The 230,686-nt window shown below is 53.4% G+C and carries 207 protein-coding genes, 10 tRNA genes, 11 pseudogenes and 1 riboswitch (2 of these 229 only partly in view); of the genes and pseudogenes, 97 read left to right on the top strand and 131 right to left on the bottom strand.

Annotation, left to right across the window (positions count from 1 at the left end):
* A protein-coding gene (locus VRC33_RS07305; RefSeq protein WP_338562339.1) for a methyl-accepting chemotaxis protein crosses the window boundary here: on the top strand, window positions 1-1,324 show its 3' portion. It extends 617 nt beyond the left edge of the window; the window shows 1,324 of its 1,941 coding nt (coding positions 618-1,941); its start codon lies beyond the left edge, outside the window; the stop codon is at window positions 1,322-1,324.
* Window positions 1,325-1,383: 59 nt separating this feature from the next.
* On the opposite strand, the gene VRC33_RS07300 is transcribed toward VRC33_RS07305, so the two are convergent.
* The 9 genes from VRC33_RS07300 to moaA all read right to left on the bottom strand — a co-directional run bounded on the left by VRC33_RS07300 (window position 1,384) and on the right by moaA (window position 12,858).
* Window positions 1,384-1,917 (bottom strand): hypothetical protein, encoded by a 534-nt coding sequence (locus tag VRC33_RS07300; protein WP_338562336.1) that lies wholly within the window; start codon window positions 1,915-1,917, stop codon window positions 1,384-1,386.
* A 56-nt stretch (window positions 1,918-1,973) separates the two neighbouring features.
* Window positions 1,974-7,169, bottom strand: coding sequence for an autotransporter outer membrane beta-barrel domain-containing protein (locus VRC33_RS07295; RefSeq protein ID WP_338576952.1), 5,196 nt, complete (start codon window positions 7,167-7,169; stop codon window positions 1,974-1,976).
* Window positions 7,170-7,723: 554 nt separating this feature from the next.
* Window positions 7,724-8,812 (bottom strand): DUF1615 domain-containing protein, encoded by a 1,089-nt coding sequence (locus VRC33_RS07290; protein WP_338562328.1) that lies wholly within the window; start codon window positions 8,810-8,812, stop codon window positions 7,724-7,726.
* Window positions 8,813-8,893: 81 nt separating this feature from the next.
* Window positions 8,894-9,361 (bottom strand): hypothetical protein, encoded by a 468-nt coding sequence (locus VRC33_RS07285; RefSeq protein WP_338576950.1) that lies wholly within the window; start codon window positions 9,359-9,361, stop codon window positions 8,894-8,896.
* Window positions 9,362-10,157: 796 nt separating this feature from the next.
* A complete protein-coding gene (gene moaE / locus VRC33_RS07280; protein ID WP_338562323.1) occupies window positions 10,158-10,610 on the bottom strand; it encodes a molybdopterin synthase catalytic subunit MoaE in 453 nt (150 codons plus the stop codon).
* Between the two features lies 1 nt (window position 10,611).
* Complete coding sequence (gene moaD / locus VRC33_RS07275; protein WP_338562322.1) at window positions 10,612-10,857, bottom strand: molybdopterin synthase sulfur carrier subunit; 246 nt, start codon at window positions 10,855-10,857, stop codon at window positions 10,612-10,614.
* Window positions 10,850-11,335 carry a cyclic pyranopterin monophosphate synthase MoaC gene (gene moaC, locus VRC33_RS07270; protein ID WP_338562320.1) on the bottom strand — a complete coding sequence of 162 codons (486 nt, stop codon included), beginning with the start codon at window positions 11,333-11,335 and terminating at the stop codon, window positions 10,850-10,852. Before moaC ends, moaD begins: the two co-directional genes overlap by 8 nt.
* Window positions 11,336-11,851: a molybdenum cofactor biosynthesis protein B gene (gene moaB / locus VRC33_RS07265; RefSeq protein ID WP_338562318.1), complete on the bottom strand. Its 516-nt coding sequence runs from the start codon at window positions 11,849-11,851 to the stop codon at window positions 11,336-11,338.
* 17 nt (window positions 11,852-11,868) lie between these two features.
* Window positions 11,869-12,858 (bottom strand): GTP 3',8-cyclase MoaA, encoded by a 990-nt coding sequence (gene moaA, locus VRC33_RS07260; RefSeq protein WP_338564130.1) that lies wholly within the window; start codon window positions 12,856-12,858, stop codon window positions 11,869-11,871.
* A riboswitch (molybdenum cofactor riboswitch) is annotated at window positions 12,845-12,976 on the bottom strand. (Overlaps the previous gene by 14 nt.)
* Window positions 12,977-13,157: 181 nt before the next feature.
* Between moaA and yvcK the strand changes: the two genes are divergently transcribed.
* Entirely contained in the window at window positions 13,158-14,066 is a 909-nt protein-coding gene (yvcK, locus tag VRC33_RS07255) for a uridine diphosphate-N-acetylglucosamine-binding protein YvcK (protein WP_338562316.1), read from the top strand.
* Between the two features lie 151 nt (window positions 14,067-14,217).
* Here the strand turns inward: yvcK and uvrB are convergent, their stop codons facing one another.
* The gene (gene uvrB / locus VRC33_RS07250; protein ID WP_338562314.1) at window positions 14,218-16,242 is read right to left on the bottom strand and encodes an excinuclease ABC subunit UvrB; all 2,025 of its coding nucleotides are present in this window, start codon (window positions 16,240-16,242) and stop codon (window positions 14,218-14,220) included.
* 915 nt (window positions 16,243-17,157) lie between these two features.
* Between uvrB and VRC33_RS07245 the strand changes: the two genes are divergently transcribed.
* Window positions 17,158-17,877, top strand: coding sequence for an ATP-binding cassette domain-containing protein (locus VRC33_RS07245; RefSeq protein ID WP_338562308.1), 720 nt, complete (start codon window positions 17,158-17,160; stop codon window positions 17,875-17,877).
* A 7-nt stretch (window positions 17,878-17,884) separates the two neighbouring features.
* Here the strand turns inward: VRC33_RS07245 and bioD are convergent, their stop codons facing one another.
* From bioD to bioB, 4 genes are read right to left on the bottom strand one after another with little or no spacing between them, the layout of a single operon-like run.
* Complete coding sequence (gene bioD / locus VRC33_RS07240) at window positions 17,885-18,559, bottom strand: dethiobiotin synthase (RefSeq protein WP_338562305.1); 675 nt, start codon at window positions 18,557-18,559, stop codon at window positions 17,885-17,887.
* Window positions 18,552-19,307, bottom strand: a complete 756-nt coding sequence (gene bioC / locus VRC33_RS07235; RefSeq protein ID WP_338562303.1) for a malonyl-ACP O-methyltransferase BioC — start codon at window positions 19,305-19,307, stop codon at window positions 18,552-18,554. The genes bioD and bioC overlap by 8 nt, the downstream gene beginning before the upstream one ends.
* The gene (bioF, locus tag VRC33_RS07230; RefSeq protein ID WP_338562301.1) at window positions 19,291-20,445 is read right to left on the bottom strand and encodes an 8-amino-7-oxononanoate synthase; all 1,155 of its coding nucleotides are present in this window, start codon (window positions 20,443-20,445) and stop codon (window positions 19,291-19,293) included. The genes bioC and bioF overlap by 17 nt, the downstream gene beginning before the upstream one ends.
* Window positions 20,446-21,477 carry a biotin synthase BioB gene (gene bioB, locus VRC33_RS07225; protein WP_338562299.1) on the bottom strand — a complete coding sequence of 344 codons (1,032 nt, stop codon included), beginning with the start codon at window positions 21,475-21,477 and terminating at the stop codon, window positions 20,446-20,448.
* An 88-nt stretch (window positions 21,478-21,565) separates the two neighbouring features.
* Between bioB and bioA the strand changes: the two genes are divergently transcribed.
* From bioA to VRC33_RS07205, 4 genes are all read left to right on the top strand, one after another.
* Window positions 21,566-22,858 (top strand): adenosylmethionine--8-amino-7-oxononanoate transaminase, encoded by a 1,293-nt coding sequence (gene bioA, locus VRC33_RS07220; protein ID WP_338562297.1) that lies wholly within the window; start codon window positions 21,566-21,568, stop codon window positions 22,856-22,858.
* A gap of 209 nt (window positions 22,859-23,067) precedes the next feature.
* On the top strand, window positions 23,068-24,111 hold the full coding sequence (locus tag VRC33_RS07215) for an NADP-dependent oxidoreductase (protein ID WP_338562295.1): 1,044 nt from the start codon (window positions 23,068-23,070) through the stop codon (window positions 24,109-24,111).
* 13 nt (window positions 24,112-24,124) lie between these two features.
* Window positions 24,125-24,805 (top strand): type 1 glutamine amidotransferase domain-containing protein, encoded by a 681-nt coding sequence (locus VRC33_RS07210; protein WP_338562293.1) that lies wholly within the window; start codon window positions 24,125-24,127, stop codon window positions 24,803-24,805.
* A gap of 12 nt (window positions 24,806-24,817) precedes the next feature.
* Complete coding sequence (locus VRC33_RS07205; RefSeq protein WP_338562290.1) at window positions 24,818-25,294, top strand: kinase inhibitor; 477 nt, start codon at window positions 24,818-24,820, stop codon at window positions 25,292-25,294.
* Window positions 25,295-25,492: 198 nt separating this feature from the next.
* Here the strand turns inward: VRC33_RS07205 and pgl are convergent, their stop codons facing one another.
* Entirely contained in the window at window positions 25,493-26,488 is a 996-nt protein-coding gene (gene pgl, locus VRC33_RS07200; protein ID WP_338562288.1) for a 6-phosphogluconolactonase, read from the bottom strand.
* A gap of 146 nt (window positions 26,489-26,634) precedes the next feature.
* Between pgl and VRC33_RS07195 the strand changes: the two genes are divergently transcribed.
* A complete protein-coding gene (locus tag VRC33_RS07195; protein WP_338562286.1) occupies window positions 26,635-27,453 on the top strand; it encodes a pyridoxal phosphatase in 819 nt (272 codons plus the stop codon).
* Here the strand turns inward: VRC33_RS07195 and modC are convergent.
* The 4 genes from modC to VRC33_RS07175 form a co-directional block, all read right to left on the bottom strand.
* Window positions 27,435-28,514, bottom strand: a complete 1,080-nt coding sequence (gene modC / locus VRC33_RS07190; RefSeq protein WP_338562283.1) for a molybdenum ABC transporter ATP-binding protein ModC — start codon at window positions 28,512-28,514, stop codon at window positions 27,435-27,437. The two genes, VRC33_RS07195 and modC, sit on opposite strands and share 19 nt — an antisense overlap.
* The gene (modB, locus tag VRC33_RS07185; protein WP_338562281.1) at window positions 28,514-29,203 is read right to left on the bottom strand and encodes a molybdate ABC transporter permease subunit; all 690 of its coding nucleotides are present in this window, start codon (window positions 29,201-29,203) and stop codon (window positions 28,514-28,516) included. Before modB ends, modC begins: the two co-directional genes overlap by 1 nt.
* Complete coding sequence (gene modA, locus VRC33_RS07180; protein ID WP_338562279.1) at window positions 29,200-29,970, bottom strand: molybdate ABC transporter substrate-binding protein; 771 nt, start codon at window positions 29,968-29,970, stop codon at window positions 29,200-29,202. The genes modB and modA overlap by 4 nt, the downstream gene beginning before the upstream one ends.
* 144 nt (window positions 29,971-30,114) lie before the next feature.
* On the bottom strand, window positions 30,115-30,270 hold the full coding sequence (locus VRC33_RS07175; protein ID WP_338562277.1) for an AcrZ family multidrug efflux pump-associated protein: 156 nt from the start codon (window positions 30,268-30,270) through the stop codon (window positions 30,115-30,117).
* A 144-nt stretch (window positions 30,271-30,414) separates the two neighbouring features.
* On the opposite strand from VRC33_RS07175, the gene modE reads away from it, so the two are divergent.
* From modE to gpmA, 6 genes are all read left to right on the top strand, one after another.
* Window positions 30,415-31,194 (top strand): molybdenum-dependent transcriptional regulator, encoded by a 780-nt coding sequence (gene modE, locus VRC33_RS07170; RefSeq protein WP_338562275.1) that lies wholly within the window; start codon window positions 30,415-30,417, stop codon window positions 31,192-31,194.
* A gap of 75 nt (window positions 31,195-31,269) precedes the next feature.
* Window positions 31,270-32,739, top strand: coding sequence for a molybdate ABC transporter ATP-binding protein ModF (gene modF, locus VRC33_RS07165; protein ID WP_338562273.1), 1,470 nt, complete (start codon window positions 31,270-31,272; stop codon window positions 32,737-32,739).
* A gap of 320 nt (window positions 32,740-33,059) precedes the next feature.
* Window positions 33,060-34,106 (top strand): galactose-1-phosphate uridylyltransferase, encoded by a 1,047-nt coding sequence (galT, locus tag VRC33_RS07160; protein WP_338562271.1) that lies wholly within the window; start codon window positions 33,060-33,062, stop codon window positions 34,104-34,106.
* 2 nt (window positions 34,107-34,108) lie between these two features.
* Window positions 34,109-35,257 carry a galactokinase gene (galK, locus tag VRC33_RS07155; protein WP_338562269.1) on the top strand — a complete coding sequence of 383 codons (1,149 nt, stop codon included), beginning with the start codon at window positions 34,109-34,111 and terminating at the stop codon, window positions 35,255-35,257.
* Window positions 35,251-36,288, top strand: a complete 1,038-nt coding sequence (galM, locus tag VRC33_RS07150; protein WP_338562267.1) for a galactose-1-epimerase — start codon at window positions 35,251-35,253, stop codon at window positions 36,286-36,288. The genes galK and galM overlap by 7 nt, the downstream gene beginning before the upstream one ends.
* Window positions 36,289-36,443: 155 nt before the next feature.
* Window positions 36,444-37,196, top strand: a complete 753-nt coding sequence (gene gpmA, locus VRC33_RS07145; RefSeq protein ID WP_338562265.1) for a 2,3-diphosphoglycerate-dependent phosphoglycerate mutase — start codon at window positions 36,444-36,446, stop codon at window positions 37,194-37,196.
* A gap of 179 nt (window positions 37,197-37,375) precedes the next feature.
* On the opposite strand, the gene aroG is transcribed toward gpmA, so the two are convergent.
* Window positions 37,376-38,428, bottom strand: coding sequence for a 3-deoxy-7-phosphoheptulonate synthase AroG (gene aroG, locus VRC33_RS07140; protein ID WP_338562263.1), 1,053 nt, complete (start codon window positions 38,426-38,428; stop codon window positions 37,376-37,378).
* Window positions 38,429-38,709: 281 nt separating this feature from the next.
* Here aroG and VRC33_RS07135 point away from each other — a divergent pair, with 281 nt between their 5' ends.
* From VRC33_RS07135 to zitB, 5 genes are all read left to right on the top strand, one after another.
* A complete protein-coding gene (locus VRC33_RS07135) occupies window positions 38,710-39,051 on the top strand; it encodes a YbgS-like family protein (RefSeq protein WP_338562260.1) in 342 nt (113 codons plus the stop codon).
* Window positions 39,052-39,160: 109 nt separating this feature from the next.
* Window positions 39,161-39,748, top strand: a complete 588-nt coding sequence (locus tag VRC33_RS07130; RefSeq protein ID WP_338562258.1) for a response regulator transcription factor — start codon at window positions 39,161-39,163, stop codon at window positions 39,746-39,748.
* The gene (locus VRC33_RS07125; protein WP_338562256.1) at window positions 39,730-42,609 is read left to right on the top strand and encodes a transporter substrate-binding domain-containing protein; all 2,880 of its coding nucleotides are present in this window, start codon (window positions 39,730-39,732) and stop codon (window positions 42,607-42,609) included. Before VRC33_RS07130 ends, VRC33_RS07125 begins: the two co-directional genes overlap by 19 nt.
* Window positions 42,561-42,863, top strand: coding sequence for an Hpt domain-containing protein (locus VRC33_RS07120; protein WP_338564126.1), 303 nt, complete (start codon window positions 42,561-42,563; stop codon window positions 42,861-42,863). Before VRC33_RS07125 ends, VRC33_RS07120 begins: the two co-directional genes overlap by 49 nt.
* On the top strand, window positions 42,844-43,779 hold the full coding sequence (zitB, locus tag VRC33_RS07115; RefSeq protein WP_338562254.1) for a CDF family zinc transporter ZitB: 936 nt from the start codon (window positions 42,844-42,846) through the stop codon (window positions 43,777-43,779). Before VRC33_RS07120 ends, zitB begins: the two co-directional genes overlap by 20 nt.
* A gap of 4 nt (window positions 43,780-43,783) precedes the next feature.
* Here zitB and pnuC read toward each other — a convergent pair whose 3' ends face one another.
* From pnuC to VRC33_RS07100, 3 genes and pseudogenes are all read right to left on the bottom strand, one after another.
* On the bottom strand, window positions 43,784-44,500 hold the full coding sequence (gene pnuC, locus VRC33_RS07110) for a nicotinamide riboside transporter PnuC (protein WP_338562252.1): 717 nt from the start codon (window positions 44,498-44,500) through the stop codon (window positions 43,784-43,786).
* 36 nt (window positions 44,501-44,536) lie between these two features.
* Window positions 44,537-45,579, bottom strand: a pseudogene (gene nadA / locus VRC33_RS07105) (quinolinate synthase NadA).
* A gap of 156 nt (window positions 45,580-45,735) precedes the next feature.
* Window positions 45,736-46,239 carry a methylated-DNA--[protein]-cysteine S-methyltransferase gene (locus VRC33_RS07100; RefSeq protein WP_338562250.1) on the bottom strand — a complete coding sequence of 168 codons (504 nt, stop codon included), beginning with the start codon at window positions 46,237-46,239 and terminating at the stop codon, window positions 45,736-45,738.
* 177 nt (window positions 46,240-46,416) lie between these two features.
* On the opposite strand from VRC33_RS07100, the gene VRC33_RS07095 reads away from it, so the two are divergent.
* Window positions 46,417-47,874: a DNA-3-methyladenine glycosylase 2 family protein gene (locus VRC33_RS07095; RefSeq protein WP_338562248.1), complete on the top strand. Its 1,458-nt coding sequence runs from the start codon at window positions 46,417-46,419 to the stop codon at window positions 47,872-47,874.
* Window positions 47,875-47,957: 83 nt separating this feature from the next.
* On the opposite strand, the gene VRC33_RS07090 is transcribed toward VRC33_RS07095, so the two are convergent.
* The 22 genes from VRC33_RS07090 to sdhC form a co-directional block, all read right to left on the bottom strand.
* A tRNA-Lys gene (locus VRC33_RS07090) sits at window positions 47,958-48,033 on the bottom strand.
* A 93-nt stretch (window positions 48,034-48,126) separates the two neighbouring features.
* Window positions 48,127-48,202: transfer RNA gene (locus VRC33_RS07085), tRNA-Lys, on the bottom strand.
* Window positions 48,203-48,267: 65 nt separating this feature from the next.
* Window positions 48,268-48,343: transfer RNA gene (locus VRC33_RS07080), tRNA-Lys, on the bottom strand.
* A 164-nt stretch (window positions 48,344-48,507) separates the two neighbouring features.
* On the bottom strand, window positions 48,508-49,314 hold the full coding sequence (gene cpoB / locus VRC33_RS07075) for a cell division protein CpoB (RefSeq protein WP_338562246.1): 807 nt from the start codon (window positions 49,312-49,314) through the stop codon (window positions 48,508-48,510).
* Between the two features lie 9 nt (window positions 49,315-49,323).
* Complete coding sequence (gene pal, locus VRC33_RS07070; protein ID WP_338564122.1) at window positions 49,324-49,842, bottom strand: peptidoglycan-associated lipoprotein Pal; 519 nt, start codon at window positions 49,840-49,842, stop codon at window positions 49,324-49,326.
* A 44-nt stretch (window positions 49,843-49,886) separates the two neighbouring features.
* Entirely contained in the window at window positions 49,887-51,179 is a 1,293-nt protein-coding gene (gene tolB, locus VRC33_RS07065) for a Tol-Pal system beta propeller repeat protein TolB (RefSeq protein WP_338562244.1), read from the bottom strand.
* Window positions 51,180-51,300: 121 nt separating this feature from the next.
* On the bottom strand, window positions 51,301-52,611 hold the full coding sequence (tolA, locus tag VRC33_RS07060) for a cell envelope integrity protein TolA (protein ID WP_338562242.1): 1,311 nt from the start codon (window positions 52,609-52,611) through the stop codon (window positions 51,301-51,303).
* Between the two features lie 29 nt (window positions 52,612-52,640).
* Entirely contained in the window at window positions 52,641-53,072 is a 432-nt protein-coding gene (gene tolR / locus VRC33_RS07055; protein WP_338562240.1) for a colicin uptake protein TolR, read from the bottom strand.
* A 14-nt stretch (window positions 53,073-53,086) separates the two neighbouring features.
* The gene (gene tolQ / locus VRC33_RS07050) at window positions 53,087-53,764 is read right to left on the bottom strand and encodes a Tol-Pal system protein TolQ (RefSeq protein WP_338562238.1); all 678 of its coding nucleotides are present in this window, start codon (window positions 53,762-53,764) and stop codon (window positions 53,087-53,089) included.
* A gap of 5 nt (window positions 53,765-53,769) precedes the next feature.
* Window positions 53,770-54,174 (bottom strand): tol-pal system-associated acyl-CoA thioesterase, encoded by a 405-nt coding sequence (gene ybgC, locus VRC33_RS07045; protein WP_306206918.1) that lies wholly within the window; start codon window positions 54,172-54,174, stop codon window positions 53,770-53,772.
* Between the two features lie 213 nt (window positions 54,175-54,387).
* On the bottom strand, window positions 54,388-54,684 hold the full coding sequence (gene ybgE / locus VRC33_RS07040) for a cyd operon protein YbgE (protein ID WP_338564750.1): 297 nt from the start codon (window positions 54,682-54,684) through the stop codon (window positions 54,388-54,390).
* Complete coding sequence (gene cydX / locus VRC33_RS07035) at window positions 54,681-54,785, bottom strand: cytochrome bd-I oxidase subunit CydX (protein WP_338562232.1); 105 nt, start codon at window positions 54,783-54,785, stop codon at window positions 54,681-54,683. The genes ybgE and cydX overlap by 4 nt, the downstream gene beginning before the upstream one ends.
* Before the next feature lie 14 nt (window positions 54,786-54,799).
* On the bottom strand, window positions 54,800-55,939 hold the full coding sequence (gene cydB, locus VRC33_RS07030) for a cytochrome d ubiquinol oxidase subunit II (RefSeq protein ID WP_338562228.1): 1,140 nt from the start codon (window positions 55,937-55,939) through the stop codon (window positions 54,800-54,802).
* Window positions 55,936-57,519 (bottom strand): cytochrome ubiquinol oxidase subunit I, encoded by a 1,584-nt coding sequence (cydA, locus tag VRC33_RS07025; protein WP_338562226.1) that lies wholly within the window; start codon window positions 57,517-57,519, stop codon window positions 55,936-55,938. Before cydA ends, cydB (VRC33_RS07030) begins: the two co-directional genes overlap by 4 nt.
* Window positions 57,520-58,058: 539 nt before the next feature.
* Window positions 58,059-58,931, bottom strand: a complete 873-nt coding sequence (gene sucD, locus VRC33_RS07020; RefSeq protein WP_338562224.1) for a succinate--CoA ligase subunit alpha — start codon at window positions 58,929-58,931, stop codon at window positions 58,059-58,061.
* Window positions 58,931-60,097: an ADP-forming succinate--CoA ligase subunit beta gene (sucC, locus tag VRC33_RS07015; protein WP_338562222.1), complete on the bottom strand. Its 1,167-nt coding sequence runs from the start codon at window positions 60,095-60,097 to the stop codon at window positions 58,931-58,933. The genes sucD and sucC overlap by 1 nt, the downstream gene beginning before the upstream one ends.
* Window positions 60,098-60,204: 107 nt before the next feature.
* Window positions 60,205-61,428 (bottom strand): 2-oxoglutarate dehydrogenase complex dihydrolipoyllysine-residue succinyltransferase, encoded by a 1,224-nt coding sequence (gene odhB / locus VRC33_RS07010; RefSeq protein WP_338562220.1) that lies wholly within the window; start codon window positions 61,426-61,428, stop codon window positions 60,205-60,207.
* Between the two features lie 14 nt (window positions 61,429-61,442).
* The gene (gene sucA / locus VRC33_RS07005; RefSeq protein WP_338562218.1) at window positions 61,443-64,250 is read right to left on the bottom strand and encodes a 2-oxoglutarate dehydrogenase E1 component; all 2,808 of its coding nucleotides are present in this window, start codon (window positions 64,248-64,250) and stop codon (window positions 61,443-61,445) included.
* Window positions 64,251-64,514: 264 nt separating this feature from the next.
* A complete protein-coding gene (locus tag VRC33_RS07000) occupies window positions 64,515-65,231 on the bottom strand; it encodes a succinate dehydrogenase iron-sulfur subunit (protein ID WP_338562216.1) in 717 nt (238 codons plus the stop codon).
* A gap of 16 nt (window positions 65,232-65,247) precedes the next feature.
* Window positions 65,248-67,014, bottom strand: coding sequence for a succinate dehydrogenase flavoprotein subunit (gene sdhA / locus VRC33_RS06995; RefSeq protein ID WP_338562214.1), 1,767 nt, complete (start codon window positions 67,012-67,014; stop codon window positions 65,248-65,250).
* Window positions 67,014-67,361, bottom strand: a complete 348-nt coding sequence (gene sdhD / locus VRC33_RS06990) for a succinate dehydrogenase membrane anchor subunit (RefSeq protein ID WP_338562211.1) — start codon at window positions 67,359-67,361, stop codon at window positions 67,014-67,016. Before sdhD ends, sdhA begins: the two co-directional genes overlap by 1 nt.
* Window positions 67,355-67,744: a succinate dehydrogenase cytochrome b556 subunit gene (sdhC, locus tag VRC33_RS06985; RefSeq protein ID WP_338562209.1), complete on the bottom strand. Its 390-nt coding sequence runs from the start codon at window positions 67,742-67,744 to the stop codon at window positions 67,355-67,357. The genes sdhD and sdhC overlap by 7 nt, the downstream gene beginning before the upstream one ends.
* 617 nt (window positions 67,745-68,361) lie before the next feature.
* On the opposite strand from sdhC, the gene VRC33_RS06980 reads away from it, so the two are divergent.
* Window positions 68,362-69,642, top strand: coding sequence for a citrate synthase (locus tag VRC33_RS06980; RefSeq protein ID WP_338562207.1), 1,281 nt, complete (start codon window positions 68,362-68,364; stop codon window positions 69,640-69,642).
* A 213-nt stretch (window positions 69,643-69,855) separates the two neighbouring features.
* On the opposite strand, the gene nei is transcribed toward VRC33_RS06980, so the two are convergent.
* The 13 genes from nei to seqA form a co-directional block, all read right to left on the bottom strand.
* Window positions 69,856-70,647 (bottom strand): endonuclease VIII, encoded by a 792-nt coding sequence (nei, locus tag VRC33_RS06975; RefSeq protein ID WP_338562204.1) that lies wholly within the window; start codon window positions 70,645-70,647, stop codon window positions 69,856-69,858.
* Window positions 70,648-70,734: 87 nt separating this feature from the next.
* Window positions 70,735-71,382, bottom strand: a complete 648-nt coding sequence (pcp, locus tag VRC33_RS06970) for a pyroglutamyl-peptidase I (protein WP_338562201.1) — start codon at window positions 71,380-71,382, stop codon at window positions 70,735-70,737.
* Between the two features lie 7 nt (window positions 71,383-71,389).
* The gene (locus tag VRC33_RS06965) at window positions 71,390-72,379 is read right to left on the bottom strand and encodes a DUF979 domain-containing protein (RefSeq protein WP_338562198.1); all 990 of its coding nucleotides are present in this window, start codon (window positions 72,377-72,379) and stop codon (window positions 71,390-71,392) included.
* A complete protein-coding gene (locus tag VRC33_RS06960; protein WP_338562196.1) occupies window positions 72,379-73,107 on the bottom strand; it encodes a DUF969 domain-containing protein in 729 nt (242 codons plus the stop codon). Before VRC33_RS06960 ends, VRC33_RS06965 begins: the two co-directional genes overlap by 1 nt.
* 78 nt (window positions 73,108-73,185) lie before the next feature.
* Window positions 73,186-73,923: a 5-oxoprolinase subunit PxpA gene (gene pxpA / locus VRC33_RS06955; protein ID WP_338562194.1), complete on the bottom strand. Its 738-nt coding sequence runs from the start codon at window positions 73,921-73,923 to the stop codon at window positions 73,186-73,188.
* Window positions 73,913-74,845, bottom strand: coding sequence for a 5-oxoprolinase subunit PxpC (pxpC, locus tag VRC33_RS06950; RefSeq protein ID WP_338562192.1), 933 nt, complete (start codon window positions 74,843-74,845; stop codon window positions 73,913-73,915). The genes pxpA and pxpC overlap by 11 nt, the downstream gene beginning before the upstream one ends.
* A complete protein-coding gene (gene pxpB, locus VRC33_RS06945) occupies window positions 74,839-75,495 on the bottom strand; it encodes a 5-oxoprolinase subunit PxpB (RefSeq protein ID WP_338562190.1) in 657 nt (218 codons plus the stop codon). The genes pxpC and pxpB overlap by 7 nt, the downstream gene beginning before the upstream one ends.
* Before the next feature lie 120 nt (window positions 75,496-75,615).
* Complete coding sequence (locus VRC33_RS06940; protein WP_338562188.1) at window positions 75,616-76,359, bottom strand: type 2 GTP cyclohydrolase I; 744 nt, start codon at window positions 76,357-76,359, stop codon at window positions 75,616-75,618.
* A gap of 135 nt (window positions 76,360-76,494) precedes the next feature.
* Window positions 76,495-77,916: a deoxyribodipyrimidine photo-lyase gene (phrB, locus tag VRC33_RS06935; protein ID WP_338562186.1), complete on the bottom strand. Its 1,422-nt coding sequence runs from the start codon at window positions 77,914-77,916 to the stop codon at window positions 76,495-76,497.
* A 21-nt stretch (window positions 77,917-77,937) separates the two neighbouring features.
* Window positions 77,938-78,897 (bottom strand): DUF523 and DUF1722 domain-containing protein, encoded by a 960-nt coding sequence (locus VRC33_RS06930; protein WP_338562184.1) that lies wholly within the window; start codon window positions 78,895-78,897, stop codon window positions 77,938-77,940.
* A 176-nt stretch (window positions 78,898-79,073) separates the two neighbouring features.
* Complete coding sequence (locus VRC33_RS06925) at window positions 79,074-79,280, bottom strand: YbfA family protein (RefSeq protein ID WP_338562182.1); 207 nt, start codon at window positions 79,278-79,280, stop codon at window positions 79,074-79,076.
* A gap of 277 nt (window positions 79,281-79,557) precedes the next feature.
* Complete coding sequence (gene pgm / locus VRC33_RS06920; RefSeq protein WP_338562179.1) at window positions 79,558-81,198, bottom strand: phosphoglucomutase (alpha-D-glucose-1,6-bisphosphate-dependent); 1,641 nt, start codon at window positions 81,196-81,198, stop codon at window positions 79,558-79,560.
* A 30-nt stretch (window positions 81,199-81,228) separates the two neighbouring features.
* A complete protein-coding gene (seqA, locus tag VRC33_RS06915) occupies window positions 81,229-81,771 on the bottom strand; it encodes a replication initiation negative regulator SeqA (RefSeq protein WP_338562177.1) in 543 nt (180 codons plus the stop codon).
* 250 nt (window positions 81,772-82,021) lie between these two features.
* Between seqA and ybfF the strand changes: the two genes are divergently transcribed.
* From ybfF to fur, 4 genes are all read left to right on the top strand, one after another.
* Window positions 82,022-82,786: an esterase gene (ybfF, locus tag VRC33_RS06910; RefSeq protein WP_338562175.1), complete on the top strand. Its 765-nt coding sequence runs from the start codon at window positions 82,022-82,024 to the stop codon at window positions 82,784-82,786.
* Between the two features lie 146 nt (window positions 82,787-82,932).
* Window positions 82,933-83,214 carry a LexA regulated protein gene (gene ybfE, locus VRC33_RS06905; RefSeq protein ID WP_338562173.1) on the top strand — a complete coding sequence of 94 codons (282 nt, stop codon included), beginning with the start codon at window positions 82,933-82,935 and terminating at the stop codon, window positions 83,212-83,214.
* A gap of 162 nt (window positions 83,215-83,376) precedes the next feature.
* Window positions 83,377-83,907, top strand: coding sequence for a flavodoxin FldA (gene fldA, locus VRC33_RS06900; protein WP_338562171.1), 531 nt, complete (start codon window positions 83,377-83,379; stop codon window positions 83,905-83,907).
* Window positions 83,908-84,260: 353 nt separating this feature from the next.
* Window positions 84,261-84,704 (top strand): ferric iron uptake transcriptional regulator, encoded by a 444-nt coding sequence (fur, locus tag VRC33_RS06895; protein ID WP_338562169.1) that lies wholly within the window; start codon window positions 84,261-84,263, stop codon window positions 84,702-84,704.
* A gap of 52 nt (window positions 84,705-84,756) precedes the next feature.
* Here the strand turns inward: fur and VRC33_RS06890 are convergent, their stop codons facing one another.
* The 4 genes from VRC33_RS06890 to nagE all read right to left on the bottom strand — a co-directional run bounded on the left by VRC33_RS06890 (window position 84,757) and on the right by nagE (window position 93,035).
* Window positions 84,757-87,408, bottom strand: a complete 2,652-nt coding sequence (locus VRC33_RS06890) for a beta-N-acetylhexosaminidase (RefSeq protein ID WP_338562167.1) — start codon at window positions 87,406-87,408, stop codon at window positions 84,757-84,759.
* A 32-nt stretch (window positions 87,409-87,440) separates the two neighbouring features.
* A complete protein-coding gene (locus VRC33_RS06885; RefSeq protein ID WP_338567570.1) occupies window positions 87,441-88,844 on the bottom strand; it encodes an OprD family outer membrane porin in 1,404 nt (467 codons plus the stop codon).
* 416 nt (window positions 88,845-89,260) lie between these two features.
* The gene (glnS, locus tag VRC33_RS06880; protein WP_338562165.1) at window positions 89,261-90,928 is read right to left on the bottom strand and encodes a glutamine--tRNA ligase; all 1,668 of its coding nucleotides are present in this window, start codon (window positions 90,926-90,928) and stop codon (window positions 89,261-89,263) included.
* A 154-nt stretch (window positions 90,929-91,082) separates the two neighbouring features.
* A complete protein-coding gene (nagE, locus tag VRC33_RS06875; protein ID WP_338562163.1) occupies window positions 91,083-93,035 on the bottom strand; it encodes a PTS N-acetyl glucosamine transporter subunit IIABC in 1,953 nt (650 codons plus the stop codon).
* 322 nt (window positions 93,036-93,357) lie between these two features.
* Between nagE and nagB the strand changes: the two genes are divergently transcribed.
* From nagB to VRC33_RS06815, 12 genes are all read left to right on the top strand, one after another.
* A complete protein-coding gene (gene nagB, locus VRC33_RS06870; RefSeq protein ID WP_338562161.1) occupies window positions 93,358-94,158 on the top strand; it encodes a glucosamine-6-phosphate deaminase in 801 nt (266 codons plus the stop codon).
* A 29-nt stretch (window positions 94,159-94,187) separates the two neighbouring features.
* Window positions 94,188-95,336 carry an N-acetylglucosamine-6-phosphate deacetylase gene (gene nagA / locus VRC33_RS06865; RefSeq protein ID WP_338562159.1) on the top strand — a complete coding sequence of 383 codons (1,149 nt, stop codon included), beginning with the start codon at window positions 94,188-94,190 and terminating at the stop codon, window positions 95,334-95,336.
* 7 nt (window positions 95,337-95,343) lie between these two features.
* Complete coding sequence (locus VRC33_RS06860) at window positions 95,344-96,564, top strand: N-acetylglucosamine repressor (RefSeq protein WP_338562157.1); 1,221 nt, start codon at window positions 95,344-95,346, stop codon at window positions 96,562-96,564.
* A 29-nt stretch (window positions 96,565-96,593) separates the two neighbouring features.
* Complete coding sequence (locus tag VRC33_RS06855) at window positions 96,594-97,349, top strand: HAD-IIA family hydrolase (RefSeq protein WP_338564119.1); 756 nt, start codon at window positions 96,594-96,596, stop codon at window positions 97,347-97,349.
* A gap of 283 nt (window positions 97,350-97,632) precedes the next feature.
* Entirely contained in the window at window positions 97,633-99,300 is a 1,668-nt protein-coding gene (gene asnB, locus VRC33_RS06850; protein WP_338562154.1) for an asparagine synthase B, read from the top strand.
* 218 nt (window positions 99,301-99,518) lie between these two features.
* Window positions 99,519-99,595 (top strand) — tRNA-Met (locus VRC33_RS06845).
* 8 nt (window positions 99,596-99,603) lie between these two features.
* Window positions 99,604-99,688: transfer RNA gene (locus VRC33_RS06840), tRNA-Leu, on the top strand.
* 24 nt (window positions 99,689-99,712) lie between these two features.
* Window positions 99,713-99,787 (top strand) — tRNA-Gln (locus tag VRC33_RS06835).
* A 34-nt stretch (window positions 99,788-99,821) separates the two neighbouring features.
* A tRNA-Gln gene (locus VRC33_RS06830) sits at window positions 99,822-99,896 on the top strand.
* A gap of 39 nt (window positions 99,897-99,935) precedes the next feature.
* Window positions 99,936-100,012, top strand: a tRNA-Met gene (locus tag VRC33_RS06825).
* 7 nt (window positions 100,013-100,019) lie between these two features.
* A tRNA-Gln gene (locus tag VRC33_RS06820) sits at window positions 100,020-100,094 on the top strand.
* A gap of 39 nt (window positions 100,095-100,133) precedes the next feature.
* Window positions 100,134-100,208, top strand: a tRNA-Gln gene (locus VRC33_RS06815).
* Between the two features lie 279 nt (window positions 100,209-100,487).
* On the opposite strand, the gene ubiF is transcribed toward VRC33_RS06815, so the two are convergent.
* A complete protein-coding gene (gene ubiF / locus VRC33_RS06810) occupies window positions 100,488-101,666 on the bottom strand; it encodes a 3-demethoxyubiquinol 3-hydroxylase (protein ID WP_338562151.1) in 1,179 nt (392 codons plus the stop codon).
* A 199-nt stretch (window positions 101,667-101,865) separates the two neighbouring features.
* Between ubiF and miaB the strand changes: the two genes are divergently transcribed.
* The 9 genes from miaB (at window position 101,866) to VRC33_RS06765 (ending at window position 111,214) form a co-directional block, all read left to right on the top strand.
* Entirely contained in the window at window positions 101,866-103,290 is a 1,425-nt protein-coding gene (gene miaB, locus VRC33_RS06805; RefSeq protein WP_338562147.1) for a tRNA (N6-isopentenyl adenosine(37)-C2)-methylthiotransferase MiaB, read from the top strand.
* 211 nt (window positions 103,291-103,501) lie between these two features.
* On the top strand, window positions 103,502-104,563 hold the full coding sequence (locus tag VRC33_RS06800; RefSeq protein ID WP_338562144.1) for a PhoH family protein: 1,062 nt from the start codon (window positions 103,502-103,504) through the stop codon (window positions 104,561-104,563).
* Window positions 104,560-105,033 (top strand): rRNA maturation RNase YbeY, encoded by a 474-nt coding sequence (ybeY, locus tag VRC33_RS06795; RefSeq protein WP_338576945.1) that lies wholly within the window; start codon window positions 104,560-104,562, stop codon window positions 105,031-105,033. The genes VRC33_RS06800 and ybeY overlap by 4 nt, the downstream gene beginning before the upstream one ends.
* A gap of 93 nt (window positions 105,034-105,126) precedes the next feature.
* Window positions 105,127-106,005, top strand: coding sequence for a CNNM family magnesium/cobalt transport protein CorC (gene corC / locus VRC33_RS06790; protein WP_338562141.1), 879 nt, complete (start codon window positions 105,127-105,129; stop codon window positions 106,003-106,005).
* A gap of 6 nt (window positions 106,006-106,011) precedes the next feature.
* Window positions 106,012-107,544: an apolipoprotein N-acyltransferase gene (lnt, locus tag VRC33_RS06785; protein WP_338562139.1), complete on the top strand. Its 1,533-nt coding sequence runs from the start codon at window positions 106,012-106,014 to the stop codon at window positions 107,542-107,544.
* A gap of 423 nt (window positions 107,545-107,967) precedes the next feature.
* On the top strand, window positions 107,968-108,870 hold the full coding sequence (locus VRC33_RS06780) for an amino acid ABC transporter substrate-binding protein (RefSeq protein ID WP_338562137.1): 903 nt from the start codon (window positions 107,968-107,970) through the stop codon (window positions 108,868-108,870).
* 200 nt (window positions 108,871-109,070) lie between these two features.
* Entirely contained in the window at window positions 109,071-109,811 is a 741-nt protein-coding gene (locus VRC33_RS06775) for an amino acid ABC transporter permease (protein ID WP_338562135.1), read from the top strand.
* On the top strand, window positions 109,811-110,488 hold the full coding sequence (gene gltK, locus VRC33_RS06770) for a glutamate/aspartate ABC transporter permease GltK (protein WP_338562133.1): 678 nt from the start codon (window positions 109,811-109,813) through the stop codon (window positions 110,486-110,488). Before VRC33_RS06775 ends, gltK begins: the two co-directional genes overlap by 1 nt.
* Complete coding sequence (locus VRC33_RS06765; RefSeq protein WP_338562131.1) at window positions 110,489-111,214, top strand: amino acid ABC transporter ATP-binding protein; 726 nt, start codon at window positions 110,489-110,491, stop codon at window positions 111,212-111,214.
* Between the two features lie 49 nt (window positions 111,215-111,263).
* On the opposite strand, the gene VRC33_RS06760 is transcribed toward VRC33_RS06765, so the two are convergent.
* Window positions 111,264-111,746, bottom strand: coding sequence for a zinc ribbon-containing protein (locus VRC33_RS06760; RefSeq protein ID WP_338562129.1), 483 nt, complete (start codon window positions 111,744-111,746; stop codon window positions 111,264-111,266).
* Between the two features lie 214 nt (window positions 111,747-111,960).
* On the opposite strand from VRC33_RS06760, the gene leuS reads away from it, so the two are divergent.
* The 14 genes from leuS (at window position 111,961) to lipA (ending at window position 127,729) form a co-directional block, all read left to right on the top strand.
* Window positions 111,961-114,543, top strand: coding sequence for a leucine--tRNA ligase (gene leuS, locus VRC33_RS06755; RefSeq protein WP_338562127.1), 2,583 nt, complete (start codon window positions 111,961-111,963; stop codon window positions 114,541-114,543).
* Window positions 114,544-114,557: 14 nt separating this feature from the next.
* Window positions 114,558-115,154, top strand: a complete 597-nt coding sequence (gene lptE / locus VRC33_RS06750) for an LPS assembly lipoprotein LptE (protein WP_338562125.1) — start codon at window positions 114,558-114,560, stop codon at window positions 115,152-115,154.
* A complete protein-coding gene (holA, locus tag VRC33_RS06745) occupies window positions 115,151-116,182 on the top strand; it encodes a DNA polymerase III subunit delta (RefSeq protein WP_338562122.1) in 1,032 nt (343 codons plus the stop codon). The genes lptE and holA overlap by 4 nt, the downstream gene beginning before the upstream one ends.
* Entirely contained in the window at window positions 116,175-116,825 is a 651-nt protein-coding gene (nadD, locus tag VRC33_RS06740; RefSeq protein ID WP_338562119.1) for a nicotinate-nucleotide adenylyltransferase, read from the top strand. The genes holA and nadD overlap by 8 nt, the downstream gene beginning before the upstream one ends.
* A 251-nt stretch (window positions 116,826-117,076) precedes the next feature.
* Complete coding sequence (locus VRC33_RS06735; RefSeq protein WP_338562117.1) at window positions 117,077-118,750, top strand: glycoside hydrolase family 19 protein; 1,674 nt, start codon at window positions 117,077-117,079, stop codon at window positions 118,748-118,750.
* A gap of 375 nt (window positions 118,751-119,125) precedes the next feature.
* Window positions 119,126-119,443 (top strand): ribosome silencing factor, encoded by a 318-nt coding sequence (gene rsfS, locus VRC33_RS06730; protein ID WP_338562115.1) that lies wholly within the window; start codon window positions 119,126-119,128, stop codon window positions 119,441-119,443.
* A 3-nt stretch (window positions 119,444-119,446) separates the two neighbouring features.
* Window positions 119,447-119,917, top strand: a complete 471-nt coding sequence (rlmH, locus tag VRC33_RS06725; RefSeq protein ID WP_338562113.1) for a 23S rRNA (pseudouridine(1915)-N(3))-methyltransferase RlmH — start codon at window positions 119,447-119,449, stop codon at window positions 119,915-119,917.
* A 34-nt stretch (window positions 119,918-119,951) separates the two neighbouring features.
* Window positions 119,952-121,856 carry a peptidoglycan DD-transpeptidase MrdA gene (gene mrdA / locus VRC33_RS06720; RefSeq protein ID WP_338562111.1) on the top strand — a complete coding sequence of 635 codons (1,905 nt, stop codon included), beginning with the start codon at window positions 119,952-119,954 and terminating at the stop codon, window positions 121,854-121,856.
* Between the two features lie 2 nt (window positions 121,857-121,858).
* Window positions 121,859-122,971 carry a peptidoglycan glycosyltransferase MrdB gene (gene mrdB, locus VRC33_RS06715; protein WP_338562109.1) on the top strand — a complete coding sequence of 371 codons (1,113 nt, stop codon included), beginning with the start codon at window positions 121,859-121,861 and terminating at the stop codon, window positions 122,969-122,971.
* A gap of 11 nt (window positions 122,972-122,982) precedes the next feature.
* Window positions 122,983-124,098 (top strand): endolytic peptidoglycan transglycosylase RlpA, encoded by a 1,116-nt coding sequence (rlpA, locus tag VRC33_RS06710; protein ID WP_338562107.1) that lies wholly within the window; start codon window positions 122,983-122,985, stop codon window positions 124,096-124,098.
* Between the two features lie 138 nt (window positions 124,099-124,236).
* Entirely contained in the window at window positions 124,237-125,448 is a 1,212-nt protein-coding gene (gene dacA, locus VRC33_RS06705; RefSeq protein WP_338564116.1) for a D-alanyl-D-alanine carboxypeptidase DacA, read from the top strand.
* A 143-nt stretch (window positions 125,449-125,591) separates the two neighbouring features.
* Window positions 125,592-125,855 (top strand): DUF493 family protein YbeD, encoded by a 264-nt coding sequence (gene ybeD / locus VRC33_RS06700; protein WP_013201269.1) that lies wholly within the window; start codon window positions 125,592-125,594, stop codon window positions 125,853-125,855.
* An 81-nt stretch (window positions 125,856-125,936) separates the two neighbouring features.
* Window positions 125,937-126,596: a lipoyl(octanoyl) transferase LipB gene (gene lipB, locus VRC33_RS06695; protein ID WP_338564114.1), complete on the top strand. Its 660-nt coding sequence runs from the start codon at window positions 125,937-125,939 to the stop codon at window positions 126,594-126,596.
* A gap of 167 nt (window positions 126,597-126,763) precedes the next feature.
* A complete protein-coding gene (gene lipA / locus VRC33_RS06690; RefSeq protein ID WP_338562104.1) occupies window positions 126,764-127,729 on the top strand; it encodes a lipoyl synthase in 966 nt (321 codons plus the stop codon).
* Between the two features lie 108 nt (window positions 127,730-127,837).
* Here lipA and tatE read toward each other — a convergent pair whose 3' ends face one another.
* The 6 genes from tatE to VRC33_RS06660 all read right to left on the bottom strand — a co-directional run bounded on the left by tatE (window position 127,838) and on the right by VRC33_RS06660 (window position 132,577).
* On the bottom strand, window positions 127,838-128,044 hold the full coding sequence (gene tatE, locus VRC33_RS06685) for a twin-arginine translocase subunit TatE (RefSeq protein ID WP_147196202.1): 207 nt from the start codon (window positions 128,042-128,044) through the stop codon (window positions 127,838-127,840).
* A 132-nt stretch (window positions 128,045-128,176) separates the two neighbouring features.
* Complete coding sequence (locus VRC33_RS06680) at window positions 128,177-128,947, bottom strand: amino acid ABC transporter ATP-binding protein (RefSeq protein ID WP_338562099.1); 771 nt, start codon at window positions 128,945-128,947, stop codon at window positions 128,177-128,179.
* Window positions 128,948-128,963: 16 nt separating this feature from the next.
* The gene (locus tag VRC33_RS06675) at window positions 128,964-129,917 is read right to left on the bottom strand and encodes an amino acid ABC transporter permease (protein WP_338562097.1); all 954 of its coding nucleotides are present in this window, start codon (window positions 129,915-129,917) and stop codon (window positions 128,964-128,966) included.
* Window positions 129,914-130,801, bottom strand: a complete 888-nt coding sequence (locus VRC33_RS06670; RefSeq protein ID WP_338562095.1) for an ABC transporter substrate-binding protein — start codon at window positions 130,799-130,801, stop codon at window positions 129,914-129,916. The genes VRC33_RS06675 and VRC33_RS06670 overlap by 4 nt, the downstream gene beginning before the upstream one ends.
* A gap of 19 nt (window positions 130,802-130,820) precedes the next feature.
* Entirely contained in the window at window positions 130,821-131,615 is a 795-nt protein-coding gene (locus VRC33_RS06665) for a deaminated glutathione amidase (protein WP_338562093.1), read from the bottom strand.
* A gap of 2 nt (window positions 131,616-131,617) precedes the next feature.
* Window positions 131,618-132,577, bottom strand: a complete 960-nt coding sequence (locus VRC33_RS06660; protein ID WP_338562091.1) for a nitrate ABC transporter substrate-binding protein — start codon at window positions 132,575-132,577, stop codon at window positions 131,618-131,620.
* 136 nt (window positions 132,578-132,713) lie between these two features.
* Here VRC33_RS06660 and VRC33_RS06655 point away from each other — a divergent pair, with 136 nt between their 5' ends.
* Entirely contained in the window at window positions 132,714-134,063 is a 1,350-nt protein-coding gene (locus tag VRC33_RS06655) for an aminotransferase class I/II-fold pyridoxal phosphate-dependent enzyme (RefSeq protein WP_338562089.1), read from the top strand.
* Here VRC33_RS06655 and VRC33_RS06650 read toward each other — a convergent pair.
* The 3 genes and pseudogenes from VRC33_RS06650 to pagP all read right to left on the bottom strand — a co-directional run bounded on the left by VRC33_RS06650 (window position 134,053) and on the right by pagP (window position 135,847).
* Window positions 134,053-134,480, bottom strand: a pseudogene (locus VRC33_RS06650) (GNAT family N-acetyltransferase). The gene VRC33_RS06655 and the pseudogene VRC33_RS06650 sit on opposite strands and share 11 nt — an antisense overlap.
* A gap of 434 nt (window positions 134,481-134,914) precedes the next feature.
* The gene (gene cspE / locus VRC33_RS06645; protein WP_004156612.1) at window positions 134,915-135,124 is read right to left on the bottom strand and encodes a transcription antiterminator/RNA stability regulator CspE; all 210 of its coding nucleotides are present in this window, start codon (window positions 135,122-135,124) and stop codon (window positions 134,915-134,917) included.
* A 150-nt stretch (window positions 135,125-135,274) separates the two neighbouring features.
* On the bottom strand, window positions 135,275-135,847 hold the full coding sequence (pagP, locus tag VRC33_RS06640) for a lipid IV(A) palmitoyltransferase PagP (RefSeq protein ID WP_338562084.1): 573 nt from the start codon (window positions 135,845-135,847) through the stop codon (window positions 135,275-135,277).
* A gap of 1,203 nt (window positions 135,848-137,050) precedes the next feature.
* On the opposite strand from pagP, the gene VRC33_RS06635 reads away from it, so the two are divergent.
* Window positions 137,051-137,296: a hypothetical protein gene (locus VRC33_RS06635; protein ID WP_338562082.1), complete on the top strand. Its 246-nt coding sequence runs from the start codon at window positions 137,051-137,053 to the stop codon at window positions 137,294-137,296.
* A gap of 44 nt (window positions 137,297-137,340) precedes the next feature.
* Here the strand turns inward: VRC33_RS06635 and VRC33_RS06630 are convergent, their stop codons facing one another.
* The 3 genes from VRC33_RS06630 to VRC33_RS06620 all read right to left on the bottom strand — a co-directional run bounded on the left by VRC33_RS06630 (window position 137,341) and on the right by VRC33_RS06620 (window position 139,516).
* Window positions 137,341-137,763 (bottom strand): CesT family type III secretion system chaperone, encoded by a 423-nt coding sequence (locus VRC33_RS06630; RefSeq protein ID WP_338562080.1) that lies wholly within the window; start codon window positions 137,761-137,763, stop codon window positions 137,341-137,343.
* A 34-nt stretch (window positions 137,764-137,797) separates the two neighbouring features.
* Window positions 137,798-138,712 (bottom strand): hypothetical protein, encoded by a 915-nt coding sequence (locus VRC33_RS06625; RefSeq protein ID WP_338562078.1) that lies wholly within the window; start codon window positions 138,710-138,712, stop codon window positions 137,798-137,800.
* 99 nt (window positions 138,713-138,811) lie between these two features.
* Entirely contained in the window at window positions 138,812-139,516 is a 705-nt protein-coding gene (locus VRC33_RS06620) for a hypothetical protein (RefSeq protein ID WP_338562076.1), read from the bottom strand.
* 429 nt (window positions 139,517-139,945) lie between these two features.
* Between VRC33_RS06620 and VRC33_RS06615 the strand changes: the two genes are divergently transcribed.
* From VRC33_RS06615 to VRC33_RS06565, 11 genes are all read left to right on the top strand, one after another.
* Window positions 139,946-140,866 carry a sigma 54-interacting transcriptional regulator gene (locus VRC33_RS06615; protein WP_338562074.1) on the top strand — a complete coding sequence of 307 codons (921 nt, stop codon included), beginning with the start codon at window positions 139,946-139,948 and terminating at the stop codon, window positions 140,864-140,866.
* A gap of 127 nt (window positions 140,867-140,993) precedes the next feature.
* On the top strand, window positions 140,994-141,224 hold the full coding sequence (locus tag VRC33_RS06610; RefSeq protein WP_338562072.1) for a hypothetical protein: 231 nt from the start codon (window positions 140,994-140,996) through the stop codon (window positions 141,222-141,224).
* Between the two features lie 79 nt (window positions 141,225-141,303).
* The gene (locus VRC33_RS06605) at window positions 141,304-141,675 is read left to right on the top strand and encodes an EscI/YscI/HrpB family type III secretion system inner rod protein (protein WP_338562070.1); all 372 of its coding nucleotides are present in this window, start codon (window positions 141,304-141,306) and stop codon (window positions 141,673-141,675) included.
* 8 nt (window positions 141,676-141,683) lie between these two features.
* Window positions 141,684-142,448 carry a type III secretion inner membrane ring lipoprotein SctJ gene (gene sctJ / locus VRC33_RS06600; protein WP_338562068.1) on the top strand — a complete coding sequence of 255 codons (765 nt, stop codon included), beginning with the start codon at window positions 141,684-141,686 and terminating at the stop codon, window positions 142,446-142,448.
* 2 nt (window positions 142,449-142,450) lie between these two features.
* Entirely contained in the window at window positions 142,451-143,053 is a 603-nt protein-coding gene (locus VRC33_RS06595; protein WP_338562066.1) for a hypothetical protein, read from the top strand.
* Window positions 143,022-143,636 carry a type III secretion system stator protein SctL gene (gene sctL, locus VRC33_RS06590; RefSeq protein WP_338562064.1) on the top strand — a complete coding sequence of 205 codons (615 nt, stop codon included), beginning with the start codon at window positions 143,022-143,024 and terminating at the stop codon, window positions 143,634-143,636. The genes VRC33_RS06595 and sctL overlap by 32 nt, the downstream gene beginning before the upstream one ends.
* 228 nt (window positions 143,637-143,864) lie before the next feature.
* Complete coding sequence (locus VRC33_RS06585; protein ID WP_338562062.1) at window positions 143,865-144,092, top strand: HrpF protein; 228 nt, start codon at window positions 143,865-143,867, stop codon at window positions 144,090-144,092.
* A complete protein-coding gene (locus VRC33_RS06580) occupies window positions 144,079-144,474 on the top strand; it encodes a hypothetical protein (protein ID WP_338562060.1) in 396 nt (131 codons plus the stop codon). The genes VRC33_RS06585 and VRC33_RS06580 overlap by 14 nt, the downstream gene beginning before the upstream one ends.
* A 13-nt stretch (window positions 144,475-144,487) precedes the next feature.
* Window positions 144,488-146,602 (top strand): type III secretion system outer membrane ring subunit SctC, encoded by a 2,115-nt coding sequence (sctC, locus tag VRC33_RS06575; RefSeq protein WP_338562058.1) that lies wholly within the window; start codon window positions 144,488-144,490, stop codon window positions 146,600-146,602.
* Between the two features lie 9 nt (window positions 146,603-146,611).
* The gene (gene hrpT, locus VRC33_RS06570; RefSeq protein ID WP_338562056.1) at window positions 146,612-146,863 is read left to right on the top strand and encodes an HrpT family type III secretion system protein; all 252 of its coding nucleotides are present in this window, start codon (window positions 146,612-146,614) and stop codon (window positions 146,861-146,863) included.
* Window positions 146,860-147,183: a hypothetical protein gene (locus tag VRC33_RS06565; protein WP_338562054.1), complete on the top strand. Its 324-nt coding sequence runs from the start codon at window positions 146,860-146,862 to the stop codon at window positions 147,181-147,183. The genes hrpT and VRC33_RS06565 overlap by 4 nt, the downstream gene beginning before the upstream one ends.
* Window positions 147,184-147,352: 169 nt before the next feature.
* Here the strand turns inward: VRC33_RS06565 and sctU are convergent, their stop codons facing one another.
* From sctU to sctW, 12 genes are read right to left on the bottom strand one after another with little or no spacing between them, the layout of a single operon-like run.
* Window positions 147,353-148,438, bottom strand: a complete 1,086-nt coding sequence (sctU, locus tag VRC33_RS06560) for a type III secretion system export apparatus subunit SctU (RefSeq protein WP_338576941.1) — start codon at window positions 148,436-148,438, stop codon at window positions 147,353-147,355.
* A 3-nt stretch (window positions 148,439-148,441) separates the two neighbouring features.
* Complete coding sequence (gene sctT / locus VRC33_RS06555; RefSeq protein WP_338576937.1) at window positions 148,442-149,239, bottom strand: type III secretion system export apparatus subunit SctT; 798 nt, start codon at window positions 149,237-149,239, stop codon at window positions 148,442-148,444.
* 1 nt (window position 149,240) lies between these two features.
* Window positions 149,241-149,501 carry a type III secretion system export apparatus subunit SctS gene (gene sctS / locus VRC33_RS06550; RefSeq protein WP_338562052.1) on the bottom strand — a complete coding sequence of 87 codons (261 nt, stop codon included), beginning with the start codon at window positions 149,499-149,501 and terminating at the stop codon, window positions 149,241-149,243.
* Window positions 149,502-149,508: 7 nt separating this feature from the next.
* Entirely contained in the window at window positions 149,509-150,162 is a 654-nt protein-coding gene (gene sctR / locus VRC33_RS06545) for a type III secretion system export apparatus subunit SctR (RefSeq protein ID WP_338562050.1), read from the bottom strand.
* Window positions 150,163-150,166: 4 nt separating this feature from the next.
* Window positions 150,167-150,496 carry a FliM/FliN family flagellar motor switch protein gene (locus tag VRC33_RS06540; protein ID WP_338562048.1) on the bottom strand — a complete coding sequence of 110 codons (330 nt, stop codon included), beginning with the start codon at window positions 150,494-150,496 and terminating at the stop codon, window positions 150,167-150,169.
* On the bottom strand, window positions 150,493-151,206 hold the full coding sequence (locus tag VRC33_RS06535) for a hypothetical protein (RefSeq protein WP_338567567.1): 714 nt from the start codon (window positions 151,204-151,206) through the stop codon (window positions 150,493-150,495). Before VRC33_RS06535 ends, VRC33_RS06540 begins: the two co-directional genes overlap by 4 nt.
* Window positions 151,203-151,865, bottom strand: coding sequence for a type III secretion system HrpP C-terminal domain-containing protein (locus tag VRC33_RS06530; RefSeq protein WP_338562044.1), 663 nt, complete (start codon window positions 151,863-151,865; stop codon window positions 151,203-151,205). The genes VRC33_RS06535 and VRC33_RS06530 overlap by 4 nt, the downstream gene beginning before the upstream one ends.
* Entirely contained in the window at window positions 151,862-152,320 is a 459-nt protein-coding gene (locus VRC33_RS06525) for a type III secretion protein (RefSeq protein WP_338562042.1), read from the bottom strand. Before VRC33_RS06525 ends, VRC33_RS06530 begins: the two co-directional genes overlap by 4 nt.
* Window positions 152,298-153,656 (bottom strand): type III secretion system ATPase SctN, encoded by a 1,359-nt coding sequence (sctN, locus tag VRC33_RS06520; protein ID WP_338564111.1) that lies wholly within the window; start codon window positions 153,654-153,656, stop codon window positions 152,298-152,300. Before sctN ends, VRC33_RS06525 begins: the two co-directional genes overlap by 23 nt.
* A complete protein-coding gene (locus VRC33_RS06515) occupies window positions 153,656-154,552 on the bottom strand; it encodes an FHA domain-containing protein (RefSeq protein ID WP_338562040.1) in 897 nt (298 codons plus the stop codon). The genes sctN and VRC33_RS06515 overlap by 1 nt, the downstream gene beginning before the upstream one ends.
* 10 nt (window positions 154,553-154,562) lie before the next feature.
* Window positions 154,563-156,671, bottom strand: a complete 2,109-nt coding sequence (gene sctV / locus VRC33_RS06510; protein WP_338562038.1) for a type III secretion system export apparatus subunit SctV — start codon at window positions 156,669-156,671, stop codon at window positions 154,563-154,565.
* Window positions 156,672-156,683: 12 nt separating this feature from the next.
* The gene (gene sctW / locus VRC33_RS06505; protein ID WP_338562036.1) at window positions 156,684-157,796 is read right to left on the bottom strand and encodes a type III secretion system gatekeeper subunit SctW; all 1,113 of its coding nucleotides are present in this window, start codon (window positions 157,794-157,796) and stop codon (window positions 156,684-156,686) included.
* A 339-nt stretch (window positions 157,797-158,135) separates the two neighbouring features.
* Here sctW and VRC33_RS06500 point away from each other — a divergent pair, with 339 nt between their 5' ends.
* The 3 genes from VRC33_RS06500 (at window position 158,136) to VRC33_RS06490 (ending at window position 161,031) form a co-directional block, all read left to right on the top strand.
* Window positions 158,136-158,678: an RNA polymerase sigma factor gene (locus VRC33_RS06500; RefSeq protein WP_338562033.1), complete on the top strand. Its 543-nt coding sequence runs from the start codon at window positions 158,136-158,138 to the stop codon at window positions 158,676-158,678.
* Window positions 158,679-158,876: 198 nt separating this feature from the next.
* A complete protein-coding gene (locus VRC33_RS06495; RefSeq protein ID WP_338562031.1) occupies window positions 158,877-160,334 on the top strand; it encodes a PAS domain S-box protein in 1,458 nt (485 codons plus the stop codon).
* Between the two features lie 55 nt (window positions 160,335-160,389).
* Window positions 160,390-161,031 (top strand): response regulator transcription factor, encoded by a 642-nt coding sequence (locus tag VRC33_RS06490; RefSeq protein ID WP_338562029.1) that lies wholly within the window; start codon window positions 160,390-160,392, stop codon window positions 161,029-161,031.
* A 66-nt stretch (window positions 161,032-161,097) separates the two neighbouring features.
* Here the strand turns inward: VRC33_RS06490 and VRC33_RS06485 are convergent, their stop codons facing one another.
* Together VRC33_RS06485 and gntT are read right to left on the bottom strand one after the other, a co-directional pair.
* Window positions 161,098-162,204, bottom strand: coding sequence for a hypothetical protein (locus VRC33_RS06485; protein ID WP_338562027.1), 1,107 nt, complete (start codon window positions 162,202-162,204; stop codon window positions 161,098-161,100).
* Between the two features lie 310 nt (window positions 162,205-162,514).
* Window positions 162,515-163,831 carry a gluconate transporter gene (gene gntT, locus VRC33_RS06480; protein ID WP_338562025.1) on the bottom strand — a complete coding sequence of 439 codons (1,317 nt, stop codon included), beginning with the start codon at window positions 163,829-163,831 and terminating at the stop codon, window positions 162,515-162,517.
* 928 nt (window positions 163,832-164,759) lie between these two features.
* Here gntT and VRC33_RS06475 point away from each other — a divergent pair.
* From VRC33_RS06475 to VRC33_RS06455, 5 genes and pseudogenes are all read left to right on the top strand, one after another.
* Window positions 164,760-166,184 carry a cytochrome ubiquinol oxidase subunit I gene (locus VRC33_RS06475; protein ID WP_338562023.1) on the top strand — a complete coding sequence of 475 codons (1,425 nt, stop codon included), beginning with the start codon at window positions 164,760-164,762 and terminating at the stop codon, window positions 166,182-166,184.
* 1 nt (window position 166,185) lies between these two features.
* Complete coding sequence (gene cydB, locus VRC33_RS06470; RefSeq protein ID WP_338562021.1) at window positions 166,186-167,193, top strand: cytochrome d ubiquinol oxidase subunit II; 1,008 nt, start codon at window positions 166,186-166,188, stop codon at window positions 167,191-167,193.
* A 78-nt stretch (window positions 167,194-167,271) separates the two neighbouring features.
* A complete protein-coding gene (locus tag VRC33_RS06465; RefSeq protein WP_338564109.1) occupies window positions 167,272-167,418 on the top strand; it encodes a DUF2474 domain-containing protein in 147 nt (48 codons plus the stop codon).
* Window positions 167,419-167,576: 158 nt separating this feature from the next.
* Window positions 167,577-167,831 carry a CsbD family protein gene (locus VRC33_RS06460; RefSeq protein ID WP_338562019.1) on the top strand — a complete coding sequence of 85 codons (255 nt, stop codon included), beginning with the start codon at window positions 167,577-167,579 and terminating at the stop codon, window positions 167,829-167,831.
* A 431-nt stretch (window positions 167,832-168,262) separates the two neighbouring features.
* Window positions 168,263-169,603: pseudogene (locus tag VRC33_RS06455) on the top strand (carbohydrate porin).
* A gap of 125 nt (window positions 169,604-169,728) precedes the next feature.
* On the opposite strand, the gene fetB reads toward VRC33_RS06455, so the two are convergent.
* The 4 genes from fetB to pqqU form a co-directional block, all read right to left on the bottom strand.
* Complete coding sequence (fetB, locus tag VRC33_RS06450; RefSeq protein WP_338562017.1) at window positions 169,729-170,487, bottom strand: iron export ABC transporter permease subunit FetB; 759 nt, start codon at window positions 170,485-170,487, stop codon at window positions 169,729-169,731.
* Window positions 170,474-171,142, bottom strand: a complete 669-nt coding sequence (gene fetA / locus VRC33_RS06445) for an iron ABC transporter ATP-binding protein FetA (RefSeq protein WP_338562016.1) — start codon at window positions 171,140-171,142, stop codon at window positions 170,474-170,476. The genes fetB and fetA overlap by 14 nt, the downstream gene beginning before the upstream one ends.
* Window positions 171,143-171,381: 239 nt before the next feature.
* Window positions 171,382-173,772: a glucose/quinate/shikimate family membrane-bound PQQ-dependent dehydrogenase gene (locus VRC33_RS06440; RefSeq protein WP_338562014.1), complete on the bottom strand. Its 2,391-nt coding sequence runs from the start codon at window positions 173,770-173,772 to the stop codon at window positions 171,382-171,384.
* A 147-nt stretch (window positions 173,773-173,919) separates the two neighbouring features.
* Complete coding sequence (pqqU, locus tag VRC33_RS06435; RefSeq protein ID WP_338564106.1) at window positions 173,920-176,001, bottom strand: TonB-dependent receptor PqqU; 2,082 nt, start codon at window positions 175,999-176,001, stop codon at window positions 173,920-173,922.
* A 505-nt stretch (window positions 176,002-176,506) separates the two neighbouring features.
* Between pqqU and VRC33_RS06430 the strand changes: the two genes are divergently transcribed.
* From VRC33_RS06430 to VRC33_RS06415, 4 genes are all read left to right on the top strand, one after another.
* Entirely contained in the window at window positions 176,507-176,878 is a 372-nt protein-coding gene (locus VRC33_RS06430; RefSeq protein WP_338562012.1) for a hypothetical protein, read from the top strand.
* Between the two features lie 65 nt (window positions 176,879-176,943).
* Window positions 176,944-178,083: an iron-containing alcohol dehydrogenase gene (locus tag VRC33_RS06425; RefSeq protein ID WP_338562010.1), complete on the top strand. Its 1,140-nt coding sequence runs from the start codon at window positions 176,944-176,946 to the stop codon at window positions 178,081-178,083.
* Between the two features lie 220 nt (window positions 178,084-178,303).
* Window positions 178,304-179,080, top strand: coding sequence for an SDR family oxidoreductase (locus VRC33_RS06420; RefSeq protein WP_338562007.1), 777 nt, complete (start codon window positions 178,304-178,306; stop codon window positions 179,078-179,080).
* A 141-nt stretch (window positions 179,081-179,221) separates the two neighbouring features.
* Window positions 179,222-179,665 carry an RcnB family protein gene (locus VRC33_RS06415; RefSeq protein ID WP_338562005.1) on the top strand — a complete coding sequence of 148 codons (444 nt, stop codon included), beginning with the start codon at window positions 179,222-179,224 and terminating at the stop codon, window positions 179,663-179,665.
* Between the two features lie 178 nt (window positions 179,666-179,843).
* Here the strand turns inward: VRC33_RS06415 and VRC33_RS06410 are convergent, their stop codons facing one another.
* The 4 genes and pseudogenes from VRC33_RS06410 to VRC33_RS06395 form a co-directional block, all read right to left on the bottom strand.
* Window positions 179,844-180,038 (bottom strand): hemolysin XhlA, encoded by a 195-nt coding sequence (locus VRC33_RS06410; protein ID WP_338564889.1) that lies wholly within the window; start codon window positions 180,036-180,038, stop codon window positions 179,844-179,846.
* 198 nt (window positions 180,039-180,236) lie between these two features.
* Window positions 180,237-180,694 (bottom strand): annotated as a pseudogene (locus VRC33_RS06405) (RcnB family protein).
* 193 nt (window positions 180,695-180,887) lie between these two features.
* Window positions 180,888-181,292, bottom strand: coding sequence for a type III secretion system chaperone (locus VRC33_RS06400; RefSeq protein WP_338562002.1), 405 nt, complete (start codon window positions 181,290-181,292; stop codon window positions 180,888-180,890).
* Window positions 181,293-181,295: 3 nt separating this feature from the next.
* Window positions 181,296-186,034 (bottom strand): annotated as a pseudogene (locus tag VRC33_RS06395) (AvrE-family type 3 secretion system effector).
* Between the two features lie 885 nt (window positions 186,035-186,919).
* On the opposite strand from VRC33_RS06395, the gene VRC33_RS06390 reads away from it, so the two are divergent.
* The 4 genes from VRC33_RS06390 to VRC33_RS06375 are packed head-to-tail and all read left to right on the top strand — an operon-like array spanning window position 186,920 to window position 191,550.
* Window positions 186,920-188,449 carry a sodium:solute symporter family protein gene (locus tag VRC33_RS06390; RefSeq protein WP_338562000.1) on the top strand — a complete coding sequence of 510 codons (1,530 nt, stop codon included), beginning with the start codon at window positions 186,920-186,922 and terminating at the stop codon, window positions 188,447-188,449.
* A complete protein-coding gene (locus tag VRC33_RS06385; protein WP_338561998.1) occupies window positions 188,446-189,213 on the top strand; it encodes a glucosamine-6-phosphate deaminase in 768 nt (255 codons plus the stop codon). Before VRC33_RS06390 ends, VRC33_RS06385 begins: the two co-directional genes overlap by 4 nt.
* On the top strand, window positions 189,210-190,373 hold the full coding sequence (locus VRC33_RS06380; protein ID WP_338561996.1) for an amidohydrolase family protein: 1,164 nt from the start codon (window positions 189,210-189,212) through the stop codon (window positions 190,371-190,373). Before VRC33_RS06385 ends, VRC33_RS06380 begins: the two co-directional genes overlap by 4 nt.
* A gap of 46 nt (window positions 190,374-190,419) precedes the next feature.
* Window positions 190,420-191,550, top strand: a complete 1,131-nt coding sequence (locus VRC33_RS06375; RefSeq protein WP_338561994.1) for an ROK family protein — start codon at window positions 190,420-190,422, stop codon at window positions 191,548-191,550.
* Window positions 191,551-191,606: 56 nt separating this feature from the next.
* On the opposite strand, the gene VRC33_RS06370 is transcribed toward VRC33_RS06375, so the two are convergent.
* From VRC33_RS06370 to VRC33_RS06350, 5 genes and pseudogenes are all read right to left on the bottom strand, one after another.
* On the bottom strand, window positions 191,607-192,857 hold the full coding sequence (locus VRC33_RS06370; RefSeq protein ID WP_338564103.1) for a cytochrome c: 1,251 nt from the start codon (window positions 192,855-192,857) through the stop codon (window positions 191,607-191,609).
* Between the two features lie 11 nt (window positions 192,858-192,868).
* Window positions 192,869-194,637: pseudogene (locus VRC33_RS06365) on the bottom strand (GMC family oxidoreductase).
* Window positions 194,638-194,677: 40 nt separating this feature from the next.
* Window positions 194,678-195,403 (bottom strand): gluconate 2-dehydrogenase subunit 3 family protein, encoded by a 726-nt coding sequence (locus tag VRC33_RS06360; RefSeq protein ID WP_338561990.1) that lies wholly within the window; start codon window positions 195,401-195,403, stop codon window positions 194,678-194,680.
* Between the two features lie 418 nt (window positions 195,404-195,821).
* Window positions 195,822-196,316 carry a DUF1198 family protein gene (locus VRC33_RS06355; RefSeq protein WP_338561988.1) on the bottom strand — a complete coding sequence of 165 codons (495 nt, stop codon included), beginning with the start codon at window positions 196,314-196,316 and terminating at the stop codon, window positions 195,822-195,824.
* 443 nt (window positions 196,317-196,759) lie between these two features.
* Entirely contained in the window at window positions 196,760-197,623 is an 864-nt protein-coding gene (locus tag VRC33_RS06350) for an AraC family transcriptional regulator (protein ID WP_338561985.1), read from the bottom strand.
* A 179-nt stretch (window positions 197,624-197,802) separates the two neighbouring features.
* Between VRC33_RS06350 and VRC33_RS06345 the strand changes: the two genes are divergently transcribed.
* Window positions 197,803-198,699: an EamA family transporter gene (locus VRC33_RS06345; RefSeq protein ID WP_338561983.1), complete on the top strand. Its 897-nt coding sequence runs from the start codon at window positions 197,803-197,805 to the stop codon at window positions 198,697-198,699.
* A gap of 23 nt (window positions 198,700-198,722) precedes the next feature.
* On the opposite strand, the gene VRC33_RS06340 is transcribed toward VRC33_RS06345, so the two are convergent.
* The 6 genes from VRC33_RS06340 to VRC33_RS06315 form a co-directional block, all read right to left on the bottom strand.
* Window positions 198,723-199,688 (bottom strand): chemotaxis protein, encoded by a 966-nt coding sequence (locus tag VRC33_RS06340; protein WP_338561981.1) that lies wholly within the window; start codon window positions 199,686-199,688, stop codon window positions 198,723-198,725.
* A gap of 207 nt (window positions 199,689-199,895) precedes the next feature.
* Window positions 199,896-201,041, bottom strand: a complete 1,146-nt coding sequence (gene lldD / locus VRC33_RS06335) for an FMN-dependent L-lactate dehydrogenase LldD (RefSeq protein WP_338561979.1) — start codon at window positions 201,039-201,041, stop codon at window positions 199,896-199,898.
* 9 nt (window positions 201,042-201,050) lie between these two features.
* Window positions 201,051-201,803 (bottom strand): transcriptional regulator LldR, encoded by a 753-nt coding sequence (lldR, locus tag VRC33_RS06330; protein ID WP_338561977.1) that lies wholly within the window; start codon window positions 201,801-201,803, stop codon window positions 201,051-201,053.
* Complete coding sequence (gene lldP, locus VRC33_RS06325; RefSeq protein ID WP_338561975.1) at window positions 201,800-203,458, bottom strand: L-lactate permease; 1,659 nt, start codon at window positions 203,456-203,458, stop codon at window positions 201,800-201,802. Before lldP ends, lldR begins: the two co-directional genes overlap by 4 nt.
* Window positions 203,459-203,851: 393 nt before the next feature.
* Window positions 203,852-204,286 carry a 6,7-dimethyl-8-ribityllumazine synthase gene (locus VRC33_RS06320; protein ID WP_338561973.1) on the bottom strand — a complete coding sequence of 145 codons (435 nt, stop codon included), beginning with the start codon at window positions 204,284-204,286 and terminating at the stop codon, window positions 203,852-203,854.
* Between the two features lie 132 nt (window positions 204,287-204,418).
* Entirely contained in the window at window positions 204,419-204,556 is a 138-nt protein-coding gene (locus VRC33_RS06315) for a hypothetical protein (protein WP_338561970.1), read from the bottom strand.
* A 132-nt stretch (window positions 204,557-204,688) separates the two neighbouring features.
* Between VRC33_RS06315 and VRC33_RS06310 the strand changes: the two are divergent.
* A pseudogene (locus tag VRC33_RS06310) lies at window positions 204,689-205,087 on the top strand (SDR family oxidoreductase); the annotation flags it as partial.
* Window positions 205,088-205,155: 68 nt separating this feature from the next.
* Here the strand turns inward: VRC33_RS06310 and VRC33_RS06305 are convergent.
* Window positions 205,156-205,389: a hypothetical protein gene (locus tag VRC33_RS06305; protein ID WP_338561968.1), complete on the bottom strand. Its 234-nt coding sequence runs from the start codon at window positions 205,387-205,389 to the stop codon at window positions 205,156-205,158.
* 406 nt (window positions 205,390-205,795) lie between these two features.
* Window positions 205,796-205,894, bottom strand: a complete 99-nt coding sequence (locus VRC33_RS06300; protein WP_338561965.1) for a YoaK family small membrane protein — start codon at window positions 205,892-205,894, stop codon at window positions 205,796-205,798.
* A 669-nt stretch (window positions 205,895-206,563) separates the two neighbouring features.
* Here VRC33_RS06300 and VRC33_RS06295 point away from each other — a divergent pair.
* On the top strand, window positions 206,564-206,734 hold the full coding sequence (locus VRC33_RS06295) for a hypothetical protein (protein WP_338561964.1): 171 nt from the start codon (window positions 206,564-206,566) through the stop codon (window positions 206,732-206,734).
* A gap of 105 nt (window positions 206,735-206,839) precedes the next feature.
* On the opposite strand, the gene mqo is transcribed toward VRC33_RS06295, so the two are convergent.
* The 3 genes from mqo to VRC33_RS06280 form a co-directional block, all read right to left on the bottom strand.
* Window positions 206,840-208,498 carry a malate dehydrogenase (quinone) gene (gene mqo / locus VRC33_RS06290; protein WP_338561961.1) on the bottom strand — a complete coding sequence of 553 codons (1,659 nt, stop codon included), beginning with the start codon at window positions 208,496-208,498 and terminating at the stop codon, window positions 206,840-206,842.
* 325 nt (window positions 208,499-208,823) lie between these two features.
* Window positions 208,824-209,081, bottom strand: a complete 258-nt coding sequence (locus VRC33_RS06285; protein WP_338561959.1) for a biofilm/acid-resistance regulator YmgB/AriR — start codon at window positions 209,079-209,081, stop codon at window positions 208,824-208,826.
* Window positions 209,082-209,404: 323 nt separating this feature from the next.
* Window positions 209,405-209,617, bottom strand: coding sequence for a KTSC domain-containing protein (locus VRC33_RS06280; protein WP_338561957.1), 213 nt, complete (start codon window positions 209,615-209,617; stop codon window positions 209,405-209,407).
* Between the two features lie 794 nt (window positions 209,618-210,411).
* On the opposite strand from VRC33_RS06280, the gene VRC33_RS06275 reads away from it, so the two are divergent.
* A complete protein-coding gene (locus VRC33_RS06275; protein WP_338561955.1) occupies window positions 210,412-211,620 on the top strand; it encodes a diguanylate phosphodiesterase in 1,209 nt (402 codons plus the stop codon).
* Window positions 211,621-211,998: 378 nt separating this feature from the next.
* On the opposite strand, the gene VRC33_RS06270 is transcribed toward VRC33_RS06275, so the two are convergent.
* Window positions 211,999-212,376 (bottom strand): hypothetical protein, encoded by a 378-nt coding sequence (locus VRC33_RS06270; protein ID WP_338576933.1) that lies wholly within the window; start codon window positions 212,374-212,376, stop codon window positions 211,999-212,001.
* Between the two features lie 495 nt (window positions 212,377-212,871).
* Here VRC33_RS06270 and VRC33_RS06265 point away from each other — a divergent pair, with 495 nt between their 5' ends.
* Window positions 212,872-213,006: a hypothetical protein gene (locus tag VRC33_RS06265; RefSeq protein ID WP_338561953.1), complete on the top strand. Its 135-nt coding sequence runs from the start codon at window positions 212,872-212,874 to the stop codon at window positions 213,004-213,006.
* A 265-nt stretch (window positions 213,007-213,271) separates the two neighbouring features.
* Here the strand turns inward: VRC33_RS06265 and VRC33_RS06260 are convergent, their stop codons facing one another.
* Window positions 213,272-213,628 (bottom strand): hypothetical protein, encoded by a 357-nt coding sequence (locus tag VRC33_RS06260; RefSeq protein WP_338561951.1) that lies wholly within the window; start codon window positions 213,626-213,628, stop codon window positions 213,272-213,274.
* Window positions 213,629-214,583: 955 nt separating this feature from the next.
* Between VRC33_RS06260 and VRC33_RS06255 the strand changes: the two genes are divergently transcribed.
* On the top strand, window positions 214,584-214,742 hold the full coding sequence (locus VRC33_RS06255; protein WP_338561950.1) for a hypothetical protein: 159 nt from the start codon (window positions 214,584-214,586) through the stop codon (window positions 214,740-214,742).
* 439 nt (window positions 214,743-215,181) lie between these two features.
* On the opposite strand, the pseudogene VRC33_RS06250 reads toward VRC33_RS06255, so the two are convergent.
* The 15 genes and pseudogenes from VRC33_RS06250 to VRC33_RS06180 form a co-directional block, all read right to left on the bottom strand.
* Window positions 215,182-216,045: pseudogene (locus tag VRC33_RS06250) on the bottom strand (DUF4942 domain-containing protein).
* Between the two features lie 114 nt (window positions 216,046-216,159).
* Entirely contained in the window at window positions 216,160-216,480 is a 321-nt protein-coding gene (locus VRC33_RS06245; RefSeq protein ID WP_338561949.1) for a TA system toxin CbtA family protein, read from the bottom strand.
* Between the two features lie 31 nt (window positions 216,481-216,511).
* Window positions 216,512-216,828 (bottom strand): annotated as a pseudogene (locus VRC33_RS06240) (type IV toxin-antitoxin system YeeU family antitoxin).
* Between the two features lie 45 nt (window positions 216,829-216,873).
* On the bottom strand, window positions 216,874-217,317 hold the full coding sequence (locus VRC33_RS06235) for a JAB domain-containing protein (protein WP_338561947.1): 444 nt from the start codon (window positions 217,315-217,317) through the stop codon (window positions 216,874-216,876).
* A 456-nt stretch (window positions 217,318-217,773) separates the two neighbouring features.
* Entirely contained in the window at window positions 217,774-219,675 is a 1,902-nt protein-coding gene (locus VRC33_RS06230; protein WP_338561944.1) for a DUF262 domain-containing protein, read from the bottom strand.
* Entirely contained in the window at window positions 219,668-221,083 is a 1,416-nt protein-coding gene (locus tag VRC33_RS06225) for a DUF262 domain-containing protein (RefSeq protein WP_338561942.1), read from the bottom strand. Before VRC33_RS06225 ends, VRC33_RS06230 begins: the two co-directional genes overlap by 8 nt.
* Window positions 221,084-221,612: 529 nt before the next feature.
* Window positions 221,613-221,831 (bottom strand): hypothetical protein, encoded by a 219-nt coding sequence (locus VRC33_RS06220; protein ID WP_338561940.1) that lies wholly within the window; start codon window positions 221,829-221,831, stop codon window positions 221,613-221,615.
* Window positions 221,832-222,630: 799 nt separating this feature from the next.
* The gene (locus VRC33_RS06215; RefSeq protein ID WP_338561938.1) at window positions 222,631-223,281 is read right to left on the bottom strand and encodes an OmpA family protein; all 651 of its coding nucleotides are present in this window, start codon (window positions 223,279-223,281) and stop codon (window positions 222,631-222,633) included.
* Window positions 223,278-224,822: a hypothetical protein gene (locus VRC33_RS06210; protein WP_338561936.1), complete on the bottom strand. Its 1,545-nt coding sequence runs from the start codon at window positions 224,820-224,822 to the stop codon at window positions 223,278-223,280. The genes VRC33_RS06215 and VRC33_RS06210 overlap by 4 nt, the downstream gene beginning before the upstream one ends.
* Window positions 224,819-226,057 (bottom strand): hypothetical protein, encoded by a 1,239-nt coding sequence (locus tag VRC33_RS06205; protein WP_338561934.1) that lies wholly within the window; start codon window positions 226,055-226,057, stop codon window positions 224,819-224,821. The genes VRC33_RS06210 and VRC33_RS06205 overlap by 4 nt, the downstream gene beginning before the upstream one ends.
* A gap of 11 nt (window positions 226,058-226,068) precedes the next feature.
* Window positions 226,069-227,004, bottom strand: a complete 936-nt coding sequence (locus tag VRC33_RS06200) for an ATP-binding protein (protein ID WP_338561932.1) — start codon at window positions 227,002-227,004, stop codon at window positions 226,069-226,071.
* 186 nt (window positions 227,005-227,190) lie between these two features.
* Window positions 227,191-227,367: pseudogene (locus VRC33_RS06195) on the bottom strand (transposase); the annotation flags it as partial.
* A gap of 176 nt (window positions 227,368-227,543) precedes the next feature.
* Window positions 227,544-228,759, bottom strand: a pseudogene (locus tag VRC33_RS06190) (tyrosine-type recombinase/integrase).
* A 367-nt stretch (window positions 228,760-229,126) separates the two neighbouring features.
* Entirely contained in the window at window positions 229,127-229,381 is a 255-nt protein-coding gene (locus tag VRC33_RS06185; RefSeq protein ID WP_338561930.1) for a hypothetical protein, read from the bottom strand.
* A 65-nt stretch (window positions 229,382-229,446) separates the two neighbouring features.
* A complete protein-coding gene (locus VRC33_RS06180) occupies window positions 229,447-229,599 on the bottom strand; it encodes a hypothetical protein (RefSeq protein WP_338561928.1) in 153 nt (50 codons plus the stop codon).
* 237 nt (window positions 229,600-229,836) lie between these two features.
* Here VRC33_RS06180 and VRC33_RS06175 point away from each other — a divergent pair, with 237 nt between their 5' ends.
* The gene (locus VRC33_RS06175; RefSeq protein WP_338561926.1) at window positions 229,837-230,196 is read left to right on the top strand and encodes a GtrA family protein; all 360 of its coding nucleotides are present in this window, start codon (window positions 229,837-229,839) and stop codon (window positions 230,194-230,196) included.
* Window positions 230,193-230,686: the 5' portion of a glycosyltransferase family 2 protein gene (locus tag VRC33_RS06170; protein WP_338561924.1), read on the top strand. The gene runs 421 nt beyond the window's last position; the window shows 494 of its 915 coding nt (coding positions 1-494); the start codon lies at window positions 230,193-230,195; the stop codon falls past the right edge of the window. The genes VRC33_RS06175 and VRC33_RS06170 overlap by 4 nt, the downstream gene beginning before the upstream one ends.

Here is a 230,686-nt window from a genome sequence, read left to right as displayed (position 1 = left end):
CAAAGCGGTGGTCACTTCTGATATCTCACTGGCCAGCCTGCAAAAAAATGTGGGTGCCATCAAGCCCTGGCAAGGCGTGGGCTATGCCCTGTTGCTTTCACACAAAGGCCTGGTGGTCTCCAGCCCGGAGAAAGCGCTGGCGGGTAAGCCTTATAAAGGCGAGACCCACCAATTTACCACCGGGATCGTGGAGCATTTTGACAGCGTGCTCGGTGAAGATGCCCTGGTCACCTGGCGTCCGGTGACCGTCGGCAACAGCGATTTGCCCTGGTATCTGGGCATTGTTACCCCGGTGAGCGCGGTGATGGCAGAGGCCAACCGTCAGTTGACCTATGCCCTGATGATGATGGTGTTGAGCATCATTATTGTCTGTACCGTGCTGGGCGTGATGTTCAGCCGTAAAGTCGCCCGCCCTATCGGTGGCGAGCCTTCTCAGGCGGCAGAAATTGCTCTGGGCGTGGCAAAAGGCGATTTGACCGCCGGGATCCCGGTGGCGGCTCAGGATAGTCAGAGCATCTTCTATGCCATGCACACCATGCAGCAGCAGTTACGCAATATGGTCGGAGAGATTATCTCTGCCAGCGAGTCTGTCCGTCAGGGGGCCGGGGAAATCGCTTCCGGTAACCTTGATTTAGCTTCCCGCACTGAACAACAGGCGGCGGCGCTGGAAGAGACCGCCGCCAGTATGGAGCAGCTTACCGCCACGGTAAAACACAATGCCGACAATGCGCATCAGGCGACGGCACTGACGGAAAACGCCACGGACATCGCCAGCCGGGGTGAACATCTGGTGCAGCAGGTTGTGCAGATTATGCAGCAGATTGACGAGAGTTCCCGCAAGATCGGCGCGATCACCAGCATCATTAATGGCATTGCTTTCCAGACCAATATTCTGGCGCTGAATGCGGCGGTAGAAGCCGCCCGTGCCGGTGAACAGGGTCGGGGTTTTGCGGTGGTGGCGGCTGAGGTTCGCAGCCTTGCCCAGCGCAGCGCCAATGCAGTGAAAGATATTTCTGCGCTGATCGGCGAATCCACCCAACGGGTAAACCTGGGGGTTTCTCTGGTGCAGGATGCCGGAAAAACCATGCAGGAGATGACCACGGCGGTGAATTCGGTGAAAACCATTATTGGCGAGATTGTCCATGCCTCCGATGAACAGTCTCAGGGGATTGGCCAGGTGACCGTGGCAGTGAATCAGATGGATGGCGCCACGCAGCAAAACTCCGCGCTGGTGCAACAGATGTCCGCCGCTGCCGCTTCGCTGGAAGACCAGGCGCAGCAGCTGGCGCAGACGGTGCAACTGTTCAGGCTGGATGCGGCATAAGCCGAAAGCAGAGGCCGCCAGCCCCTCAGATAAAAAGTGCAGGGTCTGGCGGCCACTGATTACTTAACGGCTTTCTCCCGGATAGCAGGTTCTGCTTCAGCCTTGAGGGTAATCTCCGGCACTTCACCGAAGGTTACCTTAGTTTTTTTCAGGCGCTCTGCCAGCGCTTCCGTGAGCCTCATTTCAGGGGCGACAGCCAGTGCGGTGTGAAGAGGCATGATGGCCTGCAGATTTTTTTCCTTGCGCAGTTTTTCAGACTCAACAAGCAATACGTTTTGCACTGCCTCACGAGCCTTGTTTTGCTCAGCCTGCCACTGCACCTGAAGGATCTGTTGATCGGCCTGGCTGGCCTGAACGACCTTTTCCTGCGGCAGCTCTTTGTAACGCGCCTGGGCCAGTGCCATGCCTTTGTCCAGCGCGGCCTTGACCTGCATCAGGTGAGCCTGCTCCTGCTCGCGAAGCCCTGACTGCACAACTACCTGTTCAATACTGGCATATTTAATCATTCCTGCTTTTTCTCCCTGATCCCTGCAGCCCGTTATCAGGCCTGTCAGCAACACTGGCAACAGCCAGTGCAGACTTTTCCTTTTCATATTACTGCTCCTTTTACGCGGAAGCCCTCCCGGCTCCCGCGCAGGTTTTACCTCACTTAAAAACTCCGCTCAAGATTAAGCAGGAAGCCCCGGTCTGACGCCCCGTCCTCTTTCCAGTGATAAGCGTTCATGCCAAAGGTGACGTTACCGGCCTGATAGTTCACGCCCAGAAGCGCCTGGCCATTCAGGCTGCCGCTTTTTTTACCGCTCTCCACGTTGAATTTTTGTCCCTGCAGCCCTTCAAGGCTCGCCTGGCGTCCGCTCTGGCTGAAGCTCAGGTTTGGCCCCGCTTCCAGCGTTGCATGGGCACCCCAGCCGTGCTGGCCGGCATAGTTCAGACGCAGCCCCGTGACCACATCCACCGCCGTTTCGCTGTAGCGGCTCATGGTCAGGTTGAAGTCGCCTGCGCCCTGCTCCTGATAGCCGTCGTTTATCTGATGGCGCAGCTTCACGCCGGCAAACGGCGATACTGTCAGGCCTGGCTGAAGCTCAAATTCCCTTACTCCTTCGCTGCGGAACGCCATGTGCTGCTGGCGTCCTGAGGTGGTGGCGATGCGGTTTACCCCTTCAAAGCCGATCTGGCGGCTGCTGTTCAGCTGATAGAGATCGTAACGCAGGCTGTTGTTCCAGCGGCTGCTCTCACCCAGTTTCAGGCTCTGATTAAATCCGAAGAACTGGCTGTAACCGCCGGTCAGACCGTTATCACCGGCACGCTGGCTGCTGTTGCCGCCGCTCCCGGTCAGCCGCGCCATACCGTAGGTCGCCGTGAGCTGACCAAAGCTGGTGTCGAAACGCTGGCCCAGCGCCATCATGTCGTAGGTGACCTTGTTGGACATCTCGGCGCGTTTATCGCCCTTCGCCACCAGATTAAACGACAGCCCGCTTTCGCTCGTCACCGGCGCATTTTCCGCGAGCAGGGTAAAGCGCTGCCCCAGCACGCGGGCCTCCTGGTTCAGGCTGGTTGCCTGCGCGCCAGAGACCTGCATCAGCGCCCTGTCCAGCGCCTGCGGGGTGGTGACGTTGAGGCTGTTGAACAGGGCATTGTTGGTGTAGCCCGCGTCAAGCGCATCGGCCAGGTTGGTCAACCTGCCGTCAGTGATGACCTCCGCATAAGCCTTTTTAGTCAGAGTCACATCCACATTGCCTTGATCATTAAGGCCTGATTTAGCGCTCCACACCGCTGAGGTTGAGTGGATGTTCTCCTGACCGGTGACGCTGTCAGCCACCAGGACGTTGTTGAAGGTCACTTCTTTGCTGTCAGTTCCTGCGGCAAAGCCGGTATCAATCGACACTGAAGGGTCTACAGAGAGCGCACCCGCAGTCAGAGAGCCCGCCGTACCGTTGCTGTTGGTGCCTATCACGTAGTTGCTCAGCACCATCACCGACTGCGACGGCTCTGTGGGAAGAGTCGGCACACCGGCAGGCGATGGCGTGGTCATATCGCTGCCTTCCGTCGCCGTGCCCGCTTTAAAGATCCCGCAACCGTTGTTATCACCGCACAGCAGGTTTACCTGTCCATTATTGATGAAGGTGGCTTTGGCAGACCTGGCATCGAATGCCCAGGAATCATTTGCCCAGACGTTGATCACTCCCTCTGCCCGGTTATTGACGGTGGTTCTTGCGCCGCTGGCGCTGATCCCTACCAGGCCGGTTCCGTTGGTGCCGTCCTTCTGGCCCTGCTCCGTACCCACATTGATGACGCCAGCGTTGATCGCCTGCATTTCATACGCGGTTCCGTCAACATAAATGGCCGTGGCATTGTTGCCCTGGACCCGAATTTCACCCTGATTGAACAAAGAAGTCCCGCGATTCAGGTTAATTACCTTTGAATCCTGCCCCGTGCCAGAAATCAGACCGGTGGGGGTGTTATGCACCCAGGCGGATATCGAAGCGGGGCCGGGAACGCTGGTCAGCGCGCCGTACCCGTCAGTGGCTAAAATTTTCCCACTGTTGATAACGGATTTTGACGCCGTCTGTGAAATCAGATAATTATCCGCTCCCTTAACCGCCTTACCGCCGTTACTGATTACTCCCTCCGCCAGATTAAAGACCTCGACGTTGCCGGAAACCACCGCCGCCCCGTCAGTGGTTCCGGTGAGGGTGCCGCCGTTAACCAGTTGCCCCGCGAACAGATCGCTGCCTCCGGAAGTGGTTAAGGTACCGGTGTTGTAAAGCTGCATAATGCGATCCAGCTTGCCACCCGGGTTAACCTTGAGGCTCCCTTTGTTCACCAGCCAGGCTTTGCCAGTAAGAAGAAGTTCACCGCCAGCATTGACGTCGATAGTGCCCGCGTTATAAATGTCTCCGCGGGTACTGGCGTTGAAGAACAACAAATTATCAACAGTCAGAGACTCACCCGCCGCAAGGCGCTGTGCGTCGTAAATAACGGGATGATTAAGGATATTACCGGTGCCCCACTCAGCTGCATCTGCATCTGCATCTGCATCTGCATCTGCATCTGCATTATTCACTTTAACAGTGCCCCGGTTGATAATCTGGCCGGTGCCGTCGGTATAAAACGCCTGGCCGGCATCAGTGTTAATGACGATCGCCCCGGTGGTGTCGTTAAGGGCAAGGCCGCCGTTAAAAGCGCCCAGGCCATAAAGCAGACCGGCATCAGCATGATCTGATGTCAGGGTAATGGTCCCCTGATTCACCGCCACCGATCCAGGTTGATCGGCCACCATACCGAAGCCGGAGTTCGTCACGGCGATATCAGCGCTGTTAAGCGCATACCCCTTCGCGCCATAGGCATACATGCCCGCACCGCGCATCCTCAGGCGGGTAGCATCGGCATCGCTCCATGCCGTTTTTTTGCCGGTAAACGCACCGCTGTCATCGGTCAGCAACTGCAGGGAGTCCAGGGTAATGGTGCCAGAATTTATCACCCGTCCATTGTTGCTCAACAGGCCAAATGCACCGGCACCGGCTACGTCAATCGTGCCAGCATTTACAGCCTCTCCCCCGTCGCGGACAGTCATGGCGAAAAGGGTATTACCTCCGCCATATTCAAAAACAATTCTTCCTCCCAACCCAAAACTGGCGGGAAGCAGGGATTTGCGAAGGGTAAACTTTCCATTTTCAGCGTTTGTTAAAGTGGCGTTATCCGCATAGGCTAACGGATAAAAACTGGTTCCTGCGCCCTCGCCAAGATAACTGATATGGCCCTGATTAATAAAAGCAGCGCCCTCTTCAAGATTTATCAGGTTGATAGAATTATGCCCTGACAGCTCAATCTCTCCCGCATTTTGCACCAGGTTGTTTTTGCCGGTTATCATGAACAATGTGGGCTTGCTGGCTCCGGTGTAAATTTCCGGGATAAAATGGTAGGCGGCATCGAGTGAAAATCCGCTATCCAGCAGAACGCGGTTATTTTCCCCTGTGAGCGTCAGCAGTTCCCGCTGATTGTTGACCCCAGCCAGCCCGGTACTGGTCACCCATGAAGAGGTTCCTGAAACCACTATGGAATTATTGTTGCCCGTGACCGCAATACCACTGCTGTAATTATGATCGTTTTGCTCCTCACCTTCGGAAACCACCTCATAGCGCATGTTGATGCCGCCATTCAGCGTGATGCTGTTGTCCTCACCGGTAACCAGGATACCTGTGTTCCGCGCAGGCCTGAGCGGCATGCTGTCCGGTACGCCCTGGTAATCAAAATTTACCGCCCCGTCAACAATCAGGGTATTGCCCTGTCCGGCCAGCTTCACGCCCGTTAAATCCGGCACGTTTTCGCCCGGCGCGGCCATCAGAATATCGCGGATATCCACGTTGCCTTTAACATTCAGCACCCCCTGATTGCCGGTGATACTTGCGCCTGTTGCTGAAAGACGATGTTCCCCCGCCTCCACCGCCATATTGCCGTTGATCGCTGCCTGAAAACGATCGCCACTGATGAGCACGCCGGTGGCATTATCAGACACTGAAATCGTGCCCTTGTTGGTGAAGGTGAGGTCGTCTGAGGTCAGCTTTACACCGGTGCTGTTGAGATCCTTTACCGTGATAGTGCCGGTATTGAGAATGCTGCTTCGCGCACCGGTCATACTGACCCCTGTCGCGCCTTCCCTTACCGCTATATCGCCATTGAGGTTAACCCTGCCGCCTTCGCCATTAACGATCAGCCCGGTGGAACCTTCGCCCGTTACGCTGGAATCACCGTTATTATTTACGGTTGCGCCGTCACCGTTGATCACCACAGCCGTGCCGCCTGCTGCAATATTAGTAGGGCCATTATTATCCACGATGGCATTGTCGCCATTCACTTCCACACCGATGGCAGCCTCACCCGTGATGGAGCCCTCTCCGTCGCGAGAGGTATGGGAGGCATTGCCGTCAATCACCACGCCTTTTCCCCCCTCCGCCACGGAGGTGTCACCGGTAAGGATATTTTTCGTGTTATCACCGACAATCAGATGACCGATCTGCCCGGTATCGACCTGGCCGCCGCCGGGAAGATGATTGATCTGACCATCCCCTTCGCGTTTATCTTTGACGTCCCAGTCATCGTAATTTTTGCCTCCGTCTGCACCGCCATCGGTATCGCCACCTGAGCCACCATCGGTATCACCACCTGAGCCGCCATCGGTATCGCCGCCTGAACCGCCATCGGTATCGCCCCCTGTGCCACCATCGGTATCGCCGCCTGAACCGCCATCGGTATTGCCACCTGAGCCACCATCGGTATCGCCGCCTGAACCGCCATCGGTATTGCCACCTGAGCCACCATCGGTATCGCCACCTGAGCCGCCATCGGTATCGCCACCTGAACCGCCATCAGTATCGCCACCTGACCCACCATCGGTATCGCCACCTGACCCACCATCGGTATCGCCACCTGTGCCGCCATCGGTATTGCCACCTGTGCCGCCATCGGTATCGCCACCCGATCCCCCGTCCGATCCACCATTATGATGGCTGCCCGATCCGTTACTGGCATGGTTTGCAGCGACCGCAACCACGCCCAACAGGGCTGAGGTGCCTGCGACAGAAAGCAGAACCTGCTCACCGTGCCGCGCTTTTTCCACTTCAGAGGCCTGTTCAGCCAGGCATTCCGCTGTGACAGCCGTTTTTTGGGATTCTGTTAGCTGCGCAGAGTTTTCCTGACAGGCGCTTTCCGCTGGTGCGCTGACTGACGAGCTGGTGTGATTAACGGGGGCTGAAGAGAGGTGTGCTGTATCAGCAAACGTCTGATGACTTAACGCCATTGAGATACAGACTGAAAGGATGCTGAGTGTAGATTTCTTTGGGTGCATGATAACTCTCCTTGGTATGCACTGATTACTGTTCCATTGCATGGCGGGCCTTAATCAATCAGGCTCCCTGCTGGTCCTTAGCCTTGTCCCTCTTACCATCCTGATAAGGGAGAATTTATATCGACGTATTCGTTAAATACTTTATGGCAACCAGACTAAAAGCAGCCTTAGATTTGATTCAGATCAAACTTATATCTGCTTAAAAAATTTATTCCCAATCCGGGGTGGAACTCTACCTGAAGGTGCTTATTGATTCGCCGCATGTTATAAGCGATCAATTAACCCCAATCAATAGATACTTAATGATAAATATCCCCAGGCGATCGGGGACCCCCGCCCGTTAAATAGATGTGAAATTAATAAAAATTAAGGCAGGAACAGAGAAATGAAATTATGGAGAGTGCTAATAATTAATCAAAAAATAATTAATACATATCAGTTTTCAGCTGAAGTTCTGCGAGGGGTAAAAGGAGTGAGCAAATTATTTCAAAGCCAGAAAATGAAAGGGCAGCCTGTTACCAGAAACTGCGCCCTCTCACTTCCCTGCCGGAGAATTATTTTCCGCGAGCCAGACAATTCTGGTAACGGCCATCCACGCGCTGCGCGAACCAGGCGGTGGTCAGATTACGGGTGATTTTGGGGCTTTCGAGTTTAATGCCGGGCAGCATCTCTCTGGGCTGGCGCTTGCCACCATTTTTATCGGCCAGGGCGAACACCTGTTTCCAGAGATCGGTTTTTGCAAACGCCTCGCTGTCACCTTTTTCCAGGGCATTGCGGATAGTCCGGTCGCTCATATCCAGACGTTTGCCCAGCGTGCGCACGGCCAGCTCTGTTGAACCCGCCGTGTCAGAACCGTACTGAATCAGATCACCGTCCAGCGCCAGCTTTATCCCACTTAGCCGTGAAACCGCCGCCTGGAATGCCGCATTCCGGCTGGCATACCATCCGGCATTGAAATCGGCAAAGCGGTAAATCTGGCGGCTGTAATCTGCCGGATATCCCAGTAAATGCATCGTGCCAAACCAGACGCCACCGCGACGGGTAAACACCTCACGACGAATCGAGCCATCGATCGGATACGGATAGCCTTTGGCATGGGCTTCGGCAAACTCAATGCTCACCTGCATTGGCCCCCCGGTATGAATGGGGTTGAGGTTGCCAAACAGCGTCTGCCCCATCGGCACCATATTGATAAAATCATCAAAAATGGCGCTCAGCTCTTTTTCACTGCGCACGTTGTCCAGTCTTGATGTGTAGCTTTTACCGTTCGGGGATTTAATCATCAGCGCGGTGCGAACCACAAAAGAGGGGATATGTAATTTGCCTGCCCGACGGTCAATTTCACCCCAGGCAATTTTTGGCAGGCCCGGCACGCCAGCATCCGCACTGAAGGTGGACTCCTGATCGGCAACGGCGATGACGGAACAGAGATTTGACACGGAGGGATCCAGCCCCTGACCGTTAAACGTGGCGAAGATATCATTGGTCCAGCCCTGACGATCGCTGACCTTTGCGGGCAACAACCGGGCGATTTGCGCTTTAACATCGGCGGGTTGCCGCTCGGGGATCTGTTTCTCAGGCTGGCTGCTACAGCCTGCCAGCACCAATAAACCCAACAGAGAAAGACGGTTCAGGGCAGCCATAACGTTCCTTGCAATTTAACTTGCCCTGAGGGTACACAGCCCGGCGGCAGGATGCCATCAGAGAGCGGGAATTTCTCAAGACTACTCGCAGGTCAGAACGGCATTGAGTGTGGAGGTCCAGCTTCCCGATAATGCGTTTGAGTTCACGGTAACAGCCAGCGGAATGCTGGTTCTGTCGCCGCTGGAAAACCAGGAGGCGCCAGAGCTGAACGTGCCTTTGTCGGTGGGATAAACCAGAATACCCGTATTTTGCCCCCCCAGGTGCACAACACCATCACTGAGAAGATCGCTGCCTTTGAAAGTAACCTGACCTTTTCCCGTTTTAGTAATCTCCAGCTCAGCTGTGTAGTTTACTCCCTGATAAAGTTCGCCCAGTTCGACGCTCTTCACGCTGGAGCCACAGGATAAAGATTTGCTGACTGAAATATCAGACAAGCCAACGTAGTCTCTTTTGCCATCATCGGAGACAATTTTAAATCTGACGGAGATCCCGGGACTGCTGGCTGCATAAGCATCGATAGTCCCCGAAGCATTGAATGTCCCTTGCACCAGCGGCCCCGTATTCCCGGTGTTGGTATTGCAAACGGTTCTGGATTGGGGCTTTCCGGACATCTCAATAGAGACGTTATAAGCAATGGTACCGAGAGCGGCACACCATAATCTCCAGGAGCCGCCTGCGGGGGGCCTGCTTGAGGCGCGATAGGATGCTGAGCCTTTTGAAGGGAGATTCACGATAAGATCTGCGCTCTGGCTACTGAAGGAGAGCAACCCGGTACAAATCAACCCGACTTTTTTATAAAAGGTAAAGCGTGGAAAATAATGCCGGGTAAAATGTCTGAATAAAAATAGAGAGTAAATTGCTGAACAGTGTTTGAAAGCTTTCATTTCTCACCTTTGGAATAATCAATTGCATTTTATGAACACAATTAATCCTTTCAGATATTTCTGCTAATCCTGAGCCGGAAATAACCTGGCTGCACGTTCCCGACAAAGCATTTGGATTGCAGAAAAGTTAACGCAGGGCTGTTTCAACTGAATGACCCCAGTCACCAGAAGTGATGACAGGAGACTATAATATCAGCCCGGGTTTATAGTTATCATTACGGCGGGAAGTATGACTTAACTCGGTAAAAGCGTCAAAACATAAATAAAAATTTAAAATTAACATAATATTATTTTTATTGCATATGCACTTATAAAATAAAACATAACAATATTATAATTAAATTTAAATTAAGAAAAAATTAACTCATCAGACACATTAAGCGCGTTAACTCAGGTCAGGAAAAACATTTTCAGCTAAAGATGAAGGTCCCGGAAGGCACGCTCTCCGGGACAGATGACGTTATTCCCAGCGTGCCGCCGACTGGCGATCGCTGTCGCGGGATTCCACCCAGCGGTCGCCTTCCGGCGTCGCTTCACGCTTCCAGAACGGCGCGCGGGTTTTCAGGTAATCCATAATAAATTCAGCGGCCGCAAAGGCTCCCCCACGGTGTGCCCCACTGACGCCGACCATCACAATTTCATCGCCAGGGAACAGCTCGCCGATTCGGTGAATGACCGTAACGCGCTGCATCGGCCAGCGCTCACGCGCTTCAGTGACAATCTCCGCCAGCGCTTTTTCGGTCATGCCTGGATAGTGCTCCAGCGTCAGGGCAGAAACGTTATCGCCCAGATTGTGGTTGCGGACTTTGCCGGTAAAGGTCACTACCGCGCCATCTTCATCACAAGCCGCCAGCCAGCGATACTCTTCGCCCATATCGAACGGCTCTGTGCCTACTCTGATTCGCGTTTCCATTTCAGCCTCCGGTCACCGGTGGGAAGAACGCCACCTCATCACCCGCCTGCAGCGCGTGCTGGGGCGAAACCAGCGTCTGATTGACCGCAGAGAGTACCTTGCCGGACTCCAGCGCCAGCGCCCAGCGATCGCCTTTAGAGGCCAGCGCTGTTCTTAACGCGTCGACCGTAGCGTAATCCTGCGTCATGGTGACGCTCGCCGTGCCAACCAGCTCGCGGATTTGAGCAAAAAACAGCACGTTAATCATGAGGCACCGCCTGAAAATCACCCGATTTGCCGCCGCTTTTACTGAGTAAACGGCACTGTTCAATGCTGATGTCTTTCTGCACCGCTTTGCACATATCGTAAATGGTCAGCGCGGCAACGCTGGCCGCGGTTAAAGCCTCCATCTCCACGCCGGTTTTCCCGGTGAGACGACACAGAGTCTCGATACGAACCTGGCTGTTAGCCTCGTCAGCGGTCAGCGTCACTTCCACTTTGCTCAGCAACAGCGGATGGCAGAGCGGGATCAGTTCCCAGGTGCGCTTGGCGGCCTGAATACCGGCGATGCGGGCGGTAGCAAACACATCGCCTTTGTGATGGCTGCCGTCAACGATCATCTTCAGCGTCTCAGGGTGCATCTTCACAAAAGCTTCTGCGCGGGCTTCGCGCACGCTGTCGGTTTTGGCGGAAACATCCACCATATGTGCCTCACCAGAGGCATTGATGTGGGTAAGTTGTGACATTCAGGGCTTCTTCACATGCGAGACAAAATTACAGGGACGGGTGCGGGCATCAAGCTGCTCCTGAATAATCCGCTCCCACGCGCTCTGGCAGGCACCGGTTGAACCGGGGACGGCGAAGATCACCGTCTGATTCGCCACGCCAGCGACGGCACGGGACTGTAATGTCGAGGTGCCGATTTCTTCATAAGAGACCATGCGAAACAGTTCGCCGAACCCTTCAATTTCGCGATCGAACAGCGGCAGCAAGGCTTCCGGAGTGCTGTTTTTGCTGTTGAACCCGGTGCCGCCGTTGATCAGCACCACTTGCACATCGCGGCTGGCTATCCAGCTTGAGACCACGGCACGAATACGGTAGCGATCGTCTTTTATCAGCGCGTGATCCAGCACCTGATGGCCCGCTTCAGTCACGGCTTCGCGCAGGTAATCACCTGAGCTGTCACTGGCCGCATCGCGGCTGTCTGAAACGGTGAGTACAGCGACATTGAGCGGGATAAATTCCGCAGAAGGTTTGCCCATTTTTAACGTCCTTAGTGTTAACCGCCGATATAAGAGAGGTTTTGCGTAATGCCGGTGTTGCCCTGATGCAGAAAATGCGTCTGCTTTTTGGTTCTCAGGCTGGCGGCAATACGTTCCTGCAGCTCCTGCTGCTGACCGTCGTTTTGCAATAAATCCCGCAGGGAAACGCCGCCATCGCCAAACAGGCAGAGGTGGAGTTTCCCGGTGGCGGAAACGCGCAGACGGTTACAGGTGGCGCAGAAATCTTTTTCATAAGGCATGATCAGGCCAATTTCACCCTGATAGTCAGGATGACGGAAAACCTGTGCAGGTCCGGCACTGCGTTCGCTGACCTGACGGATCCATCCCTGCATCAGCAGACGATCGCGGATCACTTCACCAGAGACATGATGATTGCGGAACAGATCGCCGCCGTCGCCCGTTTCCATCAGCTCGATAAAGCGTAGCTGAACCGGACGTGTACGGATCCACTCCAGGAAGGTTTGCAGACTATTATGATTAATGTCGCGCATCAGCACGGTATTGACTTTCACCTTGCTGAACCCCGCCTCAAAAGCGGCGTCGATCCCCTGCATGACCTGGTGAAACTTGTCCTGTCCGGTAATGGCGTGAAACTGGCGGGCATCCAGACTGTCGATGCTGACGTTCAGCGCGGTGAGACCGGCATCGCGCCATTTGGCGACATCGCGTGCCAGCCGGTAACCATTGGTGGTCACGGCCAGTTGGCGGATGGCGCTGTTTTCGCGTACGGCAGCGATGATATCGGTAAAGTCACGCCGCAGAGAGGGTTCGCCCCCGGTCAGGCGCACTTTTTCTGTGCCCGCAGCCGCAAAGGCACGGGTGACACGCCGGATCTCATCCAGCGACAGGAAGCTTTTATTGGTTCCCCCGTGAGGCTTGTAGCCGTCAGGCAGGCAGTAGTTGCAACGAAAGTTGCAGACGTCTGTGATCGACAGACGCAGGTAATAGAACTTGCGATCGAAGTTATCAGTAAATTGTGACACCAGAACACCTTTCCAAAACGGGAGATGCAGGCATTTCTTTCTGCACCCTGGCAACACGTGGTTGCGGCCAAAGCACCCTATCCGCAGACGTAGGTACAAGGGCTAAGTGTGATTTACCGAACACCGGTAGATCTTGGTGAGAAAATTCTACTGCTAAACCTCGGGTGTTACCAGAACTGAGTTTCGCTATGTATTTTGATATATAACGATTTTTGGCGTATTTTAAGCGCAATTTACGCTAAAATAGACGCACAGCCCCCGGCATGGGGCTGCACTCAAGACTGAATAAACAAAGGATTTTCATGCGTAATCGCACATTAGCCGATCTCGACAGAGTGGTGGCTTTAGGGGGTGGACACGGTCTGGGCCGTGTGATGTCCGCCCTTTCCCCTTTGGGATCCCGTCTTACCGGTATTGTAACGACCACAGATAATGGCGGATCCACAGGCCGGATCCGTCGCTCCGAAGGCGGCATTGCCTGGGGAGATATGCGTAACTGCCTGAATCAGCTGATTGCCGAACCCAGCGTGGCATCAGCAATGTTTGAATACCGTTTTACCGGCAATGGCGAACTTTCAGGCCATAACCTGGGGAATCTGATGCTGAAAGCGCTGGATCATCTCAGCGTGCGTCCTTTTGAAGCGATCAATCTGATCCGTAACCTGCTTAAGGTCGATGCCTTTTTGATCCCGATGTCAGAGCAGCCGGTGGATTTAGTGGCGGTCGATAGCGAAGGTAATCAGGTTTACGGCGAAACGGAAATCGATCAGATGCAGCTTCCGCCGCAGGAGATGATGCTGTCGCCTAACGTCAGCGCCACCCGTGAAGCCATTGAAGCGGTGGCCGAAGCGGATCTCATTCTGATTGGCCCCGGCAGCTTCTATACCAGCCTGATGCCGGTGCTGCTGATGCCGGATATGGCTCAGGCTCTGCGCCGTACGCCAGCCACTATGGTATTTATTGGTAATCTGGGCAGGGAGCTCAGCCCGGCGGCAGCGCAGCAGACGCTGGCAGGTAAGCTGGCGATGATGGAAAAATATATCGGTAAGAAAGTGATAGATGCTGTGGTGGTTGGGCCATCGGTGGATGTCAGTGGTGTCAGCGACCGGCTGATTATTCAGGAGCCGCTGGAGGCTGCCGATATCAAGTACCGGCACGACCGCCAGCTGCTGCATATTGCGCTGGAGCATGCCATTCAGGCGATCAGGTGACGATCCGGCATTAAAAGCAGCGGGGAGATTTACCCTGCCCGCTGCAATCAGCCAGAATAACAGCCGTCTGCATCAGCATCCGTGTCAGGCTTTAAGCTGTCATCGCCCACCGCACCCGACACAGAAAATTACCTCACTGCGCCGCACCAGCCTATGAAGCCGCAATAAACAGCTCACGGATTTGATGCAGCTGATCGCGCACGTTAGCGGCCTCTTCAAACTCCAGGTTCTGCGCATGCTGCTGCATTCTGGCCTCCAGCTCGTGGATTTTTTTCTGCAGCCCTTTCGGCGAGAGATCCACCGGCTGTGCATCATCTTCCACAATGGTGCGGGAAGTTTTGCCACGCCCTTTGGTTTTGTTCTTGTTAAGCCCCTGCCCAAGCTCAAGAATATCAGCGATTTTCTTGTTAAGCCCCTGCGGTACGATGCCGTTCTCAGCGTTGTAAATTTCCTGCTTCTCGCGGCGACGTTCCGTTTCACCAATGGCTCTGAACATCGACGGCGTGATTTTATCGCCGTAGAGAATAGCTTTACCGTTGATGTTACGTGCGGCGCGACCAATGGTCTGGATCAGCGAGCGTTCTGAACGCAGGAAGCCTTCTTTATCCGCATCCAGGATAGCGACCAGGGAAACCTCCGGCATATCCAGCCCTTCCCTCAACAGGTTAATACCCACCAGCACATCGAATTTACCCAGACGCAGATCGCGAATAATTTCCACGCGCTCAACGGTGTCGATATCTGAGTGCAGATAGCGTACGCGCTCGCCATGTTCGGTCAGATACTCGGTTAAATCTTCCGCCATGCGCTTGGTCAGTACCGTGACCAGCACGCGTTCATCAATCGCTGCCCGCTTACGGATCTCCGACAGCAGGTCATCAACCTGGGTGGCTACCGGACGCACTTCAATTAGTGGGTCCAGCAGGCCGGTAGGCCGCACAACCTGATCGACCACATCGCCACCCGATTTTTCCAGCTCGTAATTGCCAGGCGTGGCGGAAACATAGATCGTCTGGGGAGCAAGCCCCTCAAACTCCTCAAACTTCATCGGGCGGTTATCCAGCGCGGAGGGCAGACGGAAACCATACTCCACCAGCGTCTCTTTCCTTGCGCGGTCACCCTTATACATGCCGCCTATCTGTGGGATGGTAACGTGGGATTCATCAATCACCAGCAGGCCATCCGCAGGCAGATAATCAAACAGCGTGGGAGGCGCTTCGCCTGGCCCACGGGCAGAGAGGTAGCGCGAGTAGTTTTCAATGCCTGAGCAGTAGCCCAGCTCATTCATCATTTCCAGGTCAAACTGCGTACGCTGCGAGATGCGCTGCTCTTCCAGCAGCTTGTTGTTGGCCATCAGCACTTTGCGGCGATCGGCCAGCTCCACCTTTATCTCTTCCATCGCCTGTAGGATGCGCTCGCGCGGCGTAACGTAGTGCGTTTTAGGGTAGATGGTGTAACGCGGCACGATTGAACTGACCTGCCCGGTGAGCGGATCAAAGATCGACAGACGTTCCACCTCTTCATCAAACAGCTCAACGCGCAGCGCATAGTCGTCAGATTCCGCCGGGAAGATATCGATCACCTCGCCCCGCACGCGGAAGGTGCCACGCTGGAAAGCCTGATCGTTACGGGTGTACTGCAATTCTGACAGCCGGCGCAGGATCGCGCGCTGGTCAATCACCATGCCGCGCGACAGGTGCAGCATCATCTTCAGATAGAGGTCCGGATCGCCCAGACCGTAAATAGCCGAGACCGAAGCCACCACTATCACATCCCGCCGCTCCAGCAACGCTTTGGTGGCAGAGAGACGCATCTGCTCGATGTGTTCGTTCACCGACGCATCCTTTTCGATAAAGGTGTCAGAGCTTGGGACGTAGGCTTCCGGCTGATAATAGTCGTAGTAGGAGACGAAATACTCCACCGCGTTATCCGGGAAAAACTCTTTCATCTCGCCATAGAGCTGCGCGGCCAGGGTTTTGTTGGGTGCCAGTACCATCGTCGGGCGATTCAGATCGGCAATGACGTTGGCCACGGTAAAGGTTTTACCAGAGCCGGTGACCCCGAGCAGCGTCTGATGCGCCAGCCCGTCTTCCAGTCCCTCTTCAAGGCGACGGATAGCCTCGGGCTGGTCACCGGAGGGTTTGAAATCGGAGTTGAGTTTAAAGACTTTGCTCATTGAATGGCTACCTGGTAATGAATTGCACGAACTGGATCCTGATTTTACTCTGCCGTTGCGATTTTACCAACAAAAAAGACTGGATATAAACCCAGTAATTTTGCATGATGCAACAGAAGCAAGCATAACGTCACTTTGCCGTTTCAACCAGGCGTGATGAAAAGAAAGCGCGCAGAGGTTATCCCCAACAGGGGTCAGAAGTTTAACATTTGTCAAGCCTCGCTGACAAAATGCCATGACGGGGATAAGGGCGAATTTTCGTAAGCTTGCTTTTCAATAAGTTATTGATTTATAAATAGTTGAAGGGAAAGATGAGTTTAACGCCAACTCGTGCTCAACCCGCGCCCGCTCTCGCTTTCCGTAAGTTTTCAGACGCTCATACACATGGTTATCCACAGGAATGGTGGATAACTGATATCAGCGCCCGACCCGTCTGATGTGTATAAAGCACTAACCGGGTGCGATCCGCTTCGCAAAAAATTTTTTTGGTTTATTTTCGCCTTTGCCCCAGGGTTTAATGGTACTGAAAGGCATATTCCCTCCTGTATCGCCACCCTTTTTTGCGCTTTTTTTCACTTTCATGACAGCGCCAGAATGCTTCGCTAACTGGCAGTTGCACCATCACCTTCTCCCCCACAGCACCTGCAAAGTGCAGCTAAATATTCCCCCGGGAAATTATGTAACTTTTATTACTAGTTACACAGGCTAATCATCAGGGCTCAGAGGTTTTTCCAGGACTTTCGCTATGTTGGCCTGCCAATTGCAGGTTCATTTCACCGCCTCACGCTTTCTGACACCAGAGCGAGGAGCACAAAGCCGCAGGCGTTTCGCAGGAAACGTTGACGACTGTTTGCCACACGACGCAGAGCGGAGGCAGTCAGGTGCGATCGAAAACTGTCTGGAGGAGAGTGTCAGATGCTCAGCTTACGTTCAATCAACCAATTTTACGGCCAGAATCACATCCTGTGGGATGTGGATTTAGACCTCCCGCCTGGCACCTGTACGGGTGTTCTGGGGCAGCCGGGTATGGGCAAAACCACGCTGGTTAACTGCATCATGGGGCATCTGCCCATCAACAGCGGCTCGATGATCTGGCAGGAGGAGAATCTCCCGCCGCAGAATTTGCTGTTGCAGCCGATGGAGCAGCGTGCCGCTCTGGGGATCGGTTATGTGCCACAGGGCCGCCAGCTCTTCTCACAGCTCAGCGTGGAGGAAAACCTGCAAATCGCCCTGCTGGCGGGGGCGGGAATGGAACGCCACCGGGCAATTCCGCAGATGGTTTACGACCTTTTCCCGGCACTTTACTCTCTGCGGCATCAGCGCAGCGGCGATTTGCCGATCGAACAGCAGCAGCAGCTTGCGCTGGCAAGAGCGCTGGTGTTACAGCCTAAACTGTTGATTTTAGATGAGCCAACCGAGGGCATGTCGCCCTGGCTGGAAGAGGAGATGGGCAACCTTATCCACCGTCTGAATCACGATTTTGGACTGACCATACTGCTGCTTGAACAGCGCATCTCCTTTATCCGCAAGGTGGCAGATTATTTCCTGCTGCTGCACCGGGGACGCAATGTTGCCCACGGCAAAGTGGCACAACTGGATGAGAGTATGGTCAACACCTGGTTAACGGTATCCTGAAAGGGTGTTATTCCGGCAGCCGGAGGTAGTGTCCCAGGTTTTCAAATGCCTCTGGCTGAGTCAGACAGGGGATCTCTCCCAGCAGGGGCGCAGGCAGGTTTCGGGTCAGCGTCGTCAGGTACTCCTGATGACGTTTTCCCGGCGGCTGGATGTCATTGGCTATCCAGCCTGCCAGGCGTAAGCCACTGGCCCGTATGGCCTGCGCGGTGAGCATCGCATGGTTGATGCAGCCCAGCTTCACGCCCACCACCAGCACCACAGGCAACTGCTCGTGGATCACCCAGTCGGCAAAGGTTGTGCTCTCAGACAATGGCGTGAACCAGCCGCCAGCGCCTTCCGTTAACACCCAGTCTGCCTGCTGCGTCAGGGAGGCCAGCCCGGCTGAAAGGCGGTCAAACGTAATCGGCCTGCCCTCTTCTGCACTGAGAATATGCGGCGAAGTGGGTTCTTCAAACGCCAGCGGGTTGATACTTTCATAGGGAAGCTGCAAAACGCTGTTGTGCTGTAACGCCAGCGCATCGCTGTTGCGCAATCCCTCCGCACTTCTTTCACATCCTGATGCCACAGGTTTGTAGCCGACGCTGCAAAATCCGGCGGCTTTCGCGGCCTGTAGCAGGGCGGTGCTGGCAACTGTTTTGCCTACTTCAGTATCTGTTCCGGTGATAAACCAGCGTTCACTCACAATGCATTACTCCATAAACCAGATGATAACTGAGCAGATAGCCACGCTGATCCTGTGGCCAGTACTGCTCCAACTGCTGAAAATGCCGGCGGCTCAGCAGGCCACCACTTCTGCCCTGATGCAGATGCGTGGCACCAATGCCTTTCAGGGATCTCAGTGCGCTGAGCGCATCCGGAAAGCCCAGCGTCAGGGTTTGCTGCGTCAGCGTCAGGGGAAGATGTTGTCCGGCGTGCTGGATGGCCTCTGGCGAAAGAAACCGGTTAACCGGGGCGGGTAAATCCAGCGGTTTCCAGGCTTCGCCAAGCTCGTGTAACGAGCCGTCAGAGAGCGTTGAAAACAGCACCTGGCCTCCCGGCAGCGTCACACGGTAAAGTTCTGTGAGCGCCCGTGTTAAATCACTGCACCATTGCACCGCAAGGTTGCTCCAGCAGAGATCAAATTTCGGCTCACTGAAAGGCAATGCCTCGATATCGCCGGGCTGATAAACATCAGCAGTCTGTGATGCCTGAGCCTGAAGCAACATTTCTGCTGACAGATCCAGCGCGGTGACATGATTTCCCGCCTCCCGCCAGCGCTGGCTGAACCAGCCGGGGCCGCACCCCGCATCCAGCACCTTCTGGCCCTGCTGTTGTTGTGCATAACCGGCAAGCGTTTCGCCACACAGGCGTTGCAGTTCCGCGTGCTGATTGTAACTTTGGGCCGCGCGACCAAAGGCCTGAGCGATCGCCTGCTTATTGACTGTTTGCATGGTGTAACCCCTCCAGCAGGCGCTGAATGTCGTCCGGACGGTGTGCGGCACTCAGGGTAATCCGCAGCCGTGCCGTGCCGGGCGGGACGGTTGGCGGACGAATGGCAGTGACCCAGCAGCCCTGCTGGCGGAGTTTTTCAGCCAGCCGCAACGCCTGCTGCTCTTCGCCCACGATCAGCGGCTGGATAGCCGTGCAGGAAGGCAGCAACGCCAGACCCCGCTCCAGTGCGCCCTGGCGGAACAGGCTGATGTTCTCCTGAAGCTGCTGGCGCAGGTCATCCCCCTGCCGGATACAGGCCAGAGAAGCCTGCAGGGCATAAGCCTGCGCCGGTGGCATGGCGGTGCTGTAGATAAGATGACGGGCAAATTGCAACAGATAGTCTGCTGTATCGTCGTCACAGAGCACCGCGGCACCGCTCAGCCCAAAGGCTTTGCCAAAAGTCACCACCAGCAACTCCGGCTTCACCTTCTGCTGCCAGCAACTGCCGCGCCCCTGCCCGCCGGTGGTGCCAATGCCGTGCGCATCATCCACCATCAACCAGCTACCCTGTTGCCGGGCTAACTGATGCAGTTCTGCCAGCGGCGCGCTGTCGCCATCCATGCTGAACACCCCTTCTGTCACCACAAGAGTTTCTCCCGTGCCGTGAGTATTCAGTAATTTTTCCAGCGAGGCCGGTTGATTATGGGCAAAGCGTCGCAGCGTTGCCGGGCTGAGAGAAGCGGCCTCCAGCAGGGAAGCATGTGCCAGCTTATCGGCGAAAATGCGATCGTCTTTGGCCATCAACGCCGCAATAACTGCCTGATTTGCCGCAAAACCGGAAATAAACACCAGCGCACGGGAATAGCCGAGCCAGTCGGCCAGTTGCTGCTCCAGCTCCGCCTGCGCGGCATGATAACCAGTGACGTGCCCTGAGCCTCCGGCACCTGTGCCATAGCGTTCAGCCCCCTGCTGCCATGCCCGGATAATGCGCGGATGCTGGCTCAGGCCAAGATAGTCGTTTGCCGAGAAATTAAGGTAGCTTTGACCGTCGATTTTCAGGGTGCGCGCTGAGCTTTGCTGGTTAACCCGACGATGCCGGAACTGCCCTTTTTGCTGGCGCTCCTTGAGCGCCAGAGAAATGCGTTGCTGCCAGCTCATTTACACTGCCGCGTTGTAAAACTGTTCGGTGTCGGCGTTGAGTAACTGACCAGCCAGCGACTGCTGCTGTTCGTTATCGCCAGCTTCAGTGGTGGTATGGCGGGGATTGAGGCCCAGCTTGCGGAACAGCTGCATATCTTTGTCCTCTTCCGGATTTGGCGTTGTCAGCAGTTTGCACCCGTAGAAGATTGAGTTGGCACCCGCCATAAAGCACATCGCCTGGGTCTGCTCGCTCATCTGCTCGCGTCCGGCGGAAAGGCGAACGTGCGAAGCTGGCATCATGATGCGCGCCACCGCGATGGTGCGGATAAAGTCGAACGGATCGACATCGTCGTTATCCGCCATCGGGGTGCCCTTGACCTTCACCAGCATGTTGATCGGCACGCTTTCTGGCGGCACAGGCAGGTTAGCCAGCTGTACCAGCAGCCCGGCACGGTCTTTAACCGTTTCGCCCAGACCCACAATCCCGCCTGAACAGACTTTGATGCCCGCATCACGTACTTTGCCCAGCGTATCCAGACGCTCCTGATAGCTGCGGGTGGTGATGACGCTGCCGTAAAATTCCGGCGAGGTATCCAGGTTGTGGTTGTAATAATCCAGACCGGCACCCGCCAGACGCAGCGCCTGCTCTTCGCTGAGCGTACCCAGCGTCATGCAGGTTTCCAGGCCCATCTCCTTTACCCCTTTAACCATCTGCTCAAGGTAAGGCATGTCACGCTCGTGCGGGTTTTTCCAGGCGGCACCCATACAGAAACGGTCTGACCCTGCGGCCCTGGCTTTACGTGCTGATGAGAGCACTTCTTCCACTTCCATCAAACGCTCGGACTCCAGTCCGGTTTTGTAACGCGCGCTCTGAGGGCAATATTTACAGTCCTCCGGACAGGCACCGGTTTTGATCGATAGCAGGGTACTGACCTGCACCTGACGGGGATCGAAATGCTGACGGTGAACCTGCTGGGCTTCAAACATCAGTTCGAGAAAAGGTTTATCAAACAGCGCCTGTGCCTGCGAAATTGTCCAACGAGTTGCCATTGCTTGCTCCAAAAAAATCTGTAATTAGTTATCTTTGCATGGTTATACTTGTAAACTAAATTTTTTGAAATTGGTTTACAAGTAATTTATGACCCCATCCGACCTCGCTTTCGACCGTGACCATATCTGGCATCCTTACACCTCCATGAGCCAGCCGCTGCCGGTGTACCCGGTGGTTGCTGCCCGTGACACCTCACTGCAACTGGCCGATGGTCGCCAGCTGGTTGATGGCATGTCCTCCTGGTGGGCGACCATCCACGGCTACAATCACCCGCGACTGAACCGGGCGATGGCTGCACAAATTGAGCAGATGTCACACGTAATGTTTGGCGGCATTACCCACCCTTCCGCCGTGGCGCTGTGCCGTAAGCTGGTTGAGATGACCCCGGAGGGGCTGGAGTGCGTTTTCCTGGCGGATTCAGGGTCGGTAGCGGTGGAAGTGTCGATGAAAATGGCGCTGCAATACTGGCAGGCCAGAGGCGAGCGGCGTCAGCGTTTTCTCACCCTGCGCAATGGCTATCACGGTGATACTTTTGCGGCAATGTCGGTCTGCGATCCTTACAACTCCATGCACAGCCTTTATCAGGGTTATCTGCCCAACCATCTGTTTGCTGCGGCTCCGGCCTGTGGCTTCAGCGATGAGTGGCAGGAGCGGGACACTGAGGATTTTGAAAGGCTGATTCGTCTGCATCAAGGCGAGCTGGCAGCGGTGATCCTCGAGCCAATTGTGCAGGGCGCAGGCGGCATGCGTTTTTATCATCCGCGCTATCTGCAACGTGTCCGCGAGTTGTGCGATCGTCATAACGTGCTGCTGATTGCCGATGAGATTGCCACCGGTTTTGGCCGCACCGGCAAGCTGTTTGCCTGCGAGCACGCCGGAATTTCACCGGACATTCTCTGCGTGGGGAAAGCGCTGACCGGCGGCACTATGACGCTCTCTGCGACTCTGACAACCCGTGAAGTTGCCAATACGATCAGCAACGGCGAAGCGGGCTGCTTTATGCATGGCCCGACGTTTATGGGCAACCCGCTGGCCTGCGCCGTGGCCAGCGAAAGCCTGGCGATCCTGCAGGAAAATCAGTGGCAGCAGCAGGTCGCCGCCATCGAAACGCAGCTTAAGGCGGCATTGCTTCCGCTGAAAGATCGCCCTGAGGTCGCCGATGCCCGCGTACTGGGCACCATCGGCGTTATTCAGACCCACCGCCCGGTGAATATGGCCGCTCTGCAGGCTTTCTTTGTCGAACAGGGTGTCTGGATACGTCCGTTCGGCAAGCTGATTTACCTGATGCCTCCCTACATCATTAAGCCAGAAGCGCTGGCGCAGTTGACCGGTGCCATCGCCCAGGCAGTGGAACGCCCTGAGTTCTTTCTGGCGGTCTGAACCAAAGCTATCGCTCCAGCCACGGATACGCCCTGAGTTCTTTCTGGATACGCCCTGAGCCCTTCAGGGCAATCTGAATTCCCGCGCACCGGCACCCTTTCCCGCGCCGTTCTGCGCACTATTTCGCCAGTGTGCGAAGCGTCACAAAGCAGTGAAGCCGCTGATGCACTACGCTTTTACGGGTCAACATCCCGTAAAGGAGCCTGGTTATGCCACAAGAGAAACAGACTAATCGCCGAATCGTGCTGGCTTCGCGTCCGCACGGCGCACCAACAGAAGCCAATTTTCGTGTGGAATCCCAGCACGTTCCTCAGCCCGGCAAGGGCGAGATTTTACTGCGCACCGTCTGGCTGTCGTTAGATCCCTACATGCGTGGCCGGATGAGCGACGCCCCCTCCTATGTTCCCCCCATTGCGGTCAATGATGTGATGGGCGCGGGCACCGTAGCTGTGGTCGAACAGTCAAACCACGACGACTATGCGCCCGGTGACTGGGTAGTGAGCCAGAGCGGCTGGCAGGATTTTGCTTTGTCCGATGGTAAAGATCTGTTCAAACTCACCGGCCCGGTACTGAAACACCCTTCCTGGGCGCTGGGCATGCTCGGCATGACCGGTTTCACCGCCTATATGGGGCTGCTGGATATTGGTAACCCTCAGCCGGGCGAAACGGTTGTCGTTGCCGCCGCTACCGGGGCAGTTGGGTCGCTGGTGGGTCAGATTGCCAAGCTCAAAGGCTGCTATGTGGTGGGGATTGCAGGGGGCCAGGAGAAATGCCGCTATGCCGAAGAGGTGCTGGGCTTTGACCGCTGCCTCGATCATCGCTCCGCCGATCTGCCTGAAGCGCTGAAACGCTACTGCCGCGACGGCATAGATGTCTATTTTGAAAGCGTCGGGGGCAAGGTTTTCAACGCCGTTCTGCCGCTGATGAACACCAAAGGCCGCATCCCGGTCTGCGGACTGATTGCCGATTACAACAGAACAGAAGCCTCATCGGGTCCGGATCTTCTGCCGCAATTCCAGAGCGCGATCCTGCGCAAACGGCTGCGGGTGGAAGGGTTCATTATTACCCAGGATTACGGTCACCGCTTTGGTGAGTTCTTCAGCCAGATGAGCCAGTGGGTTGAACAGGATCGCTTTGTGTTCCGTGAAGATGTCATTGAAGGGCTGGATAACGCCCCGGAAACCTTTATCGGCATGCTCGAAGGTAAAAACTTCGGCAAGGTCCTGATCAAAGTTGCGGGCGACAAACCCTGAAGGAGCCAAAAAAATGAAATTGTTAATGGTGCTGACCTCGCACGATCGTCTTGGCGAGACCGGCAAAAAAACCGGGTTCTGGCTGGAAGAATTTGCCGCCCCTTATTATGTGTTCCGTGATGCCGGGGCCACCGTGGTGCTCGCCTCCCCTGCCGGAGGCCAGCCGCCCATCGATCCGGTCAGCGATCGGCCCGATGCCCAGTCACAGGATACGGAACGTTTCCGCCAGGATATGCCTGCGCAGCAGGCGCTGGCCAATACGCAAAAACTGGAAACGATCGACAGCACGCAGTTTGACGCAGTGTTTTATCCCGGCGGCCACGGCCCGCTGTGGGACCTGGCCGAAGAGCGGGTCAGCATTGATTTGATTGAAAACTTCTATGCTAACGGCAAACCTGTGGGCGCGGTCTGTCACGCGCCGGGCGTGTTACGCCATGTTAAAAAGCCGGATGGCACGCCGCTGGTGGCGGGTAAGCGGGTAACCGGCTTCAGTAACAGCGAAGAGGAAGCCGTAGGGCTGACAGATGTGGTACCTTTCCTGGTTGAGGATGTGCTGAAATCGCTGGGTGGCAGCTATGAAAAAACCGATGACTGGGGGGTTTATACCCTGACAGACGGCCATCTGGTGACCGGCCAGAATCCAGCCTCCTCAGCCGCCGCAGCCGAAGAGCTGCTGAAACTGCTTCATCAATAACCAGGAGATGGAATGAAACTGATAAGCCAGGATTTTAAAGATGGCGATAAGCTCCCGGAGCGCCAGGTCTTCAACGGCATGGGCTACCAGGGCGATAACCTCTCTCCCCACTTAGCCTGGGACGATGTGCCCTCCGGCACCAAAAGTTTTGTAGTCACCTGTTACGATCCGGATGCGCCTACAGGTTCCGGCTGGTGGCACTGGGGTGTGGCTAATCTGTCTGCGGATACCCGCGTTCTGCCGCAGGGTGCAGGTTCAGGCGTGGCCGATCTGCCAGAAGGTTCGGTGCAGACCCGTACTGATTTTGGCAGCAGTGGTTATGGTGGCGCGGCACCGCCGAAAGGCGAAAGCCATCGTTATATCTTCACCGTCTATGCATTAGATGTGGAGAAGCTGGAAGTGGATGAGAACGCCAGCGGCGCTTATCTGGGCTTTAACGTGCATTTCCACCAGCTGGGCAGCGCTTCGATTACGGCGATGTACAGCTAGCGACAAAAAAGGGGCAAATCTGCCCCTTTAAGTCAGCGCAGGCTCGGGGAACACAGGCCGTTCATAAAGACGCAAAAAGCGTCGTCCCTGACAGCTCGGCCCGGCACGTCCATGTGCCGGGACGCTTTATTCACGGCCTGTGTTCCCCTCACTTCAAGTCCGGGTGTCGTCTGCAGGGGCAAGTCTGCCCCTTTTCCATCAGATTTCAGTAATCACTACCCACATCGGGCCCTGGCCCACGGCATAGCGTGCCAGCGGCTGCAGTAATCCCTGCTCTCCACCAATTTTGTACACTTCGATGTGATGCGACTTCTGCCCGGCTGACACCAGATATTGTCCGCTGTTGTCGATGTTGAAACCGCGAGGCTGAGTCTCTGTAGGCTGGTGCCCTTCCACCGTCAGCAATGCCCCATCTTCACTGACGCTGAACACTGTCAGAATGCTGGCAGTACGGTCACAGCTGTAAAGGTGGCGGCCATCCGGCGTCAGATGAATATCGGCGGCCCAGCGTGTTTCGCTGAAGCCCGCTGGCATCATATCCAGACTCTGCACCCGCTCCACTTCACCGTGGGCGTTTTCAAGCTTCCAGACATCAACCGTGCTGTCTAACTCATTAACACAATAGGCATACTGTTTATTCGGGTGGAACACCATATGACGCGGGCCAGCGCCCTCTACGGTGGTGACCTGAGCCTGCTGATGAGGTAACAGCTCGCCGTTTTCCTGCAGATCAAACAGACAGATACGATCCTGCTTCAGCGCCGGAACAAACAGCGTGGTGTTATCAAGGTTGATATTGGCTGAGTGACAGCCATCCATGCCTTTAATGACCTGCACTGGCTCCCCTGGCAGGCCATCGGTCCCAATCGGGCTGACGCTGACGCAACCGTCATTGTAAGAGCCGACGAAGATAAAACGCCCCTGACGATCGGTGGAGATATGGGTTGGGCTGCCCGGCAGTGAAGCCTGACCAGCCTCCTGCAGTTTGCCATCCTGTTGGATTTGATACGCGACAACACGGAACTGCGGGCGAACGCCAACATAGAGAAAACGTTTATCCGGGCTGACCACCATCGGCTGCACCTGGCCTGGCGCATCCACGACCTGCAGAAGGGTGAGCGTGCCATCCCCGGCTAATTCCCATGCATGGATCTGATGGCTCTCCGGGCTGGCGGTATAAACAACTTGTTTCATGAATTCTCCTTTTTCTGAGTAATCTTTTGGAAAAGCGTAGCCTGTTTTTCCTGCCCGCGTGGGGGGATTTATGGCGGGTGATTTTGTTAAGCGCGTCACAAGGTGTACACTCACTGCCTCTTAATTAGCCACTTCCGGAACTGTTTATGAGTTATCGCGTCATCGCTTTAGACCTGGACGGCACCCTGTTAACGCCGCGTAAAACCATCCTTCCTGAATCGCTGGAAGCGCTGAAAAAAGCGCAGGAGGCTGGCATCAAGGTGGCTATCGTCACTGGCCGCCATCATGTCGCTATCCATCCTTTTTATCAGGCACTGGAATTAGATACACCTGCAATCTGCTGTAATGGCACCTACTTGTATGATTATCATGCAAAAAAGGTACTACAGGCCGATCCGCTTCCTCAGGAGCAGGCGCTGCGGGTGATTGAGATGCTGGATGAAGCAGCGATCCACGGGCTGCTCTATGTGGATGATGCGATGCTCTACCAGACGGAAACCGGTCATGTGACGCGCACTATCAACTGGGGCCTGTCGCTGCCGGAGCATCAGCGTCCGGTGTTCACTAAAGTCGACAGCCTGGCGCAGGCTGCTAAAGAGGCTGACTCAATCTGGAAATTTGCCCTCTCCCATCCCGACACCCGTGCTTTACAGCAGTTTGCTGAGCGTGTGGAGCAGGAGATGGGGCTGGCGTGCGAATGGTCATGGCACGATCAGGTGGACATTGCTAAAGCGGGCAACAGCAAAGGCAAACGTCTGGCGCAGTGGGTGGAATCAGAGGGCTATCAGATGAGCGACGTGCTGGCTTTCGGCGATAACTACAACGACCTGAGTATGCTGGAAACGGTGGGCCTTGGTGTGGCAATGGGCAATGCCGATGAGGCTATCAGGGCGCGGGCTGGCCGGGTGATTGGCACCAACCTCGAACCCGGCATCGCCGAAACCATCTACCGCGAAGTGCTGTGAGTTGGCGCAATAATTGAGACGCTTTTGATCTGGGCATAGAGCCACATGCCCGGTTTGATCATCAGTTCATCGCGGGCCCAGGGGGTGATACGCGCCCAGAGCTCGCTTTGTCCTATCGTCAGTTTCACCTCAATCTGATCCTCTATCTCCAGCAACCCGGCCACCTGTGCCGGGATGACGTTGCGGATACTGCTGTTTACCGGCGGCTGTAAAACCAGCGAGACGTCGGCAGACTGAATGCGCAGACGCAGCGGTGTTTTGGGCGGAGCGTCAACACGGCTGACCCAGATATGCTGATCGCCAAACGAAAGTGCCGTCATCGCATAGTGGGGATGCTGTTCCAGCACCTGTACCCGCAGCACGCTGCTTTGCTCCGCACGGGGTAGCCAGGGACGCATTACGCTGCTTGCCCAGACTTTTTCAACCGTACCCAGCGCTTTTACGCCGCCGTTATCCAGCACCAGCACGTTATCGGCCAGTTGCAGGATCTCATCCAGGCTGTGGCTGACATAGAGAATGGGGATATTAACCGTCTTCGCCAGCTTCTGCAGATAGGGCATTAACTCACGCTTGCGGGGCAAATCCAGCGCGGCCAGGGGTTCATCCATCAACAGGATCTCAGGTGCGGTCAGCAAAGCACGACCTATGGCCACCCGCTGTTTTTCACCGCCAGAGAGTGAAGCCGGATAGCGTGAGAGCAGCTCTTCGATGCCCAATAACCGGACCAGATGATCAAACTCCGGGCGCAGACTTTTTGCCATGCCGTATTCGAGATTGCCACGGACGCGGTAATGCGGGAACAGCCGCGCATCCTGGAATACGTAGCCAGTTCGGCGTTTTTCCGGCGGCAGATGGATTTTATTTGCGGCATCGCTGAGCACGCGCCCGTTGAGGATGATATGCCCTTCCTGCGGCGTGGTTAACCCACCAATGGCGTTAATCAGCGAGGTTTTACCCGCGCCTGACACGCCAAAAATAGCGGTGATCCCGGTGGCCGGCAGGTTGGCATTGAGGGTCAGCGTATGATCGCCAAGCCGCTGTGTGAAATTAAGCTCCAGCATTATACGCCCAACCTTTTACGGCCCCAGCGGGCCAGCCATTCAGAAATCATCAGTGAACAGAGCGCCAGCACTATGGCTATCACGCAGAGACGCGCCGCCGCATTTTCTGCGCCGGGCGTTTCAATCAGGGTATACATGGCGGAAGGCAGGGTTCGCGTCTCGCCTGGAATGTTGGAAACAAAGGTGATAGTGGCGCCAAATTCACCCAGCGAGCGGGCAAAGGCCAGCACCGTTCCCGCAATAATACCTGGCAGCGTTAACGGCAGCGTGATGGTAAAGAAGACGCGCAGGCGGCCAGCACCCAACGTCCTGGCGGCCAGCTCCAGCTTGCTGTCGACGTTTTCCAGCGCCAGCCTTATCGCTCTCACCATCAGCGGAAAAGCGATCACCGCTGAAGCCAGCGCGGCTCCCCGCCAGCTGAAGGCAAAAGTAAAACCAAACCAGTCGTAAAGAAACTCGCCGATAAATCCCCGGCGGCCAAAGGCGATCAGCAGAAGATACCCCACCACGACAGGCGGCAGCACCAGCGGCAGATGAATCAGGCTGTCCAGCAGGGATTTACCCGGGAAACGGCCACGGACCAGAAGCCAGGCCATCAGGATCCCGAAGGGCAGACTGAAGATTACCGCCACTGAGGCGACTTTAAGGCTCAGGGCTACAGCCTGCCATTCGGGGTCACTGAGGATCATGATGCTGGCGTAAATCCATAACGTTTGAACACGGCCGCAGCTTCCGGCCCTTTCAGGTAGGTGTAAAAGGCGGTGACGGTGGCAGAATTACGATCTTTTACCATCGCCATCGGGTATTCAACGGGTTTGTGGCTCTCTTCCGGGAAGGTGCCCACCACCGTGACTTTTTTACTGGCTACGGCATCGGAACCGTAGACGATGCCGTAAGGGGCTTCGTTACGCTCCACCAGGGCCAGCGCCACACGAACGCTGTTACCCGGAGCCAGCTGCGAGGATAAGGTATCCCACGCGCCCAGTTTTTGTAACGCTTCTTTGGCATAAATACCGGCCGGAACATGATCGGGATCGCCCACGGAGAGACGCTGCCCTTTCAGCAGGTTCTTCCAGTCGGTATTTTTCGAAATGCTGACCCGCTCTGGCTTATTGGCCGTGGGTGCCACCAGCACCAGTTCATTACCCAGCAGGGTAAAACGGCTGGCATCATCCATGCTTTTCTTCTCTACGGCGTAATCCATCCACTGCTGATCGGCAGAGATAAACAGATCTGCCGGTGCGCCCTGCTCAATCTGGCGTGCCAGCGTGGAGGAGGAGGCGAAAGAGGAGACTATCTTCACTTCTTTACCTTTCTGGTATTGATCCGCAATCTCCTGCATAGCATTGGTCAGGGAAGCCGCTGCAAACACGGTGATGTTTTCTGCGGCAACAGCATGGCCTGCAACGCTTGCAGTGAGCACGACGGCAAAGAAATGACGTAATTTTAGGGACATGATCTTCTCCAGTGAGGTTCGTTATGTAGTCAATGATATAACGACTACAAAAACACTGTCATGGAGTTTATCGGCAGAGCGAAGGATAAGTTGAGCAGGCGCAATAAAACGAACGCCCGACAGAGTCGGGCGTTTCAGGAGAGGTTACTGGCGGTGACTGGCAGACCGGTCTTTAGGATGACCAATTTTGGAGATAACGTTAAACACTTCGCCCAGTCCGTAAATCAGACCCAGGATAACCGCCATCACCACAGGGACCATGAGGATCGCTACGGCAAGGCCTTTAAGTAATTCCAGCATGGGAGCCTCAACTTGCTGAACAAAAAAGCCATTGTAGCCAGCGGAGAAAAAAGTGCACCGTCCTTTTGTGCGCTTTACCTGTTTTTACGCCGTGCACTGCAACAGTGTACAATTTAACGCTATTCCCTTTTCCCGGAGCACGCTATGCAGGCCGACCTTTCCCTGATCCTGAAATTACAGCAGCGGCTGTTTGCCGATCCCCGGCGTATTGAGTTGCTGAAACAGGTTAAACAGACCGGATCCATCAGCCAGGGGGCAAAACTGGCCGGGATCAGCTACAAAAGCGCCTGGGATGCCATCAACGAGATGAACACGCTGGCCGACCGGCCTCTGGTCGATCGCGCAACGGGAGGCAAAGGCGGCGGCGGGGCCAAAGTGACGGCATACGGCGAACGGCTGATCCAGTTATTTACCCTGCTGGAGCAGATTCAGCAGAAAGCATTCGATGTGTTGCAGGACGATGTGCCGCTGGGCAGCCTGCTGGGCGCCATTGCCCGCTTTTCTCTGCAAACCAGCGCCCGTAACCAGCTTTTTGGCACCGTTATCGATCGTGACGACCGGGCAATTGTGCAGCATGTTGAGGTGCTGCTGGCAGACGGCGCTACGCGGATCAAGGTTGCCCTGACTGAGCAGAGCGCTAATCGCCTCGCCCTGATCAGCGGCAAAGAAGTGCTGGTGCTGATTAAAGCGCCGTGGATTGATGTCACCCCCGGTGCTTCCGGTGCGGATAATCAGCTCAGCGGTATCCTGTCCACGATTGAACAGGGCGAGAGCCAGAGCGAAGTGCTGGTTGCCCTGCCAGGGGGTGAGACGCTCTGCGCCACCCTGAGCAACGAACGCGTGGCGGAGCAAAATCTTCAGCCGGGTGCGGCTGTGACAGCACATTTCAATGCTGACAAAGTGATTATCGCCACGCTGCTCTGAAAGGGGCTGCGAAATTTGACATTGCCTGCCATGAGGATCAATAGTCTGGGTACAGTGCATAAAATGGAATGAACAATGTCTACGTTGCATATTTCGCAAGGCACGTTTCACCTTAGTGATACCCGAACCCTTACCCTCGATGGTTTAGCATTGCAGGCTGGCGAAAGCTGGGCGTTTGTCGGCGCCAACGGCAGCGGCAAATCCTCTCTGGCCCGCGTGCTGGCTGGCGAACTCCCTGCCGCCAAAGGCGAGTTCCACAGCAGCTTCGTCCGTCCTGTACGCCTTTCGCTGGAGCAGCTTCAGAAACTGGTCGCCGAAGAGTGGGAGCGCAACAATACCGATTTGCTCAGCCCTGGCGAAGAGGACACCGGCCGCACCACGGCGGAGATTATTCAGGAAAATAACCAAGACCCTGCACGCTGCCAGCAACTGGCTGCCCTGTTTGGCATCACCCGTCTGTTGGATCGCCGTTTCAAATACCTTTCCACGGGCGAGACGCGTAAAACGCTGCTGTGCCAGACGCTGATGGCGCAGCCCGATCTGCTGGTGCTGGATGAACCTTTTGACGGCCTGGATGTGGCCTCGCGCGCTAATCTGGCTCAGGTGCTGGCTGAGCTGCATCAGCAAAACTGTACTCTGGTGCTGGTGCTGAACCGCTTTGACGACATCCCCGATTTTATCGATAACGTGGGTGTGCTGGCTGAATGTACGCTGACCCACACCGGCGCCCGTCAGGAAATTCTTGCGGAAGCCCTTGTCGCTCAACTGGCACACAGTGAACAACTGACGGGGATGACACTTCCGGAACCGGACGATGCCTCAGTTAAACCCGCGCTTGATGCAGAAGCGCCGCTGATTGTACTGCGTGATGGCGTGGTCTCTTACAACGATAAACCGATCCTGGATCGTCTGAGCTGGGAAGTGAAACCCGGCCAGCACTGGCAGATTGTCGGGCCGAACGGGGCCGGTAAATCCACCCTGCTGAGTCTGGTCACCGGCGATCACCCGCAGGGTTACAGCAACGATCTGACGCTGTTTGGCCGTCGTCGCGGCAGCGGTGAAACTATCTGGGATATCAAACAGCACATTGGGTATGTCAGCAGCAGCCTGCATCTGGATTACCGGGTCAGCAGCAGCGTGCGTAATGTGATCCTCTCAGGCTATTTCGATTCCATCGGTATCTATCAGGCGGTGTCTGACCGTCAGCATTCACTGGCGAAGCAATGGCTGCATCTGTTGGGCATGGAGAAAATGGCGGATGCTCCTTTTCATGGTCTCTCCTGGGGGCAGCAGCGTCTGGTGCTGATTGCCCGGGCGCTGGTCAAGCACCCTGCTCTGCTGATCCTGGATGAGCCTCTGCAGGGGCTTGATCCCCTTAACCGTCAACTGGTCCGCAGGTTTGTGGATGTGCTGATTGGTGAAGGTGAAACGCAACTGCTGTTTGTTTCGCATCACGCAGAAGATGCCCCGCAGTGTATTACTCACCGTCTGAGTTTTGTCCCGCAGGAGGAGAGTTATCGCTATCAGCAGGAAACTCTGGCCTGATTTTAAGGGTGTCAGCGCTGGCCGGCACCCTGACTCTCACCCGACAGGTTGACTCAGTACCGCAACTAATCCACCCCGCCTTAATCAGCTGGTTTACATCAACCGGCCTTTTGAACGCATCTTTCTATGTAACCGCTACCACTAATTAATGATTATTACAGCAGGTGCATGGATTATTTTGCCGTTTTTACTGGCAGTTCGGATTATTCAACTTGTGTAAACGATTCCATTTATACAAACTCGATCACGCTTTATTTCCCGGCGCTGTGCTATTTTTCTTTGAAGCTATCGACGCATAAAGAAGGTTACCAGGACTCAACATGCAAAAATTTAATCCGGTCGATCACCCCCATCGCCGCTATAACCCACTGTCCGATCAGTGGATTCTGGTCTCTCCTCATCGCGCCAAACGCCCGTGGCAGGGTGCGCAGGAGACGGCCTCCCAGGAAAAACTGCCTGCCCACGATCCGGACTGCTTCCTCTGTCCTGGCAATACCCGTGTGACAGGCGATAAAAATCCTGACTACGCCAGCACCTATGTCTTCACCAATGACTTTGCTGCCCTGATGACGGATACGCCAGACGCGCCGGAAAGCGAAGATATTCTGATGCGCTGCGAAAGCGCACGCGGCACCAGCCGGGTGATCTGCTTCTCGCCGGATCACAGCAAAACGCTCCCGGAACTGACGCTTTCAGGCCTTGAACAGGTGGTGAGGACCTGGCAGGAGCAGACAGCCGACCTCGGCCAGCATTATCCCTGGGTTCAGGTTTTTGAAAACAAAGGCGCGGCTATGGGCTGCTCTAACCCACACCCGCACGGACAGGTCTGGGCCAACAGTTTCCTGCCGAACGAAGCGAAGCGTGAAGACGATCTGCAACGCGCTTACTTTGAGCAGCACGGCTCGCCAATGCTGGTGGATTACACCAGCCGCGAACTGAAAGACGGCAGCCGTACCGTGGTGGAAACCGATCACTGGCTGGCGGTAGTGCCGTGGTGGGCAGCCTGGCCTTTCGAAACGCTGTTGCTGCCGAAAGCGCACATCAAACGTCTGGTGGATTTAACCGACGATCAGCGCGCCGATCTGGCGCTGGCGCTTAAAAAACTGACCAGCCGCTATGACAACCTGTTCCAGTGCTCTTTCCCCTACTCTATGGGCTGGCATGGCGCGCCGTTTAACGGCGAGGCCAACGACCACTGGCAGCTGCATGCGCACTTTTATCCTCCGCTGCTGCGCTCGGCGACGGTGCGTAAATTTATGGTTGGTTATGAAATGCTGGCAGAGACCCAGCGTGATTTAACGGCGGAACAGGCAGCAGAACGTCTGCGTTCCGTCAGCGATATTCATTTCCGCGAGACGGGAGTATAAAAATGACCCTACAGACCTCTACCCACAAAATTTTCTCCGAAAAATTCGGCTACGACGCTGACCATACTATCCAGGCTCCGGGCCGCGTAAACCTGATCGGTGAACACACCGATTACAACGACGGTTTCGTTCTGCCCTGCGCGATCGATTATCAGACGGTGATCGCCTGCGCTAAACGTGACGATCGCCAGGTGCGCGTTATCGCCGCAGATTACGATAATCAGCAGGATATCTTCTCGCTGGACGAAGCTATAGAGCCGCTGGAAGATCAGATGTGGTCCAACTACGTTCGTGGCGTGGTGAAACACCTGCTGAAAAGAGATAAAAATTTCGGCGGCGTGGATATGGTGATCGCCGGTAACGTTCCGCAGGGGGCGGGCCTCAGCTCTTCGGCCTCGCTGGAAGTTGCTGTAGGCACCGTTTTCCAGCAGCTCTATGGGCTGGCGCTGGACGGTGCTGACATTGCGGTGAACGGTCAGGAAGCAGAGAACCAGTTCGTGGGCTGTAACTGCGGGATTATGGATCAGCTGATCTCCGCGCTCGGCAAAAAAGATCACGCCATGCTGCTGGACTGCCGCACGCTGGGCACGCGTCCGGTTCCAATGCCGGAAGATATCGCGGTGGTGATCATCAACACCAACTTCCGTCGCAGCCTGGTGGGCAGCGAGTACAACGTTCGTCGTGAGCAGTGTGAAGCGGGTGCGAAATTCTTTGGCAAGACCTCGCTGCGTGACGTTGAACTGGCACAGTTTAACGAAGCGGAAGCCAGCCTTGAGCCCATCGTTGCCAAACGCGTGCGCCACGTGCTGACCGAAAATGCCCGTACGCTGGAAGCGGCCGATGTACTGGCCAAAGGCGATTTAGCGCGGATGGCCGTGCTGATGGCTGAATCCCATGCCTCTATGCGTGATGATTTTGAAATCACCGTACCGCCTGTTGATACCCTGGTTGAGATCGTCAAAGCGACGCTGGGCGATCGTGGCGGCGTGCGCATGACCGGTGGCGGCTTTGGCGGCTGCGTCGTGGCGCTGATGCCGCTGGATCTGGTGGATGAGGTGAAAGCCGCCGTGGCAGAACAGTACGAAGCAAAATCCGGCATTAAAGAGACCTTCTACGTTTGTAAAGCCTCTGAGGGAGCCGGCTTATGCTGACAGAACACACTTCTCTTGCACCTGATGGCCTGCCGTGGCACATCACCACGCTGCGCAATGCTGGCGGCATGGTAGTGACCTTTATGGACTGGGGGGCAACCTGGCTTTCAGCCCGCGTGCCGATGAAGGATGGCCGCGTGCGCGAAGCCCTGCTGGGCTGTGCAACGCCTTCGGATTACCTGCATCAGACGGCTTATCTGGGTGCTACCGTAGGCCGCTATGCCAATCGCATCGGCCACTCTGCCTTCAGCATTGATGGCCAGCGCTATACGCTGGCAGCCAATCAGGGCCCCCATCAGCTGCACGGCGGGCCCGAAGGTTTCAACAACCGCCGCTGGCAGATTGTGCGTCAGGCAGAGCAGGAAGTAGAGTACCAACTGGACTCGCCGGAGGGTGACCAGGGGTATCCTGGCAACCTGCTGGCTACCCTACTCTACCGCCTGGAAGATGATAATACGCTGACCATTCAGTATCACGCGACGGTGGATAAAACCTGCCCGGTGAACCTGACCAACCATGCCTATTTTAATCTGGATGCTCAGCACGGCGATGCACGCGGGCACAAATTACAGCTGAATGCAGAACGCTATCTGCCTGTAGACAGTGACGGCATCCCGAATGCGGATTTGAAAGCCGTAGCCGGAACCAGCTTTGACTTCCGTCAGCCAAAAACCGTGTCTCAGGACTTTTTGCAGGATGAAGATCAACGAGCCGTGAAGGGTTACGATCACGCTTTCCTGCTCAGCGGCCAGGATCAGGCGCAGCCCGCCGCAGAACTCTGGTCTGCCGATGGTCAGTTGAAACTCAGCGTCTTTACCTCCGCGCCCGCTTTGCAATTCTATTCAGGCAATTATCTGCAAGGTACCCCGGCTCGCGAGCAGGGCGTCTATACTGCCTTTCAGGGGATTGCACTGGAGAGTGAGTTTCTACCCGACTCACCGAATCACCCGGAGTGGCCGCAGCCAGACTGCCGGATCAAGCCAGGTGAAACGTATCAGTCAGTCACGCGCTATCGCCTGACGGCGGTTTGATACAGCGCATGAAAAACGCGCATCGGCGTCGCCTCAGGCTTACGCCGTGCGCAGATTTCCGTTATGGTAATGAGCTGTAAAAATTGCCCCAGGATGTTCAGGCAATTTACGGTTACCATTATCATAGAAACGTCAGATTATTAAGGAGTTAAGCTATGGCTGTAACTAAGCTGGTTCTGGTACGTCACGGCGAAAGCCAGTGGAATAATGAAAACCGCTTTACCGGCTGGTACGATGTTGACCTGTCCGATAAAGGCCGTACCGAAGCGAAAGCAGCAGGTCAGCTGCTGAAAAATGAAGGCTTTACCTTCGATTTCGCTTACACCTCCGTGCTGAAACGTGCCATTCACACTCTGTGGAACATCCTGGACGAAGTGGATCAGGCCTGGCTGCCGGTTGAAAAATCCTGGCGTCTGAACGAGCGCCACTACGGTGCGCTGCAGGGTCTGGATAAAGCTGAAACCGCCGCCAAATATGGCGACGAGCAGGTTAAACAGTGGCGTCGTGGCTTCGCGGTAACTCCGCCAGAGCTGGATCGTGCTGATGAGCGTTTCCCAGGCCATGACCCACGTTATGCAGGCCTGAGCGCTGAGCAGCTGCCAACCACTGAAAGCCTGGCACTGACCATCGACCGCGTGCTGCCTTACTGGAATGAATCTATCCTGCCACGCATGAAAAGCGGCGAGAAAGTGATCATTGCTGCCCACGGTAACTCCCTGCGTGCGCTGGTGAAATACCTGGACAACATGAGTGAAGAAGAGATCCTTGAACTGAACATCCCAACTGGCGTGCCGCTGGTGTATGAGTTCGATGAAAACTTCAAACCGATCAAACACTACTATCTGGGCAATGCCGACGAAATCGCAGCGAAAGCCGCTGCCGTGGCAAACCAGGGTAAGGCGAAGTAACAGCGCTTATCCTGCGGGAAAATCGTGGTTAATAAGCATAAAAAATCCGCCATCTGGCGGATTTTTTTTCGGCATAAGCGGCTTGATGGATGTAAACGGCTTAACTACCTGGCGGGCTTAACCCGCTGGCTTACTTAACCGTTTTAACCCGCTTAACCGGCTTAACCGTTTTAACGGGCTCAACCGCGACGGGCTTTTACCGCACCGGCTAACTGACGAAGCACTTTCTCGGTGTCTTCCCAGCCAATACAGGCATCGGTCACGCTCTGGCCGTAAACCAGCGGCTCACCGCTTTCCAGATTCTGATTGCCTTCCACCAGGTGGCTTTCAATCATCACGCCGATAATCGCATTTTCACCCCCCGCGATTTGCTGTGCCACGTCATCAGACACCACCAGCTGCTTCTGGAACTGCTTGCTGCTGTTGGCATGGCTGAAGTCGATCATTACCTGCGCATCCAGACCGGCTTTCTCCAGGCCTGATTTCACCGCATTAACGTGATGTGCGCTGTAATTGGGCTCTTTACCGCCACGCAGGATGATATGGCAGTCACCGTTACCGCTGGTTTCCACAATAGCGGAATGACCATATTTGGTGACGGAGAGGAAGCAATGCGGTGCGCTGGCAGCATTGATGGCATCGATAGCCACTTTAATGGTGCCATCCGTGCCGTTTTTGAAGCCCACCGGGCAGGAGAGACCGGATGAGAGTTCGCGGTGCACCTGAGACTCAGTGGTCCGGGCGCCAATCGCTCCCCAGCTCATCAAATCGGCCACATACTGCGGGGTGATCATATCCAGAAACTCACCTGCAGCCGGTAAGCCAGTGTCATTGATATCCACCAGCAGCTTACGGGCAATGCGCAGGCCATCGTTGATCTGGAAGCTGCCATCCATATGTGGATCGTTGATCAGTCCTTTCCAGCCAACCGTGGTACGGGGTTTCTCAAAATAGACACGCATGACCACTTCAAGGGAATCGCTAAGCTCTTCACGCAGCGTCAGCAGGCGTGCAGCATATTCTTTTGCCGCTTCCGTGTCATGAATTGAGCAGGGACCGATCACCACTAATAAACGATCGTCGCTCTTGTTAAGAATATTATGAATAGCCTGACGTGCATGGGAAACGGTTTTAGCCGCCATGTCCGTGGCAGGATACTTTTCAAGCAGGGCTACAGGAGGTAGAAGTTCTTTTATCTCTTTGATTCTTAGGTCATCATTCTGATAATTCATAATATTTCCAGTATTTTACAGGCCGTTCTGCACATCGGGCGCATCAGGCTCAATTTATCGCGTGAGCTCTGTGCTGTAAATCGAATTTGGACACTTAATTGCCGTACTGAGTTGCCGTTTCGCCGATCTTTACTACACTTGTTCCTGTGAATACTTAAAAAAACGCATACAGATCGCCGGGCTGATCTGAGCGGAATGCTATTTCGCTTTATACGGTAATTTATTCAAACCGCATTTTATCGGGGTTTGGTATGACAATATTCGTAATTTAACGGAGCATAATGATGAATAAGTTTGCAATCGTATTTCTGACAGCAGCAATGACCCTGGGTAGCGGCGCAGCTATGGCGGCTCAAAGCAACAATGGTACCTCTAATCAGGCGGCGGATGCCGGTGCTGTGGCGGGCGGAGCTAAAGAGAAACTTGCTCCAAATAACGTCAGTAACGACAAAATTAATAATACTGGTGATGCCACCAGCACGCACGACTCCATGAAGTCACATAAAAAAATGACGGCTAACGAAATCGATCAGAATACTCAGTGCAAAGACGGTAAATGCCCTGATATCAACAAAAAAGTGGGACCAGGTGCAGATACCAAAACAGACGGCACCACGCAGTAACAGTCCTGCATGAGTCTGAGGAGAGCGAAAGCTCTCCTTTTTTGTGCTTCTTTGCTTCACCCTGCCATTAGGCTATCCTTGAACGCTCTGATTTCCCACGGGTAAATTCATGGTTAAGCTGCTGCTGATTGACGATCACCCGCTGGTGCAGGTCGCTCTGGAAGCGGCCCTGAACCGTGCGCCCTTCCCCATCACGCTGCTGTCAGCAGAAGAGGAGAGTTCCGCCCGGCATCTGCTCGCCAGCGAGGCTGTGGATGTGGTGGTGCTGGATATCGGCCTGCCTGACAGTGACGGTTTGCAATTCCTGAAATATATCCGTCGTCATTTCCCTGAGCTTCCCGTCATTATCTACTCCGCGCAGGAAGAGCGCCTCTATCAACGTCTGGCAGAAGCCGCAGGGGCATCGGGCTATGTCGCCAAACGCCAGCCCGTGCCTCAGCTTCTTTCCGCTATTCTTGCCGTGCTGGGTGGCCAGCAGGTGTTCGCTCACGCCGGTGAAGAGAGCACTGAAAGCCTGCTGACGGCTAAAGAGCAGCAAATCCTCGCGTTGCTGGCACGGGGGCTGTCAAACCTGCAAATCGCCGAACAGCTTAATATCAGTAACAAAACCGTCAGCACCCATAAAAAAAATATCATGGAAAAAACCGGCGCCACTTCCGTCGTGGAACTGGCCGGGCTGTGGAAATCACAACGGTGAAAACCCGCGTTCTGGGACTTTTTCTCCTGCTGTTTTGCCTGCAGGCGGGTGCGGTACTGAGACCGGTAAGCAGCGTGATGCTGCCTCAGGAGATGATGCCGCTTGAACACTCCTCCCCCTGGCAGGAGAAGCCTCTGCGGGTGGGAATTCTGCGGGACAACAGCACGCCCTGGAATATGGTGGTAGGGCGGGATTTATACGGCATCAATGCGGACTATCTGGTGGCGCTTTCGCAGACCACAGGCATGAAGTTTCAGGTTGAGGCGTATCCGGACTGGCAGGCTCTGCGCGAGGCGCTGAAAAAAGGTCAGCTCGATATTCTGTTCGGCGTTCCTCAGCACGCTCTGGAGCCAGAGATGAGCGCTACCCAGCCCTGGTTCACCAGTCCGCTGCGCATCTACCGCAGCCGCGAGAACCTGCGTCCGGTCATGTTTAACTCCGGAGAGGCGCGTATCACGGTCAGCCGCGCCACTTTAGCCCTGATCGATACCGGATTTGTCCGGCGGCATCACTGGCAGGTGGTGGATAACGATCTCCAGGCGCTCTATGCGCTGCTGGATAATCGCAGTGACTATGTGGTGGCGGATGAAACCAGCGCAGGATTTCTGCTCAGCCAGCTTCAGCAGGGTCAGATTTATCAGCTCGCTTCGCCCCTGAATCCCGGTGAGCTACGGTTGCAGGCAATGACAGCCGATCCCCAACTCACCCATCAACTCGACAGCGCTATCCGCCAGCTACCGATGGACGTAGTGAATGGCATTCAGGGCCGCTGGAGTAGTCAGCTCCCCCGCTACCAGGATACCAACACCGCACACCTGACCCCGATGGAGCAAAGCTGGGTGCAGCAGCATCCCGTCGTCACTTATGCCGCCATCAGTGACGATTACCCCTGGAGCTATCGCGCTGCCAATGGTCAGCCCAGAGGATACAGCGTGGAGCTGCTGAATATCATTGGTCAGAATACCGGACTGCGTTTTCAGCCCTGGTGGGTAAGCAATGCGCAACAGGCCCAGGCCCTTGTCGATCAGGGCCGTGCGATGGTTCAGCTTACCGTGCCACTGACCGGCGATGATGCGATGCGCACCAATACCCTGCCTGTCTGGCGTGCATTATGGGGCGTCTATGTCGGCCAGATGTCGCAACCTGTCACAGGCTGGCAGCAGCTGAAAGGCCGTAAAGTGGGGGTCCGGCGCGGTGATATTGCCCGACAGCTCCTCCCTGCTGATGTCATCCCGGTCACTTTTGACGAGAATAAAAGCCTGTATGACGCCCTGGCTAACGGCCAGATTGATGCGCTGGCAGACAATGTTATTTCTGCCCGCTGGCTGGTTCAGTCGCGCTACAGCGATTCGTTGCGGCTGGCTTTTGCGGCCAGTGATGCTGCCTGGCCGATCACCCTGGGGGTCAGCCCTTCTTATCCGCTGTTGAGGACGCTGCTTAACAGCAGTCTGCAGCAGATTCCCGCCGATACCCAGCAGCGTATGCGCGAAAACTGGAGCAATAACAGCTCGGTTCAGGCCGGAGAAAGCGCAAATCAGATGCGGCCAGTCTCGCTTTTTGTGCTGATTGCCGCGCTGTTTGCCATTCTCTTTTTGCTGCTGCTACTGGTGCGTCGTTATCTGGAACAGCGTCGGGAGCGTCTGCAGCGCCGCCAGCTGGAGCTGGAAAGAGAAGAAGCTAACCGGGCCAACCAGATGAAAAGTCAGTTTCTGGCGACCGTCAGCCATGAATTACGTACGCCAATGCAGGCCATTCTGGGCCTGCTGGAAGTTGAGGTTTCCCGCCAGCCGGAGGCGAAAAACCTGACCGTGATCCACAACAGCGCCTCTGCATTGCTGACGCTGCTCAATGACCTGCAGGATCATGCCAAACTGGAGAACAACAGCTTTACGCTGGTTCCCCGGCCCCTTGACCCGGCAAAATGGCTCAGCCGTCTTGCGGATTTCTATCATCCGCTGATGCGCCACAACGGCCCGGCGTTCCGCGTGGAAGCGATCCCGCCTTTGCCGCCGCAGATCCTGATTGACGGGCAGCGATTACAGCAGATAGCCCATAACCTGATCGGCAACGCCATTAAGTTCACCCGGCAGGGAGAAATTCTTGTAACTCTGGCTGCCGATCTTCAGGCGGACCAGCTGATTTTTTGCGTGACCGACAGCGGTAGCGGCATTCCATTAGCGGAGCAGAGCAGACTGTTTGAACCCTGGTATCAGACACCCTCCGGACGCCAGTTTTCCGTGCAGGGAAGCGGACTAGGCCTCTCAATCTGCAAAGAGATTGTGGCCCGGATGAAGGGAGAAATTCACCTCGACTCCACACCTCAGGTCGGCACCACGCTGAAGGTCACTCTTCCACTGCAAAGGGTGACCCCGGACCTCCAGCCGGAACCGGCTCCGGTCTTATCCAGCCAGCCGGTCAGCAAATTACGGGTGGCGGTGACCGATGACCATCCCACCAACCTGCTGGTGATGCAGCAGCAGCTGGCATGGTTTGGTCTGGAAGCTGACTGCTATCCCGATGGCAAAGCCCTGCTGGCTTCCGCGACCTCTTATGACCTGCTGTTTATTGATTACAGTATGCCGCATCCCGATGGCCTGACCCTGGCCAAAATTATCCGCCGCCGGGAGCGTCATGGAGCACATCGCAGCCGTATTGTGATGTGCTCGGCGGATGCCGATATTCTTGCCAAGCCGCAGGTTCAGGCGCTGACGGATAAAGTGCTGCTCAAGCCGGTGACGCTGCGTGAAATCGAGCCGCTGCTTGCCCCCTCCCGGCACCCGTTTTTGATCGGCTCGCAACACGTCTCTGGCAACTGGCCGGTGAGGACCGGACGTTTTTCACTAAACTGCTGCAAACCCTGAAACAGACGTTACAGGAAGACAGCCGCCGGCTTAGCGTCGCACTTGCTGAAGAGGCGTGGGAAAGGGCTGAAAAAGCGGCTCACCGCCTGAAAGGAAGCTGGCAGATGCTGGGCTACAGCGAAGCCGAAAACCTTACCCAGCGCATTATTGAGCAAATCAGGACAAGGCAACGGCCTGACGGGCTGAATTTATTGATATCATTAACAGAAAATCTACTCACTGAACTGGAATCTTATGGCGCACACTCATTCTGAGGGCACGGGCAACCGTACCCGCCTGCTGGCCGCTTTCCTGGTCACCGCTCTGTTTATGGTCGCCGAGATTGCCGGGGGCTTGCTCTCCGGCTCGCTGGCATTGCTGGCAGACGCAGGCCACATGCTGACCGACGCCGCAGCGTTACTGATGGCGCTGCTGGCGGTGCAATTTGCCCAGCGTAAACCCAATGCCCGCCACACTTTCGGACTGCTACGGCTCACAACCCTGGCCGCGTTTGTGAATGCGATTGCGCTGGTGGTGATCACCTTTTTAATCGTCTGGGAGGCGGTCATCCGCTTCCGGCATCCTGAGCCGGTCGCCAGTGGAATGATGCTGACGATTGCGGTGGCGGGCTTGCTGGCTAACCTGCTTTCATTCTGGCTTTTGCACCGGGGCAGTGAAGAGAAGAATCTGAATGTCCGCGCGGCGGCGCTGCATGTGCTGGGGGATCTGCTCGGCTCGGTGGGTGCCATCGTCGCCGCATTGATCATTATGTTTACCGGCTGGACGCCAGCCGACCCGATTCTGTCAATTCTGGTATCCCTGCTGGTGCTGCGTAGTGCCTGGGCATTGATGAAAGAGAGCGTGCACGAGCTGCTGGAAGGTGCCCCAGCCTCGCTGGACGTGGATAAACTGAAACGCGCGTTAACCCGGGGAGTGCCTGAAATCCGCAATGTGCACCATATCCATCTTTGGCAGGTGGGCGAGAAGCCGGTGATGACGCTGCATGTTCACGTTGTTCCTCCGTACGATCACGATGCCCTGCTGCACCGTATCCATGACTGGCTACACGAACATTATCAGATAGAGCATGCCACGGTGCAGATGGAGTATCAGGGATGTGATGATGGCGACTGCGAGCTTAGCTGGGGAAAAAGCGGGCACCAACATTCTCATGCCCACCACTCCCATTAACGTTTCAGGAGAGCGCCCGTGAACCCTGTTCGCGGGCGCTTTTCATCCACAACCAGCAGCCGTTCAGAGCAATCACCGTCAGGATGACGTACTCCAGCGACATCGCATAGACTCCCTGACGCGCAAAGATCATCACGCTGATGATATTAATCACCACCCACAGCAGCCAGTTCTCAACGTATTTCCGCGTCATCAGGATCATCGCTACTACCGACAACACCATCAGGCAGGAATCCCAGAACGGGAACGCGTCCGGCTGCAACGCCGGCATCGCCACAGAGAGCCCCATGCCCTGCATCAGCGTGACCGCAATCCGGGTCAGCCAGGCAAAGACCGGGTTGATGTACAGAGTCATCAGGGTAATCGATACTACGCAGGCCAGCAGCCAGCCCAGCGCTTTAGGCAGCGTCAGCCAGCGGATATGCAGCGCCTGCTGGTTATCGCTGGTTTGCCTGCTCCACGCATACCAGCCGTAGATGTTGGCCACAAAGAAGAAAAGCTGTAAAAGCAGGCTCGCATAAAGTTGAATCTGAAAGAAAATTACCGCAAACAGCGTGACGTTAATCAGGCCAAATGCATAGTTAACGATTTTTTCCAGGCTGGCGAGCCAGATACAAAGCAGTCCTGCCAGAGTCCCTATAGCTTCAATCCAGGAGAGATCGTAGCCCCCGGTTCCCAAAGGGATGTGAACCAGAATATTCTGCGTGCTGAAAAAATCCATATTGGCACCTAATGTCCTGAGCAAGAGGGTCAGGAGTTACCCTTTTAAACTTGCAGCAAAGGTTAGCATACGGTTCAGCGGGATCAATGCGCCTTCACGTAGTTGCGCATCAACGTGAATTTCATGCTGGCTCCCCCCTGCTCCAGCCCTTCTGCAATGGCTTTAAGGCCATTCATCGCCATCCACGGGCAGTGAGCACAGGTGCGGCAGGTTGCGCCCTCTCCTGCCGTAGGCGCTTCGAGTAATTCCTTGTCCGGACAGGCCTGCTGCATTTTATAAAAGATGCCGCGGTCGGTCGCTACAATCATCTGAGGATTGGGCAGGGTTTTGGCAGCCTGGATCAGCTGGCTGGTCGATCCCACCGCATCAGCCAGATCGACAATAGCCTGAGGCGATTCCGGATGCACCAGCACCGCCGCTTCCGGGTAGAGCGCTTTCATACGTTGCAGCGCCTGAGTTTTGAATTCGTCATGGACGATACATGCGCCCTGCCAGCAGAGAATATCCGCGCCGGTCTGGCGGGTGACGTACTGCCCCAGGTGACGATCCGGTGCCCAGATAATCTTCTCGCCGAGGCTGTCCAGATGCTCAATCAGCTCTACAGCTATACTGGAGGTTACTACCCAGTCTGCCCGTGCTTTCACCGCCGCCGAGGTATTGGCATACACCACTACGGTGCGATCGGGATGCTGGTCGCAGAAGCGGTTGAATTCTTCAATCGGGCAGCCCAAATCCAGCGAGCATTCCGCCTGCAGCGTGGGCATTAAAATGGTTTTTTCCGGGCTGAGGATTTTTGCCGTCTCCCCCATAAAACGAACGCCTGCAACCAGTAATGTGCTGGCAGCATGCTGGCTGCCAAAGCGGGCCATTTCCAGCGAATCCGCCACGCAGCCACCGGTCTCTTCTGCCAGCGCCTGGATTTCCGGATCGGTATAGTAATGAGCGACCATCACCGCGTTACGCTCTTTGAGTAAACGTTTGATTTTGGAGCGATAAAATTCTTTCTCCTGCGCGGACAAACGGGCAGGTTTTGGCGGGAAAGGATAGATAGCGGTTTCGGGATCGAACATCAGGCTCATATCGCGGCTCTCGTTTCTTTAACTTAACCAAATTAGCGGAATCTGCCGCTTGCGTGGCAACATAACCGTCAGTTTGTTTTATATGCTAAACACGATAGCCGAAATAGTCGCCTGTGTCGCTGAGTTTTTCGGGACGATCGCAGGATGTGATGGCGATCACTTCAGAGCAAAATCGCCCTGCTGTTTCATCTCAATATTCAGCAGTAGGGCTTTGGCTTCAAGCCCGCCAGCAAAGCCCGTCAGCTTGCCGTTGGAGCCAATAACCCGATGGCAGGGAGCGATAATAGAGATAGGGTTTTTCCCGTTCGCTGCCCCTACTGCCCGCACCGCTTTAGGGTTACCAATCTCGCGCGCGATATCGGCGTAGCTGCGCGTTTCGCCAAACGGGATCGCCACCAGCGCCTGCCAGACTTTTTTCTGGAATTCGGTGCCGACGAAATCCAGCGTGACGGTGAAACTTGAACGCTGCCCGGCGAAGTATTCGTTTAACTGGCGCTCCGTTTCCACCAGCACCGGATGGGATGGATCTTCTTCAGGTGCCATCTGCCTGACGCGGTTTGGGTTCTCATTTTCCCACAGAATGGCAGCAACGCCCTTGTCGCTGGCTATCAGGGTCAGTACACCCACCGGTGAAGGCATCAGTTTATAGAAATAGCTCATCTGTATTCTCCCTCTGTCACGCCCTGTTGCAGGGACAAGGCTTATTATCCCCAATCAGCCTCGTCATGCCAGCCGTTTCCGGACATCAGGTTAACTAAGTTTGCTGTCCGAAAACGGCTGGCACAGCACATAAATCCGCCTTACTCTGCCAGCATGACCAGTCGACAGGAACAGATTATGATTGATAAAAAATCAGCTTATCGGGCGTTAACCTCCCGCGACGCGCGTTTCGACGGGGTGTTTTACGTGGGCGTCACCTCTACCGGAATCTATTGTCGACCCATCTGCCCGGTCAAACCGCCTCTTCAGAAAAACTGCCTGTTTTTTGACAGCGCCGAAGCGGCAGAAAAAGCGGCTTTTCGCCCCTGCCTGCGCTGCCGTCCTGAACTGGCCCCTGGCAATGCACCTGTCGACAGCAGTCACCGTATTGCTGATTTACTGATCCGGCGTATTGAGGAGGGGTTAACGGAGGATGTCGCCAGTCTTGAAGAGATTGCGGCCCAGTTCTCTTTAAGCTCGCGCCAGCTGCGGCGTATTGTGCAGAAGGAGCTGGGCGTTTCGCCACTTGAACTCAGGCAGACCCGACGCCTGTTGCTGGCTAAACAGCTTCTGACGGAAACGATGCTGTCAGTCACGGATGTGGCTTATGCCAGCGGCTTTGCCAGCCTGAGGCGCTTTAATGAGGTGTTTCACCGTCAGTACCGGATGCCGCCCAGTCGCTTACGCAAAGAGGCACGAGAGCCCGGACACTGGATCGGCAGTGATACCTCCACCCTGCTGCTGAGCTATCGCCCGCCTTTTAACTGGGACGCCCTGCTGGCTTTTCTGCGCCTGCGTGCCATTAAGGGCGTGGAGAGTCTGGATGAGACGAGTTATGCGCGTACCGTGCGTCTGGGGGAGCATACGGGATGGGTCCGGGTGACCCAGGCCGCTGGCAGGCATGGGTTAAGCGTGGAGTTCACGCATTCACTGACGCCGGTTCTTCCTCTTTTGCTGCGCAGATTAAGAAGCCTGTTCGACCTGGATGCCCATCCTGAGATTATCGCTGCGCACCTTGAGCAGGACCCTCTGCTGCAAAGCAGTCTGAACAGGGACGCAGGTTTAAGAGTACCGGGAGCCTTTGACGGTTTTGAGATGGTGGTCCGGGCTGTGCTGGGCCAGCAAATTACGGTGAAGGCCGCCACCACAATTGGTGGACGTTTTGCTCATGCCTTTGGCGAGCCTTTTCAGACCCCCTTCCCTGAACTGACTCATCTCTCACCGGTACCAGCAAAGGTGGCTCTGGCTTCGCTTGATGACGTTGCCAGCCTTGGCATTGTCAGCGCGCGTTCGCGCACATTGCTGGCTGTGGCAGAGGCCTGCGTCAGGGGCGACCTGAGGCTGGATGCCGGTATGCATCCTGAGGAGGCGATAGCCAGCCTGGTTACCCTGCCGGGCATTGGGGACTGGACCGCACACTATATCGCGATGAGAGCCTTGCGCTGGCCGGATGCCTTCCCCGCCGGGGATATTGTGGTAAGAAAAAATCTGGGCGGCATAACGGCAAAAGAGGCAGAGAAGCGCTCTCAGGCCTGGCGTCCGTGGCGCAGTTATGCGGTGATGCATATCTGGAAGAATCTGACGCCTGAGCATTAATATGTGATGAAGGCCTGATACAGGTTCAAATCCTTCACGAATTGCGCATAGCAAAAAGGCGCCTTTAGGGCGCCTTTCTACATTGGTGGGTCGTGCAGGATTCGAACCTGCGACCAATTGATTAAAAGTCAACTGCTCTACCAACTGAGCTAACGACCCGCTTTCGCGGTAATGCTTCAATGCAAGTTGCGGAGAAATGATTCTCTTTAAAAGCTGAATCCTTCACGCTTTACAACGGATACCACGATAAAGTGGTGGGTCGTGCAGGATTCGAACCTGCGACCAATTGATTAAAAGTCAACTGCTCTACCAACTGAGCTAACGACCCGCATCGAGCGGTTACTGCTGCACTACTTATAAAAGTAATGTTTCGAACTTGGTAAATCTTTAAAGTGGTGGGTCGTGCAGGATTCGAACCTGCGACCAATTGATTAAAAGTCAACTGCTCTACCAACTGAGCTAACGACCCACTTTTGCGCTGCCAGAACGTTTTCACATATGTCCCTGCAACGGCGGCATATATTACTGATTTACCGATTCAGCGCAACCACTATTTTCAGATAACCCGTTCAACTGACTACCTTTCGTTCGCTACGACCATAAATACGGCATTATCTGGTCAAAGCTTGTCACTTACAGCGATGCAGCCCGTTTTGCAGCATTTTTCGCAGCATCGGTGTTTGGATAAAGTTTGGACACCTGCTGGTAAACGGCTTTGGCTTTCGCTGTATCGCCCTTCTCCTGCATGATCACCCCAACCTTATACAACGCGTCCGCGCTCTTTGGTGACTTCGGGTAGTTCTTGACCACGGTGGCAAAATAATATGCCGCGTCGTCTTTTTTGCCTTTGTTGTAATTCAACTGACCCAGCCAGTAATTGGCGTTAGGCTGATAGGTTGAATCCGGATATTTCTTCACAAAAGCCTGAAATGCGGCAATCGCCTGCTCGTTCTGTTTTTTCTCCAGAACCAGCGCAACCGCCGCATTGTAGTCGGTATTAGCATCACCGCTCTGTACAGGGGCCGCAGAGGCGCCTGCAGAGGCATTGTTGCCACCGGCAGCATTATCTGCACCCGCACCACCCGCAGCCGCTGCAGCATCACCAGAAGCGCCCTGAGCCTGCGTATTACTGCTGCTCAGCGTGTCGAGCTGCTGATAGAGGTTTTTCTGACGCTCAGTGATTTGATTCAGCTGATACTGATTTTCCTGAATCTGTCCACGGAGTGAGTCGATATCGCGCTGTGTGTCGGAGAGCTGTTGCTGAACTTGCTGAAGAAGTTGCCCCTGAGCATTAGAGATACGCTCAAGAGTCGTGACGCGGTCTTCGACCGAGCCTGAGCCAACGTTACTGATTGACGCCTGGGCATTAGCGGCCCAGGGGGCCGCTACGCCAACCAGTAACGACAGACTCAACAAGTGAAGTCTGAAGTTACTAATCATGTGATTCTCTTAGTATACCAGTACGGCACGACGGTTTTTAGCATACGCTGATTCGTCGTGACCCAGTACAGCTGGCTTCTCTTTACCGTAAGAAACGATAGAGATCTGGTCAGCAGAAACACCTTTACCCTGCAGGTACATTTTAACAGCAGAAGCACGACGTTCGCCCAGGGCGATGTTGTATTCTGGTGTACCGCGCTCATCCGCATGACCTTCGATGGTCACTTTGTATGATGGGTTGTTACGCAGGAAAGTTGCGTGCGCATCCAGCATCTGAGCAAATTCAGACTGGATCTCATACTTGTCCAGACCGAAGTAAACGATGTTGTTTTTCTGCAGTTCCTGCATCTGCAGGCGAGCCTGCTCGTCAGATGACATGTTACCGCTGTTCATGCCGCTGTTTGCGCCATCGCCCATACCGTTACCGTTGGTCTGGTCGTTGTCGTTATTTTTGTGTGAGCTACAAGCAGCCACTGCGATTACTGGCAGTGCCAGCAGTAAGCCTTTCAGCACTTTGTTCAGTTGCATTTCTACAATCCTATTATTGTTAGCCATACATATTTTCATATGCATCACATATACGGCGACCAGGCAGGTGATTTTACCTGTCCATCAGTAGCCGGAAGACGCGCTTTGAAACGCCCATCTGTCGACACCAGCTGCAATACGGAACCCATGCCCTGTGTGGAGCTGTAGATTACCATGATGCCATTGGGTGCGAGGCTTGGCGTTTCATCCAGGAACGTGTCCGTTAATTGCTGAACGGCTCCCGTTACCAGATCCTGTCTGGCGATGTGTTGTGCACCACCGTTGGTGCTCACCATCACCAGAGATTTACCATCAGTGCTGACGTCGGCATTCTGATTCTGAGAACCTTCCCAGGTCAGACGCTGCGCTGAACCGCCGTTAACGCTGATTTTATAAATTTGTGGACGACCAGCCTGATCTGAGGTGTAGGCCAGCGTCTGGCTGTCCGGGAACCAGGTTGGTTCTGTATTGTTATAACGACCGTCGGTAATTTGACGAATCTGACCAGAGGCAAGATCCATCACATACAGATTCATACTGCCGGTTTTTGACAGGGTGAAAGCCAGTTTAGTCCCGTCAGGTGAGAACGATGGGGCACCATTGTGACGAGGGAAAGAGGCCACCTGCTTGATCGCGCCATTAGCCAGCGTCTGGATAACCAGGGCAGACTTACCGCTTTCAAAGGTCACATAAGCCAGTTTGCTACCATCTTTAGACCAGGCCGGAGACATCAGCGGCTGAGGTGAACGGTGCACGGTGTTCTGGTTGTAACCATCGTAATCAGAGACGCGCAGTTCATACGGGAACTGGCCGCCGTTAGTCTGCACGACATAAGCAAGACGGGTACGGAACGCGCCTTTAATACCGGTCAGTTTTTCAAAAGCTTCATCGCTGGCGGTATGGGCCGCGTAACGTAACCACTGCTTAGTCACTTTATACTGGTTTTGTGCCAGCACAGCGCCCGGATTCCCGGAGGTATCCACCAGCTGGTAAGAGACCAGATAGCTGCCATCGGCACCCGGCTGAACTTTACCTACCACTACCGCATCGATCCCCAGCGCGGTCCAGGCAGCAGGCTGCACTTCGGCTGCTGTGGTCGGCTGCTGAGGCAGGCGTGCGCGATCCAGCGGATTAAATTTACCGCTGTTGCGTAAGTCAGCAGCAACGATGCCACCTACATCTTCCGGGGCAGCGCCAGGGCCTTCCCATTTAAACGGCACCACACCGATAGGACGCGCGGTGTTGACGCCCTGGGTGATCTCAATGCGAACTTCTGCATGCGCCACAGCGACAAACAGCAGTAAAAAACTCAGTGCTACACGGAATGCCTGCTTCATCTTCTCTCCCTTACCTGAACGCAATGTCCACGATAACCAGCAATGTTTCAACCAACCAAAAGTGCCTGTATAGAGTACGGCATGTTGACCTTAGTTCAACATGCCGGATGTTACCGAATTCTTATGGCTTGAATTCTAACGTTGCGTCTTTAACTGCCTGGTACACATCTGCGCTTGGCGGCTTAGGGATCCTTGCCATGCGGGCTGCGTTGATTGCAGCCTGACATAGTGCAGGATCGCCACCCGCCTGAACTGCCGAGACTAACAAGCCATCGGGAGCCAGTTTGATGCGAACATCACAGGTTTTGCCTTTGTACAGATCCGAATCATAGAACTTACTCTGGATTGCACCCTGAACCTGGCCCAGATAACTGTCGATGGCCGCACCCGATGCCCCGGCTTTTTTCTGGTTCCCCTGCCCTGCTGCTGCACCACCGGATTTCCCCTGCTTTGGCGCGTTTTTGCCGGAGCTGAGTCCACCCAGTAAATCGTCAACATCGCTGGTTTCTTTAGCCGCGTCAGCCGCAGCTTTTTTCTTGGCATCCGCCGCGGCTTTGGCTTTTGCGGCAGCATCGGCTTTGGCCTTGGCGGCAGCATCCGCTTTCGCTTTAGCGCTGGCCTCTGCTTTGGCTTTCGCCTCTTCAGCGGCCTTTTCTTTCGCTTCCTGAGCCGCTTTCGCGTCCTCGGCGGCCTTAGCCTTAGCGTCAGCAGCGGCTTTGGCTTTTGCATCCGCGGTAGCTTTTACTTTAGCGGCCTCGGCTGCGGCCTGTTTTGCCTCGGCATCAGCTTGTTTCTTCGCTTCAGCAGCGACTTTTTTCGCCTCTGCTTCCGCTTTTTTCTGTGCGTCCGCAGCAGCCTGTTTGGCTTCTGCTTCGGCTTTTTTCTGGGCTTCAGCAGCGGATTTGGCTTGCGCATCAGCCTGAGCTTTGGCGTCAGATTTTGCCTGAGCTTCAGCCTGCGCTTTAGCGTCAGACTTCGCTTTGGCTGCGGCCGCTTCGGCCTGCTTCTGCTCTTCCTGCGCCTGCTTTGCAGCATCCTGCGCTTTCTTCTGCTCCGCTGCCTGCTCGGCGGCCTGCTGCTTCGCATCCTGCTGAGCCTGCAGACGCTCTTTTTCCAGCTCTTTCAGACGCTGCTGCTCGGCGGCCTGCTTCTGCTGAAGCTCTTCTGCCTGCTGTTGCGCCTGCTTTTTACGCTGGTTATCCGCGCGATTGCTGTCGCTTTGCTGATTCTGTTGACGATTATATTGATCCACCACCGCACCAGGGTCGACCATGACGGCATCGATATCGCCTCCGCCACCGCCGCTACTGCTGACGTCGATGTGTTCGTCAAACGAGCTCCAGATCAGCAGCCCAATCAAAATGATATGCAGGATGACTGAAAAGATGATCGCTCGTTTTAACTTAACGTCTTGCTCGGTTGCCTTCGACACTCTCGGTTCCCAAAAACGGTTCGAATGAATTAAATCGGCTGCGTCATTAATCCAACAGACTTAACGCCTGCCTGATGCAGCAAGTTCAGTGCCTTGATGATCTCATCGTAAGGCACATCTTTCGCCCCGCCGATCAGGAACACCGTCTTCGGATTCGCCTCGATACGGCGCTGCGCTTCGGCGACGACTTGCTCAGCCGGAAGCTGCTCCATCCGGTTATGATCGACCACCAGGCTGTACTGCCCCACGCCCGCCACTTCTACAATCACTGGCGGATTATCGTCGCTGGAGACAGTTTTCGAATCTGTTGCGTCCGGCAGGTCAACTTCCACGCTTTGCGTAATGATCGGCGCCGTAGCCATAAAAATCAGCAGCAGCACCAGCAGGACGTCAAGCAGGGGAACAATGTTGATCTCGGACTTCATTTCGCGGCGATTGCCGCGACCACGCCTTATGGCCATACCAACCTCAGCTCTTACTTGGTGCTCTCGCTGGAGAACGCCTGACGATGCAGAATAGCCGTGAACTCTTCCATAAAGTTATCGTAATTCTGTTCCAGCTTGTTTACGCGCAGGTTGAGACGGTTGAAAGCCATAACGGCAGGGATAGCCGCGAACAGACCGATCGCGGTGGCGATCAGCGCTTCTGCGATACCCGGTGCCACCATCTGCAGCGTGGCCTGCTTCACCGCACCCAGGGCGATGAAAGCATGCATGATGCCCCAGACGGTACCAAACAGACCGATATAAGGACTGATCGATCCCACGGTTCCCAGGAAGGGAATATGGTTTTCCAGTGCTTCAAGCTCGCGGTTCATTGAGATGCGCATCGCCCGCGTTGCCCCTTCCACTACCGCTTCAGGTGCGTGGTTGTTGGCACGGTGCAGACGGGCAAACTCTTTAAACCCCGCATAGAATATTTGTTCAGAGCCGCCTAACTCGTCACGACGAGCCTGGCTTTCCTGATACAGGCGAGACAGTTCGATACCTGACCAGAACTTATCTTCAAATGCATCAGCATCACGCCCGGCGGCATTAAGGATGCGCGTGCGTTGAATAATGATTGCCCATGAGGCGATAGAAAAACCAATCAAAATCAACATGATAAGTTTGACCAGAAGGCTAGCCTTCAGGAACAAATCAAGAATGTTCATGTCAGTCACTGCTTGAACTCCGCGACAATAGACTTGGGAAGCGCAATAGGCTTCATTAGATGTGGATTGATGCAGGCGATCAGCACTTCCGCTTCATTCAGCGTCCGTCCTTCTGCATTCACAATACGTTGTGCGAAAGTCATGGTCGTTCTGGTCATACTGAGCACCTCACACTGCACCTCAAGTAAATCATCAAGGCGGGCAGCCGCAAGGTAGTCGACCGTGATCCGACGCACGACAAACGCGACCTGCTGCTCCAGCAAAGCCTGTTGGTTGAAATGGTGCTGGCGCAGCATTTCAGTTCGTGCCCGTTCATAAAAAGCGACATAGCTGGCATGGTAAACCACACCGCCGGCATCGGTATCTTCGTAGTAGACACGGACCGGCCATCGAAACAGCGTTGTACTCACTCTACATCCCGGTAATACGTTAAACGCTGCTACTATACGCAAGAGCATACGCCTTTGGAATGGATTGCCAGAGGGTAGAGAAAATAATTATCGTTGGGAAACAACCGGGAAGAAATAAGGAGAAATCTTAGACGTTTTTTGACAAAACCCGACGAAAAAAGGCTTTTTACTGGCCCTGAAGATCGGGCGGAGAGATTCCCCGCCCGGCCGGCATTATAAATAGAAGAAAAACAGGCCAGCCAGCAACACAAACCAGGCCGGCAGAGGCGAGAAAAAAACCTGCCATCGCCAGTGACGGGGGCGGAAACCCACACCGTGAATCACACCGGTACAGACTGCCCACATCATTAACAATCCCTGCCAGATTTCCAGCGGGCTGCTGTTAGCGGCAAACCGGCGGGGATCCCAGAAGATGCAGCCCGCCAGCCACAACGCCAGCAGCAAAGACAGAGCCCGTAAAGGACTCTTATCCCTCCACTGAAATAGCCGTGAAGTGCCTGTTTCAGTCACGGTTTCACATCGCTGTCTTCAATATGTTCAATAGCCAGTGCTGTTACGATGCCAAAAGCACAAGCCAGTAACGTTCCGAGGATCCAGGCAAAATACCACATGATTCAGCGCCTCATTAATAGAGTGAATGGGTGTTGTTTTCAATCTGCTCTTTGGTCACACGACCGAACATTTTGGCGTAACACCAGGTTGTATAGGCCAGAATGGTCGGCACGAAAATAATCGCGGCAACCGTCATGATTTTCAGCGTCAGCAGGCTGGAAGTGGTGTCCCACATCGTCAGGCTGACAGCCGGTACGGTGCTTGAAGGCATAATGAACGGGAACATCGCCACGCCAGCCGTCAGGATCACACAGGCCAGCGTCAGGGATGAGAAGAGAAATGCCCATGCGCCTTTTTCCAGCCGTGAACAGATAATGGTCATTAACGGCAGCACCACGCCCAGTGCGGGAATTACCCACAGCAGAGGGGTTTGATTAAAGTTCACCAGCCAGGCACCGGCTTCACGCACCACTTCTTTACCCAGAGGGTTAGAAGCCGCATTGTGATCCAGCACGGTGGTCAGCACATAGCCATCAATGCCGTACATCACCCAGACGCCCGCCAGAACGAAACAGATCATCATGACCAGTGAAGAGATCTGAGCCGCCACGCGGGATCGAATGTGCAACTCCCCTACCGTACGCATCTGCAGGTAAGTAGCACCCTGCGTCAGGATCATGGTCAGGCTGACGATACCAGCCAGCAGCGCAAACGGATTCAGGAGCTGGAAGAAGTTACCGGTGTAGAACAGCCGCATGTACTCATCAAGATGGAATGGAACGCCCTGCAACAGGTTGCCGAAGGCCACGCCAATAACCAGCGGCGGTACGAAGCTGCCGATAAAGATCGCCCAGTCCCAGGTGTCACGCCAGCGCTTATCTTCGATCTTCGACCGGTAATCAAAGCCGATAGGACGGAAGAACAGCGAAGCCAGCACCAGAATCATCGCCATATAGAAGCCAGAAAATGCCGCGGCGTACACCGTTGGCCAGGCAGCAAACAACGCTCCGCCAGCGGTGATTAGCCAGACCTGATTCCCATCCCAGTGGGGGGCAATGCTGTTGATCATAATGCGGCGTTCCGTATCGTTACGCCCCAGAATGCGGGTCAGCATGCCTACCCCCATATCAAAGCCATCGGCCACGGCGAATCCGATCAGCAGTACGCCAATCAGGACCCACCAGACGAAGCGCAGCAGTTCATAAGTGATCATTGAAAGACTCCTGTTCTTGCGTCACGGGGAGCATGGCTGGATTGTTCATAGTGGTAGCGGCCGGTTTTCAGGCTGCTTGGCCCCAGACGTGCAAATTTGAACATCAGGTACATTTCAGCCACGAGGAACAGGGTGTACAACCCACAAATCAGGATCATTGAGAACAGCAGATCGCCCACGGTCAGAGAGGAGTTGGCTACCGCAGTCGGCAACACCTCACCAATAGCCCAGGGCTGACGGCCATATTCCGCGACAAACCAGCCCGATTCGATGGCAATCCACGGCAGGGGGATACCGTACAAAGCGCATTTAAGCAGGAAGGTACTTTTACCAATGCGGTTGCGGATCACGGTCCAGAATGCACAGCCAATAATCAGCAGCATCAGGACACCGCTCGCGACCATGATGCGGAAGGAGAAGTACAACGGAGCAACGCGGGGAATGGAATCACTGGTTGCCTGCCTGATCTGCGCTTCGCTGGCGTCTGCAACATTTGGCGTATAACGCTTCAGCAGCAGGCCATAGCCGAGGTCTTTCTTCACATTTTCGAACTCGCTCCGCACCGCAGGATCTTTATTCCCTGAGCGCATCTGCTCCAGCAGGCTGTAAGCCTTCATGCCGTTGCGGATGCGTACTTCATGCTGGCCCATCAGCTCTTTCAGACCGGTAACCTGCTTATCCACCGAGCGGGTGGCAATCAGCCCCAGCGCCCAGGGGATTTGAATCGCATATTTATTTTCCTGCGCTTCCTGATCGGGCAGACCAAATAAAGTGAAGGCTGCCGGAGCAGGCTGAGTTTCCCATTCCGCTTCGATGGCGGCCAGTTTGGTTTTCTGCACGTCGCCAATTTCATAGCCGGACTCATCACCCAGCACGATCACGGAGAGGATCGCCGCCATACCAAAACTGGCTGCAATCGCAAAGGAGCGTTTGGCAAACGCCATGTCGCGCCCGCGCAGCAGATAGTAGGAGCTGATCCCCAGAATGAACATGGCACCACAGGTATAGCCCGCAGCCACGGTATGCACGAATTTCACCTGAGCAACAGGATTCAGAATCAGCTCTGAGAAGCTGACCATTTCCATACGCATGGTTTCAAAGTTGAAATCGGAGGCTACCGGATTCTGCATCCAGCCATTGGCTACCAGGATCCACAGCGCGGAGAGGTTTGATCCTAATGCCACCAGCCAGGTGACCGCCATATGCTGAACTTTGCCTAAGCGGTCCCAGCCAAAGAAGAACAGGCCGACAAAGGTTGACTCAAGGAAGAATGCCATCAGGCCTTCGATGGCCAGAGGTGCGCCGAAGATGTCTCCGACATAGTGAGAATAATAGGACCAGTTAGTTCCGAACTGGAACTCCATAGTCAGCCCGGTAGCCACCCCCAGCGCAAAGTTAATACCAAATAACTTGCCCCAGAATTTGGTCATATCTTTATAAATTTGTTTGCCTGAAAGCACATATACCGTTTCCATGATCGCCAGTAAAAACGCCATACCCAGCGTTAACGGGACAAACAGAAAATGGTACATAGCCGTCAGAGCAAACTGTAAGCGCGACAGTTCGACAATATCAAACATCTTAACTCCTTGCTCCTGACTTGAATGTGTTGACGCAGTTAGAGCGGCCGGCTGGCCGAAAACAGGTCAGTACCAGTATTTTTTTAATTTACAGATCTGCGTTGACGTAATGAATCGATCGACAAACCGACATTAGCGCCAAAAGTTAACAAGTTAGCCAAATTAAACCGACAGAAACGGGCACAGGCGGCCGATGCCGTTATACTCCGCTGAAAGACTTCAATTTTTGATTTTGCATCTGTTTTAATAACTCAGATCAAATTCTTCTGAATATGAGGTGAGACGGCAGTATTGATGCAGAACAATTTAATCGAAAAATGGTTTTTATATCCAGCTATAAGAATTGATATAGCTTGAGGTTTCTTGATCTGAATTAAGGTTTAGAAGTGCGACAATGTGGTAGCTGGGCGGATTTGTTACATGAATGTATTAATTAAAAATAAAATATAGCTAATAAAATAATAATTGCCTCATTAATTTAACCATAAAAAAAGGCCACCCGTCGGTGGCCTTATGGCTGTGTGGTCAGACACAACATTTTACTGAGGCAGAACAGCCTTCACTGCATCGCCAATGTCGGCCAGGCTGCGAACGGTTTTCACACCAGCCGCTTCCAGCGCAGCGAACTTCTCGTCTGCCGTGCCTTTGCCACCTGAAATGATTGCACCAGCATGACCCATACGTTTGCCTTTAGGCGCGGTCACACCAGCGATATAACCCACCACCGGCTTGGTAACGTGATCTTTGATAAAGGCGGCTGCTTCTTCTTCAGCACTGCCCCCGATTTCGCCGATCATCACGATAGCTTCGGTCTGTGGATCTTCCTGGAACAGTTTCAGGATATCGATAAAGTTAGAGCCCGGGATCGGGTCGCCACCGATACCCACACAGGTAGACTGACCGTAGCCAATATCTGTGGTTTGCTTAACAGCTTCATACGTCAGGGTACCAGAACGGGAAACGATACCGATACGGCCTGGCTGATGGATGTGGCCAGGCATGATGCCAATTTTGCACTCGCCCGGGGTGATAACACCTGGGCAGTTCGGGCCAATCATGCGCACGCCAGCTTCATCCAGCTTCACTTTCACGGTCAGCATATCCAGCGTCGGGATGCCTTCAGTAATGGTGATGATCAGTTTGATACCGGCTTCAATCGCTTCCAGGATCCCGTCTTTACAGAACGGAGCAGGAACGTAAATAACGGAGGCCGTAGCACCTGTAGCTTCTACAGCTTCACGCACGGTGTTGAACACTGGCAGACCCAGATGCTCGGTACCGCCTTTGCCTGGGGTAACACCGCCAACCAGCTGCGTGCCATAAGCCAGCGCCTGTTCGGAGTGGAAAGTCCCCTGGCCACCGGTGAAGCCCTGGCAGATTACTTTGGTGTTTTTATCGATCAAAATGGACATTATTTACCCTCCGCTGCGGCAACAACGCGCTGCGCCGCGTCGCTCAGGCTGGTTGCTGCAATGATATTCAAACCGCTGTCTGCCAGTTTCTGTGCACCCAGCTCGGCATTGTTCCCTTCCAGACGTACCACTACCGGTACGTTAACACCCACTTCTGCTACCGCGCCGATGATGCCATCAGCAATCAGGTCACAGCGTACGATGCCGCCGAAGATGTTTACAAATACCGCTTTCACCGCGTCATCAGACAGGATGATTTTAAATGCTTCGGTCACGCGCTCTTTGGTCGCACCGCCGCCAACGTCCAGGAAGTTGGCCGGCTGGCCGCCGCTGAGCTTAACGATGTCCATAGTACCCATCGCCAGGCCTGCGCCGTTAACCATACAGCCGATGTTGCCTTCCAGCGCCACGTAGTTAAGTTCCCACTGTGCAGCATGGGCTTCACGGGAATCTTCCTGGCTTGGATCGCGCATTTCGCGCAGTTCAGGCTGACGGAACAGGGCATTGCCATCGGCGGTCAATTTACCGTCCAGACAGATCAGATCGCCCTGCTTAGTGATCACCAGTGGGTTGATCTCCACCAGCGCCAGATCGCGTTCCAGGAAAAGATTCGCCAGACCCATGAAGATCTTGGTGAACTGACCCACTTGCTTACCGGTCAGGCCCAGTTTAAAGGCCAGTTCGCGGCCCTGATAAGGCTGCGGGCCGGTCAGGGGATCCAGCGCCATTTTGTGGATCAGATGCGGGGTTTCTTCCGCAACTTTCTCAATTTCCACGCCGCCTTCAGTAGAGGCCATAAACACGACGCGACGGGTGCCACGGTCAACCACAGCACCCAGATAGAGTTCCTGATCGATATCAGTAGCCGCTTCAACCAGAATCTGGTTTACAGGCTGGCCATGAGCATCAGTCTGATAGGTGGTCAGGCGCTTGCCCAGCCAGTGTTCGGCGAAAGCACGGATCTCTTCTTTGCTTTTCACCACTTTCACACCGCCCGCTTTGCCGCGGCCTCCGGCATGAACCTGACATTTCACTACCCACGGGCCGGCGCCAATCTTTGAGGCAGCTTCTTCAGCCTGACGTGGAGTGGTGCAGGCATAACCGGTTGGTGCCGGTAAACCATACCGTGCAAACAACTGTTTGGCCTGATATTCGTGTAAGTTCATGATGTTCTATCCATTCAGATCGGAAAGATTTGGCCGAATCTGGCGGCTTGCCAGCGTGTCGGCCACACATAGGGTTGGGTGCGGCACCAGACCGCACCCGACAGGGATTAAACGTCCAGCAGCAGCCTTGACGGATCTTCCAGCAGGTCTTTGATCGCTACCAGATAGCTGACGGATTCTTTTCCGTCGATCAGGCGGTGATCGTAAGAGAGCGCCAGATACATCATTGGCTGAATCACAACCTGGCCATTGACGGCCATCGGGCGATCTTTGATCGCATGCATACCGAGGATCGCGCTCTGCGGCGGGTTGATAATCGGTGTGGACATCAGCGAGCCGAAGACGCCGCCGTTGGTAATGGTGAAGTTACCGCCGGTGAGTTCGTCAACGGTAAGCTTACCGTCACGGCCTTTAACGGCCAGCTCTTTGATTTTCTTCTCGATGTCGGCCATACCCAGCGCATCAACATCTTTCAGCACAGGCGTTACCAGCCCACGAGGGGTGGAAACAGCGATGCTGATATCAAAGTAGTTGTGGTAAACCACATCTTCGCCATCGATAGAGGCGTTAACTTCCGGGAAGCGTTTCAGCGCTTCAACTACCGCTTTCAGGTAGAAGGACATGAAGCCCAGACGCACGCCATGACGTTTTTCAAAGGCTTCGCCATATTGCTTACGCAGGTTCATGATTGGCTGCATGTTGACTTCGTTAAACGTAGTCAGCATCGCGGTGCTGTTTTTCGCTTCCAGCAGACGTTCGGCTACGCGCTTGCGCAGACGGGTCATAGGTACGCGCTTCTCGCTGCGGCCTGGCAGGGCTGGCGCTGGGGAAGCCGCCGCCTGGGATTTAGCTTCGGTCGCTTTGGCTTCCGGTGCCTTCGCCAGATGTTTCTCAACATCTTCACGAGTCAGACGTCCACCGACACCTGTCCCTTTGATGGCAGCAGGATCCAGGCTGTGCTCGGCAATCAAACGGCGAATAGCCGGGCTGAGTGCATCGCTGCTCTCTTCTTCCAGTGAAGCGCTCTGGCGCTGAGCCGGAGTGGAATCATTGGTGTCCGCTTTGGCAGAACTCTCTTTGCCGCCGCTGTTCCCCTCTTTCAGGCGACCCAGCGCCTGACGAGAAGTCACCGTTGCCCCTTCATCTTCCAGAATGGCTTCCAGCACGCCATCGGCAGATGCAGGCACTTCCAGAACCACTTTGTCAGTTTCGATCTCTACCAGCACTTCATCACGCTGGACAGTATCGCCTGGTTTTTTGTGCCAGGTTGCCACGGTGGCATCGGCAACGGATTCAGGCAGGTCGGGAACGAGGATATCTACGCTACTCATTATTTTTCCTTTAATTAATTAACGTTCAGCGCGTCATTGACCAGATCTTGCTGCTGCTGCTGGTGAACGGACATATAGCCAACGGCCGGCGATGCGGATGCGGGGCGACCGGCGTAACGTAATGAAGCCCCAAAAGGTACCACTTCACGGAAGTGGTGCTGACTGCAGTACCATGCGCCCTGGTTAAGCGGCTCTTCCTGGCACCACACAAAATCATGCACGTGTGAGAACTGTTGCAGCTTCTCCTGCAACGCTTTGTGCGGGAACGGATAGAGCTGTTCAACACGCACGATAGCAACATCGGTTTGTTCGTTTTTACGGCGCTTATCCAGCAGGTCGTAATAGACTTTGCCGGAGCAGAGCACGACACGCTTGACGCCTTTCGGATCAATATCGTCGATCTCACCGATAGCCGGCTGGAAGCCGCCGGTAGCCAGTTCTTCCAGAGAAGAGATAGCCAGCGGATGGCGCAGCAGAGATTTCGGAGACATCACCACCAGCGGGCGACGCATACCGCGCAACGCCTGACGGCGCAGCATATGGTAAACCTGAGCCGGAGTGGAAGGTACGCAAACCTGCATATTCTGCTCGGCGCAGAGTTGCAGATAACGTTCCAGACGTGCGGAGGAGTGCTCCGGTCCCTGACCTTCATAGCCATGCGGCAACAGCATCACCAGGCCACACATACGGCCCCATTTCTGCTCGCCGGAGCTGATGAACTGGTCGATAACAACCTGAGCACCGTTAGCGAAGTCGCCAAACTGGGCTTCCCAGATAGTCAGCGTGCGGGGTTCTGCTGTGGCATAGCCGTATTCAAAGGCCAGAACGGCTTCTTCAGACAGAACGGAGTCCCAGACTTTGAAGGTGCCCTGTCCATTATGAACGTGCATCAACGGGGTATAGGTTGAGCCATTTGCCTGGTTATGGATCACTGCATGGCGATGGAAGAAGGTGCCACGGCCCATGTCTTCACCGGAGAGACGGCAGGGAATGCCCTCATCTACCAGCGTGGCGTAAGCCAGGTTCTCGGCTGCGCCCCAGTCAAAGGGTTTGTTGCCCGCGGCCATTTCGGCACGGTCATTGTAGATTTTCGCCACGCGCGACTGCATTTCAATGGCTTCCGGCACCGAACTGATGCGCTTAGCCAATTCCTGCAAACGTTTGAAGTCCAGCGTTTCCGGGTAGCTTTCATCCCAGTCATGGTTCAGGTAAGGCGACCATGTAAAGGAGTGGAGGCTCATCGGACGCCATGCCGGGACCACGCATTCGCCTTCATCCAGCGCATCGCGATACAGGTTGACCATCTCGGTGGCATCTTCCAGGCTGGTGATCTGCTCTGTTTCCAGACGATCGGCATAGATTTTACGCGGCGTAGGGTGTTTCTTGATTTTCTGATACATCACCGGCTGAGTCGCACTTGGCTCATCGGCTTCGTTATGGCCATGGCGGCGGTAACAGACCAGATCAATAAACACGTCGCGTTTAAAGGTATTACGGAAATCCAGTGCCAGTCGGGTAACAAAAGCTACCGCTTCCGGGTCATCAGCATTCACGTGGAAGATAGGTGCCAGCACCATTTTACCGATATCGGTACAGTACTGGGTGGAGCGGGCATCTTTCGGATTGGAGGTGGTGAAACCAATCTGGTTGTTGATGACGATGCGCACTGTTCCGCCCACTTCGTAGCCACGAGCCTGAGACATGTTCAGGGTTTCCTGAACAACGCCCTGGCCGGTTACGGCAGCGTCACCGTGGATGGTGATTGGCAGAACTTTGTTACTTGCCGGCTCGTCCAGACGATCCAGACGCGCGCGAACGGATCCCATTACTACCGGGCTGACGATCTCCAGGTGTGACGGGTTAAACGCCAGCGCAAGGTGAACCATGCCACCTTCGGTTTCCACATCTGAAGAGAAGCCCATATGGTACTTCACGTCACCGGTACCAAGGTGTTCTTTGTGCTTGCCTGCGAACTCGTCGAACAGATCCTGCGGCTTTTTACCCAGCACGTTAATCAGTACGTTCAGACGACCACGGTGGGCCATTCCCAGTACCACTTCACGCGTGCCGTTTTTACCGGCATGGTGGATCATCTCATTGAGCATCGGGACCAGCGCATCGCCGCCTTCCAGTGAGAAGCGCTTAGCCCCGGGGAATTTTGCACCCAGGTAGCGTTCCAGACCTTCTGCTGCGGTCAGCTGCTTCAGGAAGCCTTTTTTCTCTTCGGTAGAGAAAGAAGCCTGCCCGGCCACTGATTCAAGACGCTGCTGGATCCAGCGCTTCTCTTCAGTGTTGGTGATGTGCATGTACTCAGCGCCGATGGATCCACAGTAGGTCTGCTTCAGCATGGCGAAAAGATCGGCCAGTTTCATGGTGTCTTTGCCAAAGGCAAAAGATCCCACATTAAAGGTTTCCTGGAAATCCGCTTCGGTGAGATCGTGGAAAGCTGGATCCAGATCCGGCACCGGCTCCTGTTTCCACAGGCCTAACGGATCGAGGTTAGCAAGCTGATGCCCACGAAAACGGAAGGCGTTAATCAGCTGCAGAACCTTAACCTGTTTGGCATTGGTATCGGGGTCGCTTACGGAGGAGGTGTAACGAGTGGCATCTTTCGCCAGACGGCGGAAGTACTCGCGGGTGCTTGAGTGAAATTGTTCCGGTCTGACTCCGGCACCAGGAAGCTGCTGAAACAGCTCTTTCCAGGCGCCATCCACAGAGTCAGGATCGGTCAGAAAGTCCTCATAGAGCTGCTCTATGTATGTCTGGTTCGCGCCGGCCAGCCAGGAGGAGTCCAGCCAGGGTTTCATCGCGCTGTTCTGCATTGTGATCCCTTAAGCATTTATGCTTTTTTTCACAGTGATTATTTAAAGGAACATCGCTGTTCCGCGCCGCTTAAGCGGCATGCCCTCGGCTGAGTTCCGCAACCATCACGGAACGCTGCCAGAAAGTTCATCGATACGAGCGCTGTGCGCTACTGCTGGCGCCCGGGCCCGTAAGGGAACCTTGCAAGGCAGACCCGTGGATCAGCCTGGCAGGGTTTCCTGGTTAAACAACCGGGAACCTCGCGGTTCCCGGAAAAGAAACGCTTATGCGCCTCTCTGTAGCAGCATCGACTTGATATGGCCGATGGCGCGGGTGGGGTTAAGCCCCTTAGGACATACGCTCACACAATTCATGATGCTGTGACACCGGAATACACTGAAAGCATCGTTAAGATTGTCCAGACGTGACGCGGTTTCGGTATCACGGTCATCAATCAGGAAGCGATAGGCCGCCAGCAATCCGGCCGGACCGATGAATTTGTCCGGGTTCCACCAGAATGAAGGACAGGATGTCGAGCAACATGCGCAAAGAATGCACTCGTACAGACCATCCAGTTTTTCACGCGCTTCCGGCTGCTGAAGGTGCTCACGGGCCGGTGGATTTTCCCCATTATTCAACAGGTAAGGTTTGATCTTCTCATATTGAGTGTAGAACTGTCCCATGTCCACTACCAAATCGCGGATCACCGGCAAACCTGGCAGGGGGCGGATCACAATTTTTCTGCTGCCGCCGCCAAGAGCGGAAACAGGTGTGATACAGGCCAGGCCATTTTTACCGTTCATGTTGATGCCGTCGGAGCCACAAACCCCTTCACGGCAGGAGCGACGGAACGCCAGGGAAGGATCCTTTTCCTTAAGACGCATTAATGCGTCCAGCAGCATCATGTCACGCCCTTCTTCGGACTCCAGGCTGTAATCCTGCATGCGTGGCGCGTCATCAACATCCGGGTTGTAACGATAAATTGAAAATTCGAGTCTCATCGCTTATCTCCGCGAACTAGTAAGTACGTGCTTTCGGCGGGAAGGCCGCGCGCAATTTCGGCTGCATGTTCACCTCACGGCGGGTCATGCTTTCGCTTTGCGGCAGATAGACGCTGTGGCATAACCAGTTTGCATCGTCACGCTCCGGGTAATCGAAGCGGCTGTGCGCCCCACGGCTTTCGGTGCGGAAGTTGGCCGCAACCGCCGTGGCGTAAGCTGTTTCCATCAGGTTATCCAGCTCCAGGCACTCAATACGCTGGGTATTGAAATCGCTTGAACGATCGTCCAGACGGGCATTTTTCAGGCGCTCGCGCAGGACTTTCAGCTCTTCCAGACCTTTAGCCATCGCATCGCCTTCGCGGAACACTGAGAAGTTATTCTGCATGCAGGTCTGCAACGCTTTACGCAACTCAGCAGGATCTTCACCCGTAGTGTTGTTGTTCCAGCGATTCATGCGTGCCAGCGAAGCTTCAATCTCTTCGTCAGTGGCCTCTTTCAGCTCGCCCTGCTCCCGGATGGATTCCTGCAGATGCAAGCCAGCCGCACGGCCAAACACCACCAGATCCAGCAGCGAGTTACCGCCGAGACGGTTTGAACCGTGCACGGAGACGCAGGCAATTTCGCCTACTGCAAACAGGCCTGGCACCAGCACATCTTCGCCCTGCTCGTTCACTGTGAGCGCCTGACCGGTTACACGAGTTGGGATACCACCCATCATATAATGGCAGGTTGGAATGACCGGGATAGGCTCTTTAACCGGATCTATATGCGCAAAGGTGCGGGAGAGTTCCAGAATACCCGGCAGACGCGCTTCCAGCACTTCGTGGCCCAGGTGATCCAGCTTCAGTTTAATGTGAGGGCCCCACGGACCTTCACAGCCACGGCCTTCGCGGATCTCAATCATCATGGAGCGAGCAACCACGTCACGACCTGCAAGGTCTTTGGCGTTTGGCGCATAACGCTCCATGAAGCGCTCACCGTGCTTGTTCAGCAGGTAACCGCCTTCACCACGACACCCTTCCGTTACCAGCACGCCTGCCCCGGCAATGCCGGTCGGGTGGAACTGCCACATTTCCATGTCCTGCACCGGCACGCCGGCACGCAGAGCCATGCCCACGCCATCGCCCGTATTGATGTGCGCATTGGTGGTGGACTGATAAATACGGCCTGCCCCGCCGGTAGCCAGTACCGTTGCGCGGGCTTTGAAGTAAACCACTTCGCCATCTTCAATATTCAGCGCAGTACATCCCACGATGGCACCGTCGGCGTTTTTCACCAGGTCCAGGGCATACCATTCTGAGAAGATGGTGGTTTTGTTCTTCAGGTTTTGCTGATAGAGGGTATGTAACAGGGCGTGACCGGTGCGGTCAGCGGCGGCTGCGGTACGAGCTGCCTGCTCGCCACCAAAATTTTTTGACTGGCCACCGAACGGGCGCTGATAGATGCGGCCATCTTCCAGACGGGAGAAAGGCAGGCCCATGTGCTCCAGCTCAAGAATCGCTTCCGGGCCGGTTTTACACATATATTCGATAGCGTCCTGGTCGCCGATATAATCGGAACCTTTCACCGTGTCGTACATGTGCCATTCCCAGTTGTCTTCGTGGGTATTACCCAGCGCAACGGTAATACCGCCCTGCGCAGACACGGTATGGGAACGGGTTGGGAAAACTTTTGATAACAGGGCACAGGTCTGGCCCGATTGGGAAATCTGCAGTGCGGCACGCATGCCTGCACCACCAGCGCCGATCACTACGGCATCAAATTCTCTGACTGGCAAATTCATTACGCACCCCACACTACTACAGTTCCATAAATCGCATAGACCAACAGCGCAACCACAACCACCAGTTGCAACATCAAACGCAGAGCGACTGATTTGATGTAATCCGTCAGTACCTGCCACATTCCTACCCAGCCATGTATCAGGATGGAGAACAGCGTCAGGAGCGTGAAGACTTTAGTAAAGTTAGAGGCAAAGAAGCCACGCCAGATATCGTAAGTCAGCGTCCCTGACATCAGGACGAAACCAAGGATGTAGAGCACATACAGCGTCATAACGATCGCCGATGCGCGCAGCAGCAACCAGTCGTGAACGCCGTTGCGGCCCAGTGCAGAAGCGTTGCTTACCATACGAGGACTCCAGCCAGAATTGACAGCACGACAGTGATACCGAAGGTGATTTGCGCCGAACGTGTTCCCACTGGCAGCGTTTCAGCAAGATAACCGAAATCCATTAACATATGGCGAATGCCACCGACGATATGGTACGCCAGCGCGGTCAGAATGCCCCACATAATGAATTTGACGATGAAGCTGTCCATGACGGCGGAAGCTTGCAGAAAGCCTTCGGGAGATGAGAGTGACAGGCCCAGTAACCAGAGCAGTATACCAACGGCCACAAAAGTGATAACGCCGGATACGCGATAGAGAATAGACGCTATTGCAGTAACGGGAAACCGGATCGTGGAGAGATCCAAGTTGACAGGTCTTTGTTTTTTCACGGTTTTGCCCACACAGCCTTTCTTATTTTGCTTCCTCCGGTCCTGAGGGCGGGTCAGACAGCGTTAACAACTGCGCCAGGCACTAAGAAACGTCCAGTGTCAAAACGACGCGTATGAAACGCTGGGTGGCTCCAACGGCAGGGATTTCCGGAGACCTGGCGGCAGTATAGGGGGTTCACAAACTCATTACAATTCCCCTACAAACTTCCTGGCAATATTTAGGTGGAACAGTGATCACACTCACATTTTTCACAAAATATACAAATTTAATTATCTGATTTGACAAAACTTCAACAATTTTGTTACAAACGGGGGATCGAAAGTTCTATGATGCACAAAAGTTATGGGGATACACTTTCCCCTAAGCACAAGTTATGTAACATTGATGAGATATTCATAAAAAGCATTAGGTAACGGTTACTAACAAGTTACGACCAGAACGGATCTTTAACAACCGCAAAACCCGATGTTGTTGTGCCTACCCGGCCTGCACAGGCCCCATCGCTCTGTACCCTGCACGATAAAAGATGCCACAGAGTCGATAACTTGCTTTATGTCTGTGCAGGCATGGACACAATGAGGTTTTCGGGTGTCAAAGATCCACAGATAAGGCGCAAAGGAGACAGTAAATGGCTGATAAAAAAGCAACGCTAACCCTACAAGGCGAAGCTCCTATTGAACTTGATGTGTTAAAAGGCACGTTGGGCCAGGAAGAGATCGATGTCCGTACTCTGGGGGCAAAAGGTTACTTTACCTTTGACCCGGGCTTCACTTCTACAGCGTCCTGCGAGTCTAAAATCACCTATATAGATGGTGATGAAGGTATCCTGCTGCATCGTGGTTTTCCTATCGACCAACTTGCCGTGCACTCCAACTATCTGGAAGTGTGCTACATCCTGCTGAACGGCGAAGCGCCGACCAAAGAGCAGTTTGAAGAATTCAAAACCATTGTGACCCGTCACACCATGATCCATGAACAGATCCATCATCTGTTCCGTGGCTTCCGTCGTGACTCGCACCCGATGGCCGTTATGTGTGGTGTTACCGGTGCGCTGGCCGCATTTTATCATGATGCGATGGACGTAAATATTGAGCGCCATCGTGAAATTGCCGCCTTCCGCCTGCTTTCTAAAATGCCGACTGTGGCAGCCATGTGCTACAAATATTCGATTGGTCAGCCTTTCGTTTATCCGCGCAACGATCTCTCCTATGCCGGCAATTTCCTGAACATGATGTTCTCCACCCCGTGCGAAGAGTATGTGGTGAACCCGGTGCTGGAGCGCGCTATGGATCGCATCCTGATCCTGCACGCAGACCACGAGCAGAATGCTTCAACCTCTACCGTGCGTACCGCAGGTTCATCTGGCGCTAACCCGTTTGCCTGTATCGCGGCAGGTATCGCCTCCCTGTGGGGACCGGCGCATGGCGGCGCGAACGAAGCAACGCTGCGCATGCTGGAAGAGATCAGCACCGTTGATCATATTCCGGAGTTTGTGAAGCGTGCCAAAGACAAAAATGACTCCTTCCGCCTGATGGGCTTCGGTCACCGCGTGTATAAAAACCACGATCCTCGTGCCACCGTAATGCGCGAAACCTGTCATGAAGTGCTGAACGAGCTGGGTATGAAAGATGACCTGCTGGAAGTGGCGATGGAGCTGGAGCGTATTGCGCTGAACGACCCGTACTTCATCGAGCGTAAACTCTATCCAAACGTCGATTTCTACTCTGGCATTATTCTGAAAGCGATGGGCATACCTTCCTCCATGTTTACCGTAATCTTTGCGATGGCGCGTACCGTGGGCTGGATTGCACACTGGAAAGAGATGCACGACGACGGCATTAAAATTGCCCGTCCTCGTCAGCTTTATACCGGCTACGATCAGCGTGATTTCAAGTCAAATACCAAATAGGCCGGCTTCGGCTGGATCAGAAAGCGCCGCAACTGCGGCGCTTTTTAATTATTGACAAAGTGCAGGCTCAGGGAGCATATGCCTCTCACAAAGACGCAAAAAGCGCCTTCCCAGGCAGCCGCCCGTGGCCCGTGATGCTTTGTTCAAGGCTTATGCTCCCATCGCTTCGGGCTTTGTCAGCAGTCTGAAAATTAATGAAGCAAAATGATTCTACTAAAGCTGACAGCCGGGGCACCAGTAGAAGGGACGCGATGAAAGCGTGCTCTTTTCAATTATCCCCCCACAGCGTTCACACGCCTTTCCTGCCCGATGAAATACTTTAAAGCTGAACAATGCGCCGTGATGCTTGTTCTCTTTAGAGATACCCCGCGTCTGATACGACAATCTGGGGATCGCCAGTAACGCCTCAACCAGTTTTTCTACCTGCTCTTCCGTAAGATCCTGCGCCTTGCGTTGCGGGGCCAGCCCTGCCTGCCAGAGGATCTCCACCCGCAGATAGTTTCCTAATCCGGCCAGAAAAGCCTGATCCAGCAGCAGCCCGCTGAATTGCCGCCGCCGGAATCTGGTAGAGAGCAGACGCTCACGAACCTGTTCACTGGTGAGGGTCATGTCCAGCACGTCAGGCCCTACGCGCTGCAAAAAAGGCTGCGCCGCCAGCGTATCCTGATTCAGCAGCTCAATATCTGAAGCGCTGTAAAGCAGGATGGTTTTATCCGCCGCAGCAAGACGCACGCGCAGGATCCGGCTGGTTGCAGGTTCGTTACCGCTTTTCACCACGCGCCATACGCCATAAAGCTGATTGTGACTGTAGAGGATCAGGCCATTAGAAAAATGGGTCAGAATGGCCTTGCCCCGGGTTTCAATAGCTTCCACCCTCTCCCCTACCAACGACGCTTCATAAGTTTTGAGCTGGGGGAACGCAAACCAGACATCCGTCAGCGTTTTGCCTCTGATAGCTTTTTCAAGTTTATCCGCCGCGCGACGGATCTCAGGTCCTTCTGGCATACTTCACCTTCGCTGATTGATGTTTAACGCCCTTTGCTGGCAGAGGATGGCTTCGCTCCCCCTGCCCGGTTGCTGGCCTGTACAGGTTCAGTGCGTGGCTCCGCCTTCCAGGCGAATATCCTGCTCAACGGTGAGCGCAACGCTCAGCGCCATCTCCAGCGCCAGCAGCACGGTGGCCGCAGGCATGCTGGCGACACCGGGATGCTTCACCGCCTGTTCAGGCAGGAAGGGAATATGGATAAAGCCGCCGCGAATTTTATTGTCGTGCTTCGCCAGATAATCCATCAGGCCATACATCACATGATTACAGACATAGGTGCCCGCAGTCTGTGAGACAGTGGCCGGGATACCTGCTTCACGGATCCCCTCGACAATAGCCTTAATGGGCAAGGTGGAAAAGTAGGCCGCCGGGCCCCCCTCCACAATGGTTTCATCGACAGGCTGGTTGCCGTCATTGTCCGGTATACGGGCATCATCCACATTGATACCCACCCGTTCAATGGTCACGTCGGTACGGCCACCGGCCTGACCGACGGCAATCACCAGTGCCGGTTTCACCTCGTCAATGGCCGCATAAAGCGCCGTCAGTGAGTCACCAAAAACGCAGGGCAACTGTTTAGCCACCACGCGCGCACCGCACACCATGCGCTCATGCAGCTGGTTTACGGCTTCCCATGAAGGGTTTACCAGCTCGCCATCAAAAGGTTCAAAAGCGGTAATCAGGACCGTTTTCATCGCAGCCTCACAGGAACATCAGGAAATAGAGCAGGAAAATATTTGCTATTAACAATAGCACGCCGGTTGGAACCTGAGCTTTGATCACCGCATTGCGGTCCGGCAGCTCAAGTAATGCAGCGGGAACAATGTTGAAGTTGGCCGCCATAGGCGTCATCAGCGTGCCGCAGTAACCAGAGAACATACCGATAGCCGCCATCACTGCCGGGTTGCCGTGATGTTGCAGAACCAGAATGGGAATGCCGATCCCGGCCGTGACAATCGGGAAAGCAGCAAAGGCATTGCCCATCACCATGGTCAGCAGCGCCATGCCGATGGCGTAGGTGGCAACGGCGATAAAGCGGTTATCCACGGCGAGATAGGTTTCTGTGAGATGCGAAATGGCGGTTCCCACGCCTGCCGTGGTAAACAGCAGACCTAAAGTGGCGAGAATTTGCGGCAGAATAAAGGCCCAGCCGATAGCATCCAGCAGGCGTCTCGCTTCCTGCACCGATTGTGCCGGGCCGTCGTGCGTCAGTTTCAGCGCGATAAGCCAGCCAACCACACAGCCAACCATCATCGAAAACAGCGTGACCAGCGTGGAGTGGTTCCCCGGGCCGAACAGACCTTCCTGCAGCCCCGGAATATTGTTAAATGCCAGAACGCCCACCACGGTTACGACCGGGATCGCCAGCGCAGGCAGGAAGAGTTTGTTGCGCAGACGTTTTGCACTCTCTTCTCTCTGCTCGCTGGTACGTTGATGGTAAGAACCCAGCTTTACGCCGCCAAGACCGGCGATCAACGCCATTACCACTACCATCACACCAATTACGATATGCAGTGAACGGGCACCAAGCAGGTTAACGGCCCAGTCCCCGACAAAGAACACCAGCCCATACAGACACCAGAAGAGCCCGGTGGTCAGACGACGCGGGTTAGCCTTGTCCTGCCAGGACATCACGGCAACCACCAGCAGGATGATCCCGGCCAGCCAGAAGAGATATTGTTGCTGGAACATTAGCGACCTCCTTTGGCTTTCAGCGCCTGATTATTCAGCGTGGCCAGTTCGGCGGCGATAGTTTTATCGAGACGGCGCAGGCGTACAGCGTGGATCAGGAAGGCACAAAGGGCAGTTGGAATTCCCCAGACTGCAATGTGCAGCGGCTCTGTCTGGATACCAGCAGACTCCTGCATAAAGTTATGCATAAAGATGATCGCGCCGAAAGCGACAAAAATATCTTCCCCGAAGAACAGACCTACATTATCTGTGGCGGCGGACATGGCCCGCAGGCGATGGCGTACGGCATCCGGTAACTCGCCGTAACGGTTTTCTGTGGCTCCTTCAGCCATCGGTGCCAGCAGAGGCCGCACCATCTGTGGATGCCCACCCAGGCTGGTCAGTCCCATCGCTGCGGTGATTTCGCGCACGAAGAGATAGACAATCAGCAGGCGGCCCGCGGTGGCACTCTTGATCTGTGCAATCCATGCCTGGGCACGCTCTTTCAGGCCATGACGCTCCAGCAAACCAATGACCGCCAGGGGCAGCAGCAGGATTAACGGGAGATTACGGGTATTCAGGAAGCCAGACCCCAGTTTTTCCAGGATATCGCCCAGCGGCATATGGGCGGCCAGACCGGTGATCAGACCGGAAATAATCACCACCAGTACAGGGTTAAACCGGAGTAAAAAGCCAATGACGATGGCAACAATCCCCGCCAGTGGCCATAAATTCACTGCATTTTCCATTTTTGTTCCCGGGTAGAAAGAGAAAATTCCCCGAACTCTGTCGGGGACCAGGGCGCGTTCAGACGCGCTGACGTTGTTTTAAAGGCTGGTAACCTGAATTTGTTGTTGAGTAAAAGCTTCACGCAGCCGGGCAGCAAAGGCCAGGGCATGAGCCCCGTCACCGTGCAGGCAAACCGTATCGGCTTTAACCTTCACCCACTCACCGCTCAGGCTCTGAACCTGGCCCTGCTGGATCATACTTAAGGTCTGTGCAATTGCCTGCTCATCACTTTCAACCAGCGCACCCGGTTGAGATCGGGGTACCAGCGAGCCATCTGCCTGATAGCCGCGATCGGCGAACACTTCCTCTCTCGTGGTCAGGCCAAGCGCTTTACCCGCCCGGATGGATTCGCTGTTTGCCAGCCCCACCAGCACCAGTTGGGGATCAACTGCTTTAACAGCACGGGCAATGGCTTCAGCGAGTTCAGGTTCCTGAGCTGACTGGTTATAGAGCATGCCATGCGGTTTGACATGCACCAGTTTCCCCCCTTCGCTGCGCGCGATAGCCTGTAACGCACCAATCTGATAGATCATCTGGGCACAGACGGTTTCCGCCGGTAGCTGCATACGCGTGCGGCCAAAATTCTCGCGGTCGGGAAAGCTGGGATGCGCGCCAATAGCCACACCATATTCCAGCGCCCAGAGCACGCTCTGACGCATGGTCTGCGCGTCACCCGCATGGAATCCACAGGCTATATTGGCCGAGGAAACCAGTTGCAGTAACGCACGGTCATTGCCGCAGCCTTCGCCAAGATCGGCATTAAGATCAACTTTCATGTTCCACTCCCCAGGCCATCTGTTCCAGCGCGAGTTGCTGTTCGCGTCTGGCTTTCAGCGCCTCGTCCAGCGTGCAGTAGACAAAATGAATGGGTTCCCCCAGACGGATCTGGGCCAGATGGTACAGGTCGGCTTCGATAACGCAGCCAATGCGGGGATAACCGCCGGTGGTTTGCGCATCAGCCATCAGCACAATCGGCTGCCCGTTTGGCGGCACCTGAATCACGCCGGGGATCAGCCCGTGCGAAAGCATTTCGCGCTTCACGGTGCGGGTCAGCGGCCTGCCCTGCAGGCGATAGCCCATGCGGTTACTTTGGGGATTCAGTTTCCAGGCGGTACGCCAGAACGCCTCGCGGCTGTCGTGACTGAATTCGTGGAACTCCGGCCCCATCATCACGCGGACACGGTTACCAAACAGTAACTGACGGACGCCGACCGGCTTGATGAACTTTTTCTGTGGTTCAGCCTGCGGAAGCTCATCGCCATCCTGCAGGGGTCTGCCACAAAAGCCGCCAAAGCCCCCTTTTGCATCGGTACTGCAAGAGCCCAGCGTTGGCTCGACAGCAAAACCGCCATCCAGCGCCAGATAGCTGCGCATCCCACGCTGCGGCATTTTCAGCGTCAGTCGCTGCCCTTTTTTCACGGCGGTTCGCCAGCCGGTCCAGACCGGTTGACCGTCCAGCTCTGCGTTGCAACCGGCCCCCGTAAGGGCTATCCAGCCATCGCGGGTGAACGCGGCGCAAAACTGTCCCAGGGTGATTTCCAGCACGGCGCTGTTTTTTGCATTCCCCACCAGCAGGTTTGCCGTTTCCATAGCCGGATTATCCAGCACGCCGCTGAGGCCAACGCCATACTGACGCCAGCCCGTCCGTCCACCATCCTGCAGGGTAGTTGCCATGCCGGCGCGGATAATTTTCAGCATATGCCCCCCTTTTGTGGCACAAAGCGCACGCTGTCGCCCGGCCTTAAGTAAGAAGGTGGCTGGTTCTCAGGCGAGAATAAACTGATGTCCGTCAGGCCGATTAACTGCCAGCCACCCGGTGCGGTAAAGGGATAGACGCCGGTCTGGCTGCCACCAATACCCACAGATCCTGCGGGAACAGCCACTCTTGGCTCCGCACGACGCGGCGTGTGAAGGCGGTCATCCAGCCCTGCCATATAGGGGAAACCAGGCTGAAAGCCAATGAAGTAGACCACGTACCGTGCTGAAGCATGTAACTCAACCACTTGTTGCGGCGTCAAACCGCTGTGGCGGGCCACTTCTTCCAGGTCGGGACCAGCTTTTCCGCCATAGATCACCGGGATCTCCATCTCACGGGAGGTCATCTCCAGCGCTTCGCTTTTTTCCCACCAGGATTGCAGCCACTCAATGGCATCCAGGGCGGTCTGCTGCGGATCGCTGAGCATCACCGTAATGTTGTTCATTCCGGGGACCACTTCAGTGACTTCCGGACGTGCCATCAGTCGTGCTGACAGCCCCCAGATGCGCTGCTGCGTAGCCAGCGAAACCGGGGGTTCAAGCTCAAGCACTACCGCGCGTTCGCCTAACAGGTAACAACGAGCTCGTTGCAAAAGGCTCCTCCTGACCTGAATTAAGGCCATCTCAAATTCTGTAAGGCAAATAGTTATGCGGAAATGTCATGGATGTGTCAACAAATGTTACGGGCGGCCAGGGATGCCACCCGTGAAAAATCAGGCGGGATTGGGGATATCAATAAAGGTCACGTCCAGCCCGTGGTTTTCCGCAAGCCAGTTGCCCAGCGCCTGGATACCGCAGCGTTCGGTAGCGTGATGACCGGCAGCAAAGAAGTGCAGCCCCTGCTCACGGGCGCTGTGAATAGTCTGCTCGGAGACTTCTCCGGAGATAAAAGCATCAACGCCGAACGCGGCGGCGGCATCAATAAAGCCCTGACCGCCACCAGAACACCAGGCTACACGGCGGATCAGCTTCGGCGCATTATCACCGCAATGCAGCGGCTCGCGTCCCAGTACCTGGCTGATATGCTGGGCCAGTTGCTCGCCTGTTAAGGGATCGGTCAGCTCACCCCAGGGAAGCAGCTCTTCCACTTCACCCCGGATTTCAATGCCAAAAAGCTTAGCCAGCTGCGCGTTGTTACCCAGTTGCGGATGGGCATCCAGCGGCAAATGCCAGCCGTACATATTGATATCGTTAGCCAGCAGCGTTTTCAGGCGAAGACGTTTCATGCCCTTAATGACTGAAGGCTCGTTTTTCCAGAAATAGCCGTGATGCACCAGCACCGCATCGGCTTCCAGCCGGACAGCCTCATCCAGCAAAGCCTGACAGGCCGTTACGCCGGTAACAATTTTCTTTACTTCGCTTCGCCCTTCTACCTGCAACCCGTTCGGGCCGTAGTCTTTGAACGCTGCGGTGTTTAACTGCTGGTTGACGATCTTTTCAAGCTCAGTATTACGCATAACAATCCCATGACCCGTTATCCGGCCAGACCGGATAAGAAGATAAGCGGCATCGCCGCCGTGAGTGATACTGGCAACAATAGCAGAGTGGCTGTGGGATGAGAACGTCCGGGGAAATGGCCCTTGCGGGCCAGCTTATTCTCGTGCAGCTTCGAATGCCGCTAACGCGCGTTTGCGGGCTTCTTTATGGTCGACGACAGGCAGTGGATAATCCAGCGGGGCGCCATTATTCCCGGCCCAGCCGTGTGGCTGGTGAATATGCTGATCGGGAACATTTTTAAGTTCCGGCAGCCATTTACGGATGAATTCGCCGTTTTTATCGAAACGTTCACCCTGAGTGGTGGGATTGAAGATGCGAAAATAGGGTGCGGCATCGTTACCGCTGGAAGCAGCCCACTGCCAGCCGCCATTATTGGAAGCCAGATCGCCATCAATCAACTGGGACATAAAATAACGCTCGCCAACCCGCCAGTCGATCAGCAGATCTTTGATCAGGAAGCTGGCCACAATCATCCGCAGCCGGTTATGCATCCAGCCCAGCGTATTAAGCTGCCGCATAGCAGCATCGACTATCGGATAACCGGTTTTCCCCTGCTGCCAGGCTTTAAGCTGCCGATCGTCTTTCTGCCACTTAACGTTATCGGTCCAGCTGATAAACGGCTGATGTTTGGAGAGTTTCGGCCAGGAAACCAGCAAATGGCGATAAAAATCACGCCAGATAAGTTCGTTCAGCCAGATAAATTCTTTGCCGTCATCCAGCGCACGAGGGTGCTCTGTCAGCAGGCGGTGCAGACACTGGCGGGGAGAAAGTACGCCGGTTGTCAGATAAACGGAAATTTTGCTGGTGCTGTCCGCTGCAGGGAGATCGCGAGTGCCGGGATAGTCGCTTACGGCCTGCTGGCAGAACTGGCGGAGCTGATGCAATGCAGCCTTCTCACCCACCGGGAATAACCCGGTATCAAATTTTTCGCTGGGATAATCAAAAGGCTCAATGGCAGCGGTTATCTCAACTGGCGCGCCCTTCCGGGGTTTTGGTGCGGGCACACATTCGGGCAACCCCTCATGCAGGCGCTTCACAAATGCCCGGCTGAACGGCGTAAAAACTTTATACATTTCACGGCTGCCAGTCAGCACACTTCCGGGCGGCAGCAGCAGGCTGTCATCAAAGCCCTGAGAAGAGATATCCAGATCGTAAAGCTCCCGCTCTGCCGCGGCATCGCGATCGCGTTCGTTAACCTCGTACTGATAGTTGTAAAACAGGCGGTCAACATTATGCTTCTGACAGAAGGCTTTCAGCAGCCCGACGGACGCCGTGAAATCGTCGCATTGCAGCGAGTAAAGAGGGATGCCTTTTTCAGCCAGCGACTTTTGCACATCAAGCAGACTTTGGTAAATAAACGCCGCCTGCCGGGGGGCCATGACGTGATTTTCCCACTGCGCAGGGGTAGCGATAAAAAGTGCCAGCACGGTCGCATCCGCGTCCCGGCAGGCAGCATGCAAAGCGTAGTTATCATGGATGCGCAGATCGTTGCGCAGCCAGACCAGATGGGTAGCCATTGAGATCCTGGTAAAATGAAGCTAGTGGCCGTAGCGCAGACGCAGCGCTTCCGGATAAGGTTCGAAGTAACGCTGTTGCGCCAGATAGGAGTCGGGAAACTCCGACATGTAGTGTTTAAGCAGGGTGAGCGGCGCCAGCAAAGGTTGCAGGCCCTGGCGATAGTGCTCAATTAACGAGGCCAGTTCCTGACGTTGTTTTGAGGTGAGCTGGGGACGGAAATACCCCTGAACGTGCATCAGTACGTTGGTGTGGTTGCCGCGGGTGGCCTGATTTTTCAACAGATCCATCAGCCTCTGCCGGTATTCAAAAGCGTAGGCTTCCAGTGAGGACCACTCTGCCATGGCGGCAACAAAGCGCCCCATCTCGCGATATTCCGGCTGTGAATGGGCCAGCAGTGACAGCTTATAGCGACTGTGGAATGCCATTAATTTGCCGCGGGTCAGGCCACTGCGCCACAATTCATTGAATTCGTGAAGGGTATACACCCGCTCGACAAAATTCTCTCTCAACGCCGGGTCATGCAGACGTCCATCTTCTTCCACTGGCAGCCACGGCATCTGCGCCATCAGCTCGCGGGTAAAAACGCCCGTCCCTTCTTTGCGATTATTGTTGTTATCGCGCTGATAAACGCGCACCCGCTCCATGCCGCAGCTGGGGGATTTGGCACAAACGATATACCCGCAAAGGTGATGTAAGGAGGCGATCCTTTTTTCAGAGTAACTTTGCATTGCTTCCGTCACTGGCTCGCCTTTACCGTTGCTGAAGCACAGTTCAGGATCGCAGCCCTCACCGTTCTCGGTCAGGCGTAAAGCAGGACGGGGAGTGGGTAAGCCAATGGCCATTTCAGGGCAGGCGGGCTCGTAACGTATGAAAGGGGCGAGATCTTCTGCAGCAAAAGCACAGCGTTTATGGCCGCCATCAAAACGGACTTTATCGCCAAGCAGGCAGGCACTGATACCGACGGGAATTTTCTCGCTCATACTTGTACAACCTCCAACTTCTTGTAGAGGTTTAAGTGTAGCTGAAAGAACGCTGATAAGCGCGTCTGGCAGAAAGAAAAGATCAAGAAGGGTAAAAAAACCTGCCGTATGAACTACACCTCGCAGGCTGGTTGAGTATCCACCTTAAGGGGTGCAGTTCATATAGCGGGTTAATATCATAAGAAATCGCAGCCTGCGGCTTCTGACTGGGCCAGCCAGACCGGCTGACTGCTGGTTTTAGACCAGACGCGGTGCAAATAGCTGTAGAACCTTGCGCGATCCTGGCGAAACACCATTATGGGTAACGCCAGCAAACCTACAACAATGACGGCTGTCCGACGCAGGACGATCCGGCTTAAAGAATAGGATTGGTAAAGACTCATACGCCCTCCAAAAGTTAATAAGTAATCTGTGCAAAATAATAGCGCTTATCGTGTAATTTTACTACTCATCCGACCACTAATTTGTACTAAAATTCACCAATTTTAATGCGCACCTGTAATCAAGTTACAGTCTTGTTAAAATTATGGTGATTATTTAACATTGCATCTGCCCTGCCCTTTCTGCTTGCCCGCTAAATCGCAGACATAAAAAAAAGCGCTGAAGGTAAATTCAGCGCCTTTTGTTATGACCTCGCGACTAAGCGAGGAGAGTCAGTGACTATGCGTTTTTCAACACTTCACTGACAATTTCTACTGCTTCTTTTTCAATCTTCTCGCGGTGCTCTGCACCCAGGAAGCTTTCGCAGTAAATTTTGTAGGCATCTTCGGTGCCGGAAGGACGGGCAGCAAACCAGCCGTTTTCCGTCATCACTTTCAACCCGCCAATAGAAGCGCCGTTACCCGGTGCTGCTGTCAGACGCGCAGTGATCGGGTCGCCCGCCAGCGTGTCGGCACTGACCATTTCCGGTGACAGTTTAGACAACGCCGCTTTCTGTGCGGAGGTGGCAGAAGCCTGCAGACGATTATAGCTTGGTGCGCCAAAACGCTCAGCCAGTTCGTCGTAGTGCTGCTGTGGGTTTTTACCGGTTACCGCAGTGATTTCTGCCGCCAGCAGGCACATGATGATGCCGTCTTTGTCGGTAGACCACGGGGTGCCGTCAAAACGCAGGAAAGAGGCGCCAGCGCTCTCTTCACCGCCAAAGCCAAAGCTGCCATCAAACAGGCCATCAACAAACCATTTGAAGCCAACCGGCACTTCCACCAGCTTACGGCCAATGTCATTCACTACGCGGTCGATCATCGCACTGGAAACCAGCGTTTTACCCACGGCGACGTCTTTGCCCCACTGTGGACGATTCTGGAACAGGTAGTTGATGGCGACTGCCAGGTAGTGGTTCGGGTTCATCAGGCCAGCTGGCGTGACGATGCCGTGACGGTCGTAGTCCGGATCGTTAGCGAAAGCCAGATCGAACTTGTCGCGAAGCGCCAGCAGACCCGCCATCGCACTTTCAGAGGAGCAGTCCATACGGATTACGCCATCTTTATCAAGGTGCATAAAGCGGAACGTCTGATCCACTGAATCATTAACAATAGTCAGATCCAGATTGTAGAATTCAGCAATACGCTGCCAGTAAGCGATACCCGAGCCGCCTAACGGATCGACGCCAATTTTCAGGCCAGCTTTCTGAATAGCGGGGATATCAACGATCTGTGCAAGGCCTTCGATATAAGGCTGAATCAGATCCTTCTCCTGCAGATGGCCGCTCTCCCAGGCTTTGTCCAGCGCAATGCGCTTAACATCCTTCAGACCATCTTTGATCAGCGCATTGGCACGGTCTTCCACAACTTTGGTGACGTTGGTGTCGGCCGGGCCACCGTTTGGCGGGTTGTATTTGATGCCGCCATCTTCCGGTGGATTGTGCGAAGGCGTGATCACAATACCGTCAGCCTGAGCGCCGCCGGCTTTATTGTGCTCAAGAATAGCGTTTGAGATGGCTGGGGTTGGCGTATAGCCATTGTCCAGCTGCACAATCACATCCACACCGTTAGCGGCCAGCACTTCCAGCACGGAAATGATCGCTGGCTCTGAAAGCGCGTGGGTATCTTTGCCCACGAAGCAAGGGCCAGTAATGCCGTTCTTCTTACGTTCTTCGGCAATTGCCTGAGCAATCGCCAGAATGTGCGTTTCGTTAAAGCTCTGACGCCCTGCACTGCCGCGATGGCCAGATGTGCCGAATTTCACCGCATGTTCTGCATTATTCAGATCGGGTTGCAGGACATAATACTGCGAAGTTAACTGTGCAACGTTAATCAAATCACTTTGCTGGGCTGGCTGCCCGGCACGGGGGTGATTGGCCATTGGCGATTCTCCCTGACGCTTCTTTATCAGTTAGAGGGTACCGCAAACCTTGTCAGCCAGCTCCTGAGGGAACTGCATTGACAGCATGATGTGTTCGACCATGCTTCGTTTGCGATCTGTGTTGGTGTTGGTGATCACCCAATACGGTGTGCCGGGAATATGTTGTGGCTTGGTATGGGTGCCATTCTGTATCAGGGTCTGCTGATTGCCTGCAAAGTAGACGCGCGTGCGGCCAAGCAAGGAGTCGGTCGCGGCGGCAAATGCCTTGGGATCCTGATTGTATAAAGTCGACAAAATCAGCATAAAACGATTCACCGCTTTTTTCTGCTCGGCGTATTCGTCAGACAACATCAGCTCGCGAACAGCGCGAACGCGATCCTGCGGGCGGGATTCAGCCTTTACCGGTGCGGCTTCTTTCGAAACGCTCCCGGCTGCTACTGCAACTGCAGGTGCACTCTGACCAGCAGTAAATTTAAGCATACGGCGTAAAATGTCAGAGGCGCTTTCACCAATATGCTGAGTGTGGCTGGCGATATAGCGGTATAGCTCTTCGTCGACTTCAATAGTTTTCATCTTGATCCAATACAATTATTGCTGATAAGAGCCGGACTGCACGGAACCTGTTGAGGACGCGTGCCGGATAATCCAGCTCTAACACGAGGATTATAAAGTTAAATCCTGCCGGGGAGTAGCGCCAGCCCCTGATACCAGCAAAAGTCAGACTATGCCGCAAAAAGTTTTGCGGGACTTCACTGGCCGTCGAAGCAGGAAAAAGTAAATCTATGATACCCTAACCCCTGGTTTCAACAGTAAGAACTTTGTTATGAAATTGAATGCCCGCTTGCAATCTGAACAATCTGTTACCTCTGACACGCCCGTGGTTTTACTGCATGGCCTGTTTGGCAACCTGGATAATCTCTCCGGGCTGGCAAGAGGCTTAAAAGACGACTGTCGTCTGGTGCAGATGGATCTTCGTAATCATGGCTTATCCCCGCGTAATGAGAGGATGGATTATCAGGCTATGGCAGAGGATGTCCTTGAAACCCTGGATAACGAGGGGATAGATCGTTTTTCAGTGATTGGCCATTCGATGGGCGGGAAAGTGGCGATGGCGTTAACTTCACTGGCACCTGAACGCATTGAGCAGGTAGTGGTGATAGATATCGCCCCTGTCGCCTACCCGGAGCGTCGACACGACGCCATTTTTGCCGCTCTGAAAGCAGTAACCGATGCCGGTATAACTGTGCGTAGCGATGCAGCGGCCCTGATGCGTGAGACGCTGGAAGAAGAAGGCGTTATTCAGTTTCTGCTAAAATCTTTCCATCAGGGAGAATGGCGATTCAACGTGCCGGTACTCTGGGAATGCTACAACCGGATTATTGGCTGGCAGCCGTTACCCGCAGGGTCACAACCCATATTATTTATCCGTGGCGAACTTTCTCCTTATCTCGCCGATGAGTACCGTGACGCGCTGCTTGCCCAGTTCCCTCAGGCCCGTGCCCATGTGGTAACCGGTGCCGGTCACTGGGTTCATGCTGAAAAACCTGATGCTGTTTTGCGCGCAATTCGACGTTTTTTTGCGCTGTAAAAACAAATGTTTCCTGAGATGGCTAAAACGTTGTCGTCATGACTTTCACTGGGGTATGATGGCGCGCTTTAAATTTGTCGCAGCACGAATTTCAGCCGACATCAGGCCTGAACCATCGAACTCCAGCCTTTCAGTATCACGATTCTATGGCAAAAGAAAACACGGACCGCACCACGATCGATCTGTTCGCAGATGACCGTCGCCCGGGACGACCTAAAACTAATCCGCTTACGCGTGATGAGCAGTTGCGTATCAACAAACGTAACCAGCTCAAGCGCGATAAAGTGCGGGGACTGAAACGCGTTGAGCTGAAAATGAACAGCGACGCAGTGGATGCCCTGAATGAACTCGCTGAGCAGCGTAATATGAGCCGCAGTGAGTTAATAGAAGAAATGGTTATGGCGCAGCTGGCCGACCAGAAGCGCTAAACAGCATCAGCTTACCGGCTGTCCGGCATCTGCCGGTGAAGCACAAAGCGACAAAAGCGGGCGGATTACTCATTTATCCCCCTGGAGCTGTCTGCTATCATTGCCGGTATCTGTAGTGAGCAGCCTTTACCCCATCATTGAGATTCAAGAGGTTAGTAAGTCATGGCAATCGTAGGCATTTTCTTTGGCAGCGATACGGGCAATACAGAAAACATTGCAAAAATGATCCAGAAGCAGCTCGGTAAAGAGGTTGCTGAAGTTCAGGATATCGCTAAAAGCAGCAAAGAAGACCTTGAAGCCTTTGATATTCTGCTGCTCGGTATCCCAACCTGGTATTATGGTGAGGCCCAGTGCGACTGGGATGATTTCTTCCCGACGCTGGAAGAAATTGATTTCAATGGCAAACTGGTAGCCCTGTTTGGCTGTGGCGATCAGGAAGATTACGCAGAATACTTCTGCGACGCGATGGGCACCATCCGCGACATCATCGAGCCTAAGGGTGCGGTTATCGTGGGTCACTGGCCAACAGAAGGTTATCATTTCGAAGCCTCTAAAGGGCTGGCGGATGATACCCATTTCCTTGGCCTGGCCATTGATGAAGATCGCCAGCCAGAACTGACCAGCGAACGTACCGAAAAGTGGGTCAAACAAATTTTTGATGAGCTCCAGCTGCAAGAAATCATTGAAGCTTAAGGAGTGCGGCCTGTTGTGGGACATATCTCACATCAGGCCAGTGATTTTTCCTATAGAAGTAATAGGCACATTTTTGTAACTTTCATCTGCAAAACTGTAGAATATCGCCATCGGTCACCCCGCTTTCTCAATGTCTTCGCCCTGCTGGCGATGACAGAGCGAAATGTTCACCCAGCGCTTGCTCTTCCGGACGTAACGACTTTCATCATTACCTCCCTCAACAGTGACGCATCGCCGGTAGTATTCATTTCGAAGTATCAGATCTATAATGAGACGTTTAGCTTTTCGCGTCGACCGATGTTCATGGCTTTTCAGCCACACAGTGACTAGCAAAGTAACAGGACAATATCCGCATGACTGACAATAACACCGCATTAAAGAAGGCCGGCCTGAAAGTCACGCTTCCCCGACTGAAAATTCTGGAAGTGCTTCAGGAACCTGAGGGCCATCATGTCAGTGCGGAAGACTTGTACAAGCGCCTGATAGATATGGGCGAAGAAATTGGTCTGGCGACGGTTTACCGCGTTCTGAACCAGTTTGATGATGCGGGGATCGTTACCCGTCATAATTTTGAAGGCGGCAAGTCCGTTTTTGAACTGACTCAGCAGCATCACCACGATCACCTCATTTGCCTGGACTGCGGTAAAGTGATCGAGTTCAGCGATGAATCTATCGAAACTCGCCAGCGTGACATCGCTACGCGTCACGGTATTAAGCTCAGTAACCACAGTCTGTACCTTTACGGTCACTGTACCACTGGCGATTGCCGCGAAGACGATACCCTGCACGACAAGTAATCTGCACTAACAGTAAAAACCGGTGAACTTCACCGGTTTTTTTTTGCCCTTCTTAAAGCTTCTCTACCCTGCTGAAGCGTTCGCCGGCTTTATTCACCGTGCGCAACCACACTTTGCCTTCCACCTGTGGCTGATGCCCGGCCTCATAAAGCTGCCAGGTTTTCCCTTCATCCAGACTGTACTGCACAGCCAGGCCCGGTAATGCCGTATTGACCTGTAACTTACCCTTGACGATTTTACCGCCCGGTAAAGGTAAGCGATAAGCTATGCCAGCCTTGTCCAGCTTCGCCAGTTCACGCTGGCCCAGCAGATTGGCAAATCGCTGCCAGTCCTGGCGCTGAGCGTCCTGATCCACAAAGTGAGTTTTACCACCGATATACTCTTTCCCTGCTTTGTAATCCTGCTCCCAGTCAGCCCGATGCCAGGCTCGTTCCGCAACGGAAAGGACGCGAGGGAAAATCATATATTCCATCTGCTGGTCGGTACGAACCGTTTCGCTCCACAACTGAGCGGAAAGCCCGGTGGCTCCAGGCCAGGCTTTGTCCGATTTTGCACTGAAATTTTTGCCATCGCGATCGACCGAGGTCTCGGCATTTTGCGGCAGGTTATCCGGTGCGAAGCCGAAAACTTTACGTTCATCACTGAAGCGGGTGCCCCAGTAATAGCCACGCTCAAGAGGATTAACCTCATACGGGAAGTCCATATAGAGATAATCAGGATTTGAAACAATCACTTCGTAGCCTTTGTTTGCCCAGTCATTGGCCGAGTCAAATCCTCCCCAATAGAGGGTATCCCAGAAGTTCACCGCAACCTTTTCGGTGGCAAAAGCGTTAGCATCCCTGGCATCTTTCAGCCCATCCTGCCATGCCTGCATCTTGCCGATGCCATGCGCGTTAACCTGCTGACTGACTTTCACCGCAAAATAGCTCGGCAGGTGGCCAAGATCGGCCACTTTCCCCTCTTTAATCATCTTCTGACAAACCTGGGATTTCGCCCACGGCTGATCTTCCTTGCTCATGTCCAGCAACCCGGTGCCGGCAACCGGTTTTTTGATGTCAGAGTAACCCGCGCCAAATCGGATATTTTTCGCTTCATCTCCGCCGAAATGCCAGGTCTGAAGCGGCTGCCCGGCCGCCTGGTGCATAGCCTGAATCTCACTGATGATTTTATCGGTAAAGCGTAATGAAGAGGTCAGGCAGGGATTCAGATAGCTGGTGCGATTGTAGAGCTGAACCGAAGTGGTGTTTGAGTTATCGGTGGGATCGACAAGCCTGTAGGCCGTGGCTTGCTGGGTTTGACCTGCTTTCATCAGGCGATCGTAGCGTGCCTCCATTGAGACCACGGCAGCCCGGGCATGGGCAGGCATATCGATTTCGGGAATAACCTGAATGCCGCGCGCATCTGCATATTTCACGATGTCGATATAATCCTGGCGGCTGAAGTGGCCGCTACCATTGTTATCGCTCTGCGGGCCCGATCCAAGTTGCGGCAGCAGGCAACGCTTTTCACTGAGGTCATGGCAACGTTTAGATCCCACGTCAGTTAATTCAGGCAGGCCTGGAATTTCAATACGCCAGGCTTCATCATCGCTGAGATGAAAATGGAACACGTTGATTTTCCAGCCAGCCAGCTGATCCAGCATGCGGATCACCGCCTCTTTGCTGTGAAAGTTGCGTGCAACGTCAAGATAGACGCCGCGATACGGGAAACGCGGGGCATCAGTCGCTTTCAAGGTAGCGATTTGCAGGCTTCCATCAGCCGGGATCAGTGAGAGTATGGACTGCAAGCCGTAAAATACCCCGCTCTGGTCATACCCTGTGATTTCCGCTCTTTCTTTGCTGATTGTCAGCGTGTATCCCCCCGCAACAGCAAGACTTTCCGCCTGTGCCTTTTCTATGCGGGTGGAGATTTCATAACCCGCCGGTTGTTCTTTTAAGCCGAGTTGGGCAAAACGTTGCTGAACGGCTTTAGCTTTGCCAGCCGACAAGCTGTCCAGCTTCAGAACCACCCCGCCAGAGAGATCCACATCATCGGCAAAGACTTCAACTTTCATGGGGGTAGGGAGTATTTGCCCACGCAGTGCAGAGGAATTGAGCCGGGTAATATCGCTGTTCTTATCGAAACGGCTGTCGGCATTCATCAGCACATTTTGATCGTCCGCCGTCCGTTTCCACTGTTTACCGAAAGGTTCGACAAAGGTGGTGAGATCCTCAGTATCCGTACTGACAATAATCTTTGGCGTGGCTTCGCCGGAGGTCACATACCAGCGCGGCATCACATCAGTAATAAACAGCTGCCAGTATTCGTTGATGATGGGGATATCAATTGATTCACCTGCCGCGATGCCCTGGAATTTTTCAGTGGGTTCGAGGCGGGTGAGATCCCCGACGATATGTACGATTCGAAACTGTTCGCTGTCGACTTTCAGAGTGGCATGAACGTTTGACATATAAATAGCCCAGTCTTTGCTGTTAAAGGCCGGACCTGGGTTGGTTAAAGTAATAGTTGCACGGTTGCAGGAGGCCCAGTCAGCGCCCAGTGCGGCACAATCTACCCCGTTCTGTGCCGCCTGGTTATCGGTCACCCGATACTTCACACCAAACTGACTGACCTGATCAACTACCTGCTGATCGGCAAGCGCTGCCCCGCTATCCAAAGCTGAGGCCAACGCGATCGTAATAAGAGTGGCTTTGAACTTGTTCATCCTTTTTCCTTATCCTTTAGTCCTGTGCTTGCTCAGAAGAGAGTGAAAGGGGCAATCACGATAAACTTCACGTCTTTTTCATCCTGGAAGATATTGCCGTAACCACCGCTGTAGCTCGGCAGGTCGCTGTGGTTATCAAAGCGGGTGTAATGGAGTTTGAAAGAGGTGCCTTTGGCTATCCCCTGCTGCACCGTGTAAAGCAGGTCCATGTTCCAGGCTGACTCTTTAAGGCGGCGGTTCTGGTCCCAGGCTGAATGGTTAGCAGGACGGGCATCCCAGCCATAAGCGTAAGAAGTCCCTATCGCCCATCCCGGCAGGTTCCAGTTTTTAAGGTCATAGAGGATCCCGGCGAACAGCGCTTTTTCGCCATTAGCATTGAAATCAGATCGGGAATCCCACCACACATCAAGCCGGCCATTGGAAGTGGCATAACCCGGCGTCATGCGCTGTAAAAAAAAGCCCTGATTCCCGTCGGCTTTCACCCAGGTCCCTTCCAGCCGTAAATCGAACGGCCCGGCGGTATAACCCAGCGTGACTGCCTGTAGCCAGGCTAACCCGTCGTAGACATCATTGATGTTTGCCGCGCCACCCGACTCTTTGTCTTTGGCCCCGTAAAACTGCCAGCTGGTCTGGAGTTTGTTCGCTGCGATCGGGAAGCCATAAGAGACTTTGGTAAAATACTGATCCATGTAACTGGCAGCCTGACCAAACGCTGCCTCCAGTATCAGATCATTTTTAAAATCGTATTTCATGCCAACAGAATGCAGCCAGCTAATATCGGTCTGGCCGTCGGCTTTACGGAAGTGATAAGTATTCTGATACCAGGGAGCCTTATAAACATCGCTCCACATCCAGGAGAGTGACAAGGCGCCAGCATCAGCAAAATCATATTTCAGCCCTGCTTCTGCCCCACGATAGGTACCCGGTAAAAAACTCCAGTGAGGCGCGAGCAATGTTTGTCCCTGAGGCTGTAAATAACCCACCCTCAGCCAGTAATCGTTTACCTTGAATTTCACGGCGGCTTTATAAATACTCGCGCCATTTTTATCTCCGGTCCACTTTTCATCCCAGCGATTTTTCGCATCGCTGAACCCAATTTCATCAGGGGCAGCAGGCCCGCTGTTGGACATTTCCAGCGCGCCCATTACCGCCAGATCAAGACCAATAAAATCGGCTAAATAACCTGACGAGAAATCAAGGTTTGCATTAAATGTGGCGTGATGAAGATTTTGTTGATACTGATTGTATTTATCGCTGTCAGGATTAAGATCTTTGCGTTCACGGTGGCGTTGCCAGTAATAAATCCCACCGGTTAACGTGGCATCGTCAGTGAAGCCTGCTGCACCCGCCGTGGGCGCAAGGAACAGCGTTGACAGGGCGGTAACACAGGCGAGTGTGCCCGTAAGCGGATAGCGTAACGAGGTAAATAAAGACATAACAATCCCCTCTTCCATAAGAGTCATAGTCAGATATAAATATTAGTTATTTACAGTAGTCCCCTGTAGCCTGGCTCATTAAAGATGATATTTTTCGCGACGCGAATTATCAATATCTATTTCAGCAATTATTGGCGAAATATGACGACCAACACAAAAAATGGCGTATTACGCCAGGAGTATTCATGGATTAATCGAGACCTGCTGAGGAATTATTGCATTAGTTCACTTATCGGCAACAATAATAACTAAATATATTTCTCACCAGGAAATAACGTAATTCTGTGGCATCTGCATATTCGGAATAAATTATTAATGAGGTTAACTTTTCATCTACATATGCAGTTTATTAATTTGATAAACTCAAAAAAAAACGCGACCCAAAGGCCGCGTTTATAATGCTTTACTGAAAAAGGTTACTCGCCAATTTTAGCCCAGGTATCTCTCAGGCCAACCGTACGGTTAAAGACGAGACTGCTGGCGCTGGAATAGCGGGTGTCAGCACAGAAGTAGCCTTCACGCTCAAACTGATAAGGACTGCTGGCTTCTGCTTTCTGTAAACCAGGTTCCACAAAGCCCTGACGGATGACCAGAGATTCCGGATTGATGGTCGTCAGGAAATCTTCCGCTGCACCGGGGTTTGCCACGCTGAACAGACGGTCATAAAGACGGAATTCAGCAGGTAACGCATGAACGGCAGAAACCCAGTGGATCACGCCTTTCACTTTACGGCCATCAGCAGGATCTTTGCTCAGCGTATCGACGTCGCAGGTGCAGAACAGGCAGGTGATATTGCCCTCTTCATCCTTCGCCACACGCTCGGCTTTGATCACGTAAGCATTACGCAGACGCACTTCTTTACCCAATACCAGGCGCTTGTAGTGCTTGTTGGCTTCCTCGCGGAAGTCAGCGCGATCGATATAAATTTCGCGGCTGAAAGGCACTTCACGCGTTCCCATCTCCGGTTTATTCGGATGGTTTGGCATGATGATAGTTTCATCGTGGTTCGCAGGCAGGTTTTCAATTACCAGCTTAACGGGATCCATTACCGCCATTGCACGCGGCGCGTTTTCATTCAGATCGTCACGGATACAGGATTCCAGCGACGCCATCTCAACGATGTTGTCCTGCTTGGTCACCCCAATACGGCGGCAGAATTCACGGATGGAACCAGCAGTATAACCACGACGACGCAGACCAGACACGGTCAGCATGCGCGGGTCGTCCCAGCCTTCAACAACCTTCTCGGTTACCAGCAGGTTCAGCTTACGCTTGGACATGATGGCGTATTCCAGGTTCAGGCGAGAAAACTCGTACTGACGCGGATGGACCGGAATAGTGATGTTATCCAGTACCCAGTCGTACAGGCGGCGGTTATCCTGAAACTCCAGCGTACAGAGTGAATGAGTGATCCCTTCCAGCGCATCGGAAATGCAGTGGGTGAAATCATACATTGGATAGATGCACCACTTGTTGCCTGTCTGATGATGCTCGGCAAACTTGATGCGGTAGAGGACCGGATCGCGCATCACGATAAAGCTTGAAGCCATATCGATTTTTGCACGCAGGCAGGCTGTGCCTTCGGCAAATTCACCGTTACGCATTTTTTCAAACAGCGCGAGGTTCTCTTCCACTGTACGGTCGCGGTAAGGGCTGTTTTTACCCGGTGCCGTTAAGGTGCCGCGATATTCACGGATCTGCTCGGGGCTTAACTCGTCAACGTAAGCCAGGCCTTTGTTGATCAGCTCAACCGCGTAATGATGCAGTTGATCGAAATAGTCAGATGAGTAGCGAACGTTGCCGCTCCACTCGAAGCCCAGCCACTGCACGTCATGCTTGATAGACTCGACAAATTCCAGGTCCTCTTTGACCGGGTTAGTGTCATCAAAACGCAGGTTGCACTCGCCCTGATAGTCTTGCGCAATGCCGAAATTAAGGCAGATAGACTTGGCGTGGCCAATGTGCAGATAACCATTCGGTTCCGGCGGGAAGCGGGTATGCACGCTGGCATGCTTACCGTTCGCCAGATCTTCGTCGATGATCTGACGAATAAAGTTAGTTGGGCGGGCTTCAGCCTCACTCATCTTAATTTCCTCAGTAATGCTTAGCATAAGTAGTGCGTGAAATAACGGAGTATGATCCACAAAGCCGTGAAGGGAAACAACCGTTTGTTGGGGGAATACGATAAAAAAAGGGCGGGAATCACTTCCCACCCTTTTATTGACACCCAAACAGAGGTCAGCCTTTGATATCGTACAGTCGGCTCTCACCCGCCACGACGGTTTCTCCTGCCACCAGCGTGATGCCGTTGAAGTCATCAATATTGCTGACGACCACCGGGCTGATCATCGAGCGGGCATTGGCATTAAGGTATGCCAGATCCATCTCAAGAACAGGCTGCCCGGCAGTGACTTTCGCGCCTTCGTCAATCAGACGGGTAAAGCCTTTACCTCCCAGCGCCACGGTATCCAGCCCCATGTGCACCACAATCTCAACCCCTTTCTCTGTCTCCAGGCAGAAAGCGTGGTTGGTATTGAAGATTTTCACCAGGGTACCCGCAGCCGGTGAAACCACAGTGCTGCTGGTAGGCTTGATGGCCAGGCCATCACCCACGGCCTTACTGGCAAAAGCTTCATCCGGAACGGCTTCAAGGGCTACCACTTCACCGCTGACAGGTGCAACCAGGGTGGCAACGATCCCTCTGGCGGCCACAGGCACGGCCTGAGGAGCAGCTGCACGCGGCGGAGTGACTGTTGTTGTCTCTCCAGACAGCGCAGCAACCGGACCTTTAGCGATGATTCTCTTCATCACATCGGCAATGGATTCAGCCTTAGCTCCGACAATCACCTGAACAGTCTGTTTATTGAGTTTTACCACGCCTGAAGCACCCAGGCGTTTACAGGCTGCATCATTGACCAGGCTGGCATCTTTCACTGAAAGGCGAAGACGGGTAATACAGGCATCGATCACTTTCAGATTGTCAGAACCGCCCACGGCCACAATATATTGCTGAGATAACTGCGCCAGTCCTTCCTCGGTATTGCTGTTTGCCTCACTCTCTACCGGCACTTCCGACACGTCTTCACGGCCAGGGGTTTTCAGATTCAGCATGCGGATCATCGCAGTAAACACGACGAAATAGAGACCAAAAGCAACCAGACCCATCACCAGCAGTACCCAGACGTTTTTGCTGGCTGCGGGGAGGTTGTACATCAGTGCATAGTCAATCGCACCGGCGGAGAAGGAGAAGCCCGCATGAATGCCAAGTGAGGTGGCTATATAGAGGCTTATTCCTGTCAGCACGGCATGGATCAGATACAGCATCGGCGCCAGGAACATGAACAGGAATTCCAGCGGCTCGGTAACCCCGGTCAGGAAAGCCGTTACCGCCACGGAAAGCAGCATGCCACCTACCATCGGACGACGTTCTTTAGGTGCAGCCAGGTACATTGCCAGCGCAGCGCCCGGCAGACCAAACATCATGATAGGGAAGAAGCCCGACATGAACATGCCTGCTGTACCATCACCGGCATAGAAACGGTTGATATCACCGTGGAACACAGCACCTGCGGCATTGGTAAACTCGCCGATCTGGAACCAGGCGATGGTGTTCAGCACCTGATGCAGACCGGTTGGGATCAGAAGACGGTTCACAAAGCCGAAGACACCCGCGCCGAAAGCGCCTTCAGACACGATCCACTCACCGCCAGCATGAATGGCGTTCTGCACCGGTGGCCAGACGTAACCTAAGATAGCCGCCAGGACCAGACAGAAAAACCCTGTGGCGATAGGAACGAAACGCCTGCCCCCAAAGAAGCTCAGGAAGTCCGGCAGTTTAATGTCTGACCAGCGGTTGTAAGTGGCACCAGCAATCAATCCGGTGATGATCCCGGCCAGCACACCCATATTGATCGCCGGGTTAATGGTGACCATTGCTTTAGTCAGAATGAAATAACCTACTGCACCGGCCAGCGCTGCAGCACCGGCGTTATCCTTAGACCAGGTTGATGCCACACCGATAGCAAAAATCAGCGCAAGGTTATCGAAAATTGCCCCACCGCCCTGCGCGATAAATGGCATGTTCAGTAAATCGGGTTGGCCGAAGCGTAACATCAACGCTGCAACCGGTAAGACCGCGATTGGAAGCTGCAAAGAGCGGCCTAATCGTTGAAAAAATCCTAATATATTCACTATTCCCCCTATGAGACGCGTTTAAGCGCCAGTAGCCGTCTTCTGTTTTTATCACGGCTGGTCGGTTACTTAATGACAGTTAAACCACGGTACGGAGTGTAAAAAGAAATTAATTCGCTTCGCAAATTAAAAGCGTTAAATCTGTGACTTTTATCACCTAAATACACACAACAGTCACCATGCATCTGGCTATCCCCTCAAACTTATTTTATGATTCGAATTATCAATACGGATTAATCCCTCGTGGATACCGGCCAGGACGCGTTACGCTTTAGATGACCTGTCCGTAGAACTCTTTTTTAACATTTATATGAGGTGATATATGAGACTGATTCCTCTGGCTACCCCGACCCAGGTTGGAAAATGGGCCGCCCGCCACATCGTCAATCGCATCAATGCTTTTAACCCCACGGCAGATCGCCCTTTTGTACTCGGTCTGCCGACCGGTGGCACCCCACTGGAAGCTTACAAGCATTTAATCGATATGCATAAAGCAGGCCAGGTCAGCTTTAAACATGTCGTCACCTTTAACATGGATGAGTATGTCGGCCTGCCTAAAGAGCATCCGGAAAGTTACCACAGCTTTATGTACCGCAACTTTTTCGATCATGTTGATATTCAACCCGAAAATATCAACCTTCTGAATGGTAATGCACCTGATATTGACGCAGAATGTCGCCAGTATGAAGAAAAGATCCGCTCCTACGGTAAAATTAATCTGTTTATGGGCGGTGTAGGCAATGACGGTCATATTGCTTTTAACGAACCAGCCTCCTCTCTGGCTTCACGCACCCGCATTAAAACTCTGACTCACGATACCCGCGTAGCGAACTCTCGCTTCTTTGATGGCGATGTGGATCAGGTTCCAAAATATGCCCTGACGGTCGGCGTGGGTACACTATTGGATGCGGAAGAGGTGATGATTCTGGTTATTGGTCATATCAAAGCTCAGGCGCTTCAGGCGGCGGTGGAAGGCAATGTCAACCATATGTGGACTATCAGCTGCCTTCAACTGCATGCCAAATCCGTGGTGGTTTGTGATGAACCCGCCACCATGGAACTGAAAGTTAAAACTGTTAAGTATTTCCGCGAAATGGAAGCGGAAAACATGAAAAATCTGTAAGCCATATGGGTAACAGTCGGGAGATAATTATGTACGCTTTAACCCATGGCCGCATCTATACCGGCCAGGAAATACTGGATAATCATGCCGTTGTCATTGCTGACGGCCTGATTGAGCGCGTATGCGCATTAAGTGATCTGCCAGCGGGCGTAACCACACGTAATGTGGGTGGCGCAATAATTGCTCCCGGCTTCATCGATCTCCAGCTCAACGGCTGTGGGGGTGTGCAGTTCAATGATGATATCGAAGCCCTGAGCGTCGAAACACTGAATACTATGCAGCAGGCGAATGAGAAGTCCGGCTGCACCAGCTTTCTGCCTACGCTGATTACCAGCACTGATGAGATGATGAAGCGTGCGGTTGATGTGATGCGCGCTTATCTGGCGCAAAACGCAAACAAGGCGCTGGGATTACACCTTGAAGGGCCGTGGCTCAGCCCAAGAAAGCCCGGAACGCACAATCCTGCTTTGATTCGCAAACCCGAACAGCCGCTGGTTGATTTTCTCTGCGCCAATGCCGATGTCATTACCAAAATCACCCTTGCACCGGAACAGGTAGAGACGAGGGTGATTCGTCAATTGAGTGAAGCTGGCATCATTATTTCTGCCGGGCATTCGCATGCAACGAACGAGGAAGCCCGCATCGGAATTGCTGCAGGCGTGAGCTTCTCCACCCATCTTTATAACGCCATGCCAACCATTACCGGTCGCGAACCCGGTTTGATCGGAGCGCTGTTTGATTCACCAGATGTTTACTGCGGCATCATTGCAGATGGTTTACATGTTCATTACGCTAATATCCGTAATGCTAAACGTATCAAAGGCGACAAACTGATCCTGGTCACCGATGCCACCGCACCAGCGGGCGCGAACATTGACCAGTTCATTTTTGCAGGAAAAACAATATACTATCGCGATGGACTCTGCGTTGATGAGCACGGGACGCTCAGTGGCTCTGCCCTGACAATGATTGAAGCTGTAGCGAACAGCGTCGAACATGTTGGCATTTCACTGGATGAAACGCTGCGAATGGCAACGTTGTATCCAGCACGGGCTATGGGCATGGAGAAAACGTTAGGCTCTGTTCAGGCCGGAAAAGTGGCTAACCTGACGGTTTTCACCCATGACTATAAAATAATCCAGACTATCGTTAATGGTGACGAGGTCTTAAGCGAGTAGATACAGAATGACCACTGGCGGCCAGGCTCAAATAGGAAATGTCGATCTTGTTAAGCAACTCAACAGTGCGGCCGTTTACCGGCTTATCGATCAGCAAGGACCGATTTCGCGCATACAGATTGCTGAACACAGCCAGTTAGCCCCCGCCAGCGTCACTAAAATTACCCGCCAGCTGATAGAGCGCGGGTTGATTAAAGAAGTGGATCAGCAGGCCTCTACCGGAGGCCGTCGCGCTATCTCAATCATTACTGAAACCCGCGGTTTCCAGACCATCGGCGTTCGTCTTGGCCGCAGTGATGCGACCCTGACCCTGTTCGATCTCAGCGGAAAATCTCTGGCCCAGGAGGACTATGCCCTGCCAGAGCGCACCCAGGAAACGCTGGAAAACGCCCTTTTCACAGCCATCACCAGCTTCAGTGAACAACACCAGCGCAAAATGCGGGAGCTGATTGCAATTTCCGTTATATTGCCAGGCCTGGTCGACCCCAATAACGGCATTATCCGTTATATGCCCCATATTCATGTGCACCACTGGCCGCTGGTGGCCAATCTCGAAAAGCGTTTTAACGTGACCAGCTTCGTAGGACACGATATCCGCAGCCTGGCCCTGGCTGAGCACTACTTTGGTGCATCACGAGACTGCGCCGACTCTATTTTAGTGCGTGTCCACCGGGGCACCGGGGCCGGGATTATTGCCAATGGTCATATTTTCCTTGGCAGTAATGGCAACGTTGGCGAGCTGGGCCATATTCAGGTCGATCCCCTGGGTGAGCGCTGCCACTGTGGGAATTTCGGCTGCCTGGAAACCATTGCGGCTAACGGCGCGATTGAAAACCGGGTGCGCCATCTGCTCACTCAGGGCTATCCAAGTTCGCTGAGTCTTGATGACTGCCATATGCCGCAAATCTGCAAAGCCGCCAACCGTGGCGATGCGCTGGCCGTGGAGGTGATTGACTATGTTGGCCGTCATCTGGGCAAAGCCATCGCCATTGCCATCAACCTGTTCAATCCGCAGAAAGTGGTCATTGCCGGAGAAATTACGGAAGCCGAAAAAGTGCTGCTGGCAGCCATTGAAGGCTGTATCAATACGCAGGTTCTGAAAGCTTTCCGTAAAAATCTCCCGGTGGTACGCTCTGAAATCGATCATCGTTCAGCCATTGGCGCTTTTGCGCTGGCTAAACGTGCCATGCTTAACGGCATCCTGTTACAACATTTACTGGAAGGTTAATGAGCGCTAAGACCCTGACAGACAGTGAAATGAGCACCATCAAAAACGTCATTTGCGATATAGATGGCGTTCTGATGCACGACAACACCGCAGTCCCTGGCGCCAGTGAATTCCTGCAAAGGATCATGGAAAAAGGAATGCCGCTGGTGGTGCTGACCAACTACCCTTCCCAGACGTCGCTGGATCTGGCTAATCGCTTTGCTTCGGCAGGGATCGATCTACCCGACAGCGTCTTCTATACCTCAGCGATGGCCACCGCCGATTTCCTGCGTCGTCAGGAAGGTAAAAAGGCCTATGTGGTGGGCGAAGGTGCATTGATCCACGAGCTGTATAAAGCCGGTTTTACCATCACTGATATCAATCCGGATTTTGTTATCGTCGGTGAAACCCGCTCATACAACTGGGACATGATGCATAAAGCCGCCTACTTCGTGGCCAACGGTGCACGCTTTATTGCCACAAACCCCGATACTCACGCTCGTGGATTTGTACCTGGCTGCGGCGCGCTGTGTGCCGGCATAGAGAAAATTTCGGGAAGGCAACCTTTCTACGTCGGTAAGCCAAGCCCGTGGATTATCCGTGCTGCCCTGAATAAAATGCAGGCCCATTCGGAAGAAACGGTGATTGTCGGTGATAATCTGCGCACCGATATTCTCGCTGGCTTCCAGGCCGGGCTGGAAACCATTCTGGTGCTTTCCGGTGTGTCCACGCTGAGTGACGTCGACGCCATGCCATTCCGCCCCAGCTGGATTTACCCCTCGGTGGCGGACATCGACATTATCTGATTTATCAACCCGGCCTTCGCGTCGGGTTTTTCTTTGCCTTCCGGCTGCTCACTTATTAACCACCCTGACTAAAAAATTGCATATCCACTAATAAAACCTCCCTTTCACTGAACATTCGTCAAAGTTTGAGTCAGGTCAACAGGCTATTTTTCAGAGAATGGCTAAAATACTTGCCCGCACCGATGATATAGAGCATTTTCTTATACATCGGGCGATAACTGTCGCCATTCTTTTTCACGAACCACCATCATCACCGTTCAGGGATGTCGTTAGGGAGTTAGCTATGTGTTCTATTTTTGGCGTATTGGATCTCAAGAGCGATCCTGTTGAACTGCGTAAGAAAGCCCTGGAGCTTTCTCGTCTTATGCGTCACCGTGGCCCGGACTGGTCAGGTGTCTATGCCGGTGACAATGCCATCCTTGCGCATGAGCGTTTGTCTATTGTCGACGTCAACAACGGCGCACAGCCGCTGTACAACGCAGACCATACCCATGTCCTGGCGGTGAACGGTGAAATCTATAACCATCAGGCGCTGCGTGCAGAGCTGAGCGATCGTTATGAGTTCCAGACAGAATCAGACTGTGAAGTGATCCTGGCGCTGTATCAGGAAAAAGGCGTTGATTTCCTGGATGACCTGCAGGGCATGTTTGCCTTCATCCTGTATGACAGCGTAAAAAATACTTACCTGATCGGTCGTGACCACATCGGCATTATCCCGCTTTACATGGGTAACGATGAGCATGGCAACCTGTTCGTGGCTTCAGAGATGAAAGCCCTGGTGCCGGTCTGTAAATCGATCAAAGAATTCCCACCGGGAAGCTACCTCTCCAGCACCGACGGTGAAATCCGCCGTTACTGGCAGCGCGACTGGTTCAGCTACGAAGCCGTAGAGCACAACAAAACCGACAAGGTTGCTCTGAAAGACGCGCTGGAAGAGGCGGTTAAAAGTCATCTGATGTCTGACGTTCCTTATGGCGTGCTGCTGTCAGGTGGTCTGGACTCTTCAATTATCTCTGCCGTGACCAAAAAATATGCCGCCAAGCGTATTGAAGATCAGGATAAGAGCGAAGCCTGGTGGCCACAGCTGCACTCTTTCGCGGTAGGCCTGGAAGGATCTCCCGATCTGAAAGCAGCCAAATCCGTTGCTGAACATCTGGGAACCGTGCACCACGAAATTCACTTCACCGTGCAGGAAGGCCTGGATGCAATCCGCGATGTTATCTATCACATCGAAACCTATGATGTGACGACCATCCGCGCTTCCACACCGATGTACCTGATGTCCCGTAAAATTAAAGCGATGGGCATCAAAATGGTCCTGTCAGGTGAAGGGGCTGATGAAGTATTTGGCGGCTACCTCTATTTCCATAAAGCGCCTGATGCTAAAGAATTCCACGAAGAGAACGTGCGTAAGCTGCTGGCTCTGCACATGTTTGACTGTGCCCGTGCCAACAAAGCGATGTCAGCCTGGGGTGTGGAAGCTCGCGTTCCTTTCCTGGACAAGAAATTTCTTGATGTGGCGATGCGCATTAACCCGGCGGACAAAATGTGTGGTCCAAACGGCAAAATGGAAAAACATATTCTGCGTGAATGTTTCTCCTCTTACCTGCCGGAAAGTGTGGCATGGCGCCAGAAAGAGCAGTTCTCTGACGGTGTCGGCTACAGCTGGATTGATACGCTGAAAGAAGTGGCCGCTCAACAAGTCACGGACCAGCAGCTGCAAACCGCGCATTTCCGTTTCCCGTACAACACGCCAACCTCTAAAGAAGGCTATTTGTACCGTGAAATCTTCGAAGAGCAGTTCCCGGTAGCCAGCGCGGCCGAATGCGTGCCTGGTGGCCCTTCAGTGGCCTGTTCTTCTGCGAAAGCCATTGAATGGGACGAAGCCTTTAAAACCATGGACGATCCCTCAGGTCGTGCCGTAGGCGTTCACCAGTCTGCTTATAAATAACAGTCGGACAGAGATGACTGAACGGGCCGCTACCGGCCCGTTATTTTTATGAAATTTGTGGGTTACCCTCAGAATTTGTTGATTTATTCGTCATGCTGGTTATAAGCCAGCCAAACAACACGTTTAAGGGTAAAAACGTCAAAAAACTTGTTGACGCTTCATGGTCAACTCCGCATAATGCGCCCCGCAACGCCGATGAAGGTAACGCGCAAAAAGATGGCTACGTAGCTCAGCTGGTTAGAGCACAGCACTCATAATGCTGGGGTCACAGGTTCGATTCCCGTCGTAGCCACCATCTTTTTTGCGGGAGTGGCGAAATTGGTAGACGCACCAGATTTAGGTTCTGGCGCCGCAAGGTGTGCGAGTTCAAGTCTCGCCTCCCGCACCATTTCCGTAAACGGCTTTGCACGGATGGGGTATCGCCAAGCGGTAAGGCACCGGTTTTTGATACCGGCATTCCCTGGTTCGAATCCAGGTACCCCAGCCAGTTTTTGAATGGTTTTGTGCTTTGAAACGGACATTGGGATATCGCCAAGCGGTAAGGCACCGGTTTTTGATACCGGCATTCCCTGGTTCGAATCCAGGTATCCCAGCCAGTTCAGAAAAATGTACTACAGTTAGACGCAGTAAAATTAGGCTACTTAGCTCAGCTGGTTAGAGCACAGCACTCATAATGCTGGGGTCACAGGTTCGATTCCCGTAGTAGCCACCAATTTTATTGGGGTGTCGCCAAGCGGTAAGGCACTGGTTTCTGATACCAGCATTCCGGGGTTCGAATCCCTGCACCCCAGCCATAAAAAAGACGATTTGCAGTGCAGATCGCAACACCTAATTGGGGTGTCGCCAAGCGGTAAGGCACTGGTTTCTGATACCAGCATTCCGGGGTTCGAATCCCTGCACCCCAGCCAAAAGTAACGAAGCCCGCTAACGCGGGCTTTTTTACGTCTGACTATTCCAGAGGCAAGCTCAGAGAGAAACGTCAGGTCACCGTTAAAACTCCCTGATGGCTCAGCACTGGCCTCCCTGCCCACGATGCTTTGCTCATCGCCTCGCGCTCTTCCCTGTCAATTTTTAATGCGGTCTTTAGTAAGGGCAGAAGCTGATAACGAAACTGGCCTGTGCAGGGACGAAAAAATGATCCACTCTTCTGCCTGACAGCATTATCCTGTTCTGTCCAAAGCCCCCTTCTATAAACCCAGCGCGTATTTCAATGCCTGCCGCTTCAGCACGCCGGAACGTTCAGCAACCATCAGGCCGAGATTACGAACAATACGCAGCGGCGCTATTGGAGTACTGAAAGCAAAATAGAACAGATCCATACCGCTTTGCATCAGCATATTGTCTTTGTGACGTTTTCGCTGATAGCGTTGCAATACGCCCTGCGAAGCCCAGTCTTCAGCACGATCCCTTGATGCCACCAGGGTATCAATCAGCGCATCAACATCGCGATAGCCGAGATTCACGCCCTGCCCGGCAAGAGGATTGATGGTATGCGCAGCATCGCCCACCAGCGCCAGGCCCGGTAAGACATACTGCGTAGCGTGACGACGTACTAACGGGAAAGAGCCGGCAACCACCGGTGTGACATGCCCTAAACGAGCCGGGAAATGAGTCTTAATCTCCTGGCTGAGTTGCGCCATCGGCATCGCCTGGAGCTGGCGAATACGAGCGGGACTGTCATACCAGACCAGCGAGGCCCAACGATCGGATAGCGGCAGGAAAGCTCTTGGCCCGTCAGGAGTGAACTGCTGCCAGGTGCAATCGCCCGCTTCCTGCTCACAGCGGACGCTAATCAGCATGCAGGCCTGGGCATAGTTCCAGCCTTTGATGCCCAAACCCGCCAGTTGCCGGACTTTCGAATTTGCGCCATCGGCACCTATGACCAGCCTGGTAGAAATTTTTTCTCCATTCTCCAGCGTTAACTGCCAGCCGCCATTGCAGGGTGCCATCGCTTTCAGTCTGGCCGGGCAAATTAACGCCACGTTCTGTTCCTGAAGACGTTGCCACAATGCCAGCTGCAATACGCTGTTCTCCACCATATAACCCAGTTCTGGCAGGCCCAGCGATTCGGCATCGAAACTTACCTGCGCGGTATGCCACTCCCAGGTTTCCAGCTTGCGGTAAGGAGCCGCGCGCATCGCCTGCACCCGCGGCCAGACATCAAGCTGTTTCAGCAGGGCTACAGAGGCTGCTCCCAGCGCGGAGATCCGCACATCAGGATTGCTGGCAGGATCAAACTCAGCCGGTTCCTGCTGTTCCAGCACGGCCACCCTGAACCCCTGAGCCGTCAGTCCACTGGCCAGAGCTGCCCCCACCATTCCACCGCCCACAACGGCGACATCCCATTTTTGCATTATCTCAGTCATTATTTTTTTCCTGTCCTTAAGGACATCCTTGCGCCCCACACCTACCCTTCGCAGGGCCAATTCTGTTACCCTTAGTGTACCGGATTTTTGTGGGCCGACAGGAGGTTGCCAACAGAAAAGCCCTTGCGCTGTTCAAAACCTCAGCAAAGCCTGATTTTACGAGCCCGGCAAACCCTCCAGTATGATAAATGGCAAGCAGATGACAAAAAAACTTCTTATTAAAACCTGGGGTTGCCAGATGAATGAGTATGACTCATCCAAAATGGCAGACCTGTTAAACAGCACGCACGGCTATACCCTGACAGAGGTTGCCGAAGAAGCCGATGTACTGCTGCTCAACACCTGTTCTATTCGTGAAAAGGCTCAGGAAAAAGTTTTCCATCAGCTTGGTCGCTGGAAACTGCTCAAAGAGAAAAATCCCGACCTGGTCATCGGTGTGGGCGGCTGCGTTGCATCGCAGGAAGGCGAACATATTCGTCAGCGCGCCCCCTGTGTGGATATTGTATTTGGCCCACAGACTCTTCACCGCCTGCCAGAGATGATCAATACCGTTCGCGGCACCAAAAGCCCGGTGGTTGACATCAGCTTCCCGGAAATAGAGAAGTTCGATCGCCTGCCGGAACCGCGTGCTGATGGCCCTTCTGCTTTCGTATCCATCATGGAAGGCTGCAATAAGTATTGTACGTTCTGCGTGGTGCCCTATACGCGCGGAGAAGAGGTCAGCCGTCCAGGTGACGATATCCTGTTTGAAATTGCCCAACTGGCGTCACAGGGCGTACGTGAGGTCAATCTGCTCGGCCAGAACGTCAATGCCTGGCGCGGGCCAACCTTTGATGGCGGGATATGCTCTTTTGCCGATCTGCTTCGTCTTGTAGCGGCTATCGACGGTATCGACCGCATTCGCTTTACCACCAGCCACCCTATCGAGTTCACCGATGACATTATCGAAGTCTATCGTGATACGCCTGAGCTGGTGAGTTTCCTGCATCTGCCGGTACAAAGCGGTGCAGACCGTATTCTGACGCTGATGAAACGCGCCCACACCGCGCTTGAGTACAAAGCGATCGTTCGCAAACTGCTGGCGGCGCGCCCTGATATCCAGATGAGTTCCGACTTTATTATCGGCTTCCCTGGTGAAACGCAGCAGGACTTTGAACAGACCATGAAGCTGATCGGCGAAGTGAACTTCGATACCAGCTTCAGCTTCATCTATTCTGCCCGTCCGGGCACGCCGGCAGCGGATTTGCCGGATGATGTCAGTGAAGAAGAGAAAAAACAGCGGCTGTGGATCCTGCAGGAGCGTATCAATCAGCAGGTGATGCGCTGGAGCCGGAGCAAGCTGGGGACCGTACAGCGCATCCTGGTGGAGAGGGTTTCCCGCAGGAATGTGATGGAGCTTGCCGGACGCACAGAGTGTAACCGGGTGGTTAACTTTGAAGGCACGCCAGAGCTGATTGGTAAATTCGTAGATGTGGAAATTATCGAAGTTCACCCAAACTCAATGCGTGGTGTGGTAGTGCTGAAAGAAGAGCAAATGAACCTGCGCATTGCTGAAGCCCCTTCATCTGTTATCGCCCGTACGCGCAAAGAAGACGAGCTGGGCGTGGGGTCCTTCCAGCCTTGAATCCCCGAATAAATGCGGCGGACTTCGCAGGTTCGCCGCAGCAATTCACCGGTTTACCCTTGCTTTATCAAGGCGACGCCCAAATATCCTCTTCAGTGCTTGCGCCTTTTGGCTGTGCCATAAATACTTCACTTATGGCCCGCCTGCGAAAGGCGTTGATAGCCCATGACCTGCCATCCTCAACTGGCCCTGAGCGACCCAAAGGATTAGTTTGAATATTGAAACACGTGAAATTACGTTAGAGCCGACCGACAACCCTCGTCTGCTGAGCCTGTGCGGTCCTTTTGATGACAACATCAAACAGCTGGAGCGTCGTCTGGGGATTGAGATCAATCGCCGCGACAACGCCTTCAAGCTGGTGGGCAAGGCGTTGATCGTTGATGCCGCCGCCCGAATCCTCCGCGATCTCTATGTGGACACCGCGCCGGTGCGTGGGCATATTCCGGATATCGATCCGGAACAGATCCACCTGGCTATCAAAGAGAGCCGCGTACTGGAACAAAGCGCTGACAGCGTGCCGGAGTTTGGTAAAGCGGTGAACATCAAAACCAAACGGGGCGTCATCAAACCGCGTACGCCTAATCAGGCGCAGTACGTAGCCAATATTCTCGACCATGACATCACATTCGGTGTGGGTCCTGCGGGGACAGGTAAAACCTATCTGGCCGTAGCCGCTGCCGTGGATGCGCTTGAGCGTCAGGAAGTCCGTCGAATCATGCTGACCCGTCCGGCAGTGGAAGCCGGTGAAAAACTGGGCTTCCTGCCGGGCGATCTCAGCCAGAAAGTCGATCCCTATCTGCGCCCTCTGTACGACGCCCTGTTCGAAATGCTGGGCTTCGAGCGCGTGGAGAAGCTGATTGAGCGTAACGTGATTGAAGTTGCCCCGCTGGCTTATATGCGTGGCCGTACGCTGAACGACGCCTTTATTATTCTTGATGAAAGCCAGAACACCACCATCGAACAGATGAAGATGTTCCTGACCCGTATTGGCTTTAACTCCAAAGCGGTGATCACAGGCGACGTGACGCAGATTGATCTGCCCCGTAACCTTAAATCCGGCCTGCGCCATGCTATTGAAGTGCTGTCTGAGGTCGAAGAGATTAGCTTCAACTTCTTCCACAGTGAAGATGTGGTACGTCATCCGGTGGTGGCCAGGGTGGTTATCGCTTATGAAGCCTGGGAAGCCGCCGATCAGAAACGGCGTGATGCACAGGCTGAAGAACGCAAACGTGAAGCACTGGCGCTACAACTGGCCGCGCAGGAGCAGAAATGAGCACCGTAATTCTCGATTTGCAACTCGCCTGCGAGAAAACTGAAGGTTTACCGGCAGAATCTGATTTTCGCTGCTGGCTGGAGGCCGTACTCCCGAAGTTTCAGGAAGAGAGCGAAGTGACCGTAAGGGTGGTGGATGAAGCTGAAAGCCATGAGCTGAATCACACCTATCGTGGGAAAGATAAACCCACTAACGTGCTTTCGTTCCCGTTCGAAGCCCCCCCGGGTATTGAGCTGCCGCTGCTTGGCGACCTGATTATATGTCGTCAGGTTGTGGAGCAGGAAGCTGCTGAGCAGGAAAAGCCCCTGCTTGCCCATTGGGCCCATATGGTGGTGCACGGAAGCCTGCATTTGCTGGGCTATGATCATATCGAAGATGACGAAGCCGAAGAGATGGAATCGATAGAGACTGAGATAATGCTTGCTCTTGGTTATGACGATCCGTACATTTCGGAGAAAGAGTTACCTTAAGCAGGCCTTGAGGCCTGACATTGTCCCTGAGCTGTGCAGCCTGCAGGCAGGGACACCCCTTCACACGACAAGAGTGACAGAAACAAAAACGCCATGAGCGATGACCATTCACAGAATAATGACAGTCCCAGTACCAAAAAGGGATTTTTCACCCTTATCCTCAACCAGCTGTTTCACGGTGAGCCTAAAAACCGCAATGACCTGCTGGAGCTGATCCGCGATTCTGAACAGAACGATCTGATCGATCCGGATACCCGCGACATGCTTGAAGGCGTGATGGATATTGCCGAGCAGCGCGTGCGTGACATCATGATCCCCCGCTCGCAGATGATCACCCTGAAGCGCAACCAGTCTCTGGAAGAGTGCCTCGGCGTGATTATCGAGTCTGCACACTCCCGTTTCCCGGTGATCAGCGAAGACAAAGACCATGTTGAAGGCATTCTGATGGCCAAAGATCTGTTGCCGTTTATGAGCAGTGGATCTTCCCCGTTCAGCATGGAAAAAGTGCTGCGCCAGGCCGTGGTGGTGCCGGAAAGCAAACGCGTGGATCGGATGCTGAAAGAGTTCCGTTCCCAGCGCTATCATATGGCGATTGTTATCGATGAATTCGGTGGCGTCTCCGGACTGGTCACGATTGAAGATATCCTTGAGCTCATCGTGGGTGAAATTGAGGATGAGTATGACGATGAAGAAGATCGTGATATCCGCCAGTTGAGCCGTCACACCTATACCATCCGTGCGCTGACACCTATTGAAGACTTTAACGAAGTCTTTGAAACCAACTTCAGTGATGAAGAGGTCGATACTATCGGCGGACTGGTTATGCAGGCATTTGGTCATCTGCCGGCACGTGGTGAAAGCATTGAGATTGAGGGCTATCAGTTCAAGGTCGCTATGGCCGACAGCCGTCGTATCATCCAGGTTCACGTCAAAATTCCGGAAAACTCGCCGCAACCGATACTGGAAGAATAATTCTTTATGGCTATTGCCTCACTGTACCAGCGTCAGCGGGTTCGCCTGCTTTTAGCGCTGATGACGGGTGCCTTTGGCACCCTTTCGTTTTCCCCCTACGATTTCTGGCCTGCCGCGCTGGTTTCTCTTGCCGGTCTGCTGACCCTGACGCTCAATCGCTCCACTCGCCAGGCTACGGCGACAGGTTTTGTGTGGGGCATGGGGCTTTTCGGCAGCGGCATCAACTGGGTCTATGTCAGCATTGCCACTTTTGGCGGGATGCCCGGCCCGGTTAACGTGTTGCTGGTTGTCCTGCTGGCCGCCTGGCTCTCACTCTTTACGATGCTGTTTGCAGCCCTGCTTAACCGGTTGTTTCCCAAAACATCCCTGTTGCGTCTTGTGGTTGCCGCTCCCGTCTTGTGGCAAATCACCGAATTTTTACGCGGCTGGATCCTGACAGGCTTCCCGTGGCTTCAGTTTGGCTACAGTCAGATTGACGGACCGCTGAAAGGTCTGGGGCCGCTGTTTGGGGTCGAAGGCATTACCTTCATGCTGATGGTCGTTTCCGGCCTGGCCGTGTTTGCTGTGGTGAAACGTCACTGGATTGCAGGCGTGATTGCACTGGCTTTGCTGCTGCTTCCCTGGCCGCTACGACAGATCAGCTGGTATCAGGCTCTGCCCGAACGTGAAGTGAACATTGCGATGGTGCAGGGCAATATTCCACAGTCGTTGAAGTGGGATCCTGAACAGCTGATCAACACGCTGAAAACTTACACTTCGCTCAGTCGTCCATTTGTGGGCAAAGCGCCGATTATCATCTGGCCTGAGTCAGCGATCCCGGATCTGGAATCTAACCAGCAGCCCTTCCTGAAATCTGTCGATCAGGAGCTGCGTGCTAACGGCAGCAGCCTGATTACCGGCATTGTTGATTCGCGGCTTGAGCATAATCGTTATCACGATTACAACTCAATCATAGTGTTGGGGGGTGATAAGCCTTACGACTACAGCAGCAGCAACCGTTACCAGAAAAACCATCTGGTGCCCTTTGGTGAATTTGTTCCGCTTGAGGCCCTGCTCAGACCTTTGGCACCGTTCTTTGATTTACCTATGTCCTCTTTCAGCCGTGGCTCCTATATCCAGCCCCAGCTAAAGGTGGCGGGATATAATCTGACGGCGGCAATATGCTATGAGATTGTGCTGGGGCAACAGGTACGGGATAACTTCCGCCCTGATACCGATTTCCTGCTGACCATCTCCAATGATGCCTGGTTTGGTCACTCTATTGGTCCCTGGCAGCATTTCCAGATGGCGCGGATGCGCGCTCTGGAACTGGGCAGGCCTTTACTGCGTGATACCAACAATGGCGTTACGGCGGTAATCAATGCTAATGGTGATGCTGAAGAGATGATCCCGCAGTTCAAGGCCGGCGTGCTTGCCACTCAGTTGACGCCCACGCAGGGACTGACGCCTTATGCCCGGTTTGGCAACTGGCCGGTATGGATAATTACCCTGCTGTTTGGCATTGCCGCCACGGTTCAGGGCTTAAGAAAACGCCGCTAGCTGAATCCTGCTGTCAGATCGAAACGCTGAATCCTTACCGGTTCAGCGTTTTTTTTGGAACTCACTTCTCCCCCTCTCCACTAAGCACATCATGCTGACAAATGTTTCTTCAAAAACATTTTGGCACGATGGTTGCAAAACCCTAGGGTGAAACCGCTGAACGGTTTGTCTGACACCAGCCATAAACCGCGCATGCACTGTTAAAGGTCAATAAATGCCCCAGGGTGGAGCAGGCGACAAATGAATGCCTTTATTTGGTGCGGCACGCTTCGCAAAAAAGAAACTTTCTTGTTTCATCGCGTTAACATTCGGCTATGTTAGGGCTATTCAGAGTGCGGTCACGCCCTGGGATAAAAAAGAAAAGCTCGGAATTAAACACAAACCGGCGCAACGTTTTGACGCCACACAACGAAGGAGTTGGAGATGAAATTACGGAAACTGGGGCTGTGCCTTGCACTGGCTGGCCTTTCATCCGGTATCGCCCATGCAGAAGATGCAGCGCAATCCGCTACCCTGGACAAAATTGCTAAAAGTGGCGTAGTTGTTGTAGGCCACCGTGAATCTTCTGTTCCTTTCTCTTACTACGATAATCAGCAAAAAGTTGTCGGCTACTCTCAGGCCTATTCCGATGCCATAGTGGCAGCGATCAAAGCCAAACTGAACAAACCCGATCTGCAGGTAAAAATGCTGCCGATCACTTCGCAAAACCGTATCCCGCTGCTGCAAAACGGCACCTATGACTTTGAGTGTGGCTCAACCACTAACAACGCTGAGCGTCAGAAACAGGCTGCTTTCTCCGACACCATTTTTGTTATCGGTACCCGTTTGCTGGTGAAGAAAGGCGGTCCAATCAAGGATTTCGCGGATCTGAAAGGCAAAACCGTTGTCGTCACCTCCGGCACCACTTCTGAAATTCTGCTGAACAAGCTGAATGACGATAAGAAAATGGAGATGCGCATCATCAGCGCCAAAGATCACGGCGACTCCTTCCGTACGCTGGAAAGCGGGCGTGCTGTAGCCTTTATGATGGATGATGCTCTGCTGGCGGGTGAACGTGCGAAAGCCAAGAAACCAGACAACTGGGAAATTCTCGGCACGCCACAGTCGAAAGAAGCCTACGGTTGTATGCTGCGCAAAGATGATGCCGGCTTTAAAAAGCTGATGGACGATACCATCGCTAAAGCTCAGACCTCTGGTGAAGCTTCAAAGTGGTTTGATAAGTGGTTCAGCAACCCTATTCCGCCTAAAAACCTCAACATGAACTTCGCCCTGTCTGATGATATGAAAGCGACGTTCAAAACGCCAAATGACAAGGCACTGAACTAATAATGAAAATAAGGGCGGCTCATGGCTGCCCTATGATTGTTGAACCCAGGCTCGGACAGACAACAGCCAGGCTTTACCGGCGAATTACCCAACCGGAAGGCGGGCGAAGGTGCGAAGTGGTCGTTCCCCATAACGTACAACAGAGCCTCTCATCAATCTTCAGGGTAGCTTCGCTACCCTTTTTTCTCCCGGAGTTATTTATGTCAATCGATTGGAACTGGGGTATTTTCCTGCAACAGGCCCCCTTCGGTAATACCACCTATCTGGGGTGGCTGTGGTCAGGCTTTCAGGTCACCATTGCCGTCTCAGTTTGTGCGTGGATTATCGCCCTTTGCGTCGGTTCGCTGTTTGGAATATTGCGCACCGTTCCCAACCGTCTGCTTTCTGGCCTCGGCACCTGCTATGTAGAGCTGTTCCGTAATGTGCCGCTAATTGTGCAGTTCTTTATCTGGTATCTGGTGGTGCCGGAACTGCTGCCGGAAAATATTGGTATGTGGTTCAAATCTGAACTGGATCCCAATATTCAGTTCTTCACCTGCTCTGTTCTTTGTCTGGGCTTGTTTACCGCCGCGCGCGTCTGTGAACAGGTTCGTGCCGCTATTCAGTCGCTGCCTACGGGTCAGAAGAATGCCGGTCTGGCCATGGGCCTGACGCTGCCGCAAACCTATCGTTATGTGCTGTTACCCAATGCCTATCGTGTGATTGTGCCGCCGATGACCTCAGAGATGCTTAACCTGGTCAAAAACTCAGCCATCGCCTCGACCATTGGTCTGGTTGATATGGCCGCACAGGCGGGTAAGCTGCTGGACTACTCAGCTCACGCCTATGAATCCTTTACTGCTATCACCCTGGCCTATATCGGCATCAACATGGTGATAATGCTGCTGATGAGCCTGGTGGAGCGTAAAGTTCGCCTGCCCGGCGGCATGGGAGGCAAATAATGTACGAGTTTGACTGGAGCACCATTGTTCCAAACCTTCCTTATCTGCTGAACGGGCTGGTGATTACGCTCAAGATCACCGTCACTGCGGTAGTGTTTGGTATTGTCTGGGGGACCCTGCTGGCGGTAATGCGCCTGTCCAGCTTTAAGCCTGTCAGCTGGTTTGCCCGGCTTTACGTCAACCTGTTCCGCTCCGTGCCTCTGGTCATGGTGCTGTTGTGGTTCTATCTGGTAGTGCCAAGTTTCCTGCAGCAGGTGCTTGGCCTCTCGCCGAAAACCGATATCCGCCTGATTTCAGCCATGGTGGCCTTCTCACTGTTTGAAGCAGCCTATTATTCCGAAATTATCCGCGCCGGTATTCTGAGTATTGCCCGGGGTCAGGGCAGCGCTGCGCTGGCTTTAGGTATGACACAGTGGCAGTCGATGAAATTGATCATCCTGCCGCAGGCCTTCCGCGCCATGGTGCCGTTGCTGCTTACTCAGGGCATTGTGCTTTTCCAGGACACCTCTCTGGTTTACGTACTCAGCCTTGCTGACTTCTTCCGTACCGCCGACACCATTGGCATCAATAACGGTACCGAAATCGAAATGGTCCTGTTTGCCGGTGCGGTTTACTTTGTTATCAGCCTTAGCGCTTCGCTGTTGGTCAGCTATTTAAAGAAAAAAAGGACGGTTTAAATGATTACCCTGAAAAACGTTTCTAAGTGGTATGGTCACTTTCAGGTACTGACCGACTGCACAACTGAAGTGAAAAAAGGCGAAGTAGTGGTAGTCTGCGGCCCGTCCGGTTCCGGAAAATCCACGCTGATCAAAACGGTTAACGGATTAGAGCCTGTTCAGGAAGGCAGGATTGAAGTAAACGGGACCGCTGTGAACGACAAGCGCACTAATCTGGCGCAACTGCGTTCCAAAGTCGGCATGGTGTTCCAGCATTTTGAGCTGTTCCCCCACCTGACAATCGTTGAAAACCTGACGCTGGCCCAGGTCAAAGTTCTGAAGCGCGATAAAGAAGAAGCGCGTAAAAAGGGCCTGAAGCTTTTGGAGCGTGTGGGCCTTTCTGCACACGCTAACAAGCATCCGGGCCAGCTTTCCGGCGGTCAGCAACAGCGTGTCGCTATCGCCCGTGCGCTTTGCATGGACCCGATTGCCATGCTGTTTGATGAGCCCACCTCCGCACTCGATCCGGAAATGATCAATGAAGTGCTGGATGTGATGGTTGAGCTGGCAAACGAGGGGATGACCATGATGGTGGTGACCCACGAAATGGGCTTTGCCCGTAAAGTGGCGAACCGGGTGATCTTTATGGATGAAGGAAAGATTGTCGAAGATTCACCGAAAGATGACTTCTTTACCAATCCGCAATCCGATCGCGCGAAAGACTTCCTGGCTAAAATCCTGCATTAATCTCAAGGGCGGAGCAATCCGCCCTTAGCTATTCCCTCTGCCCACTAAATTAAGGCTCGAATGGTTGCCGCTGGAACTGATCGTTGCCGCATTCCGGACAGCGTGTCAGCGTTTCGGGCGTGTAAATAGCGCGGGTAAACTGACATTGTTCACAGACCAGATTACCAAGCCCTACGACTTCACCGCTTTGGTACACGCCGTGGTGATTCAGGTCCTGAAAAACTTCACGCCACTCAAGCTGACTCTTATCGGTTATGTCCGCCAGCTCCTTCCACACGCTTTCACGGATAACGCGCATAAATACGCTGTCGCCGGAATCATCCTGAGTCTCCGTGTAGCTCCGGGCGAACTCCTCCAGATCTCTGCGCACAGCACGGGTGACATCATCAATCTGGCTGCGGGTTAACTCCCCGCGGTTGTTCATGCGCTGTCTGGCACTTTCTACCAGCGCATCAATATCATGCTCTCCCCGATTGATTCTTTCCGTCAGAGAAGAGACCAGTTCACGATAATACTGAGCAACCTTGTTCATTTTTTCTCCTTAACGCACCAATACGTTACCTTTTAATTCTAGCGCCAATCATTTTTTTGCGGATGGCCGCCTGCAAAAATTGCCTGTTATCTTCCAGCTTGCAGAGAAATGCCGCTTGTCTGGGCGGTTACTGTTGTTGCGCCGGGTAGGGATCAGCTATGCTATGCGGATCTGAACGAACTCATAAAAAGTTTACAAAGGACTACTGGCTGCCATGCAAGAGCAATACCGCCCGGAAGAGATAGAATCCCATGTCCAACAGCACTGGGATGAGAAGCAAACGTTCAACGTGACCGAAGAGGAAGGTAAAGAGAAGTACTACTGCCTCTCCATGCTGCCCTATCCTTCTGGCCGCCTCCATATGGGTCATGTTCGCAATTACACCATCGGTGATGTGATTTCCCGCTACCAGCGTATGCTGGGCAAAAACGTCCTGCAGCCGATTGGCTGGGATGCGTTTGGCCTGCCTGCTGAAGGCGCGGCAGTAAAAAACAACACCGCACCCGCTCCCTGGACCTACGACAACATCGCCTATATGAAGAACCAGTTGAAACTGCTGGGCTTCGGCTATGACTGGAATCGTGAACTGGCTACCTGCCAGCCAGAATACTATCGCTGGGAGCAGTGGTTCTTCACTAAGCTTTACGAAAAAGGCCTGGTTTATAAAAAGACCTCAGCGGTTAACTGGTGCCCGAACGATCAGACCGTGCTGGCTAACGAGCAGGTTATTGATGGCTGCTGCTGGCGCTGCGATACCAAAGTTGAGCGCAAAGAGATCCCACAGTGGTTCGTTAAAATTACCGATTACGCTGATGAACTGCTGAACGACCTGGACACGCTGGAAAGCTGGCCTGAGCAGGTCAAAACCATGCAGCGTAACTGGATTGGCCGTTCCGAAGGGGTGGAAATCACCTTTGATGTGGCTGACAGCACTGAAAAGCTCAGCGTCTACACCACCCGCCCTGACACCTTTATGGGTGTAACCTATCTGGCCGTGGCGGCAGGTCATCCGCTGGCTGCAGCAGCCTCAGCAATGAATCCGGCGCTGGCCGATTTTATTGCCGAATGCCGTAATACCAAGGTTGCCGAAGCTGAAATGGCGACCATGGAGAAGAAAGGCATGGCGACCGGCATGTTTGCCGTTCATCCGCTTTCTGGCGAGAAATTGCCGGTGTGGGTTGCCAACTTTGTGCTGATGGAATACGGCACCGGTGCCGTGATGGCCGTTCCGGGCCACGACCAGCGTGACTGGGAGTTCGCCACCAAATACGATCTCAGCATCAAGCCGGTGATCCTGAATGCCGACGGCAGCCAGCCCGATCTGGCTGAAGCTGCCATGACCGAAAAAGGTACGCTGTTTAACTCCGGTGAGTTTGACGGCCTCTCCTATGACGCTGGCTTCAATGCTATTGCCGACAAACTGGCCGCAAGCGGTGTGGGCGAGCGTAAAGTAAATTACCGTCTGCGCGACTGGGGTGTTTCCCGTCAGCGCTACTGGGGTGCGCCAATCCCAATGGTGACGCTGGAAGATGGCACTGTGATGCCAACGCCGGAAGACCAGCTGCCGGTTATCCTGCCAGAAGACGTGGTCATGGATGGGATCACCAGCCCGATCAAAGCCGATCCGGAATGGGCTAAAACCACCGTTAACGGTCAGCCTGCGTTCCGCGAAACCGATACCTTTGACACCTTTATGGAGTCTTCCTGGTACTATGCCCGCTACACCTGCCCGGATTACGACAAAGGCATGCTGGACCCGGCTGCAGCCAACTACTGGCTGCCGGTAGATCAATATGTCGGCGGCATCGAACACGCCATCATGCACCTGCTCTACTTCCGCTTCTTCCACAAGCTGCTGCGTGATGCGGGTCTGGTGACCTCGAACGAGCCGGCTAAACGTCTGCTTTGCCAGGGTATGGTTCTGGCTGATGCCTTCTATTATCTGGGCCTCAACGGCGAACGCAACTGGGTTTCTCCGGTTGACGTAACGCTTGAGCGCGATGAGAAAGGCCGCATCACCAAAGCCACCGACGCCACCGGACGCGAGCTGGTTTACGCTGGCATGAGTAAGATGTCCAAGTCTAAAAACAACGGCATTGATCCTCAGGTGATGGTTGAGCGTTACGGTGCTGATACCGTGCGTCTGTTTATGATGTTCGCTTCACCGGCTGAGATGACGCTGGAATGGCAGGAATCCGGTGTGGAAGGGGCTAACCGCTTCCTGAAACGCGTCTGGCGTCTGGCCTTCGAACACAGCGAGAAAGGCCCGACGGTCGCGCTCGATGTGTCCAGCCTCAATGACGATCAAAAATCACTGCGTCGCGAACTGCACAAAACCATCGCCAAAGTGGCCGATGACATTGGCCGTCGTCAGACCTTCAATACCGCCATCGCGGCGATTATGGAGCTGATGAACAAGCTGGCTCGTGCCCCTCAGGAGAGCGAGCAGGATCGCGCCCTGATGCAGGAGGCGTTGCAGGCTGTGGTTCGTCTGCTTTATCCGTTCACGCCGCACGCCTGCTTCACGCTGTGGCAGGCTCTGGGCGGCGAAGGCGATATTGATAACGCGCCGTGGCCGGTCGCTGATGAATCCGCAATGGTGGAAGATTCTCTGCTGGTGGTGATTCAGGTTAATGGTAAAGTACGTGGCAAAATTACCGTTCCGGCTGATGCAACGCAGGAACAGGTTCAGGCTCGTGCCGCGCAGGAGCATCTGGTCGCCAAATATCTTGATGGCGTCACCATTCGTAAAGTGATTTACGTACCGGGCAAGCTGCTTAACCTGGTCGTGGGTTGATGTCAGGAGGAATTGTGCGACATCCGATTTTGTCTGTGATGCTGGGTCTTGCGGTGTTGATCACCGCAGGTTGTGGCTTTCATCTGCGCGGAACCACTGCGGTTCCGCAAGAAATGAAAACGATGGTGCTGGATACTTCCGACCCGTATGGCCCGCTAACCCGCGCCGTGCGTGAAGAGCTGCGCCTCAATAACGTTACTGTACTGGACGATCCAGGCCTGCGTACTGACCTTCCGTCTCTGCGTCTGCTGGGTGCTTCCCAGGGCAAAGATACCGCCTCGATCTTCCAGGATGGCAAAACGGCAGAGTACTCTATGGTGATGACTGTTCGTGCTCAGGTTCTGGTTCCTAATAAAGGGATCTACCCAATCAGCGCAACGGTCTACCGTACGTTCTTTGATAACCCGCTGGCCGCCCTGGCTAAGGACTCTGAGCAGAACATCATCATCAGTGAAATGCGTACTCAGGCTTCTCAACAGCTGGTCCGTAAACTGCTGACAGTGCATGCCGCAGAGAATGATAGCTCAATCAACACGCTGGACACTGCGCCAGCGGCGATTGATCAAACGTCTCCACAGTCCGTTTTACCAGACGACTCACTGGCAAGATGATCAGGATCTACCCTGAGCAGTTAAGCGCGCAGCTCCATGAGGGGCTGCGCGCTTGTTACATTCTGACCGGCAACGATCCCCTTTTACTGCAGGAATCCCAGGATGCGGTGCGCGCGGCTGCCCAACAGCAGGGCTTCACCGAACACTTCAGTGTAGTGACGGATGCTTACACCGACTGGGATGCGATCTTTTCGACCTGCCAGGCATTGAGCCTGTTTGCCAGCCGTCAGACCCTGCTGTTGACGCTTCCTGAAAATGGCCCTAATGCCGCTATCGGTGAACAGCTGCTCACCCTCTCTACGCTGCTCCATGCTGATATCCTGCTGATGTTGCGGGCTACCCGGCTGACCAAAGCGCAGGAGAACAGCGCGTGGTTTAAAGCGCTGAGTGCGCACGGTGTGGTGGTTCCCTGTCAGACACCTGAACATACTCAGCTTCCTCGCTGGGCCGCAACGCGGGCTAAAAGCCTCAAGCTCAGCGTGGATGAAGCCGCTATTCAGCTGCTTTGTTACTGCTACGAAGGTAATCTGCTGGCTCTGGCTCAGGCGCTGGAACGGCTGTCACTGTTGTGGCCAGACGGTAAGCTCACGCTACCAAGGGTGCAGCAGGCGGTTAATGATGCCGCTCACTTTACCCCCTTCCACTGGGTGGATGCTTTGCTGGCCGGTAAAAGCAAACGTGCACAGCATATATTGCGCCAGATGCGGGCTGAAGACAGCGAGCCGGTGATCCTTTTACGTACCCTGCAGCGCGAGCTGCTTACCCTGCTGACGTTGCAACGTCAGAGTGTAAACACGCCTCTGAGAACGCTGTTCGATCAGCAACGGGTATGGCAAAACCGTCGCCCACTTTACAGTGAAGCCCTGCAACGTCTCTCCGCCGGACAGCTTGCGCAGGCCATTCATCTGCTGACCCGCATTGAGCTGACCCTGAAGCAGGATTATGGTCAGTCGGTGTGGTCAGAGCTGGAGACGCTCTCCCTGCTGTTGTGTCAAAGTTCCTTTCCGCTGAGCTTCTGCGATGTCTGATACCCGCTCACTCCAGGCGCTGTTTGGCGGCACTTTCGATCCTGTGCATTACGGCCACCTGAAACCGGCTGAAGCGCTGGCAAAGCTGACCGGCCTGCAAAAAGTGACGCTGATGCCCAATAATGTCCCTCCTCACCGCCCGCAGCCAGAAGCCACACCAGCGCAGCGGGTGGAGATGATCAGGCTGGCAATAGCCGACAATCCGTTATTCGACATTGATTTGCGGGAAATGCAACGTGAGACCCCCTCTTATACCCTCGAGACGCTGATCGCGTTGCGGCAAGAACGAGGGAAAGATCAGCCGCTGGGGTTTATTATCGGACAGGATTCCCTGCTGACATTACACAAGTGGCATCGCTGGGAGGAACTGCTGGATTACTGTCATTTACTGGTCTGTAAACGTCCCGGTTATCCCGAACAGATGCCTCTGCCTGAACTGAAAAAGTGGCTTGCTGACCACCAGACTACAAACATCTCGCACCTGCATCAGCAACCTTCGGGCTGCATTTACCTGGCAGAGACGGCCATGCTGGACATTTCCGCAACTGAAATCCGTGAACGGCGCCATGCCGGGAACTCAGTTGCGGGGCTGCTGCCAGCGCCAGTTATCAACTGGATGGATCAGCACAACCTTTACTCTTAAGTCAGCGCCTTCCTCATAGATTCAGGATAAAGCGGTAACCACTGATTTAACTTAAATTTTTAAATCAGCGGGCTGGTTTAATTCTGCCTGATGCTACCCCCCATAAAACGCGCGTTTTTTACGCTTTCCCGCTTAGTTAAGCACCAAAATATGGGCTTAAGAAACATTCAGAAATAAAATCACCTGACAAGCCCGGCGTGGGGCTTGCAGGGGATATTCCCCCTGACACAGTAATCAGGGAGTTTTAATTTATGCACAGTAACAAAAACAAAGGCTTCAAAAAGCTGCTGCTAGCCAGCTGTGTTGCTTTATCCTTCAATGCCTTTGCCTATGAAACCTATAATCCGGCCCAAAGCTATACCGGGGGCGCCTATGTCACCCTCAATGGCAACGATTACCATGCAAAATGGTGGGTAGGTGCGGGTCAGCGTCCCGATGCAGCCGTCGAAAATGCCTGGGATTCTCCGTGGGAAAAAATCAGCAGTAACCCGGAAACCCCTGATGCCGGGACTCCAGACGTCACTCCCCAGCCTGAAGACAATACAGCAGAAGAGGTTGCCCCTTCAGATTACCCGGCTTATAAAGCAGGCGGCGCATATAAATCAGGGGACGTAGTCAGCCATGCCGGTAAAAACTATGTCTGCCTGCCTGGCGTGGCAGCATGGTGCAACGGCATTGCTGCTGCCTATGAACCGGGTGCAGGCTTTGGCTGGGAATCAGCCTGGAAAATCTTTACCGGCAGCGAAAGCAACGGCGCGGGTGAAGGATCCGCCGGGGATAAAGCGGACCCGGTAAAAACCAAAACCCTGACCCGTGCGGAACTGGCAGAGGCTGAAGCAGAACTGACCAACAGCACCATCATGACCGCAGTCAAAAAATCGATCGCCACGCTGGATAACGACAGCGTTGAGAAGATTGCTGCCGGAAACAAAAATAACCCCGCCAACGTTAAGCTGGTAGAAAAAATCATCGACGCGGAGCGCTGGGACCATCTTTTCTCCAGTCGTGACCCGGCTTATACCTACGAAAACCTGCTTAAAGCCGTCGGAAAATTCCCGCGTCTTTGCGGTGATTTCGACGATGGGCGCAATGCAGAAGAGATTTGTCGCAAAACGCTGGCTACCATGTTTGCGCACTTTGCACAGGAAACCGGTGAGCACAATGTTCACAGCGCCATTCCGGAATGGCGCCAGGGTCTGCACTGGGTGCGTGAAATGGGCTGGGCTGAAGGTCAGCCAAATGGTTATAACGGAGAGTGTAATCCAGCCACCTGGCAGGGAAAAGCCTGGCCTTGCGGTAAGGATAAAAATGGGCAGTACCTGAGCTATTTTGGCCGGGGTGCCAAACAGCTGAGCTACAACTATAACTATGGCCCCTTCTCTGAAGCGATGTTTGGTGATGTGCGGACTCTGCTCGATAAACCAGAACTTGTTGCTGATACCTGGCTGAACCTGGCCAGCGCCATCTTCTTCTATATTTATCCTCAGCCGCCTAAGCCAAGCATGCAATTTGTTATCGACGGCACCTGGCAGCCCAATGATTACGATAAAACTTCCGGCCTGACCCCGGGCTTTGGCGTCACCACGCAAATCATCAATGGTGGCGTGGAGTGTGGTGGCAGCCAGGAAATTGCCCAGTCACTGAATCGTATTAAATACTACAAAGCTTTTGCGCAGGCGCTGAATGTCTCCGTGCCAAAAAATGAAGTGCTGGGATGTAAAGGTATGCAGCAATTTTCGGAAAGGGGTGCCGGCGCTATCCCTGTGTACTGGGAAGAGAGCTGGGATTACAAAGAAGGCAATCCGGGTGGGAAAAGTTACGCCTGTAAACTGGTTGGCTATCAGACTGCCTACAGCGCCTTCAAAAAAGGCGATTATGAAAGCTGCGTCAAAGAGCATTTCCCGGATGTCGTGATCGCTGAATAACAGAAACTGAAATCAGCGGCAGCATTATGCCGTCGTCTGTTGGCCAGGAAGGCAGAGAATTTACCCTCGTTATCGCCCTCTCTCTCCTGGCCCTTTTTCATCCCCGCCCCCTTCCCCGTCAAGTTCATCTCCGGAATAAGCGCCGATACCATTGACTCTTATTGCTGGGCTGCTATTCTCCGCTGCCATGCTTTGGCGCCACGCAGGTGAAGACACAAATTCACAAAACTTTGTTTAGTGGATCCTGAACGCTGGCATGGGATACTAAGCCACATTCTGATACCACGCCTCAGGCTCCCGTCGTGAGCGATAAGTGACATTTAGTCCTGTCAGGATGTACCCTAATTGAGTCAACCATTTTCCAGGGGGAACCTTTTGCAAGGTCAAGCACTCCAAGACTTCGTCATTGATAAAATCGACGATTTAAAAGCTCAGGATATTGTTTCTATTAACGTTCAGGGCAAATCCAGCATTACCGACTGCATGATTATCTGCACCGGTACCTCAACACGTCACGTAGCTTCCATTGCCGATCATCTGGTACAGGAATCCCGTGCTGCCGGTCTGAAACCTCTGGGTATCGCTGGCAAAGCCACCGCCGACTGGGTCGTGGTCGATCTGGGCGACGTGATTGTTCATGTGATGCAGGAAGAGAGCCGTCAGCTCTACGAACTCGAAAAACTCTGGAGTTAAGCCGTGAAGTTGCAGCTGGTCGCCGTCGGCACCAAAATGCCGGATTGGGTGCAGACCGGATTTCTTGAGTATCTGCGTCGTTTTCCTAAAGATATGCCGCTGGAACTGACCGAAGTTCCTGCCGGTAAGCGCGGCAAAAACGCCGACATCAAACGCATTCTCGACAAAGAGGGTGAACTGATGCTGGCCGCCACGGGTAAAGGCAATCGTATTGTCACGCTGGATATTCCGGGTCAGCCGTGGGAAACCCCACAGCTTGCAACTCAGCTTGAGCGCTGGAAGCAGGATGGCCGCGATGTCAGCCTGCTGATCGGCGGACCGGAAGGATTGTCAGCCGCCTGCAAGGCCGCAGCCGAACAATCCTGGTCCCTCTCTAAGCTTACCCTGCCCCATCCGCTGGTTCGCGTGCTGGTGGCGGAGAGTCTGTACCGTGCATGGAGCATTACTGCGAATCACCCTTATCATCGGGAATAGCCCATAAGCTCAACGGGATACACTGAAACAGCGGATGAAATTACAACGTAACTCTTTTCGTGACTACACCGCCGAGCAGACACTGTTTGTTCGCCGTGCGCTGATCGCTTTTTTTGGCATTTTAGTGCTTTCCGGTATCCTGGTGGTCAATCTGTACCATCTGCAAATTATCCGCTACACGGATTACAGCACCCGCTCCAACGAAAACCGCATCAAACTGGTTCCGGTCGCCCCCAGCCGCGGCATCATTTTTGACCGTAACGGTCTGCCTCTGGCGCTTAACCGCACCATTTACCAGATTGAACTGGTGCCTGAAAAAGTCGAAGACCTCGAAAAAACCCTGCAGGCGCTACGGCCCATTGCCGATCTCACTGACGAAGACCTTGTGGCTTTTGAAAAAGAGCGTAAGCGCTCACGCCGCTTTACCTCTATACCGGTAAAAACAGGCCTGAATGATGTGCAGGTTGCCCGCTTTGCCGTGAACCAGTATGCGTTTCCGGGCGTGGAAGTTAAGGGTTATCAGCGCCGCTATTATCCGTACAACTCCGCCCTTACGCACGTACTGGGCTACGTGTCGAAAATCAACGACCGGGACGTTGAGCGCCTCGATAAAGAGGGAAAATGGCCCAACTACGCCGCTACCCATGATATCGGCAAGCTGGGCATTGAGCGTTTTTATGAAGAGATGCTGCATGGCAAGACCGGTTATGAAGAGGTGGAAGTTAACAACCGTGGCAGAGTTATCCGCCAGCTTCATGAACAGTCACCGCAGGCCGGGCAGGATATCTACCTGACTATTGACCTTAAGCTTCAGCAGTATATCGAAACGCTGCTGCAGGGCAGTCGCGCCGCCGTAGTGGTCACAGACCCACGTAATGGCGATATCCTGGCAATGGTGTCGATGCCGAGCTATGACCCGAATCTGTTCGTTGATGGCATCAGCAGCAAGGATTACAACATGCTGCTCAATGACCCGAACCGGCCACTGATTAACCGTGCCACGCAGGGTGCCTATCCGCCTGCCTCCACGGTAAAACCCTATATTGCTGTCTCTGCCCTGACGGCGGGCGTGATCAACAAAAATACCAGCCTGTTCGATCCCGGCTGGTGGCAGTTGCCCGGTTCTGAAAAACGCTTCCGCGACTGGAAGCACTGGGGACATGGCCGCCTGAACGTCACCAAATCACTGGAAGAGTCTGCTGACACCTTTTTCTATCAGGTTGCCTACGATATGGGTATCGATCGCCTGGGCGACTGGATGAACAAATTTGGTTACGGCCATCTGTCCGGTATCGACCTGGTGGAAGAAACGCCGGGCAATATGCCGACGCGTGAATGGAAAATGAAACGCTTCAAAAAACCCTGGTATCAGGGTGACACCATTCCGGTGGGGATCGGCCAGGGTTACTGGACTGCGACCCCGGTGCAGATGAATAAAGCGATGATGACCCTGATCAATGATGGCATGGTGAAAACGCCGCACCTGATGCAGTCTAACGTGGTGAACAATGTCCGCGTTCCTTATCGTCAGCCCGTCAGCGCACCTATTGCCGATATTCATTCCGGCTACTGGGAAATCGCCAAAGATGGTATGTACGGCGTGGCAAACCGCCCTAACGGCACGGCGAGAAAAAGTTTCTCTGACGCGCCTTACAAAATTGCTGCTAAATCCGGTACAGCTCAGGTCTATGGGCTGAAAGCCAATGAAACCTACAATGCGCATAAAATCGCTGAACACCTTCGCGACCACAAGCTTATGACCGCCTACGCGCCTTATGACAACCCCCGCGTGGCTGTCACCATGATCCTGGAAAACGGCGGGGCTGGTCCGGCTGTGGGCACCATTATGCGCCAGATTCTGGACCATATTATGCTCGGTGATAACAATACCAACCTGCCTGATGCCGCCCCTGTGCCGCAGGGCTACGAGGGTGAATAGTCATGAATGATCGTCACCAAAAACGCACCATCTGGACCCGGATCCATGTCGACCCGACGTTTTTCATCCTGATTTTTGCCCTGCTGGTATACAGCGCTCTGGTTATCTGGAGTGCCAGCGGCCAGGATCCGGGCATGATGGAGCGCAAACTTGGTCAGATCGCGATGGGTATCGTGATCATGCTGGTGATGGCTCAAATCCCGCCTCGGGTCTATGAAGGCTGGGCGCCCTATCTCTATATCGTCTGCGTGATCCTGCTGGTGGCCGTGGATGCCTTTGGCCATATCAGTAAAGGCGCGCAGCGCTGGCTGGACCTGGGAGTGGTACGATTCCAGCCCTCTGAGATAGCCAAGATTGCCGTGCCGCTGATGGTGGCACGCTTTATCAACCGCGATATCTGCCCGCCAACGTTAAAAAATACCGCTATTGCGCTGGTGCTGATCTTTATGCCCACGCTGCTGGTGGCGGCGCAGCCGGACCTGGGAACCTCAATCCTGATCGCCGCTTCCGGCCTGTTCGTGCTGTTTTTATCCGGGATGAGCTGGAAACTGATTGCCGTGGCAGTGCTGCTGGTAGCCGCTTTTGTGCCCGTGCTCTGGTTCTTCCTGATGCATGATTACCAGCGGGACCGCGTGATGATGCTGCTGGATCCCGAGAGCGATCCCCTGGGGGCGGGCTACCACATTATTCAATCCAAAATTGCTATTGGGTCGGGCGGGCTGCGCGGCAAAGGCTGGCTGCATGGGACTCAGTCCCAGCTTGAGTTTTTACCCGAACGCCATACCGACTTCATTTTCGCCGTGCTGGCAGAAGAATTAGGGTTGGTGGGCGTCCTGGTGCTACTGCTACTCTACATCCTGGTGATCATGCGTGGGCTGATGATGGCGGCGCGGGCGCAAACCACCTTCGGACGCGTGATGGCCGGCGGGTTGATGTTGATCTTCTTTGTTTATGTTTTTGTTAATATTGGTATGGTCAGCGGCATTCTGCCGGTGGTAGGGGTTCCGTTGCCATTGGTCAGCTATGGCGGTTCTGCCCTGATAGTGCTGATGGCCGGGTTTGGCATTATTATGTCGATTCATACCCACCGAAAACTGTTGTCAAAAAGCGTTTAAGAGGCGTACACATGCGTAAGGATTGGCTTTGGATTGGTCTGGCAACGGCGCTGCTGGCAGCCTGTACTGCCCCTGAACAGCAGCAGGCATCTGCCCCGCAGCAACCTGCTTATAACGGGCCGGTAGTGGAAATTGGCGGTGTGGAACCGCGTTATGAAGCGCAAAATCCAGGGACCAGCCAGGACTACAGCGTTAACGGAAAAACCTACCGCATAATCAAAGATCCCTCCAACTACAGCGAAACCGGGCTGGCAAGCTGGTATGGCGAAGAGGCGGGCGGTAACCGCACGGCCACCGGAGAGCAGTATGATCCTGATGGCCTGACCGCGGCGCACCCTACTCTGCCCCTGCCAGCCTATGTGCGGGTCACTAATCTGGCCAACGGCCGCCAGATAGTGGTGCGCGTCAATGACCGTGGCCCCTATACGCCAGGCAGGATTATCGATCTCTCCCGCGCTGCAGGCGACCGCCTGAATATGTCGAACAATACCAGGGTCAAGGTTGATTACATCAAGGTTGCGCCGGATGGCAGCCTGTCCGGACCGGGCACCATTGGCACTGTAGTGGCGAAGCAAAGCTATGCGCTGCCGGCCCGCCCGGATATCGCTGGCGGTATGACGGTCATGGGTGGCGATAACGCCGCTCCGGCTCAGGGCGACGCCAGCCAGCAACCTGAATCACACCCGATCGATAACGCCAGCCTGCGCAGCGATGACAACCTCGGTGCCCCGGTGCAGAGCAGCGGCTTTTTAGGTGCCGCCCAGCCTTTACGTTCCGGTGTGCTTGAAGGTAGCGAACCCGTGGAAGCGCCAGCCGCTTCTCCGGCCGTTGCAGCCCCGGCCGTGGCTGTTGCCGCACCCGCGACGGCAGCCAGTCAGCCAGCCGCTTCCGGCACCGCTTACGTGGTTCAGGTTGGCGCGGTTAGCGATCCTGCCCGTGCAAAACAGTGGATGAACACGCTGAGCAAACAGTTTGGTGTGCCTGGCTCCGTGCAGAGCAGTGGCAATGTGTACCGGGTGCAACTCGGACGCTTTACCTCACGCCAGCAGGCCAGCGCATTGCAGCAGCGTTTGACCAGTGAAGCTCAGCAAACCTCTTTTATTACGGTCGCACCTGGCGGAAGGTAATGTCGCGGCCTCTTCCTGAAGGTTAACAGGCTGATACGCCTGTTAACCTTCCAGGTAAAGACGGATGCCGGGCAGGACTGCTTTTGCTATAGTGAGTCACTTTTTTTAACCTAGCCGATGGATGTTGTAGTCCTGAATATGAACAATCTGACCCATTCCCCACTGATTAAACGCCTGACGGCGGGCTCGCTGATTGCCCTCAGCCTGACCTCCTTCGCCCACGCCGATGACGTGAATATTAAAACCATGATCCCTGGCGTCCCGGATATCGATGCGGAAGCTTACGTCCTGATTGACTACAACTCAGGCAAAGTGCTGGCAGAAAAAAATGCCGATGCCCGTCGTGACCCGGCCAGCCTGACCAAAATGATGACCAGTTATGTTATCGGTCAGGCAGTGAAAGCGGGCAAAATCAAACAGGACGACGTGGTTACCGTAGGTAAAGATGCCTGGGCAACCGGCAACCCGGTATTCAAAGGCTCATCACTAATGTTCCTGAAGCCTGGCGACCGTGTTCCCGTCTCCGAATTGACCCGCGGTATCGTTCTGCAGTCCGGTAACGACGCCTGTGTTGCTATGGCTGACTATGTCGCTGGCAGCCAGGATGCGTTTGTTGGCCTGATGAACAACTACGTGAAAGCCCTGGGCCTGCAAAACAGCCACTTCCAGACCGTGCATGGTCTTGATGCGGAAGGCCAGTACAGCTCTGCCCGTGATATGGCATTGATTGGCCGTGCGTTGATCCGTGATGTTCCGGACGAATACGCGGTTTATAAAGAGAAAGAGTTCACCTTTAACAATATCCGCCAGATGAACCGTAATGGTCTGCTGTGGGATACCAGCCTGCAGGTTGATGGGATTAAAACCGGTCACACCGAGGCTGCTGGCTATAACCTGGTGGCCTCTGCCACCGAAGGCCAGATGCGTCTGATCTCTGCCGTGATGGGCGGTCATACCTATAAAGGGCGTGAAACAGAGAGCAAAAAACTGCTGACCTGGGGTTTCCGCTTCTTCGAAACCGTGGCACCTTTGAAGGCGGGTAAAGAGTTCGCCTCTGAACCTGTCTGGTTTGGTAACACTGACCGCGTACAGCTGGGCGTGGAAAAAGATGTTTACCTGACCATCCCCCGTGGCCGCATGAAAGATTTGAAAGCCAGCTATACGCTGAGCAACACAGAACTGCATGCGCCGCTGACTAAAAACCAGGTGGTGGGTACTATCAACTTCCAGCTGGACGGGAAAACGATTGAACAGCATCCTCTGGTGGTGCTGAACGATACGCCCGAAGGTGGCTTCTTTGGCCGCATCGTGGATTACATTAAGTTGATGTTCCATCACTGGTTTGGTTAACCCCTTCACGCCAGTCTGCCTTACTCCCCTTTCCGGGGGAGTATTGCCCCTTGATTTCGGCGTGAATGCACCCCATATTTGAGTTATCTGCAGGCTCCCGCAATACCAGCGGGAGTCTTTGTTTTGGCGTTACCGGAGCGACTATGAAAACCAATCTTAAAGAACTACTCGAATTCCCAACCCCTTTTACTTATAAAGTAATGGGCCTGGCGCAGCCAGAACTGGTTGATCAGGTAGTTGAAGTGGTTCAGCGCCATGCGCCGGGTGACTACTCTCCGGACGTGAAGCCCAGCAGCAAAGGCAACTACCACTCTGTTTCCATCACCATCACTGCGACCCACATTGAACAGGTGGAAACGCTGTATGACGAACTCGGCAAAATCGAAATCGTCCGTATGGTGCTGTAAAATTTTTTCCTGACGGAGGGCATGCGTTTTGCCCTTTGTCAGCGTTATACTGCCCCTCTCTCTCCAACCGGACGATTCGTTTTGCCTCAGGATACTCTACTCATTCGCCAGCTGGGCCTGCAGCCCTGGGCACCACTCTCTCAGGCTATGCACGATTTCACTGAGCAGCGCGGTGAGAGCACTCCCGATGAAATCTGGCTGGTAGAGCATTTGCCGGTCTTTACTCAGGGTCAGGCAGGAAAAGCAGAGCATCTACTGATGCCCGGCGATATCCCGGTGATGCAAAGCGATCGCGGCGGGCAGGTGACCTATCATGGGCCCGGTCAGCAGGTAATGTACGTGCTGATCAATCTCAAGCGCCGCAAAATAGGTGTCAGACAGTTGGTTACCGCCATCGAAGAGACGGTGATCGCCACCCTCTCCCATTTTGGTATTAGCGCCGCCGCCAGGCCCGATGCGCCAGGCGTTTACGTTCAGGATCAGAAGATCTGCTCGCTGGGATTGCGCATCCGTAACGGCTGCTCCTTTCACGGTCTGGCGCTGAATGTCGATATGGACCTGACGCCCTTTCAGCGTATTAATCCCTGCGGCTATGCCGGGCTGGAAATGACGCAGCTCAGCGCCTTTAAGCCAGGCGTGACTCTCGCCGATGTTCAGCCGCAGTTGATTGCGCATTTCGCCAGGCTGCTGAAGATCGACGACCTGAGCTGGCAACCGGCTGAGCCCGATCGGCAAAAGTAACCAGGCGTGCGAATTTACAACTCCGTCACATTTAATCGCGCAGGCTGGCTGAAAATGTTGCGCCGGGATGATATAATTTTTGCGCTTTTATCAAATAAAGTTGAAGACGATAACAACTCTTTGAGTATTATGCGGATCGCGCATGCCAACCTGGAACTTGCAAGATTATGAGTAAACCCATTCAGATGGAACGTGGTGTTAAATACCGCGACGCAGACAAAATGGCCCTGATCCCGGTGAAAACCGTGGTGACCGAGCGCACGGAGATTTTACGTAAGCCGGAGTGGATGAAAATCAAGCTCCCTGCTGACTCCAGCCGCATTCAGGGTATCAAAGCTGCCATGCGTAAAAATGGCCTGCACTCCGTCTGTGAAGAGGCCTCCTGTCCTAACCTTGCAGAATGTTTTAACCACGGTACCGCTACCTTTATGATCCTGGGCGCGATCTGTACCCGTCGCTGCCCGTTCTGCGATGTTGCACATGGCCGTCCTGTTACGCCAGACGCTAACGAGCCGCTGAAGCTGGCGCAGACCATTGCTGATATGGCGTTGCGCTATGTGGTTATCACCTCCGTAGACCGTGACGACCTGCGTGACGGCGGTGCTCAGCACTTTGCTGACTGCATCACCGCTATCCGTGAAAAAAGCCCTACGATTAAAATTGAAACGCTGGTGCCGGACTTCCGTGGCCGTATGGATCGTGCGCTGGACATTCTCAACGCCACGCCACCAGACGTGTTCAACCACAATCTTGAAAACGTGCCGCGCGTGTACCGTCAGGTTCGCCCTGGTGCCAACTACGACTGGTCACTGAAGCTGCTTGAGCGCTTTAAAGAAGCTCACCCGGAAATTCCTACCAAGTCAGGCCTGATGGTCGGTCTGGGCGAAACCAATGCCGAAATCGTGGAAGTGATGCGGGACTTGCGCCGTCATGGCGTAACAATGCTGACGCTGGGGCAGTATCTGCAGCCAAGCCGTCACCACCTGCCTGTTCAGCGTTATGTCAGCCCGGCAGAATTTGATGAGATGAAAGAAGCGGCAATGGAAATGGGCTTTACCCATGCTGCCTGCGGACCCTTTGTCCGTTCTTCTTATCACGCCGATATGCAGGCGAAAGGCCTGGAAGTGAAATAAAGCTGTCGGGATAAGGCGACTTATCCCGGGACATACTTATTTACACATAGAACGCATAAACAAAAAAAGGATGACTCAGTCATCCTTTTTTTATGCGGCAAACGCTGATTACTCTTTATGAGCAACCTGCTCTGCAGGCTTTTCTTCTGCGACCGGCGCTTTTTTAGCGGAAGTGTCGTCGTCGCTCATTGCCTTTTTAAAGCCTTTAATTGCTGACCCCAGATCGCCACCAAGAGAACGCAACTTATTGGTTCCGAACAACAACACGATCAGAGCACCAATAATCAGCAGTTTTGCAATACTGATACCTTCCATACACACCTTCTTTTTTAACCTGACCAGTAATAAGGTCAATCACAATAAAGTGTATTAACGCGCAGTTAACCGGTCAATACAACTGCAATCTGTAACAGATTACGCTCTATACAGATGGCCCGCGAAATAATATCAGATAAAACGATTCAGGAAAGCTTTGAAACGAGGATGCTCAGGCTCCACCAGCACTTTTTCAGGTGGCCCCTGCTCCACGACCACGCCGCCATCCATAAACACCACCCTGTCAGCCGCTTCACGCGCAAAGCCAATTTCATGCGTTACCACCACCATCGTCAGCCCCTGATCTGCCAGGGTACGCATCGTCGCCAGAACTTCTCCCACCAGCTCAGGATCCAGCGCCGAAGTCGGCTCATCAAACAGCATCAGCCGTGGGCGAATAGCCAGCGCCCTGGCAATGGCCACTCGCTGCTGCTGCCCACCAGAAAGGTGACGTGGCCAGGCATCGGCTTTATCGCTCAGCCCGACGGTTGCCAGCAACTCAACAGCATGGCGGGTAGCTTCCTCGCGGGACGTCTTGTGAACGCCAATCGGCGCTTCGATGATATTTTCCAGCACCGTCATATGCGGATAAAGATTGAACTGCTGAAACACCATGCCAATTTCCTGACGCTGACGGGCAATTTTTCGCGCTGACAAACGCTGAAGCTGGCCGTTTTTCAACGCATAGCCAATCTGCTGCTCGCCGACCATTATTGAGCCGGCATTCATCTCTTCCAGATGGTTAATACAGCGCAGGAAGGTCGATTTACCCGACCCTGATGGCCCTAATATCACCACCACTTCGCCCGGCATCACATCCAGGTCAATGCCCTTCAGAACTTCATTGTCGCCGTAGCTTTTCTGCACATTCCGCGCCCGAACCAGAGGCTGAATATCGCTCATACATCCTCCTTGCGGACTAAGGGACGGTTAACCAGGGGGTTGTTCTGGCATCCGCTGCCGGTAACCGCCGTTTTGCTACGGTAACGGTACGGCGCACGCCACGGGAATAGTAGCGTTCAATCGCGGACTGCCCCACGTTAAGGACAGAAGTGATAAACAGATACCAGATTACCGCAACCATCAGCATCGGTATCACCTCGAACGTCCGGTTATAGACCGACTGCACCGAATACAACAGATCGCCCATCGCAATCACGCTGACCAGCGAGGTTGCCTTGATCATACTGATCAGCTGATTACCCGTAGGCGGAATAATAGAACGCATTGCCTGAGGAATGATAATACGGCGCAGGGCACGCGCCCGGCTCATGCCAAAGGCCTGAGTCGTCTCCACCTGTCCATTATCCACCGACTGCAATCCGCCACGGATAATTTCCGCCATATAGGCTGCTTCATTGAGTGCCAGACCGGCAATCGCGGCGGTTAACGGGGTGATTAAATCGTTGGTATTCCAGCTGGCTAACACCGGCCCGCCAAAAGGAATACCCAGGGTAATCTGCGGGAACAGCGTCGACATGTTGTACCAGAAAATCAGCTGAACCAGCAGCGGCGTGCCCCGGAAGAACCAGATATAAAGCCCGGAGAGCCCACTCAGCAGACGGTTATCCGACAGGCGGGCCACCGCCAGCAGCAGACCCAGCAGAGTTCCGAGGATCATTGATACCACCGTCAGACCCAGCGTCACCTGCAATCCTTTCAGCACCGACCCTTCGGTAAACCACTCCAGCACCACATGCCATTCAAAGTTGGGATTGGTAGCCACCAGCCAGCTGAAGTTTCCGGCGATTACCAGCACCACAATCCATGAAACCAGGCGTCCATAACGCGGTGCGCTGCGGGCGAAAGCCACGTCACGCTGTTGCACGTCAGCCCTTTCCCTGGCTCGTGAATCCGTGGTGCTTTTGGTCATTTCGCTACCCCTTTGGCCAGGTTAACCCCCGGCTCAGCGATCATGTTGCCGTCCAGTTTCCACTTCTTCATGATTGCCGCGTAGGTTCCGTTGGTGAACAGCTCTTTATAACCATCCAGCACCACTTTGCCGAGTTCAGAATCTTTGGGCACCACGGTCCCCTGGAAGATATCGCCAAAGCCGTTTTTCTGCCCCTGGCCGGTTAATTCCAGCTGGCCGTTAGCCTTATCAACGAAATAGACCAGGGGTGCCTGTGAAGAGAAGAAGGCATCAGAACGCTTAGAGCGCACGGCAAGAATTGAAGAAGGCTGATCGGTAAACGACTGCACGGTTACGGCTGGTTTACCGGCAGCGGTACAAACTTCAGACTGCTTACGGATCACCTGCTCGGCTGAGCCTGCTGCCATTACGGCGATGCGCTTACCGCAGGTATCATCCAGGCCATTGATTTTTGACGGGTTGCCTTTCTGCACGGCAAAGACCACAAACTCCTGCACGAAATCAATAAAGTCGTTTTTAGCCTGACGATCCGGGTAATCTCCCACCGGGCCAATGGCCAGCTGATAACGTCCTGATTTGATCCCTGCCAGCACGCCGGAAAGACCACTCACCGTAGCGTGTTCAATTTTAATCCCCAGCAGCTGGGCCAGCGCTTCGGTCAAATCAGCGGAAGCGCCGGACATAGAAGTCGGCCCCTCAACGATCTCATAGGGCGGGAATGAGCCGTTATTTACTGAGATCATTTTACCCGCTGATTTGATATCAGCCGGTAAGCGGTCATGCAATGCCTGGTCCACTTTCTGAGCAGGGATGGCGTCTGCCGCCTGGGCGAAGGCAGCCACCAATCCCAGAGCCAGTGCTATGGCGGTCGCGATTTTTTTCATTATATATTTCCCCGGTCTCTTAACTGTTTTTTAATTCAGGACGTGCGAAACGGCGGTTTTCCAGCACCGGCAGTACCTGACGGGCATGGGCAATACGTGCCGGGTCCAAATCAGCAAAGACCAGTGCCGGGGCTTCAGCGGCTTTGGCAATCGCCACGCCAAGCGGGTCAACAACCAGGCTGTTACCGATATTGCGCGGGCCACACTCTCCCACTGCAACCAGATAGCAGGTATTTTCCAGCGCGCGCGCGGTGACCAGAACTTCCCAGTGCATCTCTTTCAGCGGGCCTTTAACCCAGGCGGCTGGCAGAACCAGCACATCCGCGCCATCCAGCACCAGACGGCGAGCCTGTTCAGGGAAACGCACGTCGTAACAGGTCATCAGGCCGACTTTCATTCCGGCCACCTCAACCAGCGCCGGCACTTCATTGCCCGGCGTCACATTGCGTGATTCCTGCATGGCAAAGGCGTCATAAAGATGCAGTTTGTCGTAGCGGGCGACAATTTCTCCGTTACGGATGGCAATCAACACATTCAGCGCACGGCCATCTTCTGTTGGGACATGGACGGTCATCATCGTTGTCAGGTTGTTGCCACGGCTGGCGGCATAGACTTCGGTCAGGAAGGGGCCATCCAGCGGCTGCGCGGCTTTCAGCACCAGATCCGGATCGGCGATATCACGCGCCAGAACGCCCTCCGGTAAGACCAGTAAATCGGCACCCCCTGCCAGAGCATGAGCCATCAAATCCGTACAGGTGACGGCGTTTTCCTGCCACTCGCGGCTGACCGCGAACTGTCCTAATGCAACTTTCATCGTTATGCTCCTTTCTTCACGGCCGGGAACAAGTCGTCCGGCGTGAGGCGCTGAGAAGTAATACCCTGTTCAAAAAGCTCGGTACCAAAATCGGCAATCATCTTTTTGTTAGCTTCGAAGCCGTTCGCATTCCAGTCCGCAGGTAAATCCTGTGCGGTACGTCGCAAATCGTCCAGCAGCCAGGGGGTGGTGTCGGCGTATTTCTCTCGTTTGTCATTCCACATTCTGGCTGACTGTTCAATGAGTTCACTGACCTGCTGAGGGATCTCAGGATGCGCTTCAGCTATTTCAGGCTTAAAGGCCAGAAGGTGGTGGCCAGGGATATAGCCAACGCGATTGAAGTACGCCAGTTCTGCCTGACGGAAGTCAGTCTGCAACTGTCGTAGCCCGGAGCCTTTCAGGAAGAATCCCTGTGGCATAAAGGGTGTGAAGACCGCATCCAGCTCGCCCGCACGTAACAGATCGATCAGGGGATGTTCGCCCGGAGCCGCTTCGATACGGCCCGGACGACCAAACCCGTTGAGGCGATCAACGACGGGATGATCCGGCGTCAGGCGACCGGCAAACCAGTAAGCATCATCAATATTCACACCCGCTTCGCGAAGCAGGGCGCGGGTCCAGGTATTGCCGGAGTCCTGCCAGCCGGTGACACCCACTTTTTTCCCTTTCAGCTGGTCCAGAGAGACGATCGGGTTATCTTCGGTGGTGATAATGCAGCGCTGACGGAAACCCCGCATCAGGAAGTGAGGCAGGGCCAGCAGAGAGGTATCTCCTTTCGCCCTGCCCTGAGCATAACGGCTGAACGAGATCTCAGCCGCGTCGTACTCGCTGCTGGTAGCCAGGTCGCCCACCAGCGTCCCCACGCGATGAACCTCAAGTTTAAAACCCTCGGGTTTGATATCGCCCAGTGCCAGCGGCGTGAAGTAATCCCAGTCTCGTACAGCCAGTCTGATCGTGACCATCTCTTTTCTCTCTATGCCTGAAAAGTGCGCCGGAACGGCTCGTCTAATTTGTGTGCAATTACTGCTTGAATTCGATACTAGATCGAGAATAATAGCTGTACAATATTTTCTTTGTTACTGAACAAACGGATTTCTTATGACCTCAACTCTGGATGTGAACTGGTTCGCAGAACGCCTGACGGATGCTTCCGTGAAAGGCATTGCGGGGATAACGGCCAGTTTGATCCGCGAAGGTCAGATTCCCATCGGTACGCAGCTGCCATCGGTGCGTGAACTCGCTGAGATGTTAAAGGTCAGCCCGGCAACGGTGTCGGCGGCATGGGGTCAGTTAAAAAAACAAAAAGTGATCGCCGGAAAAGGCCGCAGTGGCGTCTGGGTTTGTGGCGATAACGTCACGCCAAGACCGGTGCGTTTTGAGAAGATAGGCAACTATGGCGACAATATTCGCGCCGATCTCGCTATGGCCTCACCCGATCCGGCGCTGTTGCCGGACCTGCAACAGGCGATGCTGGAAGGAATAAAGTGTCCGCAGTTAAACAGCTATCAGCGCGATCCTATCGCCCTGCCGCTGTTGGAAGCCGTGAGGCCGGACTGGCCTTATCCTGCCGACGCCTGGCTGGCCACGGAAGGCGGCTTTGATGCCATGAACTGCATTGTGCAGACGCTGTTCTCAGCGGGTGAGAAAGTTATTATCGAAGATCCAACCGCCACCCGCCTGCTGGATATGCTGGATAACATTGGCGCAGAGATAATGCCGCTGGCCTGTGACGAGCACGGGCCACTGCCGGGCGCGCTGGCGATGTTGCTTAACAAAGGCGCCACGGCCTTTATCTACCAGCCCAGAACGCATTCCGCCACCGGCCACACGGTCAGTGAAGCCAGAAGTGAAGAACTGGCAAAAGTGCTGGCAGGAACCCGGACGTTAATCGTTGAGGATGATGGGATTGGAGAGCTGTCTGCCTTTCCTGTCTGGAGTCTGGGACGGTATTTCCCGGAGCGGACATTACATGTGCGATCCTACTCCAAGGCATATGGCCCCGATCTGAGGCTGGCCGTGCTCTCCGGTCCTCCGGCGCACATCAGACGCATCCAGTCATGGCGTAACTTTGGGGCAGGCTGGACCAGCCGTATATTGCAGCAGGCTGTCGCCTGGATGCTGAATGACCCTGCCACGCAGCAACAGGTCAGTCGGGCAAAAAAAGTTTACGCCCAGCGTCGCCGGGGGTTACTGGAGGCATTAAATAAAAGGGGACTGGCGCTGCCCGATCGTGACGGCCTGAGTATTTTTATTCCGGTAGCGTCCGAGCAGTTTGCGATGATCACACTGGCTGCCAGAGGCATTGCAGTACTGCCGGGTGAGCGATGCCGCAGCGGAGGCGTGCAGTTTATCCGCGTCAGCATCGCGTTGATTCAACCCGGACAGATTGAGAGCATTGCCGATGCCCTGATACTGGCCAGCGGCCTGAGCCCCGATACTACCCGTTGAGTCCTTTGATCAGATAGCGGGGAGATTCGCTATACCCCTCACGAAGGTAGAACTGGTTGGCTTTGATGCGGTTATCATGGCAATGCACTTCCATGCGATCGCAGCCACGCTGCTGCGCCAGCATTTCAGCATGTTGCAACAGGTGTTGTCCCACCCCTTTGCTACGCTCGCCTTCCGCTATGCAGAAGTAACTGATGCGGGCAAAATCTCCTGCCAGCGCGAGCTGGGGATAAAATGCAGTGAAAGGAACCCCAGCACGGTGCTGCCATATTCTGCCACCAGCAATCGCTCCGTGCTGTCCTCAATCAGTTGTGCAAGCCGCGGGCCAATGACCTTCTCCGTATTTTTATACCCTAACTCCATTAACAGTGCGCTCAGCGCAAAGCTGTCTTTCTCTTCCGCCAGACGGATTTTCATGGTGTTTCCTCCAGGTTAAGGCACGTTGAGCGTGGCCACTCTGCACTGTTTATAACCCGGCTGTCCGGATAAGAAAACAGCAGAAAATGGCAGGATGTAACAATGTAATATCCTCTTCCTTCACCAGCTGGCCTCTGGCAGGGATCCACCGCCTGTGGCGCAGAGGATTAATGTTTCCTTAATAATCTTTCGCCACACTTGCTTATCCAGGTCTGAGAGGTGAGATAAGCTGATGAACATATTCCCCAAATCTTTGAGCGAGATTCTGGCCGTAGCCCTTAGCCTGCTGGCTGTGGCGCTCTGGCTGGAACAATTTTTTCCCGCTGAATCTTCTACTGCACGAGTGTTTTCCTGTCCCGCCTTTTGCGGTTGGGGAAACCTTCAGGCAAAAAAAACCCGCCATTCGGCGGGTTTTTAAAATTCTGTCTGATAACTTAAATGGCGGCAACGTTAGCAGCAGATGGGCCTTTGGCACCGTTGGTGATTTCGAACTCTACGCGCTGACCTTCAGCCAGAGTTTTGAAACCGTTGCTCTGGATGGCAGAGAAGTGTACGAACACATCTTTGCTACCATCTTCAGGAGTAATGAAACCGAATCCTTTGGACTCATTAAACCACTTAACGCTACCTTTGATCTTAGACATCTATATTACCTTTACATGAAAAATGGACACTCAACTGTGTCGCGGGTTAGTACAGCAATTGCAGAGGCTTTTGTCCAGTAGCCAGTTGCGAAAAAGTGATAAATATCGCCTTTTTGGCAGATACATCATAATTGCGGCACTTTCCCGTAGCTAAAACTGCCAGCGGAACCAGGCGAAATAGACGTTGCCATTATTGTAAGTTCCTGGAATATAAGTCATCTGAAAGGTCGCCCTGCTATAACCTATTGAAGCCAGGGGTAACACCGCTGGAATGGGTATATAGTTCCAGTTATCCCGCGCTGTTATCCCGGCGGTGTAGCCCAACCCAAGACGGAAGTTTTTATCTTCCAGCGGTCGCCAGGTCTTTTCCCAGCCATACCCCCCAAAGGGCTCCCATTTATTATAGGAGTCTTTAAAGGCCATCAGATAGAGGCCATTCCAGTTACCCTTCTCATCGTAATGGGAAATACCGCCGCCCGCGCCCCAGGGCCGCTCATTATAGCGATCGGTTTTATCTGAATCGTAAGTCAGCCTGTTATGCCAGGTCACTGCGGGCACATACAAATCGATATTATCGGGAGTGTTCCAGGTTTCACTGACATTGTCACTGAAAGCATTCCATGTATTTGAAAGACCTTTGACAAAAGTCGCTGCCTGAGCCGTCTGAGTAAAATTTAAACCCGCCAGCGTTACTAAAGTCAGGGTAAGTTTGAGTTGTTTCACTTTTTTCCAACCGCTTCCATAGGGTACTGAGAAATCTGCTCCTGCATGGCACAGCACTGATTTTGCTGTTGCCCGCCAGGGTTATGCCATTATAAACAACGCGCTTAAACAGATCTTAACGTAGTTGCTTGTGCTGCTCTTAATAAACAAGCCAGTCAGGCATAAACAGAGGGATCCTGATGAAAATAATAACAATGAAGCACTGTAAAATCACCAGGACTTCTCTTAGGAACACCAGCGATAATGCCGCTATCCCAGCCCGTTCAGGCCCGAAAAGAGTTTAAGGTGTGAATTCAATATTATTTACGCTTATTACTCTCTTAAGGGGTAAAACCCTGTACAAACCAGGGGGATTTATCGCTTCAGCCGCCCCTTAAGCTGTAAAAACCGCATTCCACCCTCCGATCACATTGTTAACGGTTATCATCACATTAATTTATTAGTGAATAATACTTATCATTGATCAGCGGTAATTTGATAAGCTTAAGAGAAATTTTCTTAGGAGGAGGGAGTTTTCAGGTATGAGAATCCGATGCCGGAAATGCGGAGAACACAGGTTTGTTTTTATCATCAACGGTGCAGGGAGTTATCACCACGGCGCCATTTGCATCCGGTGTGGTAACAGGATTTCGGTAAGAGATTTACTGTTCAGGGCCGGGGTTGATGCTGAAAAACACCAGGAGATGCTGCAATGGCGTCCTGAGAGGAGTAAGAGCACAGACTGAACGATGGCGATACAGTCAGGGTGACAGTGAATCGGTTTGCCACTGCCACCCACGTCCCGTCAGAACAGAACTTTAAACACACCCGTCAGCGTCAGCAGTCCTACAATAAAAATAATCGCAATAATCCAGAGAATAATCTTCATTCCATTTTCCTTAGCCACAGTAAAAAAGTCATTATGTTGTACCAGCTTGAGTATAGAAGAAGATTGTTTGCCGTGCCGCGTATGCCCCTGAACCCCATGCTAATCCCCTCAGTACAGCCCATTGAGGCCACAAGAAAATTATCTTTATTTATCAATTAATTGCGCAGTTAAAATGCAATTTAACTTTTGCTGATTTTTTTCGCGACGGCGGTCACGCTCTGCATTTTCTTTACAGAACATTCTTAGAATTTGACCCCGGCAAAGACTAAACTTGATAGGTCAATTGCTATGGACTCACTTGATATGACCTTTTCCAGACGTAACAAGGAGATCTTATGAGCACTATTAACAGCTGCATGGGCCGCTACAGTCTGAAAGCCAACAATGCTGGAGACTATATCCGGGGCTCAATTGCCATTAATGATGAAGGGGGCTCTCAGCTCACCTTTCAGGAGTTCAGCGAGCATTACCTTGACGATGTGGTCAATAATGTCATTTATCCCGTCACCGGCGGTAACCGGGTCATCGCCAACGCGTTCAGAGAGAAGATGATGGAAGCCGGTTTTTATCAGCCTCATTAGCTTTACGGTGAAAATTTCAGGGCCCCGAAGCGGGCCCTTTTTATTTATGCGGTTTCAGTTGTAGAGGGAAGCGCGAGGAAGTGCTGCAGCGTCCCGACCTGCCCGACGAAACGCTCAAACAAAGCGGTTACCTCGTGAGTATCCAACAGGCTGAAAGATTGACGTGCCCATACCACTACCCGTTGTTGTTCAGGCAGCGTTGCCGTCAGGACTGGCGGATGGGCCAGACCAAGAAGATTACACTGCAACAGCGTATTCAGCGTGGCGGCATCGGTAAAATCTTCTGCCCGCATCGGGATCAGGGAACTCAGCGTTAAAAAATCCGCCGGACTTTCTTCAAATTGTATCGTTACGCCATCAGCCATTTCCATAACATAGCTGCTGCTCTCTTCCAGAAGCTGCGGATCGATTCTCATCTGACGCCAGAGTGGGCTCAATATATTTTTCAGACGTGGGGAAACACTCATCTGTGACTCCTTAAACAGCGGCTTGCGGTTTGCCTCAGACACCCCGGTTAATATTATGCAGCAGGGTCCTGAGCTCGCCCCTGGTAGCCGCATCCTGCCTGCGACGGCGTGATTCATATACCGATCGCTTCATCTCAGGCCTTAACTCGACGTCATCCTCCCCGTCCCCTGTCTGGTAATACATATTAATATTGCGGGACGCCTGTAGCTGTTGATAACTTTGCCCACCGTGACGTCGGGCAATATGCTTCAGCGAATGAGCATCCTCTTTAGAAATGGGCATCCCCCGTCTCCGCATCTCATCACGATAGAGCCTGTCCACATCGCTGTGTGATGCCTTATCTCCGTGAATCAACGCCTCACGTATCTGCGGATCCGCAGCCTGGGGGGCATACTCCTTCACAATGCGGTAATGTTTTGACAGGTCATAGTTTCTCTCCATATCGGCACGCCCATACAGAGGCCAGGCATCGGAGTAAATTCGCTGGCCGTTGGCACGACGGTCACCCACCATAACAAAGCCATGATCGGCATCGATAGCATGGCATACCGCAACGGGCTCACTGATCCCTGATGAAGCCAGCATCAGCGCATTCACCGCCGCCATCTCACCGCAGTTACCGGCACGAAAATGGGCCGCTTTCCAGGCCTGATTGTCCACAGAGTAAGGGGTTGACTGCACCGCAACGGTTCTTTTCACCACGTCGCCACGGGTATAAATCACGTCATGCAACTGGTTGGCCGATCCTTTATCCAGCGCTTTCCAGGTATCCTCAATCGCCTTGTTGGCTTTTTTCAGGATCTGTTGCTGACTTTCCGTCACCGTCAGCGCGCAGCCGTGGCGTGTCCCCTTAAGCCCTGGCTTACCGGGCAGCGAGACAGTTTCATGCGCTCGCTGGCTGCGGTGGGATGAATGGGCCGGCCTGGCGCTCAGGTTATGATGCGGCATAGAATCTCCCGTCATAAAAAAAAGAGGGCGATTTACCATCGCCCGCCTGGTCACCCTCCGGTCAGTTCCTTTTCAAAATGATGACCGGAGAAGAGAGCGCTATTTGCTGCTTTCACCACCGCCCTGCGCGCCCGTGGCTCCACTTCCCTGCAGTGCAGAGAGAATGGCACCCAGGCCCAACATCTGTAGCGCACCGCCCAGTTTACCTGCCAGCCCGTTGCTGTCCTGGCTGCTCTCCTCAGACCCCTTGCTGCTCTGCGCAGTTGGAGAAGAAGCGCCGCTGCCACCCGTACCTGACTGGCCGGTACCCTCAGATCCCTCAGAGGATTGCCCCAGCATTTTCTTAATCATTTCCATCAGCTGCGTCAGCATATCACCGCTGTCCGAGGCGTTTTGCGTGCCCTGGCTGCCGCTGCCATTGCCGCTGCTGGCATCGTTACCGGTTTTGCCGCTCTCCTCTCCGCTCTGACCTTTCAGCAATTGCACGATGGCGTTCAGCAATTGGGTAATGTTGTTCATGGCGCTGTTGCTGTCACCACTCCCTACCCCCTGACCGCCTTCGCTACCGCTGCTGGAGTTCGCCAGTTTGGAAACGCCTCCGCCCTGGCTGCCAAACTGCACGCCCTGGTCGGCAACTTTACTCAACGCACTTGCGCCAAAATTCAGCGGGCTGTTGCCGCCTTTTTCTGCGCCGCCGGTATTCGTTTCGGGCTTTTTAGCGGCATCGGTAAACTTGCCGACAACACTCTCCAGCCCGCCAATCGATCCGCCGCCAGCACCGCCACCAATTTTCATACCATTCACAGGCACCTCCAGTCATTGAAATGAGTCGATCTGAGAATCAGCCCTTCAGGATCGCTGTCAGGCTTATCAGGAGATAGGTGGCTGGTTCGGGACGAGAGTTCCATTCCGCAGAAATAAACCAGTTATTTCTGCAATCTAAATTACAAAACCTTAACGATTAGCAATCTAAATAATGCATCTATTTACATCTAATTTTCATCGACATACTGTTTTTTTGTAGGGATTTCCCTACGTTGCAGCACGGAGATCCTCACAACAAGTTCAGAGGAAACTGATAGCCGCCGCCGTGCGCACTGGTAAATAGTAAATGAAATTGAAGGTTAACAGCGGGTCATCTGCGCATCGGGATCGCGCTGTTTCGTCTCTTATTTCGCATCAGGTTGTAACGTGAATTTGTAAAAATTCGTCTGCGGGAAGACAGGAGAAAATATGCTTACGGCAAGTGATAAAACCGACAAGATTGAGCTGCCTACAGGAGACATACATGCCAGGCTGCATCCTATGGTTAATACGCTGGCCCCACTGAAAGTTGACCTTCTGCTGGAAGGAGAAACGGGTACCGGAAAAGACACGCTGACCCGTCGTATCTATCAGCTTTCCGGCGTTAAAGGCCCGCTGGTGCCGGTGAATTGTGCCGCTATTCCCGAAAACCTTGCCGAAAGCGAGCTGTTTGGGGTAATGGCCGGAGCGTATACCGGGGCCAGCCATGCCCGGGCTGGCTATATAGAAGCCTCTGATAAAGGGATCCTGTTTCTGGATGAAATTGACAGTATGCCGTTGATCCTTCAGGCCAAATTATTGCGCGTGCTGGAAACCCGAGCCATTCACCGCCTGGGCTCCACGCAGCCTGTGCAGCTGGATCTGCGTGTGATTGCCGCATCGCAAACGCCGCTGGTTGACCTGGTGGAACAGGGACGCTTCCGCAGGGATCTCTATTTTCGTCTCTCCACCATCAAAATTGAAACGCCCACGGTGCGCGATCATGCCGAGCTGATTATTCCGCTGTTCCGGCGGTTTACTCAGGAAGCGGCAATGCGCCTGCAACAGGCAGTGCCTGCCCGCTCGCTGGCGCTGGATGAAGCGCTGCTGCTGCATAGCTGGCCGGGGAATATCCGTGAACTTAAAGCCGCTGCAGAACGTCATGTCCTCCAACTGCCACCGCTGTGCAACATCACTTCAGGTGAGGGCGAAGCGACGCTGTTAAAAGAGAGATTACGCCGTATTGAGCGCAGCCTGATTAAAGATTGTCTGCATCGTCACGGCCATAAAATTGATGATGTGGTACATGAGTTGGGTATTCCACGACGCACGCTTTATCACCGCATAAAATTACTGAATATTGTGGCCTGAAGCAGGCAACGTCCTTTTTACGCTGCGTTCCTAAAAAAAATAAATAATTTTGGAACCCTTTGAATTCACCACCCACTTAACTTATGAATACGCTGATATTCATTAACCTATTAATCAGGAGCGACATATGTCTGCAATCTCAAGTGGTATTTCAAACACGGCCGCAGCAGCAACGAAAATGGAAAGTGCAACTGATGGCGCAAGCTTTATGTCTCAAATGCAGGATGTTCAGGGCCAGATGCAACAGGATATGGTTGATAAAGCCAAGCTGGATGCTCAGAACAACAAAATGAACGGTATTGCAGACAGCGCCAGCAAAGCGGGTTCTGCAGCAGCTCAGGTGAAAATTCAGTACTAGTTTCGCCTTCCTTGCGGGCTTATGCCCCGGCCCGCGAGGATTATCTCACCACGTTTCTCTTCCGTACGAGCAAATCGCCATGAAAATAGCCTCCTCACAATCCGGGTTAACCCAGCCCGATCTGGCCGATCAAACGTCGATAGCGCAACCTGCTCAAAACGACATTGATTTCTTTTCCGCGCAACTGAAAGAAGAACCGAAAGTCGAAAAAGTTTCTGCACCTGCTCAAACAACTAATTTCCTTTCCGGCCTCGCCAGCACGCTGAATAATAATGAACGGGAAAGAAAAGAGACCTATCAGGATTTACAAAAAGCCTCACGATCTTCGAATTTATTAGAATTCAGCCAGGCTAATGCTGCGCTCTCAAATTATTACATCGAAAATTTAATGAATGCCAAAATTGTCGCCAAAGGCGTACAGAGCATCGATAAATTGACTAACTTACAGTAGCCCACATCATGAAAACGCTTGTGAATATGTTGGCGACGCTGTCGCTGGTGCTGGTGCTGACCGGCTGCGGTGATAAAACCGTGCTGTTCAGTGGTCTGGCTGAAAATGATGCCAATGACATTATCGCAGAGCTGAACCAGCATCAGATCCCGGCGGATAAGCTGATCGAAAAAGCCGGGATTTCGGTGTCAGTGGAGGCAAAAAACATTGAACGAAGCGTGAACATTCTGGACTCGGCAGGATTGCCCCGTAAAGCCCGGACCAACCTTGGCGAAGTTTTCCAGAAAAGTGGGGTGATCTCCAGCCCAATGGAGGAGCGTGCCCGCTATATCTATGCCCTGTCACAGGAAGTGGAATCCACCCTGGCACAGATTGATGGCGTAGTGGTGGCTCGCGTCCATGTGGTTCTGCCTGAAAGGCTTGCTCCCGGTGAACCTGTTCAACCGGCTTCGGCTTCGGTTTTTATCAAATACCACAGCAATCTCGATCCGGACAGCATTGAACCCCGGATCCGCCGGTTGGTGGCCACCAGCATCCCCGGTCTGGCGGGAAAAACGGATAAAGATTTAGCTATCGTTTTTGTGCCTGCGCAAACCTATGAAGATCGCATTGAAGTGGTGCAGATGGGGCCTTTCCAGCTCTCTCCGGATCAATATTCCACCGTGAAATGGGTCTTCTCTCTGTTTGCTGGCCTGCTGTTAATTGCTTTTGTGGTGCTCCTGCTTAAACCCGGCAAAAAGAATAAAGGCGCCGCCGCAGCGGCAGGCAAATAGCCGTGTGGGATGCAGAGCAGGCCGGGCGCTGGCTGAACTGGTGGCATCAGGGATACTGGCAACAGGCGGATCAAAGTTGGCGGGATAACGGTTTTTATGCCCTGCCTCAGGAACAGCAGCAGGCGCTGGCCTGGCAGCATCCGCTGGCCGTCGCGGCCAGTTTTGATATCGCCCCGAGCCTGCCGCCAGAGCCTGATCCACAGCTGCTTAAGCTGGTCGATCTGGATAACGAGGCCTGGCCGATGCTGCTGGCACTGCTGGCTGGCATCTGTGCGCCACAATCAAATCCTCCAGAGCTTACGCCTGCAAACCGAATCTGGTGTCGCCGCCTCGCAAAAGCGCTACGCTGCGAAAACTGGTTGCCCGCTGCCTGTTTTCAGCCTTACACCACCGGCGGCCTGATCCTGCTGCGCACTCTCCATCCGGAGAGCTGGCCACGTCTGCGGCTGTTGTTCCCCCGCGAATGGATCCTGCAGGCCGATAACCATCCTCCGCTGAATTTGCCAGCCCCGCGACTGGCCTCACTGTGGGATGCCGCCCTCTGGCAAAGCCAGCAATCTGAGAGAGTGTCACATGTGGATCACCAGGAAAATAGCGCTGTTTGACCCGCAGCTTTCTACAGGCCCGATCCTTAGCCGGGAAGACCTGGCCGGGCATCAGCAGGCGCTGACCCTGCTCCAGCAGGCTGAACAGCAGGCTCAGGCCCGGCTCGATGCCGCCAGTGAACAGGCAGAAAATCTGCTGGAAGCGGCGCGCGAGCGCAGCGTAGCCGAGTCGCAGGCACAGCAGGCGGAGCAGCAGCAGGATTTTCTGGTGCGAACCGGTGCTCTGTTCAGTGACTGGCAGGCGCAGCAGCAGTCGTGGCAGGCAGCTCTGTTGCCTCAGGCTGAAGCCTTGCTGGCTCAGGCGATGAATCAACTGCTGGCCGAACTTCCTCCCCCGGCCCGCCTCCAGTCAATGCTGCATCAGCTGGTCAAAGCCCAGGGCCGCCAGGCCAGTGCCACCCTGCTCTGCCCGCCAGCGCATCAACAGGATGTGGAAAGCTGGCTGAAGCAGAACCCTCACCTGAGCTGGGAGGTACAATGCGATACCAGCCTGGCTGACGACAGCCTGATCCTGACCACCGAAAAGGGCGAACTGCACCTTAGCTGGGAACGGGTTTGTCAGGCTTTGGTTCCCCGGGTCTGATTCCGCCCTCAGCGCTGTCTGGGAGAACCCGTACGTATTCAGGTTTTGTCAGGCCTCAATCTTCCAAAGCTGATTCCACCTTCAGCGCTGTCAGACCGAACCTGTTTGCAGCTTTTGTCAGGCAGCAGCGGCGTGCTCATTTACTGTGGAAAATTTTTCCTCCTCTCCCTGGAACCGGTCCGGTTTTGCAGCCACATAATCTTCAGACCCCCACAGGAGACCGACACGATGAGCTACGACGACTCTATCCAGCGTCGCTTAACCAGCCAGGTGGTTCATGCGCAGAAGGACATGTATCAGTTTGCGCAGAACAGCCAGGATCAGCCTTTCAACGTAAGCGATATGTACGCCTTCCAGAATGAGATGCTCGACGTTTCGAATGCCAACTGGGCCAGTTCGCAGTATACCCAGTACAAGCACGGCATTCGCAAGGCGATCATTGATGCCATCAACTGATGTTGCAGCGCTGATAGATGATTGCCTTGACCAGTCCACCGGAGAACTGGCGTTGTGGATTGACGGCATGCCCGTCAGGCTGCAGCGCCGCCCTGGCGGCTGGTATTTCCTTGCTGAACTGACCTTACCGTTGCCGGTTGATGCGGGCGTTTTACAAAGCGCACTCAGGATCACCCGCCCCGCTCTGGCCCATTTTAATGAAGAAGCCGCCGCGCTCTGTTTTCATCCGCAGAACGAGACGCTGTGCCTTATCGCCCGTCTGAAAAACGACCGGACTGAAGCTGCCGTCTCGCTGCTGGAAAGCCTTTGCAACCAGTGTGAAATCTGGCAGGAAACCCTGCTGAGCCTGTTAACGCGGCAACGCGTTACGCTGTCCGTATAACAAGGAGAGAAGCGTGTCCAGACCGCTGACTAATTTCCCGTTTCGTCCTCTGCTTCTTGCGCTGGCGATCGGATTATCTGTTTCACACAGCTATGCCAGTACCCCTGATGAGTGGAAGGATGGCGCCTATGCCTACTCCGCTGATAACACGCCGCTGAGCGTGATCCTGCAGGACTTTGCCAGTAGTCATGGCGTGGATGCCAACGTCGCCGGCCTGCCCGATACCTTTGTCACTGCCCGCCTGCGTTCGGACAATGCTGAAGCATTCCTCAACCGGCTGGCACTGGAGTACCGTTTCCAGTGGTTTGTTTATAACAACACTATTTATGTCAGCCCGCAGTCTGAGCAGACCTCCCGCCGACTGAAAATCAGCCCTGACGCCGCACCCGATCTTAAACAGGCGCTACAGGGTGTCGGGCTGCTGGAATCGCGGTTCGGCTGGGGTGAGCTGCCGGATGAGGGGGTGGTGCTGGTTACCGGGCCACCGAAGTATGTCGATCTGATTGCCGATTTCAGCAAAAAGTCTGAACCGGAAACCAGTGAGGATAAGCAAATGATGGCGTTCCCTCTGAAATATGCTGACGTGGCCGACCGCACCATTAAATACCGCGATCAGACTCTGGTCGTACCCGGCGTGGCCACCATGCTTAATGAGTTACTGGGGCAAAATGCCAACGGCTCAGCTAACGGCACCACCACCTCGCAAAATGGCCGGGGTGGCAATGACAGCCCCTATCAGGCCATGCAGGGGGAAAGCCGCAGCATTATGGAACAGATGATTGGCCGGAACACCCGCCTGGGCCGCAGCAATGCGCAGGATCAAAGCCAGGGCAAGGCGTTACAGGGCAAAGTCTCGGCGGATGTCCGCAACAATACCCTGCTGGTTCGCGATAATAAAAAGCTCAAGAGTGAGTACGCCGATCTGGTGAAGATGATCGACGTGCCGCAAAAGCTGGTAGAAATTGATGCGGTTATTGTGGATATCGATCGCAGCGAACTGGCCCGTCTCTCCTCTAACTGGTCAGGTCAGTTTGGCAACGTCACGGCGGGCGCGTCGATGCTTAACGGGGCCAGCACGCTGTTTGTGACTGATTTCAGCCGCTTCTTTGCCGATATTCAGGCGCTGGAGGGCGAAGGTACAGCCTCTATTATCGCCAACCCTTCGGTGCTGACGTTGGAAAACCAGCCGGCAGTGATCGATTTCAGCAATACCGCCTTTATCACCGCCATCGGTGAGCGGGTTGCGGACATTCGCGAAGTTACGGCCGGAACCAGTCTGCGCGTTACCCCCCGGTCGATTGGCGATAATCCGGGTAAGTCTGCCGTCCAGCTGGTGGTGGATGTGGAAGATGGCAAACTCAATAAAAATGAGGATGGCAGCGCTGAAGGCACTGAAAACGGCGTAATCAGCACCCAGGCGCTGGTGCAGGAAAAACGCTCGCTGGTGATGGGCGGTTTTCACACCAAGCAAAGCGGTGATGATGAAGAACGGGTACCGATCCTCGGGAAAATTCCGTTTATTGGCAAGCTGTTCACCTCCAACAATCGCACCACTTCGCAACGCGAACGGCTGTTTATTATTACCCCGCATCTGATTGGTGACCAGGTTGATCCTTCGCGTTATGTGGATGCGGAAAACCGCGATCAGATTAATGAATCCCTGCGTAATATCACCCGTCGGCATCAGTTTGGTGATATGAAACGCACCATTGAAAGCGCGATGCAGGATCTGGCGGAAAGCCGCCTGCCTGGCGGCCTTAAGGCGAACCAGACCGGTCTTTCGCTAAGTTCGCTGTGCAATATTCCGCTGACCTTCCGTACCAGCGCAAGGCATCAGTGGTATGGCAACAGTTCCATGCAGATTGCCGTTGGGGTGGTGACCAATACCAGCAGCAGCGAGGCAAGATTCGACGAGTCTGTCTGCCGCAGTGACCGGACGCTGGCGGTCTCGGCCTGGCCAAAAACCCGCCTGAAGCCGGGGGAATCCACGGAAGTTTATGTGGCCTATGATACTCAGGTTCCGGCCCGTCCGTCCCGCGTCTCACTGCTTAAAACGCAGGATGGTTATGTTCCTGCGGCACCTGTGGCGGCCACAACCGGTTCGTCCGGTCGTCTGCTGTCACGCTGAGGAAAAGAGATGAAAATGAACAGTCCGCTCTCGATGCCACGTTTGAAAAAGCCTGTGATGATGAAGATGAAAAAACTGCAAAAGCCTGTCCTGGTGCTGGGTCTGGCTCTGGTATTGACCGCCTGTGCCAAACCAAAATTTGTCGGCTGCAATGATGTCTCCTGCCGGCCCGTGTCGGGTGACCATTCGATGACCATCTGGTGGCAACCCGATATGCGCAACGGGCCGTTTGATTACACCCAGGCGTCCGTTAACGAATGAGAACAGTACAGACGATGGCGGCCTTTCTGGCCGCCTGGCAACACCATGAAGCCTGCTGCTGGGCCCCGCATCCCGGCAGCGAGCTGGACTTTATTCCTCTCCCCACCCCGACATTAACCCTGAAAATTCTGCCCGGTTCGTTAAGGGACTCGCTGCTAAAGCAGATCCTGAGCTGGCGATTCCAGCATCCCGATCGTTACGAAGGCTGCTACATCAGCCTTGAAGCTGACGGTGCCTTAAATATCCTGTGCCAACCCGCCCCGGAACGCTCCCCGCACGATGTCATCAACACTCTCTTCTCGCTGGCGGATTTGCAGTAATTCCCCGTACTCAATCTTTGTTCTCCGCTTCACAGGAGATATGCTCCCCCTGTAAAAAAGTCAAAACGACGCAGATGAACCGACACCAAACACCCCCCCAGGCCGCCATCATGACCCTAAGAATTCAGATGAACTGACACCTCAAAAACTGACTGCCGCCATCATGGCCCTACTCCTCGATCTCCAGCACTTCATTGATATGCTGATCCTCAATCTCCTTAAGCAGGCGATAAACCTGGGCGACCGCTTTCAGCGTTTCGCGGGGAATATATTCGCCCTCTTCCACGGTTCTGAACAGCGTGCGGGTCAGCCAGACAAAGCGAATCACCGGCACCTGGAGGTTTTTAGCTTCTTCAATGATTTCCTGAGCTTCATAGCCCTGCGCTTTATAAAGCAGGCGCGGCAGTGGGGTTTCACCGGGACGATAATAGAGACCCACAGCAAAGTGCGTAGGGTTCACCAGCACCATATCGGCCTCTTCCACGGCCACTTCCCGCCTGGGCTTAGGTGCTTCATTGAGGATTTGATGTGACAGAGACTTGCGGTGTCCTTTCATATGGGGATCGCCTTCACTCTGCTTGAATTCATTGCGGATATCTTCATGGCTCATTCGCTGCTGCTTGAGGAAGAAATACTTCTGCAGCCCGAAATCCAGCGCGCTCATCAACAGCAACAGCGCCAGCGTCTCGCGGACTATTTTTTTAAACAGCGCCAGTACGGAAAGCCAGAAACCGTTGAGATCGTCGCCGTAAGCCAGCTGCGCCAGCGGCCCCAGATCGGGTTTTATCGCCAGATAAAAAACGATGCCGATAGCCGTGGCTTTCAACACGCTGGTCAACAGCGTGGTGAGCTGCTTCGCCGAAAACATGTTTTTGAGATGGCCTACCGGGTTGATCGCATCAAACTTGGGTTGCAGCGCCTCGGTGGCAAACAGCGGGCCGAACTGGATCCAGCCCCCCAGCACGCGCAGCAGGAAGATCAGCGCGCAGACAATGCCGCAGAAATAGAGCACCACCATCAGCCCGTCCAGCGCCACTTCCTGCATTGCGTGACCAAAAGGATCGCTGAGCCGGGCCAGTGGCAGCATGATCATCGCCTCCAGCCGCTGCATACCGCTGCCGACCAGGGCAAAAATAGTCTCCATCACCCCGATACAGATCAGCAGTTTGGGAATATCGGGCGTCTGCCCGACCTGGCCTTTTTTTCGCGACTCTTTGAGTTTTTGCGGGGTTGCGTCTTCGGTTTTTTCTGCCATGCCTTACCCTTTCGCAAACATATCCGACAGATGAGGGATCAGATCTTTCAACTCGAACAGCCGTTCGCCGCCGACATAATTCAGAATGGGCAGATACAACACAAAGAACAGCATTCCCAGCAGACATTTGGCCGGCATCGCCAGCACCGTGGCCTGAAGCTGCGGACTGTAGATGCTCAAAATCCCCACGCTGAAATCCACCAGCAGCAACAAGGCCACCAGCGGCCCGGCGTAGAGCACCATATGGGTGAACACGCTGCCCAGCAGGTCGAGATAAACTTTAAAACCTGCCTCGCCGGGAAACGGCAACCACTGCATGGCTGGCCAGAGGCGGTAACTGTCCCAGATGATCTGCGTCAGCGTTGAAAGCCCAAGCCCCACCACCAGCAGCAAAATGATCGACTGCTGCATCAGAAAGCCCAGCGGTGTGGCATCCGGGCCGAGCTGCGGATTAAGCTGCCCCCCCATCAGCGCGCCACGCTGGTTATCGAACAGGGCGCCCACGGACTCAAACAGCCAGAACGGCATCGCCATCAGCAGGCCGATAAGGATGCCAATGATCACCTCTTTCACCGCCAGCGCGGCCAGCAGGAAAAGTGAAGGGTCGTCAATGGCGATCTGCTGCTGGATCATCGGGGCAGGAAACAGCGCCAGCGCCAGCACAATAGCGGAGCGCAGCCCGCCCTTGATGGCGTTGAAAGAAAATACCGGGGAGAGCAGCAGGCACGGGAAGATCCGCGCCATCGACAGCGTCACAGCCAGAATAAAATGGTAGCCATCGAACAGGACGTTATTCCACATATCAGTACTTTACGTTGGGCATCATGGCAAAGGCGCTTTGCGCCAGCTCCATCAGCTCAACGCCAATCCAGCGCCCGGTAAGGGCCAGTGCCACGCCTACCGCCACCAGTTTGATGGCAAAGGGCAGCGTCTGATCCTGCAGCTGCATGACCGCCTGCAACAGGGAGACGATCACCCCGACAATCACCGCCACAATCAGCGGCGGTGCAGAGAGGATCACCACCAGCAACATTGCCTGACGAAACAGCGTCAAAATATCCATCGGCCCCTCACAGGTAGCTGTAGAAAAGGCCGTCAAGCAGCCGCGTCCAGCCGCTCACCAGCACAAACAGCAGGATTTTCAGCGGCAGCGAGATGGTCATCGGTGACACCATCTGCATCCCCAGCGCCAGGAGCACGTTAGAGACAATCAAATCCACCACGATAAAGGGAATAAAAATCAGGAAACCGATCTTGAAGCCGTTCTGCAATTCCGAAAGTACAAAGGAGGGGATCAGCAGCAGCGGGCTGTCGTGCTGCACCGAGTCAGACATCTCTTTCGGCCACATGCGCTGCGCATTCTCCTGCAGGTGGGTCAGAATGTCCGGATCGGTATTTTTCACCATAAACCGCTTTAAAGGCTCCAGGCCGTTAGAGACGGTGTACTCCAGCCGTTCGGCTGACTGCGTATCCACCGGCATCGTTTTTACCCTCTGGCTCATCTCGTTGAATACAGGGGCCATCACAAACAGCGAGGCGGCCAGCGCGATACCGTAAATCGCCATATTGGGCGGCACCTGCTGCACGCCCATAGCGTTGCGGGTCAGCATCAGCACCATTGAGATTTTCAGAAAACAGGTACAGACAATCATCAGGACAGGGACCAGTGACAGCGCCCCCAGAAACAGGGCCAGCGTCATCGGATTTAGCGACAGGTTGTCCATGAGATCAGCGGGCCAGCGGGTTCTTGCTGCCGGGCAGCATATGGGTTATCTGCAGGCCAAGACGCCCTTCCACATCCACCAGCTCCCCTTTCGCCAGCGGATAATCCCCATGACAGAGGATCGCTTCCCCAGGCGTGACGTTATTGATCATCACCATTGAGCCGGGGCTTAACTGTTGCAGCTCCCCAAGCGTGAGTTTCAGCTGGCCGCAGCGAACCGACAGGGACAAGGGCAGCGGAGCAAAATCAGTCTCCGCGGTCACAGGTTCAGTATCCCAGTGGGATTCAGGGTGGTTCATGTGCTCGTGCTCAAACTCATCAGGGGTCAGGGTCACGTTCTGTCTCTCCGTTTCGGTAAGATAAAAATGGGCCGTCGGGCCAGACTGCATCTGCACTTCTCCGTAAAACCAGCGCGCACCGCAGCGGAGTGAACCCCGTCCGTCAGGGGTGAACCTGGCTTCAGGGGGAGTAAAACATCCCCACAGCGCAGTGCCTGCAGCGCGTCTGACGACAGCTCAAGTTCGCCAGTAATCACTGGCAGGGTCAGCATCATGCTCTCCGGCAGTGGCCAGGCATCCTGCTGCCAGCCGGGTTTGGTTATCAGTAATGCCAGGCTCTGAGCAGAGAGGGAAAGCAGGCTGTGCGCGCGTTGTCCGCCCCACTCCAGGGTCAGGGTCAACAACAGCTCGCCCGGCGCTGTTTTCTCTGGCTCAACAGCTAAGTGGCTGAACAACGCAAGAAGTTCGGCAGAAAGTTGCTGATTCCACCACGGCCAGTACCAGGCCTGGCTCTCAGACGAGGGCGGGAGGGCAAAAGTCGGGCATCCGGACATCAGCGACAGCACCGGCTGGGCCGCCGAAAGCTGCACTGTACCGATGCCGGTTTGCCAGTGGCTCATCTCCGGTGGTCGCGGCCCCTGAGCCAGCGTCAATCGCAGCACACCCTGCTCGCCCGCCAGAAAATAGGGATAACTGCAGCCCGCGCCGATCCGCTGACGCAGCCGGGCCTCTTCCCTGCTCATCTTCGGTAACCGCAGCGCCGTCATGCTTCCGGCTCCCTACCCGGCTCCTGGCGTTCAAAACGCAGGCGCATCCGGCAGGCCATTTTCTGCCGCAAAGAAAAACGGCAGCGCTCCTGATGAGGCAGCAGCGCCTGCCAGGCACCGGGCTGCAAATGCAGCGCAATATCCCAGCCGCCTCCGGGCAGCGCCGTCATATGCGCGCCCACGTTCCCCAGTTTTGGCAGCATCAGGGTCAGCATCATTTCACCGGGAGGGGTGCCAGCCAGGGCAGAAATCAGGGCAGGTTCAATCTCCTGCCACATCGCCATCGCAGGCGGAGCACCTGCGGCGGGCGTTTCATCCAGTTGAGTAAACCCCTGCTGCTGGTCTCCGCTCTGATCCAGCGCCAGCAACGGGATCGTCACCTCATCGCTTTCCAGCATCGCGCTGAACAGCGCATCCTCTTCACGAGTCGGGCGTCTGCCCTCATTGCGCAATGAAGGGCGGGGGGAAACTGACGTTTGCTGAACGCTGGGGGGACGTGCAGATAAGGCCGCACGGGGATCGTCACGCTGCGCCTCACGCGAGTGTAAAAATTGCTGGCGGGCCTGGCGCTGATTATCACGCTGATGTTGTGCCTGCCGCTCGGTAGCCTGATGCTGCGCCTGCTGAAGCGCTGCAATCTGAGAAAGGGTGCGGATCATCCAAATGCCTCCTGCAGAAGATATTCCAGTTTTTCCACTTCCTGCTGGCGCTGGCGGGTTGCCTGGCGGGCATGTTCCACCTGCACCTGTTGGTGCTGTTGCTGCTCAGCCAGCTGATGCAGGTTGAGGCGTTCGTTATCGACTTTGTCCGCGGCCTGCTGCTCGGCTTGCAGCGCCCGTTCCAGCCGAAACTTTGCCTGCTGAACCCCGCCGTTGTTGTGCATAAAAGTACTGCGGATCTGCTGATAGTCACCCTGCCGCTCGGCCAGATGCTGTTCCGTCAGGGTGGTTTTATCTTTTACCGCCTGCAGCGCCTGCTCCTGTTCGCGCTGCTGGCGTTCACTGCGGTTAAGACGCTGGCGGCGGATCGGCAGCAGCAGATTGAGCGTGCGCTGCAGTTCTGCGGCAGAGGCATCCACCTCTTCTTCAGGTTCAGGCTGGCTGTGACGGCGCATAACGGCTTACCTCCGACAGGTGAAAACAGGTTTGATCAAAGTTTGAAGGGTCACGCATTGCCTGTTGCAGGTAGCCATTGATCGCGCCCTGCGCCTGCACGGCTGCATCGGTGAGGCTGTCGTTGCCTGGCTGATATTCGCCAAGGCGGATAAGCATCTCGACCTGCTGCCAGGCCGCCATTAACCGGCGAACAGAGGTGGCTTCGCTGACCTGTTGTCTGGCGACCACGTTGGTCATGGTACGACTGAGGCTGGCCAGCACATCAATGGCTGGATAGTGGCCTCTTTCTGCCAGCTTGCGCGTCAGCACGATATGGCCGTCAATCAGCGAGCGCACTTCATCCGCTACCGGATCGTTCATCGAATCCTGCTCGATCAGCACCGAATAGAGCGCGGTGATGGAGCCGGTCGCGGTCTGACCGGCGCGCTCCAGCAGCGTGGGCAACAGGGTATAAACAGAAGGTGGCAGCCCGCCGCGTCCCGGTGGCTCGCCCAGCGCCAGGCCAATCTCACGTTGCGCACGGGCAAAACGCGTCAGTGAGTCCAAGATCAGCAGCACGCTTTTGCCCTGGTCGCGAAAGGCTTCGGCAATGGCGGTCGCGGTAAAAGCGGCCCGCGCACGCTCCATGCTGCTGCGGTCGGAGGTGGCGCACAGCAACACGGTGCGGCTACGGAGTTCACTGTCCAGTTCGTGATCGAGGAATTCGCGCAGTTCGCGACCACGCTCGCCAATCAACCCGAAGACAATCACATCACAGGGTGTATTGCGCGCCAGCTCTGCCAGCAGCGTGGTCTTACCACAGCCAGCGCCGGCAAAAATCCCAACCCGCTGGCCCACCCCCAGCGTCAGCAGGCCATCAATGGCCCGCATCCCTGTCGGCAACGGCGTATCAATTCGGGGCCGTTCAGTGGGCGGAGGGGCATCGCCGAGTACCGGTTTAATGCCTTCGGTGTCGCCCGGCTGAGCAAACGCGCTGAGGCTGCCCTCTTCAATCGGACGACCAAAGCCGTCCAGCACGCTGCCCAGCAGCGCTTCCGACACGCGGATGCTGTGAGGCTGATAAAGAGGCGTAACCCTGGCACCCTGCGCGATGCCATCAAGCTGGCCAAGGGCGGAAAGCAGCGTGTGGTGCGGATTAAATCCCACCACTTCGGCCAGCACCGGCTGGTTGTTTTTGCCTTCGATGCGGCAGAGATCGCCAATGCGTGCGCCGGGGAGGCTGCTTTCCAGCAGAATGCCGCTGATCCCGGTGATACGGCCAAACACCGCTACGGGGGCAAAGCGCGACAGGCGCTGCTGATGCTGGCTGAACCAGCGATCGAGTTCAGGCTGCATCACCAGTTCACCTTGATATGTTCACGTCCGGCAAATTCAATTTCACTGGAGGTAATAGCCACCAGCCGCAGCTCATCCACCTGATCGCCGATAAACAGGCGGTCTCCGGCATCCGTGACCACATTAGCCCGTTTGCCGGTGGTAATTTGCACGATGCGGAACGGCAGTTTTGCACTGTACTCACGGGTGTTGTTCACCAGTTTGGGCAGGACGTTATACTGCGCCTGGAACCGCACCAGCATCCGCTCAAGGATTTGCAGTTTCTCTTTGCTCAGTTCTCCATTGAGGATCAGCGTCCCTTTGCCCATGTCGATTTTCACGCCAGGCGTCAGCCCCCTGTCGCGCAGCATCGCCACCAGAGGGGGACGGACTTCCTGCAATGTCTCCAGCACTTTGCGATGGGATCCGGTGGTGGAAGTTTGTGCCACCGTGGGCTGAAGGATCCAGCTGATGATGGTAAAGCTGAGCAGCAGGATCAGGCTGACTGACAGCACCTGTACGCCGCGAGAAAAGGTGCGTGAAGGCTGAGGAGCCGCCTCTGGCGGGGAAGACGGGACAACAGGAGCGATTGCGGGCTGAGGTGCGCAAACCATCTCCTCCCACGGGGTTTCCGCCGGGGTCAGGCTCAGCCAGGTCTCCCCCAGAGCAAAGGGCTGATCCACGGGCAGCGGATCAAGAAGATTGACAGCCTCACCCTGAGCCGTGCGTATCTGTCCTTCGCTGGCCTGTAATTGCCAGCGATCTTCGGTAAAAATCAGCCTGGCATGCTGCGCCAGTACACCGCTGTCACTGAGCAACAGATCGGCCTCTTCAGCCGATCCCAGGCTCCACTCTCCGCCAGTCACGGGTAAAGCCGCCCCCTGGTGGCGGCCTGTTAACACACGTAGCTCAAACATAATCAGCTCCCTAAGCATCAAAGGATTCGGCTGAATCATCCAGATCAAGGCGACCCACTACGTTAATCGACAGGTTTGATTGCAGTTCGGCAAACGACAGCACCGGCACCTGATGGAATTCGTCCTGGATCAATCCCCGCAGCGGGCTGCGAAGATCCTGCGCCACCAGCAGTACGGCAAAGCAGGGATTGTCCGGGGAGAAGGCGTTGCGAAGCTGGGCGAGGATCGCCATGTTTTGCTCCTGAGCCAGCGCAAAGAAGACCTCGCTCTGGGTCTGACGCAGCGAATCACGCAATTGCTCCTCCATCTCCGGCGTCAGCAGCCAGACATGCAGGCCATCTTCGCGGCTGTACTGATAGCAGATATGTTCTTTCAGCGAGATGCGGACCAGATCGGTCAGCAGGCTGATATCCCGCTCATGCTGGCCATGCTCGATCAGCGCTTCCGCAATGGCACGCACAGAGCGCAGGGGGATGCGTTCCGCCACCAGGTTTTGCAGCACGTTAGAGAAGCGGGCAATCGGCATCACCCGCTGCAGTTCCTGCGCCAGTTCCGGCTGTTCGGTTTCGAGCCAGCTCATCAACGCGCGGGTTTCCTGCAGACCGATAAAATGCGGGGCGCTGGCATGAATGGCGTTTTCCATGCGTTTCAGCAGCAGCTCATGAAAAGTCCAGCGGGGCACCTCTTCATTTTGCAACAGCGGATGCTCAGCAGGAAGCCAGAGCAGGTCAGCCTCGCTCCGGGCCTCGGTTCCGGGAATGACACCCTCTTCTTCTGCAAGATGTTCATGGCCACGCAGCGCCACTGCAATTTGCCCCACCTGGAAAGTGCCGGTGACGCGGGGAATTTCATATACCGAATACCGAAATTCGTCGGCAGGCAGCAGTTCCTGAAATTCGATATCAAATGCAGGCAGCGTGAAGCCATAGTTATATACGATGCTGTTACGCATCCGGCGGATCGCCTGCACCAGCTCCAGGGTTTCGCTGGTCCCCCTGGCGCCGGAGGGAAACTGCAAAAGATAGGGCCGGGTTGGATTGAACTGGCGTAAATCTTCAGTGCCGTTGAGTTCCGGCGGGATGACTTCGTTCTCCATCTGCGGCTGGCTGGAAACCAGCGCCCGCTTCGCCCGCCAGACCTGAAAACTGCCGGTGGCGAGCGTAAGAACCGCCAGAATAACAAACACGCCGGTAGGCATGCCGGGCAACAGGGCAAAGCCAAACATCCCAATGGAGGAGAGGATCCAGGCTTTGGGCTGGCTGGTGAGCTGTTCGGCAATCTCGCGACCAATGTTATTATCTTCACCGATGTCGCTGTCAGACGAAACGCGGGTGATGATCATCCCGGCGGTCAGAGAGATCAATAGTGCGGGGATTTGTGCAATCAGGCCATCACCGATGGTCAGTACCGAGTAGGTGTGCATCGCATCCCCAGCGGGCATTCCCAGCTGCATCACACCAATGCTGAAGCCACCAATCAGGTTAATAAACAGGATCACCAGTCCGGCAATGGCATCCCCTTTGACAAACTTCATTGCCCCGTCCATCGCCCCGAAGAGCTGACTCTCTTTGGCCAGATCGACACGGCGGCGTTTTGCCGTATTCACGTCAATCATCCCGGCACGCAAATCGCTGTCGATCGACATCTGCTTGCCCGGCATGGCATCCAGGGTGAAACGGGCGGCAACTTCAGCAACGCGTTCAGAACCTTTGGTGATCACCAGAAAGTTCACCACCGTCAGGATCAGAAACATCACCATTCCCACCGCCAGGTTGCCGCCTACCACAAAGGTGCCGAAGGCTGCCACGATATGCCCGGCATCCTGCTGAACCAGAATCTGTCGGGTCGTGGAGATGGAGAGCGCCAGCCGGAACATGGTGGTCAGCAACAGCACGGCCGGAAAGCTGGAGAACGCCAGGGGCTTAGGCAGATACATCGCCAGCACGACCAGCAACGAGGAGATACAGATATTCAGCGCAATCAGCGTATCAATCAGCCCCAGCGGTAACGGGATGATCAGCATAAATACAATGGCCATCGCAAACATCGCACCGATGATTTCGGAGCGTTGCATCGCCCCCAGCGCAATGCGATTCAGTATCAAAAACATGCTGTTCATGCCCTTCTCTCCTTAGCGCTTCGCAGCGGCTTTATGCTCGTTATCCACCAGCATGCCAATGACGCTACGCAGCATTTTTGCCGCTTCGGGACGCTGATTCCGGTCGCGCCACAGCATCGGTGACATCGCATTCATCAGCGGTAACAGGCCGTTGAAAAACAGCATCTGCGCCCCCGGCTTCTCTCCGGCAAACTCTTTACCCAGACCCGTGATGTCGCGGCCCTGAAGGCCTGAATCCGCCACGTTCAGCAGGCGACGGGTCATCTCTATACCGCCCAGCGCCGAAGCAGGAATTTTTCCCCGCGAACGCAGGTCATGCAGCATTTTATTGCTGTCGTCAATCAGCTGGGTGAGCTTGCCCGCTTCACTCAGCCCGAGATGAATTTTATGCAGCGATCGCGAGGAGATAGAGGGAGTCAGCGAGGCGATATCTTCTGCCAGCGCGCGTTGCAGCGTTCGCAGGCCGGGCATAAACTGCTCGCGCCCAAAACGTTCCAGCAGGCTGTCCAGGATCACGCCAGGCGACTGATGTTTGACGATGCCGTTGTAATAGAGGTCGCGCATCCCCTGCTTCTCTGTGGGATCGGTAGTAAAGCTTGCTATGGCGGGCGCGGTGTTCAGCCCGGCACGTACCCGGTCACCAAACTGCTCATCCAGCTTATCCAGCCCATAACTTGCGGCGGCGGCAGTCTGCATATCCCCTGTGCGGTCAGCTTCCCGCAGGGTCATACGCAACAGTAAATCGCAGCGGGCCGGATCGTTATCTGCTGCCCGCACCAGCTCCTCAGCTTCGGGCTCCGACCCTTTACTGAGCACATCCTTCAGCGCGCTCATGCGGGTTTCCAGACGATCCTGCTGCTGTCCATCCAGCATCTGATAAAGCTCGCCCAGCCGTTCAATACGTTCCACAGCTCCACGATTGCTGCGTAAATGCTGGGTATTGATCTGTCGCCGGTTCAGCCCTTTGGTTTTTTTCTCCACTTTTTCACTGAACATCATGCCGATCTCTTCCAGAGAATCTGTCAGCGCTGCCGCAGCCGACCCGGTGTTAACAGGTCGGGTACGAACGTCAGCCCCTGCTGCCCGGGAGGAGGGGCTCTCCTGCTTAAGCAGCGTTTTTGACAAGGCTTGCTGAAATTGAAGGGAGGACTGAACTTTTATCATTTCGGACTCGTGGTTGCTTTCGCGATTCTGTTACGTGGCAGCAGGAGGCAATAAGTTCCCGAATTAAAAGCGGGATAAGAGGTATTTTAAATACCTGGTCAGAGTGAAATATTAAACCGGCGTTATTAGTGTAAAAAATTGCACAGCGAATTTTAGCTATCGGTCAGATTTTGTCTCAGATGATTCTTAAGCAATATAAAAACCACAGCAATAATCCCCTTCCGCGCCCTTTTTAGTGCCTGGCACGCTCCTTGCTATATGAGATTAAGCAGGCTGTTTATTAATTTCAGGAGCGTAAATATGTTAACTTCTTCACCCGCAGAAAGAGCGTTTTTACCTGAAGTCCCGGTGGGAATATTATGGCCGGAAATCCTGTGCGAGCAGAATCGCAAGCTGCATAATTTTATCCGTAAGCGTGTTTCTAACCGCGAAGACGTTGAGGATATTGCGCAAATGACCTGCGTGGAGGTGTTACGTAACAGCCACAAATTTTTAGGGGCCTCCCGCCCGGAGACCTGGCTGTTCGGCATTGCGGCAAATTTAATTCGCAACTATTACAAAACGCATCAAAATCGCTATCTGTTTGACAGCCTTAATGAAGATAACGTGCTGGAACTGATTCAGGATTGCGATCCCAGTGATATCATCGCCAATGATCAACTGCTTAGCGTTATGGCGCTCTCTATTGATAAGCTGCCTGAAGAGACGCGACAGATGCTGACTATTTTGGTGGAGCGCAACGGCAGCTATCAGGATGTGGCCACTTCACTGGACATTCCTCTGGGCACGGTAAAATCCCGCCTGTCACGAGTCCGCGAGGCGCTTAAAAGCACAATAAGCTGAACAAAGGAAACTTTTCAGGTCATACGCCGTGACGATTATTAATTTGCACACTGCCACCATTTTCAGAGAATATCGATAGTCAGCGCAGGGATTATTTGGTGTAATTGATCGCTATGGCAAATCGCTATCCACGATCTCCTCTGCGGTAATATAATCTATGCTTATTACAACTTTACTTTTTAACCTTCAGAGAGAGAGATGCTTTCGTCTGAAATATTCAGCCTCAATGTGAGTAACAACCCGGATGACGGTCGGACGATCTTACCCGACTTTGCGCTTGACAAAGTCAATGACGCTATCTATTTAGTTGGCAAGGACGCCAGGCTGGCTTATATCAATAATAAAGCCTGCGAAATGTTAGGGTATAAATATCAGCAGTTGATCCGATTAAGCTACGCCGATATTGACGGAGAGTTACTCGATCCTGATGTTACTGCCCTGTGGTGGAAACTCAGTATGCGCCCTGAAGGCATCCGCTTTACCTCTCAGCACCGGATGCACAATGGCGAGATGATCCCGGTTGAGGTCAGTTCAAGCACCTACGAGCACCAGGGTCAGACGCTGGTACTTAACGTCGTGCGGGATGTTCGTGAGCTGAAACAGCGTACCGAACGCTATCTTCAACAGGAGCAGCAGTTCAGGTCCCTGGTGGAGAATTCACCGGATCTGATCGCCCGTTTCGATATTCAGATGCGCTGTCAGTATGCCAATCCGTTAGTGCTGGAGTTAATCGGCTGCAGCGAAGAGCAGGCCCAGGGCTGGTGCTTAACCGACACCATTCCCTTTGATGATGTGGGCATGCGCCTGTTCCGGCTGGTGTCGAACACGCTGGCAAGCGGAGAGAAAAGCGAAGCGGAGCTGGAAGCCCGGTTTGGCGACCGCACTATGGTGCTGCACGTCCGCTGCGTGCCCGAATATGACCTGCGCGGAGAAGTGGTCTCTATTCTGGCCGTAGGGCGGGATATCACCCGGCTGCGTGAAGTCGAAAATGAAGTCCGCGCTGCGCATCAACAAATGCGTCTGCTGGCCAGTAATCAACAGCAGCAGACGGAAGATGAACGTAAGCATATTGCCCGGGAGATCCACGATGAACTCGGCCAGCATCTGACCAGTTTGCGCGCAGGCCTGTCAGTGATGGGAATGCAGGCAAAAAGCCCGGCCAGAGTGACGCAGCAGGTCGACTATCTGATGACACTGATCGACAGCACTATCCAGGTAGTGCGTGATGTTTCCACCCGTCTGCGGCCCAATATGCTGAACATGGGGCTGGTTCCGGCGCTGGAGTGGCTCAGGGATGAGTTTGTAAAGCACAGCCGCTGCGCCTGTATGCTGATAGTGCCGGAGGGCAAACCCATCGCGCTCAGCGACCAGGCCGTCACCGCCGTGTTTCGGGTGGTGCAGGAGTCGCTGACCAATGTTTCCCGGCACGCCAACGCCAGTAAAGTCTCGATCATTGTGCAGACCAGCCGTGAGTCAGTGGTGATCCAGATCCGCGATAATGGTCAGGGTTTTAAAATTCAGTCAGTCCGGCAGGATGCCTTTGGGCTGCTGGGCATTAAAGAGCGGGTGGATATGCTCAACGGCTTTGCCTCGATCACCAGTCAACCCGGCGAAGGGACGCTGCTGGAGATTACCCTTCCGCTTTCAGCAAAATAGTCACACTGGGCTGCTATAGTCGCGGCTCGCAAAAGGCCTTTACCAGGGAACCAGGATGAGTGAAGTAATCAGGTTAGTGATCGCCGACGATCACGCGTTAATGCGCGAAGGATTGAAACAGATTTTTGCGCTGGATGACCGGATTGATGTGGTGGGTGAAGCAGGAGATGGCACTCAGGTGCTGGAGCGATTACGTCTGGGCGGGCTTGATCTGCTGTTGCTGGATATTTCCATGCCTGGCATCAGCGGCGAAGATTTGATCAACCGTATCACTGCGCAATACAAGGATTTGCCTATTCTGGTGCTGAGCATGTTCAACGAACCGCAGATTGCCCGTCGCGTGCTGAACTGCGGCGCTCTGGGCTATATCACTAAAGATAAAAATCCGGATGCGTTGCTGGCCGCTATCCGCAGCGTGGCAAAAGGCTCCCGCTATATCGATCACGATTTAGCGCAGGAGATAGTGTTTGCCGAATACCAGAATGGCAACCGTGCCCTGCACGAAACGCTGACCACTCGCGAACGTCAAATCCTGCTGATGCTGGCGCACGGCGAGACCATCAATGCGATAGCGGACGCCCTGTCAATCAGCAATAAAACCGTGAGCACCTATAAATCGCGCATGATGGAAAAAATGCAGTTCACCAGCAATGCCGATATTGTGAAATACGCCATCAGCCATAAGCTGGTGCAGTAGGATAAGCATCACCAGCCTGGTCTGAATACCGGTTCAGGCTTCTGACTAGAGGCTGATGCAGTAACCTCAGGCTGCAGGCGTCTGACTTTCAGCCTTTTCCGGCAATGCTTGCTGCCCGGTTTGCGCCTGCATTTCAGCCTGGGGCTCTTTGCGCAGCCGCTTACTGACTAAAAATACTGGCGTGACCAGGAACAGCAGCAGGCTGCCTGCCATCCCGCACACCAGCAGACTGACACAGCCAGCCAGGCCCTCTCCGGCAGTCATGCCCGCAATCACCAGCGACAGGATAAAGAAGAACGTCACCGTCATGCTGACCGGCAAAATATTGGTGATATCCATATCGCTGAGGGCCATCTTGACCGGCTTCTTCGCCTTTTTTGCCGCCTCTCTTTCTGCTTCAATCGCCTCGTTCACTGCCAGCAGATCGACGCAGGGAGCAACAAAATCTGCCGCAGGCTGCGGATTATGCAGCTCGTCAAAAATACGGTCGACCGGGGGAAAGGTTAGCGGCCAGCTACCGCTGTGAACCCCATAGGTGGTCAGCGCCGGTAAAGTAATGCGCGGCCACAGTACCGGTTGCAGGTAACGGTCGTTGCAGACCACCCAGCTCTGCCGGGTCTGGCCTTTGGTAACATGGTAGAGTCGGAACCGGTCGGCAGGCGGATAACTGAGGTGACTGACTCTGGCGGTTATAAAAGGAATATTGCGCTGGCGGCAATAGTTCACCCGGCTTTGCCCCTGTGCCGCAAGCAGTACGCCAAGCGCCGGCAGGAAATACCAGGAGGTGCTTTCTGCCGCAAAAGGGCCATTAAGATGCTCAGTCAGCTTCGCTTCGCTGTTGGCATTCATATGTTCAGGCCACCAGCGCCAGCTACGGCCTATAACCCGTTCAGTGGGAACCTGGAAGATCCCCAGCGGGTCAGTCTCCGCAGGCAGCATGGCAAAAGGAAATACTTTGCTGAAGAACGTCAGGGCATCATCTGGCCCATCCCATTCGCCACTGCTTTCCAGACCGTGCAGGTTAGCGGTGAGTTCGCCCCACCCCTCTTTACCGAGCATGTCTATTTTATACTTTGTCTCTGCCAGACGTTTCCCCAGCCGCAGGATCTCCTGAGGAATACCGTCCAGCGGCAGCTCCGGGGGCAAGGCCGCCGGTGTTTGTTCAATTTCCATACTGCATCAATCCCCAAAGGCAAACGCCCGCAGACCTGTTAAAAAGAGACAAGGATAATTAACCGTTTAAGCAGAACGCGTTATGAAAAAAAGTGAGTGGCCTGCACCTGAAAAGAAGCGAGCTGATTCGTTATTGTTTGGGTGTGAAAATTTGGCTTTAGTCAAAAAAATCAAATTATATCAATGTGATAGTATACATGACTGGGTTTATAAGCAACTTTCCGGGAAAAATAGCAGGGAGTGATATCGGGCGGGCATAGAGGGGAGAAGAGCAATCCGGGACAGAGGATCTGTCCCGGCTTTTAACAGGTTAAATCACGGCCTGCATCAGCAGACAGCCAACCAGGCCACAAACGGCAATCACGGTTTCCAGCCCGGACCAGGCGCGAATAGTCTCGCCGATAGTCAGGTTAAAATACTCCTTGAACAGCCAGAAGCCAGGGTCGTTGACGTGGGAGAAAATCACGCTCCCGGAGCCTACCGCAATCACCATCAGTTCCGGGCTGACGCCGGTAGTGGCGATAATGGGAGCAACAATTCCCCCGGCAGTGATCGCCGCAACGGTGGCGGAACCCAGTGCAATACGCAGTGCAGCAGCAACTGACCAGGCGAGTATGATAGGCGAAATATTACTGCCTTCCATCAGGCCTGCAATGTACTTGTCCACGCCGCTGTCGACCAGTACCTGCTTGAACGCCCCGCCACCGCCGATGATCAACAGCATCATGGCGATGATTTTGATCGAATCCGTCAGGGTTCCCATCACCTCATCCATGGTGCGGCCACGGTTAAGACCAAAGGTAAAGATCGCAATCAGCACGGCAATCAGCGTGGCCATGATCGGATCACCGAAGAATTCGGCATAGGCCAGCAGCGGGTGCCCTTTCGGTAACAGCATCTCGGCGACGGCACGCAGCGCCATCAGCACCACCGGCACTAACGAAGTCCAGACGCTGACGCCAAAGCCAGGCATCTCTTCTTCAGTAAAGGTCTTTTTGTTGTAGAGGCCTTCCGGAATAGGCTTGTCGATACTTTTCAGGAAACGGGTATAAACCGGGCCGGCCAGAATCACCGTTGGGATACCTAACAAAGTGCCAAACAGCAGGGTTTTACCCATGTCAGCATGGAACAGCGTCGCGATAGCCGTCGGGCCAGGATGCGGAGGCAGGAAGCCGTGGGTCACGGACAGCGCCGCCGCCATTGGCACTCCAACGAACAGCAGGGGAACGCGGGCAGAAGCTGCAATGGTCAGCACCAGAGGCAACAGCAACACGAAGCCCACTTCATAGAACAACGCAAAACCTACTGTAAAGCCGGTCAGTACCACCGCCCACTGAATGTATCTGGTGCCGAACTTTGCAATCAGCGTGGTGGCAATGCGTTGAGCACCGCCGCAGTCCGCGAGCAATTTACCCAGCATGGCACCAAAGCCCATGATCAACGCCAGACTGCCCAGCGTCCCGCCAACCCCCGCCTTGATAGAGCCAATCACTTTGTTCACGGGCATTCCCTGCATCACACCAACGGCCAGTGCGACCAGGATCAGGGCAATAAATCCGTTGAGTTTAAAACGGATCATCAGCAGCAGTAACAGCACTACGCCAATCGCAACGATGACTAATGGCATAACTTCTCTCCGGTGCGTGCTCCTGAAAAGTGTTCAGGGGCACATAAATAAGTTCCCGCCTTGCCGGGGGCTTAACGGGTATCGGTGTCAGGTATTCGGTAATTTCGGTAAGTGTTACGGGGAACATGTTAACGGTAACATTGCAGCACTGATATGCCCCGGCAACCTTGAATTTACATTTTGAGAGGAAGATCAAACTTTTGACACAGGCGGGTGCAAGCCACTTTTTCGCCTGACCTGCACCATACAATAGCCGTTTAGATATTGACCTCAGACAAGAAAAGAACGCCTTAGTGGCGTCAAAAGGTAACAAAATGATTCTGAATGAATCAAAATAAGAATTTATTGTTTAACATTTACAGTGTTTTTCACAGTCAGGGTACAGAGCTTGAGACGCTAACCTTATGATAACAATCACGCACTTTATAATTAATGAGAATAGCCCTGCACCGCAACAATAAAATAACATCATCAGTTGCCGGACGCGCAAAAGCGCAATTAATTTCCAAAAAGTGCCCTTCTTCGGCCGATTAAATTATCAAAAAGTTATAGCTAAGGCGCTTTTTATAAATAAACTGCCGCCCCATTTTTTACACTCTTAACCCGTCTATAAACTACCCTGCCCGCCCGAAAAAGTCTTTCATAGCCTAAAGATACAGTTATTTTACATCGCAGTATCATTTGAGCTTTCTAATTTAACAGGGAGTCAATTTTTTTAACCTGAGAGTGAAACAATTCATCGCAAAGAACTATGCTGTTATAGGCAAGAACCCTATTACTGTAGCTACTCCTTCACATGATTTGGTCTCAGGATCAAACCTTCGATGAAATATCCGCTTAATGGCATTCGCTATGTATGTAGCCTGCTTGTTAATTGCCGGTAAATAAAAAAGAAAGGCAGTTTTTTTATGTTAGATCGAGGTAAGCAATGTTTGGATTAGATGCGTTCCACCTGGCAAGGATACAGTTCGCGTTTACCGTTTCCTTCCATATTCTCTTCCCGGCCATCACCATCGGCCTCGCCAGCTTCCTGGCGGTTCTGGAAGGATTATGGCTGAAAACCAAAAACCCGGATTATCGTGACCTGTATCATTTCTGGTCAAAAATCTTCGCCGTTAACTTCGGTATGGGCGTGGTGTCCGGTCTGGTTATGGCCTACCAGTTCGGTACTAACTGGAGTGGCTTCTCCCAGTTCGCTGGTGCTATCACTGGTCCGTTGCTGACCTATGAAGTGCTGACCGCATTCTTCCTGGAAGCGGGCTTCCTGGGTGTGATGCTGTTTGGCTGGAACCGTGTGGGCCCTGGGCTGCACTTCTTCGCTACCTGTATGGTTGCGCTGGGTACCCTCATCTCCACATTCTGGATCCTCGCGTCTAACAGCTGGATGCAAACGCCTCAGGGCTATGACATTCAGAACGGGATTGTTGTCCCGGCAGACTGGTTCAAAATCGTATTTAACCCGTCGTTCCCGTTCAGACTTCTTCATATGTCCACAGCGGCATTCATCGCCAGTGCTTTCTTCGTCGGCGCATCTGCGGCGTGGCATCTGCTGCGTAAGAACGACACCCCGGCTATCCGTAAGATGCTGTCGATGGCTATGTGGATGGCGCTGATCGTCGCCCCGATTCAGGCGATGCTGGGCGATGCCCACGGCCTGAACACCCTGGAACATCAGCCTGCTAAAATCGCGGCGATTGAAGGCCACTGGGAAAATCCACCTAATGAGCCAACGCCACTGATCCTGTTCGGTATCCCGGATATGGAGCAGGAAAGAACCAAATACGCGGTGGAAATCCCCTATCTGGGCAGCCTGATCCTGACGCACAGTCTGAATAAGCAGGTGCCTGCGCTGAAAACCTTCCCGAAAGAAGATCGTCCTAACTCGACTATCGTCTTCTGGTCCTTCCGCGTAATGGCCGGTCTTGGCATGCTGATGATATTCCTTGGCTTTGTCAGCCTGTGGCTGCGCTTCCGCGATCGCCTGTACACCTCAAGGCCGTTCCTGTGGTTCGCGCTGGCGATGGGTCCGTCAGGCCTGATTGCACTTCTGGCCGGCTGGTTTACCACCGAAATTGGTCGTCAGCCGTGGGTCGTTTATGGCCTGCTGCGGACTAAAGATGCCGTCTCCGCGCACGGTGATCTGCATATGAGCATCAGCCTGATCGCCTTTATTCTGGTTTACAGCTCAGTGTTTGGCATCGGCTATGTCTACCTGTTTAACCTGATTAAGAAAGGGCCACAACAGGGTGAAGGCGACGATACGCCACATGGTGGTCCGGGTACCAAGCATACCCCTGCACGTCCGTTGTCTGCCGTTCAGGAAAAGTTAAACACTCCGGAAGAGGATAAATAACGTGGGTATTGATCTTCCTGTAATCTGGTTCACCATCATCGTCTTCTCGACCCTGATGTATATCGTGATGGATGGTTTCGATCTCGGTATCGGCATTCTGTTCCCGTTCAACAAAGACGCGACAGAGCGCGACATGATGGTTAACACCGTCGCGCCGGTGTGGGATGGTAACGAAACCTGGCTGGTGCTGGGCGGTGCGGCGCTTTACGGCGCCTTCCCGCTGGCCTATGCGGTGATCGTTGATGCGCTGTCCGCTCCACTGACCCTGATGCTTATCGGCCTGATCTTCCGTGGTGTTGCTTTTGAATTCCGTTTCAAAGCCACCGAAGAGCACCGTCCGTTCTGGGATAAGTCCTTTATTGTGGGATCTTACCTGGCAACCTTCAGTCAGGGCGTGGCACTGGGTGCCATCATCAACGGTTTCAACGTCACCAACCGTGCTTTCAGCGGTACTGAGCTGGGCTGGCTGACGCCGTTCTCGTTGTTCTGTGGTCTGGGTCTGGTTGTGGCGTATGCGCTGCTGGGCAGCACCTGGCTTATCATGAAAACCGAGAACGAACTGCACCGTAAAATGACCGCACTGGCTAAGCCGCTGCTGCTGGCTCTGCTGGCGATCATTGTGGTGGTCAGCATCTGGACGCCGCTGGAACACGCGAACATCATGCATCGCTGGTTCACGCTGCCAAACCTGTTCTGGTTCCTGCCGGTACCGGTGCTGGTGGTGCTGGCATCACTGGCCCTGTTGCGCTCACTCAAGCGTCATGCTCACTACTCACCGTTCCTGCTGACGCTGGCGCTGGTGTTCCTGGGCTTTACCGGTCTGGGGATCAGCATCTGGCCGAACATCATTCCGCCGTCCATCACCATCTGGGAAGCAGCTTCACCACCGCAGAGCCTGGGCTTTATGCTGGTAGGAGGTCTGTTGATCATTCCGGTGATTCTGGTTTATACCTTCTGGAGCTACTACGTGTTCCGCGGGAAAATCAAAGCGGATGAAGGTTATCACTGATTTTATATCAGTCTCCGGCAAGGTTCAGCGGACCGATCTCTGTTGTAAATGATTAAAGGTATTCAGGAGAACACTATGATGGTTGAGGCACAGACGACAAAATCCCCGGCGTGGAAACGCGTGTTATGGATGGTGGTCATTTACGCTGCCAGCGTCATGGCGCTGGGCGTCGTGGCAACGCTGTTCCGCTTTATGATGACTGCAGCTGGCATGAAGTCACATTGATTCTCTGAGTGCCTGTTACAGCAAAGGGCCGACTTTATGTCGGCCCTTTTTCTTTACATCAGTCATAAATAGTCACATTACCGGAGCGGTAAGTGGCAAATGATGGTCTATGCTTACTCTTATTCATGAGGAAATCATGCCACTAAGAAGGAGACAGTATGAGTCTTTTAGATAAAGCTAACGATAAAGCTGATGAAGCAATTGGTAAAGGCCAGGAGCAATTTGGTAAAGCTGTCGATTCTCCGGAGCATGAGTTTAAAGGCAAAGTGCGCCAGGGCGCGGCTAAAGCGACTTATGCCGTTGACGATGCGCTGGACTGCGTGAAAACTAAAACGCAGGACTCCCCGTTTGTTTCGCTGGCGATTGCCGCTGGCGTGGGCTTCCTGGCGGCGAAAATTTTCGGTCGCCGCTAGCCGGTACGGGTGCTTCTTAACGCACCCGTCTCTTTAAAAAAGGCCGACATTGTCGGCTTTTTTTATGCCTCTGGTCCCCCCAGCATTGCCCCTTAACACCCGTCTTCACTTCAGTAACCCCTTATTTTTGTGTGATTTATGAGCGCCACCCTGCTGCTTTGCCAGCCATTATCAGCCAGAAATGTGACGCGCTTAAAAACTTTGAACGCTAATTAGTTCATCACTAATTAATTAGCACTAATTAGAAAATAATGGTGCCTGATTAATGCTTTCATTCTGGCAGTTAAGGCCAGCACATCCGCGTTATGTCAGCACTTCCCACCACCAGCTTGCTCAGGGTAAAGGATAATGCTCCACAGATACGGTCGGCCAAAACCTTCCCTGCCCGGTAAACACCGGGACCGTTATTCCTGTATAAAAGGTGTTCCACAATGAAAAGCAAATGTCCGCAAACCCCGCTGAAAAAGTCGGCGGTTTTCTGTGGTGTGGCTCTGCTGCTGGCTTCCGGCTCCGCAATGGCTGATTTTGCGCCGCTAAGCGTCGACTCGCCCTACGCATTTGGCGACTGGGAAGGCAGCCGCAGCCAGTTAAAAGAGCAAGGCGTGGATTTCCAGGTCAACTACACCATGGAGTCGGCCAGTAATTTTTCCGGTGGCTATCATCAGTCGACCAGTGCGCGCTATACCGACCAGTGGGGATTTGGCACCACCCTGGATTTGGATAAGCTGCTGAACTGGAAAGACACGCAGTTTCAGGCGACCATCACCAGCCGTAACGGTCAGGATTTAACGCAGTACATCAACGATCCGCGTTCAGGGGGGCTCTCCTCAGTACAGGAGGTCTGGGGTCGCGGGCAAACCTGGCGTCTGACCCAGTTCTGGCTGAATAAAGGTTTCTTCGATAATGCTGTTGAAGTAAAAGCGGGTCGTGTCACCGTTGGAGAAGATTTTGGCTCCTTTGACAGCAATTTCCAGAACCTGGCGTTCGGTAGCGGTCAGGCAGGTAACTGGCGCGGAGACCGCTGGTATAACTGGCCGGTATCCCAGTGGGGCGGACGAGTGAAGTTTAATTTCACCCCTGAACTGTTTTTCTAGGTAGGCTTCTATAACCAGACGCCGTCGAATTATGACACCGGCAACGGGTTCCGTCTGGATGCCAGCCCAACGCTTGGGAATATGGTCCCTGTAGAGCTGGGCTGGAAACCTGCTCTGGGGGCTGACAAGCTGCCGGGCAATTACCGCATCGGTATGTATTACTCCTCGGTTAAAGGAGATAACTACAGCTCCTACAGCAACGGGCAGTATGGCGAGCAAAATCACTCTTACGGCGGCTACCTGCTGCTGCAACAACAGCTGACCTCAATGGATGGCGATAATCAGCGTGGGCTGGGAGTTACCGTACAGGCGGTGATGAACGATCACAAAACCTCGAAAACAGACAACTATCAGTCAATCTCCTTTACCTGGAAAGGGCCGTTTGATGCCCGTCCAAAAGATGAGATTGGGGTAGGTGCCGCCCGTATCCATGTGAATGATGATTACGGCAATATGCTGCGTGAGACAAACCGGGAGAATGGCGTAAACGATTATGACAACCCGACCTATCTGCCGATTCAGAGCGGCTCTGAATACAACTATGAGATTTACTATAACGCCCAGGTGACCAACTGGCTGAAACTGCGACCAAACCTGCAATACGTAGCCTCACCGGGTGCGGTTAGCGAAGTGAAAGACGCGTTCGTAGGCGGCATCAGCGCGAACATTAATTTCTGATATTAAAGTGAGCTGATAAGCAAAGCTCCCGCAGCATCAAGCGTGGGCAGAGCCTCCGGAGAGGGTTCACGGCGACTCTATGTTCAGCTCACTTCCCCGACCTCTTTGTCCTTGCAGTCAGGTAATTACCTGAGCTGTGCACGGGCGTTAAAGAAACGTTTGAAGGCCAGATACCCGGCGATGATGGTCGAGATACTGGCGGTGCCGAGCAGCATAAAGGTGACCATAATCTGATATTTAATCGCTTTTACCGGATCGATACCGGCGAATATCAGCCCGGACATCATGCCTGGCAGGCTGACCAGTCCCACTGTTTTTGCTGCATCTACCGTGGGGATCATCGCGGCGCGTATACTGGCCCGAACCAGCGGGCCGGAGGCGGTTTTCACCGATGCGCCCAGGCTCAACATCTCCTGAACCTGCTGACGATTATCGGCAAAACGCTGATTCAGATTGCTGTAACACAACCCCACCGCCACCATCGCATTGCCTGCGATCATCCCGGAAATGGGGATGACCTGCATCGGCATAAATTCAATTGCCCCGCTCAGCACCAGAATCACCAGCGTCAGCGTGGTGCTGGAAGCGATGGCGATAAAGGAGAGCACGAAGGCATTGCCAATGTTTTTGCTGCGTTTACGGGCATTCAGCGCTGCGTTGACGCAGATAAACAACACCATCAGTACCGTCAGCCAGGCGTTATTAAGATCAAATATATACTTGAGCACGTAGCCGACAATAATCAGCTGTACAATGGCACGCGAGACGCTCCAGACAATCTCTTTTTCCAGCCCCAGCTTCTCTTTGCGGCTGACAAACAGGGCAATCAGCACCAGAATCAGCGCCAGCCCCAGCGATTCATTGGTGATGTTATGCTGATTCATGAGTATCCTTTCCCTGTGCCGACACCAGCGTTAATACTCTCTGTGCCTGATTAATTTCAGCTTTATCGTGGCTAATCCAGATCGCCGCAACGCCCTTCTCCACGACCAAATCTTCGATCAACAATTTGATGGCCTGCTTATTCTCTTCATCCAGTGCGCTGGTGATCTCATCCAGTAACAGTACCTCCGGCAGGAATTGCAGATTGCGCAGCAGCGCCACCCGCTGTTTTTCACCGCCCGAAAGCTGCACGATGTTTTTATCCAGCATATCGGCAGCCAGATTGACTTTTTTCAGCCAGCTAATGAGCACTTCGCGATCGACTTTTTTCTGGCGGATTAGCCACGGCAGCGCCAGGTTGTTATATACCGTCTCACCAAACAGGACAGGGGTCTGATAGCAATAAGAAACCTGCTGGCGATACGTTTCGGGTTTACATTGGCTGACAGCCTTGCCTCTGTAAAAAATCTCGCCCTGCGTAGGGTCGAGCAGAGAAGCAAGGATCTTCAGCAAAGTGCTTTTACCACTGCCGGAGGGGCCGGTAAGAAGCATAAATTCACCCTGATGTAGCTGAAGTGAAACGGGTGATAACAGCCTGGTGCCATCCCGGGCATAGCCCACATCCTGCACATCCAGCAGGAGAGAAGTTTGCGACATTGTGATTAGCCTGAGTCAATTTTAACAACGCAATGATACCGCTTCAAAGGCAGCAAATCCCGACTAGTTGTCCGTTGCCTGCCCCCTGCCTGCTTACTCTTCCTGAACCTGCCACCTGCATATTCAGACAACCCGCCCTCTTCCGCTTTCAGCCATAAAAAAAGGACAACCGCCAAAACGGTTGTCCTTTTTCCAGTCTGAGGCCGGAATAACCCAGCCTCAGGGTCTGACGTTACGACTTACTTAGCATTATCCGGCAATGCATAGGCAACGATGTAGTCGCCCAGCTTGGTGCCGAAGGAGCCATGACCACCAGCCGCGATCAGCACATACTGCTTGCCGTTCACTTCATAGGTCATTGGCGTAGCCTGGCCGCCCGCTGGCAGACGCGCTTCCCACAGTTGATCGCCGTTGGTAACGTTGAACGCACGCAGATAGTTATCTGCGGTAGCGCCGATAAACATCACGTTACCCGCGGTAGAGATAGGACCGCCCAGCATAGGCATACCCATCTTGAACGGCAGTGGGATTGGTGAGCTGTCACGCACGGTACCGATGCGTTTTTTCCACACGATATCGTTAGTTTTCAGATCAACCGCAGAGACATAGCCCCAGGCTGGTTGCTTACAAGGGAAGCCCAGTGGAGACAGGAACGGGTTCAGGGTCACACCGTATGGCACGCCATACTGTGGCTGAACGCCAGTTTCTGAACCGCTGCCGCCTTTGGCATTCTCATCCGGCCACAGTGGGTTGCCCGGACCGCGTGGGATCAGTTTGGAAACAAACGGCAGAGCCATCGGGTTAGACACGGCGATCTGACGATCGGTGTTCACCGAGATACCGCCCCACTCGAACATCCCCAGGTTACCCGGGAACACCAGCGTACCCTGCTCAGATGGCGGGGTGAACGGGCCTTCGTAACGCATGCTGTGGAACATCACACGACAAATCAGCTGGTCGTAGATGGTAGCGCCCCACATATCTGCGCCGGACAGGTTTTTCTTCGGACGGTAAGTCAGCTCAGAGTACGGCTGGGTAGGAGACAGACGGTCGCCTTTAGCCGGGCCCTGTGGTACCGGAGTTTCCGGAGCAGGAACCACTTCTTTACCGGTACGACGATCCAGCACAAAGATGTTACCGGTTTTCGCCGGAACATAAATCACAGGGACTTTGTTGCCATTTTTGTCGTCGATATCAGCCAGAGTAGGCTGAGCCGGTACGTCCATATCCCACAGATCGTGATGCACGGTCTGGTAGAACCAGGCCAGCTTACCGGTCGTGGCGTTCAGTGCCAGCAGGCCGGAAGCGAAACGCTCCATTTCCGGGGTACGGTTGCCGCCCCAGATATCAGGCGTTGCCACACCGATTGGCAGGTAAACCAGATCCAGCTTAGCGTCGTAAGCCGCAGGTGCCCACGAGTTAGGTGAGTTAGCCACATAGTGCTGATCGGCTTCTGGCAGGACGTTAGGGTCTTTAGCGCCGGTATCGAAGGCCCACAGCAGTTTACCGCTGTTGACATCGAAACCACGGATCACGCCGGAAGGCTCTTTAGTCGAGTAGTTATCCGTTACCGCACCGGCAACCACAATCACTTTATCGGTAATCACTGGCGGTGAAGTTGGCTCGTAAGCACCGGCACGGGCGTTAGGCATGTTCTGCTGAAGGTTCAGCTTGCCGTTTTCGCCAAATTCCGGGCACAGCGCGCCAGATTCTGCATCCAGGGCATACAGGTGACCATCGTTAACCGGCAGGATGATGCGACGCGCGCACAGTTGCGGTTTAGTCCCGGCAGGCAGTGAAGCCACGTCCGGAGTCTGGTAGTAAGAAACACCACGACAGGTTACGTGCTGGAAAGAAGGATCGGCTTTTAACTGCGGATCAAATTTCCACTTCTCTTTACCGGTAGCCGCATCCAGAGCAAACAGGATCTGGTGTGGGGTACACAGGTAGAGGGAATCGCCGATTTTGATCGGGGTGACTTCATCAGTCAGCTCGCCTGGATCGGTTGGGCGCTTCATGTCACCAGTACGGAAGGTCCATGCCTCTTTCAGCTGACCCACGTTCTTGTCGTTGATCTGCTTCAGCGGCGAGTAGCGGGTACCCGCCTGATCGCGACCATAAGCAGGCCAGTCACCGGCAGCAATGCCGTCACCAGACTTCTCAACGTTAGCGGCTTGCTCCGGGCTGAGAGAGCCGTTGATTTCCTGCGGATCGTTGAACACTGAATAAGCCAGGGCGATCACAGTCACCACCAGCACCAGGCTCAGCGCGCCACGGGCAAATTTACCCTGGCTCAGGCCACGGTAAACAAACGGCAGAACCAGCCACAGGCCGAGGAAGAAGGTGACGTCAAGACGCGGCGTCAGTGCCCAGAAATCGGACCCGACTTCCCACAACGACCAGATCAGCGTCGCCAGCAGGAATACCGCATACAACAGCAGTGCTGAAGAGCGGCGACGGAACAGCAGCCAGGCAACAACCAGCTCAATCACACCCGCGATGATGTAATAGAACGAGCCACCCAGTTTAGCCAGCCAGATACCGCCAACCAGCAGGTACAACCCGCTGAGGACGGCAAACACAGCCGTAAGAATCACGAGGATCCGTGATAACGGTGCTTTACTTTGCATAGTATGGACCTTACCAAAATTTAACGTCTTCGATTTAGATCGTATGCTAAATCGCAAAAAACACTCGGATTCGTGCTTATTATCCATCCCGGTGTTTTGAACCTGCCGCTTAGCTCACGCTAACCGGCCGGCTGTCTGGATTCTTTACTACAGGAACGAGTAAGACAACGTGGCGCCCACGCCGTAGTTACGTCCCGGTGCCGGCTCGTAATACCGGCCATTTCCTTCGTTGACAATCACTGAGCCAACGTAGGCTTTGTCGAACAGGTTATCCACGCGGCTGAACAGGTCGAGCGACCACTTCTCCCAGCCAAATTTATAGCCCGTATTCAGCCCAACCACCGTATAGGAAGGCGCTTTGGCGTCATTTTCATCGTCAGCCTGAATACTGCCCATATAGCGGATATCCGCGCCCGCATGCCAGCCCTGTTCTGGCGCCCAGGCGAGTGAAGCGTAGCCCATATTTTTTGCCACGCCCGGCAGTCGGTTGCCTGAAGGAGTACAACTGCCGCTGTCATCGCAGGTTTCATTACGGTAAGTGGCATCGAGATAGGTCCAGGCCATCTTCATCTGCCAGTTTTCAGCGAACTGCTGGTCAAAGGACATTTCCACGCCACGACGGCGGGTTTTACCGGCATTCTTGTAGACCGAGCGGCCATTGCTGCTGTTGGCGACCACCAGCTCGTTATCGGTGTTGGTCTGGAACACCGCTGCGGTTAACAGGCCATAGCCAATGCGGGTTTTGCTGCCCAGTTCAAAGGTATCGCTGGTCGAGGGCTTCAGCCCCAGATTCAGGCCGGTGGTACTGCCATCCACGGAGCGGTAAGAGAGTTCATTGATGGTGGGCGTCTCAAATCCGCGACCGGCGGAGAAGTAGAGGTTCCAGGCATCGGTGACCGCATAATTCAGTGAGCCCATTGGCAACAGCTTGTGATAGCGCTTGCTGCCGCTGTCATCGCCGTTGCCGGTGGTGACGTAATAATCCTCAGAATCAAAGCTTACCGTGCTGTAACGCACACCCGCATCCAGCGTCCATTTTGGCGTCAGATCCCAGCTGGTTTGCAGGTAAGGGTCGAGATTCCACATCACATTTTTTTCATTGCGACGCTGGCTGCCCTTCTCGCCAAACTCCGGCACGCCGTTCACGAGATTATAGTTTTCAAACCCCTGACGGCGCTCGGTCATGGTTTCGTAATCAAGGCCACCAATGACGCTGAACGGCACTGAACCGATCTGATCCTGGTGCTTCCAACGGGTATCCACACCGGAATATTTTCTCTCCAGCACTATCACGCCACCCGGATAAGCTGGCTTCAGTTGAGGAGCCACAGGGATAGACTGATATTGCGTGGTGTGGCGCTCGCCATGCCAGGTGGTCAGCGTCAGCTGGTCGTTGTCACTCATCTCACGCTGATAACGCAGGCCCACCTGGGTCTGATCCAGGCTCTTACGGGTATTGAAACTGTCACCGCGAGGAGACTGACGGGGGTTATCTTTCCATTCAGCGCGGGTCAGGCCGCCCGGATCGTTAGCATCCACAGAGACGCTGTTGAACATCAGCGTCAGGGTACTGGCATCATCAAGGCGCACGCCCAGTTTTGCGTTGCCCAGATTTTTCTGAGTGCCACTGTGATCCCGGTAGCCGTGCGTAGTAAAGCGTGAACCTGAAACAGTATAGTTCACGTCGCCCGCGTGGGTGCCATCGCCGGTTGCGCCGCTGGCTTTGACGCTGTTGCGCCAGCTGCCAAAGCTGCCGAAGTAAGTACCGGCGGTCAGTGTGGTGGGTTGGCTACCGGTCTGGGTATCAATATTGACCACACCGCCTGAGGCGTTGCCGTAGAGGGCTGAATAGGGGCCGCGCAGCACTTCAACTTTATCAATGGAGTTGATATCAATATTGGAGGTCTGCCCCTGGCCATCAGGCATGGTGGCGGGAATGCCATCCACATAGACGCGCACGCCGCGCACGCCGTACATTGAGCGGCTGCCGAAGCCACGAACCGATAACTGTAGATCCTGCGCATAGTTCTGACGGTTCTGAATTTGCAGGCCCGGAACGCTGCCCAGCCCTTCAGAGAGATTGACCTGCGCGCTGTTGCTACGCAAATCATCGCCACTTATTACGCTGACGGCGGCGGGTGTATCCAGTTCCGACAGCCCGCTACGCTGTTTAACCACCAGCAGCGAGCTTTCATTGTTCTGCGTGGAGGCAGGTTCAGCAAAACTCACCGCAGGCTGGAGTAAAATCAGCGGCGTAAGTAAAAAAGCAGACGTTTTGTTATTCACAGGATCGGTTCGATTTTTTTGGTCAGTTCGTCAAAGTCTTTCAGCCGGGATCTGGTCAGCAGGAAAAAATCTGTTCACCTGGTGGTGGCCGAAAGCGCGCGCATCTCTGCTGCAAAAGTATACAAGCTGTTTTGAAACTTGCCCGCGAATCTCCCCACTTAAAATAGGGTAATAGCGCAATCAGTCGAGTAAAACGGCTGTTCAGATGCGGAGAATAAGGGGAAAGTGTCAAAATCGGCGTGAAGTGTAGCACTCAATAATCGGTTTGCGAACTGTTGTTAAGCGTTTAGCTGAATTGATTCAGTTATACCCCACAAAATGATAATGGATTGCTTACAATGCCGCTACGATGCCCGTTTAACCCTGTATTCATCAGGGTTTCAGGCCAAATCATAAGTAATCTATTCCCCGCTATACTCTGTGAATACTCTGATAAAAAGGAAGCTTTATGCGCTGGCAGGAATTCCCACATGGCCGCCTTCTGAGCCTGCCTCTGATTATCGCTCTCGCTGTGCTGACTGCCTGTTCGTCCGGTGAACGGGGTATGATCTGCCAGGGAGAGGTACAGACTCTGGGCGGCAAAACATTGAGCAAAGTTGAAGGGAAAATTGTCGACCGCTACGCCTCGTTCAGCGTCACGCTGCCCGATCTGAAGCTGGAAAGCGGTGTTCTGCACTCTGCCGACCGGCGACTTTACGTTCCCTCTGCGGTCACGCCTGAAGGCTGGCTGGCCATGCGCCTTTCTGATACCCGCTTTATGGTGGTTAATGCGCCACAGGATAAAGTTGTGACCTTCAACTGCCCTGTCCGCGCAATCTGATCTTTATCCTGCCGGCCAGGCAGGGTAGCCTGAGTGCTCCTTTTCTGACCCTACTGGAAAACCCGATGAGCACCAGCCAGATGATTGCTAACCGTCATACCTTTTTTGGCCGTGGAAGCCTGCGTGAACTGCTGCCGCTGCTGAAGAAAGAGGCCCAGCCTACCCTGCTGTTTTGTGGTCGTTCCTTTCTGCAGGGTGCCGCCTGGTCATCTCTGAAGGCAGAAGTGGAGCCGCTGCTGGCAGGCCATGAGATTGTCAGCCATGAAGCCTCGCCCGATGAGATTGATGGCTGGGTAGCGCGCTGGCGTGGCAAAGTTCACCGGGTGGTAGCCATTGGCGGTGGCAGCGTGCTGGATGCGGCTAAGGCCTTTGCCGCCATGAGTCAGCATCCGCTTAACACCCTGCGCTACCTTGAAAAAGTGGGCGATACGCCGGTAACAGGTGAAACCTTGCCGTTGATCGCTATCCCCACTACCGCAGGTACCGGCAGTGAAGTCACGCAGAATGCGGTGGTCACGGATAAAACCGGTATCAAAGTTAAAGCGTCGCTGCGCCACCCCAGTTTCGTGCCACAGACCACGATTCTGGATCCTGATTTACTGCGTGGCGCGCCCGATCATGTGCTGGCCTGCTGCGCCATTGATGCGTTTACCCATCTGTTTGAGGCTTATCTCTCCAGCAAAGGCAATTTCTTCAGCCGCCAGACCGCGTTGAGCGGTATGCGCGCTTTTATCAGCGCCTGGCCGCACCTTAACCGTGATGATGAACAGGGCGATCTCGCTCGCGAGCAGATGATGTTCGCCTCCTGGCAGGGGGGATTGAGCCTGAGCATGGCCGGTCTGGGCGTGATCCACGGGATTGCGGGCGAACTGGGTGCCATCAAGGATTATCACCACGGCGAAGTCTGCGGACGCTTACTTCTGCCCTTCCTGACGCTGTTGAATGACACGCAAGAGAGCCAGCAACAGATTCTGATGGCCGATCTCGCCACCGCGCTGTTCCCGGGCTTTACTCTGCCACCAGCCCGCATGCTTGCTCACTGGTTGCAGGATAATGCCATCACGCCTTTCTGGCATGATGCGCCGCCGCTGAGCGAGAAGGAAGTCAGTTGGATTCTGGCCCGGTCTAACAGTAAAAATTCGCTGGTAACGTACAGCGAGGAACAGCAGCGATTGATGCTGGAACAGGCATATTCAGTCGGCTGACCGTCAGGTAAATCCGGCCCGCCGGGCAGCATAGTGAACTTGTTCCCGACTCACGACTGACAGGCCAGCGTAGTGTCTGTCAGTCACTCCAGAACCGATATCAGCCCGCTTTTCAGCGCCCGGTTTTTCCAGTGATTTTGTTCACGAATGTAACGGCTGACAGGTTCACCGGTTTTGCCTGTCTACACTTATCTCTTTTGTGCCATCAGAGGAGATCACTATGAAGATTGAACTAAGCGGCAAAACAGCCATTGTGACCGGCTCAACTAAAGGGATTGGCAAAGGGATTGCTGAAGGTCTGGCGGCAGCCGGTGCCACGGTGATCGTCACCGGCCGTAGTGAAGATCAGGTCACTTCGCTGGTGAAAAAACTGGGCGGCGGAGCCAGGGGTCACGTAGTGGACTTAGGCACGGTGGAAGGCTGCAAGGCGTTGCTGGAAGCCGAACCAAAGTGCGACGTGCTGGTGAATAACGTCGGTATTTTCCCGCAGGGCGATTTTTTTGAAACCAGTGACGAAACCTGGCAATCCCTGTGGGACGTCAACGTGATGTCCGCCGTGCGTCTCAGCCGCGCTTACCTGCCTGCCATGAAGCAAGCCGGTTGGGGGCGGGTGGTGTTTCTCTCCTCCGAATCTGCCATTAATATTCCGGCAGATATGATCCATTACGGCGTCAGTAAAACGGCGTTGCTGGCCCTTTCTCGCGGTCTGGCGAAAGCGGTGGCAGGAACGGGCGTGACGGTCAATGCCGTGCTGCCTGGTCCGACGCTCTCCGATGGCTTTACCGATATGTTTAAGCAGGAGCTGGAGCAAGGTGCGGACCTGGAGGCGCTGGGCGTGAAGTTCGTGAAGGCCAACCGACCCACTTCTGTTATTAAGCGAGCGGCCAGCGTGGAAGAAGTGAGTAATATGGTGGTCTATGTCTGCTCGCCTCTCTCTTCTGCCACCACGGGCGCAGCATTGCGCGTGGATGGCGGCGTGGTGGAAACGCCGTTCTGAGTCAGTCTTTTGATAAGCAAGCGTAAATTAATCGTTAAGATCATCCCTCTCAGGATTAATCCGCTTGCCCTTGTTCCCCCTGGCCCCCAGATTGACCCCATCAACAAGCTTTGTGACTGAAATGACCAGGGAACATAAAAGATGAAAAAATCAGGAATTATTGCCCTTTCTGCGCTGCTGTTTGCCACCACCAGCCTGAGCGCATTTGCCGGGGGCCCACAGCAGGGTCACGATGAACAGCAGCAGCAGCAGCCGGTTAAACGTCCGCAGCAGGGTCAGCAGCAGGGCAATCAGCCGCAGCATGGCAACCAGGCGCAGGGTAATCAACAGCGACAATCTCAGGCTAATCAGCATGCAGCCAAACCCCAGCATGTCTCTGAGCAACGTCAGACGCAGCATCATGATTTCCACCAGGGCCGCCCGCTGCCGAAGAGATACCGTGGTGACGGTTATCAGGTTACCGACTGGCATAAACGCGGTCTGAAGGCACCCCCAGCCGGCCACCGCTGGCAGAACGTTGATGGCAATTACGTGCTGATTGCCGTGGCAACTGGCGTGATCACTTCTATCATTACTCACCAGTAATTGTGGATTCCCCCGTACCAGGGGGAGAACAAAAAGGCCCCACCAGAACAACCTGGCGGGGCCTTTTTTTATGCGGCGGTTTTACTAAATCTATCGGGAAACGCGACAGAGTTCACCGGTATATTATTGCTGTTAAATGAAATCAGGCGGGTAAAGCTATCTGCCCTGGCATCCCGGTTTAAAACAGCAGTTTCGCCAGCCCCAATCCCGTACCCAGAACGATAAACAGCGAAGCAACCAGCCATTTCGTTTGCCTGGCAAGTGAGGATTGCAGTTCACCTCTGACGCTTTCAACATCCTCTCTGGTGGCATAATTGGCTTTAATCACCGCCACATCAATCAGCAGCGTTTCCACTTTACTTTCCAGTAACATCACCCGGTTTATCATCCTTTTTATCCTCATATTCCCTCTACTGCTGCGATAATACGCCCGGAATAAAAAAATGCTACCGGCTCACCGCAGAAAGCAGAAAGATTACGAGCGAGATTCAGAAAATAAATACTGGTGCGGGCTTAAGCGGTGAAAGGCAGAAAACCGGCTGATACAAGGCGCATCAGCCGGGAAGGAAACTTAATGGAAGGCGTTATTCAGCAGGATAGAAGTGATGACACCTGTTGCAGCGGCAATCAGCACATAGTTACCGTCGATATAGGCCCAGTGCTCGCCGCGAGGCGGTTCACGCAGACCACGGTCATGCCAGTCATTCACACGGTAATCATCCCCCGGAAACGAGGTGGCATCGGATGGCCCCGACGGAAGTCGTGTCCCTGCCATGCAAAGCGATCGCGGGATTCATAATGACGATCCGGGCCGTGCCCACGATCGTCGTGGTCGCGACGATCGTCATGCCCGCGGTCATTGTGTCCATGATCGGGACCCCGACCTGAGTTTCCGTGGCCATCAGGGCCGCCGTGTCCACCCTGCTGATGCCACTGCTGTCCCGGAGGGCCTTCAGCCTGAGTCACCGTGGAGAACAATGTGCTGGCGGTGAAGACGCTCATTAAAAGTGCCAGAGTGGTTTTTTTCATGGTTATATCCTCAATTTGCTAACGGCTTCTGTTGCGCCGTTGAGGAGTACTATCGGCTAACCGGGCCAACAAAAATACTTCTAAATGTCTTAAAACCCATGAACTTACGGGACTTTACCCCTTCTTAGCGCTTTCTTAACACTATGAACGAATTAAGGACCTTCCGGACGAGAATGATTTGTGTTAAAGCGCCTCAGGCAGCCTGACGCAGCTCTGCAATAAAAGCGCTCACCTGCTCTGCCTGCAGGATAAAACCCTCCAGCGACAGCGCAAAACTTCTCGCATCCAGCGCTGCTACAGGCTGCTGGCTGCACAATCTGAGCGTCTCCTCCCCTTCCAGCGCCAGCCAGCAGCCACGCATCGCATTCATTTCAAAATTCAGCGCCAGCAGGGTCCGGAGAAAGTCTGGTGACTCACTGTTGAGCGTATCAATACGGCAATGAAACAGCACGCTGTCGCTCTCCGGAGGCAGCTCAACTACGGCTACCTCCTGCTGCTGCTGATTCACCAGCGCACATACGCCCTCTTTCAGGCTCAGCGGCACGTTGATTTTACGGCCATACTGGCTCAGGAAATGATTGATCTGTTCAGCTGGCATCCGTTACCCCTTAAGTACAAAGTGCTGTTCCTGCCCGCGCTGCAGCGCGCTGGCAAGATCCGTTGTGGCTTTGGCAATTCGCCCATCCAGAGCGTACTGAGTGGGTGTGTCCTGATTTTCACCGTAGCTGAAATTGATTTTCCCGAGATTACGCTTCATGGATACCGAGGCGTTGTTCGATCCCCCTAACAGAAATGCCGGGGTGGCAAAACCATCGGTCTTGATCTGCGTTTTGGTAAAGGCGATCGATTTCAGCCGCAAATTATCGCGATTGGTCAGTTCCGCCATCATCTCTTCCGGGCTGTTGCCGTGCTCCAGCCAGCGTTTCTCCAGCCTTTCCCGCACTTCATCCTTAAGCTCCAGCGTAACTGTGGCATCGGTACTGACGTTATCCTGTAGCGTGGCAATCAGCGACTGAAGCTGGTGATCATTGCCCATCAGCTCGCGAATCCGGGTGGCATTGCTGGCATTCAGTTTACCGTCAAGCAGGTGAGAAAGCTGGTGCCACAGGCCATTGCTGTCCACCTTGCTCAGGTTGGCATAGGTAGTCTGATACTCGCCGCTTTGCAGCAGCTTTTTCCCCCATCCGCCGCGCTTTGCTGACGGGTGAGTTTATCCAGATCGCGTAAGGCCGCCTGTTGCCCGTTGTTCATTGTCGCCCTGTTGCCCGAAGCAAAATGGGTGTTCAGCTGCGCCAGTTTCTGACGCGATGTCAGGGGAGTCGCCTCTGCGTCATCCTTTTTGTCTTTAAGTGCCTCCATCAGCGCGGCCGTTTTGGGATCGGCAAAGCTTTTCCCCAGGGTCTCCATAAGTTTATCAATGTGCACCGGCTCCGGCGGGCGGGCATTTTTGGTTTCCAGCGACAGGCTCTGCCTGGTCCGGTTATCAATAGACAACTGGATACTGGCCGCCGGCCCGGCAAAAAAGGGCATCCGCCCCTCGTCGTTCTTTACCATCACGCCGGTGGGCAGGGCAAAGTTCGCCCCTACTGAAGCTTTGTTCAGACCCCGCAGACGGTTATTACTGCGGCTGAAGGTGGTGCTCTCTTCTTTGCTGCTGCTGCCCCTTTCACGGGATCCCGAAAGCACATTCACCCCGGCATAGGCTCCGCCGCCTACGCGGAAGCTGGCAGGCGTATCTTTTTCATGTTTATTGGTCAACGGCACCCCGGCGGAAGCCAGTGCGGCGGCATTGGCATCCAGACTGACGCTCATTACAGTGCCCTGTTTCACGCTGTGATTGATTCCTCTGTTCAGCAGGGAAAGGGGATCCAGGGTGCCGTCGGTCAGTCCCTGTATAAACTCCGGCAGCTCAGCCTCCGTGATATCAAAACTGACGCTGTTCTGCTTTTTCAGATCCAGAGGCGTCGCAGCGACCACGCCCCCTAAACGCAGAGCGGGGGAAAGGTTACGGTCATGATCAATGGGCACCTCATGGGCGGAATCTTTCATATAATCGGTCAGCAGATTGTAACCAAACCCGGTAAATGCCGTGGCGCTACCGCCGCCGTCCCGCCCAAAGCTGACGTTGACTCCCCCTTCTCCACGGGTCAGGTTCATGCTGTAGCCCCGATCCAGATTTCCCCTTCCGCCCACGCCAGCAATAATCTGCGTGCCCGGAATACCGGTCAGCGCCGTTGCTGCGCCGTAGGATCGGCTGAAAGAGAGGCTTTCCCCTTTTTCCATTGATAACACGGTGTCCTGCATTCTCCGGGCGAGCGTCTGCTGATCTTCCGCCTGCATCACCGTTCGCGTGGTGACGTTCATACCATGATTTTCTTTGGTAAAGGCCTTGATCATCGACTTCATCGCATCGTAGTTGGACTCCAGCTTGTCATTGCCGGTAAACCCCTGGCTGGTGACTTGTTTAAGCGGATTATTTTCCCACTCCCGATCCCGCAACTGACGGAATTCGTTGCCCAGCGCATTCAGCGTTTTTTCGCGAATATCCCCCTCCAACGCCATCGCAGTCGACAGGCGTCCGGCCAGATCGTGCATTCTGGCATTGGTCAGGCCATCAAGGATCAGACGGGACTTTATCAGCCCCATGCTGTCATGTTTGTCGCGATTCAACCCAACGGGGATCTCAGCCGACGCTTTTTGATGCGAAAGCTGCACCCCCTGGTTTTGCAGGTCTGACAGGGCCATCTGGGCAAGATTGCCTTTGCCGGTCGGCTGGAGCGAAAAGAGCAAACCGAGCTTGCTGGTAAGATCGTCCCGCCGGGTGCTGGCCGGGTTCAGGTTGCCGGTGAGGGTATTCAACTGCTGCTTAACGCTTCCCGCAGGCTGGCCATATTGCTGCTGCAACAGCCCGGCCTGATGCGCTGCGCTGTCAGCCAGCTGGGTAGAAAATTTTTGCATTTCACCAAACCAGCCAGGAAGCGCCTGTTGAGTGGAAAGCGTTTTGAGCTTAAGGCTCAGGGGCTCTTCCGGCCTGACGGAGCCAGGAGATTTCAGCCTTTGCAGGCTGTGCAGATGCTGATTTAAATCCGCCAGCTGTTGGCTTTGCTGCTGATAAATGTCGGATAAGCCCTGACGGCCACCATGCGCATGCTGGATCAGGTTAGCCATGTTTTTCAGTGGGCGGGGCGTTTCCAGCGTGGGACGGAAAACGAAGGTACTCAGCCGGGTTTTGAAAGGCGTATGCACTTTATGCCCGTCATGGCCGGACTGCCCGAACGTATTAACCTCACGCTTGAAAGTAATGCCGGTCCTGCCCAGTCTGGCGTCTTTGGTCGCTGCACTCAGGCGATCGTAATGCTGATCTGCCAGATTTTCCTGCAACCGATCGCCAGCGGATACGCCATTAGCGATGGGTTTCCACTCGCCTTTTTCCAGAGCCAGCATCCGTTTGTTGTCCATTTCCAGCAGAAGATGACCTTTCTGATTGCCCTGAAGCTTCGACGGTTTTGCGGCCTCCTGCGGTTCAAATTCGTCGCCCTGCGCAAGGTTGGGTAAGCGCTCTTCACGCAGTTGTGACAGCTTCCCTTTTTGCCAGTTCTCCTGGCTAAGACTGAAAACTTTGCCTTTATCGCTGAGCATAATCAGTTGATTTTCCGGCCCTAAAGCCAGGTCTGTCAGCTTGTGCATTTCGGGTTCACCGGCAGGCCCGATAAAGTTTATCGGACGATTCATAGCCTGACTCAGCGCCTGATGGCTAAAGGTCTGCGTCATTTTTTTATCGCGGCGGCTTTCGCTGTCCACCTGATGAAAATGCACGTCACCATTGTCCTGCAGCGTCAGGTAGCGTCCGGTGTCCAGTACCGCAGACGCCAGCGTTTTCTGGTTTTTATCCAGCCCCGGCATCGCCAAATCTTCACTGACGCTTTTCTTCACCTGAGGAAGAGCGAAGACATTCTGATTGAAACTCACGGCGTTGCTGGAGAGATTGACCTTGAGTCGCTTCAGCTGGTTGTCTTTCATCACCCAGGCCTGACCATCCTGCCCGGCGTGCAGCCGATCGGCTTTGACGTCAGAGGCTTCCCAACGGCGGGTGGTGTCATTAAAGAAATGCACTTTACCCTCCTGCAGCGACAGTTTGCCGGCCATGCCGATATCGACAATCTCACCCCGCTGAGGCGTGATTTCCGGCAAACCTTTCTGGAAGTCCATGACCAGGCTGTCAGTGAGATTCCAGCCCGAAGGTGGCCGGGGCTGAGAAGGGTTGAGGTTCAATGCAATAGCATGCTGGCGATCCATGCCATCTTTCACCAGCGCATGAATAGTGCCACCGGCCTGGATAAAATCCTGAACATGGAAGCGATCTCCGGTGATATCGGCGATTTGCTGATGGAGCTGATTACGCAGCGTCTGGTTATTTTCTGCCGAAAAATCCAGTGAATCTCCCTGTTCACCGGGACGGGTGGCAACCAGTAAACGCCCTTGGTGATCGGCGGCAAGAATATGCCGATCGTTCTGGGTAATCCCCGCCAGCGTGGTTTCAGGGGGAATAACACCCAGGGTCCGGTGAGACCCGGCTGGGCTGTCTGAGCGCGCAAGCCATTTCACACTTTGCTGTTTGCTCTCTTCACCGGTCAGCAACAGTAAAGCCTGTCCGTCAGGCGCCACGGAAACATTGCTGATTTTGTCCTCAAAACGGGGGCTTTGCGTCTGGGTTTGCAGGTTATGGAGGTGGCGATCGTCATGGATGACATAGAGCGCATTATCGCCCTGTAATGAGAGTTTTGACTGATCCTTCTCTTTATCCAGCAGCGGGAAATCAGCCTGTTTCCATCCCTCATCCTGCGAGGCGAGCTGGTAAAGTTTGTCCTTGTGCAGACGAAAGGCCGTAGTGCCGCTGGCTGAGGTTTGCTTGTGCACGCCTGAAAGCTGGCTGAGGATGGCGGCATCCGGCAATCTGACCTGAGCGGCAGGTTGCCGGGCTGGTGCGCCATTCCGCGCAATCTGTACGGTGCTTTGGTCGGCACTCAAGGTCAGTGCATGATCGGTCACCACGGAGGCCCGCTTTCTGGGGAAAGAGGAGCCGGGGATTTCTTCACGCTGCCACTGAGGATTGGCCTTGCTGTGCGCTATCCCTGTGACGCCATCAGGAGCGGAGTGCAACGAGAGCAGCCGTCCACCGTCTTCCAGCAGGGTGTGCTGCTGGTCATCCCGGCTGGCCACCACGCTTTGATAATGCATTTTGGCGTGACCCACGGTCTGTCTGACCAGCGCTCGCTGTACATCGCGCCCTTCAAAAGCGGCTACAGAAGCGTTTCGCTTTGCATTCAGGGTAATTCCCATGGTGGAGGTGGCCACAGGCTGACTGGCTGCGGCTGCCGGTTCAGAGGCGATTGAATGATTACCGGATACCGACTGACCGTCAGAGACGCTGGCATTGTCCGCTGGCGCGGGAGGCGGATTACGAACGGGTTGATTATCTGCCGGCTGAGCGTGCAGGCTCGCCAGCCCATCCCGGATGTCCTGTGCCAGCCAGCCATCGGTCAGTGTCGGAAGGGTGACGTTCAGCCGGTCCAGAGGCTGCATCTCATAATGTCCGGCATCCGTAGCCGGGGGCGGCGCAACGTTGCGGGTCGACGCCCCCACACCAGCATTTCGCCGGAACAAAGGCATCTGGCTGAACGCTTTAAAACGGCCACCGCCTGTTGCGCGCTGGCCGTTCCCCTGTCGAAGCCCCTGCCCCGCAGCCCCGCCCTGCTCGCGAGCCGTTGCAGCCAGCGTGCCGCCGCCCGCCTGACGGGGGCGCGCCTCCTGTTGAGCCACAACCTGGCCCTGACGTCCCCCAGGCTGGGCATTGATCTGCCCCTGCTGACTCTGGCGCGCCGATCCTGCCCGCTGCGTATTATGCAGGCCCGATGTATTGAAAGCTGTTCTGATCCCCGATAACACAATCTCTCTCCCGGCCAGTCATAGCATCCTTAAACTCTTTCTGGGTGGCGTTAAATTCGCTGCGGTTCCTTAAGACATAAGTTTTTTGCATGACCTGACGGCGAAACAGAAACAGCAAAGGGTGACAGTGAACACATTTCGACCAATCAGGGAGTGCTATTTTTAATTAGTCCTAAGTAAGGATTAATTAATAAACGCCCTGCTCACCTCTCTGTACCGGTGATGTTCCCCCGATTTGCCGCTGGCAAATCCTACTCACTCACGTCTGCGGAGTCCGCTATGAATGCACTTGATTACAGTGTGATGGCTTTATATGCAGTGATGATTGTCTGTATTACCTTGTGGGCCATGCGTCGCATTGGCAGCACCAAAGATTTTTTCGCCGCCGGGGGAAAAATGCCCTGGTGGCTCTCCGGCGTTTCTCATCATATGTCCGGCTACAGTGCTGCGGTGTTTGTTGCCTATGCTGCTGTCGCCTATAACGTTGGGATCACCATCTACTTCTGGTGGGCGTTTCCGATCTCGATCGCCGTGTTGCTGGGCGCGGCGATCTTCGCCCCCCGCTGGGCACGTTTGCGCATTCACATGAACATTGAGTCACCGATGGAATATCTGGCTACCCGCTATAATGTGCCTACCCAGCAGGTGCTGGCCTGGAGCGGCGTACTGCTGAAGGTGTTTGATGTTGGCGCGAAATGGGCAGCCATTGCGATCATCATCAACGTCTTTACCGGCTTCGATCCGCTGATGGGGATCCTGATTTCAGGGGGACTTAGCCTGTTTTACTCGGTGATGGGGGGCCTGTGGGCAGATGCCTGCAACGACTTTGGTCAGTTTGTGGTGCAGTTTGTGGCGGCTATTGTGATGGTGGGTGCGGTAGCCCTGCACCTGGGTGGCGTAGATAACCTGTTAACCATCTGGGATCGGCTGCCGTCCAGCCATACCACTATCGTGCAGGAACCTTACTCCCTGGGTTTTATCCTCGCCTATTTTGTGATTTATACCCTGAGCTACAACGGAGGAACCTGGAACCTTGCCCAGCGCTTTATCGCTTCACCCGGCGGTAAAGAGGCGCGAAAAGCCGCCCTGCTCTCAGCCTCGCTCTACCTGATTTGGCCTCTGGTGCTGTTCTACCCGATGTGGGCTGCCCCCTTGCTTTATCCCGATCTGGCCGATCCTTCACGATCCTATTCATTAATGGCGATGGAGCTGCTGCCAAACGGGCTGATCGGACTGGTGCTGGTGGCGATGTTCACCCACACCCTGTCGATGACTTCTTCGGATGCCAATGCCATTACCGCCGTGGTCACCCGCGATATTCTGCCGGTTTTGCTGCCAAAACGGTTTTCTCACAGCACCCCCTCACTGCTGGCTGCGAGGATCACCACCACGCTATTTATTCTGCTGACGCTGGTGATTGCCATCAACGCCGGGCATTTTGGCGGCGTGCTGTCGTTGCTGATTGTCTGGTTTGGTGGCCTGGTGGGGCCCATCTCCATCCCGATGCTGTTGGGTCTGCTCCCCTGGTTTCGTAAAAGTGGCAGTACGGCTGCCATCGCCTCCTGGGCGCTTGGGGTTGCCGTATTCTTTATCGTGAAGTTCCTGCTACCCGGCGTGACCACGGCGGTAGTGGTAGCCTCACCCGTTCTGACCTCGCTGGTTGTTTACAGTGTCTGTGGATGGTTGCGCCGTAGCCCGGTCGCTCCCGAAATTGATGAATTGCTGAATGCCCTGAATCAGGACGGCCCGGCAAAGGATCGACAAATTAAACCGGCTTACCAGAATGAAGCCACAAGGAGAGCAGAATGAGCACCAAGGTTCAGCATTATCAGGTAGATCGGTTGCAGGTAGCGGTGTATGAAGATCGTCAGACGATGGGATCTCAGGCGGGACAACAGGCAGCGGACCATATACGCCAGCTACTGAAAACCCGTCAGGAAGTCAGGATTATCTTTGCTGCGGCCCCGTCGCAAAATGCGTTCCTCGCAGCCATGTGTGCCGCAGAAGACCTCGACTGGTCACGGGTTACCGCCTTTCATATGGATGAGTACACCGGCCTTGCGGCAGATGCTCCACAACGCTTCAGTGCGTATCTGATGCAGCATCTCTTTCAGCAGGTTAAGCCCGGTAAAGTGCATCTGATCCCCTGCTCCGGAGAGAGTGAGGAAATCTGCGCGCACTACGTCAGTCTGATCCGGCAGGCCCCCATTGATATGGTCTGTCTGGGGATTGGGGAGAATGGCCACCTGGCCTTCAACGATCCTCCGGTAGCTGACTTTGCCGATCCGCAGCAGATGAAACGGGTCGAACTGGATGATATTTGTCGCCAGCAGCAGGTCAATGACGGCTGCTTCCCGTCGCTGGAGGCGGTGCCTCGTTATGCGCTGACGCTGACAATTCCGACGCTGATGGCCGCGCACCGTCTGTTCTGTATGGTGCCCGGAAGAAACAAACGCCGGGCGGTGCGGGATACTCTGCAAGGCCCGATTTCTCCTGCCTGCCCCGCCACCGTTCTCCGCTGCCATCCCGCCTGCACCTTATATCTGGATCGCGATTCAGGAGAAGGGATATGAGTGAAACAAGCCTCAAAGGCAGAGATTACCGTACGGGTAAGGCAATCGAAGTGCGCACGGAACAAGGCCTGATCGGCCAGATCCTGCCGCTGCAGGGCGACCCTCATTTGCCGCTCATTGCCCCCGGTCTGGTGGATCTCCAGGTTAATGGCTTTGGCGGCCTGGATTTTAACCATTTTCCGTTCTCAGTCGGGATGGTTGACCAGGTGACCCGGTTGCTGTGGCAACAAGGGGTAACCACCTATATGCCGACGGTGATCACCGCCAGTGACCTGGCGATTGAAAGCGCCGTGGCCAGGCTGGCCGAAGCCTGCCGCACCAGCCAGAGGGTGGATCGTGCCGTGGCGGGCATTCACCTTGAAGGCCCCTTTTTATCGCCTGAAGATGGCCCGCGGGGCGCGCATCCGCTGGCACATATCAAAGCGCCGGACCCCGCACTGTTTCGTCACTGGCAGGAGTGTGCCGGTGGCAGGATAGCGCTGATCACGCTCTCTCCGGAATGGCCGCAATCCGCAAATTTTATTCGTCATTGCGTGGCATCCGGCGTGAAGGTTTCGGTGGGCCATACTTCAGCCACCGCGGAAAACATCTCGGAGGCTGTGGCTGCCGGGGCAACGCTTTCAACCCATCTGGGCAATGGGGCACACCTGCAGCTTCCGCGCCATCCCAATTATATCTGGCAGCAACTGGCGGAAGATCACCTTGCCTGCGCGCTGATTGCCGATGGCGATCACCTGCCGGCATCAGTGCTGAAAGTATTTATGCGGGCCAAGGGGGAACAGGCGTTTCTGGTGAGTGACGTTACCCGCTTTGCCGGAATGCCAGCAGGCGAGTATGACTCCCCGATTGGCGGTCGGGTGGCGTTAAGCCCAATGGGCCGGTTATCGGTAGCCGACAGGCCAGAGTTGCTTGCCGGGTCGGCCAGAGGGTTGCTGGAGGGGGTCAGTCATCTGCTGCGTCAGCAGCTCGCCTCACTGCAACAGGCGCTGGAAATGGCCTCGATCCGCCCTGCCCTTCAGCTTAATCTGCCGCATAAGCAGGGACTGGAGCCAGGCGCGCCCTGTGATGTGATCCTGCTGCGGGAAGAAGAAACCGGAGGCCTGGCCCTGCAGTCCACCTGGAAAGCGGGGGAAAAAGTCTGGGAGGCTTGTAGTAAGTAGCCGCTTGCTGCCAGACTAAGGCAGGACGGTTTATCAGGGAACCCGCATGAAAGAGTCAGGCAAGGGGCCAGCTTTACTTCGACTGAACAATGAAAAACGGATACTGACGGCGTTACGCCAGCAGCGCATCACCACCCGGCAGGATATTGCCGGGCATCTGGCGCTGAGTAAAAACACGGTTTCACTGATTATTGACGATCTGATTTCCCGTGAATGGGTGCAGGAACAGGGGCCACTTCAGGTGACTTCTGCCGGCCGTCCGAAGATTGGCATTGCCCTGTGCGGTGGCAAGCTCAAAGCGGCTGGCGTGATGGTGGAGCGCCATCACATTCATCTGACGGTCACCGATTACCTCTCAGAGATCCTTGAAGAGTCCAGTTGGCCGACAGAGACCAGCGATCCGGCCAGTGTAATGGCTGAACTCCGGGCGTTATGTCAGGCGCTATACCAGCGCCATCCGGAGCTGCTGGGCATCGGGCTGGGCTTTCCCGGCATCGTCGATCCCGCAGCCGGATATCTTCATATCTCTTCCCACCTTGGCTGGCACAATGTCGACATCCGGTCCGCCTTTATCTCCTGGGCTGGCCCACCCGTTCACATCATGAATTACGTCAGGGCGGCGGCACTTCAGGCGCGAACGCTGGATAACCCGACTGAAGGAGCCAGCTGTTTTTATCTGCGTATTGGTGAAGGGATTGGCGGTGCCTTACTGCTGGGCAACGAAATCTACAGTGGAAGCAGCTGGACGGCTGGTGAAGCAGGCCACCTGACCGTGGCTGAAGATCCTTTGTGCAACTGTGGTAAACGTGGCTGCCTGGAAGCGCTGATCGGTCTTCCGGCGATTGAACAACAATTGGCAGAAAAAGAGGCGGGGTTAAGCTGGAAAACGCGGGAGCAATCGCCTGAAAAAGTGGATGAGGTGATGCAGTTTGCCGGGCATTATCTGGGGAAAGCCCTGAGCCAGATTATGCTGCTGCTTAATCCGTCCACCATTGTGATCGATGGTCCCTGGAACAGGCATGCGGCTTTTCGGGCAGCGGTGGAACGAACCGCGCGGGCTGATACCCTGGCCTTTACCTTCTCACACACCCGACTGACCTTTGCCGAAGCCCCCCTCTCGCCAACACAAGGCCTGGCGCTGGCGATTATTGAGCACAACGAAGCATCCCCTTTCTGACATAAAAAAAGAGAGGCTTTCGCCTCTCTCTTCGTTTCCTGCCTGTTAAGTGCAGATTACTTTTTCAGGGTTTTCCTGACTTCCGCGACCTGATCTGCTGTCACAGCTTCAGCTTTGTTGCTCCAGCCCTGGCGGATAAAGGTGGCAAGCTTAGCCACCTGATCATCGCTGAGACGGTTAGCAAAGCCTGGCATCGCCAGCGTCGAAGGTGCTTTCGCTGTTGAAGGCTGCTGCGCTCCGGCCAGGATAGTGTGGATCAATCCACCCGGATCTTCTGCATTCACAATCGTTGCCTGATCCAGCTCAGGGAAGATACCCGGTGCGCCTTTGCCTGTGACGAAGTGACAGGCGCCACAGTTATCCAGATACAGACGCTCACCTTCAGAGAGGTTTTTTGCTGCCGTGAGTTTCGCTTCCGTTGGACTCACCGCATCAGCGTGTGCCACAGGAGCGGGTGGGTTCCCACCCAGGAACTTCAGGTAGGCGGCAATGGCTTTCAGGTCGGCATCGCTCATGTAGGAAGTGCTGTGCTCAACTACCGAAGTCATCTCGCCGCCTACAGCCGCTTTGTCATTGCGTCCGGTTGCCAGATAATCCACGGTTTCCTGCTCTGTCCAGCGAGGCAGACCGCGCAGTGAAGGCACTTCCCAGCCGTTGAGATTGCCCCCGGCCAGGAACTTGTCGTCGCCGCTGTCCAGCGCTTTCTCATTCATGCCCAGCCCGCGTGGGGTATGGCAGCTCCCGCAGTGGCCCAGGCTTTCGACCAGGTAGGCACCGCGATTCACTTCTGCCGTGGCTCCGCCAATTGGCTGGAACGGCTTATCAGACGTGAATGCCCAGTTCCAGAAACGCATGCCCCAGCGCTGGCTGAACGGGAAGCTCAGATCCGTTTCCGGCGGTGCTTCAGCGCTCGGCTTCACGCCTTGCATAAAGTACGCATACAGCGCGTGCATATCCCGATCGTTGATTTTGGCGTAATCAGGATAAGGCATTGCCGGGTAGAGACGTTTGCCATCCGGCAGCACGCCTTTGCGCACCGCATCAGAGAATTGCTGCTCTGAGTAGTTGCCGATACCCTGATCTTTATCCGGCGTGATATTGGTCGAATAGATGGTGCCCAGATTCGACTCAATCGCCAGCCCACCTGAGAACTCAGGTTTACCCGGGACAGAGTGACAGGCGCTACAGTCGCCCAGGCGCGAAATATACTCGCCCTGCTTGATCAGAGCCTCATCTGCCTGTGCCATCTGACAAAAACCTGCGCCCAGCAACAGCGTATTGGCGATTAAAAAACGGGTCAGTTTCATTTTCATCTCGCTTATGCCTGTACCAGTGGGCCGGGATTTTTCAGATAGTGTTCTTTGATAGCCTGAGCCGCCATCAGCGTAATCGCCCCGATGGTATCGGTCGGGTTAGCCTGGAAGTTCTGCGGGAACGCATTCCCCCTGGCACAAAGACGTTGTGCACATCCCAGCTCTGCAGATACTTGTTCAGCGCCGATGTCTGCGGATTGTCGCCCATGACCGCCCCACCCACGTTGTGCGTGGAAACATACTTGGTCAGGTCGAAATGCGCATCCATTGACAGGAAGCTTTCGCTGTAGCTGTCCGGGTTAAGCTCTTTGGTGATATTCCCGACGATGCCCTTAAGATACTGTTGCAGCTTAAGTTCATTCGCTTTCCAGTCAAAGGTCATACGCAGCAAGGGATAGCCGTACTCATCTTTGTAGTTCGGATCCAGATCCAGATAAATATCGCGATAGGACTGGCAGGTCGTGGTGATGCTGATCTTCATGGAGTGGCCGTACCACTCTTCCATGCCCTCTTTCCAGCCGGAACCCCAGGTTGGCGTGCCTTTCGGCAGTGCAGTGCTGATCGGCGTACCGGTAGCCTGAGAGCTGTGGATTTTTGCCCCACCGATAAAGCCCAGTGATGGACCATCAAAGTTGCCCGGAGAGATGTCATTGATCATCTGACCGGTAGCGCCGGCGGTGGCAAACGGGTTGAAGTTTTTATCTTTAAAGAACAGCGTGGAGCCGCCGTTGCTCAGGAACGCATAGTTACGACCGATTACACCCTCTTCGGTGATGGGGTTGTAAGGCTTACCAATGCCGGAAAGCAGCATCAGACGCACGTTGGCGAACTGGAAGCCGCTCAGCACTACAATTTTCGCGGGCTGGAAGCACTCGTTGCCCTGCTCATCGATGTAGATCACGCCTTTGGCGGTTTTCTTGTCATCGTGCAGCACCACTTTCAACACGTTGGCGTTCACTTCATAAGAGAAGTTTTTCATCCGCTTTAACGAATCCATTACTGCCGTTTGCGGCGAGGCTTTGGAGTAGTTCAGGCACGGATATTTACTGCAGTAGCCGCAATAGTTGCAGGGGGCGATCTGGTTGCCGTAAGGGTTAGTCCAGGCACGGGATACGCAGGCTGACGGGTTCGGGAACGGGTGATAGCCCAGCTTCTTCGCCGCCGCAGCGAACATGGTGGTGTTCAGCGTATCTTCCAGTGCGGGCAGAGGGTATGGCTCAGAGCGTGGACCTTCAAAAGGATCGCCCCCTTCCAGAATCTGCCCACGCAGGTTACCGGTGGTGCCGGACTGGCCACAGATGTTTTCAAACTTGGTGTAATACGGCTCAATTTCATCCCAGGTGAACGGGAAGTCCATGATGCGCATATCTTCCTGCAGGATGCCTGGCTTATAGGCTTCGTCTGCGTAGGTTTTCAGTTTGAGGTCTGTTGGGGTAGGACGGATCAATACAGCCGTCCAGTGCAGACCCGAGCCACCCACACCAGTACCGGGTGCGAAAGCGCCCCATTTACGGGTTGGGAGCGCGGTCTGGCTCATGTTATAGCGAACAGTCAGTGCGGCTTCTTTCGGGGTCGCCATCACTTTATTGCGCACGCCGTAGGCGTACTCGTCCGCCGGTTTCGGGTAGGCGAAGTCTTCATAAGTCCTGTCGCCACCCCGCTCAAGCGCGCGAACGTTCAATCCGGCCATAGCCAGCTCGATACTCATCAGCGAGCCAGCCCAGCCCAGGCCGACAACGACTACGTCGACTTCTTCTTTGTTTACCAGTGCCATATCAAATCCTGCCAATCAGATGAAAACGGAGAAAACTCACTTAAGCTTGCTGGCCAAGAATGCTGACCGGGCCGAGCGGATAAGGCACGTTGTGCTGTTTCACCCACTCGGTGAAGCTGGCTCGTGCGCCAGGGAAGCCGATGGCGATCCACGCCTTCATTCCCTTGTTTCCGCCGTACATAGGATCGGCCAGATAACCGTGCTTGGTATCCGACAGCAGTCCGGCAAAGAACTGCGATCCTTTCAGTGAGTCTTCCCCCAGATCGGCGAAGTTAATCGTGTTTTTCTGAACCTGAGTCAGCACGGCATCTTTGTCCGCATCTGAAAGTTCGTGGAACGCTTTTTGATGGTTTTTCTGGCACCAGTCGCTGACCAGTTTGATACCGGTTTTATAAATTTGCTGAGGTTTGAACGGGATCTGATAACCCATAGTGGCCGGAGCATTGACGTTGAAAGGCCCCTGCATATAGATCTCTTCGCCCATATCGGTGCGCATCTGCTGATCGATAAAGATCGGCACGTTGGTTTCCAGTGCGCCAGGGGCTTTACCCTTGCCGCCAGCCGGGATCAAACGATCGCAGGCGGCCATCACGAATTGCCACTCTTCGGCACTGAAAAATACCGGTTTGTAGTCGACCAGCTCAGGAGCGGCCATTTCAGCAGCTTGCGCTGCCGTTATTCCCTTAAATACCATTTCGCCTAAAGGTAAGGCTAACAGCGATCCTAATAAAAACTTACGACGGGTAGTTTCTTTTTGAAGGAGCATAACACCACGACTCTCACATGCTAATAAAATGTAATTTGAGTTAATAAGTATCTATATCGACGAAGCTTTACGTAATGTTATGGATACATAGGTTACAAAGTGTAATATTTGAATGCAAAATATATACAGTTAAGTTTTTGTCATATTGTTAAAAAATAAAGAATTAATGATAAAGCTATGTTATGGCTAAAAAACCGGCATAACCCCTCTGTTTATGCTGATTCAGGAAAGAATCTTTGGGTAACGGGCAGGTGATAATCGCCAGGCGTGACAATGCCCATGCTAAATATATGGAAAAAAGTCGTCTGTGGTCGCCAGGCTTATTTAACGATTAAATTCATTATATTTAACAATAAATACACAATGGGCGCGCGAAATTCCCCTTTTACAGGGAATAAAGAATTAAAGGGAATAAAGCTTAGTGGCGGTTGAGGCGGGAATGCAGCGGATAAACATTATTCTGCATACCCGGTGGGTGATCCTCAGGCGTGGCAAAACGCTCGTTATAGCGCTGGCGGAAAGCATGCATTTCCTGGGCATCGGGTTCCAGCTCACGCAGGAAAGTTAACGCCAGCCGCACATGCTCATTGCTGAGTTCACAAGGCAGGTAGGCCTTCCGCAGTACGCCGCGCCAGAACATCATGCTCTCATCGGACTCGTCAACGATAAACACCTGATAAATCAACAGCACGCTGGCGCTGTTGGCGATATGGGCTTCATTATCGCGGGCCAGGTACTGCACAAACTCTTCCCCGGCGGTGCGGCCCATCAGACTGATCAGGGATTCCACATAAACCGGCTCCAGGTTCAGCCGTTTTGTTAACGTGCGGGTTGCCCGCCGCGTCTGGGAGTTAAGCACACGAAAACCAATAATAAAGACCACAACCAGGGTCGCAAGCATCAGCCAAATCATCAACATTCCTGTTCAGGCACGCACCGTTCCCGGGAGTAAGAACGGCAGCGTCAGATTACCAGCAGCCTGGCGGCCATTGCAACCGGGAGAAAAGGCTGCCCGAAGGCAGCCGGGGTATCAGCGTTTCTGGCTACAGCACAGTGGACACAGGCGGCTGGAACCATAACGTTTGTTTGCTGTAAGTAATGCATCTGTTGAAGTGTAAAACGTGCCCAGAAACTCTCTTTGTCGTTTCAGAATGCTTAACTTCAGGCAGCCTGAACGATGGACAACTTTGAGAGCTTCCTGGCGCGGTTTCTGCTCCAGATAATAATAATCGCCCATTGTTATCTCTTTGTTAACTTCTGTCGAACAAAGAAACAGTACACCGGCTGGACTGGTAAATATGTCTTTATAAACGCTTTTTGGTCAAATTCAGACCCCTGACCAGGAAAAGTTTCAGGTCAGGTGCGCAAAGCAGAAGGCGCAAAACCATAGACGCTGCGGAAACGATTACTGAAATGGCTGGAGGAGCTGAAGCCACAGGCCAGCGCGATTTCTGTCAGCGGCAGTCTGCTGTGACGGACCAGATGCTCGGCTTTCGCCATTCTTCGCTGCATTACATACTGATGAGGAGCCAGTTTAGTGGATTGCCTGAACATTCTGGCGAAGTGAAACTCGCTCAGCCCGGCCTGCAAAGCCAGTTCTGCCAGCGTCAGGGACGAGGCCAGATTCTCTTCAATAAAGGCGATCAGTGTGCGTAACACTCCGGGTGCCAGTCCGCCGCGTACCGCAGGAAGCTTCCATAACACTTCACTGTAATGCTGCAATAAGTGGGTCATCAGCAGGGTTGAAGCGCTGCTCAGCGTCAGATGGTTAGCGTTTTGCTGCCAGTCGCTGCTCAGCAAAAAGTGCCGGTAAAGCTGCGTAATCCGCACATCCTCGCTGAACACCTTTTCGTCCAGCGAGATGCTGGCCGGGCTTTTGTCCCAGATTTGCTCAGCAAGGTGGCGCAGATGCTGGTCCGTGCAGTAAAGGTGCACAAACGAGAATTCAGAGCGGATATCCCATGTAGATTCGCTGTTCTCTGGCATCAGACAAAAACGATCCGGCCCGCCGCCATTCTGCCAGCCTGCCCGGGTTTTATGCCAGGTGTTGAATCCGGCCTCTACATACAGGCTCAGGGTGTGGTGATCGCTGCGTTGCGTGACGCAGTCAAAATCATTGCGCCAGGCGGCGAGCTGGATCCCCGAGCCAAGTTGCACGCTCTCCTGCAGGCGCGCGCGATGCTGACGCAGATTTTCAAAAGCCTGATAGGGCGCGCTCATAGTGACCTCGGGCGATAAACAGAAGCTCAGTTTAGGGAGGCTCAGAAGCAGATTCCAGTGGTTCCGGGCTGTGGTCCAAAATAACCGCAAGAATTTGCAAGTCACCGCAGCGCGCTGCAAGCGCAACCGGCCGGCAACGACGACACTGACGGGTAACTAAAGCAGTGACAGAGGCAGCGATGAACGGACTTTTGTATATGTTGGTGGTGGTGATTTGGGGAACGACGTGGATAGCTATTGTGATGCAACAGGGCGTGGTGTCGGTAACCGTTTCGGTATTCTGGCGCTTTCTGGTCGCCGCACTGGCGATGGTTGTCGTGCTGGGTCTGCTGGGCAGGTTACGTAAAATCAGCCTTAATGACCACCTCTTCTGCCTGCTTCAGGGCTGCTGCGTTTTCGGCTTTAATTTTGTCTGCTTCTACCATGCCGCTTCCTTTATCAGCAGCGGACTGGAGTCGGTGATTTTCTCTATGGCCGTGTTATATAACGCAGTCAACAGCATGATTTTTTTCCGCCTGCGTCCGCATCCCAATCTGTTACCCGCGGCAGCGCTTGGCATCACCGGTATCGTTGCTCTGTTCTGGCACGACCTGGTATCCAGCGAAATGGCCCCTTCTCTGCTGATCGGCATTGGCCTCAGCGCCCTGGGAACCTTTGGTTTTTCTCTGGGCAATATGATCAGCACCCGCCACCAGCGACGCGGGCTGGAGATCCTCTCCACTAACACCTATGCAATGCTGTATGGAGCTTTAGTGATGGCCGGGATCAGCCTGTTTAACGGCGATCGCTTTATGCCGGAGCTGTCGGCGCGCTATCTGGGATCGCTGCTCTATCTGGCTATTTTCGGCTCGGTGATTGGATTTGGCGCTTACTTCTCTCTGGTGGGGCGTATCGGTGCCAGTCAGGCGGCCTACAGCACGCTGCTGTTTCCGCTGGTGGCGCTGACGCTTTCCACCCTTTATGAAGGCTATGTCTGGCATGCCAATGCGGTCATTGGCCTGCTGCTGATCCTGCTGGGCAATCTGGTGATGTTTGCCCGGCCGGGTTTCTTCAGGCTGCGCCGGGCGGCGGCGTAAATCACATCCTCCTGGACAGAGGCTTAATTTGACGCCTCTGCCAGCACTTTGTGGATCACTGCTGAAAGCTGATTGATCTCAAATTTCGCCACATAGCCGTTGGCACCCACTTTTCGGACGTGGTCTTCGTTGGCACTGCCGGAGAGGGAAGAGTGGATCACCACCGGGATATCGCGCAGGTTAATATCACTTTTGATATTACGCGTCAGGGTAAAACCATCCATCTCCGGCATTTCGAGGTCGGTCAGTACCATCGAGATTTTATCGCGGACAGAGACGCCTTCAGCTTCAGCCTGCTTCGCCATCAGTTTGATCTTCTCCCAGGCTTCAAGCCCGGTATTGTGCATGATCGCCGGAATGTTCATCGCCTTCAGGCCCTGCTCCAGCATCTGACGCGCCACTCTGGAGTCTTCAGCCACAATGGCCACCGAACCAGGGCGGATATCAAACTCTTTCAGCTTGATGTCATCCTGCTTCACTTCACGGACGGAAGGGATGACATCATGCAGGATCTGTTCTACATCCAGCACTAACGCCATGGTGCTGTTCTGCTTGTCTGCATTCAGACAGGCGATGCTGGTGATGTTACGGCTGCTCACACCGGATTCGGCAGCGTGCACCTGACTCCAGTCCAGACGGACGATATCTTCCACGGATTCCACCGCGAACGCCTGGGTACTGCGGGCGTATTCAGTGACCAGAATCAGGTTAAGCCCTGTGGCAGGCGTACAGCCCACAACGGCTGGCAGATCGATCACCGGGATGAATTGTCCACGAATGTTCGCCATACCCATCAGCGGGGACTTCATGCCTGCCGCTTTGGTGATGGTGGTCATCGGCACAATTTCACGCAGCTTAAAGACGTTAATTCCGAATAACTCAGATTTTTCCTCGTTGAGATCGGAGCCTAAACGAAACACCAGCAATTCAAATTTGTTTGATAAGGCCAGGTTTGCCCTCTCGTCGATCTCTTTCTGAAAGTTATCCATTTTACCCTCTACGTTAATGTGCGCGCCTGAATCTCTCTGTCAGGGTTATCGGCAGAGCGGAAGAAAAGTACAGGGCTAACGCAGGGAGCCAGAGTAAATTTACCTGCTTAAAAGTTAAGCGGTTAGTTTTGTTGAGAAATTAAGGGGCTGCTTAAGACCAGCCCGATGCGATTACTGCCTGGCCGCTAAAGGTCGACCTCAATGCCATTATTGCCTGGCCGCTTCAACCAGCGAGTCACGCGTGATCTCTGCGATGGAACTCGCGCCGGTCAGCGTCATGGCTACCCGCATCTCTTTTTCAAACAGGTTCAGCAGATTGGTGACGCCTGCTTCGCCAGCTGTTGCCAGAGCATAGATAAAAGCGCGGCCAATTAACGCCGTGTCTGCGCCCAGAGCCAGCATCCGCAGCACATCCAGCCCGCTGCGTACGCCGCCATCCGCCAGAATAGTCAGGTCTCCTTTTACCGCATCCGCAATGGCCGGCAGCGCGCGTGCCGAAGAGAGCACGCCGTCCAACTGACGGCCACCGTGGTTGGAAACCACAATACCGTCGGCGCCAAACCGCACCGCATCCCGCGCATCCTCAGGATCAAGAATGCCTTTGATGATCATCGGCCCTTTCCAGAAGTCACGGATCCACTCCAGATCGCTCCAGGAGATGGAGGGATCGAAGTTATTCGCCAGCCAGCCAATGTAATCCGCAAGGTTGGTGGGTTCACCCCGATAGGCGGAGATATTGCCGAGATCGTGCGGACGCCCGTGCAGACCAACATCCCAGGCCCACTGCGGATGCATCACCGATTGCAGGTAACGGCGTAAAGGGCCATGCGCCCCGCTCATGCCTGAATGAGCATCGCGGTAGCGGGCGCCCGGCACCGGCATATCCACGGTAAAGACCAGGGTAGTACAGCCTGCGGCCTGAGCGCGTTCCAGCGCGTTACGCATAAATCCCCGATCCCGCAGCACGTAAAGCTGGAACCACATAGGCCGCTTCATGGCCGGGGCCACCTCTTCAATCGGGCAAACGGAGACCGTTGATAAGGTAAAGGGAATGCCCTTTTTATCCGCCGCACGGGCAGCCTGAACCTCTCCCCTGCGGGCATACATTCCGCAAAGCCCCACCGGGGCCAGCGCGACCGGCATGGACAAGGTTTCGTTGAACAGCGTTGTCTCCAGGCTCAGCGAAGACATATTACGCAGAATGCGCTGGCGCAGGGCGATATCCGCCAGATCTTCGCAGTTGCGTTGCAGCGTATGTTCGTCATAGGCGCCACCGTCAGCGTAGTGAAAAAGAAACGGAGGAATTTTCGCTTTTGCCGCGGCTCGGTAATCCTTTGAGGAGGAGATAATCACGTTCAGGCCTCACTTAGTGTTTGGTTCATTCGGGATACGCAGGCTGCGTGCGTGTCGCGCCTCCTGCTCTGTCAGGCCATGCAGGGTTTGGGCAACAAACTCAAGATGGTGGGTCATCGCTTGCCGGGCGGCGTCCGGCTCACCGCCAACGATTGCCTGGTAAATGGCCAGGTGCTGGTCTGCCAGACGGTCAGGGATAGTCGGCTGGAGATACAATCTCTGTCGGCTTTGCATGACCGAGGATTGCAGTAAATCAAACAGGCCCCGCATGGCCTGCAACAGCACCAGATTGTGCGAAGCCTCCGCAATGGTAAGGTGAAAACGCACATCAGAATGCGCAGCGAGATCCGGGTCTTCGCGATCGGAGATGTGCTGCATTGCAGCTAAACAGGTTTTCAGACGGGCTTTGTCTTCCCCGGTGGCGCGGCTCGCAGCATGCCAGGCGGTGCTGGACTCAATCGCTATCCTCGCTTCCAGCACGTCATAACGGTAACCCGGATCCTCTGCCAGCAGCGTGCTCAGCGGCATCACCAGCCGCTGCTCTGTCCAGTCGGGCCCGGCTGGCTGCAGAAAGGTCCCGCCCCCGCGACGGCTGAACAGCACGCCCAGGCTGATCAGCTTTTGCATCGCTTCCCGTAGGGACGAGCGGGAGACGCCTAACTGTTGAGCCAGCTGTCGCTCGGCTGGAAGCCGCTGACCCGGTTTCAGCTGATTATCGCTGATATAAACCCGCAAACGATCGGCTAACAGATCGCTGCTCATGGGATCATCCAGGGCAGGACATAGGCCTGCAGGGTGGTGATAACCCCAACCATACAGGTGAAGATCAGGCTGTGTTTTACCGTGAAGCGGAACAAATCCGACTCTTTACCCGCCAGGCCAACGGCCGCACAGGCAATGGCAATCGACTGCGGAGAGATCATCTTGCCCGTCACGCCGCCGGTGGTATTGGCGGCAACCAGCAGAACTTCCGGCACGCCAATCTGCTGGGCGGTGGTGGCCTGTAAAGCAGCGAACAGCGCATTGGATGAGGTATCCGATCCGGTCAGAAAGACCCCGAGCCAGCCCAGGAAAGGTGAGAAAAAGGTAAAGGCGCTACCGGTATGCGCCAGTGCCAGAGCCAGCGTAGTGGAGAGCCCGGAATAGTTGGAGATAAAGGCAAACGCCAGCACCGCGCCAATGGAGTAAATCGGCAATGCCAGCTCGCGCAGCGTTTCCACGAAGGTTTTCACTGCCAGTGCCGGTTTCATTTTCAGCCAGACTATCGCCATCAGCGCCGAGATAAAGATGGCTGTACCCGTGGCCGAGAACCAGTCGAATTTGAAAATGGCCGCATAAGGTTCAGCGCCCGCCACCACCGGGGGCATCTTAGTGACCTGCAGATGCAGGAAAGGCACGGCTACGGTGGCAACCCAGCTGTAAAGCGCACCTCCCGGCGTAAACAGCGCTTTGAACGGTGGAACGCTCCAGACGGTAACGGTAAAGGTCAGGAAAATAAAGGGCATCCAGGCCCGCAAAATCTGCCTGGCGCTGTACCTTTTTTCCGGCTGTGAATCCCGGTCAACCTGCCCTTGTTCCTCGCGGTCAAAGCGAAAAATGCGTACCGGCTTCCAGACGCGAAGAAACAGCGTCAGGCACAACAGCGAAACCAGCGCGGAGATCACGTCCGGCAGTTCCGGACCGAGGAAATTGGAGGTCAGATACTGGGCAATTGCAAATGAGCCACCGGAGACCAGTACCGCAGGCCAGGTCTCTTTCACCCCACGCCAGCCATCCATGATAGCCATCACCCAGAACAGCACAATCATCGTCAGGAACGGCAGTTGCCGCCCCGCCATCTGGCTGATCGCCATAGCATCAATGCCGGTCACCTGGCCTGCAACAATAATCGGAATGCCCATTGCACCGAAAGCCACCGGCGCAGTATTAACGATCAGGCATAAACCGGCGGCGTAAACCGGCTTGAATCCCAGGCCCACCAGCAATGCCGCAGTAATCGCTACCGGCGCGCCAAAGCCTGCTGCTCCTTCAAGGAACGAGCCAAACGCAAAGCCCACAATCAGCATTTGCAGGCGCTGGTCCTCCGTTATTGACAGGATGGAGCTGCGGATGATGTCGAACTGCCCGGTTTTGACGGTGATTTTATAAACGAAGACCGCCCCGACGATTATCCATGCGATCGGCCACAGTCCGTAAAAAAAGCCGAAAACAGCGGCAGACAGGGCTTTATCAACCGGCATACGATAAAACAGCAGCGCTACGGCCAGAGCAATTAACACCGTGATGGTGCCGGCAACATAGCCTTTCATGCGTAATTTGGTCAGGGCCAGGAAGAAGAACAATATTGGCAGGGCCGCGATCAGGCTGGAGAGCCAGATATTGCCCAGAGGATCGTAATTTTGTAGCCAGCTACCCATTATCGTTGTGCTCCTGAAAGAGTGCCAGAGGGTGCTGCTGTTGGCTGGATCAGGTCCGGGAAAAACGCCGTTTTCGGATATTGGTCCTACCAAAGCAGTCAGCAGCGGCAATTGTTTCTCTTTTGATAACCTTAAAGCAACAATTGCATAACCTCACTATTGCAACCCGTAAAGCGGCTCACAGTTTGGCTGCATTGGTAGGACCAAAATAAGAACGGTCAGCAGCGTCTTAAGGAGAAAGCGGAACTGGATATTGGTAAAAGCGGAATACTGAGATTTGCTGCACAGGGTTAACAGGCGGGCTGAGTCAGGAGGACAAATTGCGGGTTCGGGTTAAGGGTTCGGGTTCAACACCGGGAGACACTCCCCCGGCGTATGCTGTAACAGCTTAGATTACTTAAGTTCGCTAATCATGCAAACGGCACGGGCAGCTTCAGCCCCTTTCTTGATAAAGTGCTCGCTGTAAAAGCCAGTAAACTCATCGGCAGGCTGGAAATTGTGCGGCGTCAGGGAAACGGAGAATACCGGGACATCAGTTGCCAGTTGCACATCCATCAGTCCGGTTACCACGGCTTGAGCCACGAAGTCATGACGGTAGATACCTCCGTCCACCACCAGCGCAGCGCAAACGATCGCATCCACGTCGCCGCGTTTAGCCAGACGCTGGGCCAGCAGGGGCATTTCAAAGGCGCCCGGTACGTCCAGCACGGTAATCTGGCAGTCAACTTCACGGGCAGCCATCTCATTTTTAAATCCGGCCAGCGCCTGATTAACGATATCGGCATGCCAGTTGGCTTTTATGAATGCAACTTTCAGCGGGGAAACCATAGATTACTCCTGTCAAAATGGGCGACGATGACCACCCTAAAGTCCGCTAGTTTAAGCTTCACCGGCGCAATGGGAAAGCCTGTTTCTAAAACATTTCCTCATTACTTTTAACAAAAAAGGCTAAGCAGGCATTTACTGGTCCTGATATGGATCTTTCTTGTCATCTTCACTGTCATCACGTGTCCTGGGAATTTCACCATGCTCATTCGGTTTATCTTGAGCCGGATGGTGATCTTCTTTACGTTTTTTGTCCGCGTTGTGATCTGTCATCGCTCTCTCCTTTAACTTTTGTTTCTTAAGTTTAGACGATGGTGCCAGCCTGTCATTCTGCCCCGCCAGGAAAGTTTTTACAGAGAGATCCTGAGCACACATCCCTGATGCCCCAGTGCAGATTTATTTTCTTACATGCCTGCCCTGCTGAAAAGCAAAGGCAACGTGGTGAATATCTCTTCCGTTTCCGGATTAGGGGGTGACTGGGGGATAAGCGTTTATAACGCGGCCAAAGGGGCGATTACTAATTTCACCTGCTCTCTTGCGATGGATTACGGCACTGATGGCGTGCGGGTTAATGCAATCTGTCCCGGCTTTACGCTGACCGATCTTACGGAAGATATAAAAGATAATCAGGCACTGCTGAATAAATTCTGTGAGCGTATTCCGCTGGCACGAGCAGGGCTGCCGGAAAACATTGCCAGTGCAGTTGCCTTTATTGCCAGCGATGATGCCAGCTATATTACCGGCGTAAATCTGCCGGTAGATGGCGGTATTACCGCTTCCAACGGTCAGCCTGAACAAACATAGCCTGGGTTCAGAACCTGATGCATGGTCTGGCATCGGGTTCTGAACCTGCAACAGTGACGTTGTGAGATTTAGTTTTCTGCAGGTTTGCAATCCGAATAAACGTAACTCTCGCTGGCATTACGCAGTACATAGCTCTCTTTCAGCTTCACAAAAGTGACATCCTTCACTTTTGCTGCCATCGCCGTTTCGCCATCTTCAGTTTTTAAAGGCTGCAGCTCAGGGGAAGTGATTTTTTTCTGACCATCGGTAGAAAAGGTAAAGCTTTTACCCTCATCCGTCACCGTGGAGTGCGTGTTTACCACTGATACTTTTGGCTGCTGGCCGGGTGAGTTGACACTGTGCGTCAGGCTGCAAGTCAGTGTTTGTGAAGCGGAAGCCGTCAATGAGATTGCCGACAAAACCATCATTAAAACTGTATTTCTTGTGCGCATAAGCCTCCCTTAATGTCTGACTTAAGGTTAGCAGAGGATACCCCCCTTTGCGCACTGGATAATTCCGAGAGAGGGTTTAGTTATCTCTGCTCTTCATATTTGACGTAAGAAAAAGCCCGGCACGAAGCCAGGCTAAAAATGCAAAACTGGATGACCCAGTAATTCTCGTATACACACACACAGTGTGTACAGCAGTCTCATAATAGATCGGATTTTACCCAGTTCAAATAGCTGACGTCATAACTGGTCATAGGAGTTTGTTTTGACCGGGGTGGTACTAAGCCCCAGGCATCCAGGCACCGCTTGCGATAAACCAGACCAAAAGCGTTACGCCCGCAATTCCCACAGCAGCCGGAAACAGATAACCAATCTTCATAAATTCCTCGTTAATCACCCTGCCTGTAAACACTCTTACGGCGGCCATCGTTGATGAAGCAGGCAGGAATACTATCACATCGAGGCACGCTTAAAATTCCGTTGCACGGATGTTCGCTCTGCCTGAACCTGGATATCGGAAGAGTGATGTGAGGAGAACATACCTATTGTGCTTATTTAAGAGTGAGATTTGTTCAGATGTATCTATTCACTCACAGACCTGTAAGCTGGCGGTCTCAGTTGAAACTGAGACAGATTTCCCATTGTAAGAATTCCATGCCTGTGTAACGCAGGCTTTTTTGTTTTTCAGCTAAGCGTTAGCATACCGGCCGGTTTGAGATCGGTTTCTTAACCCCTCCCCCTGCCATTCCTTACAGCCCAATACTCATTGATCGCCCATTCAGACAGCCCTGCATTGATGAATACAATCTTCCCTTTCCAGGCAACCTGAAACGCATTGCTAAACACATTCTGCCCCTTACACGCAGTCACAAATGTTCACACCCTTCTTAGCATTAAGCGTGAAATACCCGCTTATGAGGATGCCTGACCTCAGGCACCCTAAGTTAACACTAAGGCCATCTTCCTGAACTAGTTACGTTATTTTCTGGAAATGCTCGCGACAGCAACTACTCTTAAAGTTCTTAACAAATTTGACCAAGGGAACTTCATGAAAAAATATGTAAGCGGTATTTTGATCGTAATGGCTCTGGCAACATTATCAGGCTGCCAGCATGACAGCAGCGCTGTCGGTAGCGATGGACGTCCACATGCGCCAAGCGGTCAGGCTTCCCCTGGCGGCACCCTGGGTTCTGGCCCGGTCGGTCAGCCTCAGTCCTGATTCTTTTACTGTCTCCCGCCTGATTAATGGGCCGGTAGCGCAGTAAAAAGGGTAAAAAAAGCCCCCGACATTTCTCAATGCCGGGGGCTTTTATTTTGCTCGCGCTTACAGTGCCATATCGTGCGCGTTAGTGCTGGACTGCTTCTCGCCTTCAGGCTTGGCGGCAGCGGCTTTATCAGCCCCTTGCTTCATGTTAATGACCGGTGGCTTGGTCAGTTGCAGCGCAGCAGCGGTGTCATCCCAGACTTTCTGAGTCAGCGCAACGTTGCCGTTCAACTGCTGGCCATAGCTTGGAACAACAGTGCGAATCTTGCTCTGCCACTCTGGTGAATTAAATTGTTCAGGGAACAGCTTCTTGATCACGTTGATAGAGATAGGTGCGGCAGTAGAAGCGCCCGGGGAAGCACCCAACAGGGCAGCCAGCGTTTTCTGCTGATCGGTTACGATCTCAGTACCCAGCTTCAACACGCCGCCTTTCTCAGCATCTTTCTTGATGATCTGCACGCGCTGACCAGCCTGAATTAATTTCCAGTCTTCTTTGCGAGCGGAAGGATAGTACTCTTTCAGCGCTTCAAAACGGTCGTCGTCACTCAACATCACCTGACCGATCAGGTATTTCACCAGATCGAAGTTATCCATACCCACGTCAGTCATTGGAATGACGTTTTTGGTAGTGGTGGTGCTCAGCAGATCCATGAACGAACCCTGCTTCAGGAACTTGGTGGAGAATGTCGCAAATGGCCCAAACAGCACTACGCGCTTGCCATCAAGGAAACGGGCATCAAGGTGTGGAACAGACATCGGTGGAGCACCCACATTAGCCTGGCCGTAAACTTTTTCAGCGTGCTGACGGGTAATTTCCGGGTTTTCAGTGACCAGGAATGAACCGCCAACCGGGAATCCAGCATAGTTATCCGCTTCAGGGATGCCGGTTTTCTGTAACAGCTTCAGCGCGCCGCCACCTGCACCGATGAAGACATATTTTGCATCCACTGCATGACTTTTACCGCTCTTCACGTCAGTCACGGTTACGTGCCAGGAATTGTCAGCATTGCGGCTGAAATCAGTGGCTTCAGTAGAGGTCTCCAGCGTGAAGTTGCTGTTCTTCTTCAGGCTGCCAACCAGCTGGCGGGTGATTTCGCCATAGTTCACATCCGTGCCGACCGGCGTCCAGGTAGCCGCAACTTTCTGCGCAGGATCGCGTCCTTCAATGATCAGAGGTGCCCACTTCTTGATTTGGTTCTGATCGGTAGAGAACTCCATTCCCTGGAACAGGGTGGTAGTCTGCAGCGCCTGGAAACGTTTAGTCAGGAAGTCGACATTTTTATCGCCCCAGACAAAACTCATGTGCGGCGTGGAGTTAATAAAGGAATGGGGATTCTGCAACACGCCACGCTGGAGCTGAGAGGTCCAGAACTGGCGGGAAATCATAAAGGCTTCATTAATTTCCAGCGCTTTAGCAAATTCAATAGTCCCGTCTGCACGCTGAGGCGTGTAGTTCAGTTCCATATTTGCAGAGTGACCCGTACCGGCATTATTCCAGCCGTTGGAAGATTCAAGCGCCACACCATCAAGCTTCTCAACCATTAACTGTTTCCAGTCAGGTTGAAGATCGTGCAATAAGGTACCCAAAGAAGCACTCATGATGCCGCCGCCGATCAGTAAAACGTCGGTTTTTTCAGTAGCATCTTCAGCGTGAACATTGGAGCAGATGAGCAGAGCAAGAAGGGAGACAGCAGGTGCAACTTTTTTTATCTGTGACATTTGAGTAACTTACGTAAACAATAATTGATAAATTAGACAATTATTTTAACAAACTCGTTAACAAATTAAAGACACATTTAACTACAAATGAAGTTTCTTTAGTTACAATTCTAATTGTGATATAAATCAATAACATACAAATAAAACAAGTGTGAGATAATTTACGTTAAGGCATGAATAATCCCTTATTACCCTGGGGATGTTAGCCATTTACGCCCTGAACTTATCTCTTTTTCATTCAATTGTGAAATTTAGCCGCATGGCATTTAACACTTGCGGCCTGTTTAAACCCACCGGGCGATGGGTTCAGGAAATAAAGGCAGGATTATCCAATATGATCATCAGGCGTATGCTGAACGATCATTTCCAGCGCATTTCTGTATATATCCAGCATGATGACATCCTGCTCAGTTTCCAGACGCTCGAGAAGTTTCAGGATAATTGCTTTATTGGATACAAAGCCTCCCTGAGCAGTCAGACCCCGGATAATTTCACCGATGATTCTGGTTTCAGCCCCCTTCAACTCACCAGAAGCATTCATGTGCTCCTGGAGCTGCATCTCGGCAGAAATCTGTTTTTGCATGATGTATCCCCTCACAGAGTAAATTTCATTCAAGTTGATGGCCAGGCTGGCGACGCTGTACAGATAAAATAAAGCTATACAAAAAAAGAGCCTCTGCAGGTAAAAATCCAGTAAATACCTTCAGAGGCGATGCAGTGCATCATTCGTTAGCAGTTTTTGAATAACTCCGCGGTAAACTTATACGAACTTTTAAAACTTGTACAATGATAAATTTCCGCTTCCGGGTGCGATAAGTTGCCAGAAAAATGCAACTTTTTGCCATGCATCAGATGGCGTGAACATTGTCATGTCAGGCCAAAAGTTTCATTAACTCAGGTTTGGAATCATCCTACGTTCCGAAAAGGATAAGAACTTTTGATATTTTGATTGAAAAATTCACGTTTGGAAGCGGCGTTCATCAGACCACTGTAAATGTGAGTTCTGACGCCAAAGTACTGATTAACGATGCCATAGCGGAACGAGATCTCCAGCGTCGAGGTGTCGGCATCATAGCCAACGGATTTCAGTATTGAAGAGGTTACAGGCTTACGGATCATTGCAATCTCCAGGTACGAGTTGAAAACCACAAATTAAGATTAGTACTAAGCTGAAGAACAAATATTGTCCATGATCAACCTAATTTCAACATCTGACAGGTAAGTTTTAGAAACTTTGCTTAAGTGATATTCCAGAAAAACCTGACAGGCAGAAGCCGGGCGCGGCAACGCTGTGCTTTTCAGTCAGCGAGAACAAAACCTTATGGCTCTGGAGCTACGGCAGCAGTTAACTGCTTATGCTGGCCCTGCCCTCAGGTTACTGCAAGGCAAAAACTCCAGCTCAAGGCAGCCCTCTGCTTAAAATGACAAGACTGAAAAATTCTTCTTCCTGGAAAAGCGTAAAGACATGACGTTGAAAGAGTGCCTGAAATCCCCAGATCAAAAATGCCAAAAAAAGGCCGCCTTTCGGCGACCTCTCTGAAGACTGCTCCCCATCCGGCGCTTATCTCCGGCACTCTTTATGGCTTAGCTCTTGAAGGGGGCGAGAGAGATTATGCCGCGATTGCCAGGATAATCCTTAACATTAATTGCTATTGTAATTATTAGTTAGCTCACTAAACAGCCAGCTTAAGGCAGTGGTTTTATCAAAGCTTAAACTGCTCCTGGCCTGCAAAAAAATCCTGTAAATGAACACACTCCAATTAGTTCCGAATTAATGGGCTATGCATTTGTTTTAAATCATTTTGTTAAACAGGCATAAAATGCTCACTTTGCGATTTATTCACACAAAATGAACAACCCGCCAGCGGCTTCTGGTACTGTATGGCGCAAAATATCTGAAACCTGGATCTTAAATGCTATCTACCATCATTTATCGCAGCCATATCGCTGATGACGTTCCGGTAAAAATACTGGAAGAGCTGGCTGTTAAAGCCAACAAAGTTAACGAGTTGTTTGATGTAACCGGCATTTTACTGTTTAACGGCACCCACTTTTTCCAGGTTTTAGAGGGCCCTGAAAAAGCTGTGCGTACGATTTATGATCGTCTGTGTGACGATAGCCGTCACCACAACATCGTTGAACTGATGCGCGACTATGCGCCTTCCCGCCGGTTTGGCAATGTGGGGATGGAGCTATTTGATCTGCGGCAGTATGACAAAGCGACTGTTCTACAGGCCGTGTTTGATAAAGGGACTTCAAAATATCAGCTGACGTATGACGACAGGGCATTAAGGTTTATCCGTACCTTTGTGGAAGCTACGGAAAAAGAGAACTACTTTGAGATTCCTCCAGCGAACAACTGGGACTTTGTCACTGATAAGATCGCGCCCTCCATCCAGCCCCCTGCCCTGCCTGACGAAGGGTGTCACTTTGCTTTCCAGCCTATTATTGATCCTCTTGCACAGCAGGTCGTCTCTATTGAGGCGCTGCTTCGGACTACTGATGGTGGCTCACCGCGGGACTATTTCTCAACTCTGCCAGAGGATGAGATTTATGCAGCCGATCTGCATGCCAAAAAACACGCTTTTGCTCTGGCTGATAAACTGGGCATTCAGGGGCAGACGTTATCTGTAAACCTGTTACCCATGGCGCTGGTGATGGTTCCAGATGCCGTGGAGATCCTGCTGGAAGGAATCCGGGCAAATGGGCTGGTGCCCGATCAGATTATCGTTGAGGTAACTGAAAATGAGGTCATTTCACGGCTGGGAGAATTTGCTATTTCCATAAAAAAACTGAAAGCAGCGGGAATCAGGCTGGCTCTGGACAACTTTGGTGCCGGGTTCGGTGGATTATCGTTACTTTCACGCATTCAGCCTGACGTAATCAAAATTGACCGCAACATTATTTGCGATGTGCATAAAAGTGGTTCAAAGCAGGCTATTGTGCAGGCAATTTTGAAATGCTGCTCCTCACTGGAGATTGCGGTGATTGCAGCGGGCGTGGAGAAACCTGAAGAGTGGATGTGGCTGGAGGCTGCCGGAATTTGTCAGTTCCAGGGCTACCTCTTCGCCAGCCCTGAACTCAATGCCATCCCTGACGTAGCCTGGCCGGAACCTAAATAGCGGCAACAATATTCTTTAAAGATAGCGCGCTGAAGCCTGCGGCCAGCGCGGCTATCGGCACTGGCCGGTTATACTGTCGATGCCGTTAGGGCACACGTCTGCAGACGGTATCAAGGTTGCCAGCCCTGCTCCACACCCTGACAACGTCAGGCAGGCTAACAAAATAATCATTTTCATTCTTAACCACCCTTCAGACTTAACCTCTCAAATTAAGATATATCGGAAGCCCGTATAAACCAACGTTTTGAGCGACATAGATCGTCAGATGATGTAAACCCCGCTCTAAAGTTTACTCTCTGCTAAAAACGTAAAAGGCCAGCTCTTAAGCTGACCTTTATGAAATTGCTTAGTGTAAGTGGAAGGCACTGATCGCTTCGATCAGGCTCCGTGTACCCCGCCTGTACCGATTTCAAGAAAGCGCCCCAGACCATTATGAGCACTGTCTACAGCAAGCTGATTTCTGGCTTCAAGGTAAAATTTACCGTAAATAACCTGAGGGGCATTTTCAGGGGGTAATACAGAATATGTAGCCACAGTCGCCCCTTTGTCATAGCTGCAACTCATTAACCAGCTCCCATCGGGTTCCTGATTAGCAAGGCACTTACCGGGTCCGTAGGTAGATTGAAGTAAATTATTTGCACCCTTTTCCGCCAGTCTGACGTATTCAGGATGACTTCCACTAGCGGAGTAGCTCGCATAAGCGGCTGAGGCGACTAGTGTTATAGTCACCCCAAGAACTAAGAATGATTTTCTCATTAAATATAATCCATCACTTTAATTGATGGATTAATGGTATAAGAAACATCTTAAACATGCACTCAATAAATTTCCAAATGTGTAAAATTGTTTCATTTGTAAGTGCTTACTAACAAATCTACAGGTTCGTTTGGAGGAGTAGTTGTAATGGGTTACTTAAGGAGATTGAACGCTATTTTGGCTGAGTATTGGGGAGAGATAGCCTGAACCATCGTTATCCCTGGCCTTTTGAATAGCCTGGCAAGAACCATCTTCTGATGATGGTCTTGTGACATACTTTGGAGCGCAGTATGTGGAAACTGAACAAAATTACCCCAGAAAAATAACCTTTATCATATCCCTCTCCCCAAGCGGAAATGTTGGGATAAACTCTGACATCACAGATCTGCAAGGCAACGCAAAAGGCTGTACTTTTATCAGGATTCCTATTGCTTTTCTTAAGTGTATATTAATGGTAGGGCCTTCCCCAATGGCAAGACTACACTGGAACAAAAAATGAAAAAGATTACCGCAATCCTTCTGGTATCAGTGCTGGGCATCATGTCTGCTTCAGCTTTTGCCTGTCCAAAAGGCCAGCACCCACATGGTGGGACTGGATCACATCATAAAGGCGGCTACTGTTCTTATTGATTAGAAGTGATTTGGGCAAGAAAGCCTGTAAGCAAAACCCGCCGGGTGGCGAGTAATGATCACCCGGAAGGTTTTTTCAAAACTGTCTTCGAGCTTAAGAAAACGTGCATCGATCTGCCCTTGGGAATCCAGCAACTTACCCTGTTCATTTCTACTTCATAAACGATATTGCTAACTTGCTGTTCGCCTGCCACCCACTATTCTCCGGGCATAAAAAACCCCGCCAGAGCGAGGTTTAAATTGATCCCGCATTGATTTAGAGCTTTTAGGAGTGATTCTCACAGCCTGGCAAACTGCGGTCAATAATCAGATTTCCTTCAGCGCGAATGCCAATTTTACCAAAAATGAATGCGTGGTTAAGTTGAGTGATTACGACATTGCTCAGGCCAACTGCACATTTGTCATTTTCGATAGCGCGGTCAATTGCGGTTTTCATGTTAGGTATCCCGGTTGGGAATAGAATAACCGGATAAGAATCTTCTGCCTTAACACGCGGACCAGTAACGAATTTATTGCCATTGATGTTGTAATTCTTTGTGCTACCCACTGTCAGGTCGGCGATTCGGATTGAGCATCCGGAAAGAATCATTGCGCCTAAAACCACTGCTAAAATCTTTTTCATTATATGTTTCCATTGATTGCAATCGGAAACATCCTAACAGAAACGTTAATGCTTTCAATAAAAAATAGTGGTGCTTTTTTACAAAGCCTTGGCTCGATATTCTGCCTGTTCCGCCAAGGAGTCATTCACTGCAGGCTCTTACTCTTCCTAGGTGAATGTCTATTAGTATGGATACTCAGCGTTAAATATGAGCTGTAGTTCAGTCATACTGAGTTGTTCCCCCCGGCTCTGATAATACTAAAGCGGTTAATCAGTTAATCTCAGGGCGTTGCTGGACGCTCAAGGATATGATTTCTATGAAACTACAAGCCCCGATAACTCCACCAAAAAAATCATTGCTAGAAAACTCACCCGTTCTTACGAAGCGGCCTGCCAGAAAGCCAACCGCAGCAAAATAGGTTTTCTGAAGAAGAACAGGAAATTTCAGTAATATCTCTATGCATGCAGACATCACAGACCAGGCTGCTGAGGTTGAAGAGTTGGAAAGGACTATTGCTTTGGCTAATAGGAAGAAGCCGGAACCTCCCTCACATGTATTTCGGGTCGACCTGTAATTTGAACGTCATTACTCCCAACTCTACACTTGGGAAGGTTTTGTTGAGCTTAACCTGGCGGTATGTCACCAGCTTTTCGCGAAAGAAAAACGGAAATAATATCGTGTTATCGATAATTGTTGATGTCAGGGTAAGGAATTATTGTGATTAACTGATTCAAGCAAGCTATTTTGTTGATTAAAAACAGTGGGATACTGGATTCCGGTTAAGTGAATGGTTTGTTTAGGTGGGATATTTACATAACCGTAAGCTTAAGCATGGCTCGAATTGGGCGGCATTATTATGCTTATGGGTAGCATGGGCAACTGCGCTTTGCATGGTGCCAGAGCCTACTGGGTTAGTTAAAGCTGTATGGTTAAAGAAATAGCCGGATCGGTTAGAATTCAACTTAAGGAGTATTCATGTCTATCTATTTGAAACTAGCTTTTCCACTTCTGGCTGTAGGACTGACCATGATTTATGGATTTTACAAAAAGAAGGATAAGAACTTCCTGATTCCCGGCTTCGTTCTGATAGCGACAGCGTTCGTGAATGCAGTTATCGGGATTAGCTTAAGCTGAGATGAAGGATCAGGGGGTACTGGAAGTGAAATTGCGGCCTCACCGCAGACATCTTAGACGGTCCGTCCGGCTTCGACAGACTTCAGAACGGCAATGATCTGGTGTTCGGTGATTCGGATCTTAGGCATGGCGATCTCCTTAGGGGACATAATCAGTATGTCGGAAGACCTGTAAAGTTTATGGGTCGTTTTGGCGGGATACTTACAGTCAGATTTATGTTTAGTGTGGAGAACTGAAGTGCAGCAATTTCATTAATTTCGGGCATAAAAAAAGACGTCAGTTGACGTCTCTTGATATGAATTTGGTACCTACAGGATTCGACCCAACCAAATAACCCATTGAATAATAACCATAAAATCGTGTTCGGAAAAAATTATACCTACCAATATACCAACACATTGTTTTGCGTGGTTTTGCATGTTGAGCTTAGATTGCGGGTTCACCGCCTTAGGCTACAGCTATTGTATCGGCCTGCTACCTTGACGCCAACATCCCCCGGACAATGTTTAGCGATGATGTCGTTCATCCTCTCTACTAGTTCAGGGCGCTTAAACGTCAGGTGCGCAGTACCCAAGTAGCGGGTCGAGAAGTATGCATCGTCGTAAACCTCCATCCTCGGATTATCACGGATATGCTCCATCAGGTGAATTGAGATATCAGCGCAATTGTCAGGTATTATTTTGCCATCCAGTAAAAACAGCATCCGTTCCAGCTCCGCCAACTGGTCGCGACGAAATCCCCACGTAAGGCTGTAGCCCCAGCGGTTATGCGTAACCAGGTTGCTGATGATTATCTTCTTGCCGAAAAAGCACGGGTTATTAGTTTTGTAATCCCATGACAGTCCTTTGAACACGTTGATAATCCCCCGCTCAAACACATCGGTTTTGCTCTGATGCAACTGTTCGAAGGTGCTGAGAATATTGGCTTCACTGATGGCCGGTAGATCGCCATCCTACAGGTTCTGATACCACTGAGTACGGGCCTGAGCATCCATAAGTGAAAGCATGCCGGATTTCAGCATCAGGTCGCATCAGAGGCTACGGTCAATGTTGCGGGTGATCAATGGCATCGCTTTCTCTGATGTTTCCATCAGCCAGCAGTCATAGCGATGCCCTGACTTCATCGCCCAGTCGGCAGCATTACCGCCACCGATTCCGGCAGTCAGCTGAAAAATGGCGTTGAGCTGCTGAATCAACTGCTCGATCTGTACCAGTGCTGCATCACGTCCTGTGACAATGCGCTCAATGTTGGTTGAGTTAACCAGCTCAGTGTGTTCAGTAAGTACTTCAAGTTCTGTTTGCATCGCAAAAAAGTCCATATAAGCAAATGCCCCTACCGGTGATGGCAGGGGCATTATGCGTTGTGAGATAAGGAAGAGAACTGCAGAAAGTTAAATCTGGAATCCGGTACGCAGGGTTTAACTGAGATTGCGTTGTGTTAATCCGGTAGCGTAAGTTGCTTTCAGAATATAGGCGGCGGTCAGAAAGATTTCTGACTCAGCACAGGCATTACTGCTGGTATCAACACGCACCAGTTCATACTTTTCGACCAGAAAATTGATGGCGTTGGCCAGCGTGATCCCCGCATCAATATGCTGCTGAATGACTGATTCGTCACAAAATGGTGTGTCGTTTAACTGTAATCTGAAATGCTTTTCCAGTAAGTACACAAGCAGTGTTTGCCAGTGCGCTACTGGTGGCAGACAGCACGGCCCCGGATATATTGCTGAGGTTGGCATATTAGTCTTCCATTTCTTCCATTAGTGAATTTTACTGAGGTATCGGGTAAATCGCGATATAGATGTAGCCATGCGAACCAAGCGTATCGGCTTCACAGGTCAACCCATTGTGGTAAATCGTAACGCGGTGCTCATAACGGGGATTAAATTCACCGGTTGTCGGCGGGTGTTTCAGCATACCGATTATTGCCGGGAATGACTGATTGAAATGTTCGATTAACTCTTCGCTAGTTCACCAATCATTCCGGCCCTGTCGGCCAGATAATGCAGCCGGTTTCCCTCCTGCAGCAGTCTTGTACCGAAGCGCGGCGTAATACCGCACTTAAGCCCCCATTCGTTGTTATTCACTGTGTCCTCCCGCTAAAGCCAGCTTCGTTCAGCAAACGACACTATCTATTTGCTGCCAACAACCAGATGATCCAGTAGGCGCGCATCAACCAGTGCCAACGCCTGTTTCAATCTTTCGGTGATATTCCTGTCAGCCTCGTTGGTTTCGGCAAACCCGGACGGATAATTATGAGCAAGGATCACTGCTGCAGCATTGTGCCGCAGCGCGGCTTTTACTATTTCACGCGGATGCACCACCGTGCTGTTGATGGAACCACTTAACAGCATTTCATGCGCTAGCAGTCGGTTATGATTATCGAGCAGCAAAACCAGGAATACTTCCCGCTCCAGTCCTGACAGATGCAACCGGAGCCAGTCACGGGAAAATGGGGTTGAGGTAAATGCTACGCCCGGTTCGCGCAGATGATTTTCCAGCAGCGTCAGGGCGCGTTTTATCGTGCGTTGTGATGTCAGCGGCAATGATGGCTGAGGCAAAACGGTACTTTCCATAGAGTCTTCCGGCTTCAGCCGATGATGCGTATTCCCCAGATATAAGATATCTGAAGTGGTCGTTTTGACCGATGATGCGGCTTTTGTTCCAAGGTGTCGTATTCATGATCAATCTCTAGTAATTTGGGAGATGTGATTATGGTTGTCTCATACGAGCGAGAAGCGGACATTAACGTCCGCTACAAGAGGTTACGCACACAAATTTTCTTGTTAAAATTTTTAAAAATTAAATCTCCAGCCCTGCTTTAAATTGCTCTTATCTCAGTACCAAGATGGCATCGCTTGGCATGAAACGCATCTGCGGTGTTTTATCCTGACTGGGTGAACAAGTCAGGATATAAATAAAATCATTGCGCTCGTACTGAACCATATTACTAATATTACTTTCCTTCCCTCTTATTTACAGCGGTAGACTTCAGCAAGAGACTAATCATATCTCGACCATGCTTATCTATTTCACACCCCCCACTCCTCATTATTATTTAAAATTTTAATCATTTCATATAGTTTTAAACTATCGATGGATCTCTTTTTCAACGCACTCGAGAAGTGAGCTAATTTTGCTTTAGGAGGAAAATTACTCAAACGAGAATTTTTGCTATGACTGATCAAGCAAAGGTTACCAAATTTGTGCACGTTTTCCTTTTCCAAAGAGGGATGGCCATCCATCGGATGTTGAGGATAAAAATGCTCTACCGAACTACGAAAAGTAAATTCAAATCCACTCACAACCGGATCAGTTAATTTTCCTTCTTGCCACAACAAATAATCAAGGAAATTAAAAATAAAGTTGTTTTCTAGGTTATTGAACGTCAAGCACGTTTGGTCGATATGCTTTAGCTTCCTATTTTTAGGATATTGATCTTCACCTTCAACATAGATCATGTCAAAGAAGGATTTTTCTTCACCAGCTGACAGGTACCGTTCAAAAACAAAGCGACGGGCAATATTTAATAGGTATGCAAGGTATTCTTCTGCATTAAATTCTTCCTTGTAATACAAGTAGTAAAGTGCCGCATTCAGCCAATGCTTATAAACCAATGTTGGGGTAGATACATGATAAGCAGCAAGCAGCATCAAGACCTCACGATTGATGCCCTCATAACTGCCGTCAAGATCATCGAGGCTATTAATAAAACTGACACTTTTATTAGAGTACCACTTAAGTCTTTTTATACTCCAACCATCTTGGCCTTGGCTAAATTCACGCTTGATGATAAACTGGTCAAATAAATATTTACATCGAAGGAGTGCGAAAGAAAAACACTCAACTGCAGCAATAGGATCATTATTATTCAACAGGTATTGATCAAACTGATTTAGCAGCTGTTTATCGTCTAGAGAAATATCTTCTTCTGTATAAACACGCAGTACATGCAACAGAAAATTAGAAAAGTTGATGACACTATTAAAGCGATCAGGCACATCATTATTATTCTTATCTGAGTCCCTACTAGAATGTGGTGACTGGGTAACAATGTCGAATAAAGATAATTCCTGATCATTTTCTTCACTTTCATCGAGACATTCTACAATATCTTCAAAATTTTCAGGGGTAAATTTCCCCCAATCATTTTTACCAAATAAGCAGTGCCGTTCAGTTACTGAAAAACCATACTGGATATAGCGCTCCATATTAGAACAGGCTTCCCATACCTTTTGTAAGGTGTTGATATGTTTGTTTCTTTCATCATCGTTTTTTATTGAGTTGAATACCGCCATTAATTTGGCTTTTAAAATTTCATGTTTTTCTAGTTGTTCACCACGGTTATTCATGGCTTCAAAATAATGATTAAGATCGGTGTCTTCTGGTACCTCAACCCGCATAATATGAACATGTTTAAACATATAGTCAGCAAAGTTTTTCACACTGCAGCTTTTCAATTTTGATAGTACCTTCTCGATTAACACATATCCTTTTATAAGGCTTTCGTTATATCCATCACCATTTAAAAGGTGCAAAGGCTTACGTTGGCTAAGAGCAGTAAAGGTATTTGTTGAATGCGGACGGCTTTCAAAGCTGATATTAACCCGCTGATACCAATCCATTTGGGGAAACTTTGGTGTTGAGTCTTGCGACAGAGCCAGGTTTCTTAGATACATGGCCATTAGCGTGAGCGTGGTAAAGCGCTGCTGGCCATCAATCACTTCTAAATTACCATCATTTCGCCTAAACACCACCAACGTACCGATATAATAACGAGCGTGTTTTTTCTGCTGATAATCGACCATATCTTGCACGAGTTGGCTAATTTCAGCTTCTCCCCATGCGTAATTACGCTGATACATGGGCACCAGATACTGATGGCTATCGCACAGTAAGCTCTTGATTGAAAGTTCAGTAATAATATTACTCATAATAATTCATTCCTTTAAACAGTTTCACCAAAGCATCTTTGTTTGCATTACTTTTACGCGAATTATTTTTGTTATCAGCATCAGTTAACGTCATAAGCGGTATAGATAGCACCTCGCTTGGTAAAGTCGCATTCTTGATACTTTTAAAGATGTTCTGATCTAGCACATAGTTATCTATGGTGGCTAGTTGCACAACTTGCTGCTTAATACGCAATTGATAAGCCCAGATAAAAATCTTTTCAATCGTACCAGACAATTCTGCTGTCTCAAATTTATCGATATAAAAAATCAGAGCACAGTCAAACATTGATCGAACATACTTATCACCTATACGGTGACGATTCTCATAAGAGTTCAGCGTTTGTAATATTTTGCTCGCTTGTTCGGTTAAGCGAGTACCCAAAAAATACCAAGGTTCTTCATACTCAGCTTTTACAATTTTTTGTACCTGGGCTTGGTAATGAGATGCCATTTCGAAGAATCGACGACCGTTTATAATTTGTTGATCGAGATGAAACGGGAAACGCATCCGTTGACCATCAATTTTTCGATGGTATTGCTGGTTATATTCATCAACATAGTGGTGAGCAATACGCAAAGATCCTACATAAGGATAATGGGCGATGCGGTCGATATTCACCCCTTTGAATGACCCCACATCATTTTTACCGAAATAACGCGCAGAATAACCTTGCGCCCAACGACGAATACGGTATAAATAATGGGCAAATAAATCCGCCAGCTGATTACTCTCCAAAGCTTCCCAGTCTGCTACGGTTTCTGCTTTAAGTGGTTGCTCCTGCTCGTTGAATTCGCGTAAGTGATAGGCTTTTAGTAGGTCGTGAGGCTCAAGGTCCCGACCTCGGGCGTTTTGCGCATCAAAAAATTGAAAAGCTTCTGAAATATCGTTGAGAGTAAAGGTAACCACTTCACAATGGTTCAATAAAAAGTCAATATGCTGCTCTGTAAATTCACTACGGGAGACTAAGCGATTTATTTCCAAAAAATTTTGATGCAAATTTCTCTGGGATATCTCACTGCTAAATTTTTGTTCATTCATAAAGTCTTCAAGATAGTTTGCAAGAGTTTCTAACTGCTTTGAAATATCCTGCCTCTCGATATTATCCCATTTTTGTTGAATAATGGCGTATACCGTCAACATCAACGTTAGCGTTCGCTGCTGACCATCAACAATATTGAGCAAGTTATCGTTTTCACTATCACGGTGAAACACTAAGGTTCCTAGTCGGTAGGCACTTAGCTGACTATGTTGTTGGATATCTTGAAACAACTGATGCACATTATGTAACGTCCATTTATAAGGACGCTGATAACCTGGTATGGTTAAACCGTCCAATTGCAATAATTCACTGACCTTAAGAACATCCTTCTCCAATGCGTGTGTCATTCACAGCCCTCTCTGCTTTTTTTGTTACCTTGCTTAAATGATGACCGCGTTTTGCCCCTCAATAGCTCTTGCATCATGCCTTGTTTGAGTTGGCTGGCTTTATTGAGGCGTTGTTCAATTACCTAAATATCCTAATCCTTATCGGAAAGAATAATGGTGACGCGATTTCTTAATAATGGGGAACAGGTTAGCATCGGACCAGACTAGCTTGATGCGTTCACAAATTCCTTTTTCGTTCATTTTTTAGCCTGATAAAGTTTGATCATTATAAAATTTATCTAAATTATATAAATACTCATTAGAAGACAAAAAATATTATCACTACGCCTTTAGAGGCGTCCCGTCCAATTCGTGGTCTGCTTCCCATTGATTAACATATCGTAATGTTAGTCATGTCCGCTTCTGGCACACAGCTGCCCCACCTAACAGAACAGCTATGAGCGAGGAGCGGACATTAAGCTTATTGGAATTATCTACAAATCCAATGGCAACGGTTCGCATCTATCAGGTGATAAAGTAGCCATCAGGATTAAAGAAAATGAAAGTTATAAACATCAATCTTTAAGCATGTCCTCAAAGGCAGGCTCCAGGATACATTTTCAACAGATGCTCGCAAGCCATGTACCCAAAACGGATCATCTGAAAATAATGTTAAGGCATTTTCTACATTCTCAGCCTTTACTATCCACAGAGCTCCGACAGGTTGATCGTTATGCTTTTCGCGTAATGAACCGGCAGTCTTAACCACATCTTGTTTCTGCTTCAACCACTCTAAATGAGGAATGAGATATTATTTTCTGACATCGTATGCCGCGGGGTGATCGGTAAACTTTAATGCGAAAAGCATTACTCCTCCTTTTTCCAGATTACTTTTTTGTCTGTTTAGCGTTTTCTGACTATCTATAAGTGCCTGAGATAGCATTTTTATCAAGCGATAATGTCCACTTCTTGCTCAAAACAGCCCGTCAACTTCTTCCAGCTTAAAAAAAGGCTTAACATTGGATATTTTCCATTCTCCAAGCAGCCCTCCAAGATCAGCCAGGCCTCGGCTAGCGCCGACGTGCGCAAGGGGAATGATGAGCTGGGAACCGCCAGGTGACCTTTTCCCTCAGAAGGGGATACGAGAAGATCCACTGGCCCTGGCCGGCCTCAGGCGCGGACGGGGCCAGTAGGCGAATGAGATAAACCTGCGCTCATGCCTTACCTGACCGGATTGACCAGCCAGTTCACCACCTACACGTTGCTGGACTGTTGCCGGAGCAATTCGATACGGGTTATCCGGGTCTAAGAAAGCTGATGTCCAGTACCGGTCACCCGGTATCTGGATAACCTCTGCTGGCTAGCTTGCGGAGCGCTATGCCCTGCCTGACTCCCAGCGTGTCAACTTTGCCGGGATGAAGCGCACGTTCCTTATGCCGGCGATGGAAAAAATCAATGCTCTGACGCCGCTGAAGGTCTCCATGAAGGAAGCCGGCAACGATAAACTCATTTTTCCCATATTGGCGCTTCCGCTGCAGTTTCCGCCGCTTTCCCCTTACCCAGTGAGGTTACTCCCGTTTACTGGCCCGGTTCAGAAACTGCACTTCCACCCTCCGGTTCCGTTCGTCGTTAGGGTCAATGTCAGGCAATGGCTGAGAGTCTCCAAACCCTGCCACTATCACCCGCTTCGCCTGAGTTTCCTGCAGTGAGGTAATCAGCAGCTTACGCGCCTCGCGAGCCCGGGCGGCTGAGAGGGTAAAGTTATCATCGTAAACGGTACAGAAGCGTGCGGCATCAATGACTGGACTGCTGACCTGCAGGTTATCGGTATGCCCCTCTACAAACACCTCCGCGCTGGCAGAACCGCTGATAAATTCTGCAATTCCAGGAGCAATGCGCGCCAAGGCTTCCCGCGCCTGCGGAGTAATACAGGCGCTGCCACGAGAGAACACCTTGTCGCGAAGGGTAATTTTATCGCTGCCAATGTCCACATAGATTAACGCTGCATCACCCTGCTTTGTCACAGTCTCTTGCATAGCCTGCAACAGGCCGTTCAGCTTGCGCTGTTCTGTCACTATACCGCTGTTCTTTTCCTGCTGATGCTTAAATTCAGCAAAGCGGTTCTGCAATACCGACATCACCAGCATCAACATCACGACTGCCATAACACCGGCCATCAAATCAGAAATGGAGATCCACTCATTTGGCTTCTCTTTCATGGCACTGGCATGGCCTCAATACGCTGTTCCGTTGCCATTCTGCGCAGGGAGAGCGCCTCTTGAGTTAATGCGTCCATGCTGCCGGAGATGCCCGTCAGCACCTGCGGCAGGTTTTGCTGCGCTTCAGCAATATCGCCAAACCGCTTCAGTAGGGTTTGGGTATGCTGATTGCTGGTTGAAACGGCGCGCAACCCCTGCTCAATTTCACCGGTCACCTTTTTAATAAAGCCCGTCATCTCCTGCACGTTAACGTTCAGCACATCGCTGCTGTCCATAAACTGTTCCATCGCCGTGCGCTGAATTTTGCCGGATTTCTCCGTCTGTTCGCCTACCATAGTCATAGTGCGATCGATCTGATCCGACATGCGGTTAACAGACCGGCTGATATCATCAGTGGCCACGGTGAGTGAGGAAGCCATGTTCGTCATATTTTCTCCAAAGGCGCGATCCATATTGCCGATGGAGGTCGTAAGCGCCCCCTCAATCTGTGCCAAGGTACGTTGCATGTCGGCCCCGGAAGTTGCTAACTGATCGCCCATCTGCTGGATATTGCGATTAAAGTCTGCGCTCATGGCATTTACCACCTCCCCCAGTTCCTTACGCACACCCTCCATTACCACGCTTAGCTCGCTACCCAGCGTATCCACCACCTGCTGAAGACTGCTGGCAGATCCTGCCACCTGCTGAGACGCTGTACTCATAGTGCTTGCCGCCTGCTTCAGCGCGACAAGGTTCTTATCATTATTAGAAATGTAAGTTTCGAGTAGTACGCGCGACTGCTCATTGATTTGTGCGATCTCGCCCAACACCGCTATTTGATACTGATGACGCTGCGCTTCACTCTCCTCCGCCCGCTTAGCCTGTGCAGAAAACTCCTCGCATAGTGCACTGGTCTGATCATTAAAGGCCGCTACCATGCTCTTTGCCAGCGCGTTGCGGTGGGTTTCTTCCCTCACCACAGCAAACTGCTGTTCCGCCCGTAGTTGTTCCTGCGATTCCTGCTGCAGCGCCTGTACCCGCTGAATACACCAGTTGAGGCGTCGCGCCTCAAAGCCATTCAGCGCCTCCCAGCCCTTTAGAAGCAGAAAGGCGATAATTCCCCATGTCGAGGTTTTAAATTTGGTGCCAAGGCCCTGCATCATGTCCATCAGGTCCTGCATGGAGCTGTCCATGGCTCCGGCGGAGGTCCCGCTGTTGTGCAGAATCGCCGATGCCTTATCGAGTGCCAGCCCCAGCCCCAGAAATGTACCTAACAAACCAAGGATCAGCAGCATTCCTGGCATGATGTTCGCCATCTTCTCAGAGTTGGTGGCAACAGCATGGCTCAGTTCTGGCACCGAACCGTGTTCAGTGGTCAGTCCGGCCTGTTCGCCATTGTTGCCTTCCTGCTGCCAGTTACGCTGCCAATTGGATTGCCGGGCATTGCGCCAGACCAGTATCACGCACAGCAGGATCGAGAGTGCAATCAGGGTAAAAAAAGTGAGTTGAATTGCGTCGTTGCCCGGAAGTAAAAAGTGCCCAATCTCCTCTAGCAGACTCATCCCATCACCTCTACCAGCTGTGCAGTGCGCTCACGACAGTCTTGCTCGAAAATATTGGCGAAGTCGACGATCAGCGCCTGCTGTTCGGTACTGAGAGAGGACCAGCTACGTCCTTGCTGTGCACATGTCATTAACAGCTGCCCCACTTCTGCGCCCTGCTCCAGCAGGTAGTCGCGCCCTTCAACCAACAAAGTGGCTTCATCTTTCTCCAGCATCTGCAAAAAGCCTTCGGCAGCATTGACGTAGAAGCGTTTTTCCATCGCCTCCTGCTGCAACTGTTGTAACGTTTCAGTGTCACGTGGTACGGATATATTCAAGTTATTAAGCTCAACTACTTCATCTGGCTCAATTTCATTATAACTTTCTGCACGTTTCAGACGCTTTAATAGCATGTTTTCTTTTGCCAGTTGTCGGTTCAGGGCCTCCCACTCTGCTTCGGTAGATTTGCGGTTGATCTCCCAGGCCATTATCATCTCTTCAAAAATGAACGGAATGATCGGTTTACCAAATAAACGCTGTGTCATTTCATCCAGCTTTAGCATTTGTGCTTCACTGAAGCTGGCCTGTTCGGCGATCAGCGCCTGCGCAGCTTCAACAATAAAGTACATATCCGGCGAAATTTCTCCGGTCTGCTCAATACTGATCATGCTGGTTTCGTAGTATGCCAACAGCTTTTGCACCGCACGCAGGCGCAGAAAGTATTCAAAGTCTTGCAGGTCGTCCTTACTCACCGCTAGCGCTACTTCCGCTTTCACCAGCAGGTAGTTGTTCATAAGACTAAGGGCACTGGCAATGGGCCGTTCTTCATCCTGCATGTGCGCTCGTGCTTCATTCCAGGCCTGTGCGTTCGCGCGCGCTTCCGCCATGGCCGCTTCGTCCATCTGCTTCTTCTGATACTCCTTCGCCCACTTAATTATCCACTCAATGGCCTTTTTCACCCGCATAAACAGATCGCTTTTTTCGATCTGCTCCAGGCTGGCTAACAACAGCTCAATACCCTGCAACGCTTTTTGAAGCCATGGCCAGGGCACGAACTTACTGATGGCTTGCACCGCAACCCGCACATGGTTAATAAAGGGCTTTACCCGCTGCCACATGCGGCTGATACTGCCCATAAAACCTTCGGCTTCTTCCGCCATCCAGCTGATGGCATCGTTCGCCATTCTTTTTGCCGTATTGACGATTGCCGAGCCGACAGCACGCGAGGCAGAACTTATCCAATTGAATAAACCCATAATGATTTTCCTTAGCTCACACCGAGCATTTTTCGCGCCATCTCTGTTGGAGATGAGGTTTGTTGAGGAGGTGACGACTGCACGGCGGCCCAGGCCTGACGAACCTGAACAATGGCCTGTTGTAGATGCTCGGGCGTGAGTTGCGGTTTATCCGGCATCTGCACTGCTTTGGGCAGGGCAAGGCGCATACAGTTACGGATGTCGCGCCCCGACAGCCCGGCAGAGGATTGCACCAACTGATCAAGCAAATGTTCACGTGTTACCGCGAGTGGAATGCCCGGCACTATCATGCGGGACCAAATGGAAAGGCGCTCGACCTCGCCGGGAAGTTCAAAGTGGATATGCTGTGTGATACGGCTAAGAAAGGCGGTGTCGTAGTTTTTCACGAAGTTGGTGGCGAAAATCGCTACGCCCTGGTAATTTTCAAGTTCAATCAGCAGAGTTGAACGCATAGCGTTCACTTCGTTATCAATGCCTTGGGTTACCGATGAGAGGCGCTTGCCCAGCAGCGTGTCGGCCTCGTCAAAAAACAGTAGCGCCCCTTCGCTCTCAGCCTGTTGAAACAATGCGACAATGTTTTTTGCCGTTTCACCCATAAATTTACTTTCTAAATCAGCAATGCTGACCATCAGGATCTTCATTTGTAACGATCCGGCCAGCGCTTCGGCGGTAAGGGTTTTACCGGTGCCCGGCGGGCCATAAAAGTTGAGGATAACCCCTTTACCCACTGGATCAACTGCACTAAAACCCCAGATCTGATAGATGGTGTGATAGTGCTTGATCTTAACGAGCGCCTCGCTAAGCTGCTGGCGAATCTGCGATGAAAGGGACACATCCTGCTCCAAATCGAAGCGCGGAGTGCGGCTAGTGATAATGGATAATTTGATTGCAGCTGATGACTGTCTGCTGGCCTGCTGAAGATAATCAGGCACTCTTCCCGTAGACATGCTTATTCCCTGCCCTATATGGATACAGCTATATCTATCGGCAGTAGGAAGAAATGGTTTAAATTTTTTAACTGCCGTAAAGTTCTTTTTAACCACGCGCCTGCGCATGGCATATGTGTCACTGGGTAAACTGGCTGGCGCGATCCCATGTTTGTAGCAGTTTTTTTAGGCCAGAAGGCGGCGTCGGCTCAAAAGTGACTTGAGCCGCTTCACTTCGGGTACTTCCATGCCGCCGAACTTCTTGCGCCAGGTGTAGAAGGTAGCGTCTGAAATAGCGTGCTTGCGGCAGAGTTCACGGGTGGATACATCAGCTTCGACTTCGCGGAGAATACTGATGATCTGTTCGTCGGAAAACGCTTCTTCATGGGGATGTCCTCATGTAGCTTATGAAGACATTACTAACATCGGGGTGTACTAATCAACGGGGAGCAGGTCATCTCAACGAAACAAAAATGTGGCTGCTGAAAACAGCAATGCCGGCAATTTAGCTAGCACTGTCGATTTATTCCGTTGAAATAATTAAACAATAAGATGTTAACTTAGGCTCGGCCCTTAAAATTCTCATGAACTATACCCCCACAAAGCTTTAGGTTGTCCACATAATCCCCATACCTCTGCAACATCTCCCTGCGCTGCTCCAAATACTGTGCATGATTGTAGGTGCCACGAATAGTGTTCTTATCCACATGCGCAAGCTGTAACTCAATCCACGCCGTGTTATAGCCTTGTTCATGCAGGATAGTACTCATCGTGTGCCGGAAACCGTGCCCCGTCGCCTTCCCATGATACCCAATCCGTTTAAGTACCTGATTGATACTTGCTTCACTCATCGGTTTCGTAATGTCATTACGGCCTGGGAACACCAGGTTGTAACGGCCCGTTACGGCTTGGATCTCACGAAGTGATACCACAACTTGATCGGATAGAGGCACCAGATGCGGACGACGCATTTTCATCCTTTCGACCGGCACTTCCCAAACACGTTTATCGAAATCAAACTCTTTCCATTCAGCCTGACGAAGTTCGACGGTACGAACTCCGGTCAACATCAGAATCCGAGTAGCCAGTCGGGTTATCGGACTACCAGAGTACGCGGCCAGAGCCTGTAAGAAATCAGGGAGTTCATCAGCTAACAGATGGGGATAGTGGGTAGACTTAGGCGCGGTTAAGGCACTTGCCAGTTCAGAGGCCGGGTTAGTTTCAGCTCTGCCGGTAACGATGGCATAGCGAAATACCTGATTGCAGGCCTGCCGGATTTTACGCAGTTTATCGAGCACCCCCCGCTTTTCGAGTTTACGCAGCGAACTGAGCACTTCGAGCGGTTTGATCTCAGCAATGGGACGCTTACCAATATCAGGAAATATATCGTTCTCGAACGCTTCCATCAGATCTTCAGCATAGCCTTTCGACCAGTTAGGCCGTTTGTACTCATGCCATTCCAGGGCGATAGCCTTGAAGGTATTTTCGACATTGGCCTTTTGAGCCAATTTTTCTGCTTTCTTTTCCTCTCCAGGGTCACCGCCTAAAGCGATGATCTTCCGTGCTTCCTCTCGCTTCAAGCGAGCATCAGCCAAAGAAATATCAGGATAAACACCGATAGAAAGCTTTTTCTCTTTCCCCAAAAAAACGATACTTCAAACGCCAGTATCTCGCCCCATTAGGCTTCACCAACAGATACAGACCACCACCATCGGTGAGCTTGTATTCTTTTTCTTTGGGTTTTGCAGTATCAATCTGTCGTGCATTTAGTGGCATGAAGGAGCCCCTAATTTCCATTGATCGAGATGAGCCCTAGCAAAGGCCCCTAGATACCACTTGATTTGGGTATAACTGAGTTGACCTCGGTAGAGCTCGTGACAGAAAAATTCAGTAATTTCAGGGAGTATAAAGGATAAAAAGCGAATTCAGTAGAGGTGTGTTGACTTGAAAATGGTACGCCCTACAGGATTCGAACCTGTGACCTACGGCTTAGAAGAACGTCGAGGTATAATTAACTTACTGTAAACACTGGCCTTATCTGCATTCACAAGTGACTTTAAGGCAAGCAGTGACGTAACAGTGACACTCCGATGACACCGTAGTGACGTCACTAACCTGACACTTTACACGGGCAACCCAGCCGTCAAATTATCGGCCGCTCATCATCGTGAGCTTTCGCCACCATGAACGTTACCTTTCCCAGCACCATCACATCCTCCAGAGAGTTACCCTCCAGCGCGTCACCGTCACGGGTGATGATTGCCCCGCCCATTAGCTTACCTATCCCCCTTTCGCCGTACAGCTCGTAACAGAGCACATCGCCATCTGATGGACGCAGATCGCTATCCAGCAGGTGAAGGATGCCGTCAATTTCAAACAGAGCGACGCTGGGGCGCATCTGGCATATGTGATTAATGCAGATACGAGATTCTATATAATCGGTAGCAGGTGAAGGAAAGCCCATTAGTAACCTCCGCCGCCGGTATTGAATTGCTTCCAGGTGCGGCGCTCACCCTCTTCAGTCGAAACGTCGCGGAAATCGGTACGGTAGAATTTTATCCACCGGTTAGCCTCAGCCATCCCGAAGTAATGATTTACCGCCTCGAGATTGCGCACGAAGTCCACCGTGGTGACCGTGCGCCGCCCCCTGCTGTCAATCTGTAAGCTGACACTGAATGCAGCTGGTATGTCTTGTCGTCTTGCCATGATAATCCTCCCTGTCAAAATACTGTTTTTATATACAGTATTATTGATCGGTGTGGGCTATCAAGATTCTTTACGAAAAAATGGTGATCCCTTGCCATCCCATTAACAGGTGGTAAGATTTATCCGTAAATAACTCAAGAAGATAACATGTATAAACTATTCGCAAGGTATGCATCTGTAGGCGTCATAAATACTGCTGTGCACTGGGCTGTTTTCTTTGCCGTGCATGCCTCCGGAGTTAATCAGGCATTTTCAAACATGTCTGCATTCTTCGTGGCGGTTACTTTCTCATTCTTCGCCAATGCGAGATTCACATTCAGGGGTAAAGCCACCACAGGGCGCTATCTGATATATCTAGGATTCATGGGTGCTATGGCCGCATCTGTAGGGCAAATGAGCGACAGCCTTAATCTGCCCTCGCTCGTCACGCTTATTACGTTTTCCGCTGTGAGCCTTGTCATGGGCTTCTTCTATTCAAAATACGTTGTTTTCAGGGAGGGAAAATGAAAATTTCGCTAGTCGTTCCGGTCTTCAATGAAGAGGATGCGATACCTATTTTCTATCAGGCCGCCAGGAGTGAATTGGCGGCCTATGAAGTTGAGATAGTTTTTATCAATGACGGCAGTAAAGACGGTACAGAAGCCATTATAAATGCCTTGTCCGTTTCTGACAGCCTGATAAAGCCATTAAGCTTTACACGTAATTTTGGTAAAGAACCAGCCCTCTTCGCGGGACTCGACCACGCTACTGGCGATGCCGTAATCCCTATTGATGTAGATTTGCAGGACCCGATAAGCGTTATCCCACTGCTCATTGAGAGGTGGCAGCAAGGCGCTGACGTAGTCCTGGCTAAGCGCACTGACAGAAGCAATGACGGCCATATGAAGCGCAAAACGGCTGAGTGGTTCTATCGCCTGCATAATAAAATTAGCAGCCCTACCATTGAAGAGAATGTCGGTGACTTCCGGCTAATGTCGCGCAATACCGTAGATCACAT

This window comes from Erwinia sp. E_sp_B01_1 (genome assembly GCF_036865545.1).
Classification (GTDB): Bacteria; Pseudomonadota; Gammaproteobacteria; order Enterobacterales; family Enterobacteriaceae; genus Erwinia.
This window is presented reverse-complemented; position numbering and strand designations above follow the sequence as displayed.

Coding starts and splice junctions, on each gene's coding strand:
- bioC (WP_338562303.1), bottom strand. CDS start 19,307: ATGCAAACAGTCAATAAGCAGGCGATCGCTCAGGCCTTTGGTCGCGCG.
- sctS (WP_338562052.1), bottom strand. CDS start 149,501: ATGGATATTTTGACGCTGTTTCGTCAGGCAATGTTGCTGGTGGTGATC.
- sdhA (WP_338562214.1), bottom strand. CDS start 67,014: ATGAATTTGCCAGTCAGAGAATTTGATGCCGTAGTGATCGGCGCTGGT.
- cydX (WP_338562232.1), bottom strand. CDS start 54,785: ATGTGGTATTTTGCCTGGATCCTCGGAACGTTACTGGCTTGTGCTTTT.
- VRC33_RS06535 (WP_338567567.1), bottom strand. CDS start 151,206: ATGACGGCGCTGCGGTTACCGAAGATGAGCAGGGAAGAGGCCCGGCTG.
- VRC33_RS06320 (WP_338561973.1), bottom strand. CDS start 204,286: ATGGTTTCCCCGCTGAAAGTTGCATTCATAAAAGCCAACTGGCATGCC.
- moaD (WP_338562322.1), bottom strand. CDS start 10,857: ATGATTAACGTGCTGTTTTTTGCTCAAATCCGCGAGCTGGTTGGCACG.
- VRC33_RS06930 (WP_338562184.1), bottom strand. CDS start 78,897: ATGAGCGAGAAAATTCCCGTCGGTATCAGTGCCTGCCTGCTTGGCGAT.
- VRC33_RS06355 (WP_338561988.1), bottom strand. CDS start 196,316: ATGATTTGGCTGATGCTTGCGACCCTGGTTGTGGTCTTTATTATTGGT.
- VRC33_RS06760 (WP_338562129.1), bottom strand. CDS start 111,746: ATGAACAAGGTTGCTCAGTATTATCGTGAACTGGTCTCTTCTCTGACG.
- VRC33_RS07195 (WP_338562286.1), top strand. CDS start 26,635: ATGAGTTATCGCGTCATCGCTTTAGACCTGGACGGCACCCTGTTAACG.
- VRC33_RS06205 (WP_338561934.1), bottom strand. CDS start 226,057: ATGGGTTTATTCAATTGGATAAGTTCTGCCTCGCGTGCTGTCGGCTCG.
- corC (WP_338562141.1), top strand. CDS start 105,127: ATGAGCGATGACCATTCACAGAATAATGACAGTCCCAGTACCAAAAAG.
- sdhD (WP_338562211.1), bottom strand. CDS start 67,361: ATGGTAAGCAACGCTTCTGCACTGGGCCGCAACGGCGTTCACGACTGG.
- VRC33_RS06940 (WP_338562188.1), bottom strand. CDS start 76,359: ATGCGTAATACTGAGCTTGAAAAGATCGTCAACCAGCAGTTAAACACC.
- VRC33_RS06475 (WP_338562023.1), top strand. CDS start 164,760: ATGTTTGGATTAGATGCGTTCCACCTGGCAAGGATACAGTTCGCGTTT.
- VRC33_RS07215 (WP_338562295.1), top strand. CDS start 23,068: ATGCCACAAGAGAAACAGACTAATCGCCGAATCGTGCTGGCTTCGCGT.
- VRC33_RS06890 (WP_338562167.1), bottom strand. CDS start 87,408: ATGAACAAGTTCAAAGCCACTCTTATTACGATCGCGTTGGCCTCAGCT.
- cpoB (WP_338562246.1), bottom strand. CDS start 49,314: ATGATTAGTAACTTCAGACTTCACTTGTTGAGTCTGTCGTTACTGGTT.
- VRC33_RS06375 (WP_338561994.1), top strand. CDS start 190,420: ATGAAAGAGTCAGGCAAGGGGCCAGCTTTACTTCGACTGAACAATGAA.
- mqo (WP_338561961.1), bottom strand. CDS start 208,498: ATGTCACAGATAAAAAAAGTTGCACCTGCTGTCTCCCTTCTTGCTCTG.
- VRC33_RS07295 (WP_338576952.1), bottom strand. CDS start 7,169: ATGCACCCAAAGAAATCTACACTCAGCATCCTTTCAGTCTGTATCTCA.
- fetA (WP_338562016.1), bottom strand. CDS start 171,142: ATGTCGCAAACTTCTCTCCTGCTGGATGTGCAGGATGTGGGCTATGCC.
- sctR (WP_338562050.1), bottom strand. CDS start 150,162: ATGGACAACCTGTCGCTAAATCCGATGACGCTGGCCCTGTTTCTGGGG.
- VRC33_RS07300 (WP_338562336.1), bottom strand. CDS start 1,917: ATGAAAAGGAAAAGTCTGCACTGGCTGTTGCCAGTGTTGCTGACAGGC.
- pgm (WP_338562179.1), bottom strand. CDS start 81,198: ATGGCCAATCACCCCCGTGCCGGGCAGCCAGCCCAGCAAAGTGATTTG.
- ybeY (WP_338576945.1), top strand. CDS start 104,560: ATGAGCACCGTAATTCTCGATTTGCAACTCGCCTGCGAGAAAACTGAA.
- gntT (WP_338562025.1), bottom strand. CDS start 163,831: ATGCCATTAGTCATCGTTGCGATTGGCGTAGTGCTGTTACTGCTGCTG.
- modA (WP_338562279.1), bottom strand. CDS start 29,970: ATGTCCCTAAAATTACGTCATTTCTTTGCCGTCGTGCTCACTGCAAGC.
- mrdA (WP_338562111.1), top strand. CDS start 119,952: ATGAAATTACAACGTAACTCTTTTCGTGACTACACCGCCGAGCAGACA.
- ybfF (WP_338562175.1), top strand. CDS start 82,022: ATGAAATTGAATGCCCGCTTGCAATCTGAACAATCTGTTACCTCTGAC.
- pgl (WP_338562288.1), bottom strand. CDS start 26,488: ATGAAACAAGTTGTTTATACCGCCAGCCCGGAGAGCCATCAGATCCAT.
- VRC33_RS06885 (WP_338567570.1), bottom strand. CDS start 88,844: ATGTCTTTATTTACCTCGTTACGCTATCCGCTTACGGGCACACTCGCC.
- sucC (WP_338562222.1), bottom strand. CDS start 60,097: ATGAACTTACACGAATATCAGGCCAAACAGTTGTTTGCACGGTATGGT.
- VRC33_RS07135 (WP_338562260.1), top strand. CDS start 38,710: ATGATGAATAAGTTTGCAATCGTATTTCTGACAGCAGCAATGACCCTG.
- sucA (WP_338562218.1), bottom strand. CDS start 64,250: ATGCAGAACAGCGCGATGAAACCCTGGCTGGACTCCTCCTGGCTGGCC.
- VRC33_RS06625 (WP_338562078.1), bottom strand. CDS start 138,712: ATGCCGCATCATAACCTGAGCGCCAGGCCGGCCCATTCATCCCACCGC.
- VRC33_RS06420 (WP_338562007.1), top strand. CDS start 178,304: ATGAAGATTGAACTAAGCGGCAAAACAGCCATTGTGACCGGCTCAACT.
- VRC33_RS06495 (WP_338562031.1), top strand. CDS start 158,877: ATGCTTTCGTCTGAAATATTCAGCCTCAATGTGAGTAACAACCCGGAT.
- glnS (WP_338562165.1), bottom strand. CDS start 90,928: ATGAGTGAGGCTGAAGCCCGCCCAACTAACTTTATTCGTCAGATCATC.
- VRC33_RS06210 (WP_338561936.1), bottom strand. CDS start 224,822: ATGAGTCTGCTAGAGGAGATTGGGCACTTTTTACTTCCGGGCAACGAC.
- VRC33_RS07205 (WP_338562290.1), top strand. CDS start 24,818: ATGAAACTGATAAGCCAGGATTTTAAAGATGGCGATAAGCTCCCGGAG.
- VRC33_RS06185 (WP_338561930.1), bottom strand. CDS start 229,381: ATGCGCCCCAGCGTCGCTCTGTTTGAAATTGACGGCATCCTTCACCTG.
- pnuC (WP_338562252.1), bottom strand. CDS start 44,500: ATGGATTTTTTCAGCACGCAGAATATTCTGGTTCACATCCCTTTGGGA.
- VRC33_RS06300 (WP_338561965.1), bottom strand. CDS start 205,894: ATGAAGATTGGTTATCTGTTTCCGGCTGCTGTGGGAATTGCGGGCGTA.
- VRC33_RS06280 (WP_338561957.1), bottom strand. CDS start 209,617: ATGATCCGTAAGCCTGTAACCTCTTCAATACTGAAATCCGTTGGCTAT.
- VRC33_RS06440 (WP_338562014.1), bottom strand. CDS start 173,772: ATGCAAAGTAAAGCACCGTTATCACGGATCCTCGTGATTCTTACGGCT.
- VRC33_RS06200 (WP_338561932.1), bottom strand. CDS start 227,004: ATGTCTACGGGAAGAGTGCCTGATTATCTTCAGCAGGCCAGCAGACAG.
- VRC33_RS07290 (WP_338562328.1), bottom strand. CDS start 8,812: ATGGCTGCCCTGAACCGTCTTTCTCTGTTGGGTTTATTGGTGCTGGCA.
- dacA (WP_338564116.1), top strand. CDS start 124,237: ATGAACAATCTGACCCATTCCCCACTGATTAAACGCCTGACGGCGGGC.
- VRC33_RS06675 (WP_338562097.1), bottom strand. CDS start 129,917: ATGACCAAAAGCACCACGGATTCACGAGCCAGGGAAAGGGCTGACGTG.
- galM (WP_338562267.1), top strand. CDS start 35,251: ATGCTGACAGAACACACTTCTCTTGCACCTGATGGCCTGCCGTGGCAC.
- bioF (WP_338562301.1), bottom strand. CDS start 20,445: ATGAGCTGGCAGCAACGCATTTCTCTGGCGCTCAAGGAGCGCCAGCAA.
- VRC33_RS06925 (WP_338562182.1), bottom strand. CDS start 79,280: ATGAGTCTTTACCAATCCTATTCTTTAAGCCGGATCGTCCTGCGTCGG.
- VRC33_RS06465 (WP_338564109.1), top strand. CDS start 167,272: ATGGTTGAGGCACAGACGACAAAATCCCCGGCGTGGAAACGCGTGTTA.
- cspE (WP_004156612.1), bottom strand. CDS start 135,124: ATGTCTAAGATCAAAGGTAGCGTTAAGTGGTTTAATGAGTCCAAAGGA.
- VRC33_RS06225 (WP_338561942.1), bottom strand. CDS start 221,083: ATGACACACGCATTGGAGAAGGATGTTCTTAAGGTCAGTGAATTATTG.
- VRC33_RS06315 (WP_338561970.1), bottom strand. CDS start 204,556: ATGACAGATCACAACGCGGACAAAAAACGTAAAGAAGATCACCATCCG.
- VRC33_RS06255 (WP_338561950.1), top strand. CDS start 214,584: ATGTCTATCTATTTGAAACTAGCTTTTCCACTTCTGGCTGTAGGACTG.
- VRC33_RS06270 (WP_338576933.1), bottom strand. CDS start 212,376: ATGAGAAAATCATTCTTAGTTCTTGGGGTGACTATAACACTAGTCGCC.
- tatE (WP_147196202.1), bottom strand. CDS start 128,044: ATGGAAGGTATCAGTATTGCAAAACTGCTGATTATTGGTGCTCTGATC.
- VRC33_RS07100 (WP_338562250.1), bottom strand. CDS start 46,239: ATGAGCTATTTCTATAAACTGATGCCTTCACCGGTGGGTGTACTGACC.
- VRC33_RS06660 (WP_338562091.1), bottom strand. CDS start 132,577: ATGGTCACGATCAGACTGGCTGTACGAGACTGGGATTACTTCACGCCG.
- VRC33_RS06285 (WP_338561959.1), bottom strand. CDS start 209,081: ATGCAAAAACAGATTTCTGCCGAGATGCAGCTCCAGGAGCACATGAAT.
- leuS (WP_338562127.1), top strand. CDS start 111,961: ATGCAAGAGCAATACCGCCCGGAAGAGATAGAATCCCATGTCCAACAG.
- sucD (WP_338562224.1), bottom strand. CDS start 58,931: ATGTCCATTTTGATCGATAAAAACACCAAAGTAATCTGCCAGGGCTTC.
- uvrB (WP_338562314.1), bottom strand. CDS start 16,242: ATGAGCAAAGTCTTTAAACTCAACTCCGATTTCAAACCCTCCGGTGAC.
- modC (WP_338562283.1), bottom strand. CDS start 28,514: ATGCTGGAGCTTAATTTCACACAGCGGCTTGGCGATCATACGCTGACC.
- VRC33_RS06295 (WP_338561964.1), top strand. CDS start 206,564: ATGAAAAAATATGTAAGCGGTATTTTGATCGTAATGGCTCTGGCAACA.
- cydA (WP_338562226.1), bottom strand. CDS start 57,519: ATGTTTGATATTGTCGAACTGTCGCGCTTACAGTTTGCTCTGACGGCT.
- VRC33_RS06400 (WP_338562002.1), bottom strand. CDS start 181,292: ATGCCAGCTGAACAGATCAATCATTTCCTGAGCCAGTATGGCCGTAAA.
- VRC33_RS06425 (WP_338562010.1), top strand. CDS start 176,944: ATGAGCACCAGCCAGATGATTGCTAACCGTCATACCTTTTTTGGCCGT.
- sctN (WP_338564111.1), bottom strand. CDS start 153,656: ATGCAGCCTGAACTCGATCGCTGGTTCAGCCAGCATCAGCAGCGCCTG.
- VRC33_RS06500 (WP_338562033.1), top strand. CDS start 158,136: ATGTTAACTTCTTCACCCGCAGAAAGAGCGTTTTTACCTGAAGTCCCG.
- VRC33_RS06390 (WP_338562000.1), top strand. CDS start 186,920: ATGAATGCACTTGATTACAGTGTGATGGCTTTATATGCAGTGATGATT.
- VRC33_RS06585 (WP_338562062.1), top strand. CDS start 143,865: ATGAGCTACGACGACTCTATCCAGCGTCGCTTAACCAGCCAGGTGGTT.
- asnB (WP_338562154.1), top strand. CDS start 97,633: ATGTGTTCTATTTTTGGCGTATTGGATCTCAAGAGCGATCCTGTTGAA.
- tolQ (WP_338562238.1), bottom strand. CDS start 53,764: ATGAACATTCTTGATTTGTTCCTGAAGGCTAGCCTTCTGGTCAAACTT.
- ybfE (WP_338562173.1), top strand. CDS start 82,933: ATGGCAAAAGAAAACACGGACCGCACCACGATCGATCTGTTCGCAGAT.
- pcp (WP_338562201.1), bottom strand. CDS start 71,382: ATGAAAACGGTCCTGATTACCGCTTTTGAACCTTTTGATGGCGAGCTG.
- modB (WP_338562281.1), bottom strand. CDS start 29,203: ATGATCCTCAGTGACCCCGAATGGCAGGCTGTAGCCCTGAGCCTTAAA.
- VRC33_RS06415 (WP_338562005.1), top strand. CDS start 179,222: ATGAAAAAATCAGGAATTATTGCCCTTTCTGCGCTGCTGTTTGCCACC.
- sctV (WP_338562038.1), bottom strand. CDS start 156,671: ATGAACAGCATGTTTTTGATACTGAATCGCATTGCGCTGGGGGCGATG.
- pxpC (WP_338562192.1), bottom strand. CDS start 74,845: ATGCTGAAAATTATCCGCGCCGGCATGGCAACTACCCTGCAGGATGGT.
- VRC33_RS06485 (WP_338562027.1), bottom strand. CDS start 162,204: ATGGAAATTGAACAAACACCGGCGGCCTTGCCCCCGGAGCTGCCGCTG.
- VRC33_RS06230 (WP_338561944.1), bottom strand. CDS start 219,675: ATGAGTAATATTATTACTGAACTTTCAATCAAGAGCTTACTGTGCGAT.
- VRC33_RS06235 (WP_338561947.1), bottom strand. CDS start 217,317: ATGGAAAGTACCGTTTTGCCTCAGCCATCATTGCCGCTGACATCACAA.
- VRC33_RS06980 (WP_338562207.1), top strand. CDS start 68,362: ATGGCTGATAAAAAAGCAACGCTAACCCTACAAGGCGAAGCTCCTATT.
- bioB (WP_338562299.1), bottom strand. CDS start 21,477: ATGGCAACTCGTTGGACAATTTCGCAGGCACAGGCGCTGTTTGATAAA.
- tolR (WP_338562240.1), bottom strand. CDS start 53,072: ATGGCCATAAGGCGTGGTCGCGGCAATCGCCGCGAAATGAAGTCCGAG.
- fetB (WP_338562017.1), bottom strand. CDS start 170,487: ATGAATCAGCATAACATCACCAATGAATCGCTGGGGCTGGCGCTGATT.
- modF (WP_338562273.1), top strand. CDS start 31,270: ATGTCTACGTTGCATATTTCGCAAGGCACGTTTCACCTTAGTGATACC.
- VRC33_RS06775 (WP_338562135.1), top strand. CDS start 109,071: ATGTCAATCGATTGGAACTGGGGTATTTTCCTGCAACAGGCCCCCTTC.
- nadD (WP_338562119.1), top strand. CDS start 116,175: ATGTCTGATACCCGCTCACTCCAGGCGCTGTTTGGCGGCACTTTCGAT.
- VRC33_RS06580 (WP_338562060.1), top strand. CDS start 144,079: ATGCCATCAACTGATGTTGCAGCGCTGATAGATGATTGCCTTGACCAG.
- VRC33_RS06615 (WP_338562074.1), top strand. CDS start 139,946: ATGCTTACGGCAAGTGATAAAACCGACAAGATTGAGCTGCCTACAGGA.
- zitB (WP_338562254.1), top strand. CDS start 42,844: ATGGCGCACACTCATTCTGAGGGCACGGGCAACCGTACCCGCCTGCTG.
- VRC33_RS06350 (WP_338561985.1), bottom strand. CDS start 197,623: ATGAGCGCGCCCTATCAGGCTTTTGAAAATCTGCGTCAGCATCGCGCG.
- yvcK (WP_338562316.1), top strand. CDS start 13,158: ATGCGTAATCGCACATTAGCCGATCTCGACAGAGTGGTGGCTTTAGGG.
- VRC33_RS06525 (WP_338562042.1), bottom strand. CDS start 152,320: ATGCGCCGTCACAGCCAGCCTGAACCTGAAGAAGAGGTGGATGCCTCT.
- pal (WP_338564122.1), bottom strand. CDS start 49,842: ATGCAACTGAACAAAGTGCTGAAAGGCTTACTGCTGGCACTGCCAGTA.
- sctU (WP_338576941.1), bottom strand. CDS start 148,438: ATGGCAGAAAAAACCGAAGACGCAACCCCGCAAAAACTCAAAGAGTCG.
- VRC33_RS07210 (WP_338562293.1), top strand. CDS start 24,125: ATGAAATTGTTAATGGTGCTGACCTCGCACGATCGTCTTGGCGAGACC.
- VRC33_RS06245 (WP_338561949.1), bottom strand. CDS start 216,480: ATGCCAACCTCAGCAATATATCCGGGGCCGTGCTGTCTGCCACCAGTA.
- nagB (WP_338562161.1), top strand. CDS start 93,358: ATGAGACTGATTCCTCTGGCTACCCCGACCCAGGTTGGAAAATGGGCC.
- mrdB (WP_338562109.1), top strand. CDS start 121,859: ATGAATGATCGTCACCAAAAACGCACCATCTGGACCCGGATCCATGTC.
- VRC33_RS06215 (WP_338561938.1), bottom strand. CDS start 223,281: ATGAAAGAGAAGCCAAATGAGTGGATCTCCATTTCTGATTTGATGGCC.
- VRC33_RS06735 (WP_338562117.1), top strand. CDS start 117,077: ATGCACAGTAACAAAAACAAAGGCTTCAAAAAGCTGCTGCTAGCCAGC.
- VRC33_RS06680 (WP_338562099.1), bottom strand. CDS start 128,947: ATGAGCGATATTCAGCCTCTGGTTCGGGCGCGGAATGTGCAGAAAAGC.
- VRC33_RS06460 (WP_338562019.1), top strand. CDS start 167,577: ATGAGTCTTTTAGATAAAGCTAACGATAAAGCTGATGAAGCAATTGGT.
- VRC33_RS06665 (WP_338562093.1), bottom strand. CDS start 131,615: ATGAAAGTTGCATTAGGACAGTTCGCGGTCAGCCGCGAGTGGCAGGAA.
- VRC33_RS07095 (WP_338562248.1), top strand. CDS start 46,417: ATGATTGATAAAAAATCAGCTTATCGGGCGTTAACCTCCCGCGACGCG.
- VRC33_RS06385 (WP_338561998.1), top strand. CDS start 188,446: ATGAGCACCAAGGTTCAGCATTATCAGGTAGATCGGTTGCAGGTAGCG.
- VRC33_RS07245 (WP_338562308.1), top strand. CDS start 17,158: ATGCTCAGCTTACGTTCAATCAACCAATTTTACGGCCAGAATCACATC.
- holA (WP_338562122.1), top strand. CDS start 115,151: ATGATCAGGATCTACCCTGAGCAGTTAAGCGCGCAGCTCCATGAGGGG.
- aroG (WP_338562263.1), bottom strand. CDS start 38,428: ATGAATTATCAGAATGATGACCTAAGAATCAAAGAGATAAAAGAACTT.
- VRC33_RS06565 (WP_338562054.1), top strand. CDS start 146,860: ATGAGAACAGTACAGACGATGGCGGCCTTTCTGGCCGCCTGGCAACAC.
- VRC33_RS07175 (WP_338562277.1), bottom strand. CDS start 30,270: ATGCTGGAATTACTTAAAGGCCTTGCCGTAGCGATCCTCATGGTCCCT.
- VRC33_RS06655 (WP_338562089.1), top strand. CDS start 132,714: ATGACCTCAACTCTGGATGTGAACTGGTTCGCAGAACGCCTGACGGAT.
- VRC33_RS06530 (WP_338562044.1), bottom strand. CDS start 151,865: ATGATCCGCACCCTTTCTCAGATTGCAGCGCTTCAGCAGGCGCAGCAT.
- galK (WP_338562269.1), top strand. CDS start 34,109: ATGACCCTACAGACCTCTACCCACAAAATTTTCTCCGAAAAATTCGGC.
- moaB (WP_338562318.1), bottom strand. CDS start 11,851: ATGGGCAAACCTTCTGCGGAATTTATCCCGCTCAATGTCGCTGTACTC.
- bioA (WP_338562297.1), top strand. CDS start 21,566: ATGACCCCATCCGACCTCGCTTTCGACCGTGACCATATCTGGCATCCT.
- VRC33_RS06960 (WP_338562196.1), bottom strand. CDS start 73,107: ATGGAAAATGCAGTGAATTTATGGCCACTGGCGGGGATTGTTGCCATC.
- VRC33_RS06765 (WP_338562131.1), top strand. CDS start 110,489: ATGATTACCCTGAAAAACGTTTCTAAGTGGTATGGTCACTTTCAGGTA.
- VRC33_RS06370 (WP_338564103.1), bottom strand. CDS start 192,857: ATGAAACTGACCCGTTTTTTAATCGCCAATACGCTGTTGCTGGGCGCA.
- moaE (WP_338562323.1), bottom strand. CDS start 10,610: ATGGAAACGCGAATCAGAGTAGGCACAGAGCCGTTCGATATGGGCGAA.
- VRC33_RS06670 (WP_338562095.1), bottom strand. CDS start 130,801: ATGAAAAAAATCGCGACCGCCATAGCACTGGCTCTGGGATTGGTGGCT.
- VRC33_RS06515 (WP_338562040.1), bottom strand. CDS start 154,552: ATGTTTGAGCTACGTGTGTTAACAGGCCGCCACCAGGGGGCGGCTTTA.
- VRC33_RS06780 (WP_338562137.1), top strand. CDS start 107,968: ATGAAATTACGGAAACTGGGGCTGTGCCTTGCACTGGCTGGCCTTTCA.
- VRC33_RS07130 (WP_338562258.1), top strand. CDS start 39,161: ATGGTTAAGCTGCTGCTGATTGACGATCACCCGCTGGTGCAGGTCGCT.
- VRC33_RS06380 (WP_338561996.1), top strand. CDS start 189,210: ATGAGTGAAACAAGCCTCAAAGGCAGAGATTACCGTACGGGTAAGGCA.
- gpmA (WP_338562265.1), top strand. CDS start 36,444: ATGGCTGTAACTAAGCTGGTTCTGGTACGTCACGGCGAAAGCCAGTGG.
- VRC33_RS06410 (WP_338564889.1), bottom strand. CDS start 180,038: ATGTTACTGGAAAGTAAAGTGGAAACGCTGCTGATTGATGTGGCGGTG.
- ubiF (WP_338562151.1), bottom strand. CDS start 101,666: ATGACTGAGATAATGCAAAAATGGGATGTCGCCGTTGTGGGCGGTGGA.
- gltK (WP_338562133.1), top strand. CDS start 109,811: ATGTACGAGTTTGACTGGAGCACCATTGTTCCAAACCTTCCTTATCTG.
- miaB (WP_338562147.1), top strand. CDS start 101,866: ATGACAAAAAAACTTCTTATTAAAACCTGGGGTTGCCAGATGAATGAG.
- moaC (WP_338562320.1), bottom strand. CDS start 11,335: ATGTCACAACTTACCCACATCAATGCCTCTGGTGAGGCACATATGGTG.
- VRC33_RS07000 (WP_338562216.1), bottom strand. CDS start 65,231: ATGAGACTCGAATTTTCAATTTATCGTTACAACCCGGATGTTGATGAC.
- sctL (WP_338562064.1), top strand. CDS start 143,022: ATGTGGATCACCAGGAAAATAGCGCTGTTTGACCCGCAGCTTTCTACA.
- tolB (WP_338562244.1), bottom strand. CDS start 51,179: ATGAAGCAGGCATTCCGTGTAGCACTGAGTTTTTTACTGCTGTTTGTC.
- lipA (WP_338562104.1), top strand. CDS start 126,764: ATGAGTAAACCCATTCAGATGGAACGTGGTGTTAAATACCGCGACGCA.
- VRC33_RS06855 (WP_338564119.1), top strand. CDS start 96,594: ATGAGCACCATCAAAAACGTCATTTGCGATATAGATGGCGTTCTGATG.
- VRC33_RS06635 (WP_338562082.1), top strand. CDS start 137,051: ATGAGCACTATTAACAGCTGCATGGGCCGCTACAGTCTGAAAGCCAAC.
- galT (WP_338562271.1), top strand. CDS start 33,060: ATGCAAAAATTTAATCCGGTCGATCACCCCCATCGCCGCTATAACCCA.
- lnt (WP_338562139.1), top strand. CDS start 106,012: ATGGCTATTGCCTCACTGTACCAGCGTCAGCGGGTTCGCCTGCTTTTA.
- fldA (WP_338562171.1), top strand. CDS start 83,377: ATGGCAATCGTAGGCATTTTCTTTGGCAGCGATACGGGCAATACAGAA.
- VRC33_RS06965 (WP_338562198.1), bottom strand. CDS start 72,379: ATGTTCCAGCAACAATATCTCTTCTGGCTGGCCGGGATCATCCTGCTG.
- modE (WP_338562275.1), top strand. CDS start 30,415: ATGCAGGCCGACCTTTCCCTGATCCTGAAATTACAGCAGCGGCTGTTT.
- ybeD (WP_013201269.1), top strand. CDS start 125,592: ATGAAAACCAATCTTAAAGAACTACTCGAATTCCCAACCCCTTTTACT.
- nagA (WP_338562159.1), top strand. CDS start 94,188: ATGTACGCTTTAACCCATGGCCGCATCTATACCGGCCAGGAAATACTG.
- hrpT (WP_338562056.1), top strand. CDS start 146,612: ATGAAAATGAACAGTCCGCTCTCGATGCCACGTTTGAAAAAGCCTGTG.
- nei (WP_338562204.1), bottom strand. CDS start 70,647: ATGCCAGAAGGACCTGAGATCCGTCGCGCGGCGGATAAACTTGAAAAA.
- VRC33_RS06275 (WP_338561955.1), top strand. CDS start 210,412: ATGCTATCTACCATCATTTATCGCAGCCATATCGCTGATGACGTTCCG.
- fur (WP_338562169.1), top strand. CDS start 84,261: ATGACTGACAATAACACCGCATTAAAGAAGGCCGGCCTGAAAGTCACG.
- VRC33_RS06630 (WP_338562080.1), bottom strand. CDS start 137,763: ATGAGTGTTTCCCCACGTCTGAAAAATATATTGAGCCCACTCTGGCGT.
- VRC33_RS06860 (WP_338562157.1), top strand. CDS start 95,344: ATGACCACTGGCGGCCAGGCTCAAATAGGAAATGTCGATCTTGTTAAG.
- rlpA (WP_338562107.1), top strand. CDS start 122,983: ATGCGTAAGGATTGGCTTTGGATTGGTCTGGCAACGGCGCTGCTGGCA.
- VRC33_RS06265 (WP_338561953.1), top strand. CDS start 212,872: ATGAAAAAGATTACCGCAATCCTTCTGGTATCAGTGCTGGGCATCATG.
- VRC33_RS06605 (WP_338562070.1), top strand. CDS start 141,304: ATGAAAATAGCCTCCTCACAATCCGGGTTAACCCAGCCCGATCTGGCC.
- seqA (WP_338562177.1), bottom strand. CDS start 81,771: ATGAAAACTATTGAAGTCGACGAAGAGCTATACCGCTATATCGCCAGC.
- lldP (WP_338561975.1), bottom strand. CDS start 203,458: ATGGGTAGCTGGCTACAAAATTACGATCCTCTGGGCAATATCTGGCTC.
- VRC33_RS06430 (WP_338562012.1), top strand. CDS start 176,507: ATGCGCTGGCAGGAATTCCCACATGGCCGCCTTCTGAGCCTGCCTCTG.
- cydB (WP_338562228.1), bottom strand. CDS start 55,939: ATGATCACTTATGAACTGCTGCGCTTCGTCTGGTGGGTCCTGATTGGC.
- VRC33_RS06610 (WP_338562072.1), top strand. CDS start 140,994: ATGTCTGCAATCTCAAGTGGTATTTCAAACACGGCCGCAGCAGCAACG.
- VRC33_RS06175 (WP_338561926.1), top strand. CDS start 229,837: ATGTATAAACTATTCGCAAGGTATGCATCTGTAGGCGTCATAAATACT.
- VRC33_RS06360 (WP_338561990.1), bottom strand. CDS start 195,403: ATGCTCCTTCAAAAAGAAACTACCCGTCGTAAGTTTTTATTAGGATCG.
- VRC33_RS06490 (WP_338562029.1), top strand. CDS start 160,390: ATGAGTGAAGTAATCAGGTTAGTGATCGCCGACGATCACGCGTTAATG.
- lldR (WP_338561977.1), bottom strand. CDS start 201,803: ATGAGCAGCGATCTGTTAGCCGATCGTTTGCGGGTTTATATCAGCGAT.
- pxpA (WP_338562194.1), bottom strand. CDS start 73,923: ATGAAAGTTGATCTTAATGCCGATCTTGGCGAAGGCTGCGGCAATGAC.
- VRC33_RS06260 (WP_338561951.1), bottom strand. CDS start 213,628: ATGAAAAAGATTTTAGCAGTGGTTTTAGGCGCAATGATTCTTTCCGGA.
- sctJ (WP_338562068.1), top strand. CDS start 141,684: ATGAAAACGCTTGTGAATATGTTGGCGACGCTGTCGCTGGTGCTGGTG.
- odhB (WP_338562220.1), bottom strand. CDS start 61,428: ATGAGTAGCGTAGATATCCTCGTTCCCGACCTGCCTGAATCCGTTGCC.
- VRC33_RS06345 (WP_338561983.1), top strand. CDS start 197,803: ATGAACGGACTTTTGTATATGTTGGTGGTGGTGATTTGGGGAACGACG.
- phrB (WP_338562186.1), bottom strand. CDS start 77,916: ATGGCTACCCATCTGGTCTGGCTGCGCAACGATCTGCGCATCCATGAT.
- VRC33_RS06340 (WP_338561981.1), bottom strand. CDS start 199,688: ATGGATAACTTTCAGAAAGAGATCGACGAGAGGGCAAACCTGGCCTTA.
- sctT (WP_338576937.1), bottom strand. CDS start 149,239: ATGTGGAATAACGTCCTGTTCGATGGCTACCATTTTATTCTGGCTGTG.